This is a genomic window from Variovorax sp. H27-G14, from assembly GCF_046156345.1.
Taxonomy (GTDB): Bacteria; Pseudomonadota; Gammaproteobacteria; order Burkholderiales; family Burkholderiaceae_C; genus Variovorax.
The window spans coordinates 1-163,827 of record NZ_JAYLVN010000015.1 but is presented as its reverse complement, the minus strand read 5'-3'; the positions used below and the strand labels follow the sequence as shown (position 1 = coordinate 163,827).

Here is a 163,827-nt window from a genome sequence, read left to right as displayed (position 1 = left end):
CGGAACGGATGCTCCACTTTGGCACGCACGCTGGCCTTGAGCTTCTCCACCTTGTCGACCAGCGCGTCGATCTCGTTGGCCTTGTCCAGCGCTCGCCGCTTGCCCGGGCGCATGGCAATGTGCCAGTTCACGCCGGCTCTGGCGTCAGGGCGTTTGGCTGCACCCTGGTAGCCCGCATCGGCGAACACGTCGCGCTCCTGCCCATGCAACAAGCTGTTTGGCCTGCACTACGTCGTTGACGTTGCCCGCGGTGCCGCGCACCGTGTGCACCAGGCCCGAGTCGGCGTCCACACCGATGTGGGCCTTCATCCCGAAGAACCACTGGTTGCCCTTCTTGCTCTGGTGCATCTCGGGGTCTCGTTTTCCGCCCTGGTTCTTGGTCGAGCTGGGCGCTGCGATCAGCGTGGCATCGACCACAGTGCCGGCCTTGAGCAGCAAGCCCTTGTCACTCAACAGCGCGTTGACCAGCGCCAGGATCTGGTCTGCCAACTTGTTCTTCTCCAGCAGGTGGGGGAAACCGAAGAATGGTGCTCTCGTCGGGCAAGCGGCTGTCCCAGCTCAGGCAGGCGAACTCGCGGGACAAGGGCACGTCATGAAGGGCTTCTTCCATCGCCGGGTCGCTCAGGGTGAACCATTGCTGCATGAAGTGGACGCGCAGCATGGTCTCCACCGCGAAGGGCGGGGGGCCCTTCTTGCCTTCGGGCGCGTACGGCGCCACCAGTTCGACCAACGCAGCCCAAGGCACAACACGCTCCATCTGCGCGAGGAACTCCCGCTTGCGCGTGCGCTTCGTCGTCAGGTTCAGGCCCAGATCGGTTTGCTTCATGACTCACATTGCAAGCACGTCGCGCGCCACGTCATGCAGACTGTCCCTAGCTGCGTCTGCACATTCGTTCGGCTGTTGTTCAGGATGGCGCCGTTCGCACCCACGCTGAACTGCTGGTAAACGTTGCGCGACACACCCGCCGCGGAAGGCGTCTGAATGTTGATCTGCGGCACGCCGTTGGGCGCGGTCAACACGATGGGGCGCTGCGTGCCGGGCACGTTGGGGGCGCCGACGATCTGGGCATGACCGGGCATCGCGACCAGAACGCCGAACAGCGCGGCGGCGGCCATGGGGGCAAGGGCCAATGTGGCCGCTGTACCTACTGTCCCCGGTGTGGCGCCGCTGGCCTTGCCCGCGCTCCTGGCGGTTTCTTGGACCACCATGCGCATGCCGCGGGCAGCGTTGAAGACGATGCGGTGAAGATGCTTGTTCATTTGTTTTTTTCTCCCTGAGCGCCGGAACGCCGGCGCGCGAACCGGGCCGGTGCGTTCATCGCGATGCGACGACGCCCCGGCCCTTCAAGTCACGACATCAGCTGCAGCGGAACTTGGCGATGCCCGCGTAGCGCGCACCGCTGGGCAGCGTTGCTACGTAGCCCGCCGCAAGCACGAAGGCCTTGTCGCCGTGGCCGCCCAATGCAATGGCAGCACCGCTGCCGCCGCTGAGAAAGCGCCCGGTGATCGACGTGCTGCTCACCGTCGCGACCTTGGCGTCGAGCTTCACTGTCTCAGCGGCACCGCCTACAGACACGGTGACCGCGCCACCGACCATCGCGCCGTCGCGGTCGAAGGCCAGGGTTGCGGCACCGCCGGCCGAGCCGCTGTCCGCGGCCACGCCGATGCCGCCGCCCACATAGGTTGGCGCGGTGAACGCACCCGCATCGCAACTGGTGGAACGCGGCGTAGGCATGGCTGCCAGCGCGTTCAGGGCGATGTAGTGGTAGGCGCGGTTGTCCTTGCCGGTCAGCATTTCGGCGCCCGAGCCTCGCGTGACCGTGCCGGCCACCCAACGCCCGAGCGCGAAGTTGGCGTCGCCGCTGATCTCCCTGGTGGCGCTCTGGCCGGTCAGCGTGGTGTCGCTCAGCCGCGTCATGGCGCCGCTGGGCGCCTGCTCGCTGGCAGACAGCGCGCCGAACGACTGCACGCCCGCACCCAGCAGTTGGTAGCGCGCGCGCTCGGTGCGCACGAAGGCAGCCGACACGGAGCCGGAGTTGGTCGCAGCGGAGGCCGCGGCTTGGCCTTGGGCAGGGGCGACAGCTGTCGGCGCAACGCCGGCGGGCGCGCCGCCACCGCTGTGGCCGCCACCGCCGCACGCCTGAAGAAGTGCAAGTGACAGCAACGAGAGGGACAGAAGAATCTTGTTGTTCATGAGTTGTGACTGACTGACTGATTGATCGATCGATCGATCGATCGATCGATTGAATGAATGAATGCGTGGATGGCGTGATGCGGTGATGTCTGTTGCTGGTGGGTGTCTTCCTCCTCAAAAGCTGAAATTCAGGTTGAAGCCCGCGGTGACCTTCGCCGTGCGGTAGCCCTGCGGCTTGCTCACCGGCGCCCCCACGAACAGGTCGCAGTTCAAGCCGCCCCAGGCACCGCGCACGCCGATCACTGCGCCGGCCAGGTGGTCGCCCAGCAGCAGCGCAACCGGCCTGCCGCCCACACGGCCGTAGTCGATGCCCGCATACACCTCCGCGCCGCTCTGGCCCACGGCCCAGCCGAGCTCGTTGCGCAGCAGCCAGCCGCGCTCGCCGAGCAACGCGGCCTCGCCGTCGAAACCGCGCACGGTGTAGCGCCCGCCAATGGCGAACTGGTCTTGCGCGATGAGGCGGCTGCGGTTCCATTGCGCGCGCCACAGGCCGACGTAGCGAAGCTGCTGCGCTGCGAGCTTGAAAGGTGCGTTCAGGGCCAGCTCGGCCGTCATCAGGCGCAAGCGGCTGGTGCCGTCGCCGAAGGCTTCTTCGGGCGCGCGCAATGCGCCGAAGGCGCCGGTGCCGCGCCGGTAGGCCAGCGTGCCGTCCAGCGTGGCCTGCGCAATGAATTCCCGGTGGCTCAGGCTGGCCTCCCAGCCGCCGACCACGCGGTGCTGGATCTCGACCTCGGTGTCGTCGGTCACGCTGCGCGACTCGCGGCGAAACGCGCGAACGGCAAGGGTGGTCTTGCGGTGCTGGTCGCGGTAGATCAGCCGCGACATCCGCAGCTCGGCGTTGTTGGCCTTGCCGGCGTAGATGTAGTTCTGGTTCAGCCCCACCACGGTCTGGCTGTAGTGGCTGTTCGATGCGGTGAAGCCCAGCAGCCAGTAGCCCCACGGCAGCGAGTAGTGGGCCGTTTGCCCTTCGGTGCCGCGGCGCGGGTTGCCGATGAAGCGCCGGTCGACGCTGTGGTTCGCGTTGACGTAGAACAGGTCGTTCAACCCGAACAGGTTGTCGGCCGACACGGTGGCGCCGGCCTGGTGCTTGCCGGTGGCCTGGGTGCCGCTGTCGTCGAGGCTCAAGGTGCCACGCAGCATGCGCGGCTGCGTGTACTTGACGAACAGGTCGCTGTCGCCGGGACGCGCACCGGCGGCCGACGAAGGTTCGATCTGTATGTCGGTGTCCGCCGTGGGCGCGCGCTTCAGGTTTTCCAGGCCTTGCTCTATGTCGCGCAGGTTGAGCAGGTCGCCGGGGTTCGCGGGTATCGCGCTTGCCAACAGCGCCTGGTTGCGGCCGAAGCGGCTGCTCGATTCAGGCGTGGCGCGAATGGCTGCGATGCGGCCGGGAACGAGGGTCAGCGTGAGCGTTCCGGCGCCCAGGTCCTGCGGTGCGGCCAGCACGCGGCTGGTGACGTAGCCGCGCGCAATCAGGCGCTGCTGCAGGCGCGACAGCACGACGTTGACGCCTTGGGTGCCAAGGCAGCGGCCCAGCGGATCGTCGTGCGACGCGGGGCCCGCGGCTGCATCCAGCAGCCACTGAAAGTCTTGCGCGTGCTCGCCTGCAAGCACAAGGCGATCGATTCGAAAGCACGGTGTTTCGGTGTCGGGCAGGCGGCCTGCATCGGCCTTCGGTGCTTCGGGCAGGCGGCTGTCGACAGCAGGCTCCTGCTGCTCGCGCAAGGCACGCTCGCGTTCCTGTTGGCGCAGCTGTTCGACGAAAGGGTCGGGTGCCGAAGGACGGGCTTGCGCCGAGGCGCCGGCATGCGCCAAAGACAGCAGGCAAATCGCGGACACGGCGCGCAGCCATTGCCGAGGGCGAGAACGACACAAGAGAGGCACCAGAGGCATGGAAGTCCGAACGAGGCGAAGGGCCTGCTGCAGCAGGGCTGCAGCAGGACCGAAGGAGGCGGAAAGGGCCCGATTTCTAACTCGCCAGACACCCGTCAACAGTTGTCTTATTGCGAACGAAAAACCTTTTTTTGGCTTCCGTCGAATATTCCATAAAACGCAACTTAATTGCATTAACTACAGTTAACAACTCGCATGCGAAATAACAAATCGGCGTTCGTTTTGTGCTGATCGCTCATGCAAGACACAATTGAAAACTCATGCCAGACATCCCACCCCACTACGCCACCCTGTTAGTCGCGACATGCAATCTGCTGAACCTCGCGAACCCGAACCGCGTGTACTACGACAACCAGGACGCCTACAGCGAGCGCGAGTACGAGCGAAAGATCGACTGGACCGGCGAGCGCTTTCATGCGCTGAACGCCGACGTGCTGGCGGTGCAGGAGGTATGGGACGAGGCAGCGCTGAAGGCCTGCATTGCGCGCAGCGGGTTGCGCTACGACTTCGTCTCGGTGCCCGGCGCGCAGAACACACCGCCGCCCGACAGCCCGCCAGGGTCGCCGCCAAGGCAGGGAGCGCAAGGCACGCCGCGCGTGGGCATCGTCACGCGACTGCAGGTGGACGACCTGCGTTCGTTCGTCGACTTCGCGCCCGGCTTCGGCGTCGATGTGCCGGGTCTGGGCCCGCACACGCGCTTCGAGCGGCCACCCCTGCTGGCCACGGTGCGCATGAAACACGGCCAGCAGGTGCATGTGCTCACGGTGCACCTGAAGTCCAAGCGCCCCAAGTTCTTGCAGGACGCGCAGGGCAACCCGCTGGAAGACCGCGACGACCGCAAGGTGGGTGCCATGGCTTCGTTGCGCTCGCTGCTGATGCGCGGCGCCGAAGCCGCGGCCCTGCGCTGCATCGTGGTCGACCTGCTGCAGGGCACCAACATGCCGCTGGTGGTGATGGGCGACTTCAACGACAACCCGCACAGCGTGACCACGCAGCTGGTGGCGGCCACGTCCGAGGTGGCCTACGACAAGGCGGCGCGCGACGTGGCGCTGTTCAACGCCTACGAGATGCAGGGAGAGTCAGCGCTGAAGAAGGACGTGGCGTATTCGCACATCCACCAGGGCTTTCCAGAGGTGCTCGACCAGATCCTGGTGAGCGAGGAGTTCGTCGCTTCCAGCCGGCACAGCCTGGGAGATGTGCGGCGGGTGGATTACTTCAACGACCACCTGCATGAAGGGCGCGACCGCTCGCGATCGGACCATGGTTTTGTGCGGGCGCTGCTGCGGCTGCGCACGGACTAGGTTTTGAGTTGCTCCCTCCCCTCCTGGGGGAGGGTTGGGGTGGGGGCTGGCGGCCTTCAATCAGGCGCAGCTTCATTGCAGGCGCCGCTTGCCCCCATCCCAGCCTTCCCCCGGGAGGGGAAGGGGCAAGACAAGAACTCGCGCTGTGCCTTGTGCCCCAGGCCCGGCTCAGCGCACCATTCGCTTGCCGGTCTGCCGGTCGAACAGGTGCACGCTCTCGGCATCGATGGCCAGGCGCACCATCTCGTCGGGGCGCGCGTCGACACGGCCGTGCACCGCCAGCACCAGCCGGGCTTCGCCCACCTGCACCAGCAGCTCGGTCTCGGCGCCCGTGGGTTCGACCACGATCACCCTGGCCTCCACGCCCTGCGAGCCGCCGCCCAGCGTCATGTCGCCCGGGCGAATGCCGTAGTGCACCGCCTGCCCGTCAGGCGCAGGCGTGCCCACCGGCACCGGCCAGCGCGCGCCTTGCGACTCGACCCAGCAGTCGCCGCCCGCGCGCCGCACCGTGCCCTCGATCACGTTCATCGACGGCGAGCCGATGAACTGCGCCACAAACAGGTTGTCGGGGCGGTCGTACAAATCGAGCGGCGTGCCGATCTGCTCGATGATGCCGTCGTGCATCACAACGATGCGGTCGGCCATGGTCATGGCCTCGATCTGGTCGTGCGTCACGTACACGGTGGTGGTCTTCAGGCGCTGGTGCAGCGACTTGATTTCGGCACGCATCGCCACGCGCAGCTTGGCGTCCAGGTTGGACAGCGGCTCGTCGAACAAGAACACCTTCGGGTCGCGCACGATGGCGCGGCCCATGGCCACGCGCTGGCGCTGGCCGCCCGACAGTTCACGCGGGTAGCGACCCAGCAGCGGGTCGAGGTTGAGGATCTTCGCGGCACGCATCACGCGTTCGTCGGTCACCGACTTCTCGGCGCTGCGCAGGCGCAGGCTGAAGCCCATGTTCTCGCCCACCGTCATGTGCGGGTAGAGCGCGTAGCTCTGAAACACCATGGCGATGTCGCGGTCCTTCGACTCGAGGTCGTTCACCACGCGCCCGTCGATCATGATCTCGCCGCCGCTGATGTCTTCCAGGCCCGCGAGCATGCGCAGCAGCGTCGACTTGCCGCAGCCCGAAGGGCCGACCAGCACCACGAACTCGCCGTCGGCGATGTCGAAGCCCAGGCCCTTGAGGATCTGGACCTTGCCGAAGGATTTCTGGATATTGCGAAAGGATACGGATGCCATCTTGTGGTCCCTGGGTTCGTCAGCTCTTCACGGCGCCGGCCGTCAGGCCGCCCACCATGTAGCGCTTGAAGGTGTAGTAGATCGCCGCGGGCGGCAGTGCATAGATCAGGCCCGTGGCCATCAGCAGCTCCCACGGCGAATCGTCGGCCGACAGAAAGTTGCCCAGTGCCACCGCCAGCGTCACGCTCTTGTCGTTGGACAGCAGCAAGAACGCATAGAGGTACTCGTTCCACGCCAGCAGCAGCGAATAGGTGCCCACCGCCACCAGCGACGGCACCATCAGCGGCAGGTACACCAGGCGAAACAGCTGCAGCGGCGAGGCACCGTCCATGCGCGCGGCTTCATCGAGCTCGTAGGGCAGCTTGTCGGAGGCCTGCTTCAACACCCAGATGCAGTAAGGCGAGGCGATGGTCACCATGGCCAGAATGAGCGCCCACTGGCTGTTGAGCAGCCCGTAGTTGCCCATGGTCTTGTACATCGGCACGGCCAGGAACGCGGCCGGAATGAAGTACGTGAACAGCGCCAGGTTCATCACCGTGCGCCCGCCGCGCACGCGCAGCCGGCTGATGGCAAACGCGGCCGTGGTGGCCACAAAGAGCGTGATCACGCCCACCGACAGCGCAATGACCAGCGAGTTCCACAGCTGCAGCCAGAAGTGGTCGAGGTAGAAGTGCTTCTGGTGAAACACGGTGCTGAAGTTGGCCAGCGTCGGGTGGGTGGGCCACAGGTGGCCGGAGGTGGCCGAGTCCTTGCTCGAGAACGCGAACAGGGCCATGTGATAGACCGGAATCAGCGTCCACAGCAGCACCGGAATGCCGATGAGCAGCAGCTTGGCCTCGGTGGCGACGGCCTTGGGGGTCCAGCGCTTCATGTCGCCCTCCGACGAGCCGCCTCTAGAAGGGCGAGCACCCCCCCGGGGGGCAGCGAATACACGAAGTGATGAGCGTGGGGGTTCATTTCGACAGCCTCTTCATCATGAAGTACACGAGCGGCAATATCAGGGGCAAGGCCACCACGATGGACGCCATCGACAAGTCGACCTGGTCGAGCCGCAGATACCGGATGCCCAGCGTGGCCAGCACGTGCGTCAGGTCGGCGGGGCCGCCACCGGTCAGCAGGTACACGCTGTTGAAGTCGCCCAGCGTCCAGATCATCGAAAGAATGAGCGACGTGATGTAGAGCGTCTTGAGCGCGGGCCAGCTCACGAAGCGAAATTTTTGCCACGACGACGCACCGTCTACCGACGCGGCCTCGTACTGCTCGGTGGGAATGGCCAGCCGGCCGGCCACCAGAATCAGTGTCCAGAACGGCAGCGACTTCCACACGTGCACCAGCATCGCGAAGCCCAGCGCCAGCGTTGGGTCGTTCAGCCAGTTGGGGCCGTCTGCGCCGGTCAGGCGGAAGATGGTGGTGTTGATCACGCCCCACTCGGGGTTGAGCATGAAGCGAAACGAAAGAATGGTCGGGATCGACGGCATTGCCCACGGCAGGATGAAGATCGCCGAGACGATCTTGATCCACCAGCGCGAGGTGACGAAGAAGCCCGACAGCACCAGCGCCACCAGCATCTTGATGTTGATGGCCACGACCAGGAACACGGCCGTGTTGATGACGGAACGGAAGAAGATCGGGTCTTCGACCAGCTTCACGTAGCTCTGCGGATGGCGGGCGAGCCAGAGCCCGTAGCCCACCGGATAGAGCACGAACACCAGGAACACCAGCAGGTAGGGCACGACCATCACCGCGCCCCAGAACTGCCAGCGCGCGTGGCGCGCACCCAGGTTGGCAACAGGCGCCGCGGTGGTCGCGGCGTCGGCGGAAGCGGTGGCGGTGGCGGTCGAGCTCATGGCGTCGGCTGCTGTGCGTTCTTCGGGCGCGCCGCGCTTACTGCGCAGCCACCGTCTTGATGCGCGCGATCATCTCGTCCACCGCCTTGTCCACCGGCACCTTGTCGGTGACGATGCGGCTCATGGCCTTGGCCCACACGTTCTCGTTGTTGATCACGGTGAAGCGGTAGTTCTTGGTGAACTCGAAGGTCACGGTGCCGGCGGCGTACTGGTTGAACACCGACTTGCGATGCGAGTCGGCCTGCCAGAACGGGCTTGCCTGTCCGGTCTTGGTGACCGGAAACCAGCGGCCCAGCGAACCCTCCACATACGGCGTGAGGTTTTCCTCCTGCAGCAGGAAGGACACGAACTCCTTGGCGCGTGCCTTGTTCTTGCCGTCCTTGAACACCACGCCGGTCTTCACCGCGGTGCGGTAGACCATCTTGGTGCCGTCGGGCTTGGTCGGGAAGCCGGCCGTGCGAATGCGCTCGGTGTAGTTCTTGCGCGCTTCCTCACGCTGCTCCGGCGTGAGCGTGGCGTTGTTGGAGTCGTCGAGCCACTTGGCCGGCAGCGAGATGGTCGCGTTGTGCGTCATCACGGTCGTCTTGTTGTGGAAGGCGACGTTGTTGTCCGGGTCTTTCCAGCTGGTGGACGAAGGCGGCGTGCAGCCCGTGAGGTAGGGCTTGGTGTAGTCGGTCATGGCGGCGATGAGGCCGGTGCGCACCTTGGGGTCGTCCACCAGCAGCTTGCCGTTGTCGTCGACCAACTTCACGTTGTAGGCGTCCATGAAGGTCAGGAACGAATAGAACGCGTCGCTCGAATCCACGCCCATGGGCATGCCGATGCCGAAGGTGCGCTTGCCGCTCGCCTTGCGGCTGGCGGGCTGCACCTTTTCGCACCAGAAGGGCCAGTACTCCTTCCACGTCGTGGGGATGTCGGACTCCTTGAAGCCGGCCTCCGCGAGCATGTCGATCCAGTACTCGATGTGCATCGTCTGCTGCTTGATCGGGAAGGCGTAGTAGGCCTTCTTCTTCGTCTGGTCGTTGTAGAGGAAGGTGGTCTCGATGGTGTTGGTCGCGAAGCGGTCCTTCATGGGCGTGAGCACGCTGCCGATGTCTTCGAGCTTGCCGTCGAACGCCCACTTGCCGGTGACCTGGAAGTCGTACACGTCGGCGTAGGCCACGTCGGGCGGGCTGCCGGAGTCGAGCGCCGACACGGTCTTGGGGATCATGTCCTGCACCGGGTACTGCGACAGCTCGACCTTCACGTCCTTGTGCTTTTCCTCGAACTTCTTGATGGCGGCGAACAGCGCGTCGTCCTCCGCCTTGTAGAAGCCCTTGACCCACCAGACGGTGAGTTTTTCTTGCGCGGCGGCATTGCCCGAGGCAATGAGGCCCAGCGCGACCAGCGTCGGCGCAATGAGCGATTTGACGAGTTTCATGGTTTGTCTCCTTCTCTTCTCTGGTGGAATTGGCTCGGGGGATGAGCGTAGGTTGAAAGAACCGGATGCGAACTGCGGGCAAACGCGCAGACCGACTTGAAACGGGGGCGGCGCGGCTAACTGGCCTTGAGCCTGGGCGGTGGCCGGCTCAGGCGCGGCAGGCGTCGTCGGGAACCGAGCACGTCCTCGATGTCCTGGCGCGCGCCCTCGATGAGCCGAATGATCGCCAGCTCGGCCTTGGACGGGTCATGTGCAATCACCGCGTCGAGCACCGCGCGGTGCATGGGCAGCGACAGCGCGGGGCCATCGGGCTTGGCGGTGGAAATTTCGAAGCTGGTGCGCAGCAGCGCGTTGAGCACCTTGCTCATCTGCGAAATCATGCGGTTGCCGGCGGCGCTGAGCAGGCCGTTGTGAAAGCGCAGGTCGAAGGTGACGTAGTCGCCGCCGTTTTCCACGGCTTCCTTCATGCCGGCAAAAGCGCTTTCTATTTCCTCGATGTCCTTGTCGGTGGCGCGCTCTGCCGCCAGGCGCACGGCGGCCGGCTCGACCACGCGGCGCAGGTCCTGCAGGTCGCGCAGAAACTCGGGCGTGAGGCCGGCGCGTGCCTGCCAGGTGATGACGTCGGGGTCGAACCAGTTCCACTTGTCCTTGGGCAGCACGCGCGTGCCCACCTTCGGGCCGGTGACGATGAGGCCCTTCGCCGCAAGCGACTTGATGGCCTCGCGCACCACGGTGCGGCTCACGCCGAGCTCTTCGCCGAGGATGGGTTCCGAGGGGATCGACGCACCTATCGCATAGCGTCCCGCCACCACTGCTTCACCGAGCAGTTCGAGCGTTCGACCGTGGATGTTCTTGATCATGTGCGATGCGAAATTTGCTATCTCTGTGCTCGGAAATTCGGGGTGCTCGAAGGCTTGTTCACGCTTATCATATGATGATTGAAACTTACCTTCGGCAGGACAAACCCTGAGCTTTGGGGCTGCTGGAGGCTATAAAACGGAGACACCCCATGAGCCTTCCCCCTAAGAAAAAACCCGGTGAGCTGCGCAGCCAGCAATGGTTCGGCCGCAACGACCGCGACGGTTTCATCTACCGCAGCTGGATGAAAGGCAAGGGTGTGCCGCACGACCAGTTCGACGGTCGCCCGGTCATCGGCATCTGCAATACCTTCAGTGAACTCACGCCGTGCAACTCGCACTTCCGCACGCTCGCGGAGCAGGTGAAGATCGGTGTGTACGAGGCCGGCGGCTTCCCGTTGGAGTTCCCGGTGATGTCGCTCGGCGAGACGCTGCTGCGGCCCACCGCCATGCTGTACCGCAACCTTGCGAGCATGGACGTGGAAGAGAGCATTCGCGGCAACCCGCTCGACGGCGTGGTGCTGCTCATGGGCTGCGACAAGACCACCCCTGCATTGATGATGGGCGCGGCCAGCGTCGACCTGCCGACCATCGGCGTCTCGGGCGGCCCGATGCTTTCGGGCAAGTGGCGCGGGCAAGAGCTGGGCTCTGGCACTGGCGTTTGGCAAATGAGCGAGCAGGTGCGTGCCGGCACGCTCAAGCTGGAAGAATTCTTCGAGGCCGAGAGCTGCATGCACCGCAGCCACGGCCACTGCATGACGATGGGCACGGCCAGCACCATGGCCAGCATGGTCGAGTCGCTGGGCATCGGCCTGCCGGGCAATGCGGCCTACCCTGCCGTGGACGGGCGCCGCAACGTGCTGGCGCGCCAGGCGGGCCGGCGCATCGTGGGCATGGTGCATGAAGACATGAACATGTCGAAGATCCTCACGCGACAGGCCATCGAGAACGCGATCAAGGTCAACGCGGCCATCGGTGGCTCGACCAACTTCGTGATTCATCTGCTGGCCATTGCCGGCCGCATGGGCGTGGAGCTGACGCTCGACGACTTCGACCGCCTGGCCGCCGACCTGCCCTGCCTGGTCAACCTGCAGCCGTCGGGCCAGTACCTGATGGAGGACTTCTGCTACGCGGGCGGCTTGCCGGTGGTGATCAAGGAGATTGCCGAGCATCTGCACAAGGACGTTCTCACGGTCACCGGCCAGAGCCTGTGGGAGAACGTGAAGGACGCCGAAAACTACGGCCCGCAGGTCATTCGCACGCTGGCGGAGCCCTTCAAGGAGAAGGCCGGCATCTGTGTGCTGCATGGCAACCTGGCGCCCAACGGCGCAATCATCAAGCCCAGCGCGGCCACGCCGGAGCTGCTGGTGCACAAGGGCCGTGCGGTGGTGTTCGAAAGCGCCGAAGACCTGCACAAGCGCATCGACGACGAGAGTCTGGACATCGACGAGCACTGCGTGATGGTGCTGAAGAACTGCGGCCCCAAGGGCTACCCGGGCATGGCGGAGGCGGGCAACATGCCGCTGCCGCCGAAGGTGCTGCGCAAGGGCATCACGGACATGGTGCGCATCAGCGACGCACGCATGAGCGGCACGGCCTATGGCACGGTGGTGTTGCATGTGGCGCCGGAGGCGGCGGCGGGTGGTCCGTTGGCGTTGGTGCAGAACGGTGACATCGTGGAGCTCGATGTGCCCAATCGCAGGCTGCATCTGCATGTGAGCGACGAGGTGTTGGCGGAGCGTCGAGCCCAATGGGTCGCACCCAAGGCACCGCTCGATTCGGGGTACTGGAAGTTGTACGTCGACACGGTGCTTCAGGCGGACCAGGGGGCCGATCTGGCGTTTCTGCGGGGTCGTCGTGGGGCCTTTGTGCCGCGCGACAATCACTAGGTTTTTTTGAGGCTCTCGGGGTTGCCGGGGTTCATTCAGGGCGCGCCCAGGAGGGCGGGGTACCTTGCTCCGCGAATGTCCCCCGGGGCTTCGCCCCTCCTCCTTTATTTCGCTGCGCAAGGCACCCCACCCTCCTGAGCGTTATGCGGAGCGGTCGTTGATCGCGCGATCACCGCAGAGCGTGCTCAGGTGCACAGGGCGTCGGGTACTCCCCGCAGCGAAATAAAGGAGGAGCGAAGCGGGGGACATTCGCGGAGGGGAGTACCCGGCGGCCTGTGCACCCGCCCTGAACAACAGCGCCAAGAACAACAGCACTGAACAGAATCGAACACCGAGATGACAAGACTCATAGCCATCGACTGGGGCACAAGCTCCCTGAGAGGCGCCCTGCTGGACAGCAACGGCAAGGTGCTCGAAGAACGCAGCGACGCGCGCGGCATTCTCACCGTGCCCACAGGCGGCTTCCCCGAAGTCTTCGAGACACTGTTCGGCGACTGGATGCGACTTGAAGACACACGCTGCCTCATCTCCGGCATGGCCGGCAGCAAACAGGGTTGGATCGAGGCACCGTACTGCGCCTGCCCCGCAGGCCGCGTGGAAGTGGGCCGCAAGATCATCGACATCCATGCCCTTGCCGACATGCCCGGCGCCCGCATTGCGATCGTGCCCGGCCTGAGCGACGAACACGACGGCGTGCCCGACGTGATGCGCGGTGAAGAAGTGCAAATCTTCGGCGCCATGTCCATCACCGGCCAGGACGACGGCGTGTTCGTGCTGCCCGGCACCCACAACAAATGGGTCACGGTGAAGAAAGGCCGCGTCACCGGCTTTCGCACCTATATGACCGGCGAGTTCTACGCGCTGCTGAGCCAGCACTCGATCCTCTCTCGCACCCTCGATGCCTCCGCACCGCTCGACGAAGCCTCGTTCCTCGAAGGCGTCACGCGCGCCGACAACGGCCACGGCCTGCTGCACAACGCCTTCGGCGCGCGCACGCTCGCGCTGTTCGAACGCATGCCCAGGGAAGAGCTGGCGAGCTATCTTTCCGGGCTGCTGATCGGCGAAGAACTTCGCACCCAATCGCTGCAGGCAGTGGGCGAGGTGGTGCTCATCGGCAGCTCTGCACTCACCCAGCGCTACACCCTCGCGCTGCGCGCCACCGGCGTCGTCACGCGCACGCTGGGCGCCGAAGCCACCTGGGCCGGACTGCACGCGCTCTCCGGCTTTCTGGACACCGACCTCAGGACACCCGCATGACCACCCCCCTGGACAAATTCAACGCCGCCCTGCGCACGCTGCCGCTGGTCGCGATCCTGCGCGGCCTCACGCCGGCCGAGGCCGCCGACGTGGGCGACGCCATCATCGAGCCCGGCTTCACGCTGCTCGAAGTGCCGCTCAACTCGCCGCAGCCGCTGGAGAGCATCGCGCTGATGCGCCAGCGCTTTCCGCAGGCGCTGGTGGGCGCGGGCACGGTGCTAAGCGCGCAGCAGGTGCGCGAGGTGCATGCGGCCGGCGGCGAGCTGATCGTTTCGCCCAACTTCAATGCCGACGTCATCGCCGAAGCCGCACGGCTCGGCATGGTCTGCCTGCCGGGCGTGATGACGCCGACCGAGGCCTTCGGCGCGCTCGCGGCCGGTGCCACCGGGCTGAAGCTGTTCCCGGCCGAGCTGGCCTCGCCCGCAGTGGTGAAAGCGCTGCTGGCCGTGCTGCCAGCCGGCACGCCGGTGATGCCCGTGGGTGGCATCACGCCCGCGAACATGGCCGAATGGCGCGCGGGTGGCGCGGCCGGGTTCGGCATCGGCTCGGCGCTGTACAAGCCGGGCAAGCAGGCTGCGTCGGTGCGCGATGACGCGCGCAAATTCATTGCGGCCTGGCGCGGCCTCACGCTCGCCTGAGCCGCAACCCATCGATAAAAAAAGGAGACCTACACGATGTCCGCTGAATCCGACTACGCCAGCCCCGCCGTTCGCAGGCTGCGCGAAGACCTGGCCCTTGCACTGCGCGCGGCCGCCCACCACGGGCTGTCCGAAGGCGTGTGCAACCACTTCAGCGTGATGCTGCCGGGCGCGCAAGACCGCTACCTCATCAACCCGCGCGGGCTGCACTGGAGCGAGATCGGCGCCGACGACATCGTGCTGATCGACGTGCGCGGCGAGGTGCTGGCCGGGCGCCACCGGGTGGAGCCCACGGCCCTGTTCATTCACGGCGCGGTGCACCGGCTCACCGGCCATGCGGTCGTGCTGCATTGCCACATGCCCTATGCCACCGCGCTCACGCTCACGGTCGACCGCGCACTGGACCCGACCGCGAGCCAGAACGCGATGCGCTACATGAACCGCATTGCCATCGACGCCGAGTACAACGGCCTGGCGCTCGACGATGCCGAAGGCGAGCGCATTGCGCGCGCCATGTCCGGCAAAGACGTGGCCTTTCTTGCGAACCACGGCGTGATCGTGGCGGGCGGCACCATCGCGCATGCCTACGACGACCTGTACTACCTGGAGCGCGCCTGCCTGCACCAAGTGATTGCGCAGTCGACCGGGCGCCCGCTGGTGCCCGTCAACGCCAAGCTGGCGGCCCATGTAGCGGCACAGATTCAGGGCGAGCGCGAGCAGTCCGATCTGTTCTTCGAAGCGCTGCGGCGCATGCTGCCGGCCCCGCGCGCCTGAGCCAACGGCCTACACCCGATGGCGCGCCCCATGAGGTGCGCCACGGGTACTGCACGTTTACGATCTTCGTTTGGCCGTGACGCCGCAACGCAACAGAAACGCTGCGCGCACGGGCTTACAGCTCTTCATCCGATTTCGCTCCAGCCTTACAAGCGCTTCACACTGGTCCGCGAGGATGAGGCTTCCAACCACAATCGGGGGATCACATGAAAAAGCTCACTTTTGCATTCGGCGCCGCAGTCCTGCTGTCGCTGGCCGCGCTCAGCGCACCGGCACAGGCCCAGCGAGGCGGCCCCATCGTTCAGGCCCAGGTGTACGTCGTGCCGCCGCCACCGCCGCGCCGCTACTACGCACCACCGCCGCCGCCGCGCTATTCCCACGCGCCGCGCTACTACGGCCCTCAGCGCCACTACCGCGATCACCGCGGCGACGGCCGCCGCTTCAACGGCCGCAGGGACAACGACCACGACGGCGTGCCCAACCGCTACGACCGCCGGCCGAACAACCCTTACCGATATTGATGAACAAACACCGGGCCTTGCGCCCGGTTTTTCATTTCGGGGCCTTGCGCCCGCGTTTTTATTTCGGGGCATTGCGCCCCGTTTTTTGTTTCTGGGCCCTGCGCCCAGGTTTGTTTTTCAGCCCCTTGCGCCGCTCACGCAGGAGCGGCCGCATAAGGCGGCGTCTCGCTCGACAGCCCCTGCTTCACTTGCCGCGTGACGCCGTCGGCCAGCACTTCGGTCTTGCCGGCCTCCACGCCTTCCAGCGCCTGGCGCGCCACATCCTCGGGCGACACCTTGTCGCCGGGCATGTGTTTGGCCATGTCGGTATCCATCAGCGCCATGTGCAGGCTGGTCACCTGCGTGCCCTGCCCTGCCAGCTCGTTGCGCAGGCCGTTGCTCAGGGACCAGGCCGCCGACTTGCTTGCGCTGTAGGTCGCCACGCTCGGAAAGCTGATCCAGCTCAGCACCGACAGCGCATTGACGACCGCGCCGCCACCGTTGGCCGCCAGCACGGGCGCAAAGGCCTGCGTCATGGCCCAGGGCCCGAAGAAGTTGGTTTCGAATTCGGCGCGCGCGTCGGCCACCGCGTCGGGCGAACCTAGAAAGCTCGCCCCGCGCGAGATGCCTGCGTTGTTGATCAGCAGCGTGACGTCGCCGCAGGCGCGCACGGCGGCCTCGATCTGCGCGGGCTGCGTCACGTCGAGTGCCACCGGGGTCACGCCGGGCAGCGTGATGCTCTGGGGGTCGCGCGCCGCGCCATAGACCTTGCGTGCGCCGGCGGCCAGTGCGGCCTTGGCAAACGCCAGGCCGAGGCCGCGGTTGGCACCGGTGATGAAGACGACGGAGTCCTTGATTTTCATGACGAGCCTTTGGTTGAGAACGTTGTTGGAGATTGCTTCAGTCCTGCTTCATGCCTGGGCCATGCGGCGCAGCAAACCGCTGGTGGTGCGCGGCCAGCCGACGCGGCCGAACCAGGCACCGCCCGCAATGGCCGACGCGCTGACCACGCCGTACACCACCAGCGCCACGCCCTGCGCCAGGAACACGCCGGAAAGGCCGCCGCCCCAGCGCAGCGCCAGCCAGCCGCCGGTGCCCGCCACCACGAGGCGCGCGATGTTGCCCAGCACCGGCCACATGAGCCGGCCCGCGCCCTGCGACGCGAAATACAGCACCAGCCCGACGCCGAAGAAGCCATACAGCGGCCCCACCACGCGCAGGTAGTGCGTGCCGGTCTCGAGCATGGCGGGGTCGTTGCCGAACAGCATCAGCCACGGCCGCGGAAACAGCGCCGCAGCCACGCCGATGGCCTCCGTCATCGCAAAGGCCAGTGCCGCGCCGGCCCAGGTGGCGCGCAACGCACGCTCGCGCTGCCCGGCGCCCATGCAGGTGCCGACCATCGCGACCAGCGGCGCGCCCAGGCCGAAGACCAGCGGCACCAGCAGGTACTCCAGCCGCGACGCCGTGCCGTAGCCGGCCAGCGCACCCGAGCCGAAGTGGCCCGTGAGCGCGGTGGCGATGCCGATCGCCAGGTTGGTCGCCACGGTCGACACCGCGCCGATGAGCCCGATGCGCAGGATGTCGCGGAACATCGGCCAGCGCAGCTTGAGCGCATCGAGCGTGGGCCGCAGCAGACTGCGCGGCGAGCGCAGGTAGACGATGAGCGCAATGGAGCCGAGCAGGTAGTACAGCAGCAGCGCCAGCGCACCGCCGGCAATGCCCATGCCCGGCAACGGCCCGTAGCCGAAGATCAACAGCGGCGACGCCGGAATGAGGAACACCACGCCCACCACCGTCACGTTGGCCGGCACCGACATGTTGCCCGTGCCGCGAATGATGGCCGACAGCGAATTGAAGAGCCACACCAGCACGGCGCCCGCGAACACCCAGTTCGAGTACATGAGCGCCGCGTCCAGCGCGGGCCCGGTGCCGCCCATGATTGCGTAGAGCCAGCGCCCGCCCAGCAGCAGCGCGAGCGTGAAGCACAGGCCGAAGCCCAGCGCGATGACGATGGCGTGCCACACCAGCGCATCGGCGTCCGCGCGGCGGCGTGCGCCCAGTGCGCGCGCAATGGAAGAGGCAATGCCCCCGCCCATGGCGCCGCTGGAGGTCATCTGCATCAGCATGACGATGGGAAACACCAGCGCCATGCCCGCGAGCGCATCGGTGCCGAGCTTGCCGACGAAGTAGGTCTCGATGAGGCCGACGGAGGCCTGCGCCACCATCACCAGCACGTTGGGCGCGGCCAGGCGCAGCAGCGTGGGCACGATGGGGGCTTCGAGCAGCAGGCGCGTGCGCGGGTCGAGGTCGCTGTTGGCTTGCGGCGTTGTGGCGCTTGTACCTGTTGCGGGCGTTGCAGTTGTTGTTGCGGTGGTCATGGCGGCTGGCCTTTGCGTTGTCAGGCGCGCGCGGCGCCGGTGGCGGCCGGCGTGCCGGCCTTGGCCGCCGGGCGGCGGATCATCATGACGATCACCGCCGCCACCAGGCAGGCGGCGCCGGCTGCGTACAGCGCCGGGGTGTAGGTCAGCAGCAGCGTGCGGGCAAAGCCGGCACCGTAGGCGGCCGTGGCGGCGCCCAGCTGGTGCGCGGCAAAAACCCATCCGAACACCAGGCCCACCTTGGCGGGACCGAAGGTGGCGCCCGCGAGCTTGACAGTGGGCGGCACGGTGGCGATCCAGTCGAGCCCGTAGAACATCGCGAACAGGCCCAGGCCGTAGATGGTGAATTCCGAATGCGGCAGCCAGAACAGCGACAGCCCACGCAGGCCGTAGTACCAGAACAGCAGCTTGCGGTTGTCGTAACGGTCCGACAGCCAGCCCGACAGGATGGTGCCCACGAAGTCGAAGGCGCCCATCATCGCCAGCACCGATGCGGCCGGCACAGCGCCCATGCCGTTGTCGCCGCACAGCGAGATGAAGTGCGTCTGCACCAGGCCGTTGGTGCTCAGGCCGCAGATGAAGAAGGTGCCAGCCAGAATCCAGAAGGTGCGGTTGGTCGACACCTCCTTCAACACGCGAAACGGCGTGGCGAAGTTCATCATCGGCACGGCTGCAGCGGGTGCGGCCGGCTGCGTGCCGGGCACTTCACCGTAAGGCAGCAGGCCGATGTCCGATGGCCGGTTGCGCATGAGGCACATCGCCAGCACGCCGATGAGGATGCTGCCGATCACGATCGGCGCGATGGCCGAGCGCCAGCCCCAGTGCTCGATCATCCAGGCCGCGAACGGCAGAAAGGCCAGCTGCCCCGTGGCGGAGCTGGCCGTGAGCATGCCGATGACCAGACCACGCCGCGTCACGAACCAGCGGTTGGCCACCACCGCGCCGAGCACCAGGGCCGTCATGCCGGTGCCCAGGCCCAGCATCAGGCTCCACAGCACGAACAGCTGCCACAGCTGCGAGGCCATGGTGACCAGCGCCATGCCGAGCCCCACGAGCGCGAGGCCGGTGCAGATCACCGCGCGCAGGCCGTAGCGCTCCATCAGCACCGCGGCGAACGGGCCCATGAGGCCGAACAGCGCAAAGCGCAGCGCGAGCGCAGAGGAGATTTGCCCGGTGGTCCAGCCGAACTCCTTGGTCAGCGGCTGCAGCATGGCGCCCGGCAGGCCCAGCGCGGCCGACATGGTCAGCATGGTGAGGAAGGTGATCGCGGCGACGACCCATCCGTAGTGAATGCCGCGGCGCTGCAGCCACGCGGAAACTTGGGGTGCGAACATGGAACCTCTGCTGTTGGAATGGAATGGCGGAGAAAGAAAGCGAACGCAAGAAACGGACTCGCGCGCAGCCCCTGCGCGCGACGAGAAAACGAGGGGGGTGTCGTGAGATGCCGGTGGAGGAGTGACGCTCAGTCTTCGATGGCGGGCTCTTCGTCGGCCCCGAGCAGTTCCATCGCGTCGTCGATCAGCTGGTGCAGCGCCAGCACACGCTCCACGCCCAGCAGCGCGTTGATCTTCTGCTGCGCTGCCTTCCAGTACTGCTGCGCTTCACGGCGTTTGGCCTCGCCCGCGTCGGTGAGCTGCACCAGCAGGCTGCGCGCGTCGGCGCCGGCACCCTGCGCAATGAAGCCCGCGGCAATCAGCGGCTGCAGGTTGCGGCTCAGGGTGGAGGCGGTCATCTTGAGCTCACCCGCCAAGTCGACCGGGCGCGAGGGGCCGAGCCGCGCCAGGTGCGACAGCAGCGAGTACTGCGTGGTCTTCAGGCCGCTTTGCGAGACCTCTGCGTCGTAGTGCTGCGAGAGGCGGCGCGAGAGCTGGCGCACCTTGAAGCTGGTGCAGCCGCGTGGCTTGGTGGGCGTGTCCATGGGGTATTATTGTAGCTGCAACTATTGCATATGCAACTACACATGAAATACATATGCAATTTCAATCCCCTCAATTCCCGAACACCCCGCGCAGGAGCACCCCGGCATGACGCAGACCCCCAGCCAGAACCACCTCGAAGCCTGGATCGCCGCAGAAAAGCAGATCACCGACCGCCTGGACGCCGGACCCGGCCCCGGCGTTGCCCGCCCCGAGCAGATCGCGGGCAAGACCGGCCTCGAAGTGATGCAGGCCATGCTGAACGGCGACATTCCCTACGCCGCCATCGCCAAGACGCTGGACTTCACCATCATCGAAGTGAGCCCGGGCGTAGCCATCTTCCAGGGGACGCCGCTGCCTCGGCACCTGAACCCGCTGGGCACCATTCACGGCGGCTGGATTGCCACGATGCTCGACTCGGCCCTGGGCTGCTCGGTACACACCCTGATGCCGCCGGGGCGCGGCTACACGACCGCCGAGCTGGGCGTGAACTACGTGAAGGCCGTCACGCCCAAGGTGCAGCGCGTGCGCGCCGAAGGCAAGGTGATTCATTGCGGCAGGCAACTGGCCACCGCCGAGGCGCGCCTGTTCGGCCCCGACGGCACGCTCTACGCGCACGCGACGACCACCTGCCTGGTGTTCGAGATTCCGACGGCGCGCTGACCCTCACAGCCCCTGCGGCGCTGCTGAAGTAGGCCTTCGAGACGTAAGTGCAAAGGCCTCCGCGCAGAACCTCCACAGTGTAATTATTCTCATCGCGGCCAGTGCAACAGCCACAGGCGCCGGCGCTTCAAGAACATTTCACTGCTCTCCCGGAGGATCTTCATGACCGAACGCACCCGCGTCCAAGGCCGCGCCGCGCGCGCACTGTTCGCCACCAGCGCAACGATCGCCATCGGCGCCACATGGCTGGCCGCCCTGCCCGCGCACGCCGCCACCGACGAACTCACGCTGTACACCACGCGCGAGCCCGCGCTGATCCAGCCGCTCATTTCGGCCTTCAGCGCGCAGAGCAACATCAAGGTCAACACCGTGTTCGTGAAAGACGGTCTGCTGGAGCGCGTGAAGGCCGAAGGCACGCGCTCGCCGGCCGACGTGCTGATGACGGTGGATATCGGCAACCTCATGGACCTGGTCGACGGCGGCGTCACGCAGCCGGTGAAATCGCCGGTGCTCGAAGCGGCCATTCCGGCCAACCTGCGCGGCGCCGACGGCCAGTGGTTCTCGCTGTCGATGCGCGCGCGCGTGCTGTACGCCGACAAGAGCCTGCCGCTCACCAACTTCCGCTACGAAGACCTGGCCAACCCGAAGTACAAGGGCAAGGTCTGCATCCGCGCGGGCCAGCACCCCTACAACACCGCGCTGGTCGCGGCGCTGATTGCCCACGACGGCGAGGCCAAGGCCGAGCAGTGGCTGCGCGGCGTGAAGGCCAACCTGGCGCGCAAGGCCACCGGCGGCGACCGCGACGTGGCGCGCGACATTCTGGGCGGCATCTGCGACGTGGGCCTGGCCAACTCTTACTACGTCGGCCAGATGAAGGGTTCCAAGGAAGGCACCGACGCGCGCAAGTGGGGCGATGCCATCAAGGTGGTGCGCCCGACCTTCGCCAACGCCAAGAGCGGCGGCACGCACGTGAACATCAGCGGCGCTTCGGTGGCCAAGAATGCGCCGCAGCGCGCCAACGCGGTCAAGCTGCTCGAGTTTCTGGTGTCGGAGCCGGCGCAGTCGCTGTACGCGCAGGCCAACTACGAATATCCGGTGCGCAAGGGCGTGGCCCTCGACCCGATCATCGGCCAGACCATCGGCGAGCTGAAGGTCGACCCGCTGCCGCTGACCGAAATTGCCAAGTACCGCAAGCAGGCCAGCGCGCTGGTCGACAAGGTCGGCTTCGATCAGTGATCAACGCAGGCAGGCCCGCCTTGCCGGTGCCTGAAGCATGCGAATGACAAAGCGCCAGCCACCAGCCCTGCAAGCCGCAGGACCGGTCTGGCGCTTTGCCTCGTTCGCCATCGCCGCGGGCGTGCTCGCCCCGGTGCTCACGCTCGCATGGCTCGCGTTCGGCGCGGGCGTGGGGCATTGGGGGCCGTTGTTCGCGCATGTGCTGCCGCAGGCGGCGCTCAACACGGCGCTGCTGCTCACCGGCGTGGGCGCGCTGGTGCTGGTGATCGGCACGGGCTGCGCGTGGCTGGTCACGGCGCATGACTTTCCGGGGCGCGGCGTGCTGCACTGGGCGCTGCTGCTGCCGCTGGCCATGCCGACGTACATCGTCGCCTTCGCCTACCTCGACCTGCTGCACCCCATCGGCCCCGTGCAGGGCGCGCTGCGCTGGATGCTGGGCTTCGACAGCCCGCGCCAGTTCCGCCTGCCCGACCTGCGCTCGCTGCCCGGCGCCATCTTCGTGCTGGGCTTCGTGCTGTACCCGTACGTGTACATGACGGCGCGTGCCATGTTCATGACCCAGCCCGCGCACCTGATGGAAGCGGCGCGCATGCTCGGCGAGAGCCGGCGCGGCGCGTTCTTCAGGGTGGCGCTGCCGCTCGCGCGGCCGGCGCTGGCCGTGGGGCTGAGCCTGGCGCTGCTGGAGACGCTCAACGACATCGGCGCCTCCGAATTTCTTGGTGTGAACACGCTCACGGTGGCCGTTTACACCACCTGGATCACGCGCTCCGACCTGGCCGGCGCGGCGCAGATTGCCTGCGCGATGCTGTTCATGGTGGTGGCGCTGGTGTGGCTGGAGCGCCATGGCCGGCAGCACCAGCGCTTTGGGTCGGCGCAGCGCATGCGGGCCGTGCAGCCGCGCCGGCTTCGCGGTGGCGCTGCCTGGGCCGCGACGGCAATGGCCTCGCTGCCGGTGCTCGTCGGCTTTGTCGCGCCGGCCCTCTACCTTGTCTGGGAAAGCGCCAAGCGGCTGCGCCAGGGCGGCGGCATTTCGCAAGGGTTGATTGCCAGCCTGGGCAACACGCTCGCGCTTGCGGCGGGCGTGACGGTGGTGGCGGTGGCCGCGGGCTTGGTGGTGGCCTGGGCCGCGCGCAGCCAGGGCTCGCGCCCCAACCGCGCGCGCTGGCAGGCGCGCGTGGCCACGCTGGGCTATGCGGTGCCGGGCACGGTGCTGGCCATCGGGCTGCTCACGCCGGCGCTGGCGTTCGACGCGGCCCTGGCCACCGCCCTCGGCTTGCAGGGCCTGCCGCTGGTGGGCGCGGGCGTGGTGCTGGTCGTGGCCTGCGCCATCCGCTTTCTGGCGATGCCGGTCGGCGGCATCGAGGCCGGTCTGGCGCGCATTCCGCCCGCCATCGAGCAGGCCTCGCGGCTGCTCGGAGAAACCACCGCCGGCACCTTGCGCCGCGTGCACCTGCCGCTGCTGCGCCCGGCGTTGGCCGCGGGCGCGCTGCTGGTGTTCGTCGACGCCATGAAGGAGCTGCCGGCCACGCTGCTGCTGCGGCCCGCCAATTTCGACACCCTGGCCACCTGGCTGTATGCCGAGGCCGCACGCGGCACCTACGAAGAAGGCGCCATCGCCGCGCTGGCCATCGTGCTGGCCGGCCTGCTGCCGGTGGTGCTGCTCGCGCGCAACCAGCTGGGCCCGTCCCCTGCCGCCTCCGAGCACCACAAGACATGAGCGCTTCCCTGCACCTCGACGCGATCCAGCTCGCGTACGACACGCCACACGGCAAACACGGCCTGCACACCGTGGTCGACGGCTTCTCGCTCACGCTGGCCGCGGGCGACATCGCCTGCCTGTTCGGCCCCTCGGGCTGCGGCAAGACGACGGTGCTGCGCGCCATAGCCGGCTTCGAGCCAGTGCGCGCCGGCACCGTGCGCCTGGGCGACGTGCTGCTCTCGTCCGTGCAGACGCATCTGCCGCCCGAGCAACGGCGCGTGGGCATGATGTTTCAGGAGTACGCGCTGTTTCCGCACCTGTCAGCCGCGAAGAACGTGGCCTTCGGGCTGCGTCGCCTCGCGCGCGCGGCGCAGCAGTCGCGCGTGGCCGAGATGCTGGCGCTGGTCGGTCTGGGCGATGCCGGCGAGCGCTACCCGCACGAACTCTCCGGCGGCCAGCAGCAGCGCATTGCACTGGCCCGTGCGCTCGCGCCCTCGCCCGCGCTGCTGCTGCTCGACGAGCCGTTCTCCAACCTCGACGGCGGCACGCGCGAACGGCTGACCTCGGAGGTGCGCGGCATCCTGAAGCAGGCCGGGCAGACCGCCATCCTTGTCACGCACAACGAGGCCGAGGCGCATGCGATGGCCGACCGCATCGGCGTGATGCACGGCGGGCGAATCACGCACTGGCTGGACACCAACGCTTAGCCCCCGCAAGCGACGCGCAGCCGCCGGGAGGCCGACAATAGCGGCCCCTCCCCCACAACTAAACGGCACCACGAGATGCGATTTCTTCACACCATGCTGCGCGTTGGCAACCTCCAGCGCTCCATCGACTTCTATACCAAGGTGCTGGGCATGAACCTGCTGCGCACGTCGGAAAACCCCGAATACAAGTACAGCCTGGCCTTCCTCGGCTTCGACAAGGGCAACCCCGAGCAGGCCGAGATCGAGCTCACCTTCAACTGGGGCACCGAGAGCTACGACCTGGGCAGCGCCTACGGCCACATCGCGCTGGGCGTGCCCGACGCCTACGCGGCCTGCGACAAGATCAAGGCTGCGGGCGGCAACGTGACGCGCGAGGCCGGCCCGGTCAAGGGCGGCACCACGGTGATCGCCTTCGTGACGGACCCTGACGGCTACAAGATCGAATTGATCCAGCGCGACGAAAGCGCCACCGGCGGCGGACTGCGCTGACATGGCGCGCCACGTTGCCCTGCTGCGTGGCGTGAACGTCAACGGCATCGCCATCAAGAGCGCCGACCTGAAGGCGCTGTTCGTCGAGCAGGGTTTCGGTGCGGTGCGCACCGTGCTCGCCAGCGGCAACGTGCTGTTCGACACCGATGAACACGACACCGCAGCGCTGCGCGCGCGCATCGAGCAGGCGCTGCGCAAGCGCTTTGGCTACGAGGCGTGGATCGTGCTGCTCACACAGAAGACACTGGTGGCCATGGCGACGGCCTATCCGTTCGAGCGCATCGACGAAGAGCGCCACCCGTACATCGTGTTCGGCTCCGATGCCACGATGCTCGATGAACTGATCGAGAAAGCGGGCACGGTCGACGCGCATGTCGAACGCCTGCATCGCGGCAAGGGCGTGCTGTATTGGCAATGCCCGCGCGGCGAAAGCCTCGATACGCCGGTGGCCAAGCTGCTGGCCAAGCCCTGCTACAAGTCGAGCACCACCACGCGCAACCTGCGCACGGTGGAAAAGCTGCTCGCAGGCTGATCAGCAGCCGAGCAGGTCGGCCAGTTCGTTGATGTCACGCGCGTGCAGGTGGTTGTCCGCCTGCGGCGACACATCCTTCGGCTCCGCACGGCCGAACTCATGGGGCCGCTCGATGTACGCGGTCTTCAGGCCGCACACGCGCGCGGCGGCCAGGTCGTCGTGGTGCGCGGCGGCCAGCATCACCTGACCCGGCGTGGCGTCGAACACGCCCGCCACGCCCAGGTAGGTGCGCGGGTCGGGCTTGTAGGCCTTGAACACTTCGGCCGACAGCACGCAGTCCCAGGGCAGGCCGGCGCGCTTCGCCATTTCGGTGAGCAGGCCGATGTTGCCGTTGGACAGCGTGCAGATGGTGAACCTGGTCTTCAGTCGCGTGAGCCCGGCCACGGCATCGGGCCAGGCCGGCAGGCGGTGCCAGGCGCGGCTCAGCTCGCGCTTGGCGGCGGTGTCGAGCCGGTCGCTCAGGCCGAAGTCGCGCAGCACCTGTTCGAGCATGCTCAGGTGCAGCTCGTCGAGCAGCGTGAAGCCGCCCTCGCCCGCGGCAATGCGCGCCATCACGGCCTTCATGGCGGGCTGGTAGCCCGCGCGCCAGGCCAGCGCGAAGGCGGCACCGTCCACGCCCGGCAAGGCAGCCTCGGACTCGGCTGCAATGCCGCTGTGCCAGTCGACCACCGTGCCGAAGACATCGAAGGCGATGACCTTCAGGTCGCTGGCGTCGAACGCCGTGTGCATGGTCAGCGCGACAGCTGGCTCGCGGCGCGTGCCAGCTGCTCGATGCGGGCCCAGTCGCCGTCGCGAATGGCATCGCTCGGCACGATCCACGAGCCGCCCACGCAGGCCACGTTCGACAGTGCAAGAAACTCGGCCGCGTTGCCCGCGTGGATGCCGCCGGTCGGGCAGAAGGTGACGTCGCCGAACGGGCCCTGCCAGGCCTTCAGCATCGGCAGGCCGCCGGCCTGCAGCGCGGGGAAGAACTTGAGCTGGGTGTAGCCGTCTTCCTGCGCCGTCATGATCTCGCTGCCAGTGGCCACGCCGGGCAGCAGCGGCAGGCCGAGGTCGTGGCAGGCCTTGCCGACCGCGCGCGTGTAGCCCGGGCTCACGCCGAACCTGGCGCCGGCCAGCGCCGAGGCCTGCGCATCGGCCGCGCTGCGGATGGTGCCGGCGCCGACCACGGCGTCGGGCACATCCTTGGCAATGGCTTCGATGCACTGCAGCGCCTGCGGCGTGCGCAGCGTGACTTCGAGCATGCGGATGCCGCCGGCAACCAGCGCGCGCGCCAGCGGCACAGCGTCTTTCACGTCGTTCAGCACGATGACCGGAATGACCGGTGCGTCGCGCATCACGTCGAGGGGGGTGAATTTGTCGTTCATAGCCATGAGCAGGCTCCTTCTTCAGCAGTCAATGCATTGCGGCGCATGCCGGCGAACAGTTCTCGGCCAAGGCCATGTCCGTCGGCGATGCGTTGGGCTTCGGGCAGCGTCGCGGTTTCGCGCGCGGCCCATTCGTCTTCGGGCAGCAACACGGCGAGCGTACCCGCTACCGCGTCCAGGCGAATCAGGTCGCCGTCGCGCACCTTGGCGAGCGGGCCGCCGGCCGCCGCCTCGGGAGAGACATGAATGGCGGCCGGAATCTTGCCCGACGCGCCGCTCATGCGCCCGTCGGTGACCAGCGCCACGCGGAATCCCTTGCCCTGCAGCACCGACAGCGGCGGCGTGAGCTTGTGCAGCTCGGGCATGCCGTTGGCCTGCGGGCCCTGCCAGCGCACCACGCAGACCACGTCGCGCTCCAGCTCGCCGGCGGTGAAGGCCTTCTGCAGCGCGGCCTGCGAGTCGAACACGCGCGCGGGCGCTTCGATGACGTGGCGGTCGTCGGGCACCGAACTCACCTTGATCACGCTGCGACCGAGGTTGCCGCTCAGCAGCTTCAGGCCGCCGGTGGCGCTGAAGGGGCTGTCGACGGTGCGCGTGATGGCTTCGTTCTTCAGCGGCGCGGCCGGGGTCCATTGCAGGCGCTGTTCGCTGGCGTCGCCCACCAGCGCGGGCACGTTGGCAAACTCGCGGATGCCGCCGGCGCGCACGGTGAGCACGTCGCCGTGCATGAGGCCCGCCTCGACCAGCTCGCCGATCACCAGGCCGGGGCCGCCCGCGGTCTGGAACTCGTTCACGTCGGCGCTGCCGTTGGGGTACACGCGGGTCAGCAGCGGCACGATGTCGGAGAGGCTGGAGAAGTCGTTCCAGTCGATCACGATGCCCGCGGCACGCGCAACGGCGACCCAGTGGATCAGGTGGTTGGTGGAGCCGCCCGTGGCCAGCAGCGCGACCATGGCGTTGACGATGCAGCGCTCGTCGACCATCTCGCCGATGGGCGGGCAGCTGAATGCGGCGTCGCTGGCCTTGCCCAGCACGGTGCGCACCGCTTCGCGCGTGAGCGTCTCGCGCATCGCGTCGCCAGGCTGAATGAAGGCCGTGCCCGGCACATGCAGCCCCATGGCCTCGAGCAGCATCTGGTTGCTGTTGGCCGTGCCGTAGAAGGTGCAGGTGCCCACGGAGTGGTAAGCGGCCATTTCGGCGTCGAGCAGGCCCTGGCGGCCCACGAGCCCCTGCGCGGCCTGTTCGCGCACCTTCGACTTGGCGTTGTTGGAAAGGCCCGAAGGCATCGGGCCCGCGGGCACGAACACCGTGGGCAGGTGGCCGAAGTGCAGCGCGCCAATCAGCAGGCCCGGCACGATCTTGTCGCACACGCCCAGCATCAGCGCGCTGTCGAACATGTCGTGCGTGAGGGCAATGGCGGTGCTCATGGCGATGACGTCGCGGCTGAACAGGCTCAGCTCCATGCCGGGTGTGCCCTGCGTCACGCCGTCGCACATGGCGGGCACGCCGCCGGCCACCTGGGCGGTGGCGCCGAGGCGGCGGGCCTCCTGCTTGATGATGTCCGGGTAGCCCTGGTACGGCGCGTGGGCCGAGAGCATGTCGTTGTAGGCGGTGACGATGCCGATGTTGGGTGCGCGCTCGGTCACCACGCGGAACTTGTCGTTGGCCGGAATGCCCGCCACGGCGTGCGCCACGTTGGCGCAGCCCATGCGGTCGGAGCCGCGGTCGCGGTTGCGCAGCTCTGTGAGGCGGGAGAGGTAGGCGCCGCGCAGCCCCTGGCTGCGCTCGCGGATGCGATCGGTAACGTCGCGTACGGTGGGGTGTGTGCTGCTCATGGGGTGGGCTCTTGCTGCGTGTCGCCAGGGCGACTGTGGGCCTGGGGGCCCATGGTACCAAGCCATGCGCGAAAGCCCGATGAAATCCGGGCGCCGGGCGATACGAATCGGCCACCGTGCACCGCACCGCCAACCGCGCGCAAAAAAGCCCGGCATCACCGGGCTGTTTCTTGCGTCCAAACCAGGTTGGCGCTCAGTCGATCAGCTTGACCTCGACCCGGCGAGCCTCGGCGTTGTTGCCCGAGCCCGCGGTAACCGCCGGCTTCTGCAGGTCGATCTTGCCGGCCGGCACACCCAGGCCCACGAGCACATCGCGGACCATCTCGGCGCGCTTCTTGGCTAGCTCTTCGTTGATGGCGGCGTCGCCCGTGGTGTCGTGAAAGCCCGAGACCACCGCCTTGCGCCCGCTCTCCACGCCCTTGATGACCGCGGCCAGCGCCTCGGCACCGCCCGGGGCCAGGTCGGCGCTGCCGGTGGCAAAGTAGAAGTTCACCACGCCGTTGATCACGCGGATGCTGGCGCCGTCGGGGATGGTGACGGTCACCGTTTCGGTCACTTCGGCCAGCTTGGGCTCCGCGCCGGGGGCCGGTGCAGAGATGACCACTGCGGGCCTGGCGGCTGCCGCTTGCGCTGCCATTGCGGCCGGGTTGTGGTTCTTGTGCCAGAGCACGATGCCCACCACGAAGAAGATCACCAGGGCGATCAGCGCCATGACGAATCCAAGGATGAAATTCTGCTGGCCGTCGTCGTCGCTCATCGGGGGTCTTGCTCCGTAGGAAAGGGGTCGGTAAATAATGGTGCGGTGAACCATGATCAGGAAATTGTAGGCGCCGCCCCTGACACCCCCGTGTCGGACCCCGCGCCGGATCCCGGTCCGCCGGGACTCGACCCCATGCCAACCCCGTTGCGCGACCCGCAGCCGATGCTGGAGCGCGCCATCGCCGACTGGGGCGGGCATGAGGACCTTTGGCTGTTCGGCTACGGCTCGCTCATCTGGCGGCCCGAGTTCGATTTCATCGAGCGGCGCCAGGCCTGGGTGCGCGGCTGGCACCGCGCGCTGAAGATGTGGAGCCGCGTGAACCGCGGCAGCGTGCAGATGCCCGGCCTGGTGTTCGGCCTGCTGTCGGGCGGCAGCTGCCGCGGCATGGTGTTCCGCGTGCCCAAGGCCGACGGGCTGGCCACGCTGCGCCGGCTCTGGCTGCGCGAGATGCCCACGGGCGTGTACGACCCCAAATGGCTGAGCTGCGGCACGGCCGAAGGCCCGGTGCGCGCCCTGGCGTTCACGCTGTCGCGGCGCAGCCCCAATTTCACCGGCGACCTCACCGACGAGCGCTACCGCCACATCTTTGCCAACGCCGTGGGCCGCTACGGCACCTCGCTCGACTACGCGCGCCAGACGCTGCTGGAGCTGCAGCGCCATTCGATCCACGACGCCGCGCTGGCCCGGCTGGTGGCACTGGCCGCCGCGCACGAACTGGAGCGCCAGCGCCATGCCGAGGGCGAGCCCGCGGCCGGTTGCGGTGCGCCCCCGCCTCCGGTATATGTTGCAGAGTCGCCAGAGAGCGCGTCTCTCAAAACCCTTTCTTCCGAACCTTCCGAACCTTTCCAACCTTCCAGACCGTCCAAGGAAAACAAATGACCCAACGTCGTCTCATCGCCACCGGCGCCGCCCTTCTCGCCTCCCTCGTGCTCGCCGCCTGCGGCAGCATGGCCGGCAAGCCCAGCACGGCCGTCGAGCTGGTGCCGACCGGCGCGATCACGCCCAACCCCACGCGCGGCACGGTGACCTTCACCGCGCTGGAGCATGGCCTGCGCGTGGCGGGCGAGGTGCGCGGCCTGCCGCCGGGCTCCGAGCACGGCTTCCACATCCACGAAAAGGGCGACTGCGGCAACAACGGCGACGCCTCGGGCGGCCACTTCAACCCCACCGGCGGCACGCACGGCAAGTTTGCCGGCGCGGGCAGCCATGCCGGCGAACTGCCGAGCCTGGTGGCCGACGCCAACGGCGTGGCGCGTTTCAGCGTGGAAGACCATTCCATCTCGATGACCGAGGGCGCCGTCAACAACGTGGTGGGCCGCGCGCTGGTGGTGCACCGCGACCGCGACGACTTCACGACGCAGCCGTCGGGCAATTCGGGCCCGCGCATCGCCTGCGCGGTGATCGGCAAGCCCTGATAGACAAGCCCTGACCGGCACAACCGGTTCCTCGAACCGGCCGTGCGCCTAGCTGCCCAGGCGGGCGTGCCAGAGTGCCTCGGCCTGCGCCAGCGCGGCGGGCGTGTCGATGTCGGTCACCACGCCGGCATCGTCCACCACCAGGTCCGCGACTGAATCGATCGCGCGCATCGCACGCAGGACGGGCGAGGCGCCCAAATTTCCCTCCAGTCTGGCCAACTGGGCGCCGCAACCGGCGACAAAGCCCACCGGGTGGCCGCGCTCGCCCAGGTACTGCGGCTGTACCGCATTCACCCGCCCCTGCAGCGCGGCCGCCACGGCGCGCAGCGTCTCGGGCAGCACCAGCGGCAGGTCGCCCGGCAGGATGAGCCAGCCCGGTGCATCGGGCGTGGCGCGCACCGCGGCGGCAATCGAGTCGCCCATGCCCGGGTGCCCCGCGTCTTCCACATGCCACGGCAGGCCGCTGGCGCGCACGGCGTCCAGCGTGCGTTCGAGTACCGACCTGCCCGCGAGCAGGGCCTTCAACTTGGAGCCCGTGCCGCCGGCCGCCACAAAGCGCTCGCCCCGGCCCGAGGCCAGCACGATCACCATCGCGGCGCCCGGCTTGAAGTTCACCTGCATCGTCATGGCGCGAGTATGTGCGCAACAATCCCGGCATGACTTCCCCTCTCTCCCATGACGCGCTGGCCGCGCTGCGCAAGAGCTACGAGCGCGCGGAACTCGGCGAGGCGCACAGCGCGCTCGACCCAGTCAAGCAGTTCGAGCGCTGGCTCACCGAGGCCATCGACGCCAAGCTGCCCGAGCCCAACGCCATGACGCTGTGCACCGTGGGCAGCGACCTGCGCCCGTCCAGCCGCATCGTGTTGATCAAGGGCTACAACGCGCGCGGCGTCGTCTGGTACACCAACTACGAGAGCCGCAAGGGCCGCGAGCTGTCGGGCAACCCGTATGCGTCGCTGCAGTTCCACTGGGTCGAACTGGAGCGCGTGGTGCGCATCGAAGGCCGTGTCGAAAAGGTGGGCGCCGACGAAAGCGATGCCTACTTCGCCAGCCGCCCGCTCGACTCGCGCATCGGCGCCTGGGCCAGCCCGCAGAGCGAAGTGATCAGCGGGCGCGACGTGCTGGTGAAGAACGCGGCCGTGTTCGCGGCCAAACACCTGCTGTCACCGCCGCGCCCGCCGCACTGGGGCGGCTACCGGCTGGTGCCGGACCGCTGGGAGTTCTGGCAGGGCCGCAAGAGCCGGCTGCACGACCGGCTGCGCTACCGCCTGGAAGGCGCGGCGCCAAACGGCAACTGGGTGCGCGAACGCCTCGCGCCCTGAGCACGCGAGCCGTTCAGGGCAACCAGCGCACGCACAGCATCACCAGCGTGAGCGTGCCCAGCGCCAGCACGGTCGACACCGCGACGCTGGCCGTCACCAGGTCTTCGGCCGTGCGGTAGCGCTGCGAGAACAGGAACACGTTGGCGCCAATCGGCAGCGCCGCGGCCACCACCATCACCGTGAGCGGAATGCCGCGCACGCCCAGCAGCCAGCCGATGGCGGCCACCAGCAGCGGATGCAGCAGGTTCTTCACCAGCGCCTGCGCCAGCGCGCCACGCCAGTGCCGCCCGATGGGCGTGAGCGCCAGCGTGATGCCCACCATCACCAGCGCCACCGGGCCGAAGGCCTGGCCCAGCAGTTGAATGGGCTTGTCGATGACCTCGGGCATGGTCCAGCCGGTCTGCGCGAACAGCAGGCCCGCGATGATCGGCAGCGGCACCGGATGAATGATGGCGTTGCGCAAGGCGCGCAGCACGGTGCGCCCCATGGAGCGCGTCTGCACGCCGCCGGCCGCCGCCTGCTCGCGCGCCACCGCCAGTTCCAGCACCACCGTGGCGCTGGTCAACAGCACCAGTGAGTGCAGCGAGATGAGCGTGAGCAGCACCACCATGCCCGCGTCGCCGTAGGCCAGGTCGACCAGCACGATGCCGATCATCACGGTGTTGCTGTAGGTATTGGCCAGCGCAATGACGGCCGCCGTGCGGTTGAAGCCGCGCAGGGCCATGGTGCCGGCGAACAGCAGGCCCGAGGCAATGAAGTACGCGGCCACCGGCTTCAGGCTGAGTTGCTCGACGTGCACCGTGCTCATCGCGCGAAACAGCAGCGCGGGCGCCAGCAGCAGGAAGATGAGGTTCGACAGGTCTTTCACCGCATTGCCGCCGATCCAGCGGCGGCGTCCGGCAAGGTAGCCGGCGGCGATGAGAAGAACGACGGGAAGAAGCGAGGAGATGACGAAGGAATTCACGCGGCGAGGATAGCCGAGGGTGCCCTCTGTCTTTGCTCCTTCCCCTCCCGGGGGAAGGCTGGGATGGGGGCAAGCGGCACTCGAAAAAGCTGCCGCCTCATCACAGGCCGCACGCCCTCCCCCAGCGGGGGAGGAAGAAAGACAAAGATCAGAACGTCACGCGCAAGCCGACCTTCAGCGTGCGCCCCGGCAGCGGTGCGTTCGGGTACACGGTCGTCGTCAGGATCGACGTCGGGCTGTAGGCCAGCTTGTTGCCGATGTTGTCCATGCGCGCATACCAGGTGAGGTTGGCGCGCTGCACCTTCATGCGGTAGGTGATGGCCGCGTTCCACAGCGTGTACGCCTCGGTCTCGCGCGCACCCACGGTGGGAATGCGCCGCTGCGCCGCGTTGTAGTCGAAGCCCACGCGCGCACCCCACGGGCCGTTGGCATACGCCAGCGTCGCACCCAGGCGCAGCGGTGCGATGCGCGGCAGCGGCTCGCCGGAGTCGAGGTTCTTCGCGCGCACGATGTCGCCGCGCCATTCAAGGTCTAGCGTGCCCGCGTCGGTCATGCGCGCGAAGCCCTCGCTGCCCAGCAGGCGCAGGTTGCCGTTGGCCTCGATGCCGGTGAAGCGCGCGCGCACGCCGCTGTACACATACTCGGCCAGCGTGTCGGTGGCACCGGGCTCGGCCACGTTGCCCTCTTCGTCGAGGTTGCGCCCCGACGCCGTGAGGCCGATGTAGTTGCTGAAGCGCGTGACGTACGCATTCACACGCGCCGTGTTGGGCCCCGACTTCCATTGCGCGCCCAGGTCGAAGCCGGTCGACTTTTCCTTCTTCAGGTTCGGGTCGCCCAGCTCCCACGCGGCAGTGGCCACGTGCGGGCCGTTGGCCAGCAGTTCGTAGTCTTTGGGTGCGCGCTCGGTATAGGCAAGGTTCGAGGTCAGCTGCCACTGCGGCGCCAGGTTGACCAGCGCACCGAAGGCCGCGCTGTGCGGATTGAAGGTGCGCTCGCCGATCGCGAAGCGCGTCACGCTCGGGTCGTCCGGGTAGCCCAGCGAGCGAATGCGAACCTGCTCGGTGCGCGCGCCAAAGCTCAGCCGGCCCCACGAGGTGCCGAGCTCTTCATGCAGAAACACCGCATTGGCGCGCGTGCGGCTGTGCGGCGCAAAGGCCTCTTCGCCGTCGGCGGCGAAGCGGTTGGTCTCGCTGCTGAAACCGACCAGGCCTTCGAAGTTGCCGATCTTCTGGTGACGCGCCTCGATGCGCAGGTCGTTGCTCATGTTCGAGAACCGGGTGCCGGCCTCGGCGCCTTCGAACTCGGTGTGGCGGTAGTCGGTGTGGCTCAGCTTCACATGGATGCTGCTGATGAAGCCGCCCGGGCGCCATTCGCCTTCCAGCGCATAGCGGTCGGACTTCATGCCGATGGTCACGTCGCTCTCGGCGACCGTGCCGTAGGTGCTGCGGTAGGTGCTGACCGAGGCGCCCAGGTAGCCCTGGTCGAAGAACACCGTGCCGCCGATGGCACCGCCGTGCGCCTCGTTGGCCGAGTTGCAGATCTTGCGGGCCATCCACGGCGAGCCGGGCTTGCTGCATTCCAGGCTGATGGGCACCGAGGCGTCTGTCGAGTCGCGGTTGAAGGCGTCGACGTGCAGCGCCATGCGATCGTTGCCGCCTTCGAGCACCACGCCGCCGCTCTTCTCCTTGTTGCCGGTGGCGTAGCCCAGGTCGGCGCGCCCGCCGAAGCCGTTGATGGGCTCGGTGGGAATGCGGTTGTCGATGACGTTGACCACGCCGCCCACCGCACTGCCGCCGTACTGCAGCGCCGATGGGCCGCGCAGCACCTCGATGCGCTCCGTGACCAGCGCATCGACCGGCACCGCGTGGTCGTAGCTCAGCGCCGAGGCGTCGGGCGCGCCGCCGCCGTTCTGCAGGATGCGGATGCGGTCGCCGTCCTGGCCGCGAATGATCGGGCGGCTGGCGTTGGGGCCGAAGTAGCTGCTGCTCACGCCGGGCACGTTGTTCAGCGTTTCGCCGAGCGTCGATTCGGAGCGCAGCAGCAGCTTGTCGCCCGACAGCGTGGTGGTGGGCGCAATGAGCTCGCTGGCACCGAGCGGATTGCCGGTAACGGTGACTTCGCGCAGGCTGGCGGCGTCAGCGGGTGGAGGCCGGGCCGCGTCTTGTGCCTGAGCCAGGGTCGCCAGAGAGGCGAGCGAAAGAACGGCAACGCCCACGGCGTTGCGACGGAAATTGGGGGTCATGAAAAAACATTCGTTGAAACCAGGAACGACCGGCCGCGCGCCGCGCAAAGGCGGGTGAGGAAACCGGCACAGGGGTAATTCAGCGAATGGAAGGCGGGCCGCGCGCTTCGAACAGCGCCACCCAGCGCGCGACGGCCTCGCCTTCGAGAAAAGCGAAGGTGGCCGCCGGCAGCAGCATCGGCAGCACCACCAGTGGCACGCCCGGTGCGCTGGCGCCGTGCGCCAGCTGGTCGTAGAGCCGGCATTCGGCGTCGGTCTTGTCGCCGAACAGCGCGGGCACCCAAAGGTGCCGTGGCGCGAAAGCACGCACCTGGGCCTCTGCCTGCGCCGGTGCCGCCATAGCCGAGACCGCACGCGCGGCAACCAGCGCGCGCGCCGGGTCGCCCGGCACATGCAGCGTGGCATGCACGAGGCCGAGCGTCGACGCCAGCCAAACCGCCAGAAGCAGCGTGACGGCGACACAGCGCGACAGCCTGGTGAGCATCGTCGAGGGTCCGCTCAAAAGTGCGTCGTCATGCTGACGTACAGGCTGCGTCGCGTGCCGTACTGCGGCGCACCCACGCCCACGCCCGTGCCGTCGCGCAGCAGGTAGCCCTTGTCGAACAGGTTCAGGATGGCCACGCGCCCGACGATGTCGCCGCCCGAGGCTTCCTTCCACGTGTGCGAATACGCAGCGTTGACGACCGCGTAGTGCGGCAGCGCGGCGCTGTTGGGCGCCCCGCCGTCGGGCGTGCGGCGCAGGCCGCTGCCGTAGACGACGTCGCCGCTGACCTGGTTGTCGCCGAAGCGGTAGCTTGCGCCGCCCGACAGCGTGTAGGTCTGGTCGTGGTCCAGGTACACGTAGTGGTTGGCGATGTAGGCCAGCTCATCGGCGCCGAACAGCGACTGGCTCGACACGATGTTCTTGCCCATCGCCTTCTGGTAGGCAAAGTTGGCATAGGCCGACCAGTGGTCGTCGTTGTAGCGCGCCGACATTTCCAGCCCGCGCGCAAAGCCCTTGGCATAGTTGAACGGCGACAGAATCAACGCCTGCCCGAACTGGCCTTCGTCCAGCAGGTTGCTGATGTTCTTGTAGTACACGTCGGCCGAGAGCGACAGGTTGTCGTTCACCTTGTGGTCCACGCCCAGGTCGAAGTAGTGGGTGCGCTCGGCCTTCACCGGGTCGGAGTTGGCAATTTCCGGCTGGTTGGTGGTGCCCGCGTAAAGGTCGATGCTCTTTTGCGACGCCAGCTCCTGCGGCGGCGGCGTGAAGTAGCGCGCATAGCCGGCGTGCAGCGCGGTGCTGCCGGTCAGCTTGTACGCCAGGTTCATGCGCGGGCTCCACTGGTGCTCCTTGGTGAACGCGTCGACGCTGTCGTAGCGCAGGCCGTAGTTGAAGGTGAGCTTGGGGTCGATGCGCCACTCGTCCTGCAGATAGAGGCTGGCAAGCTGGCCGACCTTGCTCGAGTTGTCGTTGATCAACACCGGCGTGTTGCCGAGCTGCGCGCCGATGTCGTCCACCGCAAACACGTTCACTGCATTGATGCTGCTAGTGGTCTGGCGCGTGTAGGCGCCTCCAAAGCGCAGCGTGTGGGCATCGCTCAGCTTGTAAGACGCATCGCCCTGCAGCCCGTTCGACGTGTTGGAGCGCAGGGTGTCGGAGGCCACGCCGTTGTAGACCAGGTCGCCCACGGGGTCGGGCGTGTAGTGCAGGTTGGAATACTGGTGAAAGGCAGACACCTGGAAGTCGAGCGCGCCCAGCGTCTTCTGGAACGACAGCGCCACGAAGCGCGTGGCCTCGGTCTGGCGTTCGCGCACGTCCGACGAGGGCAGGCCGTTGTAGCCCGTGCCCAGGTCGCTGTAGCCGGCCAGCGAGAACTGCGGCGCCTGGTTCGGGTTGGTCGGAATCTGAAACTTGCCGCTGTAGGTGCCGAACATCAGGCCCAGGCGCGTGTCGGCGTCCAGGTAGTACGACAGGTTGCCGAAGGTCTTGCCCTGGCGCGTGCGGTCGTTCTGCGCGTTGAGCGTGGGCTGCGGGTTCTCGATGCCGTTGGTGTTGGACAGCAGGCTGCCCGACAGGTAGTAGCTCAGGTTGCCGGTGGTGCCGTAGACCGAGGCACTTTCTTCCAGCGTGTTGTGGCTGCCGAAGGTGAAGCCGAGCGAGCCGCCGGGTTTGCCCAGGCCCTGTTTGGTCTGGATGTCGACCACGCCGGCGGTGCGCAGGCCGTACTGGGCGGGCAAGGCGCCGGTGAGAAAGTCGACGGACTCGATGTAGCGCGTGTCCAGCGACTGGCCGAAGCCCGAAATGCCCTCGGGCAACTGCACGCCGTTGATGCGGTACTGCACGTTGCCGTGGTCGTCGCGCACATGCAGGGAGCCGGAGGCCTTGGAGTCCTTGGCGACGCCCGGCAGCGTGAGCAGCACGTCGTCCAGCGGGGTGGCGTCGCCCTTGCCGAGCGCGTCGATGGCGGCACGGTCGATGCGGTAGACGGTGGCGCCAACCTCGGGCGACAGCGCCATGCGCGCCTTCTGCAGGCGCTCGGACTGCGACTGGATCTCCACCGTGGACAGCGTGCCGGGCGGCGTGTTGGCGGCGCCGGGCTCCACGGTGGTGGTGACGCTTTGGTCCTGGGCCAGGGCCGGCCCGGAAAGAAGCGAGACAAGGGAAAAAACGGCAACGCCCACGGCGTTGCGACGGAAATTGGGAATCATGGATGGGCACTCGTTGAATCAATGAACGTCCGCCCCGCCCGCGCAAGGCGGGTGGCGGCAGCCGGAACACGAAGGGATTCAGCGAGCGGAAGGCGGGCCGCGCGCATCGAACAGCGCAACCCAGCGGGCGATGGCTTCGCCCTCAAGAAAAGCAAAGGTGGCCGCCGGCAGCAGCATGGGCAGCACCACCAGCGGCACGCTCGGCGTGGCGCTGCCGTCGCCGAGCTGGTCGTACAGGCGGCACTCGGCGTCGGTGTGCTCGCCGAAGAGGCTTTCCAGTCCGTGGGCCGCGTGCTTGTGCACGACGCCCTGTGGCTGTGCCTGCGCCTGTGCCTGGGCCAAGCCCGGCACATGCAGCGACCGGTGCATCACCCCCAGCGTGCCCGCGATCCACAACGCGAACGCCAGCGCGATGACGATCGCGCGGGCAGAACGGGAGGGAGCAAGACGGGCAGTCAGCATGGAAAGCAGGGGAGTGGCTTCAACAACGAACCCGATATTGTCGCGGCTTGACGTGACGGATGGCGGTCACTACATTACTAACCCGCGAGTCATTAACCTCATGCCCACACCCCGTTCCTTCGTCGACAAGCTCTGCCCGGTGCGCGCCAAGCGCGAGCGCCGCAAAGAGGCGCGTCCGGGTGAATTGCTGGCCGCCGCGCTCGACCTGTTCGTGGAAAAAGGCTTTGCCGCCACCCGTTCGGAGGAAGTGGCGGCACGTGCCGGCGTGTCCAAGGGCACGCTTTTTCTGTATTTCCAGAGCAAGGAAGAGCTGTTCAAGGCGGTGGTCATGGAAAACCTGGGCGGCCGCTTCACCGAGTGGAACGCCGAGTTCGCCGCCTTCGAAGGCACCACGGCCGACATGCTGCGCTACTGCATGAACGTGTGGTGGGAGCGCGTGGGCAACACCCAGGCCTCGGGCCTGACCAAGCTCATGATGAGCGAGGGCGGCAACTTTCCGGAGCTGGCGGAGTTCTACCGCCGAGAGGTGGTGCGCCCCGGCCACGACCTGCTGCGGCGCATTTTTCAGCGCGGCATCGACAGCGGCGAGTTCGCGCCCATGGATGTCGACCACGCCATCTACTGCGTGGTGGCACCCATGGTGTTCCTCATGCTGTGGAAGCACTCGGCCATGGTCTGCGTGGACGGCGTGTCGGCCCTGGACCCCGAAAAGTACGTCGCCGTGCAGGCCGACCTGGTCATCAACGGGCTCAGCGCGCACCCCGCAAGGCCGAGCGCGCCGCTGGCCTCACCGACGCCACCTAAAATTGAAGGTTTGTCCTGAGCCCACTAGGAAAACCACGCCATGAACCCCACCCCTACCCTCGAGCGCTTGCGCTTCAACATGATCGAACAGCAGATCCGCCCCTGGGATGTGCTGGAAACCGACATCCTCGAACTGCTGGCCCAGATCCATCGCGAGGACTACGTGCCCGAAGCGCACCGCACCCTGTCGTTCTTCGACATGGAGCTCCCGCTGCTGGACGGCAGCGTGCCCGGCGAATTCATGCTGTCGCCCAAGGTCGAGGCCCGCACGCTGCAGGACCTGCACATTCAGAAGCATGAATCGGTGCTCGAAATTGGCACCGGCTCCGGCTTCATGGCCGCCCTGCTCGGCGCCCGCGCCGCGCAGGTGCTGTCGCTGGAAATCAACCCCGTGCTGGCCGCCAGCGCCGCCCACACGCTGCGCCAGAACGGCGTGACCAACGTCGAAGTGCGCCATGCCGACGGCTCGGTGCCCCTGGCCAGCGGCCCGAGCTTCGACGTGATCGTGCTCAGCGGCTCGGTTGCGCGCATTCCACAGAACCTGCTGGGTTCGCTCAAGGTCGGCGGCCGACTGGCGGCCATCGTGGGCGAAGAGCCGATGATGCGTGCCCACTTCGTCACCCGCACCAGCGAAAGCAAGTGGGACACCCTCCAGCCCTGGGACATCGTGGCCCCGCGCCTGCTGAACTTCCCCGAGCCTTCGCGCTTCTCGTTCTGAGCGGGCGGCCACCTGATGATCGACCAAGTCCGCCCCGCCGACCTTGCCGCCTGGTTCGCCCAGAACGCCGAGGCCACGCCCGTGCTGCTCGACGTGCGCGAGCCGTGGGAGCTGCAGACCGCCAGCGTTGCGCCCCAGGGCTTCACCCTGGTGGCGATTCCGATGAACGAAATTCCGGCGCGGCTGGCCGAACTGGCCGAGCCGGGCAAAGAGCATCGCATCGCCTGCCTTTGCCACCACGGCGCGCGCAGCCAGCGCGTGGCCGCTTTTCTGGACCAGAACGGCTTTGCGGAGCTGGCCAATGTGGCCGGCGGCATCGACGCCTGGTCACTGCACGACCCCACGGTCCCGCGCTACTGATTCTTTCTTCAAGGACGTTCAATGCCTTCCAGGCCCCGGCTTTCGCCTTTTTCCGCAGCGCTCGCAAGCACCTTCGCAGCCCTGCTCGCACTGCCGGCCCAGGCCCAGACACTGAACGAACTGTATGACGCCGCCCGCGGCTACGACGCCACCTACCAGGGGGCGCGGGCCCAGTACGACGCCAACGTGGCGCGCGCCGCGCAGGCCAAGGCCGGCATCCTGCCGGCGGTGGGCCTCACGGCCGGCGTGACGCGCAGCGACATCGAAATCGACACCCTCACCGGCGCCGGCCGCGGCACCACCACGCCGCGCGACTTCAACACGCAGAACGTGGGCATCAACGCCACGCAGCCGCTGTACCGCCCGGCCAACTGGGCCACCTACGAACAAGGCAAGCGCCAGGCGGACATTGCGCAGTCGGTGTTCACCATTGCGGAGCAGGACCTGATCGTGCGCGTGAGCCAGTCGTATTTCGACGTGCTCGCCAGCCAGGACAGCCTGGCCCTGGTGCGCGCGCAGAAGGTGGCCGTGGCGGAGCAGCTGGCCTCGGCCAAGCGCAACTTCGAGGTCGGCACCTCCACCATCACCGACTCGCGCGAGGCGCAAGCCCGCTACGACCTGGTGATTGCGCAGGAAATTGCGGCCGAGAACGACCTGCAGGTGAAGAAGGTGGTGCTCGACCAGCTGGTGGGGCGCCCGGGCAGCGTGCCGGTGCCGCTGTCGGTGCCGGTGGTGCTGCCCACGGCCCTGCCGGCGGACATCAATGCCTGGGTGGCCCAGGCCGACAACGTGCACCCCGCCATTCAGCAGGCGCGCCTGGGCGTGGACGTGGCCGGGCTCGAAGTGGAAAAGGCCAAGGCCGGCCACAAGCCCACGCTGGACGCCAACCTGGGCTACAACGTCACGCGCAACCCGACCGGCACCACCACCAGCGCGGTGGGCACGCGGGCCAATGCGGCCACGGTGGGCGTTGTCTTCAACCTGCCGCTGTTCGCCGGCTTTGCCACCGAGAACCGCATCAAGGAAACGCTGGCACTGGAAGACCAGTCGCGCAGCGTGCTCGAAGGCACGCGCCGCAACGTGGCGCAGTCCACGCGCGCGGCGTATCTGGGGCTGGTGTCGGGCGCGGGCCAGGTGAAGGCGCTGGAGGCGGCCGAATCGTCGAGCCAGAGCGCGCTGGACGCCAACCGCCTGGGCTACCAGGTGGGCGTGCGCATCAACATCGACGTGCTGAACTCGCAGAGCCAGCTGTTCCAGACCAAGCGCGACCTGGCGCAGGCACGCTACAACGTGCTGCTGGGCAACCTGAAGCTGCGCCAGGCCAACGGCACGCTGACTACCGACGACATGAACGCGATCAACGCGACGCTGGCGAGCAATGGCAGCGTGCCGGCGGTGCCTTCGGCTACGCCGCCAGAGCGCAATGTGACGCCGTCCACAGCCCCCGTGGCACCGTTCGCGCCGCGCAGCATTCCGGTCATTCCGCCGGTGCCGGTGCAGCCGTTCAATCCGCCCGCGCCGACGATGCCGACGGCACCCGTGCCGCCGGTGATTCTGAATCCGCCGGTGCGCTGAAGCGTATTTCTCCCTCCCCTTCCGGTCTGTACACGGGGGAGGGTTGGGGTGGGGGCACGACGGCCTGTGCCCATTCACTGCGCTCGTTGGGCGCTTGCCCCCATCCCGGCCTTCCCCCGGAGGGGGAAGGAGCCAACGCAAATACAGGCTCCAGGCTCAGTCGAGCGTGGGTTCCGCGCGCGGCGGCTCGCTGTCCAGCGGCGCGTTCTCCGTCGCCACCGGCTCCGCAGCCTGCGCAATCGCCAGCACCGCCGCCGCCGTGCGCTCTGCAGCCCCGCGGTTCGACGAAGAAAAGCCCAGCGCGGCCTGCGCCATCACGGCACGGCGCTCGGGGTTCTCGACCAGCTTCAACGCCGCCGTCACCGCCTGCTCCATGCCTTCGACACGCAACGACGCACCGGCCGCCAGCGACAGCTGCGCTGCCTCGGCAAAGTTGAAGGTCGACGGCCCCATCACCACCGGGCAGCCGCAGGCCGCCGGCTCGATCAGGTTCTGCCCGCCCAGCGGCTCGAAGCTGCCGCCCAGCAGCGCCACGTCGGCCAGGCCGTAGTACAGCGCCATTTCGCCGAGCGAATCGCCGAGCCATATCTCTGCTTCGGCCGGCTGCCCCGCCGCACTGCGGCGCGCCACGGCAAAGCCCTCGGCCTCTATCAGCGCGGCCACTTCGTCGAAGCGCTGCGGATGGCGCGGCACGATCATCCATTGCACGTCGTGCACCCGCTTGGCAATCGAGCGGACCGCGCCCTGCTCTGGCGGCACCGGCGACGTGGCGCCGAAGCGCTTGAGCACCTCAAGCAGCAGCCGCTCTTCGCCGTCGCGCGAGCTTGCGAGCACCACCATCGGCTTGGGCAGGCGCTCGCGCAGCGACACGGCCGCGGTGAGCTGACGCTCGTCGGGCGTGGCGTCGAATTTCAGGTTGCCGTACACGCCGGCCACCTTGGCGCCCAGCGACACCAGCCGGTGCGCGTCGGCCTCGGTCTGCGCCCACACGGCCGTCAGTGCCGAATAGGCGGGCCGCGCCAGCCAGGCCAGGCGTTCGGCCGCGGCCAAAGACTTCTCGTTGAGCCGCGCATTGGCCAGCACCAGCGGAATGCGGCGCGCGGCGCAGGCGGCGGCCATCACGGGCCAGACCTCGGTTTCCATCAGCACGCCGATGCGCGGCTGAAACTTGTCCAGAAAGCGCGCCACGGCGCCGGGCGTGTCCCAGGGCTGCCACACCTGCGTGTCGCCCGGTTCGAGCAGCTTGGCGCCCTCTTCCCGGCCGGTGGCGGTGCCGTGCGTGAGCAGAATCGGCACGCCCGGGTACTGGCGGCGCAGCTCTGTGATGAGGATGGCGGCGGCGCGCGTCTCGCCGAGCGAGACCGCATGCACCCAGCACTGGGCCTGACCGGTGGTGGCCGCGTCGTAGTGACCGAAGCGCTCCTCCACGGCCACGCCATAGCCCGGCTCGGATTGCGCGCGGCGCCGCAGCTTGCGGCGCACGAGCGGTTGCACAGCGGTGGTGAAAAGGCCGTAAAGGCTAAGCAGCAAGGAACGCACAGGCGGGGGGTTCAGTGAGCGGCTTCGGCCAGCTTGGCGTCGGGCTTGACGGTGCGCAGCAGCGCGAGCATCTCGGCCTCGATGCGCTTCAGCGCGGCATCGGTCTGGCCTTCGAAGCGCAGCACCAGCACGGGCGTGGTGTTCGATGCGCGGATCAGCCCGAAGCCGTCGGGCCAGTCCACGCGCAAGCCGTCGATGGTCGAGACCTGGGCCGGCGCCGCAAAGCGGGCGTCCTTCACCAGTTGGTCGACCACCGTGTGCGGCTCGCCTTCGGCGCAGGCCACGTTCAGCTCGGGGGTGGAGAAGCTGGTGGGCAGGCCGTTCAGCACGGCGTTGGCGTCGGGGCTCTTGCTCACGATCTCGAGCAGGCGGCAGCCCGCATAGGTGCCGTCGTCGAAGCCGTACCAGCGCTCCTTGAAGAAGATGTGGCCGCTCATCTCGCCGCCCAGCGGCGAATCGATTTCCTTCATCTTCGCCTTGATCAGCGAATGGCCGGTCTTGTAGATCATCGGCTTGCCGCCCGCGGCCTCAATGGCCGGCGCCAGGCGCTGCGAGCACTTCACGTCGTAAATGATGGTGCCGCCCGGCACGCGCGACAGCACGTCCTGCGCAAAGAGCTGCATCTGGCGGTCAGGGAAGATGTTCTGGCCGTCCTTGGTGACGATGCCCAGGCGGTCGCCGTCGCCGTCGAAGGCCAGGCCGAGCTCGGCGTCGCTGGCGGCCAGCGCGGCCATCAGGTCCTTCAGGTTCTCGGGCTTGCTCGGGTCCGGGTGGTGGTTGGGGAAGTTGCCGTCGACCTCGCTGAACAGCTCGGTCACTTCGCAGCCGATGGCGCGAAAAATGGCCGGGGCCGAGGCGCCGGCAATGCCGTTGCCCGAATCGACCACGATCTTCATGGGGCGCGCCAGCTTGATGTCGCCGGCAATGCGCTTCACGTAGGCGTCGGTCACGTCTACCTTGCGCACGCTGCCGCCGGGGGCCAGCTGGGCGGTGCCGGCTTCCATGGTCTTGCGCAGGCCCTGGATTTCGTCGCCGTAGATCGCGCGGCCGGCCAGCACCATCTTGAAGCCGTTGTAGTCCTTGGGGTTGTGGCTGCCCGTGACCTGAATGCCGCTGGTGCACAGCGTGTGCGCCGCAAAGTACAGCATGGGCGTGGTGACCGCGCCCACGTCGATCACCTCGATGCCGGTGGCCACCAGGCCCTTGATCAGCGCCTCCGCCAGCGCGGGGCCCGACAGGCGGCCGTCGCGTCCCACGGCCACCAGCTTCTCGCCGGCGGCGCGGGCGGCGCTGCCGAAGGCCCGGCCAAGCGCCTCGGCCACGTCGGCATCGAGAGTGACGGGCACGACGCCGCGAATGTCGTAGGCCTTGAAGATGGACGCGCTGAGCTGCATGAAGGGCGTTTCCCTGTGGGTTTTTGGAACGAGGCATTGTAGGCAACGCCCCGGGAGGCCACATGTCCGAAAACGGCCAGTTGAAACGAGTCGAAACCGTATCATTTCCCCATGCCCACCCGCCACACACCCACCGAAGCGCTCGAGAGCGACGCCTGCTACCTGGCGATGAAGACGCACGACGCGCGCTTCGACGGGTCGTTCTTCACCGCGGTGACCTCCACCGGCATCTACTGCCGCCCGGTCTGCCGCGTGAAGCTGCCGCGGCGCGAGAACTGCCGCTTCTTTCGCCATGCGGCCCAGGCCGAGGCCGCGGGCTTCAGGCCCTGCCTGCGCTGCCGGCCTGAACTGGCACCGCGCTTCACGGGCGCGGCCGGCTGGTCGACCGAAGACGCCTCGCGCATCCTGGCGCTGCAGGCCGCGCGGCTCATCGACGAGCCTGATGCGTGGTCCCACGGCGGCGAAGACAGCGGCCCCGGTGCCGCGCAGGTGGCAGCGCGCCTGGGCGTGAGCGACCGCCACCTGCGGCGCATCTTCGAATCGCAGTTCGGCGTCTCGCCGTTGCAGTACCTGCAGACGCGCCGCCTGCTGGCCGCCAAGCAGCTGATTGCCGACACCCGCCTGCCCATGACGCAAGTGGCGCTGGCCAGCGGCTTTGCGAGCGTGCGCCGCTTCAACGCGGCCTTTCTAGAACACTACGGCCTGAACCCGAGCGCCCTGCGCCGGGCCGGCGGTGCGGCGGCCGAGGGCGGGCACACCAAGCCGATCGAGGTGCGCCTGGGCTTTCGCCCGCCCTACGACGCACAAGCCATGCTCGGCTTCTTCGCGCGACGTGCGCTGCGCGGTGTGGAGGTGGCGACCACGTTTGACGGCAAGGCGCCGGTGAAGGGCAGCACGCCCACCTATGTGACGCTGGCGCGCACGCTGCGCGTGCAGCAAGGTGACAAAGCCCATGACGGCTGGCTGCGGTTGCGCTTCGACCTCGACCGCGAGCAGGTGCTGCTGTCGGTCAGCGACTCGCTGGCCGCGGTGCTGCCGATCGTCATCAGCCGGGCCCGCGCGCTGTTCGACCTGGACGCCGAGCCGATGGCCATCAACGCCGCGCTGCACGACGCCTTTCCCCACGGCGACGGGCTGCGCGTGCCGGGCGCGGTCGACGGCTTCGAGCTGGCGGTGCGCGCGGTGCTGGGCCAGCAGGTGACGGTGGCCGCGGCGCGCACGCTGGGCTCGCGGCTGGTCGAGGCCTTCGGCGAGCCGCTGGCCACGCCCATCGACGGGCTGAACCGGCTGTTCCCCACGCCCGCGGCCATTGCGGCGGCCAGTGGCGACGCTCTGGGCCAGCTCGGCATCGTGCGACAACGACAGGCTGCGCTGCACGCCATTGCGCAGCAGGTGGCGAGCGGCCAGCTCGCGCTGCATGCGGGTGCCGACGTGCCCTCGACCATCGCGGCCCTGCAAGAGTTGCCCGGCATCGGCGCCTGGACCGCGCAGTACATCGCCATGCGCGCGCTGCGCTGGCCCGACGCCTTTCCGGCCGGCGACGTCGCGCTGCAGAAGGCGCTGGGCGTGAGCACCGCCCGCGCGGCCAGCGAAGCCTCGCAGGCCTGGCGGCCGTGGCGCAGCTACGCGGTGCTGCGGGCGTGGCATGCACCGGCTGCACCTACGGCGCCGGCCAAGTCGATCAAGGCCAAGGACGCCGCCGCCGAACCTCCCCTTACCCCCACGGCAGGCCTCGCCGCCTGAAATGCCATGAAGTTCAAGAGCAAAGTCATCTACACCTCGCACCTCGACACGCCGCTGGGTGGCATCACCATGGCAGCCACCGACCTGGGTCTGGCCGGCGTCTGGTTCGACCAGCAGCGCCACTGGCCCGACACCACCGGCTGGATCACGCAGCACGACCACCCCGCTCTGGTGGAAGCGGCCGCGCAGTTGCGCGACTATTTCGCCGGCAAACGCGAGCGCTTCGACATGACGCTCGACCTGTCGCACGGCACCGCCTTCCAGCAAAGCGTGTGGCAGCAGTTGCTGGCCATTCCGGCCGGCGCCACCACCAGCTACGGCGCGCTCAGCGTGAACGTGGGCAACCCGACGGCCGTGCGCGCAGTGGGTGCGGCCGTGGGGCGCAACCCCATCAGCGTGATCGTGCCCTGCCACCGCGTGGTGGGCGCCAACGGCTCGCTGACCGGTTACGCTGGCGGGCTCGACCGCAAGACCGCGCTGCTCGAACTCGAGAAGGCGCTCTGAGCATTCCCAGACCCAGCAGAACCCAAGACGCATGACGACAACCAACAACAACACCGCAGCGGCCAAGCCCGTGTCACCCTCCGCCTGGCTCATCGACCTGGTGCTGCTGGGCGCGCTCTGGGGCGCATCTTTTCTGTTCATGCGCATTGGCGCGGCCGAGTTCGGTGCGCTGCCCACGGCCGCGGTGCGCGTGGGCATTGCCGCGCTGTTCCTGCTGCCTATCGCGCTGCTGCGCGGCCAGGGGCCGTCGCTGGCGAAACACTGGAAGGCGAGCTTCGCGGTCGGCGTCTTCAACTCGGGCATGCCGTTTGCGCTGTTCTGCTTCGCGCTGCTTACCATCAACACCGGCCTTGCCGCCGTGCTGAACGCCACGGTGCCGATGTTCGGCGCGCTGGTGGCGTGGGCCTGGTTTCGCGAGCGCCCGTCGGGCTCGCGCATGCTCGGACTGGTGATCGGCTTTGCCGGCGTGGCCATGCTGGCCAGCCGCAGCGCCGGCCTGCAGACGGGTGCCAGCGACCATGCGGCGCTCCTCGCGGTGCTCGCCTGCCTGGGCGCCTGCCTGTGCTACGGCATCTCGGCCAGCGCCACGCGCGCGCACCTGAGCGGCGTGCCCGCGCTCACCACCGCCACGGGCAGCCAGCTTGGCGCCACGCTGTTCCTGGCCATTCCAGCCTTCTGGCTGTGGCCCGCGCAAATGCCCAGCCTGCGTGCCTGGCTCGCGCTGCTGGCGCTCGGCGTGGCCTGCACCGGCGTGGCGTACATCCTGTTCTTTAGGCTGATCGCGCGCGCCGGTCCGGCACGCGCGCTGACCGTGACCTTTCTGGTGCCGGTGTTCGCGCTGTTCTACGGCGCGGTGTTTCTCGACGAGCGCATCACGCAGTGGATGCTGATCTGCGCGGCGGTCATCGTGTGCGGCGTGGCACTGTCCACCGGCATCGTCAAGTTCCGCCTGCCGCGCAAGGCCTCGGCCTGAACTTGCGGCCCTGCGTGACGTGCGGTCCGCGGGTCGCCTACATGGCCCCCGCGACCACGTTCACCGACAGGGCCAGCACCAGCATGTTGAACGCGAAGGCCATCACGCTGTGCAGCAGCGTGATGCGCCGCATCTCGCGCGAGGTGGCCTGCACGTCGGACACCTGCGACGTCATGCCGATCACGTACGCGTAGTAGAGAAAGTCGAAGTAGTCGGGCGCGTCGTCCTTGCCCGGAAAGTCAAGTCCGCCGTCGGGCCTCCCGCCCTTCTGGTCGAGGTAGTAGCGGTGCGCGTAGTGAAAGGCGTAGATCGTGTGCATCATCAGCCACGACCCCGTGAGCGCCACCAGCCCCAGCGCCACATGCGCCGCGCGCGCCCAGCCGCTCAGGTCCTTCACCTGCTGCAGCAGCATGGCGATGGCCACCACGCTCATGGCCACGACCACCAGCATCGAGAACAGGATGACGAAGTTGGGTTGGTCCAGTTGCTGCGCGCGCTCGCGGGTCTGTTTTGCGTCGAAGGTGTCGGCCAGCCACCAGGTGAGCACCTGGTACACCAGCACCCCCACGCACCACGCCGTCAGCCCGCGCGCCATGTTGCTCATGGCCACCGGCATGAGGGCCGCGACCACCGCCGCGCCGGAGAGAGTGCCGTACAGCAGCCGCTGGCGGCCGGTGGTGGTGGAGAGGTGCTTGAGCATGCGCCACTGTAGCGGCTGGCCTTGCGGGTCGAGACGCAGCGCCGTCGAAAAAGTCCTACACGCTGATCCTCCGTTCGCGCATGCGAGGCGGGGTTCGAGGCGCCTATCGTGTCACCCGTTCACAGGGAGTTGCGCCCGCAAGCACAGCGCCAGAAGCCACAGGCTCGCGGCCATTCTTACTACGTGCCAAGGCAGTCACATTTCTTCTTCAATCCACCCAGGTCATCAAGGACTTCTTTCATGCTGCTTCGCTCCCGCCCCTTCGAACGGACCGCAAGAATCGCCGCACGCGGCGCGTGGGGTGCCGTGGTCGGCACCGGCTTTCTCCTGGCAGCCGCGCCCGCCCTGGCCGACCCCTCGCCCGCGCTCGATCGCTTCAGCTTTTCCGTGGGCGCGTTCAACGCCGACCCCAAGTTCAACGCCTCCGTCGGCACGCCTTACGGCCCGCTGCAGTCGGGCGACATCAAGCCGGGCCGCGTGACCATGCCGCGCGTCACGGCTGACGTGCTGCTGGGCGACAGCCAGGGCATTTCGTTCGACTACTACCAGTACAAGCGCGACTACACGGGCAACGTGGCCAACACCACGTCGTTCGGCAACTTCGGCACGCTGAACACCTTCGGCAATGCCAGCGTGAACACCAAGCTCGACTTTGCCAAGCTGTCATACAAGTGGTGGATCGGTTCGGGCAACACCGTGCTGGGCCTGGGCGCCGGTGCCGCCTACTACCGCGCAACGCTGGGCACCAGCGCGCTGGCCTCGGTGAACGGCCAGGTCGGCACCCTGAGCAACAGCGCCAGCGACAACGCCATCGCACCCTTGCTCGAAATTGGCGTGCGCCACGCCATCACGCCCGACCTGCGCCTGTTCGCCGACGCCTCCGGCGTGTGGAAGAACGGCGGCAGCTTCCACGGCAGCATCTACAACGCGTCCGCCGGTGTCGAGTGGTTCCCCGTCAAGAACATCGGCCTGGTGCTCTCCTATGGCGTGACGAACATCGACCTGACCCGCGACGCCGGCGCGGCAGACGCGCGGCTGAAGGTGCGTCTGCAAGGGCCGTCGGCGTTCCTCAAGGCGCGCTTCTGAGCCTGCTGTAGACCTTCCCCAGGCCTGTGTGCAGTGCACGCCGCCCTGCGTAGCCAGTCTTCGCAAGACGTGGTGCGGGCGCCAGCCTTAGGCTGCGCCCCATCACAGAAGACCGGAGACACAGAGCATGCCTGCAGCCACCACGGGCCTCGCGCCCTCCCCCGCGCTAGCCGATTCTCAAGGCCAGATTTCGCGCATCTCGCGCATTGCGCTGGGCGACGTCATCCATCGCTCCGCGCGCCGCTTCGGCGCACGCACCGCGCTCATCGAGGGCGAGCACCGCATGTCTTACGGCGAGCTCGACGCCGCCACCAACCGCTTCGCGCACCACCTGCTGGGCCTCGGCCTGCCCAGTGGTGCGCGCGTGGGCATGCTGTGCAACAACTCCATCCAGATGGTGGTGGCCATGCTGGGCATTCAGAAAGCGGGGCTGGTGTGGGTGCCGATCAACACAGCGCTGGCCGTGGATGCCATCGGCTACATCCTTGCGCATGCCGAGGTGCGCCACCTGGTGATCGACACCGCGCTGCATGCCAAGCCCGCGCTGCGCGCCCTGCTCGACGACACGGGCGTTGCGCCGCTGCTGTGCGTGCTCGACGGCGACACGCCACCGGCCGGCATTCCCACCGTGGCCCAAGCCATTGCGCAGGGCCCGCAGACGCTGCCTGACGTGGCCATCGACAGCGGCCAGCTCGCGCTCATCATGTACACCAGCGGCACCACCGGGCGCCAGAAGGGCGTGATGCACTCGCATGCCTCGGTGCATTCGGTGCTGCTGAGCAACATGGTCGAGTGGGGCAGCAGCCCCGAGCGCGCGGACGTGTGGAGCAGCGTGCTGCCGTTGTTCCATTGCGGGCAGCACACGGTGCTGATGTCGGCGCTGGCGGTGGGCGGCACGCTGGTGATATTGCGCGGCTTCGACCCCGGCGCGGTGCTGGGCGCCATCGAGCGCCACCGCATCAGCGTGATGGTCGGCTTGCCGATGATGTACGGCGCGCTGCTGGCCCAGCCGCAGCGCGCGGCGCGCGACCTGTCGAGCCTGCGGTTGTGCGTGTACGCAATGGCACCGATGTCGCGCACGTTGCTGCTGCGGCTGCTCGACGAGTTTTGCCCCAATTTCGCGTTGGTGTCGGGCCAGACCGAGATGTACCCCGGCGCCACCATCTTCGAGGCGCACGAGCAGCGCAAGCGCTTCGGTTCGTACTGGGGCGTGGGCACGTTGGTGAACGAGGTGTCGGTGATGGGCGACGACGGCGCGTTGCTCGGGCCGAACGAGGTCGGCGAGATCGTCTTTCGCGGCCCCAACGTGATGCTGGGTTACTACAAGGACCCGGAGGCCACGGCCAATGCGCAGCGTTTCGGTTGGCACCACTCGGGCGACCTGGGCAAGCTCGACGATGACGGCCAGCTCATCTTTCTGGACCGGTTGAAGGACATGGTGAAGTCGGGCGGGGAGAACGTGGCGTCGATCAAGGTGGAAGAGGTGCTGTTGCGCCACCCTGGTGTGATGAACGCGGCGGTGGTGGGTTTGCCGCACGACCATTGGGGCGAGGCGATCACGGCTTTTGTGACGCGTCGGCCTGATGCGCAGTCGCCCCTTACCGAGGCCGAACTGGCCGCGCACTGCAAGGCGCACCTGGGGGGCTTCGAGGTGCCCAAGGAGATCGTTTTTCTGGAGGCGTTGCCGATGACTTCTACGGGGAAGATTCAGAAGTTCGAGCTTCGGCAGGTGCATCGTGGGTATTACTCGCGGCGTTGATGTTTGACGTGCGTTGTTCAGGGCGACGCTCACGCCGACGGGGTGCTCCCCTCCGCGAATGTCCCCCGGGGCTTCGCCCCTCCTCCTTTATTTCGCTGCGGGGAGCACCCCATCGACGTGAGCGAGTTCAGAGCGGTGGTCGATCAGCCGCACACCGTCAGCGGGGTCGTTGCTCAGAGCAGTCGTTGATCAGCGAGCACCAGCAGCGTGCCCAGGTGCACAGGGCGTCGGGTGCTCCACGCAGCGAAATAAAGGAGGAGGCGAAGCCGGGGGACATTCGCGGAGGGGAGTACCCGGCGGCCTGTGCACACGCCCTGAAGAAAGTGCCCTGAACAAAGCACCATGAACAAAGCCCCCTAAAAGCTAAACCGCAGAAGCAATCAAAGCCGCACGCACATCCTTCTTCAGCACCTTGCCCACCTTGGAGCGCGGCAGGTCGAGCCACACCTCGATCTGCTTGGGCGCCTTCACGCTGCCGATCCGGGCCTTCACGAACGCCTTGATGTCGTCCACGTCCACCTGCCGCCCGCTGTGGAGCTGCAACACCGCCACCACACGCTCACCCCACTTCTCGTCAGGCAGGCCGACCACCGCACTGTCCTGCACATCGGGGTGCTGCATCAGCGCCTGCTCCACCTCCGCGGAGTACACGTTGAAGCCACCGGAAATGATCATGTCCTTGGCACGGTCCACGATGTACAGGAACCCGTCGACATCAACATAGCCAATGTCGCCCGTGTGATGCCAGCCATGGCGCGAGGCCTCCTCGGTGGCACGCGGGTCCTTGTAATAGCCCTGCATCACCAACGAGCCGCGCACCACGATCTCGCCAGTCTCCGCAGCAGGCAACAACACGCCCTCACCGTTCATCACCCCCACCTGCACCAGCGGACCAGGTCGCCCCGCCGACGACAGGCGATGCACCGCCACCGTGCCGTCGGCGTTGAAGTGCTCGCGCGGCGACATCATCGAGATCATCATCGGCGCCTCGGTCTGGCCGAAGAGCTGCGCCATGACAGGGCCGATTTTTTGCAGCGCCTCTTCGAGCCGCGCGGCCGACATCGGCGCCGCGCCATACCAGAAGCATTGCAGCGAATCGAGCCTGGCCGTGGCCAGCAGCGGATGCTGCAGCAGCATGTAGATCAGCGTGGGCGGCAAAAAGGTGTGGGTGATGCCGTGCTGCTCGATCAGCCCGAGAAACTCGCCCAGCTCCGGCTTGGGCATGATCACCACCCGCCCACCCATCGCCATCACCGGCAGACACAACACACCCGCCGCGTGCGTGAGCGGCGCAAGCGCCAGGTAAGCAGGCCGGCCCTCGAAGGGATAACCCATCAAGGTCAGCGCCGACATCGCCTCCAGGTTGCGCCCCGAAAGCATCACGCCCTTGGGTTGCCCGGTGGTGCCGCCGGTGCCCGCGATCATGGCCACGTCGTCGGGCGGCGTGATGTCCAGGGGCGAGTCGTCCAGGCCCTCCAGCCATTCGTCCAGCGAGGGCGCGAAGGCCTGCGGCTCACTGAGGCAGACCAGCGCCCGCAGCTTGGGCAGTTGCGAGCGCATCTGCTCGACCATGGGCGCGTAGTTGCCGTGAAAGAGCAGGCACGCGCAATCGAAGGCGTCGAGCACGAAGGCGTTTTCGCTCGCCTCGTTGCGCGGGTTGACCGGGCACCACACGCAGCCCGCGCGCGAAATGCCGAACACGGTGGCGAACGCCATCGCGTCGTTGCTCGAGAGCACGGCCACCTTGTCCCCCGGCCGCACACCGGCGCGCTGCAGGCCGCGCGCCACGCGCCAGCTGATGCGCTGCACCTGGGCGTAGCTCAGGTCGGTGTCGCCCAGGGTCAGACACGGCGAATGGGCGCCCAGCTGGGCACCCTTGTCGAGGTAGTCGACGAGGCGCATGGCCGTCAGCCCAGCCGCGTCAGCACGGGCTCCTGCACCAACCCGAAGCTGCGCAGCGCACCCAGCAGCTCGCGATGCCCGAAGGCCTGACAACCCGAGGCAAAGCCGGCGCGGCGCGGCGCCTGTTGCAGCAGCGAGGCCGCCGCATAGGCCTGCAGCAAGCCGGTCTGCTTGTAGTTGCAGTTGCCGAAGATCACGCAGTGCACACGGCCCAGCGGACCGGAGGCATGCACCGAATCGACCGACTTGTTGATGCGCGGGTTCTCGCGCGGCGGCATGGTGTTCATCACGCTCGATGCCGTCTTGGACAGCGCGGCATAGCGGTCGTCTTCGTTCATGCCCTCGGTGGCCTTGAGCGCGGCGGCCACGATCTGCGGCACGCCCTGCATCAGCGCCTTGTTGAACACGCCGCCCAGCACCTTCACGTTGGCCACGCGCGGATCTCGCTTGAACCACACGGGGTGCGACGTGCCGCCCCAGGGCAGCGCCAGCGCCGCCTCGTGCTGGCCCGGAATCGACAGGTGGTACAGACCGGCGTCGGGTTGCCATTCCACGTACTCGTTCTGCTCCAGGTAGTAGGCCTTCGAGGTGGCCGCGTTCACCAGAATGGTCTGGGTGGACGCGATGGTCGGGCTGCCGCCCCAGAACACGGCGATGTCCAGCGTGTCGAGCCCGGGCGTCTCAAGGCACAGCTGCGCGGCAATTTCGCCGGTGGTGTACATGTGCGCCAGGCCCGGCGACAGCAGCAGACCGGCGGCGGCAAATTTGGCGCCGTAGGCCTGCTCTAGCGTGATGAGCCAGTCCTGCTCGCCCGTGGTGTCGGTGTAGTGGCAGCCGGCGGCCAGGCAGGCCTCGACCACCTCGGTGCCGAACCTGGCGAAGGGCCCCACGGTGTTGAGCACGACCGATGCACCGGTGAAGAGCTCGGTGAGCGCGGCCACCGAATGCGCGACCTCCACCACATCGTGGCTCGCGGTTTCGATGCCGGGCACGTGGGACTTCATGGCATCGTCCACCTTCTGCGCGCTGCGGCCCGCGGCAATGAAGGGGATGTTGTACTCGCGCAGGTACTCGCAGACCAGGCGCCCGGTGTAGCCGGAGGCGCCGTAGACGACGACGGGTTTGTTCTTCTTGCTCGTGCTGTTGTTCATGCTGTTGCTCATGCTGTGTCTCCTTGGTGTTCGTGTGTTCACATGCCCATGCCGCCGTCCACCGCCAGGCCCGCGCCGGTGATGAAGCGGGCCGCGTCGCTGCACAGGAAGACCACCACGTCGGCCATGTCGCCGACCTCGCCCAGGCGCCCGAGCGGTGTCTGCGCAATGACGTCGCCCACGGCCGCTTCCACGCTGGGCGCCAGCCCCGCGGCCACGATGTCGTTGGCCAGCTTCATGCCCATGTCGGTGGGCACCAGGCCCGGGTAGATGCAGTTCACGCGCACGCCGTAGCCCAGCTTGCCGGACTCCATGGCCGCCACGCGCGTGGCGCGGTCCACGGCCGACTTGGTGGCCGAGTAGCCCGCGATGGCCGGGAACGCGATGGTGGCCGCGACCGAAGCGATGTTCACCACCGCCCCGCCCCCGTTCGACATGCCCGAGATGCCACCAGGGCGCATCGCGCGAAACGCGTGCTTCATGCCCAGCAGCGTGCCGGCCACGTTCACGTCGAGCATGCGGCGCAGGTCGTCGCCGTTCACGTCGATCACCAGCGAGGTGATCTCGATGCCCGCGTTGTTCACGAGGATGTCGAAACCGCCCAGCTCCTTCACGGTGGTTTCGGTGGCGCACGCCCAGTCGGCGTCCTGGGTGACGTCCAGCGGCACGAAGCCCACCTTCGCCCCCGACGCTGACAACCGCAAAGCGGTTTCCCGCCCCAGGTCGGCGAGCACGTCGCCGATCATCACCGCGGCACCCGCTGCCGCCAGCGCTTCGGCAATGCTTGCGCCAATGCCGCGCGCACCGCCCGTCACGAGCGCCTTGCGCCCTTTCAAGTCGAACTTGGCCATCGCTTGTCTCCTGTCAGTATGTTTATGAGATGGAGCGGTCATGCTAGAAATCGACTTGACGGGTGTCAAGATTTTTTCTTGACACATGTCCAGGTTTCAGAAAAATGGCATCCGTACCAAGCCGGATGCGGGTTCTCCCGCTTGCGTGCTATGGTTTGCGGCAACGCAGAACACACCAAAGAACACACGGTCGGCAGGCAGGCGACCAGGCTTTCAATGACGACACATCAACGGGTCAGCAAACACACAGCGCGGGTGCCCAAGGCACGTGTCGACAAGTTCTCCGAGCGGCGCGCCGAACTCGGTGAAGCCGCACTCACCACACTGGCCGCGCTCGGCTATGCGCGCACCAGCCTGCGCGAGATTGCGCAGAACTCCGAGTTCTCGCACGGCGTGCTGCACTACTACTTCAGCGACAAGGTCGACCTGATCATCTGCAGCGTGAAGCAGTACAAGGCGCGCTGCGTCACGCGCTACGACCACGCGGTGGAAGGCGCCACCACCTACGACGAGCTCATGGAAGGCTTCCTGCAGAGCCTTGGCGACACATTGCGCGACGAAGGCCATGTGCACCGCCTGTGGTACGACCTGCGTTCGCAGGCGTTGTTCGAGGAGGCTTTTCGCGCCGATGTCGTGCAGATCGACAAGAGCCTGGAAGACATGATCTGGCGCATCATGAGCCGCTTTGCCGAGCTCTCGGGCGCGCCGAGCGGCATGCCGCCATCGGCCACTTACGCGCTGTTCGATGGGCTCTTTCAACAGGCGCTGCTCAAGCACCTGTCGGGCGATGCCACCGCCATCGATGCCATGAAGACCGACGTGCGCCAGGCCATCTCGCGCCTGTTCGCGGCACCTGTCGCTGCACCCACCACGTTGGTCACGTCGGTCAAGGCCCCCCGCAAGCCCCGCGCTTGAAGCGAAAGGTCTCCGGTCGCGCGCTGCGAGGGTGCAGCTTGCGGCCGGTGAGTCTGGGGCTGCTGTATCGAGGTTCTCGGCAAGAGCTATCGAGGGCGGTAGCGCGCTCACGCCGACGGGGTACCTTGCTCCGCGAATGTCCCCCGGGGCTGCGCGCTACCGCCTCTCCTCCTTTGTTTCGCTGCGCAAGGCACCCCATCGGCGTGAGCGTGTCAGTGCTCTGGTTGATCGAGCGGAACAACAGCCGCGCTTCTCGTGCGAATGAGGTCGGGTGGTCCCCGCAGCGAAATAAAGGAGGAGGGGCGCAGCCCCGGGGGACATTCGCGGAGGGGACCACCCGGCCTCATTCGCACGCGCCCTGAACACCCGGCCCAACAACCTGCCCCGACAACCTGCCCCGACAACTTTCCCAGGACTAGAGACGTTGTCGCGGCCAGCGTGCCCGCAATTCCATGCGCGCACGCCGCGCCGCGCAGCCGGGCAGAATCCGGCGCTTGGCCGCCCCTCATCCAGGAACAAGGAACATCCATGACCGATCTCTCGCACTTTCCCATCACGAAAAAGTGGCCCGCCCAGCACCCCGAGCGCCTGCAGCTTTATTCGCTGCCCACGCCCAACGGCGTGAAGGTGTCGATCATGCTGGAGGAAACCGGCCTGCCCTACGAAGTGCACCTGGTGAGCTTCGAAACACAGGACCAGATGTCGCCCGAGTTCCTGTCGCTCAACCCGAACAACAAGATCCCGGCCATCCTCGACCCCGACGGTCCGGGCGGCAAGCCGCTGCCGCTGTTCGAATCAGGCGCCATCCTCATGTACCTGGCGGAGAAAACCGGCCAGTTCATTCCGCAGGACGCCGCAGGTCGCTATGAAACCCTGCAATGGGTGATGTTCCAGATGGGCGGCATCGGCCCCATGTTCGGCCAGCTCGGCTTCTTCAACAAGTTTGCCGGCAAGGACTACGAAGACAAGCGCCCGCGCGACCGCTACGTGGCCGAGTCCAGGCGCCTGCTGGGCGTGCTCGACAAGCACCTGGCCGACCGCGCCTGGATCATGGGCAACGACTACACCATTGCCGACATCGCCACCTTCCCGTGGATCCGCAACCTGGTCGGCTTCTACGAAGCTGGCGACCTGGTGGGCTTCAAGGACTTTGCGAACGTGGCGCGCGTGCTCGAAGCCTTCGTGGCGCGCCCCGCGGTAACCCGGGGCCTGAACATTCCCAAGCGCGGCTGACCGTTCAGTTGTTGGCCGACAGATCCATCAGCATGCGCGAGAGCAGGTAGAGCCTAGGCACCACGCTCTCTACCTCCGCATACTCCTCCGGCGTGTGGATGCCACCACCCACGATGCCGAAGCCGTCGAGCACCGGAATGCCGACGCCGGCCACCAGGCTCGCGTCGGCCGCGCCGCCGCTGCTCTCGATGGTCAGCTTCTTGCCGATCTCCGCGTAGATGCCCTCGGCCATCTTCACCAGCTTGTCGGACGAAGGCAGGCGCGGCATGGGCGGCAGGCCGCGGCTCAGGCGCACGCGCACCTCGGTCTCGGGAATGAGCTTGTTCTGCGCGATGCGCACCATGTCCTTTTCGACGCGGTCGAACTCCTCGGGCGTGGCCACGCGCACATCGGCCTTGGCACTGGCCGCCGCCGGAATCACGTTGGTCGGGCCGTTGGCCGTGAGCACGGTGAAGTTGACCGTGGTCTTCTTCGCGGCGTCTCCCGTCTTCGACAATTGCAGCACCTGGTGCGCCAGCTCCATCGCCGCGTTGCGGCCGGCCTCTGGCGCCACGCCCGCATGCGCGGCCACGCCCTTCACTTCGAGCAGCGCGGTGGCCGAGCCCTTGCGCTCCACCACCAAGCCGTCGGCCGGGCGGCCCGGCTCCAGGTTGAGCGCCACGTCGTGCTGCTTGGCAATGCGCTCGATCAGCGCGCTGGTGCCCACCGAGCCGACCTCTTCGTTGGTGTCGAGCAGAAAGGTGATCTGCCCATAGTCCTTGAAGCCGATCTGCTGCAGGATCTTCAGCGCATACAGGCCCGCCACCACGCCGCCCTTGTCGTCCATCACGCCCGGGCCGTAGGCGCGGCCGTCCTTGATGTAGAAGGGCTTGGCCGCGGCCGTGCCTTCCTTGAACACGGTGTCCATGTGCGCGAGGATCAGGATCTTCTTCTTGCCCTGTCCCGTCAGCGTGGCGACCACGTTGGTGCCCGGGTGCGGGTCGGCCGGAAAGGTCTCGATGCGCGCGCCAAGCTTGCGCAGTTCATCGACCGCCATTTCGCGCACCTTGTCCAGCCCCTCGGTGCTGGCCGAGCCCGAGTCGATGTTGACCATGCGCTCCAGCATCTTGAGCGCCTCGTCCTTGCTCTGCGTGGCCGCGTCCAGCGCGCCCTGGTGCGGCTTCTGGGCCATGGCATTGCCTGCGAGCAACGCACAGGCCAACACGGCGCCGTGGCAGGCGCTGCGCGCCAAGCGGCGGGAGTGGGTCGGCAGGGAGAAAGTCGAGGCGATGAGGCGCGTGCGAGTCGTCATGTGTTCCGTTCTTATGGGCTGTCGAAAATGGTCGGCAAGGGTCGTAAGGGCCGCGGCAGGCTATCACCCGCGCCGCGAACGGGTCAAGCCGCTGGCTACACTGACAGCGTTAGATTTACCCCCACCGATTGAACACAGCGACACAATGCGAATCCAGCGCGACCAGATCATCGCCACCGCCCTGGTGCTGCTCGACGAGCACGGGCTCGACGGCCTCACGATGCGCGCGCTGGCACAGGCCCTGCAGGTGCAGGCGCCTTCGCTCTACTGGCACTTTCCCAACAAGAAGGCACTGATCGACGGCATGGCCGACGCGCTGGTCGAGGGCGTGGCGCGCACGCCGGCCGAGGGCCTGCCGTGGCAGGACGCGGTGTGCGCGGTGGGTCAGCAGCTGCGCCAGGGCCTGCTGGCGCACCGCGACGGCGCGCGCGTGTACGCGGGCACCTACGTCACCTCGGACAACACACTGCGCATGGGCGAGGCCATGCTGGCGCCGCTGCTGGGCGCGGGCGCCAGCCACAAGCTCGCGTCGTGGGGGGCCTTCGGCATGATGTATTACGTGCTCGGCTTCGTGATGGAAGAGCAGGCGCTGTGGCCCGCGGACGGCATGGACGCGGTCGAGAACAAGGCGGAATTCCTCGCGCTGTCGAGCGGCAAGTTTCCTGCTGTCTTCGCATGCGCCGACGCGCTGTTCCACACCGACGTGGAAGAGCGTTTCGCGCTCGGCCTTGACGTGTTCATTGCCGGCCTGGCCGACCGCATCCGGGCCTCGAAAAAGAAATAGCGCAGCGGGCGCGCCCGCTCAGTCGAGCCCGCTCTTGCCTGGCGCCCAGTAGGCCTTGGCCTTGATGCGCCGCGCCTCGATGCCCTGTGCCTTCAGCGCGCGGCCCATCTGCCGGATGGACGACGCCTTGCCGGTCAGCACGTACTGCGTGCTGGCGTCCGAAGGCGTCAGCATCGCCGACTGCAGCTCGGCAAGGTGCGAGTCGTCGGTGCGGCGCTCCATCAGCGCCAGCGGCTGGATGCCGAGCGCTTGCAACACCTGCAGCGACTCTGCAATGGCGCCCACTTCGAACACGGCGCGAGCGCTCCCCTGCAGACCCAGCGACGCCACGAGGCCGAACGAAGTCTCGTCACCGAAGACCACGCTGGTCACCGGCGGCGGCGCCAGGTCGAGCGAGCGGCGCGGGCCGAACACCTGCAGCGCATCGCCCCGGCCAGTGCGGCACACCCAGTTGCTGCCCGGCCCCTCGCCATGCGCGAAGGCCACGATGCGGGTCACGCCGCGCGCGGCGTCCCAGCGCATGGGCGTGTAGGTGCGCGTCATGAAGCCGCCGTCGAGTTTGATCTGCACCTTCTGGCCGGGCGACCATTGGTTGCCCTCGAAGGTCACGCCCTCCAGGTCGATGAGCCGGAAGCGCGCCGACAGCGTGGTGGCAGAGATGACGCGCGCCGGGCGCAAGAACAAGCGTGTGAGCGTGCGTTCCACAAGCCCTGGCGCGGCAGCGTTTGGCTGTGCAACGTTTGGGGGTGCTTCGCGGGCGGTGTTGGAAGAAGACATGAGCAACTCTTTGAACAGCGGAAGAGGTGGAGGCCGAGGAACCTGACGGCGTTAGATTGAAAACCGATCGTAATCTAACAACGTTAGTTTTTCTATTACCTCACTGGAGACATGGCCGTCGCCAACGCAACACAGCCATGCAATTGGCTAACAATTCAGTGATACACTTCAATAGGAATAGTTCTTATTCACTCCTCCCGAGACATCCCGCACCGAGCCGTCAACGCGCTCGGAAGAAGGGTCTTGGGGTCCATCGTCGATGCTTGCGAGAAGGCGGCCGGATGCGCGACCTCGTTCAGGAACTGGTAGCTCACTATGCGGACCTGCGCCGACAGCTCACCCGCGACCTGAGAGACCCGCATTACGCGGCCGACATCGCGCAGTCCAGCTTCGAGCGGGTGTATTCGGCGGCGCTGAAGTCGCGTGGCGGCCCGTCCGCCACGCCAGGCATGCCAGGCATGCCAGGCACGCCCGGCGTGCATGAAGCCATCGAGTCGCCCCGCGCCCTGCTCTTTCGCGTGGCACGCAACCTGTGCATCGACGACGCTCGCCACCGAAAGGTGGCGCAGGAGTGGGCCGGCGCGCACGCCGACGTCGGCATGCACCAGACGGCCCAGTCCAGCGAATACGTGGTTGCCCAGCAGCGCGTGCTCGCACGCGTGGTGGAGACCATGGAAAAGCTCCCGCCGCGCCGGCGCGAAGTGTTCCTGCTCTTTCGTGCCTACGGCCACACGCGCGCCGAAATCGCGCAGCGCCTGAACATCACCGAAATGGCTGTGGCCAAGCACATGCTGCGCGCCACCATCGACTGCTCGCGCGTGTTCGCGCAACTGCGCGCCGAACTGATCGAGCCGCAGGTGCTGGCGAACCGCCAGGGCTTCGACGCGGCGCTGGCGGAAGATTTTTCGTGAGCGGCGGGATGGCAATGGGCGCACCGCGCGAACGACTGGTCGAACGCGCCCTGGCGCTGATCCTCGAAGGCGAAATGGCACCCGGCGATGCCGCGGACCCGGCCCGCACGGCGCTCAACCAGTGGCGCGTCAAGTCGAACGAACATGCAGCGGCCGTGCAGGAAGCACGCCAACGCTGGAGCGCCCTGGGCGGCATGGCGCACGACCTGCGCGCGCACTTCGACGAACCCGCAGGCCCGCTGATGGCCAACGCGGCGGCCGCGGCCTCCGCGACCGCATCGTCCAGCCAGCGGCAGCAGCAGCGCCGCAAGATGCTGTTCAGCGTGGCGGGCCTGCTGGGCGCCGGGTTGGTGGCGGGACGCGGCGTGCAGTGGTATTGGCAGCAGCCGGTGTTTCGCTCGGCCTACCAGACGCGCACCGCGCAGATGCTGAAGGTGACACTGGTGGATGGGCGCGAGGGGAGCGGGCATGCAGGCAGCCAGCTCGACCTGGCACCGCAGAGCGCCATCGACGTCACGCTGTATCGCCAGCGCCGCTTCGTCGACATGGCACGCGGCGAGGTGCGCTTCGAGGTGTCTCCAGACAGCGACCGCCCGTTCGAGGTGCACACGCGCAGCGCCACCATCGAGGTGGTCGGCACCGCTTTCACCGTGCGCGACCGCGGCGGCCCTGTGACCGTGGGCGTGGAACACGGCCATGTGCGGGTGCGTCTGGCGCCGCGCCGCGGGCCCGGCGGCACGCAGGGCAGCATGCAGGGCGACGTGATCGACCTGCGCAAGGGCGACCTGCTCGAGATCGACGGCGACGGCCACGCCAGCACCGTGCGCCAGACCGACACGGCCGCGCTGTCCGCGTGGCGCAGCGGTTGGCTGGTGTTCGAGAACACGCCGCTGGGCGACGCGCTTGCCGCCATCAACAGCTACCGCGCGCAGCCCATCGTCACGACCAACACGCGCATCGACGCCATGCGACTCTCGGGGCGTTTTCGCACCAACGATTCCGACGGCCTGGTGGCCGTGCTTCCGACGATCCTGCCGCTTGCGAGCGAGCAGCGCGGCGACGGCAGCGTGGCCCTGCGGATGCGCTGAAGCGCACGCCGGGCCTGCGCGCGTCAGCCGCCATTCGCGGAAGGGACACAGGCGTCAAGGCAAGCGGTGACGCCGGAGTCGTTGCTGGAGTTGGCGGTGGCGGTGATGCCGAAGGTGGCGGAATGCCCCGACTGCGCCAGCCCCCACTGCGTGAGCGCGATGTCCAGCGCCCGCGCGTGCAGCGGGTGCTGGCCAAGCCAATGCACCAGCCGTTCGGCGTTCTGCAACGTCGGCGCCGCATGCACGCTGGCGAAGAGCGACGCCGCGGCGCGAATGCATTCATCGGGCACATCGAGCACATCGGCGCGAATGGCCAGCTCGCCGCGCGTCATTCGATGCCGCCCGTGGGCGGATGCAGGTCTCTGCGGCGCGAGACGACCAGCGCCGCACCCGCGAGCGCCCAGAGCCGAAGTGCACGCTCTAACGCCTTCGGGTGTGCGTGGCCTTCACGCAGCCAGTGCGTCAGCTTCAGCGCGCTCGTGCGGCAGGGGTTCTCTCTGAGGTCCATGTAGAGACGCCATGCGGTCTCGTCCGCGGACGGCGCCTCCGAATGGTTTTGCGGGGCCACGGCTGCTGCTCCAGGGCTGTAGGGTTCGGTTGGATGGTTGCCGGGCGCGCCGCGCATCTGCACGCGTGACACCGGCCTGTCATGAAAGAGACGAACCAGCACCGCGAATGTTCAGCCGGGCGTTGCCGCCTTCACCGCAGAAGGCGCACCCGCACGCAGGTCCGCCTGCCAGCCGCCACCCAGCGCGCGGTACAGCGCAACCCGCGCCTGCAGGCGCGCCATGCGCAACTGCACCGACAGGTCCTGCGCCACGTAGAGCGTGCGCTGCGCGTCCAGCAAGCTCAGCAGTGTCTCGGCGCCCGCGCGGTAGCGCGACTCCGACAGCACGGCCGCGCGCCGCGCTTCGGCCAGCTCGACGGCCTGTGCGCCGGCCTGTGCGTCGGTGCCCGACACCGCGTTCAGCGCAGTCTGCGCATCGGCAAGCGCCGCGACGATGACACCGCGGTAGGCGGCCAGCAGTTCCTCTCGCCGGGCCTGCGCAAGCTCACGACCGCCGGCCAGCCGGCCACCATCGAAGATCGGCGCGGCCAAGCCCGCGGCCAGGCTGTAGAGCGGGTTGTCGAACAGCCTGCCGAAGCGGCCCTGCCCCGTGCCCACCGACGCGCTCAACGACACGGTGGGCAGCAACGCGGCGCGCGCGGCCAGCACATTGGCGTCGGCAGCGGCCAGCTGCGCCTCGGCGCGGGCGATGTCAGGGCGACGCAGCAGCAGCGCCGACGGCGCGCCGGCATCAATGGACGGCACCTGCAGCAAATCGAGTGCAAGGCCCGGCCCTGCGGCCACCGGCGATGTGGCTCCCAGCAGCACCGCGAGCGCGGCTTGCGCATCGCGTGCCTGCTGCAGCAGCGCCGCAACGCTGCGCTGTTGAGCGGCCACCAGCCCGCGTTGCTGTGCCAGGTCCAGCGGCGACACCGCGCCGGCACGGCTGCGCGATTCGACCAGCGCCAGCACGCGGCGCGCATTGTCGAGATTGCGCTGCGCAATGCCGGCGCGCTCGCGCAGTGCCTGCCCCAGCAGCCACGCCGATGCAACGCTGGCCGTCACGCCCAGCCGCACTGTGTCGCGCTCGAAGGCGCTTGCACGCACGTCTTGCAGCGCCTGGTCGCGCGATGCGGCGTCGCGGCCCCACAGGTCAAGTTCGTAGCGGGCGCTGAAGCCGGCGGCGTAGGTGCTGCCATCGACCGCCGCTTGCCCGCCCAATCGCCCTTCGCGGGCAGCGTCCAGCGTGGCCGTGAGCTGCGGGCGCAATGCCGCACCGGCGATGCGGGCCAGCGCGTCGGCCTGCGCCACGCGCGCCGCGGCGGCGGCCAGATCGTTGCTTTGCGCCTGCGCGAGCGCAACCAGCGCGTCGAGTTCGGTGCTGCCGAAGCTGCGCCACCAATCTGCATCGACCGGGCCCGCCGCGGCTGGTGCAGGCGGTGTAGGCGGTGCGGGCGGTGCGGGCGGTGCGGGCGGTGCGGGCGGTGCGGCTTGCCACGCAGCAGGCAGCGCCACCGCGCGATCTGCGCGGTCGCCCTGCAACGCACAGCCGCTCACCCATGCCGCGCACGACAACACCCAGGCAGTGCGAAATACAAACGGTGTGCGCAACATGGTCACTCCCCCGCCAGCGCCACGACCGGGTCGAGCCGCGCGGCGTTGCGCGCCGGCATGAAGCCGAAGATCACGCCCGTCAGCACCGCGCAGCCGAAGGCGCCGATGCTCGCAGGCAGCGAGAACGTCACCGGCACGCCCGCCAGCAACAGCGCCACCACGATGCCCAGCCCCGCGGCAACGCCGAGCGTCCCACCCACCGAGGTCACGAGCACCGCCTCCGTCATGAACTGACGCTGAATGTCTCGCTGCCGCGCGCCGGTGGCCATGCGGATGCCGATCTCGCGCGTGCGCTCGCGCACCGTCATCAGCATCACGTTCATCACGCCGATGCCGCCCACCACCAGCGACACGATCGCGATCAGCCCCAGCATCATGGTCATGGCACGGGCGGTCTCGGTCTGCACGCGCAACGCCTCGACACGGTTCCATACCAGCACGTTGCGCCCGGCCTGCTGCCGCTCGAGTTGCGCCTCGATGGCGGTGGCCGTTTCCTGAGCCTTGTCGATGTCGCGCACCTGCACCGCAATCCACGTCGGGTTGGCATGACCGTAGACCCGGGTGGCCGCCGAAGACAGCGGCACCACCACCCGGTCGTCCTGGTCCTCGCCGTCCGTGGCGCCCTTGGAGGCCAGCACGCCGACCACCTGGAACGGCACCTTGTCCACCAGAATGTCCTGACCGAGGGGGTTCTGCCCGTCGGCGAACAAGCGTTTGCGCACCGTCTCGCCGATCACGGCCACCTTGGCGACGCGCCGTTCGTCCTCGGCGTCGAACATCACGCCCTGGCTCACGGCCCAGCCGAGCACGCGCGAGAAATCGACAGTGGCGCCCCCGCCCTCCGTGAGATGGTCGACGTTGCCGCGGCGCACCACCACCTTGTCCTCGATGTAGGGCGCGACGCCCTCCACGTTCGCCAGCGTGCCGATGGCCAGCGCGTCCTCCAGCGTGAGCGGCGCGCTCGGGTTGCGCAGGCTGGCGATCTGCGCGGCAACGAACATGGTGCGGGTGCCGAAGGTTTCGAACTGCGCCATCACCTTCTGCTGCGAGCCGCCGCCCACCGCCAGCATCACGATGACCGAGGCGACGCCGATCACGATGCCCAGCAGCGTGAGGCCGGTGCGCAACCTGTTGCTCCACATGACGCGCCAGGCCGCCCTCGTGGCTTCGTGAATGTCGGCGAGCAGCGACGCGCCGCCGGGCGAGGTCGGGTGCCTGAAGGGCGCCGCCGGCGCAGGCGCGGCGCCGGGCGCGGGAGCGGCCATGCCGTCGCTCTCGCCGTGGCCCGCGTCCGCCACGATGCGCCCGTCGCGGATCTCGATGACGCGGCGCGCCTGCGCGGCCACCGTCCGGTCGTGCGTGATGAGGATGATGGTGTGGCCCGCGTCCGCCAGCTCGTGCAGCAGCGCCATCACCTCGGCGCCGCTCTTGCTGTCGAGCGCACCGGTGGGCTCGTCGGCCAGGATGATGCGCCCGCCGTTCATCAGCGCGCGCGCGATGGCCACGCGCTGCTGCTGCCCGCCCGACAGCTGGTGCGGGCGATGGTCGAGCCGCGCGCCCATGTCCAGCCGCTCGAGCAGTGCGGTTGCACGCGCGCGCCGTTCGGCTTCGGGCATGCCGGCGTAGAGCGCGGGAATCTCGGTGTTCTCGCGCGCCGATTCGCTGGGCACAAGGTGGTAGCCCTGAAACACGAAGCCGAAGGCCTCGCGGCGCAGCCAGGCAAGCGCGTCGGCGTCGAAGCTGGCCACGTCCTGCCCGTCGAACAGGTAGCGGCCAGCGCTCGGCCGGTCGAGGCAACCCAGAATGTGCATCAGCGTGGACTTGCCCGAGCCCGAGGCACCGACGATGGCCACGAATTCGCCGGCATGAATGCGCAGCGAGATGCCATGCAACACCGTGGTGGCCGGAGCGCCCGCCAAGGCGTCTTGGCCGCCGTAAGACTTGCCGATGCCCTGCAGTTCGATCAGGGGCCGGGGCGTGTCGCCGCCAGCGCTTGCCGCCGGCGTCATGGCTTCGCCGCCGTGGCGGTGACGATGCGCTCCCCCGGCTGCATGCCGTCCAGCACCTGGGCGGAAAGCCGGTTGCGCACGCCAACGCGCAGCTGCCGCGGCTCGACCTTGCCGTCGGGGCGCAACACGCGCGCGATGAAGCGATCGCCGCTGCCGGCCACCGGCACCAGCGCGGCAAGCGGCACCAAGAGCACGTCCTTCTCGGCGTATTCGACAAAGGCGACCTTGGCCGTCATCTGCGGCATCAGTTCGCCGTCGGCGTTGTCGACGTCGAACAGCGCCGTGTAGACCACCACCTTGCTCGCCGCGCCGGAGGCCTTGGCGCCGCCGTCGCCGTTCGACTTGTTCTCGGGCACCGGCGGCGCGGGCAGAAGTTGCCGCACGCGGCCCTGCCAGCGGCGCTGGCTTTCGCCGAGCGTGGTGAAGTAGACCGGCATGCCGGTCTTGATGCGCCGCACGTCAGCCTCCGACACCTCGGACCACACCGTCATCGACGACAGGTCGGCGATGCGCAGCACGTTGGGCGTCTGGTAGGTGGCGTTGAGCGTCTGGCCTTCCCGGGCCTCCACCGACACGACGGTGCCGGCCATCGGCGCGTAGATGCGCGTGTAGCCGAGGCGGGCCACGTCGGCCTTCAGCGTCGCCTGGGTCTGCACCACCTGTGCCTCGAACTGGCGCACGCGCGCAGCGGCCGATGTCAGCGTGGCCTGCGCGCCCTGCACGTCCTCGTCGCGCGTGGCGCCGTCGGCCGCCATCTGGCGCTGCCTTTGGTGCTGCTGCTGCGCCAGCAGGTGCTGGGCCCGCTGGTCGTCGCGCTGTGCGCGCAGCCCCGCGAGCGACGCACGGCCCGCGTCCACCGTGGCCTGCTGCACGCTGGGGTCGATCTCCACCAGCAGTTGCCCGCGTTCGACGACGTCGCCCGGCTGCACGTGCAACCGCAGGATCTGCCCCGAGACCTGTGCGCCCACGTCCACGTAGTGCCGCGGCTGCAGCACGCCGAGCGCCGTGACGCTGGATTCGATGGTGCCTCGCACGACCGCCACGGACGCCACATCCGCGGCCTCGCCGCGCCCCCACAGCAGCCCCGCGCCGGCCGCCGCGCACAAGAAAACCAACAGCCACGCAACCGCACGTCGCCGCCAGGCGCCCTGACGCGCATCGCGTGCATCGTGCATATCACTCACGCCACCCACCCGCTACGCCGCCAGACGCTGCGCGCGCGCACGTGGGCGGGGCTGGAAACCCGCGAGCGGCAGCATCCTGGCGTGACCGCCCGATCCGCTGTCGCTCGACGACTCGAAGGCGCCAGCCTGCCGACACGCCGCGCAGGCGCCGTGGATCTGCACGTCGAAGGTGCCCCTGGGCGGCAGGCCCTGGTTCCGCGCCACGCGGGTCAGCGCCTCGTGGAGTTCGCGGTCGTGCACCTCGGTGGCGGCGCCGCAACCGCTGCAGCGCATGCGCACACTCGCGGCATTGGCGTGCGCGTCGGGTGCTGCGTAGCGGAACACCGCCAGCGCGCCGCCCCGGCTGCGCACCCATTCGCGCTCGATGAGCCCCGCATGCTCGAACTCCTTGAGGATGCGGTAGACCGTGGTCAGGCTGGCCGAGGTGCCACGCAGCAGCATGCGGCGGAACACCTCTTCGCCGCGCTGCCACTCGGTGCCGGCGTCCGCCAGCGTCTGCAGCACGCACAGCCGCACGACCGACGGCCGGATGCATGCGGCCCGCAGTTGCGTCAAGAACGCCGGGCGTTGCGCGTCGTGGGGTTCCAGGCCGTCGTTCATGCAGCAAGGCTCTCGAGGTGGGCGCGCGGCGTGTCGTGCGCGATGCGTCCGGCATGCATGGTGATCACGCGGTCGGCCAAGTGGAAGTAGCGGTCGTCGTGCGAAATCACGACCAGCAGGTGGCCCTTGGCACGAAGCTCCGGCAGCAACTCGGTATAGAACAGGTGGCGAAAGGTCGGGTCCTGGTCGGCGGCCCATTCGTCGAACACCAGCACCGGGCGCCCTTCCAGGTAGGCATGCACCAGCGCCAGCCGCTTGCGCTGCCCGGTCGACAGGTCGGTGGTGGTGAAGGCGCCGTCCTTCAGGCTCACCTTGTGGGCGATCTCCAGGCGCTCCAGGTAGGGCAACGCGCGCTGCGGCAGCACCTGCATGCTGGCCTCGCCATGTGCTTCGCCCTCGCCGGCGGCCAGGTCCTCGAACAGATAGAAATCGGAGAACACCGTGGTGAAGAGCTGGCGGTAGTCGTCGCGACGCTCGGGGCCGATCGCGGTGCCGTCGATTGCCACCTCGCCCTCGTGCGGCGCGTACAGGCCGAGCAGCAGCTTGATCAGCGTGGTCTTGCCCGAGCCGTTGTCTCCCACCACGAACACCATTTCTCCACGGCGCAGCCGCAGGTCGATGGGCCCCAGTGCAAAGGCTTCGCCGCCCTCTGGCGCGTCGAAGACGTAGCGCACGCCGCGCAGCGCAATCTCCCCCTCGAGCTTCAGCGCATCGCCGACGCGCCCCACGTGCAGGTGCGGCTCCGGCGTGGCGAAGCGCGCCGACAGATCGGCAATCCGCCGGAACGCGACACGGGCGCGCCCCACGGCGGGCAGCGCGCCGGCAATCTGGTCCATAGGCCCCTTGAGGTACAGCAGCACCAGCACGAAGCCACTGAGCACCGCCGGCTCGGTGGGGCGGAACGCGGCCCAGCCCAGAATCAGCGCGATCAGCAGGAAGAACAGGCCCGAGCCAAACGCGGCGGCCACGACGAAGGTGTTGATCGCCCGCCCGTTGACGGTACGGATGTTGTCGACGATGCGTTCGATCTGCCCGCCGAACATGCGCTGGCGGCGCACGCGGTGCATGCGCAGTTCCTTCGCGCCCTCGCTGATCGCGCGGTAGGCCTTGTGCAGCTGGTCTTCGTGTTCGCGGGCCTTCCAGAAGCCGTTCACGCCGCGGATCTGCGCCACGGTCTGCACCGAGGCGCCGATCACCAGCGCCACCATCAGCACGCCAAACAGCGGCAGCGACAGGCTGGCCAGATAGGCCAGGCAGCCGAGCGCGGTAACGCAGGCAATCAGCGTGGCCGAGAGCGCGAACGCCACGTCGCTGATCATGTCCACGTCCTGCGACAGCACCGGCATGAGCCGGTGGGTGCGGTAGCGCTCCAATGCATCGATGGGCGCCGACAGAATCTTTTGCGCCAGGCTTTTGCGTACCTGCGCAACCACCCGCTGGCCGACGAAGTTGGTCGAGACGTCCGACACCATGCGTCCGAACAGCGCCGCGGCGCACAGCCCGATGAAGGTCAGCAGCAGACCTCCCGAGAGGCCGCCCTGCCCGTTGAGCACCCGGTTGATGGTGCCCAGCAAGGCGACCGTGGCCGCGCCCGCGCCGATGCCCGTGACTGCCGACAGCAGGATCCACGGCAGGAACGGCTTGAGCAGGCGTGTGAACTCGCCACGGGGGGCGGGGGCAGTGGTCATGCAAGAACTCTTTCCGCCCGCAGGCGACTGTGGTCGGTGGCAGGGCAACCCCTGCCACCGACGCGAACGAAGGGCGACCGGGCCGCCTGTACTCCTCTAGACGGGCGGCCCGCAGAAATGTTCACGCTGGGGTTCACACCGTGGATCGCGCCGTGCGCCATGAACACCGGGGCGGTCCATCCGTCCTAGCTGTATGCACCCTGCAAAACACCGCACCACGACCGCGCCATGATCGCGCTGCTGGAACCGCTGTTCCGGGGTGATCTGGCGCCACACGGCGAGGCGCTGCAATGCGCGCCGCACCCACCCGCGGGCGCGCTGCGCGTGGCCGACCTGGTGCGCTCGCCCGACCTGCTGGGCCGTGTGCTGCGCCAGCATGCGGCGCACCTGGGCGTAGCGGGCGCCGACTTGCGCGCGGTGGCGTCGGCCTGGAGCCTGCGCTACCTCGGCACGCTGCTGCCACCCACCGCAGCCGCCGCCAGCGTGCTGCAGCACGTGTTCCCGATGGCCGCCGATCAGGTCTGGGTGCGGCTCGACGCGCACGCCCACCCGTTGAGCTTTCACATCCGCGAGCTGGGCCGGCCGCAGCGGGGCGCAAGCACCCAGGCACGCTATTCGGCGCTGCTGCGCGAGCACCTGGAGCCGCTCTTCTCGGCGCTGCGACACCTGACGGGCATCGCCACCAAGATCCTGTGGGGCAATGCCGCGCGCAACCTGGAGCCGGTGCTGGACCAGGCCCTGGCGCTGACCGGTGGAGCGGCGCCCATCGCGAACGACCGCCAGCAACTGCTGCACAACCCGGCGTGGGGGGCCGGCAGTCCTTCGTCCAATGAAGCCAATGGAGCCGATGCAGCCGATGCAGCCGATGCATTTGAAGCAGTCGAAATGGTTTGGGCCAACCCCCTGCCCGGCCCGCAGCGCGAGATTCGCGTGCGCTTCCAGGGCCGAGACCAGGCCGTGAAGCTGCATCGCCAGTGCTGCCTGCTTCACCTCCTGCCCGGCGAGGGCTACTGCGGCGTCTGCCCGCTGTCGCCAAAGCACCGCTGAACGCAGCACTGCGCCTTCTCGTTTTTTCTTCCAACCACCCACCGAGCCCAGCTCCCCATCTCCATGCCCAAGGCAAAACTCGTCTACATCATGTCCCTGAGGAATGCGGCGGCCGACAAGGCCGGCCAGCACATCGACTACAGGGGCCAGCAGCGCTACATGAAGTCCCCGCTGGAGTCGCTGGCGCAAGCCCTGGACAGCACGCCGCTGGGCGACGCCTACGCGCTCGAGGCGGTGCTGTTCGACGACGACGAAGGCTCCCCGCGCGACCGCAAGGCCCTGCAGGACTACGGGTTCGGCTTTGCGCCGTCGCGCCAGTGCATCTTTCCCGGCGAGCTCCAGGCGCAGGGCCGCCGCGTCAACGACATCTTTCACAACGTGCCGTCGACCTACCGCCGGCTGCCGCTGGAGGCCACCGCCGAACGCGCCGCCGGCAAAAAGGAGTTCGAGCAGCGCCTGCTCGATCGCCTGCACGCACTGCGCGCCGACATCGTCGTGCTCGACGGGCTGCTGGTGATCCTCGATCAGTTGGCGCGGCCGCAAAGCCCGTTCTTTCGCAGGATCGTGAACATCCACCCGGGCATCACGCGGCTGGGGTCGCCCTTCGAGCGCCGCGGCGCCTGGGCCACGCTGGATGCGCTGCACGGCGCGCGGGGCCAGCGGGTGGTCGACTGGCACACGCGCGAAACGGTCTCGGTCGAGCCGGTGCGCAAGACCGGCGCGTCATTGCACTATGTGGACACCGGCATCGACTCCGGCGAAGTCATCTTCGACGTGCTGGGCACAGACATCGATCCCGAGGACACCATCCTCGAGCTGCGCTGGAACAATTTCAATCGCAGCCTGTTCCCGGCGCTTCATCAGGGCCTGGCCCTGCTGGCCGAGACCGTGGACGCGTGAACATCCGGCGCCGCCGAGCGTCTTCTTACACACGGCCCAGGGCAGGCCGCCGCACACGGCGCGCCGCCCCCATCACAGGAGTTGATTTTCATGCCACACGTCCATGATCTGGTCGGGATCGGGTTCGGCCCGTCCAACATCGCCCTGGCCATCGCACTCGAGGAAAAGCGCCATGCCAGCCGGCCGCTCGACGCGCTGTTCATCGAGAAGCAGCTGAGCTTCGCCTGGCATCCGCACATGCTGCTGGACCATGCGCACATGCAGATCTCCTTTCTGAAGGACCTGGCCACGCTGCGCAACCCGACCAGCCGCTTCACCTTCGTCAACTACCTGCACCAAAAAGGCCGGCTGACCGCCTTCGCCAACCTGAAGAGCTTCTTTCCCAGCCGCCACGAATTCAACGACTACCTCTCCTGGGCGGCCGAGCAGTTCGAAGATGCCTGCGCCTATGGCGAGGAAGTGGTCGAGGTGCTGCCGCACGATGCGGGCGGCGAGGTGACGCTGCTGCGCGTGCGCTCGCGCAACCACGCGGGCAAGCTCATCGAACGCCTGACGCGCAACCTCGTGGTCGGCATTGGCGGCACGGCCAATATTCCCGATGGCTTTCGCACGCTGCGCAACGACCCGCGCGTGTTCCATTCGAGCAGCTACCTGCAGAACATGGCGAAGCACGCCGAGGCCCGGCGCGTTGCCGTGGTGGGCGCGGGGCAGAGCGCGGCCGAGATCTTCATGGACCTGCAGGGCCGCCCCGGCGCGCCGCAGGTCGACCTGATCACGCGCGCACGCTCGATCCGACCGGCAGACGACAGCCCCTTCGTCAACGAGATCTTCAACGCCGAGTTCACCGACTACACCTTCAGCCGCTCCGAGGCGGAGCGCGCCGCGCTGCTCGACGAGTTCTGGCACACCAACTACGCGGTGGCCGACCTGGAGCTGATCCAGCAGATCTACAAGGCCTTCTACCAACAGCGCGTGACCGGCGGCAACCGACTGCGCTTTCTGCGCCAGCATGACATCCGCAACGTCGTGGCCGACGCCCAGGGGGTGCACCTCACGCTGTGGGACCAGAACGTCCAGCGCGAGCACACAGTGCGCTACGACGCCGTGGTGCTCGCCACCGGCTACGCGCGGGATCAGCACAAGGCCCTGCTCGCGCCGCTGGCGGGCTACCTGGGCGACTACACGGTCGACCGCCAGTACCGCCTGCAGGCCACGCCGGACTTTCATCCGGCCATCTACCTGCAGGGCGCCTGCGAGGATTCGCACGGCCTGAGCGACACCCTGTTGTCGGTCACCTCGGTCAGAACCGGCGAAATCGGCAGTGCACTGCTGGCCACAGCGGCCGGTGCCGCGCCGCACCCGCGGCGGGAGGCAGAGGCCATCCAGACCTGAAATTTCGCGGCGCGTGCGCGCTGACAAAAAAATTGCGACGGGAGGTGTCTCTGTTTTATGAGTTCGAACGTCTTACTCATAGATGCGCCAAAGCCCCGAAGTCGGGCCGGTGGCCGCACCCGAATGTGAATGCGTCGAAATTCAAAAAACTGGAGTTGCCCTTTTATGCGTCCCCTGCCTCGTCAACATCTGCTGAGTGCCGCGCTTGCCGCGGCGTTCGGTTCGGTTCTCACCCTCTGCGCCCCCGTGGCTTTCGCACAGGCTTCCGGCCAGGCCGTGGCGCAGGTGTTCGACGTGAAGGTGCCGTCGCAGGCCCTTGGTGCCGCGCTCAACGAGTTCTCGCGCCAGACCGGCGTGCAGGTGTTCGCCGCCGGCGATGTGGTCGCCGGCACCAGTTCGCGCGCCGTGCAAGGCAAGCTGACGCTCGACCAGGCTCTGCGCCAGATGCTCGCGGGCACCACGCTGGAAGCCACGCGCACCGGCAACGGCGGCTTCGCGGTTCGCCGCGCCGCGGACATTCCCGGCTCGCAAAGCACCCTGCCCGCGGTGCAGGTGGTGGCCAACGCCGACGAATCGCCCACCGGCCCTGTGACCGGCTATGTCGCCCGCCGCAGCGTCACCGCCACCAAGACCGACACGCCCGTGCTCGAAGTGCCACAGTCGATCTCCATCATCGGGCGCGATGAAATGGAAGCGCGCGGCGCCCAGGACATCATGGACGCGATCCGCTACACGCCCGGCGTGACCACCAGCATGTACGGCCCCGACAACCGCGGCTGGGAAGACATCCTGCTGCGCGGCTTCAACACCTACAACAGCAGCTACCGCGACGGCCTCGCGCAGACGCCGTTCAGCGTCAACTACTACATCACCGAGCCCTACGCGCTCGAACGCGTCGAAGTGCTGCGCGGCCCGTCGTCGATGGTGTTCGGACGCGGCGACGCCGGCGGCATCATCAACCGCGTGAGCAAGCAGCCCACCGGGGAGCCGATCCGCGAGATCGAGGTGCAGTACGGCAGCTTCCAGCGCAAGCAACTGGCCTTCGACCTTGGCGACCGCATCGGCAACACCGACCTGAGCTACCGGCTGGTGGGCGTTTCGCTCGACAGCAACGACCAGGACCGCTATTCCGACGGCCAGAAGCTCAACCGCACGCGCGCGTATCTGGCGCCATCGGTGCGCTGGCAACCCAACGCCGACACCTCCCTCACCGTGTTCGGCGAATTCCTCAAGAACCGCTCGGGCGAAGACCCGTACTACATCAACGCCAACGGCCGCTTCACCAACGTGAAGATGGGCGACCCGAGCTTCAGCGGCATCAAGCAGGAACAGGCCTCGCTGGGCTACCGCTTCGAGACCAAGCTCGCCCCGGAGTGGACGCTGCGCCAGAGCTTTCGCTACACCACCATCGCGCTCGACCGGCGCGTGGTCTGGGCCGACTCGGTCGCCGAGGACGAGCGCACCATCTACCGCATCGCGCGCACCTGGAACGACCCGCTCAAGCAAAGCGTGCTCGACACCAACGTGCAGGGCAAGGTGCGCGCGGGCATCACGGAACACACGCTGCTGTTCGGCGTCGACTGGAACGAGCTAAAGGGCAAGTCGCGCCAGTTCCGCGGCGCCGCGCCCGACCTGGATCTGTACGCGCCGGTCTACAACCAGCTGGTGACCCCGCCCACCGAGGCGACGCAGAACTACCGGCAAACGACGCGCCAGATCGGCATCTATGCGCAGGACCAGATCAAGATCGACGACAAGTGGGTCGTCACGCTGGGCGGGCGCCAGGACCGCGTGACCTCGATCACCAACGACACCCTGAACACCAGCTACACCAAGAACCGGGACGACGCCTTCAGCGGACGCGCCGGCCTGACCTACCTGGTGGGCAACGGCTGGGCTCCCTACCTGAGCTACACCGAATCCTTCCTGCCCAACAGCGGCCTGGACGGCAACAACGAACCCTTCAAGCCCAGCCGCGGCAAGCAGGTGGAAGTGGGCCTGAAGTACCAGCCCGAAGGCACGCGCACCTCGTTCACCGCGGCGGTGTTCGACCTGCGCAAGACCAACGTGGTGACGTACGACCCGGTCACTTTCGAAGGCCGCCAGATCGGCAAGCAGCGCTCGCGCGGCCTGGAACTGGAGGCCAAGGGCGAACTCGCCCCCGGCCTGAACATTGCGGCCTCCTACACCTGGCTGGACATGAAGGTGCTCAACAGCGCCGACCCGGACGAACTCGGCAAGATCCCGCCGCTGGTGCCCAAGCAGTCCGCCTCGGTCTGGCTGGACTACACCCTGGGCAACGGCCTGGGCTTCGGCGGCGGCGTGCGCTATGTCGGCAAGCGCCAGAACGACGAGCACAACACCTCCTACGAACGCGGCGTGACCGTCGCGGACGCGGCCGTGCACTACGAAACAGGCCCGTGGCGCCTCGCACTCAACGTCACCAACCTGTTCAACAAGAAGTACTTCTCCATCTGCTATCACGGCGAGTGCTACCGCGGCAACGAACGCGCGGTGACCATGACGGCACGCTACAAGTTCTGATCCCGCGCGGCGCCAGGCGCGCCGCCTCCTCATCGCTGTCACACGACCCCTCGGCCCCCGCCGCCTTTTTGCGCCGGGGGCCGAATCGTTTGCCGGCCCGTTTTCAGCCTGCCGCGAGTGCCTCGCGCACCGCATCGAACAGCCCGGCGTCGCGCACGATTCCCTGGTGGTTCGTATCGACGTCCGCGCCCACGCGTGCACGTCCGTGCAGTTCGTGCAGCAGTTGCACGCGGTCTTGCGCGGTGCGCCCCTTGCTCCACCAGACGTGCGCCTCCGCCTGCAGCACCGGCAGCGCGGGCATTGCCGCGGTGGCCGCATTGAAACGGCGCGACATCGCGATGCGCTCGCCGACGTCGACCTCGCCCATGTCGATGCCGAGCGTCGTCAAAATCTCGCCCACGGCCTGGTCGACCACTGCGTCCGAAGCGTTGCGGATCGACTCGAGGCGATCGAGCAACGCATCGACCCGTGCCTTGCCCGCGCTCTCGTAGGCCAGGTCGGCAACAAACTGCCGCAGCTCTTCGTACCAATCACCCGCGTCGAAACTCTCGTCCATCACGAAGCTGTCCACCAGGCCCACGAAGCGCACCGCAACGCCTTGGCGCTCGAGCACATGCGCCACGTGCACAGCCATGACCGTGCCCAGCGACCAGCCGAGCAGCGCCACCGGGCCGGCGGGATGCGCAGCGCGAATGCGTTCGGCATAGCGCTCGGCCATCTGCTCGACCGACTCGGGCAAGGGCAGGCCGCTGTAGCTCACGCCGTAGACCGCGCGGCTGCCGTCGAGGTGGCGCGCGAGCGGCTGGTAGTCGAACGCGTTGCGCAGGCCGGGCGCAATGCAGAACAAGGGCACGGCGCCGGGCGGCGGGACGGCCTCGTTCAGGCGTTCGACCGCCTCGCGCGTACGCCCGGTGTCACTCGAAGCCGTGAGCCGCGCCAGCGTCGGCTTCTGCAGCAGATCCTGCAACGAAAACTTCATCCGCGGATCCTGCATCCGCTGGATCCGCGCGAGCAGCTTGAGCGCCACCAGCGAATCGCCGCCGAGCTCGAAGAAGTTGTCGTGGCGACCGACCCGCGGCACGTCCAGCACCTCGGCCCAGACGGCCGCCAGCGCTTCCTCGCGCGCGCCGCGCGGCGCCTCCCAGGCCGTGTCGATCGCAAAGGCCGGCGCGGGCAGCGCCTTGCGCTCCACCTTGCCGTTCGGGTTCAGGGGCAGCGCTTCGAGCACCACCATCGCCGAAGGCACCATGTACTCGGGCAACGCCTCGCCCAGCCGCGCACGCAGCGCCGTTGGCGCAAGCGACTGGCCCGGTTGCAGCGAGACATAGCCCACCAGCCGCGCCCCCGCTGGGCCCTCGTCGGCCACCACCACGGCCTCGCGCACCTCGGGCTGCGCCAGCAGCAGCGCCTCGACCTCGCCCAGTTCGATGCGAAACCCGCGGATCTTCACCTGGTGGTCGATGCGCCCCAGAAACTCGAGTTGGCCGTCGTGGTTCCAGCGCACCAGGTCGCCCGTGCGATAGAGCCGCCCGCCCCGGTCGTCGAACGGGTCCGCAACGAAGCGCTCGGCGCTCAGCCCGCCGCGCCCCAGGTAGCCGCGCGCCAGTCCGTTGCCGCCAAGGTACAACTCGCCGACCGCGCCCCGCGGCACCCGCTCCATGTCGGGGCCGAGCACCACCGCATGGCGCTCGCCCACCACGCGCCCGATCGGCGCGTAGTTCCACTCGCCCCGCTCCTGGGCATATGCGCTCCACACGCAGGGCGTGACCACGCATTCGGTCGGCCCGTAGGCATTGAACAGGCGCTGCGGCGCAAAGGCCTCGGCGGTGGCGCAAAAATCGTGGTTCGCCCAGGCTTCGCCGCCGGCAATGCACATCCTCACGCCGACCAGCCCGCCGGACCGGCCTTCGGCCAATGCCGCCTGCGCCAGATGGCGCATGTAGGCCGGCGCGAAATACAGCACGTTCACCTGGGTGCGGCGCGCCAGCGCGAGCAGATCGCCCGGCGACGGCTTGCCGGGCGGCGGCAGCACGATCGACGCGCCCACGCTCAGCGGCAGCAACCACTGCTCGCCGGCCGCGTCGAAGTTGATCGACGCGAACTGCAGCAGCCGGTCGGTGCGCGCCAGGCCGTACACGCCGGCGACGGCCTGCATGTGCATCGCAAGCGGCCAGTGCGCCACGGCCACGCCCTTGGCGCGCCCCGTGGACCCCGAGGTGTAGATCACGTACGCCACGTTCTGCGCGTGCAGGCGCACGGCAGGGCCATGCCCGGGCTCGGCCCGGGTGTCCAGGCGGTCGACCGCGAGCGACACGATGCCCGGCCCCTGCGGCACGCGCGCCTGCACCACGCTGTGCGTCAGCACGACGGCGATGCCGCTGTCCTGCACCATGTGGGCCAGCCTGTCGGGCGGGTAGTCGGGGTCGAGCGGCACATACGCACCGCCCGCTTTCAGGATGGCCAGCAGGCCGATGAACATGTCGGCGCCGCGCGGCATCGCAATGCCCACCCTCACCTCCGGCCCGATGCCGCGCCGCACCAGCGCATGCGCCAGGCGGTTGGCCTGCACGTCGAGTTCGCGGTAGCTCAGCAGACGCTCGCCGTCGATCAGCGCCACGGCGTCCGGGTGCTGCGCCGCCTGCAGTTCGAAGCGTCGATGGGCCAGCGCCGGGCCTTGCATGTCCTGGTCCTCCCTCTGCGAAGACTGCGCGGACTGCGCGTGTTGCGCGTGTTGCGCGTGTTGCGCGGGCTGCATGTCCGGCATGTCCAGCGCGTCGAACAGCTCGATGTCCCCCACGCGAAGGTTCGGCGCATCGGCCAGCGACTGCAGCAGTAACTGGTAGTGCGCCGCCATGCGCTGCATGGTGGACGGCTCGAACAGCTCGCGGGCGTAGGTCAGCGTCACGTTGACGCCGCCGCGCTCGTCTTCCAGCAGTTCGAGCGTCAGCTCGAACTGCACGGTGCGCTCGGCCAGCGCCTGGTCGTGCAGCGTGAGGCCGGGTAAGTCGGCCAGTGCCTGCATGCGGCTGCGCTGGTGGTTCACCATCACCTGGAACAGCGGCGTGCGGCTGGCATCCCGCTCGGGCTGCAGCGCGTCCACCAGTTGCTCGAAAGGCAGGTCCTGGTGCATCTGGGCGCCCAGCGCCGTCTCGCGCGTCTGCAGAAACACCTCCTGCAATGTCTGGCGGGCGTCGATGCGCCCGCGCAGCACCTGCGTGTTCACGAAGAAGCCCACCATGCCTTCGGTGCCCGGGCGGTGGCGGTTGGCCACCGGCAGGCCGACGCGGATGTCGGGCTGGCCCGTGTACCGGTGCAGCAGCACCTGGAAACAGGCCAGCAAGGCCATGAAGCGCGTGCCGCCCTGGGCATGCGCCTGGCGTTGCAGGCGCTGTGCCAGCGCGGTCGGCAAAGTGAAGCCGTGGTGCGCGCCCACGTAGTGCGCACGCGCCGGCCGGGGGTGGTCGGTGGGCAGGCGCAGCACCGGTTGCTCGCCCCCCAGTTCATGCTGCCAATAGGCCAGCTGCCGCGCGCTCTCGCCGGCCTGGAGCCAGTCGCGCTGCCACACGGCGTAGTCGGCGTACTGCACGGCCAGAGGCGGCAGCGGGTTCGCCCGCCCCTGGACACCGGCGCGGTAGAGCGCCACGAATTCGTCCACGATGACCTGCACCGACCAGCCGTCGGACACGATGTGGTGCATCACCAGCACCAGCACATGCGAACGCGGCGCGAGCCGGATCAGCTCGACGCGCAGCAACGGGCCGCTGGCGAGATCGAACGGTGTCTTGTGGGCCCGCCGCACCAGCGCGCGCGTCTCGTCCTCGCGCGCAGCGGGGGCCAAGGCGCCCAGGTCGGCGAGCGGCACCTCGAAGGCGGCCGACGGCAGCACCACCTGGTCGGCCAGGCCGTCTTCGCGCGCACGGAACACCGTGCGCAGCGACTCGTGGCGCTGCACCAGGCAGCGAAAGCTTTCGCGCAGCACCTCGACGGCCAGCTCACCCTCCAGCCTCAGGCCGCCGGCCACGTGATAGACGGTGCTGGACGGGTCCAGCTGCCACAGGAACCACTGGCGCGCCTGGGCGTGCGAGAGCGCCAGTGCGCCCAGCCGCAAGTGGGGTGGAATCGGCGTGATCGGCGCAATCTCAGCCATGAGCGGCAGCGCCGCGGACGAAGGGGACAGTGCGTCGCCCGTTTCACCGCCGTCGCCTGGCGCTTTCTCGCCCACCGCCACAGCCGCCAGCGCAGCCACCGTCTGCCGCTCGAGCAGTTGCCTCGGCGTGACCACGCGGCCCGCCGTGCGCAGCCTCGCGACGATCTGCAGGCTCAGGATCGAGTCGCCGCCCAGCTCGAAGAAGTTGTCGTTGCGGCCCACGCGCGCCACGCCGAGCACCTGCGCCCACACCTGCGCCAGCAACGCCTCCGCTTCGCCCTGCGGCGGCTCATAGGCACTGCCTGCGGTGAACTCCGGCGAGGGCAAGGCCTTGCGGTCCAGCTTGCCGTTGGGGTTCAGCGGCAGCGCCTGCAGCACCACCAGCGCCGCGGGCACCATGTGCTCGGGCAAGGCTGCCGCGAGCCGCGCGCGCAGCGCGGCCGGCTCCATTGCGCACCCGGTCTGCAGCGAGACATAGCCGACGAGCCGCGCACCCGCGGGCCCCTCGCCGGCCACGACCACCGCTTCGCGCACTTCGGGTTGCCGCAGCAACTGCGCCTCGACCTCGCCCAGCTCGATGCGAAAGCCCCGCACCTTCACCTGGTGGTCGATGCGGCCGAGGTACTCCAGCTGTCCGTCGTTGTTCCAGCGAACCAGGTCGCCGGTGCGGTAGAGGCGTGCGCCTTCGCCACCGAACGGATCCGCCACGAACTTCTCGGCGCTCAGGCCCGGGCGTCCCAGGTAGCCGCGCGCCAGCAGATCGCCGCCGATGCAGAGCTCGCCCGCCGCGCCCTGCCGCACCAGCGACAGGTCGGGGCCCACCACGCGCAGCGCGCGACCGGCCAATGCACGGCCGATGGGCATCTGACGCGGCAGCGACGCCTGCGCATGCAGGTACGGCGTGCAGTCGAGCGTCGAGGCCGTGACGACCGCTTCGGTCGGGCCGTACGCATTGATGACCGCCACATGGCCCAGCCCCGCCTGGCGCCATGCATGCAGCCCCTCGCCCGACATCGCCTCGCCGCCCACATGCACTTGCCGCAGCACGCCGCAGGGCCGCGGGCCGTGGCGCGCGAAGTCTTGTGCCAGCAACAGCCAGTACGGCGTGGTGAGGTCGGCCACGGTGATGCGCCGCGCGAGCAACTCGCGGTAGAAGGTTTCGCTGTCCCACAGCGCCGTGCCGCGCAGCACGATGGCCGCGCCGGCGGCCAGCGGCGCAAAGACCTGCTCGATGAAGCTGTCGAAATTGGGCGTGGCGAACTGCAGCACACGGTCGGCTGGCGTCAATGCGCCGTAGCGAACGGTCTCCTGCACGTGCGCGGCCAGCGCCCCGTGGCCGATGCCGACACCCTTCGCACGGCCGGTGGAACCCGAGGTGTAGATCAGGTAGGCCAGGCTGTCGCCGTGCAGCGCGCGTCGCGGGTCGTGCACGGGCTCGGCGGCAAGGTCCAGCGTGTCGAGCTGCAGCAGCGTGAGCGAGGCCACTGCGGCAAAGCGCGCGGCAATTGGCGACTGCGTGAGCACCAGCGCAACGCCGCTGTCGCCGATCATGTAGGCGAGCCGCTCGGCGGGGTAGTCGGGGTCGAGCGGCACGTAGGCGCCGCCTGCCTTCAGGATCGCGAGGATGCCCACGATCATGTCAGGAGATCGCTCCACCGAAACGCCCACACGCGACTCCGCCGTGACGCCCAGCGCCACGAGCCGATGTGCCAGGCGATTGGCCTCGGCGTTGAGTTGCGCGTAGCTGCGCGTGTGGTCGCCGAAGACCAGCGCCGCGGCTTCCGGCTGCGCCCGCGCATGCTGCTCGAACAGCCGGTGCACCGGCTGTTCGAGCGGCGCACGGTCGGCCTGCCGCGGCGTGTTGACGCCCTGGCTGCGAAGGGCGGCGCGCTCGGCCTCGTCGAACAGGTCGATGTCGGCAAACAGCCGGTCCGGGTCGGCCGTGAGGGTCTCCAGCAAGCACACGTAGCTGTCGGCCAGGCGCCGTGCCGTGGGCTGCGAGAACAGGTCGGTGTTGTATTCGAGCTGGGCATGGGCGCCCTGCGCATCGATCTGGAAGTCCAGCGACAGATCGAACTTCGCGCCGATGTGATCGGCCTCGATCAGCTCGGCGTGCGCATCGCCGAAGCTCAGCGCAACGGCGGCATCCACCATCTGCACGCCGAACATCACCTGGAACAGCGGCGGGCGCGCGGCATCGCGCTGCACTTTGCGGCTGGCCAGCAGCACCTCGAACGGCAGGTCCGCATGCTGCAGCGCGGACAGCGCGTCGGCGCGCACCTGCCGGCAGATCTGCCGCAGGCTCAGCTGCGGGCCAAGGCGCGCCCTGAACACCTGCGTGGTGATGAAGAAGCCCAGCAGGTCGCGCACCTCGTCGCGATGGCGTCCGGCATTGGGCGTGCCGATCGCAAAGTCGGTCTGCCCGCTGTACCAGCCCAGCAGCATCTGCCAGGTGGCCAGCAGGATCATGAAGGGCGTGCACTTCTCGGCGCGGCAGAACTTCTGCAGCGCAACGCTCAGCGGCGTGTCGAGCGCGAAGCCCAGCGTGGCGCCGTTGAAGGTCTGGCGCGGCCCGCGCACGCCGTCCACGGGCAGGTCCAGCGGCGGGACCTCGTCGCCCAGGTGACGGTTCCAGTGCGCGAGCTGGCGCGCCATTTCGTCGCCCTGCACGCGGTCGCGTTGCCACACGGCGTAGTCGGCGTATTGCACCGGCAGCGCGGGCAGATGCACGTCGGCGCCGGTGCGCGAGGCGCGCTCGTAGGCCTCGGCCAGGTCCTTCGCCAGGATCGGGTTCGACCAGGCGTCCGACACGATGTGGTGCAGGCAAACGGCCAGCACATGCTGGCCGGGCCCCAGCGTGACCAGCCGCGCCACCAGCGCGGGCGCCGCGCCCAGGTCGAACACGTGCAGGGCGGTGCGCCGAAGAATCTCGTCGACGCTCGCTTGCCGCGCGTCGTTTGTCAGCGCGCAGAGGTCGATGCGCTCCAGCGAAAAAGCCACCCGCGGCTGCACCACCTGCACCGGCACGCCGTCGCGCTCGAAGAAGCGGGTGCGCAGGATGGCGTGGCGCTCGATCACCGCGCGGAAGGCGCGCTCCAGCGCGGCGGCGTCCACCGCACCGCGCAGCCGGAACATGCGCGGCAGGTTGTAAGCCGTCAGCCCCGGCTCCAGGCTCTGCAGGAACCAGAGCTGCTCCTGCGCGCAGGAAAGGGGCGCTTCCTGACCCTCGGGAACCCGGCGCACGATGGGGTCTTCTTCTTCGTCGTCGTCGAGCCAGGCTGAATCTGCGGGGACGCGCCGTGCTGCGTGGGTGCTGCTGTTCATCGATGTTCCGTGCGGCGGGCGCGTCATGCGCCCTGGGTGGTTTGCGAGGGCATTGCAGACGTCGTGTGCAACAGGCCGGCCTGCCGGTGCGCCTGCGCGAGTTCTTCCATGCGCGCCAGGTCATTTGCCTTGCCGCGGGCGTTGCCTTGCACGTCGCCGTGCACGTCGCCGTTCGCCTCGCCGGCGCGCAGCGCCGCGGCCAGCTCGGCCACGCTGGCGTGGTCGAACACCAGGCCCGGCGCCACCTCGATCTGCAGCAGCTTGCGCAGCCGCGCAACCAGCTTGATCACCAGCAGCGAGTGGCCGCCGAGTTCGAAGAAGTCCTCCTCCACGCCGATGGCCTCACGCTGCAGCAGGCGGGCCATGGCTTCGGCCAGCACGAACTCCAGCGCGTCGCGCGGCGCGGTGGCCTGCGGCGGCCGAGCGTCATGCACGGCCAGCGCCGACAGCGCGAGCCGGTCGATCTTGCCGTTGGGCAGGCGCACAAACGCTTCCACGAAGGTATAGCCCGAGGGCAGCATGTGCGCGGGCAGCAGCGCTGCAAGCTGCGCCGCGAGCGCGGTGCGCGCGGATGCCGGGGCGAGCTCAGGGCCGGGCACGACAAAGGCCGACAAGGTCGCGTCGCCGCCGGGGCCGGACGGTGCCAGCACCACGGCCTGTCGCACGCCGGGTTGCGCCAGCAGCGCGGCCTCCACCTCCGCCGGCTCGACACGAAAGCCGCGAATCTTGACCTGGTGGTCCCCGCGCCCGGCCAGGCGGATGCCCCCTTCGGGCAGCACGTGCGCCAGGTCGCCGGTGCGGTAGAGCCGTTCACCCGGGCGGAACGGGTCTTGCACGAAGGCGCCCTCCCCGTCACGGTTCAGGTCGCTGCGGTTCAGGTCGTCCCGGTTCAGATAGCCGCGGCACAGCTGCGCACCGCCCACGTACACCGCGCCCAGCCCGCCGCTGGGCACCAGCTGCAACGCCTCGTCGAGCACGTGCACGCGGTTGTTGGCCAGCACGCGCGACAGCGGCAGCACCGGCGACGCGGCATCGGCGGCCGACACGCGGTGCACCATCACGCCCACCGTGGTCTCGGTGGGTCCGTAGTGGTTGTACACGGCGCATTCCGGCGCCAGCCGCGCCAGCCGCTCGACCAGCGCGCGCGGCGTGGCCTCGCCGCCCAGCACCAGCGTGCGCGGCAGCACGGGCGCGTCGTCCTCGAGCAGCGCCTCGAGGTGGGACGGCACCATCTTGAGCGCGTCGATGCGGCGCTCGCGCATGAAGCCGGCAAAGGCCCGTGCGTCCTTCACGTCGGCGTCGCCGGCCACCACCAGGCATGCGCCGTTGAAGAAGGCGCCGAACAGCGCGGTGTTGCCCAGGTCGGCCACCACCGAGCTGGTCAGCCCCCAGCGGCGACACCGCGCAAGGTCCATTGCCGCCGATGCCGCAGCCACGTAGTTGAGCAGGTTCCCCTGCGCGATCACCACGCCCTTGGGCGTACCGGTGGACCCCGAGGTGTAGAGCACATAGGCCAGGTCTTCCATCGACGCCGCATGGCCCGGCGGGCTGTCGGGGAAGTTGCCGAGCTCGCTGTCGGGCGGCACGGCCTGCAGCACCAGCGAAGGCGCGGCGTCGGCCAGCACGGCGTGGCGGCGCGCCGCGGGCCAATCGGGGTCGAGCGGCAGGTAGCTCGCACCCACGCGCCAGGCGGCCAGCATCGCGACCAACAGGTCGGCCGAACGCGGCAGCGCAAGCGCCACCCTGCCGCCGGCTGCGACGCCGCGTGCCTTCAACCAGTGCGCCACGCGGTTGATGCGCGCATCGAACGCGCGGTAGCTCATGCGCAGCTCACCGGCTTCGAGCGCGGGCGCATCCGGCGTGGTTTGCGCCCAGCGGGCGACATGCGCCGCCAGCGTGCGGTCGCCGAAATCGACGGCCGTGCCCTGGGCCGCCAGCAGCATCGCGCGCTCTTGCGCCCCCACCACGGGCAGGCCGGACACCGTCGCGCTGGGCCGTGCCGCCGCGCCACCGAGCAGCGTGGCGAGCTGCAGCAACAGGCGCTCGACCGCGCGCGGCGTGTAGCGCAACGCGTCCGCGTGCAGCGCCAGGGCCAACGCGTCGCCGCTGAGCTTCACCTGCAGCGCCAGCTCGAAGCAGCGCATCGGGCCCGGCGCCTCTTCCACGTGCCATGACGTGCCCGTGCCCGTGCCCGCTTGCAGGTGCGCGTGTCCGCTGACCACGAAGCCCACGGCAGGATGCGCCGCGGTCTGCGGTGCGTCCACGGCCCAGTACTCCTGTGCATCTGCATGCGCGCCGAGCATCTTGCCCAGGCGCATCGCCCAGTCCGCGAACGGGGTGTGCGGTGCCAGGTCGACACGCACCGGCAACACCTTCTCGAACACACCGACCGACCCTTGCATGACCTCGTAGTCGCGGCGGCAGTCGTGCTGCCAACCACCCGCGAAAGGCCGGTGTCCGTTCAGCCGCGCAATGAGCGACCACCACGCAGCCTGCAACAGCGTTTCCACCGGGATGCTCGCGGCGGCGGCGGCAACGCGCAGCCGGGCGGCCAGGTCGCCGTCGATGGGCTGCGTGCGAAAAAAACGCTCGGGTGCAGGCACAGGTGCGGGCGATGCGGATGCACCCTCGCCCCGCATGGCCAGGCGCGGCGCCGACAGCGCGGCGGCATCCCCCATATGACCGCGCCAGTACGCGCGGCCTTGCGCCGCTTCGTCGCCGCCGTCCAGGTCCTGCCGCCATTCCACGAACTGCGCGTACTGAAAGGTCTCTTCTTCGTCGGGGGCCGGTCCGCCGGCATAGGCGGCGGCGATCTGTTCGAACAGGGTGTGCATGCTGCCGGCATCCGCCGCCAACGCGCTCACCGCCAGCGCGAGCTTGTGGCTCGTCTCACCCAGCCGAACCAGCCCGGCGCGCACTGCCACGCCATCGGCCATGTCCAGCGGCGCGTTGGCGAAGGCGCCGAACCAGTCGGCGAATACGGCCGTGCTGTCGATGCTTTCGCGAAGGTCCAGCGCCTGCCAGCGCAGCGGCGGCATCGCGTCCAGCGTGCGCTGCCGCAGGCCGCGAAAGCCGGGCACCTGCAGCACCGCGCAACGCAAGGCGCCATGCGCCTGCAACACGGCCTGCACGGCGGCTTGCAAGCGCGGCGCGTGCAGCGCACCTTCGATTCCGGCGAGCAGCACCAGCGTGGAGCTGCCGGGTGATGTTTCACCCGGCAGCATGGCCGCGACGGCCCGCTGCTCGGGGCTGAGGGCCAAGGTGGCGCCGGTGGTGTCTTGGAGCATGGCAGCCATGAATCAGCCTCCTGCCGCCAGGGCGACCGATGCCTGTGCAGACACGCCCGGCACGCTCGGCATGCGCGCTGTCGGCACCTGCAGCGCGGCGCGGTCGCACATGGCGCCCATCGCCACCACGATCTTGCGCGGGCCCTCGTACGGGTCGCGCGCATGGGCGGCGAGCATGTTGTCGAGCATCACGACGTCACCCTGGCGCCAGTCGAAGCGCACGGCGCATTCCTCGTAGGCACGGCCCACGATGGCCATGGTTTCGTCGGCAATCGGCGAGCCGTCGCCGTAGGTCACGTGCCGCGGCAGGCGGTCCAGCCCGGCCATGGCCACCAGGTCCTCTCGCACCTCGGGCTCCAGGCAACTCACGTGGTGCAACTGAACCTGGTTGAAGAACACGCGCTCGCCGGTGACGGGGTGCGTGATCACCGCCGGGCAGCGGGTGCGGGTCTGCAGCGTGTCTTCGTCCAGCCAGCGCCAGCCGATGTCGGCACCCGCAAGGCGGGCCTCGACCTCGGCCTTGCTGTCGGTCTTGAAGAAGGTCTGCCAGCTCACGTCGAAATTGGGCGTGAACGTGCGCACGTAGAGCAGCCCCTTGCGCTCGAACCCGGCCACCACTTCGCCCGGCAGGCGGCGCAGCATCTCGCGGCAATCGACGATGGGCGTGGCGCCGCCCACGGGCGAGGGCAGCTCGCAGAAGAACCACTGCTTGCGCGGCCAGCGGTCCAGGTGCGAACTCTCGTTGTGGTACAGGATCATCTGGCGCTCGGGGTACGGCGTGGACCGGTAGGTGTTCTTGCCGCCTTCCTTCTTCGGCAGGTCGCCGTAGCCGCCATAGAGCTCCGGTTCGATCACTTCCGCGAAGGCCTCGAACTCCTGTGGCGTGCGCAGGCCGAAGTTGCGCAGCAGGATGGCGCCATGGGTGCGCAAGTGGGCCTCGATGAACTCGCGCTGCTCGCGCGCCCAGGCCACCGCATCGAGGTCGCCGCCGGTGGCTTCGATCACGAGCGGAAAATTGCGTTCTGTCGACAGGAACGAAGTGCGCACCGGCAGGCGTGGCGCCTGCGCGCCGGTGCGGTCCTTGTCCACGAGTTTCTTGAGCTTGTGCAGCTTGCCCGGCACGGGAGACGGAGATGACATGGTTGGGGTTTCCAGAGGGATGGGAGTGACAAGGTTCTCCAGCATTCCGGTTGGCGATGTGGCCACCTGTTGCAGGAGATCGCGCCATGCGGCGGCGGCCTGTTCGATCGACTCGCGCCGGTACAGGCTGGTGGCGTAGACCCAGTTGGCGGTGAAGCCGGTGAAGCCGGTACTGCCCTTGCTGCGCGTGCCGTCCGAATCGCTCTCGCTCACGAACACCGCCAGGTCGAACTTCGATGCGACCACGGGCTGTTCCACGGCCTCGATGACGACGCCGGCCATCTCCAGCCGGCTCACCGGCATGTTCTGCATGACGAACAGCACCTGCACCAGCGGGTTGTGCTGCTGGCTGCGGGGTACGCCCGCAAGCTCGACGATCTGGTCGAACGGCACGTCCTGGTGCTCGAAGGCGGACAAGGTGCTCTCCTTGACCTGCGCCAGCCACTGCGCGAACGTGAGTTCCGCGGCCATGCGCGAGCGCAGCGGCACCACGCCGACGAAGAAGCCGATGAGCTTTTCCAGGTCGGGATGGCCGCGCCCGGCCACGTCGGTGCCGATCACCAGGTCCTGCGCGCCGGCCTGCCGGTGCAGCACCAGCAGGAACACTGACAGCAGCAGCGTGTAGAGCGAGGTGCCGTGCTGCCGGGCCAGCGCGCGCAGCGCCTGCGCCAGTTGCTTGTCGACCTCGATGGCGACGGCGTCGCCGGCCGTGGATGCCGTGCGGGGGCGTGCGTGGTCGGGCCTGAAGGTGGACAGCGCGGGGGCGCCGTCGAGGTAGCCGCGCCAGAACGCCGCCTCCTGGTCGAAGCGCTGCGCGAGCTTGCGATGGTGCCAGTCGGCATAGTCGGCGTACTGCACGCGCAACGGCGGCAGCACCGCGCCCCTGCGCTCGCGCAGCGCTGCGTAGATGGCCATGAAGTCCTGCACGAAGATCGATTCCGACCAGCCGTCGAACACGATGTGATGCACGCACAGCAGCAACAGGTGCGTGTCGGGCGCGGTGCGCAGCACCGTGGCAGCCAGCAGCGGCCCCGCGGCCAGGTCGAACACGGTGCGCGCGTGGGCGTCCTGCGCGGCCTGCACCTCGGCTTGCTGCTGCGCGAGCGCAAGGCCCGCGAGATCGCGCAACGGCACGGCGAGCGGGCCGGGCAACTGGACACACGCCACGGGCTCGCCCTCGTCGTCCTGCGGGTAGGTGGTGCGCAGCACCTCGTGCCGAGCGACGATGGCGTCGAGCGTGGCGCGCAGTACATCGGCGTCCACCGCGCCCCGAAGCCGCAGCGCCGCCGTGATGTTGTAGGCAACCCCCTTGCCGGACAGGCGGTCGACCAGCCACAGCCGCTGCTGCGCGGGCGAGAGCTTCATCTGCACGGTGCGCACGACCGGTAGCAGCGTCGGCTGCAGAGTCGACACGGCGCCGGCCTCGCCGCCCGTGCGATGGCTGCCCTGCGCCTCCTGGAGGTGGCTCGCAAGCGCATGCAGCACGGGGTGCTCGAAGATCCGGCGCAACGGCAGGTCGAGGTCGATCGTCTCGCGCACGCGCGAGGCGATCCGGGTGGCCAGCAGCGAGTGGCCGCCGATCTCGAAGAAGTTGTCGTGGCGCCCGACGCGCGGCAGGCCCAGCACCTGCGCCCAGATCGCCGCCAGCGCCTCCTCCAGCTCGCCCTGCGGCGCCTCGTAGGCCTGGTCGTGGGTGACTTCCGGCTGCGGCAGCGCCTTGCGGTCGACCTTGCCGTTCGGGGTCAGCGGCAGCGCGCCGAGCAGCACGATCACCGAAGGCACCATGTAGTCGGGCAAGGCGCGGCCCAGCCGTTCGCGCAGCACGGGCGCATCGACCGCCTGCGCGCCGTGCAGCGACACGTAGCCCACCAGGCGTGCACCGGCCGGGCCTTCGCCGGCGACCACCACGGCTTCGCGCACTTCCGGCTGCGCCAGCAACCGGGTTTCGATCTCGCCCAGCTCGATGCGAAAGCCGCGGATCTTCACCTGGTGGTCGATGCGCCCCAGATACTCGAGCCGACCGTGGCCGCTCCAGCGCACGAGATCGCCCGTGCGGTAGAGGCGCCCGCCCGCCGCGTCGAACGGGTCCGCCACGAAGCGTTCCGCACTCAGCGCGGCACGGCCGAAATAGCCGCGTGCCAGCCCGATGCCGCCCAGGTAGAGCTCGCCCGCCACGCCGGTCGGCGCCAGGCAGAGCGCTTCGTCGAGCACGCGAACCTGGGTGTCGGCGATGGGGCTGCCGATGTGCGGCACACCAGGCAGACGTTCCACGCGATCGGCCGTCGACCAGATGGTCGTTTCGGTCGGACCGTACATGTTCCACAGCTCGATGCCGAGTTCGCACAGGCTGTGTGCCAGGTCGGCCTGCAGCGCCTCGCCACCGCACAGGCCCTTGAGCCGCGCTGGCCGGCCGTGCAGTCGCAGGTCGGCCTCGAGCAGCCGCCAGCCCGACGGCGTCGATTGCAGCACCGTGGCGCCGCTGTCGCGCAACAAGCGCCCGAGCGCTTCGCCATCGCGGGCCACGTGCTTCGCCGCGAGCACCAGCCGTGCGCCGCACACCAGCGGCAAATAGAGCTCCAGCGCAGCGATGTCGAAGGACAGCGAGGTCACGGCCAGGAGCACGTCGTCGCCCGAGAGGCCGGGCGCCTCGCGCATGCTCGACAGAAAGTGGCTGAGCGCGGCATGCCGCACCATCACCCCCTTGGGCTTGCCGGTCGAGCCCGAGGTATAGATCACGTAGGCGAGGTTGTGCCCGTTCGAGGGCACCTGCGGGTCATTGGTCAGGTCATCGGCCAAGCCATTGGCCGGCTCATCTGCAGACTCGTGGGCGGTGGGCAAGGCATCGAGCACAAGCACCTGCAGCCCCTCGGTCGCGGCCGAGAGCTGCGCCACCAGTTCATGCTGGTGGCTCTGCGCGAGCAGCAGGCGGATGCCGCTGCTGGCCACCATGTAGGCCAGGCGCTCAGGGGGGTACTCCGGGTCCAGCGGCACGTAGGCACCCCCGGCCTTCAGGATCGCGAGCAGGCCCACCACCATGTCGATCGAGCGCTCCACGGCAATGCCCACCATGCTTTCCGGCTTCACACCCCGCGCCATCAAACGGTGCGCCAGGCGGTTCGCCCGCGCATTGAGTTGCGCGTAGCTCAGGGCTTCGTCGCCGCACACGAGCGCCACCGCCTCGGGTGTCTGCCGGGCCTGGCGTTCGATCAACCGGTGCACGGGGGTGTCGACGTCATGGCGTCGTGCATTCACGCCCCAACCGTGCAACTGCGCCTGCTCGGCTTCGCCCAACAATGCCACGCCGCCCACCGTCTGCTCGGGATGCTCGGCCAGTGCGTTCAGCACCGCCAGGTAGTGGCCGGCCATGCGTGCGATGGTCGGGGGTTCGAAGAGCTCTGCCGCGTAGCGCAGGCTGGCCTGCACACGGCCATTGGCGTCTTCGGTGGTTTCCAGCGTGAGCTCGAACTGGGCTGCCTGCGCACCCAGGTCGCATTCGGTCAGCGTCAGGCCGGGCATGCCTTGCAGCGCACCGGCATCGCCGCGCTGGTGGTTGAACAGCACCTGGAACAGCGGGTTCGCGCCCAGCACGCGTTCGGGCTGCAGCGCCTCCACCAACTGTTCGAAGGGCAGGTCCTGGTGCGCCTGGGCACCCAGCGCGGCATCCTTCGCGCGGGCCAGCACCTGCAACAGGCTCTCGCGCCCATCGAGCACGCTGCGCAGCACCTGCGTGTTGACGAAGAAACCGATCAGGCCTTCGGTCTCGGCCCGGTGCCGGTTGGCAATCGGCACGCCCACGCGAACGTCCAGTTGACCGGTGTAGCGGCTCAACAGCACCTGAAAGCCCGCGAGCAGCGTCATGAACAGCGTGGCGCCCTGCGCCTGCGCGCGGCGTAGCAGCCCCCCGGTCAAAGCAGGCGGCAGTTCGAAGGTGTGGCGCGCCAGGCTGTAGCGGCCATCGGTGCGCCGGGGGTTGTCCGCTGGCAATTGCAGCACCGGATGCTCGGTGCCGACGTGCTGCGTCCAGTAGGCCAGTTGCCGCTCTCGCTCGCCAGCCTCGAGCCAGTTGCGCTGCCACGCGGCGTAGTCGGCGTACTGAATCGGCAGCGGCTGCAGCACTGGCGCACTGCCCTGCAAACTGCCCTGCAAACCGCCCCGCACGCGCGCGGCGTACTGCGCCACGAACTCGTTCACCAGGATCTGCATCGACGCGCCGTCGGACACGATGTGGTGCATCACCACCACGAGCATGTGCGCCTCGGGCGCCATGCGGATCAGCCCCACGCGCAGCAGCGGCCCGTCTGCGAGATCGAAGGGCGTGCCGCTCAGGCGATCGACCTGCGCCCTGCTGCGCGCCTCGCGCTCGTCCTGCGACGTCACGCCGCCCAGATCGAGCACCGTGAAGTCGGCTTCGACGCCATCGCGGATCACCGCTTCGGCGCCGCCGCCGTCCGCGGGGCGAAAGACAGTGCGCAAGGACTCGTGGCGCTGCACCAGCGCTGCAAAGCTTGCGCGCACGGCATCCACGTCGAGCCGGCCCGCCAGCATCAGCGCACCGCCGATGTGGTACGCCGTGCTCTGTGGGTCCAGCTGCCAGAGGAACCATTGGCGCGCCTGCGCATACGAGGGCCTGCCGCGCGCCGCTGGCTGCGCCCCGACGATCGGAAGGCGCGCAAAGTCGATCTTCTGCTGCTGCAGCAAGGCCAGAAAGGCCTTCTGCTTCTCGGCAGGCAGGCGGGCGAATCGCTGCGCCAGTTCGTGCTTCTTTTGTTCCATCAGTCTTCCAGTGCTTCCAACAGGCTGGCCATCTGGTCCAGGTCCCCGGCTTCCTCGGCGATCTCGGTCGAGCGCATCTGTGTCACGGCCTCGCCGATTGCGACCAGCGACATGCGCTGGAAATAGATAGCGAGCGGCAGCCGCACGCCCAGCTCGGACTGCGTGCGCGTCTGCGCCTGCAGCACGGCCAGCGAATGGCCGCCGAGTTCGAAGAAGTTGTCGTTGCGGCCCACGCGCTCCACACCCAGCACCTCGGCCCAGATGGCGGCCAGCTTCTGTTCCGTCTCGCCCACTGGCGCTTCGTAGGCGTTGCCTGCAGTGAACTCCGGCTGCGGCAGCGCCTTGCGGTCCACCTTGCCGTTCGTGTTCAGTGGCAGTGCATCGAGCACCACCAGCAGCGTCGGCACCATGTAGTCGGGCAATGCTTCACCGAGGCGTTCGCGCACGACGCTTGTGTCGATATCCCGCCCCGACACATAGCCCACGAGCCGCGTGCCCGTCGGGCCTTCTTTGGCAACCACTACTGCTTCGCGCACTTGCGGGCTCGCCAGCAACCCGGCCTCGATTTCACCCAGCTCGATGCGGAACCCCCGCACCTTCACCTGGTGGTCGATGCGGCCCAGGTACTCCAGCTGCCCTTCTTGGTTCCACTTCACCAGATCGCCGGTGCGGTACAGGCGCTCGCCGTCGTCGGCCGCGATGAAGCGCTCGGCCGTCAGGCCTTGGCGCTTCAGGTAGCCGCGCGCCAGCCCGGCCCCGGAGACATACAGCTCGCCCGCCACCCCCAGCGGAGCGGGGTTCAGTTGCCCGTCGAGCACGCGCATGCCCAGGTCGGGAATGGCAATGCCCACGGGGCTGCGCGCCTGGCCGAGGTCCGACGCTGTGATGCGCCGGTAGGTCACGTGCACCGTGGTCTCGGTGATGCCGTACATGTTGATCAGCTGCGGGCTGTCGTCGCCGTGGTGCTCGATCCAGCCGCGCAGGCGCTGAGGGTCGAGTGCTTCCCCGCCGAAGATGACCGTGCGCAATGCCAGGCCGCCTTCATACGCACCGGGCAGACTGGCCAGTTGGCCGAAGGCCGAGGGCGTCTGGTTGAGCACCGTGACGCGCTCGTTGCGCAGCAGCTGCAAAAAGTCTTCCGGCGAGCGGCTGACCCAGAAAGGCACGACCACCAGCCTGCCGCCTGTGCACAGCGCGCCGAACATCTCCCACACGGAGAAGTCGAAGGCGTATGAATGGAACATCGTCCACACGTCGTCGGCACCGAAGTGGAACCATGCGTCGGTCGCGTCGAGCAGGCGGCTCACGTTGCGGTGGCACAGTTGCGCGCCCTTGGGGCGGCCAGTGGAGCCGGAGGTGTAGATGACATAAGCGAGGTTCTCGCCATGCAGCGCGACCCCGGGGTTGGTGTCGGGCTCGGCGGACAGGTCGAGCGTGTCCAGTGCCAAGACTTCCAGCGAATCAATGCCGGGCACCTGAAGGTGGCTCTGCGTGAGCAGCAATGCGATGCCGCTGTCCTCCACCATGTAGGCCAGGCGGTCGGCCGGGTACTCCGGGTCCAGCGGCACGTACGCGCCGCCGGCCTTGAGGATCGCCAGGATGCCCACCACCATCTCGATGGAGCGCTCCACCGCAATGCCGACCCTGGCCTCTGGCTGCACACCCAAGGCGATCAGCCGGTGCGCCAGGCGGTTCGCCCGGGCGTTGAGTTCGCCGTAGCTCAGGGTCTGGTCGTTGAAAGACAGCGCCAGGGCGTCGGGCTGTGCGCGCACCTGCCGTTCGATCAGATGGTGAATCGGCTCGCCCCCTGCAACCACTTGCTTGCGCGCGCCCCACGACGCCAGCTGCGCAAGCTCGGCTTCGGGCACCACCTCCAGCTGGCATGCCAGCCGCCCCGCCGGTGCGGCCAGCGCCTGCACGACGGCCTCGACCGCGGCATGCATCAGGCTGCAGACGCGCTGCGCATCGACGGCCTCATGAACCTGCGCCACCAGTTCGAAGCCCTCGCCCAGGTCGTCCACCGACATGTCGAACGGGTAGTTGGTGCGCTCCCTGCGGGCCAGCATTTCCATGCCCTGCCAGTCCTGGTTCTCCTCGCCTGCCCGGGGCTGCACGCTGTACCGGTAGTTCAGCAAGGACGTGAAAAGCGGCGTTCGCTCCGACAGCCCGCTGCAACGCAGCGCAAGCGGCAAGCTGGCGTACTCGTGGTGCATCAGGTCGCTGAGCGCGGCATGCGTCTGGCGCAGGCACTGCACCACGTCCTGCGCGCCCAGCCGCACGCGCAGCGGCAGCGTGTTGATGAACATGCCGAGCGCCCGGCCGGCGTCCGCGCCGCCTTGCATGCGTCCGAAGAGCACGGTGCCGAACACCACGTCGTCCTTGCCGCTGGCCTTGCCGACCACCAGCGCCCAGGCGAGGTGGAACAGCGTCGCCGCGCTCACACCATGGCGCTGCGCCTGGCGTCGCGCCTGCCTGGCCAGCCCGATGTCCATCAGGCGCCGGGCCTCCTTCACACGGCTGCCGTCGCCCTGCACGTCGAGCAGGTTGAAGGGCGCCGTCGGTTCCTGCACATCACCCAGCATCTGCCGGAAGAACGCCTCGTGCTCCGCCTGGCTGACGCCCAGCCGCGCCTGCGCCACGAAATGCCGGAACGCCACCGGGGCGGCCAGTGCGTGCGCACGGCCCTGCTGGATCAGCGCGATCTCTTCCACGATGCGTTCGATCGTCGTGTGGTCCACGACCAGGTGATGGTTCGGCACCTGCAGCAGCCACTTGCCGGTGGCCGCGTCATGGGCGGCGATGGCGCTGAGCATCGGCGCCCGACGCACGTCGATGCGGTAGTGCCTCGGGTCGACCATGGCTTCGAGCTGCTGCGTACTCTCCAGCCATTGAAGTTGCAGCACCGCTTTTCGGTACACCACCTGCACCGGTTCGGGCAGCCCCTCCCACAGCACCGCCGTGCGCAGGATGTCGTGCCGTGCAATCACCTCGTTGAAGCTCGCGACGAACCGCTCCAGCCGCTGCCGGGTGTCGAAGCTCAGGCTGTTCAGTGTCACGTAGGCATCGCCTTGGGTCTGCAGCAGGTGATGGAAGAGCATGCCCTCCTGCATCGGCACCAGCGGATAGATGTCCTGGATGTTGGCCGCACCTCCCGGCACTTCGGCCGCGACGGCCGCGATCTGCTGCGCGTTCAGCGTCACCAGCGTGAGCATCTGCGGCGTGATCGCTTCGCAACCGTCGCCAGGGATGCCGTTGGGAGGCACCTCGACCTCGGGGCGGGGGGCGGCTTGCGACATGGCCTGCACGAACGCAGAGAACCGGGGCTGTTGGAACAGCGTACGAACCGGCACCACCCACCCCGCCGCGCGCATCCGCTCCAGCAGGCCGAGTGCGAGCAGCGAGTGGCCACCGAGTTCGAAGAAGTCGTCGTTGCGGCCCACGCGCTCCACGCCCAGCACCTCGGCCCAGATGGCGGCCAGCTTCTGTTCTGTCTCGCCCACTGGCGCTTCGTAGGCGTTGCCTGCAGTGAACTCCGGCTGCGGCAGCGCCTTGCGGTCTACCTTGCCGTTCGTGTTCAGCGGCAGTGCATCGAGCACCACCAGCAGCGCCGGCACCATGTAGTCGGGCAATGCTTTACCGAGGCGTTCGCGCAAGACAGTTGTGTCGATGTCTTGTCCCGACACATAGCCCACGAGCCGTGTGCCCGTCGGGCCTTCGTCGGCGACGACCACGGCTTCTCGAACCTCGGGCTGGGCCTGCAGTTGCGCCTCGATCTCCCCCAGCTCGATGCGGAAGCCCCGCACCTTCACCTGGTGGTCGATGCGGCCCAGGTACTCCAGCTGCCCTTCGTGGTTCCACTTCACCAGATCGCCGGTGCGGTACAGGCGCTCGCCGTCGTCGGCTGCGATGAAGCGCTCCGCCGTCAGGCCCTGGCGGTTCAGGTAGCCACGAGCAAGGCCCACGCCCCCCAGGTAAAGCTCTGCGGCCACACCCACCGGCACCTCGTTCAACGCCGCATCGAGCACATGGGTCTGGATACCACTGATCGGCCGGCCGATCGGAACCTGCGTGCGCCCGTCGTCGCGGCACGTCCAGTGCGTCACGTCGATCGCTGCTTCCGTCGGGCCGTACAGGTTGTAGAGAGCAGCGCCAGGCAGCCGTCGGAACACCGCGTTCTGCGCCTCGGCCGGCAGTGCCTCGCCGCTGCAAACGATGCGCGTGAGGCTCGTGCAGGCCTCCACGCCGTCGTGCGCAAGGAACGCCTGCAGCATCGACGGCACGAAGTGCAGCGTGGTGATGCCGTGGCGACGGACCAGCGCCGACAGCAACTCGGGGTCGCGGTGGTCCCCGGGCTTGGCCACCACCAGCCGGGCGCCATGCATCAGCGGCCAGAAGAACTCCCACACCGACACGTCGAAGCTGAACGGGGTCTTCTGCAGCACAGCATCTGCGGCACCGAGGCGGTAGGCGTCCTGCATCCAGGCCAGGCGGTTGTAAAGGGCTATGTGGCGGTTCGCCGTGCCCTTGGGGCGGCCGGTGGAGCCGGAGGTGTAGATGACGTAGGCCAGGTGCTCGCCGTGGAGGTCGAGCTCGGGGTTGGTGTCGGGTTCGGCGGACAGGTCGAGCGTGTCCAGTGCCAAGACTTCCAGCGAATCAATGCCGGGCACCTGCAGGTGGCTCTGCATGAGCAGCAATGCGATGCCGCTGTCCTCCACCATGTAGGCCAGGCGGTCGGCCGGGTACTCCGGATCCAGCGGCACATACGCGCCGCCGGCCTTGAGGATCGCAAGGATGCCCACCACCATCTCGATGGAGCGCTCTACCGCAATGCCCACCCGGGTCTCCGGCTTCACGCCCGATGCGATCAGCCGGTGCGCCAGGCGGTTGGCCCGTGCGTTGAGTTCGCCGTAGCTCAGGGTCTGCTCGTTGAAGCACAGCGCCGGCGCATCGGGGCGTTCTTGCACCTGCTGTTCGATCAGCCGGTGCACCGGCTGCTCTCCCGCATGGCGCTGCCCGTTCACGCTCCACTGCCGCAACTGCGCACGCTCGGCCTCGCCCAGAAGCGCCACCTCGCTGACCGTTTGATCGGGCCGGTCCGCGAAGGCCTGCAGCACAGCCTGGTAGTGCTGCGCCATGCGTTCGATGGTCGATGGCTCGAAAAGCGCCGCCGCGTAGCTGAAGTTCGCATGCACGCGGCCATCCGGCCCTTCGTCTGCGATCAGCATCAGGTCGAACTGGGCCGCTTGTTCCCCCAGGTCGTAAGGTGTGAGCGCCAGGCCCTGCAACGCCTCCAGTCCCGCGAAGCCGCCGCGCTGGTGATTGAACATCACCTGGAACAGCGGGTTGGCGCCGACACTGCGCTCGGGCTGCAGCGCCTCCACCAGCTGCTCGAAAGGCAGGTCCTGATGGGTCTGCGCGCCCAGTGCCGCTTCCCTCGCCTGTGCCAGCACCTGCGCAAGACTCGAACGCCCCTGCACGACGCCGCGCAGCACCTGCGTGTTGACGAAGAAGCCCACCACGCCTTCGGTCTCCAGCCGATGGCGATTGGCGATCGGCACGCCGATGCGAATGTCCTGCTGGCCGCTGTAGCGCGCCAGCAGCGCCTGAAAGCCCGCCAGCAGCACCATGAACAGGGTTGCGTTTTCGTCCTGCGCCCGCTTCTGCAGGGCCTGCACCAGCACCTTCGGCAGCTCGGTGCCGTGCAGGCGCGCGCGGTGGCGCAAGCCGGGTGCACGCACATGATCGAGCGGCAACTGCAGCACCGGCTGCTCGATGCCGAGCTGCGCCCTCCAGTACGCCAATTGCCGCTCGCGCTCGCCCGCCTCCAGCCAGTTTCGTTGCCAGACCGCATAGTCCGCATACTGGACCGGCAGGGGTTCCAGCTCCGCGTCGGTGCCTTGCACCTGTGCGCGGTACTGCGCCACGAACTCGTCCACGAGGATCTGCATCGACGCGCCGTCGGACACGATGTGGTGCATGACGACCACCAGCACATGCGTCTCGGCCGACAGCCGGATCAGGCCGATCCGCAGCAGCGGGCCCTCACCAAGGTCGAACAGGGTCTCGCCCAGGCGCAGGCTCTCCTGCTGCGCAAGTGCCTCCCGCTCGGGGAGCGACGACACGCCGCTGAGGTCTATCAGCGAGAAGTCGGGTTCGGCGGCTTCGCGGATCACCTGCTCCACCAGCCCGTCGGCCACGGCGCGAAAGACCGTGCGCAGCGACGCGTGGCGCCGCACCAGCGCTGCGAAGCTCGCCCGTACTGCCTGCACGTCGAGCACGCCAACGAGCCGCAACGCACCGCTGATGTGGTACGCCGTGCTCTGCGGGTCCAGCTGCCACAGGAACCACTGGCGCAGTTGCGCATAGGACACATGGCAGTGGTCTTGCGCGGCGTCTTCACGCGGCAGGATGGGAAACTGGTCGAGCGTCAGTCCCTTGGAACGGATCCCCTCGTACACCACGCGGCGCTGCTCGGTCGACAACCGGGAGAAGCGCTCGGCGATGCGACGGGTTGCGGTGCTTTCCATCAAACGGTCTCCATGCTGTCGATCAGCGAATCGATTTCTGAAAGGGCCTGGTCCACGGGAACGCCGCGCAAACCGTCGGCGATCCGGGCGGCCATGGCGGCCAGGGTCGGGTGCTGGAAGACATCGCGGATCGTGAGTTCGCTGTGCATGGCGGCATGCAGGCGCGCCACGAGCCGCGCGGACAGCAGCGAATGGCCGCCGAGTTCGAAGAAGTTGTCGTTGCGCCCCACGCGCTCCACGCCCAGCACCTCGGCCCAGATGGCGGCCAGCTTCTGTTCCGTCTCGCCCACTGGCGCTTCGTAGGCGTTGCCTGCAGTGAACTCCGGCTGCGGCAGCGCCTTGCGGTCTACCTTGCCGTTCGTGTTCAGCGGCAGTGCATCGAGCACCACCAGCACGGCGGGCACCATGTAGTCCGGCAACGATTCGCTCAGTTGCTTTCGCAGCGCGGCCACGTCGATTGACCGGCCCGCATGCGCGGACACATAGCCCACGAGCCGCGTGCCCGTCGGGCCTTCTTTGGCAACCACTACTGCTTCGCGCACTTGCGGGCTCGCCAGCAACCCGGCCTCGATCTCCCCCAGCTCGATGCGGAAACCCCGCACCTTCACCTGGTGGTCGATGCGGCCCAGGTATTCCAGCTGCCCTTCGTGGTTCCACTTCACCAGGTCACCGGTGCGGTACAGGCGCTCGCCGTCGTCGGCCGCGATGAAGCGCTCGGCCGTCAGGCCTTGGCGCTTCAGGTAGCCGCGCGCCAGCCCGGCCCCGGAGACATACAGCTCGCCCGCCACCCCCAGCGGAGCGGGGTTCAGTTGCCCATCGAGCACGCGCATGCCCAGGTCGGGAATGGCAATGCCCACGGGGCTGCGCGCCTGGCCGAGGTCCGACGCTGTGATGCGCCGGTAGGTCACGTGCACCGTGGTCTCGGTGATGCCGTACATGTTGATCAGCTGCGGGCTGTCGTCGCCGTGGTGCTCGATCCAGCCGCGCAGGCGCTGAGGGTCGAGTGCTTCCCCGCCGAAGATGACCGTGCGCAATGCCAGGCCGCCTTCATACGCACCGGGCAGACTGGCCAGTTGGCCGAAGGCCGAGGGCGTCTGGTTGAGCACCGTGACGCGCTCGTTGCGCAGCAGCTGCAAAAAGTCTTCCGGCGAGCGGCTGACCCAGAAAGGCACGACCACCAGCCTGCCGCCTGTGCACAGCGCGCCGAACATCTCCCACACGGAGAAGTCGAAGGCGTATGAATGGAACATCGTCCACACGTCGTCGGCACCGAAGTGGAACCATGCGTCGGTCGCGTCGAGCAGGCGGCTCACGTTGCGGTGGCACAGTTGCGCGCCCTTGGGGCGGCCGGTGGAGCCGGAGGTGTAGATGACATAAGCGAGGTTCTCGGCATGCAGCGCGACCCCGGGGTTGGTGTCGGGCTCGGCGGACAGGTCGAGCGTGTCCAGTGCCAAGACTTCCAGCGAGTCAATGCCGGGCACCTGAAGGTGGCTCTGCGTGAGCAGCAATGCGATGCCGCTGTCCTCGACCATGTAGGCCAGGCGGTCGGCCGGGTACGCTGGGTCCAGCGGCACGTACGCGCCACCGGCCTTGAGGATCGCAAGGATGCCCACCACCATCTCGATGGAGCGCTCGATCGCAATGCCGACCCTGGCCTCTGGCTGCACACCCAGGGCGATCAGACGGTGCGCCAGGCGGTTCGCCCGTGCGTTGAGTTCGCCGTAGCTCAGTGTCTGGTCGTTGAAGCACAGCGCGGTTGCGTCCGCGCGCGCGCGCACCTGCCGTTCGATCAGATGGTGAATCGGCTCGCCCCCTGCAACCACTTGCTTGCGCGCGCCCCACGACGAAAGTTGCGCAAGCTCGGCTTCACCGAGCAACGCAACGTCGCCCACCGTCTGCTCCGGATGGTCGGCCAGCGCGTTCAGCACCGCCAGATAGTGCCCCGCCATGCGCGCCATGGTCTGCGGCGCAAACAGCTCCGCCGCATAGCGCAGGCTTGCCAGCACGCGGCCATCGGCGTACTCGGTCGTTTCCAGAGTCAGCTCGAACTGCGCCGCTTGCGCACCCAGGTCGCGCTCGGTGAGCGTGAGACCGGGCAGCCTGCGAAGTGCCGAAATGTCGCCACGCTGATGGTTGAACATGACCTGGAACAGCGGGTTCGCACCCAGCACGCGTTCGGGTTGCAGGGCTTCGACCAGTTGCTCGAACGGCAGGTCCTGGTGCGCCTGCGCGCCCAGCGCGGCGTTTCTGGCGCGCGACAGCACTTGCTGCAGGCTTTCACGCCCGTCGAGCACGGTGCGCAGCACCTGGGTGTTGACGAAGAAGCCGATCACGCCTTCGGTCTCGGCGCGATGTCGATTGGCAATCGGCACGCCCACGCGGATGTCCGGCTCACCGGTGCAACGGCTCAGCAGTACCTGAAAGCCCGCAAGCAGCCCCATGAAGAGCGTGGCGCCCTCCCCCTGCAGCCGCTTGTGCAATCGGCGAACCAGATCGTGCGGCAGGTCGAAGCCGTGCCGCACGGCGCTGTAGCGGCCGTCGGCCTTGCGGGCGTGGTCGGTGGGCAGCTGCAGCACGGGCTGGTCGGTGCCGAGCTGCTGCGTCCAGTACGCCAGCTGACGGTCGCGTTCGCCGGCCTCCAGCCAGTCGCGCTGCCAGGCGGCGTAGTCGGCGTATTCGATCGGCAGCGCCGGCAATGAAGCCGCCGTGCCCTGCACGCGGGCACGGTACAGCGCCACGAACTCGTCGACCAGCACCTGCATCGACCAACCATCGGACACGATGTGGTGCATCACCACGACCAGCATGTGCTCTTCTGCCGCAAGGCGGATCAGGCCGACGCGCAGCAGCGGGCCCTCGCTCAGATCGAACGGTGTGTGGCCCAGGCGCAGGGCTTCCTGCTGGGCGCGCCGGTCGCGCTCGGTGTCGCGCTCGGTCTCGCGCTCGGTGTTGCGCTCAGTTTGGCTGCCGAGCGCGGCCAGGTCGAGCATCGACAGGTCGAGGCGGACGGCTGGCTGCACGATCTGTTCGGCCAAGCCTTGTGCGTCGGCACGGAACACGGTGCGCAGCGACGCGTGGCGCTGCACCAGCGTGTCGAAACTCGCGCGCAGGGCCTCGGCGTCGAGCTGGCCCGCCAGCTTCAGCGCACCGCTGATGTGGTACGCGGTGCTTTGCGGGTCGAGCTGCCACAGGAACCATTGGCGCATCTGCGCATGCGACAGCGCCAGCGTGCCGGCGCGCTGAGTGGCGCTCAGCACGGGAATCGCCTGCACGGGCGCGAACCCGCCGCCTTGGAGCGCGTGCGCGATGCGCGCGACGCTCTGGTGCGCAAACATCTGCCTGGGCGTGAGGTGCACACCAGCCCGTGCGGCGCGCGCGGTGACTTTCAGGCTGAGGATGGAGTCGCCGCCAAGCGCGAAGAAGTTGTCGTGGCGGCCCACGCGGGCGACGCCGAGCACGTCGGCCCAGATGGCGGCCAGCGCCTGTTCGGTCTCGCCCTCGGGCGCTTCGTAGGCCTGGTCGCTGGTGAAATCGGGCGCGGGGAGTGCCTTGCGGTCGACCTTGCCGTTGGCGTTCAGAGGCAGTGCGTCGAGCACCATCAGCACGCTGGGGACCATGTAGTCGGGCAGTGCTTCTGACAGGCGTTCTCTCAGGACTGCCGTGTCGATGCCTTGGCCCGATACGTAGCCGACGAGCCTCGCGCCTGCGGGGCCTTCATTCGCGACGACGACTGCCTCTCTCACTTCAGGCTGTGCCTGCAGTTGCGCCTCGATCTCTCCCAGCTCGATGCGGAAGCCACGCACCTTCACTTGGTGGTCGATGCGGCCGAGGTACTCCAGTTGGCCTTCGTTGTTCCAGCGCACGAGGTCGCCTGTGCGGTACAGACGCTGGCCGTTGTTAGTTGCGATGAATCTTTCAGCGGTCAGGCCTGCGCGCTTCAGGTAGCCGCGCGCGAGGTTGATGCCGCCAAGGTACAGCTCGCCAGCGACGCCTACCGGCACTTCGTTCAAGCTCGCGTCCAGCACGTACGCCTGCGTCTCGCTGATCGGGCGGCCGATCGGCACCTGCGTGCTGCCATCGTCCCTGCAAGTCCACTGCGTGACGTGGATCGTCGTCTCGGTCGGGCCGTACAGGTTCTGCAAGGTAGCGCCGCTAAGGCGTTGAAGCGCTTCCTTCTGCGTGGCCGCGGGCATCGCCTCGCCGCCGCAGATGATGTGTTTGAGCTTGGTCGTCGCTTCGATGCCTTCGTACGCCAGGAAGGCTTGCAGCATAGATGGCACGAAGTTCAGCGTCGTGATCTGGTGCTGCTGGATCAGTTCGACCAGTCGCACCGGGTCACGGTGATCACCAGGGTTCGCGATGACGAGTTTGGCACCTGAGGTCAGGGGCCAGAACATCTCCCACACCGACACGTCGAAGCCGAACGGGGCCTTGTGCAATACGGTGTCTTCGCCTGCGAGCGTGTAGAACTCTTGCATCCACGCCATGCAACTGAACAGAGCTGAGTGGCGAATCGCTGCGCCCTTGGGGCGACCCGTGGAGCCCGAGGTGTAGATGACGTAGGCGAGGTGTTCGCCATGCAGAGCGACTTGGGGATCGGCTTCGGGCTCCGAAGCGGTATCTAGCGTGTCGAGTTCCAGCACCTGCAGCGAATCGACGCCGGGAATCAACGAGCGCAGATGGCTCTGGGTCAGCAACAATGCAATGCCGCTGTCTTCGACCATGTACGAAAGACGTTCTGCGGGATAGTCAGGGTCGAGCGGCACATAGGCGCCACCAGCCTTGAGGATGGCAAGGATGCCCACCATCATTTCGGTGGAGCGCTCCACGCAGATTCCGACCAGCACGTCAGGGCCAACGCCCAAGGTGATCAATCGATGGGCCAATCGATTGGCTCGCGCATTGAGTTCCGCATAGCTCAACGCCTCCTCACCAAAGACCAGCGCAGGCGCCAGCGGCTTCGACTTCGCATACGCCTCGATCTGTCGATGCACGGGCTGCATGCCCTCGTGCCGGCGCGCGTTCTCGCTCCATTCTTGAAGCTGCGTGCGCTCCGCCGCACCCAGCAGCGCCACGTCCCCCACCGCCAGTTCCGGCTGCTCGGCCAACGCCCCCAGCACCGCCAGGTAATGCCCCGCCATCCGCTCCACCGTCTCCCGGTCGAACAGCTCCGCCGCATACAAGAAGGTCGCCTCGACGCGCCCGTCCTCGAACTCCAGCGTCTGTAGCGTCAGCTCGAACTGCGCGTCTTCTTCCTCGAAGTCCAGCCGCTCGACCGACACGCCCGGCCAGTCAGCCAGCGAGCGGTGGTCGCGCCGCACGTGGTTGAACATCACCTGGAACAGCGGGTTCGCGCTCAGGCTGCGTTCAGGCCGCAGCGCGCCGACGAGTTGCTCGAAGGGCAGGTCCTGGTGGGTCTGCGCGCCGATGGCCGTGTCGCGCGTTTGCAGCAGCAGTTCGGCCAGCGTGGTGCGCGCGGCCATGCGTGCGCGCAGCACCTGCGTGTTGACGAAGAAGCCCACCACGCCCGCCGTCTCCGTGCGGTTGCGGTTGGCAATGGGCACGCCCACGCGCGCGTCGGTCTGCCCGGAGTGCCGGAACAGCCAGGCATTGAAGCCCGCAAGCAAGGCCATGAACAGCGTGGCGCCCTGCCCCTGGGCCTGCTGACGCAGCCGTGCGACGGTCTGGGCGGGCACGGCGACAGTGACGCGTGCCGAGCCGTAGCGGCCGTCGGCATTGCGTGGTCGGTCGGTGTGCAGCGACATCACCGGCTGATCGGTGCCAAGGTGGTCGCGCCACCAGGCGAGCTGGCGTTCGCCTTCGCCGCCATCGAGCCATTGGTTCTGCCACACGGCGTAGTCGGCGTACTGCACCGGCAGCGCGGGCAGCGCCGGCGCCCGGCCCTGCACGCGCGCGGCGTACTGCGCGGCAAGCTCGTCGAGCGACAGCTGCACCGACCAGCCGTCGGACACGATGTGGTGCATCACCACCAGCAGTTGGTGCGCCTGCGCGCCGGTCTTCAGCAGCACGGCGCGCATCAGCGGGCCGCGCGTGAGGTCGAAGGGCGCGGTGCGGATGCGCTGCACTTCCTGGCGCACGGCTTCCGCGCGCGCCTGCGTGTCCAACGCGCTCAGGTCGATGCAAGGCAGCGCGACCTCGGCGGCCTCTTGAATGACCTGCTCGGCACCGCCGTCGCCCTCTTCGCGAAATACGGTGCGCAGCGACTCGTGCCGGTCGACCAGCGCCTGCACGCTCGCGCGCAGCGCCGCAGTGTCGAGCGCGCCGGTCAGCACCAGCCCGCCGCTCAGGTGATAGGCGGTGCGCGCAGGGTCCAGCTTCCACAGGAACCACTGGCGGCGCTGCGCGGAGGACAGCGGCGCGCGGTCGCGGTGCGGGCGAGGCGCGATGGTGCTTTCTGCCTGGTGCGTGGCGGTGTTCGCGCCAGCGTTGGCGCCGCGCAGGCGTTGCTGCAACCTGGCGCGTTGTTCCGTGCTGAGGCTGGCGCGGCGTGCGGAAATATCCTGGGTATCGGGCATGGGGAGGGGTCTTCAGACGGTGGCGGACAGGCGGTCCGGTGTGGGCGCGGCGGCATCGGAAAGGTCGGCAGGGCCGGCAAGGTCCGCGTTCTCGATCTCTTCGATCAGCAGGGTCTCGACCCGCAGGGCCAGGTCGGCGATGGTGGGCGCCTTGAAGAAGGCGGCCGGGTGCAGTTCGACGTCGTAGGCCTTGCGCACGCGCGCCAGGATCTGGATGGCGAGCAGCGAGTCGCCGCCCAGCTCGAACAGGTTGTCGTTCACGCCGATGGCGGCGATGCCCACCATGTCCTGCCACAGGGCGGCAAGGTCGGTCTCCAGATCGCCTTCGGGCGCAACGTAGGGGGTGTCGAGCGCGGGGCGCGGATGGTTGCGGCGCGCGGCATGGGCCAGCGGGCCGTTCTCGATCAGCGCGAGCATGCCGCTGTCGAGTTCGCCCAGGCGCTGCGCGAGGTCGGTCGTCGAGATCACGACCTGCGCGTGCGCCGGGCAGTTGACGATGCGCTCCAGCGCCAGCGCGCCTTCGGGGCCGTCCATGCCCACGCCCTCGGGCAGCACCATGCCGGCGGCCATGCCCAGGTTGCGCCACGCGTCCCAGTTGACCGAGAAGACGGCGGGGCCTGCGCTGCGCTGCTCCTGCGCGGCTTTCGCGGCCAGCGCGTCCAGGTAGGCGTTGGCCGCCGCGTAGTCGCTCATGCCCAGGCCGCCGGCCATGCTGGAGATGGAGGAACACAGGAGCACGAAATCGAGTGGCTCGTCGCGCACCGCCGCCAGCAGGGCCTGCGTGCCGCGCAGCTTGGGCGCGAACACGGCATCGACCATGGCGCGGGTGCGCTGGCCGATCATGCCGCTGGCGGCGTGGCCCGCCGCGTGAATCACGCCGTGGATGGCGCCGAAGCGCTGCCGGGCCTGTGCGGCCACGGTCTGCATCTGCGCGGCGTCGGTCACGTCGGCCGACAGCGCGAGCACTTCGCCGCCCAGCGTTTCGAGCTCTATCAGTTGCAGCAGCTTCTGGCGCAGGGCTGCAGGCTGCTCTGGCGAGGCCGCCAGCGATTCCCACGCGGCGCGCTCAGGCAACGGCGACCGGCCGATCAGCACCAGCCTGGCCTGCCACGCTTGCGCAAGGTGCCGCGCCACCGACAGGCCCACGCCGCCCAGGCCGCCGGTGATCAGGTAGACGCCCTGCGTGCGCAGGCGCTGCTGCGGGCCGGCCCCTTGCGCCGGCAGGGCCAGCGGCTCGTAGGCCTTGACCCAGCGATGCGGGCCGCGGTACGCGACGATCGGCTCGTCGCGTGCGGCAGGTGCTGAGGGTGCCGCGGGCGCGTCCGCCGCGAGCTGCTTCAGCAACCACGTCTCGGCACCGCTGCCGGCCGCCGGCAGCAGCACGTCGACCACGCGGCAGTCGATGTGCGGGTACTCCTGGCCGATCACCTTGGCCAGGCTGAACAGCGTGGCCTTCTCGGGGCGCAGCGCCTCGGTGCCCGACACGTCTTCCATCTGGTTGGTGACGACCTGAATCGACAGCTTGCGCTCGCGGCCGGCCGCGGTGCTCTCCAGCGCCTGCGCCAGGGCCAGCAGGCTGAAGTAGCCACGCTCCAGCAAAGCATCGGATGACGACGGCGGCGCGCCATCTGCGTCCACGCCCCACAGGTGATGCACCCGCGACACCGGGCCCAGTTCGGCCTGCAGTTTGCGCAGCAGTTGCTCGTGGTCGGCGCGCTCGCCGGGGCGCACGGCGAAGTGACGCGGGCTGATTTCGACGAAGCCTGGTCCTTGCTCCACCCACACCACGGGGTGCGCATCGGCACCCTGCTGCAGCTGACGCACCAGCCCGTCGACAAGCCCGCCCGTTTCGCCAAAGACCAGCGTGCAGGTGCCCGCTGGTGCCGCGCTTTGCACAGCGTGCAAGGGCGCGGTGCGCTTCCAGGTCGGCACGTAGAACGCACCAGCCGCCGGGCTCGCCAATGTCGACGGCTTGCCCTCGAAGCTGCCCGCCTCCACCCAGTAAGACTGGCGCTGGAACGGATAGCTCGGCAGCGGCACCTGGCGGCGCGGCTGGCCTGCGCGGCAGGCGGCCCAGTCGATCTCCACGCCCGCGCACCACAGCGCGCCGGTCACGCTGGCCAGTTGCCTTTCGTTGCGCGCTTGCTGCTGCGGGTGCGCCTGGCTGGCCCAGATGCCTGCGGCCGATGCGGTCTGCGGGTGCTGGCGCGCCAGGCCGGTCAGCGTTTCGCCGGGGCCCACTTCGAGCAGCACACGGCCGGGCGCGCTCAGCAGCACTGCCAGCCCGTCGGCAAAGCGCACGGTGCCGCGCAGGTGGCGGCCCCAGTAAGCCGGGTCCGTTGCCTCGGCGTTCGTGATCAGCCGGCCGGTGACGTTGGAAATGAACGGAATGCGCGGCGCATGGCGCGGCACCGAGGCCACCACCTGCTGCAGCTCGGCCACGATGGCCTCCGTCATGGCCGAATGCGAGGCGATGGCCACATGCAGCCGGCGCGGCATGAGGCCGCGCGCGAACAGCTGTTGCTCCGCCGCCTCGATGGCCTGCAGCGGGCCCGACAGCACGCACAGCTGCGCGCCGTTGATGGCGGCCACATCGCAACCGGCGCCGAGGAAGGGCGCGAGCTCTGCCTCGCTCAACGCGATGGCCGTCATGGCACCAGCGGGCATCGAGCGCATGAGGCGGCCGCGCGTGGTGACGATGCGCAGCGCGTCTTCCAGGCTGAACACGCCTGCCAAACAGGCCGCTACGTACTCGCCCAGGCTGTGGCCCAGCATCACCGCGGGCTGCACGCCGCGCGCCATCCATGCACGGGCCATGGCGTACTCGACGATGAACAACGCCGGCTGCGTGTATTCGATGCGCGACAGCAACTGGTCGGCCTCTGCTTCGCTGCCGGGCGCGGGGTACAGCACCTGGCGCAGGTCCCTGCCCATGGCGTCGTTCAGCAAGGCGCAGCAGCGGTCGACCTCACCGTGGAACACCGCGTCGTTGCGGTACAGCGCGGCGCCCATGTTCGCGTGCTGCGTGCCGCCGCCGGGAAAGAGAAAGGCCACCTCGGGCGCACCAACCGGCGCGCGCAGCACCTGCTCGAAGCCGCCTTCGGGCGCGAGCAGCGCCTGCGCGGCCATCGCGTGGCCATCGGCGACGAGGGCGGCGCGCAAGGGCATCGCGCGGCGACCGCTTTGCAGCGTGTGGGCGATGTCGGCCAGCGGCTGGTCGACGGCAGACGCGAGGTGACGGCCCAGTTGCCGACCAGCCTCCTGCAGCGCCGTGGCGTTGCGGGCGGACAGTGGCAGCACCTGCCAGCCTGCTGTATTGCTTGCGGCCTTAGCGGGCGGCGCTTCTTCGAGCACCACATGCACATTGGTACCGCCGATACCGAACGAGCTGACCCCGGCGCGGCGCGGCGTCGCGCCCGCTGGCCAGGCCTTGGTGGTGGCGTTGACGTAGAACGGGCTGTCCACCATGTCGATCTGCGGGTTGGTGCGCTGGAAATGCAGGCTGGCCGGCAGCGTCTTGTGCTTGAGCGCCATCACCGTCTTGATGAGGCCGGTGACACCGGCGGCCGCGTCGAGGTGGCCGATGTTGGTCTTCACGGAGCCAACGGCGCAATAGCCTGTGCGGGCGGTGCGACCTGTGCCGTGTGTGCCGTCTGTGCCTTCAGCGTCAGCCCGGAAGGCCTGCGTGAGCGCCGCCATCTCTATCGGGTCGCCCAGCACCGTGCCCGTGCCGTGCGCCTCGACATAGCCCACCGATTCGGCGCGCACGCCGGCAATCAGCTGCGCCGCGCGAATCACCTCGGCCTGGCCGTTCACGCTGGGCGCGGTGAAGCCGACCTTGTCGGCGCCGTCGTTGTTGGCGGCCGTGCCCTTGATGACCGCATGCACGGTGTCGCCGTCGCGCAGCGCATCGTCCAGCCGCTTGAGCACCACCAGGCCCGCGCCGCTGCCGATGACGGTGCCCGCGGCCTGCGCGTCGAACGCGCGGCAGTGGCCGTCGGGCGAGAGGATGGCGCCCTGCTGATACAGGTAGCCAGCGTCCTGCATCAGGTTGAGCCACACGCCACCGGCCAGCGCCATGTCGCAGTCGTAGCCCAGCAGCGCCTGGCAGGCGGTGTGCACCGCGGCAAGCGAGGTGGAGCAGGCGGTCTGCACCGTCACCGCGGGCCCACGCAGGTTGAGCTTGTAGGCCACGCGGGTGCACAGCGAGCCGCCGGAGTTGCCGCTCATGAGGCCCAGCAGGTCGGCAATGCCGCGCCCGTCGCCCAGGCCGAACGCGGGCAGCAGGTGCCGCATGAGGTACATGTTCGGGCCCTCGCCCGCATACACGCCGACCTTGCCGGGCCAGTTGTGCGCGTCGCAGCCGGCATGCTCCAGCGCGGCCCAGGCGCACTCCAGAAAGATGCGCTGCTGCGGGTCGAGGTACTCCGCCTCGCGCGGCGAGTAGCCGAAGAAGCCAGCATCGAACTGGTCGAAGCCCTTGAACTGGGTGCCGGCTTTCACGTAGGCGGGGTCGTCGAGCAACGCTTGCGAAACGCCTTGCGCGCGCAACTGGTCGTCGGTGAAGCGGGCCACCGACTCCACGCCGTCGCGGATGTTGCGCCAGAGTGCATCGACATCGTCGGCGCCCGGAAAGCGGCCGGCCATGCCGACGATGGCGATCTCGATGCCGGTCGCACCGGAGAGTTCAGGCAGGTCGAGCGGTTCGTTGGTGGTGTGCATCAGTTGACTCTTTCCGCGGCTTTGCGGCGTTGAAGCAAGGCGGCGCGCTGGCGCAGGGCGCGGTCGTCGGCAGCAGTGGACGACGCCACGGGCGCGGCGGCACCGCGTGCCATCCACTGGGCCAGCGAACCGACCGTGGGGTACTTGAAAAGCTGGACCAGCGCGACCGTGGTGCGCAGCCGGTCTTCGAGCAGGCGATGCACGCGCACCACCAGCAGCGAGTGGCCGCCCAGGTCGAAGAAGTTGTCGTGGATGCCGACTTTGTCGACCTGCAGCACTTCGGCCCATATTGCTGCGAGGGTTTCGGCGATGGGGCCCTGGGGGGCTTCGTAGGGCTTGTCGCTGGTGAATTCGGGCGCGGGGAGTGCCTTGCGGTCGACCTTGCCGTTGGCGTTCAGTGGCAATGCGTCGAGCACCATCAGCACGCTGGGGACCATGTAGTCGGGCAGTGCCTCCGACAGGCGTTCTCTTAGGACTGCCGTGTCGATGCCTTGGCCCGATACGTAGCCGACGAGCCTCGCGCCTGCGGGGCCTTCGTTCGCGACCACGACTGCTTCTCGCACTTCAGGCTGGGCCTGCAGTTGGGCCTCGATCTCTCCCAGCTCGATGCGGAATCCCCGCACCTTCACTTGGTGGTCGATGCGGCCGAGGTACTCCAGTTGGCCTTCGTTGTTCCAGCGCACGAGGTCGCCCGTGCGGTACAGCCTGGCGCCGTCGTTTGCTGCGATGAATCTCTCGGCGGTCAGGGCTGCGCGCTTCAGGTAGCCGCGCGCGAGATTGATGCCGCCCAGATACAGCTCTCCAGCGACGCCTACCGGAACCTCGTTCAGGCTGTCGTCCAGCACGTACGCCTGCGTGTCGCTGATCGGACGGCCGATAGGCACCTGCGTGCTGCCATCGTCCCGGCATGTCCACTGCGTGACGTGGATCGTCGTCTCGGTCGGGCCGTACAGGTTCTGCAACGTGGCGCCGCTCAGGCGTTGAAGCGCTTCCTTCTGCGTGGCCGCGGGCATCGCCTCGCCGCCGCAAATGATGTGCTTGAGTTTCGTGGTCGCTTCGATCCCTTCGTACGCCAGGAAGGCTTGAAGCATCGATGGCACGAAGTTCAGCGTCGTGATCTGGTGCTGCTGGATCAGCTCGACCAGGCGTATCGGGTCGCGATGGTCACCTGGGTTCGCAATGACCAGCTTGGCGCCCGAGGTCAGGGGCCAGAACATTTCCCAGACGGATACGTCGAAGCCAAACGGGGCCTTGTGCAATACGGTGTCTTCGCCTGCGAGCTTGTAGAACTCTTGCATCCAGGCCATGCAGCTGAACAGCGCCGCATGGCGGATCGCTGCGCCCTTGGGTCGGCCAGTGGAGCCTGAGGTGTAGATGACGTAGGCGAGGTGCTCGCCATGCAGAGCGACTTGGGGATCGGCTTCTGACTCGTCGGAGGTGTCCAGCGTGTCGAGCTCCAGCACCTGCAGCGAATCGACGCCGGGGATCAACGACCGCAGATGGCTCTGGGTCAGCAACAGCACAATGCCGCTGTCTTCGACCATGTATGCCAAGCGGTCTGCGGGGTACTCGGGGTCCAAAGGCACATAGGCGCCGCCGGCCTTGAGGATGGCAAGGATGCCCACCATCATTTCGGTGGAACGCTCTACGCAAATGCCGACCAGCACGTCCTGCCGAACACCTAAGGCGATCAATCGATGAGCCAATCGGTTGGCGCGCGCATTGAGTTCCGCACAGCTCAACGCCTCGTCACCGAAGACCAGCGCAGGCGCCAACGGCTTCGACTTCGCATGCGCTTCGATCTGACGATGCACGGGCTGCGTGCCTTCATGAACCCACGTGTTCTCGCTCCAGGCAACCAACTGCGCGCGCTCCGCCGCACCCACCAGCGCCACATCACCCACCGCCAGTTCCGGTTGCTCGGCCAACGCCCCCAGCACCGCCAGGTAATGCCCCGCCAACCGCTCCACCGTCTCCCGGTCGAACAACTCCGCTGCATAGACGAAGCCCAGCGTCAGCGGACCATCGGGCGTCTCGCGGGCTTCCAGCACCAGCTCGAACTGCGCCTCGCCATCGGGCAGCGCATGGTGCGCCACCTCGAGCCCCGGCAGCCGTGCCATCGCCCGGTGGTCTTCGACCAGGTGGTTGAACATCACCTGAAAGAGCGGGGTCTGCCCCAGGCTGCGTTGCGGCTGCAGGGCCTCGACCAGTTGCTCGAACGGCAGGTCCTGGTGCATCTGCGCGCCCAGCACCGCATCCCTGGCCTGTTGCACAAGCTGCGACAGCGGCATGCGCGCGCCGACCGCGTTGCGCAGCACCAGCGTGTTGACGAACAAGCCAATGACGCCTTCCGCCTCCGGCCGTCCGCGGTTGGCCACCGGCGCGCCGACCCGAACGTCTTGCTGCCCGGTGTAGCGATGCAGCAGCGCCTGGAAGCCGGCCAGCAATAGCATGAACAGCGTCGCGCCTTCGGTCGCCGCGGCCTGGCGCAAGCCGGCCTGCAGCGCCGCGGGCACCTCGACGCTGTGCCGGGCCGCGCGGTAGCCGACCTGCGCAGTGCGCGGGCGGTCGGTGGACAGCGCCAGCACGGGGTGCGTGTCGCCGAGCTGCGTGCGCCACCAGGCCAGTTGCCGATCGGCCTCGCCCGCGGCCAGCCAGCCGCGCTGCCATGCCGCATGGTCCACGTACTGGATGCGCGCAGCGATGCGGCATGGGGTGTCGCCGTGCAGCCGCGCCGCGTAGCCAGCGGCCAGTTCGTCGAGCATCACCTGCATCGACGCGCTGTCAGACACGATGTGGTGCATCACCACCGCCAGCAGGTGCACCGTGTCCGAAAGCTGCAGCAGCGCCACGCGCAGCAGCGGGCCCTGCGTCAGGTCGAAGGGCGTGGCGTGCAGGCGCTGTGTTTCCTCCGCGGCGCGTGCCTCGCGTTCTTCGGCCGCGCAGGAGCGCAGATCGACCTGCTTCAACAGCGGCGCCCACGACGCGCTGATCAGCTGTTCGGCTGTGCCATCGGCACCGGCCAGGAAGACCGTGCGCAGCGATTCATGGCGCGCGGCCAGGTCATCGAACGCAGCGTGCATGGCATTCGCATTCAGCGTACCCGACAGGCGCAGCGCGCCGCTCATGTGGTACGCCGTGCTTTGCGGCGCAAGCTTCCACAGGAACCACTGGCGCGCCTGGGCATGCGACAGCGGCAATGGCTGCAGGCGGCGTTCGGCGGAGAGCGGCGCGATGGGCGCGATGGCTTCGATGGGCAATATGCCCGCATGGCCAGGCTGCGCAATGCGGCTGCGCACCGCCTGCGCGCAAGCGTTCAACCTGGGCTGCTCGAACAGGTCGCGCAGGCCGAACGCGATGTGCCAGCGCTGCTGGATGCGCGCACACGCCTGAACCGCCGCGAGCGAATTGCCGCCGGAGGTGAAGAAGTGCGCGTCGTGGGCCAGAGCGCGACCTTCGGGCCACCTGAGCACCTCACGCCAGACATTCGCCACGGCCTGCGTGACGTCGTCCAGCACGGGCGCGTCGGCCGTTGCCAGTGCCGCCGCAGTGCCGCCATGCGTGAAGCCGCCGCGCTCATAGATGGCGTAGGCATCGAGGCTGCGCGCCGCCAGCCCTGCGCGGCAGGCCTGGCGCTGCAGCTTGCCGCTGGAGGTCTTGGGCAGCGCGCCCGGGTTCAGCAGCACCACTGCGGCGGGCGCTTCGCCGAACACCTCGCTCACCGCGGCGCCCAGCAGCTCGACCAGCGCCTGCGGCGCCACCAGCTTCTGCATGCCGCGCGACACCTCGGCCGCCACGCCAAGGCCTTCGCCCTGCGGCCCGGTTACCGCGAATGCAGCCACGCGCCCCTTGCGCACGGCCTGCACTTCGGCTTCGACGAGGCGCTCGATGTCTTGCGGGTAGATGTTGTGCCCGCGCACGATGATCAGGTCCTTGATGCGGCCCGTGACGTAGAGCTGCCCCTGGTGCTGGAAGCCCAGGTCGCCGGTGCGCAGCCAGCGCTGGCCTTCGTGCATGGCGAAGGTCTCGCGGCTCTCGCTGTCTTTGCCCCAGTAGCCGGCGCAGATGCTCGGGCCGCCGGCCCAGATTTCTCCGACGCGGCCGTCGTACAGTGCCGCCAGCGAAGTTGGATCGGTGATGCGCACCTCATGCCCCTCGGGCGCGGCGCCGCAACCGACCAGCAGCGTGCCGTTGGCGCTTTCGACGCCCTCGCCCCTGGCCAGCGCCTGCGCAGAAAAGCTGCGCGCCACCAGGCCGGCGCCGCGCTGCCCACCAGTGACGAACAAGGTCGCCTCGGCCAGGCCGTAGCACGGGTACACCGCGCCAGCGTCGAAGCCTGCGGGCGCGAAGCGGGCGATGAATTCGGTTTCGGTGTCGGCGCGCACCGGCTCGGCACCGGTGTAGGCCACGCGCCAGCTCGACAGATCGAGCCCCGCCAGGCGCTCGCCCTTCACGCGGTCCAGGCACAGGCGGTAGGCGAAGTCGGGGCCGCCGCTGAGCGTGGCGCGGTGGCGGGAGATGAGCTCCAGCCAGCGCACCGGGCTTTCGAGAAAGTAGCGCGGCGACGTCAGCACCAGCGGAATGCCGCTGTAAAGCGGCTGCATGAGGCCGCCGATGAGGCCCATGTCGTGGTACAGCGGCGCCCATGAAACGAACTTGTCTTGCGGTCCGATGCCCATGCCTTCGCGGATGGCGCGCTCGTTGGCCATGAGGTTGCCGTGCGTCACGATCACGCCCTTGGGCGCGCTGGTCGAGCCCGAGGTGTACTGCAGGAAGGCGGGGTCTTCGTCGGCGGGAGCAAACGGCGTCCACGCATCGGCCAGCGCGGCATCGACCATGTCGACGGCCACCATCGACGCTTGCGCGAACGACGTCTCGACCTCCGCCATGGTGGCCAGCATCGACGAAGACGTGAGCACGCAGGCGGCCTGCGCGTCCTGCGCGATGCCTGTCAGGCGCGCGAGGTGCTGCGCCCGCATGGATTCGGGCGGAAACACGGGCACCGCGATCACGCCCGCATGAAAGCACGCCAGCATGCTCACGGCGTAGTGGTCGTCGTTGTCGAGCATCACAAGGGCACGCTCGCCCTTGGCAAATTGCTGCTGCAGCCGGGCCGCCAGGGCGCGCACGCGCGTGGCGAAGTCGGCATAGGTGACCTGCTTTTCGAAGTGAACGCCGTTCGCCTCGCCCACCACCGTGAGCCACACATCGTGCGGCCGCGCCTGCGCCAGGGCCTGCAGGTGGTCCACGAAGTTCGCGGGCTCGGGGTGCCGCTGATCCAGCGTCGTTGTCGGCGTGCGTGCCATCTCGCTCACTCCAGATAAAAAGAAAAGACGCAGCCGGCGTCGGGCCGGCGGCGTTCGGTCATTCCGGCACCCGGGCGCGCCATGCCAATGCGGCCGCGTAGCCGGCGGGCGCCGGCAAGGCCATGGCGCTGAAGGTCGACCACCCGGGCTCGGCGGACGCGACCACCAGGCCGCCGTCGTCTTGCGGATGGATACCCACGCGCAGCAGGTGCTCGGCCACGCCGACGCCCACGGCCTTCAGCAGCGCCTCCTTGCCCACCCAGCGCAGGTACAGGGCCTGCAGCGGGTCGGCGGCGGCGCGCACCTCTTGCGACTCACGCGCGGTGAAGGCCATGTCGAGGATGGCTTCTGCATCGACGTCGATGCGGCACTGCTCGATGTCGATGCCAACCGAATCCACGGCTCCGACCTCGTGCCCTTCGGCCACGACGATCAGCGCATGCGCGCCCGAATGCGAGACGTTGAACAACGGCATGTTTCCGGGCGCGTCCACGAAGGGCTTGCCGTGCACGCCGGGCGACAGCGGCACCTCGGCCGCGCCGCAGCCGATGCGCCGGGCCAGCAACTGGCGTGTGGCGGCGCGGGTGGCGCAGAAGCGCACGCGGTCCGCATGCTTGGCGAAGCGGCATGCGCGCTCATGCTCGGCGGGCGTCAGCACGGCCCATTCGGCGGCGTCGTCACGCGTCAAGTCGAAATCCAGGCGATAGACCTCCATGCCCGCGGGCACGGTGTCATGCAAGGGCATGAGGCGCATGCCGTCCTCCGGCCACGGCTTGCTGCAGGCGCCGCGTGAGCGCGTCCAGAAAAGCGGCCTCGCTCTGGCGAATGAAGAAGTGGCCGCCGTCGAACCAGTCGAGCGTGAAAGCACTGCCCGCATGCGCGGACCAGGCCTCGATGCGCGGTGCGTCGATGTCGTCCTGGCGCCCCGCGAACACATGCAGCGGTATGGGCAACGGCGCCTGCGCGGTGTACGCGAAGCTTTCGCAGACGCGGTAGTCCGCGCCCAGCGTGTCCAGCGTGATGCGCATCAGCTCGGCGCTGGCAAACACTTCTTCGGGCGTGCCGCCCTGCTTGCGCAGGTCGGCGGTCAGCGCGGCGTCGTCATGCGTGTCGGGCAGGCGGCCGGCGTCGCGCCGCGACGGTGCCGCACTGCCCGAGGCCAACAGCGCCAGCGGCAACGCGCGGCCCAGCGTGCGCAGCCGCTGAACCACGCCATAAGCCAGCAACGCGCCCATGCTGTGGCCCAGGAGCATGAAGTTGCCCTGCATGGCCTGCGCCTGCTCGGCACAGATGCGCTCGACCTGGGCATCGAAGTTCTCCACAAAAGGCTCGCCCATGCGCGCGCCCCGGCCCGGCAGCTCGACGGGCACCACATCGACCCAGCGCGGCAGCCGTTGCCGCCAGCGCAGATACATGGGGCGCTGGCGCCCGCGCAGGGCAGGCACAGCAGCGAGACCTTGGCCGGCACGGCCATCAGGCGGCGTCGGTAGCTGCCGAGGGTGCGCAGGGCGCGGCTGACGTGGCTTCCTGCGCCGCCATCCAGTCGCGCAGCGACTTGGGGCGCATGTCGGTCCAGTTTTTCTCGACATGGTCGAGGGCGGTCTTCTTGTCGCCCTTGACGCCGTCCACGGCCTTCCAGCCGCTGGGCACGGCCTTCCAGTGCGGCCAGATGGAGTATTGATCTTCGTGGTTGACCAGAACGATGAAGGTTTCGTCTTCGCGGTCGAAGCAGCTGGTAGACATGGTGCGTCCTTGAACGGTGGATCGGGCAAGCAGGTGGGCAACCGGGTCGACGGGCGGCCGATTGCTGTGCTTCTGATCAACATGACGGTTCAGGCGCGAATCTGTTCACCCTGCGGCGGGTGCGCGCGACGATCAGGCGTCGTCGGTTGGCGTGGGTTTGCCCTGGGTCTTCTTCCATGCCTCGACGTCGATGGTGGGCGGCACCAGGCCCGCGAGCAGCCACAGGCGCGCCGCCTTGTCGTAGGCGGTGCGATGGGCGGGGTCGGCGCGCAGCCAGGCCACCATGTCGATGCGCGCGGCTTCGTCGAAAGCGTCGCGCTCGTGCTCGCGGCGCACCCAGGCCCATGCGGTGCGCCAAATGAGATCGTCGGGCTGTTGTTGTGTCATGCGTGTACGGTTTTTACCTTACACCCAAGGCCCTGCGCGTCAGTCCGTGAGCAGGTGGCGCACGGTGCCGATGGCTTCGTCGGCCTCGGCGATGAGGCGGTTCACGAGGCCCAGCGCGCAGCCCAGCTGGGCTGCGATGTCGCGCTGCGTGAGGCCCTCCAGCCGGTAGAGCTGGAACGCCACGCGGGTGCGTGCCGGAAGCTGCGATAGCACTTGGTCGATCAGGCCGACCACCTGCCGGTCGCGCATCAGGCGGTCGGGCGAAGGCGGGCCGGGCACGTCGAGCACTTCCACATCGACGTCGAAGGTGCGATAGGTGGCCTCCAGCGACTGGCGGCGGCAATGGTCGAGCGCGAGGTTGCGCACCACCTGGCAGCAGTAACCCATGGGCTTGTCGACCTTGCGGTCACAGGCGCCGTCGGCAATGCGCAGGTAGGCGTCCTGCACGACGTCGTCGGCCAGGTCGGTGGTGCGCACGATGCGGCGGGCCACGTGCAGCAGCTGGGCCCGGTTGGCGAGAAAGACATCTCCCAGCGATGACTCGGACGTAGGGGACAGCATGTTTGAACAACTCCACATGAGGGGGTCAGGCGTCGAATGGGGGAACGGCGTGCGCGAAGCACGTTGGCGCGGAGGCAACCGCTCCGGCGCCAGTGCTTGGGCTGCATGGTTAAACAAGAATCATTACTATTTGAAGACGGATGACATCCGCGATTTGCGATGTGTCCTTACTCCTATAGACGTTTGGCCGCACCAAATGGAGACATGCTCGCCGGCATACCGTGAGGCGCCCACTGCGGGCATTTAAAATGCCGCCCCTCCCCCCTCCCGTTCCTCCCCTCGTTACTTTCCCGCCCCGGTTTCCGCCCCCTCATGAACATCGTCGTCAACGAAGAACTCAAAGCCTATATCGATCCCTTGACGCCGGAGGAGTACGAAGCACTGGAACGCAGCATCCTGAACGAAGGCTGCCGCGACGCGCTGGTGCTGTGGGGTGACGTGCTGGTGGACGGCCACAACCGCTACGGCATCTGCCAGAAGCACGGCGTGCCGTTTCAGACGGTGCAGCACACGCGCTTCAAGTCGATCGACGACGTGCACCTGTGGATGATCGACCAGCACCTGGGCCGGCGCAGCATTTCGGACTTTCTGCGCGGCGTGCTCGCGCTGCGCAAGAAGGACATCGTCGACCAGCAACGCGCCCGCACCGTGGCCGTGCCCGAGACAACCCCCACCGACCCCAACGATCCGCCGTTCGACGTCGATCCGCCCTCCGCTGCCCTGCCCCCGCCCGCGCCGCTGAGCACGCGCGAAGCCATTGCCCGCGCGGCGGGCCTGAGCAGCAGCCAGGTGGGAATGATCGAAAAGATCCAGAAGCAGGCCGCGCCTGAACTGGTGGCGGCTGTGAAGTCAGGCGTGATTTCGATCAACACCGCCGCCGCCGTGGCATCGCTGCCGGCCGACGAGCAGGTGTCCGCTGCAAACGCCGGCAAGGACGAGCTGAAACAAGCCGCCAAGCGCGTGCGCGATTCGAAGAAAAAGCCGCGCGAGGAATCTGCGGAGGCCGGCTCGGACGAGGCCCAGCAGGGCAAGGCCGACACCGTTCAGGCGCTGCAACAGCGCGTGGCCGAGCTCACGTCGGAGAACGAGGCCCTGCACAAGCAAGTGGCCGAGCTGCGTTCGCAGCTCGGCCACTGAAACCTCTGACCCAAAGCCCTTGCAGGCTTCGGCAAGCTTTTAAAACCGCTTAGAGCTGGACTTCGCTGATCTTCGCGCCCGACAGCGATACGCCGGCTTCCAGGCCCACGTTGGTCATCACGAAGCCCACCACCGGCTGGCGCACCGTGTTGGTGTCGATGCTGCCATTGGCACCGATGGTGGCCAGCGCCACCGTGGCGTCGGCACCGGCCGTCCAGCCCTTGCTGTTGCGGAACTTGTCCAGCGCGGCCTGCGTGGTGAACAGGTAGACCACCGCCTTCGACTGCGCGCCGGCCTGGAAGCCCACCGAGCCCGCAGTGGTGCTGTAGTACGACTGCGTGCGGCCATTCACGCGCAGAGCGCCACGACCATATTCCGCGCCGACACCCAGGCTACCCCCCACCACTGACGGAAACACCAGCACGCCGGCAGAACGTGCCACCAGCTCGCGCGAACCCTTCACGGAGTCGTACAGCTTGGACAGCGCGGCGTCGGTTTGCGCGTCGATGGACGCGCGCGAAGACACGCTGCTCGACTGGTCCTGCGGCCGGGTCGTGGTGCAGCCGACAAAAGCCAAGCTGCTGGCGACGATGGCGACAGCGAATGCAGATGTGCGCAGGTTCATGGTTTTCATGACGAAATCCTTTGAAGTAAATGTGGATTGGCGAATAAATCTCGGTCTTTGTCTGCCTTGTTCGGCAGATGACATCCATGCTAAATCCGCCAAACAGGCTCTTTTCGGGCTTTGGACATCGGCCTACGCGAACTGGCGGCGTTGGCGAACCCGGGCTTGGGCGATGCCCATTCGGCTCAGGTCGGCCTCAGAAAATCGTCTGTAATCTAGTGTTTTTAATTGCAACAAGTGTTATATTTTTGTCGTTACAACCAGAAATAAATGCCCCGTCCTCCGGCTGACCGGCGCTCTGCGCAGGCCGACGCCGACCTTTCAGCCAGGGAGCTTCCAGTTGCAATCACTTCGGCATTTCCTACGGCATCTGCCCCGGGCATGACAAGCGTTTTTCACCCCGCAGCCGCACCGGTCAAGGGCCAGCGTGCGTTGCTGAGCTTCAGCGTCGAAGGGCTACCGCCGCGCGAGGAGCTGCTGTTCAAGTCGCTGGTGCGCCTGCTGGACCACCGCACCCACCAGCACTGGGCATGGAAAACCGACCGGGCCGATCTGCGCGTGGTCGGCCAGGAAGTGCCCTCCACCCACGACGGCCCGACGCAGCCGCAGCACCAGCCGCAACCCCAGCCCGTACCGGTACTGGCCGTCGGCCAGGCCGATGCGCAACGCGGCGGCCATTTCCTGGCGCTGCCGCTGCATGCCGAGGAACTGGAGCAAACGCTCAACCGCCTGGGCGCGATGGTGGTTCATGCCCGCGGGCTGGGCCTGGCCGCGACCGAGGCCACGCTGGCCGACGACGAGCAATTTCGCCTGCTGCGCTGGCCTCCGGCCGCCTTGCTCGAAGCGCCGCACCGCATCCGCCTGGCCACGCTGATGACCGGGCGGCCCACGTCGCTGGGCGTGCTGCGCCAGCGCTCGGGCCTGGCACCGCAGGACTGCCTCGACTTCATTGCCGACCTGCGGCGCAGCGGCCTGCTCGAAAGCGTGCGCGAGGCTGCATTGGCCGCGCAAGCAGCCTTGGCCGCACCTAACGCACCAGCCCCATCCGCCGGTGGATCGCAGCCCGACAGCACCGCAACCGCCACCCCGCCCGCACCGACGCACCACCCCGTGCAGCCCGGCCTGCTGGCCCGCATCCGCAGCCGGCTCGGCCTGCTGGCCACAGGGCACCGATGACCGTCGAACACAAGATCCTGTTCACCGGCACCATGGGCGCCGGCAAGACCACCGCCATTCGCGCCGTGAGCGAAATTGCCCCGGTGAGCACCGACGTGCGCAACAGCGACAGCACGTTCGCCAAGGCCACCACCACGGTGGGCCTGGACTATGGCGAACTCACGCTGGACAACGGCGAAAAGCTGCGCCTGTACGGCACGCCCGGGCAGATTCGCTTCGACTTCATGTGGCGCATCCTGGCGCGCGGCGCGCTCGGCGTGGTGGTGCTCATCGACAACAGCCGGCCCGACCCGCTGGCCGACCTGGACATCTACCTCGACGGCTTTGCCGAACTCATTGCGCAGACCGCCTGCGTGGTCGCCGTCGGCCGCATGGAGGCGCACCCGCAGCCCGACATCGACGCCTATGCCCGGCGCATGGAGGCCAGGGGCGTGCTGTGCCCGGTGCTGCCGGCCAACGTGACAGACCCGCAGCAAGTCGTGCAGCTGCTGGAACTGCTGCTGCTCCAGCTCGATACCTGAGCGTTTACAGCGCCTGCCGCGCCTCCTTCCTCATTTCCACCGCAGCCATGACCTTCTCCCCCCACATCAAGCTCGCCGCCGAATCCGCCATCGACACGCTCATGCGCGAGATCAAGGGCGTGAAGGCGGTGGTCATCTCAACCGAAGACGGACTGGAGCTGGCCGCGCGGGTGGAGAACACCGCGCAGGTGTCGCGCCTGTCCGCCATTGCCAGTTCGCTTGCCGCGTTGGGCGCGGTGGCCGGCGAGGAAAGCAACCTGGGCGACTGCGACAACGTGACCATCGAGGCGACGCACGGCCACATCCTCATGCTGCAGGCGCGCCACCCCGAGGTGACGCTCATCGTGAGCGTGGTCACGAGCAAGGACGCGATCATCGGCCAGGTTCTCTACTTCGCGAAGCAGGCCACGCTGTCGCTGCAGCAAGCCTGATGCGGCCGCCGATCGGCAACGGGTAACGGGTAGCGGGCAACCGCAACGGTTCGACTGCGGCAGCCGCCCACCTCTTCGCCCGGGTGGCTGCCAACCTTGTGGGGCGAGGGACTACGAAAGACTTCGATGGCAAATATCAAGCAATCCATGGACGACCTGATGACCTGCGACGGTGCCCTGTGCGCCGCGCTGGTCGACTCGAGCAGCGGCATGATCCTGGGCCAGATCGGGTCGGGCGTGGACCTCGAGGTGGCGGCCGCGGGCAACACCGAGGTGGTTCGCGCCAAGATGCGCACCATGCGCGACCTGGGCTTGAACGATGTCATCGAAGACATCCTCATCACGCTGGGCAAGCAGTACCACATCATTCGCCCGATGCAGAAGAAGGAAGGCCTGTTCGTCTACCTGGTGCTGGACAAGGCCAAGTCGAACCTTGCGCTGGCCCGCCGCAAGGCATTGGACGTCGAACAGAACATGACGGTCTGAGGGCGCGCGGCACGCCCCCGGCGGCTCAGCCCTGGCCGCCGCGCGGATGCATCAGCGTGTTCGACGGCAGCGTTTCGTCGAGCAGCTTGCGCGCCGTCTCGATGCCCACCACGGGCAGCATGTTGGCGTCGAGCAACCCCACCTGCACCAGCACGCTGGCCTGGTCCCAGTAGATGTGCTCGTGGTAGAGCTTGTCGCCACGGAACTTGATGACCGCCAGCAAAGGGATTTCCACGCGCTTGCCCGTGGGTGCCACGCCCGGCAGCATCCACGGGATCTCGGTCGTGTGGGTGAACGTGAACAGCATCTCGTCGACCACCTGCGTTGCACCCACCGTGCGCGAGATAGGCACCAGCGAGGTGTCTGGCGGGTTGCTGTTGACGAAGTGGTTCGTATAGAACGCGTGCAGGTCCTTGTAGCCCACGCCGCCGGTCATGGTCGGGATGTGGTTGACGTAGGGCTGGGCCACCATCGTGCCCATGGTGTCGTCCACGTTGCGGGTGCCGAACTCGTACTCGCAGTGCTTGTCCCACAGCGCGGAGAGGTCGTAGTGCGGGCCGATGGCGCCTTTCAGCGTGGCGATGCTGCGCTCGTGCGCCATCAGCGCAGAGGGCTTGTGGAAATGCTCGCCGCCTGTGCGCGCAAAGGCGTGGTCCATGCCGGGGTAGACGTACAGAGAAACACCCGGGCAGCCCTTCAACGTGGCGACGATGCGGTCGCGTGCTTCGGGTGGGCAGAACTTGTCGAGCTCGGCGATGTGCAGGGTCAGCGGGCACTTGATCTTGTCCGCCTCATTCAGCGCGGCGTCGATGCCCACACCGTAGTAGCCGACCACCGCGTCGGCATCGGTGCGGCAGGCCGCCAGATACGCCAGCTTGCCGCCCAGGCAGAAGCCGAGCACGCCGACTTTTTTCTCAGGCACCTCGGCCCTGGCACGCAGCACGTCGATGGCGCTTTGCATGTCCTGCATGCCTTTGGCTTCATCAAAGCCGCCGTAGAGCGCGAAGGCACGTTGCCAGTCGGCCTCGCTGTAGCCAAGCTCCACATCAGGCTCTTGCCGCCAGAAAAGGTCGGGCACCAGCACCACGTAGCCTTCTTCGGCGTAGTAGTCGGCCACCTCGCGCATGGTGTGGTTCACGCCGAAGATCTCCTGTGCAATCACCAGCCCGGGGCCGCTGCCGCCTTCCGGCAAGGCGAGGTAGCCGCCGAAACTGCCGCTCCCGTCCGCGGCCTCGATGCGGATGCGCTGCCCGCAGGCCGTCGTCTTCTTCTCTTGCATGGGGTGCTCTCCGTTCGATGGATGAAAAGGGGCCGTGCGCGGGCTCACTGCACGCATTCCGGGTGCCGCGTCGTCACCTGGTAGCAGCCCGAGTGAAAGACCAGCGGCTCGCCATCGATGCGGTCGTAGCGCTCCACTTCGCCGATGAAGATCAGGTGGTCACCGCCGTCGTACTGCTTCAGGTTGCGGCAGACGAAGCGCGCGATGGCGCCGTTCAACAGCGGCACGCCGGCCGTGCCGTCGCAGCAGTCCACGCCGCCGAACTTGTCGGCCTGCGGCGTCGCGAACTGGCGCGACAGCTGGTGCTGGTGCGCCGCCAGCACGTTGATCGCGAAGTGGCTCGCACCGGTGAAGTCCGCCACGCTCTGCGCCTGGCGCGCCAGGCTCCACAGCACCAGCGGCGGATCGAGTGACACCGACGCGAACGAATTGGCCGTCATGCCCACGCGCCGCCCATCGGGCGCGCGCGTGGTGATGACCGCAACGCCGGTGCTGAACCGGCCCAGCGCCTTGCGGAAATCCTGCCGATCGAACCCGTCGACGCGATCGGGCGCGGCAATGGTCGTACTGCGTGTCATGCGGCCTCGGCCCAGGTCTCGATGTAGCGATCGGCCTCCGCCGGGTCGGCGAACCACGGGAAGAAGGTGCGCGGGTCGTCGAAGCCGTTGGCAATGGCGCTGGCCAGCGGTGGCACCGCGCCCGCCGTGCCAAGCAGCTTCAGCACGTGCGGCGGTGGCGGCGTGAGCAGCATGTTGGTCCACTGCGTGACCCATTGCGAATAGCCGAACCAGTAGCGGTCGAAGGTCTGCTGCATCCATGCGGCATCGCCCGCGCCCTCGCCGCGCGCAACGATGCTCTTCAGGTACACGTCGGCGCACTTGGCCGCGTTGTTGGAGCCCTGGCCGGTGATCGGGTCGTTGAGCACCACCACGTCCGCCAGCCCGAGCACCTTGCGGCCCGAAGGCAGCGTGGCCACCGGCTTGCGCACCGTCGGTGCGAAGCGACCCGCGAGCGTGCCGTTGTCGTCCGTCAGTTCGATGTCGCGGCAGCGCTCGGCCTCCCAGGGCACGAAGGTGTCGAGCACCCACTTGCTGCGCGCCAGATGTTCCTGCGGCGTCTTCACGTCGGCCCAGCAGTCCATGGGGCCGCCGGGCACGCCTTCGAACACCATGATCTCGCAGGGCCCCGAGGTGGTCAGCGCCGGAAAAACAAAGTACTCGCCCACGCCGGGAATCAGATTGAAGCTCACGCGCGAGAACGGCTCGGCGGGCCGCATGCCCTTCACGTACGTGAGCGCAAGCGCGCGCTGCGGCGCGTCGAAGCGCGACTTGTGCGCGTCGCGGGCAAAGAGCTTGGAAATTTCGCCCTTGCCGCTTGCCACCAGCGTGAGGTCGTGGCTGCGGGTGCAGGCCTCCAGCTCGTCGATGCCCGCGTCCTTGAACACCAGCTCGCCGCCCTGGCGCTCGAACTGGGCCATCCACGCCGGGATCTTCACGCGCTGGTCGACCGACTGCGCGCTCGAATGCAGCCGCGCCGCCCAGTCGATGGCCTTGGCACCCTGCTGCTCCGGGTGCGGCACGGTCAGGCCGATGCCGTCCACCGTGGGGCATTGCTTTGCCCAGTGGTCCAGCCCCAGGTCGCGCTCGATCTGCAGCGCGGTGTGAAACATGCACTGGCTCGACATCACCTTGCCCTGCCCGATGTCCTGCGCCGATCGGTTGCTGAACATCGTGACCTCATAGCCCGCGCCCAGCAGGCCGAGCCCCAGTTGCAGGCCCGACTGGCCCGCGCCGACGATAGCGATTCGTTTCATGGCATTGCTCCTGTTAATGGTCCATCAGCTTGGCAATGGCCGCCACGGCCTGCTCGGGGCCCATGGCCGAGTAGCCGCCGTCCACCGCGTAGTCGGCGCCGGTGACAAAGCTCGCGTGGTCGGAGCACAAAAACAGCACCACCTGCGCCACCTCGTCCGGGTCGCCCACGCGCCCGAGCATGTGAAAGGGCGCGGCCACGCGGTCGGTCTTGGCGCGGTCGCCGCCGCTGAGCTTGTTCATCACGGCCGACCAGGTCCAGCCCGGCGACACGCTGTTCACACGGATGCGATCGGGTGCCAGGTCCATCGCCATGTTGCGTGTGAGCTGCGCCATGGCGGCCTTGCTGACCGGGTACAGCCAGCGACCCGTCTGCGCCACGCGCGACGAGATGCTCGTGAAATTGACCACCGCGCCACCGCCCGCGGCCACCATGTGCGGATGCACCGCCTGCAGCATGGCCACGGCGCTGGCCACGTTCACGTTGAACGAGGTGAGCCAGTCGGCACGCGGAGACTTGAAGCCGTCGTCCACGTAAGAGCAGGCCAGGTTCACCAGAAAGTGCACCCCGCCGTGGTGTTGCACCGCCTGCGCCACGCAGGCCTTCACCTGCGCGTCGTCGGTGATGTCGGTGCGCACGAAGCGCACGCCGGCGCCAAGCGCATCGGCCAGCGGCTGGCCGTTGGCTTCGTCGATGTCGGCAACGACAACCTTCACGCCGGCGGCGTGCAAGGCGCGCACCACGCCGGTGCCGATCAATGTGGCGCCGCCGGTGACGATGGCGCTCCGGCCTTCGAGTCCCTTGAACATGAGCGTGGCTCTCCTGGGTAGATGGGGTGGTAGGGGTCGTGCAGCAGGCCGTGTGGGCCTGTGGGGCGTACGTTAGGCGTGCACCTGCCGCCGTTGCATCCCGCAAGCGCAGGCGATGTCCCTGGCGCGCAGGTTTTTTTGCCGAGGGGCGATCCGAATTGTGGGCGGGGATGGTTTTTGCTACGGTGCCCCTGACCCACCGTCCCCCCATGGAAACCGCCACCAAAGCCCCAGGGCTGCCCTTGCAGCGCTATCGCCTGTTCGAAAGCCACGACATGGACGAGGCGCGCGAAAGCGTGGCCCGCGTGTTCTGCCCGCATGGCCTCACGCTGCTGCGCCCGCGCGCCGAGCTGGATGCCTGCCACCACAGCGCGCGGCTGCACCGCGACGTGAGCCTCAACTACGTGCAGTACGGGGCGGGCGTGCAGATCGACCCGGGCTACCTGCAGGACTTCTTCCTGCTGCAGATTCCGTTGCGCGGCGGTGCCAGCATCCGCTGTGGCAGCCAGCAGATCGACGCCACGCCCCGGCTGGCCTCGCTGCCCTCCCCCACCGAGCCGCTGTCGATGCGCTGGGCCGACGACAGCCCGCACCTCATCGTGCGGCTCGCACGTGGGGCCGTGCTCTCGCGGCTCGAAGCGCTGCTGCAGGCGCCCGTGAAGCAGGCGCTGGTGTTCGAGCTGGGCGTGCCGCTGGACAACCCCGCGCTTGCGCCGCTGGTGCACTTCATCGATTACCTGCGGCTCACGCTCGACACGGGCAATGCGCTGCAGGCCGGCGGGCGACTGGCGGAACATGCCGAGGAGTACCTCATGTCGAGCCTGCTGATGTCGGCGGGCCACAACCATTCGCGTGCACTGGCGGGCGACACGCAGCGCCAGCTGCTGCCGCGCGTGGTGCGCAAGGCGCAGGAGTACATGGCGGCGCATGCCGCGCAGCCGCTGTCGCTGGCCGACGTGTGCAGCGCTGTCGGTTGCAGCGCCCGTGCGCTGCAGCTGGCCTTTCGCGAGCACGCGGGCCAGGGGCCGATGGAGTTCCTGCGCGAGCTGCGGCTCGACCGCGTGCGCGAAGAATTGCGGGCATCTGCGCGCGTGCCGGGCACGGGGGTGCGCGAGGTGGCGCAGAAGTACGGCTTTCTGCACCTGGGGCATTTCGCGGCGCAGTACCGCGCGCGCTTCGGCGAACGGCCGTCGGAGACGCGGGAGCGGCGGCTGCAAGGCTGAGCGGTCGTCCGAGGGTTGCACGCGAATGGCATGCGAATGGGCATGCAAGAAGCATTGGCCCGTCCGCCTACATGCATCGCCGCGCGCCGATGACCCCACACCGCAGTCGCCTCTGTAAGCTAGGCTTCAATCCAGTCCTGTACCCCCCGCAACCCGAAACCGAGGAGCACATCCATGCCAGCCAATGCGAAAGTCACCGGAGACGTCGAATACCGAGCCGGTGACGGCCCCCTGATCCTGATTCCCCAGGGCCCGATCGAGGTGCTGCTCGCACCCGACAGCGCCGTGCTGAGCTGGGGCGATGCCGGCAACACACAGACGACGGCCATTCCCCTGTCCGAATACCAGCGCTACCTTGGCGAGGGCGTCATCCAGCCCGATTGACACGCACCCTGCGCGCGTGCACGCGTCGCCCATAAAAAAACGGCCCTTTCGGGCCGTTTTTTTATGGGTGCATGCGCGGCCACCAGGGCCGCAGCGCATCACTTACTTCTTGGCAGCGGCCTTCTTGGCGGGTGCAGCCTTCTTGGCAGGCACGGCCTTCTTGGCTGCCGGCTTGGCTGCGGGCTTTGCAGCGGCCTTGACTGCCGGCTTTGCGGAAGCCTTGGCAGCCGGCTTGGCGGCGACAGCCTTGTCGGCCTTGCGCTTGGCAGCCTTCGGGTCCACGGCAGCCTTGAAGGCAGCGCCCGGCACGAACTTCGGCACCTTCTGTGCGGCGATCTTGATCTTGGTACCAGCGCTGGGGTTGAAGCCCGAGCGAGCGGCACGAGCGACTTGCTTGAAAGTGCCGAAGCCGACGATCTGCACAGCGTCGTCCTTCTTCACCGCGGCAACGATGGCGCCGGTGATGGTTTCCAGGATGCGCGCGGCTTCTGCCTTGCTCACGTTGTGGGTGGTTGCGATTTTTTCGACGAGTTCGATGCGGTTCAACTGAGTTCCTAATAGGTTTAATTTCGCCATGTTGCCTATGGCGGCGCAGCACGAATACAAGCTGCAAGCGGGGCGGAGTTTATTCGACTGTGAGAAGGCCTATGTAACGCGGCCACTTAAAGTGGTTGCGAAGGGGCTGCGATCGTGTGTCTTGCGGGGGGTGCGCAACACGTGAGGAGGTGGTTTTTGCCTCTCCACAGCGGCGAATTTTGCCGTGCATGCCCTGCTCTTTTTCGGCACAACTCTGCTCGGCAAAAAGCTGACTTAAGAGAAACATCAAAGTTGGTACGCGAGTCGAGGCTTCATCCGGACAGCATGCAACGCAAGCCACTGCTAATGCGCGATTTGCCGAGCTGGCGGGCAAAGGAAAGGCTGAGAAAAAGAGGTGCGGCAGATCTTTGCAAGCACCGACAGCAGATGCCAGAAAGACAAAAGGGCTAGCAGACGAATCTGCTAACCCTTGTCATGACTGGCGGAGTGGACGGGACTCGAACCCGCGACCCCCGGCGTGACAGGCCGGTATTCTAACCAACTGAACTACCACTCCTGGTAGATCAACGTTCACTCCTTGCGGAGCCGAGTGTTGACAACTCGTGCCGGCTTCACTTGCATGAAACTGGCGACCCTACGGGGATTCGAACCCCGGTAGCCACCGTGAAAGGGTGGTGTCCTAGGCCTCTAGACGATAGGGTCAAAACCTTAGGAACCGTGCTGCGATCAGCACTTGTTTTCTCTTTTCTCGACACTTAATGGTGGAGGTAAACGGGATCGAACCGATGACCTCTTGCATGCCATGCAAGCGCTCTCCCAGCTGAGCTATACCCCCTGTGGGTGTCGAGCCTCGAATTATAGCCCGCTTATCAGGCCTTTTTCAATCTTTCGATAACTTTTTCTTTCGAAAAGATCTCGAGGACTGAATCGAGGGACGGTGTCTGCGACGTTCCCATCACAAGCACACGTACTGGCATCGCTAACACTGGCATTTTCATGCTGTGCGCTGCGAGCACTTCCTTGATCATAGCTGCAATCGAGGCCTTATCCCAGGCAGCCGACATTAATTTTTCGGCCAATGTTGCGATTGCAGGTTTAACGGCCTCGGTGATGTGCTGTGCGCGGTCTGCTTCGCTCACCGTGATGTCTGCATAGAACGCCTCTGCCCAGTGGGCCAGAGCCACCGTGGTGTCGCAACGGTCCTTGAAGAGCGCGCAGATTGCCGGCAGGCGCTCATCGGCAACGATGCCGCGCTTTTGCAACTGCGCGGCCACCAGCGGTGCAAGCTCTTCCCCACTCCTGGCCTTGATGTACTGCGCATTCACCCAGGCAAGCTTTGCAGCGTCCCACTGCGCGGGACTCTTTGAAAGATGCGTACCGTCGAACCAGCTCACCATCTGCTCACGCGTGAAGAGTTCATCGTCGCCGTGGCTCCAGCCCAGGCGCGCGAGGTAGTTCAGCATGGCCTCGGGGAGGTAGCCGTTCTCTTCGTAGGCAGTGACGCTCACCGCGCCGCGGCGCTTGGAGAGCTTTTGCCCGTCGTCACCCAGGATGACCGGCACATGGCCGAACTGCGGGAGCGGTGCACCGAGTGCGCGAAAGATGTTGATCTGCCAGGGCGTGTTGTTGATGTGCTCGTCGCCGCGGAACACGTGCGTGATGTTCATGTCCCAGTCGTCGACCACCACCGCAAAGTTGTACGTGGGCACGCCGTCGGGCCGCAGGATGATCAGGTCGTCGATCTCGCGGTTGTTGATGGTGATGTCGCCCTTGACGAGGTCGTTCCACGTCACGTCACCTTCGGGCGGATTGCAGAAGCGCACCACCGGCGGCACGCCTTCTGGCACGGGCGGCAGCACCTTCCCCGCCTCGGGACGCCAGCGGCGGTCGTACAGGGTTTTTTCGCCGCGCGCGCGTTGCGCTTCGCGCATTTCGTCGAGCTCTGCGGGCGTGCAATAGCAGTGGTAGGCCGTGCCTGCCGCCAGCATCTGCGCAATCACTTCGCGGTAGCGCTCCAGGCGCTGCATCTGGTAGATCGGACCTTCGTTGTAGTCGAGGCCGAGCCAGTGCATCGAGGCCAGGATCTGGTCCGTCGAGTCTTGCGTGGAACGGGCCACGTCGGTGTCTTCGATCCGCAGAACGAACTCACCGCCGTAGTGGCGCGCATAAGCCCACGAATACAGCGCGGTGCGGGCCGTGCCCAAATGAAGAAAACCCGTGGGGGACGGTGCGATGCGGGTGCGTACTTTGCCGGTCATTTTTTATATAGATTTCAGGGTGCCCAGGCCACGTGCGATGTCGGCCTTGATGTCTTCGACGTGCTCCAGCCCGACCGCGAGGCGAATCAGCCCCTGGCCGATGCCGGCCGCCTGGCGCTGTGCTTCGCTCAGCCGTCCGTGCGAGGTGGTGCCGGGGTGCGTGATGATGGTCTTCACGTCGCCCAGGTTGGTGGCCACGCTCACCACGCGCGTGCTGTTGATCACATGGAACGCGTTGGCGCGCGCGGTTTCAGGTGTGTCGCCGACCACGTCGAACGACACCACCGCCCCGCCCTGCCCCGACTGCTGCTGCATCGCAAGCTCGTGCTGCGGGTGCGACGCCAGGCCGGGGTAGTGCACGCGCGCGATGCCGGGCTGCTTTTCGAGCCACTGCGCCACTTCGAGCGCATTGGCGCAGTGCGCCTTCATGCGCACGCCAAGGGTTTCGATGCCCTTCAGCACGACCCACGCATTGAACGGCGCCAGCGCCATGCCGGCGGTGCGCACCACGGGGCCGAACACGTCGACGATGAGCTTCGAAGGCCCGCAGATGGCGCCCGCCATCACGCGGCCCTGGCCGTCCAGATGCTTGGTGCCCGAATGAATGACAAGGTCGGCGCCCAGTGCCGCCGGACGCTGAAGGATCGGCGTGCAGAAGCAGTTGTCGACCGCCAGCAGCGCGCCCGCGGCGTGCGCCACGTCGGCCAGCGCGCGGATGTCGCAGACCTCCGTGAGCGGGTTGGTCGGCGTCTCCGCGAACAGCAGCCTGGTGGTCGGCTTGACGGCGGCGCGCCATTCGGCCACGTCGGTCTGCGACACGAAGGTGGTCTCCACACCGAACTTGGCGAACTCCTTGCCGAACAGGTTCAGCGTGGAGCCGAACACCGAGCGCGAGCAGATCACGTGGTCACCCGCCTTCAGCAGGCCCATGCACATCATGAGGATGGCGCCCATGCCGGTCGACGCGGCAATGGCCGCCTCGGTGCCTTCGAGCGCGGCAATGCGTTGCTCGAAGCTCGTCACGGTCGGGTTCGACGTGCGCGCATAAGTGAAGCCGGGCTCGGTGCCCGCAAAGCGGCGCATCGAGGTTTCGGCGTCGGGCTGCACGAAGCCGCTGGTCAGGAACAGCGCGTCGGAGTGCTCGCCGTACTGGCTCGGCGCAAGGCCGGTGCGCAGCGCGAGTGTTTCAGGGTGCAGACCGGGTGGCAGGGTGCGTTCGTCGCTCACAGGCGTTGCCTCGTCGTGCGTATTCAAATCGGGTTGGGCAGCGCGAGGCGCGAAGAATCTTCTTCGGTCTCTTCGATGCGGGGGCGGTTGCCGTTCATGCGCGAGATGGCTTCGGAATCGATGTCGCCCGTCACGTACACGCCGTCGAAGCATGAAGCATCGAAACCGCTGAGCTTGGGGTTGAGCGAGCCGATGGCGCGCTTCATGGCGTCGACGTCCTGATAAATCAGCGCGTCGCAACCGATGAGCTGGCGAATTTCTTCCACGGTGCGGTCGTGCGCCACCAGTTCGCCCTTGGTCGGCATGTCGATGCCGTAGACGTTGGGGTAGCGCACCGGCGGCGCGGCGCTGGCCAGGTACACCTTGCGGGCACCGGCGTCGCGCGCCATCTGCACGATTTCCTGGCTGGTGGTGCCGCGCACGATCGAGTCGTCGACCAGCAGCACGTTGCGGCCCTTGAACTCGCTGGCAATGGCGTTGAGTTTCTGGCGCACAGACTTCTTGCGCACGCCCTGCCCCGGCATGATGAAGGTGCGCCCGACGTAGCGGTTCTTCACGAAGCCTTCGCGGTACGGCACACCCAGCAGGTGCGCGAGTTGCGTGGCGCTCGGGCGGCTCGACTCGGGGATGGGGATGATCACGTCGATCTGGTTCGGCGGCACGGTCGAAACCACGCGCTTGGCCAGCGTTTCGCCGAGGTTCAGGCGCGCTTGGTAGACCGAGATGCCGTCGAGCACCGAGTCCGGCCGCGCGAGGTACACGAACTCGAAGATGCAGGGGTTCAGGCTGGGCGATTCGGCGCACTGCATCGAATGCACTTTGCCCTGCAGGTCGACGAACACGGCTTCACCAGGGTCGATGTTGCGCTCGAACACATGGCCCGAGCCTTCGAGCGCCACCGACTCGCTGGCGATCATCACGGTGCCGTCGGCCGGGTTGCGGCCCATGCACAGCGGGCGAATGCCGTACGGATCGCGAAAGGCCAGCAGGCCGTGGCCCGCAATGAGCGACACCACGGCATAAGAGCCGCGCAGGCGCTTGTGCATGTTCTTGACCGACGCGAAGACCTCGGCCGGGTGCAGCGGCACGCCGCGCGACGAGCGCTCCAGTTCGTGCGCCAGCACGTTGAGCAGCACTTCGGAGTCGCTCTCGGTGTTGGTGTGGCGGTGGTCGGTGGACGACAGCTCGTCGCGCAACGCATGCGCGTTGGTGAGGTTGCCGTTGTGCACCAGCACGATGCCGAAGGGCGCGTTCACGTAGAAGGGCTGCGCCTCTTCTTCGCTGTACGCATTGCCGGCGGTCGGGTAGCGCACCTGGCCCAGGCCCACGTTGCCGGGCAGCGCGCGCATGTTGCGCGTGCGGAACACGTCGCGCACCATGCCCTTGGCCTTGTGCATGAAGAACTTGCGCTCGAGCAAGGTGACGATGCCAGCCGCATCCTGGCCGCGATGCTGCAAAAGCAGCAGTGCGTCATAAAGCAGTTGGTTGACGGGTGCGTTGCTGACAACGCCGACGATTCCACACATGAACGATTCCTCTCAGGGCAGGTAGCTTGCCAACTTTTCGGGCAGCGCGGGTTTCAGGCCCTGCAATGCCGCATCGAGAACAATGGCGCTGCGCGATTCATGCCACCAGGCACTGTCGCTCAACACCAGCAAATGAACAACGACGGCCAGCACGAGCAGGGCTACTGCACCCCGCGCCGCGCCAAACGCCGCTCCCAAAATTCGGTCCACGGGCCGCAGACCCACGACCGTGATCAACTTGCGCGTCAGCGAGGCCACCAGGCCCACGCCGAACGCCACCGCCACGAACACCAGCACAAAGGCCAGGGGGTAACGCCATGCCGCCTGCGGATCGCCGAACGGCAGCCATGCGGCCACACCGGCCGCCAGCCACTGAGCGGCGATGAAGGCGGCCACCCAGCCAATCAGCGAAATCACTTCGAACACCAGGCCACGCATCAGGCCGAAGAGCATCGACACCCCGATGAGCGCGACGGCAATCCAGTCGAGCATGGCCACGGCGTGAGGCGGTGACGCTTACAACGTGAGGATCGCTGCCGCCAAAGACAAGCCTTTGACCTTCTCCGCGGCGCGGTCGGCTTCGGCACGCGAGCTGAACGGGCCGACACGCACACGCGTGCGCTCACCGTCGGCCGTCTTGGCCACGCTCACATAGGTCTTCAGGCCGGCCCGCTCGAGCTTCTGGCGCACTTCGCGCGCCTTGTCCGCATCGCCGAACGCGCCGACCTGCACCACGAAGCGGCCAGCGGCTTCGTCAGCGGGCTTGGGCGCGGTGGCGGAGGCGGTCTTGCCTTCGAGCAGCGCACGGGCGCGCGCGCCATCGTCGGCAGCGGCGGCCGGCTTGGGTTCAGGCTTCGGCTTTGGTTCAGGCTTGGGTTCGGGCTTCGGCTTGGGCTCTGGCTTGGGTTCCGGCTTGTGCTCGGGTTTCGGCTCGGGTTTCGGCTCGGGTTTTGGCTCTGGCTTTGCTTCCGGCTTGGGTTCGGGCTTGCGTTCCACCGGCGCGGCCGGGGGCGGCATGGTGGTGGCCGGCTTGCCGGAATCGATCACGGTGCCATCGGCGGTCTCGGTAATCATGCCGCCGGCCGAGGCCACGCGCGAGGCGTTGTCGGGCGCGGCGGGCGCCGTACTCGATGTGCTGGACGTGGGTGCAGGCGTGGCGGGCACGGGCAGTGGCTTGACCTTGTTGCGGTCGGGAATCTCGATGGGAATGTCGACCGACACGGGGCGCGGCTGCGTGTCGAACAGCAGCGGAAAACCGATCACGCCCAGCAGCACCAGCACCGCGGCGCCAAGCAGCCGGTGGCGCGCACGGCGACGCATGGTTTCGACACTTTCCGCGGGCACTGCAGCCGGTGCGCTGCGTCCTTCGTTGCCTTGTGGGCCGCGCGTGCGGAACTTGAAAAACGCCATGAAGTTCGATCCCTGAAGGAGTGCAGCGAGGTGGTGCCCGAGGGGCCGGATGGGTGTGGGGACAGCCCGACGATCAGCCGCCTGGCAGCAGGTGTTTGGCTTGCAGCCGGGGGGTGCCGTTTTCGAGCACGCCACCCACGGTGAAGAACGATCCGAAGACGACGATTCTATCAGCGGGGTCCGCGTGCTCGATGGCTGCGCGCAACGCGTCCATCGGGCCTGCATGCACGCTGCCCGAGGCGTCGGCGCGCGTGTTCTGGGCCTGCCACGCGGCCAGCAAATCGGCCCCCTTGGCCGCGCGCGGCGTGGGCAGATCGGTGAAGTACCAGCGGTCGATCATCGGCCCGATGCGCGCCAGAATCGGCGCAAGGTCTTTGTCCGCCATCACGCCGAACACGCCGTGCGTGGTGGGAAAGAAGCCCATCGCGTCAAGGTTCTCCGCCAGCGCGGCCACTGCATGCGCGTTGTGCGCCACGTCGAGCACCAGCGCAGGCTCGCCCGGCACGATCTGAAAGCGCCCCGGCAGCTCGACCATGGCCAGCCCGTTGCGCACGGCCTGCGCCGTGATCGGCAGCAGCGGGCGCACCGCCTCTAGCGCGGCAAGCACGCCCGCGGCGTTGATGAGCTGGTTGGCGCCGCGCAGCGCCGGGTACGCCAGCCCGCTGTAGCGCCGGCCCCGGCCCGACCAGCCCCACTGCTGCTTGTCGCCGGAAACATTGAAGTCTTGCCCGAAGCGCCACAGGTCGGCGCCGATGGCGGTGGCATGGTCGATCACGCTCTGCGGCGGCACCGGGTCGCTCACGATGGCGGGCTTGCCGGGGCGCAGGATGCCGGCCTTCTCGAAGCCGATGCGCTCGCGGTCGGGGCCGAGGTAGTCCATGTGGTCCAGGTCGATGCTGGTGATGACCGCGCAGTCGGCGTCGATGATGTTCACCGCGTCGAGCCGCCCGCCCAGGCCCACTTCGAGGATCGCCACATCGGGCTTTTCCTCGATCATGCAGTGCAGGATGCCGAGCGTCGTGAATTCGAAGTAGGTGAGGTTCAGTTCGCCGCGCGCCTGCTCCACCACTTCGAAACTTGCTATCAGTTTGGAAGCATCTACCGCTTCGCCCTTGAGCCGCAGCCGCTCCTCGAAGCGCACCAGATGGGGCGACGTGAACACCGCCGTGCGGTAGCCCGCGTGCGTCAGGATCGACTCGAGCATCGCGCAGGTCGAGCCTTTGCCGTTGGTGCCCGCCACCGTGATCACGGGGCAGTCGAAGCGCAGGCCGAGGCGCTGCGCCATCTCTTTGGCGCGCTCCAGCCCGAGCTCGATGTTCTTGGGATGGAGTTGCTCGGCGCGCGCGAGCCAGTCGTTAAGGGTTTCCATGGAGGCCGGCATTGTCGCCGACCCGCCGGCCGGGGCATCATCGTGGCCATGACAACCCTCTACGGCATCCCGAACTGCGACACCGTCAAGCGCGCCCGCACCTGGCTCGACGACCATGGCGTCGCCTACACCTTCCACGATTTCAAGAAGCAGGGCGTGCCCGAGGCCGAGCTCGACCAGTGGCTGACAAAGCCCGGCTGGGAGGCGCTGGTCAACCGCAAGGGCACCACCTGGCGCAAGCTGGACGAAGCCACCCGCGCGGGCGTGGTCGACGCCGCCTCCGCCCGCCCGGTGCTGCTGGCCAACCCCAGCCTGATCAAGCGGCCGGTGGTCGACTGGGGTCCGAAGAAAGCTGTAACCACCGGCTTCGACGCGCAAGCCTGGGCTGTCAACGGCGTGTAAACGCTGGAACCCGCCTCCCACACGGGCGTCCAACCCCCCTCTGCAGGAGAGATACACCATGAACAAACTCGCTTTTCGCACCCTCGCCGGCCTTTCCGTGGCCGGCGCCCTGGCAGCAGGCACCGGCCTCGTGCACGCCCAGCAACAAGGCCAGGTGGTCCAGGCCCGGGTCGTCTCGGCCACCCCGGTCCGCGAAACGACCGGTAGCGACGTCAGCTACAACGTTACCTACGAATACAACGGGCAGCGCTACACCACCCGCATGAACAGCCGGCCCGGTGCCACCATCCCCATTCAGGCCAGCGGCTACGGCGTGACGACCTCCGCGGTGTCGCCGCAATCGCAGGTACAGACCTACCCGGTCGAGGCCAACGGCGGCGGGTACGCGCAGCAGTCCGGCGGCTCGCCGTGGGACAACGTGGTGCCAGAGCCCGGCATGGTGGTCGGCGCGGGCGGCCCCGCCCCTGTGTATGCGCAGCCAGCGCCGGTCTATGCGCCCGCCCCGGTGTACGTCGATCCGGGGTACGGCTATGGCTATGGCTACCCGTACGCCTACGCGCCGGTCGGCATTTCGCTGAACCTGGGCTACTCGCGCGGTTGGGGCGGCGGCGGCTACTACCGCGGTGGCGGTTACCGCGGCTACGGTGGATTCCGCGGCGGCTGGCACCGCTGAGCGGGCGGGGCCTGTCGAGCCCCTAAAATCGAGGACTTTTCCAACCCTTGACGGGTGCGCCGCCGGTGCGGTGCGTCCTCGATTTGCCGACCGCCATGGCGCCGGCGCCACCCAATGACGACGACTACCGACACAATCAACAGCGCCGCAGTGGCCACCAAGGCCAACGTGTACTTCGACGGCAAGTGCGTGAGCCACAACCTCACGCTGGCGGACGGCACCAAGAAATCGGTCGGCGTGATCCTGCCGTCCACCCTCACTTTCAACACCGGCGCCCCCGAAGTCATGGAAGGCGCGGGCGGCAGCTGTGAATACCTGCTCGCGGGCACCACCGAATGGCTCGCTTCCGGCCCCGGCCAGAAGTTCAGCATTCCGGGCAACTCCAGCTTTCAGATCCGCGTGAGCGGCGAGCCGTACAGCTACATCTGCCACTTCGGCTGAACCGCGAACCCGCGAACCGGAAACACCTGACATGTCGACCATTCTCCAAAACGTTCCCGCCGGCCAGAAGGTCGGCATCGCCTTTTCGGGCGGCCTGGACACCAGCGCTGCCCTGCACTGGATGCGCAACAAGGGCGCCATTCCGTACGCCTACACCGCCAACCTAGGCCAGCCCGACGAGCCCGACTACGACGAGATCCCGCGCAAGGCGATGCTCTACGGCGCCGAGAACGCCCGCCTGATCGACTGCCGCGTGCAGCTGGCCAACGAAGGCATCGCCGCCCTGCAGGCCGGCGCCTTCCACGTGACCACCGCCGGCGTGACCTACTTCAACACCACGCCGCTGGGCCGTGCGGTGACGGGCACCATGCTGGTGTCGGCCATGAAGGAAGACGACGTCCACATCTGGGGCGACGGCAGCACCTACAAGGGCAACGACATCGAGCGCTTCTACCGCTACGGCCTGCTGACCAACCCCAACCTGAAGATCTACAAGCCCTGGCTCGACCAGGTCTTCATCGACGAGCTGGGCGGGCGCAAGGAAATGTCGGAGTTCATGCAGAAGGCCGGCTTCGCCTACAAGATGTCTTCGGAGAAGGCCTACTCGACCGACTCCAACATGCTTGGCGCCACGCACGAGGCCAAAGACCTCGAGCACCTGAACAGCGGCATCCAGATCGTGCAGCCCATCATGGGCGTGGCCTTCTGGAAGGACGAAGTCGAAGTGAAGCGCGAAACCGTGTCGGTGCGCTTCGAAGAAGGCGTTCCGGTGGCGCTGAACGGCGTGCGCTATTCGAACCTGGTCGAGCTGATCCTCGAAGCCAACCGCATCGGCGGGCGCCACGGCCTGGGCATGAGCGACCAGATCGAAAACCGCATCATCGAAGCCAAGAGCCGCGGCATCTACGAAGCCCCCGGCCTGGCGCTGCTGTTCATTGCCTACGAGCGCCTGGTCACCGGCATCCACAACGAAGACACCATCGAGCAGTACCGCGACAACGGCCGCCGCCTGGGCCGCCTGCTGTACCAGGGCCGTTGGTTCGACCCGCAGGCCATCATGCTGCGCGAAACGGCGCAGCGCTGGGTGGCACGCGCCATCACCGGCGAAGTGACCGTGGAACTGCGCCGCGGCAACGACTACTCGATCATGAACACCGAGTCGGCCAACCTCACGTACAAGCCCGAGCGCCTGAGCATGGAAAAGGTCGAAGGCGCGTTCACGCCGCTGGACCGCATCGGCCAGCTCACCATGCGCAACCTGGACATCGTCGACACGCGCGAGAAGCTGGCGATCTACACCCGGGTCGGCCTGCTGTCGTCGAGCGAAGGCGCTTCGCTGCCCAAGCTGGCCAACGACGGCGACGCGAGCTGATCGGCTGAACGCCTGCTGGCCCCTGCGGAGCAGAAACGACAACGGGCCCCTCGGGGCCCGTTTTGCTTTTGGGGGTTGCCTGGGCGTCAGTCGCCGCCGCCTCCGCCACAGCCGCCGCCACACCCACCGCCGCTGTCGCCCGACGAGCCGCCGCCGTCGCTGGAGCCGCCATCACCGCCGCTGCTGTTCGATTCGCTGCCACCAAAGCCGTTGGCGTCGCCAGCGCTGCCGCTGTCAGAGGACGATGAATCGCCGAAGCTGGTGCCGCATTGCGCGTCCGAGCCAATGTGCCGTTCGACTGCCCGGCAGTCGGGCACGTATTGAAAACCGCCCGCCACGGCGAACTTGATGTCCAGCGCAAACAGCAGCGGCAGGCGCGCCGGGTTGCGCGGATCGATGCTCTCTTCCTTGCAGGCCCAGTACCAGGTGCGGCGCAAGCCGTCGTTGCGCTTCGGGTCGCGCCCCAGCACCTCGGCCGGACTGTGGTGCAGCATGCCGCCGAAGGCCGCATGGCACCAGTTCTGGTAGCCCTGCGTGTGCAGGATGAATTCATGCCACGCGGTGTCGACCACCTTGGAGGGCATGGCCACAAATTTGCGGTCGCTGCGCAGGTGCGCCATGAAGAACTGACGCAGCCCGCGCAGCACCAGTTCGGCGTCGCGCCGGCTCAGTTGCGGATGCGCCTCGCGCAGCTTGCCGATGAGAAACGGCGGCAGCCGCGCCTCGCGAATGAACTGGCGCCGCAGGCTGGTTGCCAGAAACTTCAGCACCGCCGAGAACAGCAGCGCCAACACGATGACCGTCACCACCAGGCCCCAGCGGTGCGAGCCCACCAACACGGCCACCAGCGCAATGACAGGCACCGCGCGCCGTGCCCACACCAGGGCGCCGATGCGGCGGCGGAAATTCAGCGGAAGAAAGTCGAGGTCCATCCGGTGGAACAAGCGAATCAGAAGACCAGCGGCTCAGACGACCACCGGCTCCGGCTCCAGCCGGATGCCGAAGCGCTCGTACACGCTGGTCTGAATGGCCTTGGCCAGGGTCATCACCTCGCCGCCCGTCACCGGGTTTTCGCGCCCGCCACGGTTCACCAGCACCAGCGCCTGGCGCTCGTACACGCCGGCATTGCCCACCGACTTGCCCTTCCAGCCGCAAGCGTCGATGAGCCAGCCGGCCGCCAGCTTGATGGTGCCGTCGTCCATCGGGTAATGAACGATCTTGGGGTCGCGCGCAATGATGTCGGCGCACTGCTCGGGCGTGACGGTCGGGTTCTTGAAAAAGCTGCCGGCATTGCCCAGCACGCGCCAGTCGGGCAGCTTGGCCCGGCGAATGGCGCAGACCCAGTCGAACACGTTCTGCGCGTCCGGCGTGAAGTTGCCGGTTTCTTCCATCTTGCGTTCCAGGTCGAGGTAGCCGACCACGGCCTTCCACGGCTTGGGCAGGCGAAAACGCACCCGGGTGATCACGGCTCGGCCGGCCAGGCCAAAGTCGTTCGGGCCGCTGCGCACGTGCTTGAACACCGAGTCGCGGTAGCCGAAGGCGCACTGCGCGGCGTCGAGCGTGAAGCTGCGGCCGGTTTCCAGGTCGAAGGCGTCCAGCGACTCGAACCGGTCCTGCAGCTCGACGCCGTAAGCGCCGATGTTCTGCACCGGCGCCCCGCCCACCGTGCCCGGAATGAGCGCCAGGTTTTCCAGGCCGGAATAGCCGTTGCGCACCATCCATTCGACGGCGTCGTGCCAGATTTCGCCGGCGCCGGCCTCCACGATCCAGGCGCGCTCGGTCTCCTCGACCAGCCGCAACCCCTTGATTTCGACCTTGAGCACCAGCTGCTTCACGTCGCCGGTGATGACGATGTTGCTGCCGCCACCCAGCACAAAGCGGGGCGCGTCGCGCCATTGCGCATCGGCGCGCAGCGCGACCAGGTCGGCTTCTTCTGCAATGCGTGTCAGATGCTGCGCACGCGCGACGATGCCGAAGCTGTTGTAGGGCTGCAGCGGGACGTTGGACTCCACGATCATGGGAGAATTGTCGCATCCAGCACCCGTGAATTCAGGAGAGAGCCATGCCGTCGTTCGATACCGTCTGCGAACCCAACTTGCCCGAAGTGAAGAACGCGGTTGAAAACACCGCCAAGGAAATCGCAACGCGCTTCGATTTCAAGGGCACCGCCGCGTCGGTCGACCTCAAGGACAAGGAAATCACCATGATCGGTGACGCCGAGTTCCAGCTTGTGCAGGTGGAAGACATCCTGCGTGCCAAGCTCACCAAGCGCAGCGTCGACGTGCGCTTTCTCGACAAGGGCGACGTTCAGAAGATGGGCGGCGACAAGGTCAAGCAGGTCATCAAGGTCAAGAGCGGCATCGAGAGCGAGCAGGCCAAGAAGATCACCCGCATCGTGAAGGACAGCAAGCTCAAGGTGCAGGCCGCCATCCAGGGCGACGCCGTGCGCATCACCGGCGCCAAGCGCGACGACCTGCAGGCCGCCATGGCCCTCATCAAGAAGGACGTGCCAGACATGCCGTTGTCCTTCAACAACTTCCGCGACTGAACGCGGTCGCATGACACCTCTTGCCGCGGCGAAGCACCTGTTGGCCGCCGCCGTCGCAGTGCATCTGCTGGCGGCCGCCGCTTTGGCGCATGCCGCCAGTTCGGTCATGCTGACAGGCACCATCGGCAGCCGCGCGATTCTGATCGTGAACGGCAACCCGCCCAAGACCGTGGCCGTCGGCGAGAGCTACCAGGGCGTGAAGCTGCTGTCGCTGCAGGCCGAGCAGGCCGTGGTCGAGCTCGAAGGCAAGCGCGTCAACCTGCGCATGGACACGCCCGTCAGCATCGGCGGCGGGGGTGACACCGGCGGCGGAGGGGGCGGCAGCCGCGTCGTGCTGACGGCCGACAGCCGCGGCCACTTCATGACGCAGGGCGCCATCAACGGCCGGCCGGTCACCTTCATGCTTGATACGGGCGCCACGTCGATCGCGCTGTCGGCCGACGACGCGCAGCGCATCGGCCTGGACTACAGCAAGGGCCAGCGCGTGATGATGAACACCGCCAACGGCGTGTCGCAGGGCTATCGGCTTCGCCTGCAATCGGTGCGCGTGGGCGACGTGGAGGTGTACGACATCGACGCCGTCGTATCGCCGCAGGCCATGCCCTTCGTGCTGCTGGGCAACAGCTTCATCAACCGCTTTTCGATGCGGCGCGACGCGGACCAGATGGTCCTGGAAAAGCGCTACTGAAAACGCGCCTGAAAGCGCGACCGAGCCCTGCGGCTGGCATCGCCAGCCTTGCGCCAGGTCAGGCTTGCGCGGCCGTCACCACAATCTCGATCTTGTAGGCCGCATTGGCCATCTTGGCCTGCACCGTGGCGCGCGGCGGCGTGTTGCCGGCGGGAATCCACGCGTCCCACACCTCGTTCATGGCCGTGATGTCGCCAATGTCGGCCAGGAAGATCTGCGTCATGAGAATGCGCGACTTGTCGCTGCCCACCTCGGCCAGCAGGCGGTCGACCATGGCCAGCACCTGCGCGGTCTGGCCGCGAATGTCTTCTGTCGTGTCGTCAGGCACCTGGCCGGCCAGGTACACGGTGCCGTTGTGCACGGCGGTTTCGGAAAGGCGCGGGCCAACGTGGTGGCGGGTGATGGAAGCCATGGTGTTTCTTTCAGTCCTGTTTTTTCTTGGCGCCGAGTTTCGACTCCGTGCCGGCCGCGAGCCGGCGGATGTTTTCGCGGTGCCGCCAGAACAGCAGCAAGCTCATGACGACGAGGGCGATGAGTACCGTGCGGTCGAGCGGCCAGGCAATGCCGCCGGCAATCAGATAGTAGGCCGGCGCAAAGAACGCCGCCACCAGCGACGACAGCGACGAGTAGCGAAAGAACACCGCAATGATCAGCCAGGTGACGCCCGTGGCCAGCCCCAGCAGCGGCGCAATGCCCATCAGCACGCCGGCCGCGGTGGCCACGCCCTTGCCGCCCTGGAAGCCGAAGAACACCGGGTACAGGTGCCCGAGAAACGCCGCCAGTCCCGCAAGCGCGGCCACGCCGGCGCCCAGTCCCCACTGCGCGCCAAACTGGTGAATGAGGAACACCGGCAACCAGCCCTTGAGCGCATCGAGCAACAACGTGGCCAGCGCCGCGCCCTTGTTGCCCGAGCGCAGCACGTTGGTGGCGCCGGGGTTCTTGCTGCCGTAGCTGCGCGGGTCGGCCATGCCGAGCGTCTTGCTCACGATGACCGCGAAAGACAGCGAGCCGATCAGGTACGACACCACGATGGCAATGAGGGAAGGCAAGGTGAAACTCAAGACGGCACTCCGCGGGGAAAAGTTGTTCTTGTTAGGCGACGACCGCCTGGGGCGGCGATTGGATCACAACATGCTGCTTGCGAAACGCCAGGCCGCGGCCGGGCCACCGTGTCACACAGGCGCGCAACGCATACGACGCACCCTGGCCCGGGTTGCCGGCCAGTCGCGAAGGAAAAAAAATCGGAAGACGTGGGTGTCATGGCGCCGGCTATTCTGCCAGCGCACATTGAACGGGCGTGGCGCCCAGCAGCGCCACGCACACCTGCGGATCGATGCCCACAAGGTAGCCGCGCCGCCCGCCGTTCAGCACGATCTTCGGCAGTTCGAGCACGGTGGCTTCCACGTACACCGGCATCTCGCGCCGCGTGCCGAACGGCGAGGTGCCGCCCACCATGTAGCCGCTGTGGCGCTGCGCCACCTCGGGCTTGCACGGCTCGACCGACTTGGCGCCGATCTGCCGCGCCAGGTTCTTGGTCGACACCGTGCGGTTGCCGTGCATGAGCACGATCAGCGGCTTGGCGTCCTGGTCCTGCATGACCAGCGTCTTGATGACCGTGAACGGGTCGAGCCCCAGCATTTCGGCGCCGCGCTGCGCGCCGCCGTGCGCCATGTATTCGTAGGGGTGCTCGGTGAACGCGATCTTGTGCGCCCGCAACAGTTGCGTTGCGGGCGTTTCAGACACGTGGACTTTTTTGCTCACGCCGCCGGGTCGCGAATTTCCAGCCGAATCTTGTCGATCTCCGCCAGCACTTCCACCGACAGCGTGGTGCCGTACGCGTTCAGGTCTTCCTCCAACTGCGCCACCGAGGTCACGCCGATGATGGTGCTCGCCACCTGCCACTTGGTGTAGCAGAAGGCCAGCGCCAGCTGCGTGGGCGTCAGGCCGTTGTCGCGCGCCAGCTGGTTGTAGCGCTTGGCGGCGCGCAGCGAATCGGGCTTGCCCCAGCGCTGCTTGCGCACCGACTCGTAGCTCGAAATGCGCGCGCCCTTGGGTGCGTCGGGGCCGTCGATGCCGCTCTGGTCGTACTTGCCCGTCAACAGGCCGAAGGCCAGCGGCGAGTAGGCCAGCAGCGAAACGCCCAGGCGGTGCATGGTTTCGTCCAGGCCGTTTTCGTGGGCGCGGCTGACCAGGCTGTACACGTTCTGCACCGTGGCCACGCGCGGCAGGCCGTGTTGTTCGGCCAGGCGCACGAACTCGTGCACGCCGTAGGGCGTCTCGTTCGACAGGCCAATGGCGCGCACCTTGCCGGCCTTCACCAGCTTGCCCAGCGCCTCGAGCTGCTCCAGGATCGGCGTCTTCGACGTTTCCTTGGCCGGGTCGTAGAACATGTTGCCGAACAGCGGCACATGGCGCTCGGGCCAGTGAATCTGGTACAGGTCGATCACGTCGGTCTTCAGGCGCTTCAGGCTGGCGTTGCACGAGGCCTCGATGTCCGCAGCCGTCATGCCGGAGCCTTCGCGCACCCAGGGCATGTTGCGCGAGGGGCCGGCCACCTTGGTGGCCAGCACCAGCTTCTGGCGCGCGCCAGGGTTGGCGGCAAACCAGTTGCCGATGATGGTCTCGGTGACGCTGTAGGTTTCCTTGCGCGTGGGCACCGAGTACATCTCGGCGGTGTCGATGAAGTCGATGCCGCGCTCCAGCGAGCGGCTCAGGATGGCATGGGAGGTGGGCTCGTCGACCTGTTCGCCGAAGGTCATGGTGCCGAGGCAGATCGGGGTGACGTGCAGGTCGGTTTGACCGAGTTGGATCTTTTTCATGCGCGGGATGCTACCGCCCTCCCCGGCATGCCGCTGGCCGCCGGCGCAAAACCCGAGCGCCCCAGTACCTGCAGCTGTCCTGTGCCGGACTGCCTCAGCACAAAGGCCTCTTTATCATCGGTCGCCATGTACCAAGCCATACGCCCCTCCCGCAGTGAATTCGTGCCCGTGCGCAACCTCAGCTACCACGTGCGCCTGTGGGGCCAGCCATCGGACACGCGACCTCCCCTGGTGCTGGTGCACGGCTGGATGGACGTGGCGGCTTCTTGGCAGTTCGTGGTCGACGCCATGGAAGAAGACCGCTTCATCGTCGCCCCCGACTGGCGCGGCTTCGGCCTGACCGAAGGCGGCGGCGTCGACAACTACTGGCTGGCCGACTACCTGGCCGACCTCGAATGGCTGCTCGACCACTACGCCGGCGAAGGCGACAACGCACGCCAGGTCGACCTGGTCGGCCACAGCATGGGCGGCAACGTGGTGATGCACTATGCCGGCGTGCGGCCAGCGCGCATTCGCCGCCTGGTCAACCTCGAAGGCTTCGGCATGCCCGCGCGCAAGCCCGAGGAAGCGCCCACCCGCTACGGCCAGTGGATCGACGAGCTCAAGCGCCTGCACCGCGGCGAGATGGCGCTGGCCGGCTATTCCGCCGTAGACGGCGTGGCCCGCCGCCTCATGAAGACCAACCCGCGCCTCACGCCCGACAAGGCCAACTGGCTCGCCAGCCACTGGTCGGCCAACCATGCGCAGCCCGACGGCAGCGAGCGCTGGCAGATTCTGGGCGATGCGGCGCACAAGATCGTCAACGCGCACATCTTCCGGGTCGACGAAACGCTGGCGCTGTATGCGCGCATCACCGCGCCGCTGCTGATGGTCGAGGCCTCCGACGACAGCCTGCAAGGCTGGTGGAAGAACCGCTACACGCACGAAGAATTCCACGAGCGGCTGAAGTCCGTGCCCACCGTGCGCACCGAGCGCCTGGCCGACGCGGGCCACATGCTGCACCACGACCAGCCGCAGCGCGTGGCGCGGATGATCGAAGAGTTTCTGGCCGACTGAGCAAGCCGGCCACGCTTCAGGCGCGGCCCGGCTCGCTGTCCAGGCTGGCCATTTGCGCGGCGGCATAGCGCTCACCCGCTGCCGCGCCCTTGGGCACCGCGCGCTCGATGGCCGCCAGTTCGTCGGCGGCCAGCGTCACGTTGAGCGCGCCCAGTGCCTCGGCCAGCCGCGTGCGTTGGCGCGCACCCACCAGCGGCACGATGTCGTCGCCCTGCGCGGCCACCCAAGCGATGGCGATCTGCGCCACCGTCACGCCCTTGGCGTCGGCAATGTGGCGCAGCGCCTCCACCAGCGCCAGGTTGCGCTCCGCGTTCTCGCCCTGGAAGCGCGGCGTGTGCATGCGGTAGTCGGTGGCGCTCGCCGCGTCTTTCTTCCAGTGACCGCTGATGAGCCCGCGCGAGAGCACGCCGTACGCGGTGATGCCGATGCCCAGTTCGCGGCACGTCGAAAGAATGTCGTCTTCAATGCCGCGCGAGATCAGCGAATACTCGATCTGCAGATCGCAGATCGGGTGCACCGCCGCCGCCTTGCGCAAGGTCTGCGAGCCCACTTCCGACAGGCCGATGTGGCGCACGTAGCCCGCCTTCACCAGGTCGGCAATGGCCCCCACGGTGTCTTCGATCGGCACGTTCGCATCGAGCCGCGCGGGGCGGTAGATGTCCAGGTGGTCCACGCCCAGGCGCTGCAGCGAGTAGGTCGCAAAGTTCTTCACCGCAGCGGGCCGCGCGTCGTAGCCGATCCAGCCGCCCGAGGGGTCGCGCATGGCGCCGAACTTCACGCTCACCAATGCCGCGTCGCGCTGCGAGCCCTTCAGGCCCTTGAGCGCCTCGCCGATCAGCATTTCGTTGTGGCCGTTTTGGTAGAAGTCGCCGGTGTCGAGCAGCGTGATGCCCGCGTCCATTGCGGCGTGAATGGTGGCGATGCTCTCCGCGCGGTCCGACGGGCCGTAGATGCCCGACATGCCCATGCAGCCGAGGCCGATGGCAGAAACCTTGGGGCCGTTCATGCCCTTGGTGCCGAGTTGACGTGTCTTCATGGTGCGTGTCCTTCAAGTGTTTTCAGAGGGAACCGCTGGCGGTTGCAAGCGGCATGGCTGTAGTTTGAAAGGAAGCGGTGCGTTCGATAATCCGTCCAGCACCGCACAGGTTGTGCGCCAAACCGCACAATGGCGCCATGACTGACCCCGACCTTTCCGACCTGGGCGCCTTCGTGGCAGTGACCCGTGCGCGCGGCTTTCGCGGCGCGGCGGCCCTGCGCGGCGTGTCGCCTTCCTCGCTCAGCGAGGCCATGCGCCGGCTGGAGGCGCAACTGGGCGTGCGCCTGCTCAACCGCACCACGCGCAGCGTGACGCCCACCGAGGCCGGCCAGCGCCTGCTGGAGCGCATCTCCCCCGCGCTGGACGACATTGCCGGCGCGCTCGACACGCTCAACAGCTTTCGCGACAGCCCCACGGGCACGCTGCGGCTGAACGTGCCCATGGTGGTGGCCCAGCGCGTGCTGCCGCCGCTGGCCAGCCGCTTTCTGCATGCGCACCCGGGCATCACGCTGGAGCTGACGACAGACGACACCTTCATCGACGTGCTTGCGGCGGGCTTCGATGCCGGCATTCGCTACGACGAGAGCATTGCGCGCGACATGATCGCCGTGCCCCTGGGCCCGCGCACGCAGCGCTTCGTGGCCGCGGCATCGCCGGCCTACCTGGCCGCGCACGGCACGCCCAAGCACCCGACCGACCTGCTTCATCACGCCTGCATCGGCCACCGTTTTCCCAGCGGCGTGCTCGCGGCCTGGGGCTTCGTGCGCAAGGGCAAGGTCATCAAGATCACGCCGACCGGGCCGCTCATTGCGTCGATGCCCGACGTGGAGGTGCACGCCGCCGAAGCGGGGCTGGGCCTGATCTACCTCTTCGAGGAATACCTGCGCCCCGCGCTCGACAGCGGCGCGCTGGTGCCGGTGCTGCAGGACTGGTGGCAGAGCTTCTCGGGCCCGTTCCTGTACTACCCGAGCCGCACCCACATGCCGGCGCCGCTGCGCGCGTTCGTCGATTTTCTGAAGCGCGAAGGCTAGCGGCGGGAACGCCAGACACCGTCGGCGCGATATTCGCCCAGCGGATAACCAAGCGCACGAATCTTCGTTCGCGCCGCGGGCACCGCGACCTAGAGTGCGCAGCTCCCTTGTCTCCCCTGGAGTTGCCTGCCATGCGTTTTTCTTCGCGCGCCTTTTTGCGCATGCCCTTGCCTTTGCTCGGCGCTCTTGCACTCTGCTCCGGCCTGCTGCTGCAGCCAAGCGCCCATGCCGCCGACCTGCGCGTGGGCTTCATGCCTGGCCCCTACCGCGACGCTTTCACCCAGGGCATCGAGCCCCAGCTGAAGACGCAGGGCTACACCGTGAAGTACATCGAGTTCAGCCAGGGCGTGCAGCCCAACGACGCGGTGGAGCGCGGGCAGATCGACGCCAACATCTTCCAGCACACGCTCTACCTCAACGCCACCAACAAGCAGCAGGGCTTCGACCTGGTGCCCGTGGTGCAGGTGCCCACGCCGCCCATGGGCCTGTACTCGCAGCGCCACCAGTCGCTAGGCACCGTGCCTGACGGCGCCACCGTCACGCTGCCGGCCGACCCGGTGAACGCGGCGCGCGCGCTGAACATTCTTGCGGCCATTGGCTGGGTCACGCTCAAGCCCGGCGTGAGCCCGCTGAGCGTGTCGGAGCGCGACGTGGTGAACAACCCCAAGCGCCTGAAGCTGGTGCCGCTCGAAGCCGCGCAGGCCCCGCGCTCACTGGCCGACGCCGACATTGCCGCCGTGCAGGGCAACTTTGCTGTGGCCTCCGGCCTGAAGCTCACCGACGCGCTGAAGCTCGAAGACATGACCCCGCCCTACGTGAACGTGGTGGCGGTCAAGCGCGGCAACGAGAACGCGAAGTTTGCCAAGGACATTGCCGCGGCCTACCAGTCGCCCGAGTTCCAGCGCTTCTTCAAGGCCAACCCGACCTGGGCCGGCTACCGGCTGCCCGACTACTTTTCCCAATGAGCCATTCGACCAGCACCACGCCCAGGCCCAGGCCCACGCCCAGGCCCCGCCAGCTGCACCTGAACGTCAACATCCTGCATTCGGGCTTCGTGCCCTCGGCCTGGCGCCTGCCCCAGAGCGACCCGTGGGCCTTTGCCGACATCCAGCACTACATTCGCACGGCGCAGATTGCCGAGGCGGGCAAGCTCGACGCGGTGTTTCTGGCGGACAACGCGGCCATCGTCGACCAGGTGCACTTTCGCCCGATCACCGCGCTGGAGCCCACCATCTTGCTGGCCTGCGTGGCCGCGGCCACCACGCACATCGGCCTGATTGCCACGGCCTCGACCAGCTACAACGAGCCCTACAACATTGCCCGGCGCTTTGCCACGCTCGACCATGTGAGCAACGGCCGCGCGGGCTGGAACGTGGTGACCACGGCCGACCTGCCGTCGGCGCGCAACTTCGGCCATGACGCCACCCCCGACCATGCGAAGCGCTATGCGCGCGCCTCGGAGTTCACCGACATCGTGAAGGCCTTGTGGGACAGCTGGGAGGACGATGCCTTCATCGGCGACAAGGCCAGCGGCCGTTTCATCGACCCGGCCAAGGTGCACGCCATTGCGCACCGTGGCGAGCACTTTGCGGTGCAGGGCCCGTTGAACCTGCCGCGCGCGCCGCAGGGGCATCCGGTGCTGGTGCAGGCCGGCGCGTCGGCCGACGGGCGCGAGCTGGCGTCGCGCCATGCGGAGGCGGTGTTCTCTGCCTCGCAGTCGTTCGAGGAGTCGTTGGCCTATGCCCGTGCGCTGAAGACCCGCGCGGCCGAACTGGGCCGCGGGCCTGATGCGGTGAAGGTGCTTGCGGGGCTGACGACCATCGTGGGGAGCACGGAGGCCGAGGCGCGGCGTCGGCGCGACGAGTTGGTCGACCTGATTCCGTGGGACTACAGCCTGACGCGCATTGCGGGCACGCTGGGCATTGCGCCGGACCGGTTGAAGCTGGACGAGCGCCTGCCTGACGATTTGCCGTTGCCCGGCAATGGCAACGGCAACGGCAACCACACTTTTTTCAACGCGGTGGTGGCAGCGGGCCGCACGCACGGGTACACGGTGCGTCAGTTGATCCGCGAGTTGGCGGGTGGTGGTGGGCACCGCGTGATCGTGGGTACGCCGGAGCAGATTGCGGACGACATCGAGCACTGGTTCAGGGCCGGTGCGGCGGACGGGTTCAACCTGATGCCGGATGCGTTGCCGCATGGGCTGCAGGACTTTGTCGATGGCGTGGTTCCGATCCTGCAGAAGCGCGGGATCTTTCGTACGGACTACGAGGGGCGTACGTTGCGGGACCACCTGGGGTTGGCGCGGCCTGTGGGGCGGGTTGCTGCGCAGCGGTTGGCTGCCTGAGGTCTTTTTGCGCTTGGGCGCGCTGCTGTTCGGGGCGCGTTGCTGTCAATTCAATTCAGTTCAGGGCGACGCTCACGCCGACGGGGTACCTTGCTCCGCGAATGTCCCCCGGGGCTTCGCCCCTCCTCCTTTATTTCGCTGCGCAAGGTACCCCATCGACGTGAGCGTGTTCAGAGCGGTCGTTGATCGTGCGATCACCAGCAGCGTGCCCCAGTGCACAGGGCGTCGGGTACTCCCCGCAGCGAAATAAAGGAGGAGGCCGCAGGCCGGGGGACATTCGCGGAGGGGAGTACCCGGCGGCCTGTGCACACGCCCTGAACAAAGCACCAAAAAAGCGCCCGTCACTCGTCGTCTGCGTCGTTCCCAGTAAGGGAAAGAACCTCTTCGACAAACGCCTCGAACAACGGCAAAGAACCAGGCAAAGCGTCAAAAGACTCCACCTCGCCCGCATCGAAGAAATGCGCTTTGCCTTCAGGCACCGACACCCACTCGCCGGCCTCCACAAGCAAGCCGAGATAGCCATCGGCAGTAGGCACATAGAACAACCCGGCGCTCTCCAGCACCTGCTGCCCCTTCTTCTTGCCTCGACCCCAACTCACCCCCTGCCCCGCCAGGTGCTCGGTAATCCAGCCGTCGCACACGTGGGTGTCGCGCCAACTTCCTTGCGCATCGAATACGGCCAGAACGGGCATTGGGGCGTCCTTTTCAGGAAAAAGCAGAGAAGAAATTACTGCAGAAAACTGGGCTTGGCGTAGCCCTGGAACTTGCTGTCGACCACCGCCTTGAACTCCTTCGAACGGTAGACCTCGGCAATGTCCTTGGCCCATTGCGTGTTCTTGTCGGCCGTCTTCACGGCGACCACATTCAGGTAGTACTCGGGCGTCTTCTCCAGCACCACCGCCTCCGTCAGCTTCAGGCCCGACGAAATCGCGAAGTTGCCGTTGACGATCGCGTACTCCGTGTCACCCAGCGAACGCGGCAGCTGCGCGGCTTCCAGCGGAATGAACTTCAGCTTCTTCGGGTTCTCGGCCACGTCCTTCTCGGTGGAACGCAACGCGTCGATGCCGGGCTTGAGCGTGATCAGCTTGTTCTGCTCCAGCAGCACCAGCGCACGGGCCAGGTTGCTCGGGTCGTTAGGCAGCGTCACGCGGTCGCCTTCCTTCACGTCGGCCAGCGTCTTGCGCTTGGTCGAGTACACGCCCATGGGCGCGATCGGGCCTTGCACCAGCTCGGTGATGTCCAGCTTCTGGTCGGCCGCGAACTTCTTCAGATAGACCTGGTGCTGAAAGAAATTGGCGTCGAGCGAGCCCTGGGCCAGCGCCAGGTTGGGCTGCACGTAATCGTTGAACTCGACCAGCTTGACCTTGTAGCCCTTCTTCTCCAGCAACGGCACGATGCCCTGCTTGAGCTGGTCGGCGTTGGAGCCGGCGGTGCCGCCGATCACCAGGTTCTTCTTGGCAGGGTCTTGCGCATGGGCCTGCAAAGACAGGCCGCCGAGCGACAGCGCAGCCAGCGAAAGGGCAAGAACGGAACGGCGCAGGAAAACGGTCTTCATGAGATGAAAAAAGCTAGAGAGAGAGAAGGAGAAAAAAATATCAACGCTTGTCGAGCCTGCTTGCCGTGGTGTTGCCCACGAACTGCAGGATCTGTACCAGCAGCACGAGCAGCGCCACGGTGAGCACCATCACGTCGGTCTGGAAACGGTAGTAGCCGTAGCGGATGGCCAGGTCGCCAATGCCGCCGCCGCCCACCACGCCGGCCACCGCCGAGTAAGAGAGAAAGCTCACGGCCAGCACGGTCAGCGCCAGCACCAGGCCCGAGCGGGCCTCCACCAGCAGCACGCGCCAAACGATCTGCAGCTCCGAAGCGCCCATGGCATGCGCCGCCTCGATCACGCCGCGCGGCACTTCGCGCAGGCACTGGTCGACCAGGCGCGCCAAGTACGGAATGGCGGCGAACGACAGCGGCACGGCCGCGGCCAGCGGGCCGATCGACGTGCCCGCGATCACGCGCGTGAACGGCACCAGCGCCACCAGCAGGATGATGAAAGGGAACGAGCGCACCGTGTTCACGATCCAGTTCAGCACCAGGAACGCCGGCTTGTTCTCCAGCGACTGGCCCGGGCCCAGCAAGAACAGCAGGATGCCCAGCGGCCCGCCGATGAGCACCGCCGCCGTGAGGCCGATGGCCAGCATCATGAAAGTCTGGCCAATGGCCACCCACAGCTCAGGAAGGATGGGGGTGATGTTTTCAAACATATGCGGGCTCCTGGGCGTTGAGGCCTGGCGCGGCAGGCAGGGCGGCGGCCCCCTCTGATTCACGTGCTTCACGCGCATCGCGTTCGCGGCGGCGCACCAGCGCGTCTATTTCGCAGCCCAGCGCGGTCTTGCGCACTTCCTTCGGCGCGTCTTCCACCGCGAACTGCTCCACCAGGCGGCCCTTTTCCAGAATGGCCACGTTGCGGCACAGCACCTCGACCACCAACAGCTCGTGCGTCACGATAACGATGGTCACGCCAATCTTCTGGTTGATGTCGCGCAGCGTTTCCAGCAGCGAGCGCGTGGTTTCGGAGTCGAGCGCGGAGGTGGGCTCGTCGCACAGCAGCACCTGCGGGCGCGGCGCCAGCGCGCGGGCAATGGCCACGCGCTGCTTCTGCCCGCCGGAGAGTTGCGCCGGGTAGGTGTCGATCTTCTCGGCCAGGCCCACCAGGTCGAGGCACTCGCGCACCCGGGCGTTGATCTCGGCCTTGGAATGGCGGCCGTGAATCTTCAGCGGAAAGGCCACGTTGTCGAACACCGTGGCGTTCTGCAGCAAATTGAACTGCTGAAAGATCATGCCGATGTTCTGGCGCGTGTCGCGCAGCTCGCGGCGCGAGAGCGTGGTCAGGTCGCGCCCGCCCACCAGCACCTTGCCCGCGTCGGGCCGCTCCAGCAGGTTGATGAGGCGCAGCAGCGTCGACTTGCCGGCACCGCTCTTGCCGATCAGGCCGAACACGTCGCCCTGGTGGATGTCTAGCGACAGCGACTGCACGGCGTCGAACACCTCGCCGCTGGGCAAGGCGAACGACTTCTGCACGGATTCAAGACGGATGACCGGCGCCGCGGTGTCGCGGCCCGCATCGGGCGAAGGATGGCTCATTGGAAAAAAGGGCGTTCAGCGCGGGCGCCGCACGCGAAGGTTCGCGAAAAAGGTGCCGAGTATGAAAACAAAAGCGGCAAAAGGGAACGAAGAAAAAGGAGGCTGTTTATATCTGAAATTGCATATTGAAATTGGCGTACGAGCCAAGCACGCCATATCGATATGCCTATTCGTTCGTTCCCAAACGCGTGCTGCAGTGCCACATTCGCGCCTTCATTTTTCTGATTTCGCGCCACCATGCACACCACTTTCCGCCGTCGCACCGCTCTCACCGCCACGTTTGCCGCCACCCTGGCAGCCGCACTTTTCTCGGGCAGCGCCGCCTTCGCGCAAGACAAGAACACCCTGAAGGTGGGCGTTTCCGTCGGCAGCGCCGAGCAGATCTTCGAGGTGGTCAAGAAGGTGGCCGCCAAGAACGGCCTGAACATCCAGCTGGTGGTGTTCAACGACTACCAGCTGCCCAACGCGGCCCTGGCCTCGGGCGACCTGGACGCCAACGCCTTTCAGCACCAGCCCTTTCTGGACAACCAGAACAAGGCGCGCGGCTTCGACATCGTGCCCGTGGGCCTGACCATTACCGCGCCGCTGGGCTTCTACTCGCGCAAGCTCAAGTCCATCGACCAGCTGCCTGACGGCGCCACCGTGGGCATTCAGAACGACCCGTCGAACGGCAACCGTGCGCTGTTGCTGCTGCAGCAGGCCGGCCTGATCACGCTGAAGCCCGACGCGGTGAAGAACAACACCGCCACCCCGCTGGACGTGGTGACCAACCCCAAGAAGCTGAAGCTGGTGGCGCTGGACGCGGCCCAGCTGCCGCGCTCGCTGGACGACCTGACCATTGCGGCCATCAACAACGACTACGCCGAAAAAGCCGGCCTCTCGCTGAACAAGGACGCCGTGATCAAGGAAGCCCCCAAGGGCCCCTACGCCAACCTGATTGCGGTGCGCCGCGTCGACAAGGACAAGCCATGGGCCAAGCGCCTGGTAGCGGCCTACCAGTCGGCCGAGGTGAAGAGCTACATCGAGACCCAGTTCAAGGGCTCGCTGGTCCCCGCGTTCTGAAGTCCTGAGGTTGGGGGGTGTTTCTCCCTCCCCTCCCGGGGGAGGGCCGGGGTGGGGGCAAGCGGCGTTCGATAAAGCCATGCGCCGAACAGATGCCGCTTGCCCCCATCCCAGCCTTCCCCCGGAAGGGGAAGGAGCAATACAGGGGCGCATACAGGCGAGTCGGCGGACCGTGAGAAAATGCCCGGTTTCCCCCGAACACAGTCAGGACACCCCATGGACGCAGAACAAATCAACCAAATCAGCGCAATGCTTGCCGACCTGAGCGTGCGTACGGTCGATTTACGGAGGTATCTTTGACTACGATGCCAAAGCTGAACGACTGAGGACAGTCAACGCATCGCTCGAAGACCCGAAAGTCTGGAACGACCCCAAGAAGGCCCAGGAACTCGGCAAAGAGAAGAAGTCGCTCGACGACGTGGTCGTCACGCTCGACAAGCTCACCAACGGCCTCTCCGACAACACCGAGCTCTTCGAAATGTCGAAGGCCGACGGCGATATGGACGGCCTGCAGGCCATCTCCGATGACGCCGACAAGCTCGAAGCCGACATCAAGCAGCTCGAATTCCGCCGGATGTTCAACAACCCGGCCGACCCGCTGAACGCGTTCGTCGACATTCAGGCCGGCGCCGGTGGCACCGAGGCTTGCGACTGGGCCAGCATGCTGCTGCGCCAGTACCTGAAGTACGCCGAGCGCAAGGGCTTCAAGACGCAGATCGAAGACGAAACCCCGGGCGACACCGCCGGCATCAAGGGCGCCACCATCAAGGTGGAAGGCGACTACGCCTTCGGCCTGCTGCGCACCGAAACCGGCGTGCACCGCCTGGTGCGCAAGTCGCCGTTCGACTCCTCGGGTGGCCGCCACACCAGCTTTGCCAGCATCTTCGTGTACCCGGAAATCGACGATTCGATCGAGATTGAAATCAACCCTTCCGACGTGCGCACCGACACCTTCCGTGCCAGCGGCGCGGGCGGCCAGCACATCAACAAGACCGACTCGGCCGTGCGCCTCACGCACATTCCGACCGGCATCGTGGTGCAGTGCCAGGACGGGCGAAGCCAGCACAGCAACCGAGACGTGGCGTGGAAGCGCCTGCGCTCGCGGCTGTACGACTTCGAGCTGCGCAAGCAGCAAGAAGCGCAGCAGAAGCTGGAAGACACCAAGACCGACGTGGGCTGGGGCCACCAGATTCGCAGCTACGTGCTGGACAACAGCCGCATCAAGGACCTGCGCACCAACGTCGAAGTCTCGGCCACGCAGAAGGTGCTGGACGGCGACCTCGACGTGTTCATCGAAGCCTCTTTGAAGCAAGGCGTGTAACCCCCATGAGCTTGACGCACGGCAAGGTCGAAGCCTTCATCTTCGACATGGACGGCACCATGATCGACTCCATGCCCTGGCATGCGCGCTCGTGGGTCGAGTTTGTGGAACGCCACGGGCTGAAGCTCGACGTGAGCGACATCCTTGCGCGCACCACGGGCCGCACCGGCACCGAGTGCATGCGCGAGCTGTTCGAGCGCGAGTTGTCCGACGAAGAGTGCCAAGCCATGGTGCACGAGAAGGAAGAAATCTACCGCGCCATGTTCAGCGACAACTTCACCGAAGTTGCGGGCTTCACCGCCTTTGCCAAGGCCGCCGTTGCGCGCGGCCTGAAGGTGGCGGTGGGCACGGCGGGTGACAGGCACAACATCGAATTTGCGATGTCGCGCCTGAAGATGGACCCGCTGCCGCTGGCCATCGTGGGTGGTGACGAGGGCTTCAGCGGCAAGCCCACGCCCGCCATTTTCTTGGAAGCGGCGCGGCGCATCGGCATTGCGCCGGAGCGTTGCATCGTGTTCGAAGACGCCCCCTTCGGCATCGAGGCCGCGCGCCGTGGCGGCATGCGTGCCGTGGCGGTGTGCAGCACCCATAGCGCTGCCGAGCTGGCAGGCCCCCATGTGATTGCCGCGGTTCGTGACTACAACGAACTCGCCCATTCGAATTTTCTGGAGACACTCGATGCTGATGCGTGACGCTCAAGGGCAACCAATTGCCATTCGCCGCGAAGACTACGCCGCCCCGGCGTACTGGATCGACACCGTCGACCTCACCTTCGACCTCGACCCCGCCAAGACCCGTGTGCTCAACCGCATGCAGATGCGCCGCAACCCCGAGGTGCCGGTGCAGCCGCTGCGCCTGGACGGCGACGAGCTGAACCTGGCGCGCGTGCTGGTCAACGGCCAGGGCGCGTCGTTTCGCATGGAAGGCGACCAGCTGGTCATCGACAGCCTGCCCGACACCTTCGAGCTCGAGATCTTCACCACCTGCTGCCCCATCAAGAACACCAAGCTGATGGGCCTGTTCGTGAGCGAAGACACCTTCTTCACGCAGTGCGAGGCCGAAGGCTTCCGCCGCATCACCTACTTCCTGGACCGCCCGGACGTGATGGCGATGTACACCGTGACGCTGCGCGCCGCCAAGGCCGCGTACCCGGTGCTGCTGTCCAACGGCAACCTGGTCGACCAGGGCGAACTGCAAGGTCCAGGCAATGAGGGCCGCCACTTCGCCAAGTGGGTCGACCCCTTCAAGAAACCCGCCTACCTGTTCGCCCTGGTGGCGGGCAAGCTGGTGGCGCGCGAGCAGCGCATCAAGGCGCGCAACGGGCGCGACCACCTGCTGCAGGTGTACGTGCGCGCCGGCGACCTCGACAAGACCGAGCACGCGATGAACTCGCTCATCAACTCCGTGCTGTGGGACGAGGCCCGCTTTGGCCTGCCGCTGGACCTGGACCGCTTCATGATCGTGGCGACCAGCGACTTCAACATGGGCGCCATGGAAAACAAGGGCCTGAACATCTTCAACACGAAGTACGTTCTGGCCAACCAGGCCACCGCCACCGACGCCGACTACGGCAACATTGAAAGCGTGGTCGGCCACGAGTACTTTCACAACTGGAGCGGCGACCGCGTCACCTGCCGCGACTGGTTCCAGCTGTCCCTGAAAGAAGGCCTCACCGTCTTCCGCGACCAGGAATTCAGCCAGGACCTGTGCGCCGATGCATCCGCCCGCGCCGTGAAGCGCATCGAAGACGTGCGCGTGCTGCGCACCAGCCAGTTCCCCGAAGACGCCGGCCCCATGGCCCACCCGGTGCGGCCCGACAGCTACATCGAAATCAGCAACTTCTACACCGTCACCATCTACGAAAAGGGTGCCGAGCTGGTGCGCATGATGCAGACGCTGGTCGGGCGCAAGGGCTTCGAGAGCGGCATTACGCTGTACTTCGAGCGCTTCGACGGCCAGGCCGTGACCTGCGACGACTTTGCCCAGGCCATTGCAGACGCCAACCCTGAATCAGAACTGGCCCGCCTGCTGCCCCAGTTCAAGCGCTGGTACAGCCAGGCCGGCACGCCCCGCCTTGCGGCGCAAGGCGTGTACGACCCGCAGAACCGCAGCTACACCCTGAGCGTGACGCAAAGCTGCCCGCCCACCCCCGGCCAGCCGACCAAGGAACCCTTCGTCATTCCGCTGAACGTGGGCCTGCTCGACGCCAACGGCCGCGAGCTGCCGCTGCAGCTGGAAGGCGAAAGCGAAGTCACCCGCGGCACCCGTACGCTGGTGCTGTCGCAAGCCAGCGAACAGCTCACCTTCGTGGGCCTGGACGCCGAGCCCGTGCCTTCCATCCTGCGTGGCTTCAGCGCGCCGGTGATCCTGGACTTTGCGTACACCGACGCTCAGTTGCTCACCCTCCTGGCCAACGACCCCGACCCGTTCAACCGCTGGGAAGCCGGCCAGCGCCTGGGCCTGCGCGCCGCGCTGCAAGGCATTGCGGCACAAGCTGGCGACACGGTCCCGGTGCTGAACGACGACTACATCGAAGCCATGCGCAGCGTGCTGCGCAACCCGCAGCTGGACGCCGCCTTCAAGGAGCTGGTGCTCACGCTGCCGTCGGAAACCTACATTGCCGAACAGCTCGACGTGGTCGACCCGCAGCGCGTGCACCTGGTGCGCGAAGCCATGCGCGCCCAACTGGCCACCGCCCTCTTCAGCGACTGGGAGCAGGTGTACGAAGACAACAAGGACACCGGCGCCTACAGCCCCGACCCCACGTCGTCAGGCCGCCGCGCGCTGGCCGGCATGGCGCTGAACTTCTTGTGCCTGGCGGCGCGCACTTCTGCCGATGTGGTGTGGCCGGGCAAGACCCTGCAGCGCTTCAAGGACGCGGGCAACATGACCGACCGCTTCAACGCGCTCAACGCGCTCGTGTCCTCGGGCCACACCCTGGCCGCGCAGGCGCTGGCGCGCTTCCACGCCATCTTCAAGAACGAGGCGCTGGTCATCGACAAGTGGTTCTCCCTGCAGGCCGGCGCCAGCGACCGCGGCGGCGACATTCTGCCGCTGGTGAAGCAGCTCATGAAGCACCCCGACTTCTCGCTGAAAAACCCCAACCGCGCGCGCAGCGTGATCTTTGCCTTGTGCAGCGCCAACCCCGGCGCGTTCCACCGCCCCGACGCGGCCGGCTACGTGTTCTGGAGCGAGCGCGTGATAGAGCTCGACGCCATCAACCCCCAGGTGGCCGCCCGCCTTGCGCGCGCCCTCGACCGCTGGAGCAAGCTGGCCGAGCCCTACCGCAGCGCCGCGCGCGAAGCCATCGCCCGCGTGGCCGCCAAGCCCGACCTGAGCAAGGACACGCATGAAGTGGTGACCCGCGCCCTGGCCGGCAACTAGGCTCGCCCCCAGGCTTCGCGCACTTCGTGTCGCTACTCCTTCCCCCTACCGGGGGCAACACCAGCGGCCCGGCAAAGCCGGTTCCGCGGTGTTTCACGAACAGATTGAACTGAACCCAAACCATGGCTCAACAGAAGATTTCCCTCACCCGCTACCTTGTTGAACAACAGCGCGCCGGCGGCCTCATTCCGGGCCAGCTGCGCTTGCTGCTCGAAGTGGTGGCCCGCGCCTGCAAGAGCATCAGCCAGGCCGTGAACAAGGGCGCGCTGGGCGGCGTGCTGGGCACGGCCGAAAGCGAGAACGTGCAGGGCGAGATCCAGAAGAAGCTGGACATCATTGCCAACGAAGTGCTCATCGAGGCCAACGAATGGGGCGGCCACCTGGCGGCCATGGCCAGCGAGGAGATGGAGACCATCCACGTGGTGCCCAACCGCTACCCGCAGGGCGAATACCTGCTCATGTTCGACCCGCTGGACGGCAGCAGCAACATTGACGTGAACGTGAGCATCGGCACCATCTTCAGCGTGCTGAAAAAGCCCGACGACCACCCCGGCGTGCAGGAGAGCGACTTTCTGCAGGCAGGCACCCAGCAGGTGGCGGCCGGCTACTGCATCTACGGCCCGCAGACCACCCTGGTGCTGACCGTGGGCAACGGCGTGGACATGTTCACGCTCGACCGCGAGCAAGGCAGCTTTGTGCTTACGCAGGAAGACATTCAGATTCCGGCCGACACCAAGGAATTTGCCATCAACATGAGCAACATGCGCCACTGGGACGAGCCCGTGAAGCGCTACATCGACGAGTGCCTGGCCGGCAAGGAAGGCCCGCGCGGCAAGGACTTCAACATGCGCTGGATTGCCAGCATGGTGGCCGACGTGCACCGCATCCTGATGCGCGGCGGCGTGTTCATGTACCCGTGGGACAAGCGCGAGCCCGAGAAGGCCGGCAAGCTGCGCCTGATGTACGAGGCCAACCCCATGAGCTGGCTGGTGGAGCAGGCAGGCGGCGCGGCCACCAACGGCAAGCAGCGCATTCTTGACCTGCAGCCCACCAAGCTGCACGAGCGCGTGAGCGTACTGTTGGGTTCACGAAACGAAGTTGAGCGTTTGACGCAGTACCACGCCGAGAAGGCCTGATTTAGTGGGTATAATCTGAGGCTTCGCCGGTGTAGCTCAGTCGGTAGAGCAGCTCATTCGTAATGAGAAGGTCGGGTGTTCGATTCATCTCTCCGGCACCAAATAAAAAGCCCCTGATTCGTAAGGATCAGGGGCTTTTTTCTATCAGGCCCGCGACGAGCCAATTTTTTGTCAATGCGGAATTAGGTTGGGCCTGCTCCCTCAAGCGCCTGCAATCTTTCCATCAACGTCAAATTCTTCGACTGAGCGTGCTCGCCGTAGTGCACTTCTCGATGGCACGCAGGGCAAAGCGCCGCAACAAATTGCGGATGATCGGGCCCGCCGTCAGACACCCGCGTGGTGTGATGCGGTTCTAAATAAGGCAGACCACCTTTTCGAAGAAAAGGTGCGAACTGATTGCACAATTCGCACTTACCCGCCGCGCGTTGCAGCACATAGTCGCGCACCGCGCGACTCCGCTCATAAATTGTGCGGCTCCCCTTTTTGCTGTCCTGGGAGCCGTTGACTTTAGATGCAGCAATTGCTCTATCTCTAGCGTCTTGAAGCGTCATCCCCTCAGCAGGCTCCTCGACGGAGGCCAATTCAATTTGCTCCAATCGCGTAACTGGCACAAGTCGAAAAATAATTGCCTGTCGAAGGGCACCCTTTACGTCAGGGGCGGTGACCCATTCGTGATCCTGATAAACAAATTCACCAAGATATTTTTGAACTTTGCGTTTAGCTTTTCCCTTGCCTTGGGCAACAGTGCGAAATAGGTGCAGCGCCTTTCCTTCAGCAGAATGATTTTGAACCGCAAGATTTCCGCGATCAAATGTCATGTCGCCCTCTTGACCCTCGCCGAAGAAAAAGAAGGTGCCCTCATCGTCAAAGCGATCGTTATACCCATATTGCTCGCCACTTTCGCCTGTGAATAAAAATGTCACAGGGGCTTGCGCAGAATAAGAAATTCCGCCCTGCCTTCCGCCACCATACGGAATATTTATATCAGGCCAGCGGTTATAAAGATTTCCCAACTCAAAAGACGGCAATCCTGCGGCGATTAAGCGCGAAGAAGGAGATTTTCTTCTTGCCATTTCAATTCGCCAAAAAATCCATTCTCAATAACACAATCGCCATCGGCTCTGAGGCTTGCAAGCCATCACATTGAAATTGAGCTACGCAACTCACACAGAAAATTCCGTTCATCACAGACCTAATTAACGATTGGTGACACACTTTAACGTTAATCGATCTGTCCAGCTAACGATTGTTTCTCAGGACGGTTGATGCAGGCCACGCCCAGGGCTCTATGGCGCGCTACTCGATCACAACTGTGAACGCACGAGCATCTCGCTAGATACACTTGTTTGCACGAACGGGCCAGGATCCGTGTCCACGCCTTTGAGCGTGAGCAAGGCCGCTGGCCACGCACCTCATTGGCAATGGGCAACAGGAGAGCCTCAACATGACCGATGCCACTGACGCAACGTCAGGCACCGCGCTCGTCGACTTCGCAAAGCTCGCGGCACGCCTGGAGCAGTTCGCTGACGAGCGCGACTGGGCCCAGTTCCATTCCCCCAAGAACTTGGTGATGGCGCTGACCGGCGAGGTCGGCGAGCTGAACGAAATCTTTCAATGGATGCCCGAAGAGGCATCCAAGCAAGCCGGCCGAAACCCGCAAACAGCGCAGGCCGTTCAAGACGAACTCGCCGACGTGTTGCTCTACCTCGTTCGCCTGTCTTCCGTCTTGGGCGTAGACCTCGATGCCGCCGTGCAGCAGAAGCTGAAGGCCAACGCCCTGCGCTACCCCGCCGACCAAGTGCGCGGCAGCAGCCAGAAGCACAGCCGGCCTGAATCCGGTGAATCCGGGAAGGACTGACGTGATCGTCTACGAGGCCGACAAGAAGCAATTTCTCAGCGACAACAACGACAGAGATATCGAAGACGTCATCCTCGCCAAGTACTTCAGCGCCACCGGCCGCAAGGTGCCAGCGGCGGAGAAGAGGTCGTGGAAGGAATCGCTCGGGTACATGGCGAAGGTGCTCAGCGACTCTGAAATTCCGAGTGACGTGGGCGTGGCTGTCGAGCTTCATATTCCGCAAAGCTCCAAGCGCATCGACATCAGCCTGACCGGTCGGGGTCACGACGACTCCAAGAACGTGGTGATCGTCGAGCTCAAGCAGTGGGACGAAGTGAAGTCTTCGACCAAAGACGCGTTGGTCAAAACCTACCTTGGTGGCGGGCTGCGCGAGGTCGTTCACCCCTCGTACCAAGCGTGGTCGTACGCCTCCTTGATGGAGGGCTTCAACGAGGCCGTGTATTCCGGTGGCATCTCGGTTCAAGCCTGCGCGTACCTGCACAACTACGAGCGCGACGGCGTCATCGACTCGGCCCATTACGCCGACTACATCGCAAAGGCGCCGCTCTTCCTGAAGGGCGAGACCGAGCGGAGCTTGCTGCGCAACTTCATCAAGCAGCACATCAAGTGCGGCGACTCAGAGGTGCTGTATGAGTTGTCCAACGGCCGCATCAGGCTGTTGGCGCCGGCCGAAATTTGACCCACCTGTGAGGGTTGTGCCGCTTCAAATTTGACCCGGGTGTTCAGCCTACCCTGCTGCTTTTTTAAGCGGTGGGGTATCAGGAGTGATCACTATGGCCATG

Annotated in this window: 129 protein-coding genes, 4 tRNA genes and 2 pseudogenes; 58 read left to right on the top strand and 77 right to left on the bottom strand. The window is 67.4% G+C overall.

From position 1 onward, the window contains the following. The 4 genes and pseudogenes from VLK31_RS27140 to VLK31_RS27125 all read right to left on the bottom strand — a co-directional run. Positions 1 to 826, bottom strand: a pseudogene (locus VLK31_RS27140) (IS5 family transposase); the annotation flags it as partial. After that, on the bottom strand, positions 823 to 1,260 hold the full coding sequence (locus tag VLK31_RS27135) for an ESPR-type extended signal peptide-containing protein (protein ID WP_409171580.1): 438 nt from the start codon (positions 1,258 to 1,260) through the stop codon (positions 823 to 825). The gene VLK31_RS27135 and the pseudogene VLK31_RS27140, both read right to left, overlap by 4 nt. Positions 1,261 to 1,357: 97 nt before the next feature. After that, positions 1,358 to 2,194, bottom strand: coding sequence for a hypothetical protein (locus VLK31_RS27130; protein WP_409171579.1), 837 nt, complete (start codon positions 2,192 to 2,194; stop codon positions 1,358 to 1,360). Between the two features lie 114 nt (positions 2,195 to 2,308). After that, the gene (locus VLK31_RS27125; protein WP_409171578.1) at positions 2,309 to 4,084 is read right to left on the bottom strand and encodes a ShlB/FhaC/HecB family hemolysin secretion/activation protein; all 1,776 of its coding nucleotides are present in this window, start codon (positions 4,082 to 4,084) and stop codon (positions 2,309 to 2,311) included. Between the two features lie 260 nt (positions 4,085 to 4,344). On the opposite strand from VLK31_RS27125, the gene VLK31_RS27120 reads away from it, so the two are divergent. Beyond that, positions 4,345 to 5,385, top strand: a complete 1,041-nt coding sequence (locus tag VLK31_RS27120) for an endonuclease/exonuclease/phosphatase family protein (protein WP_409171577.1) — start codon at positions 4,345 to 4,347, stop codon at positions 5,383 to 5,385. 168 nt (positions 5,386 to 5,553) lie between these two features. On the opposite strand, the gene VLK31_RS27115 is transcribed toward VLK31_RS27120, so the two are convergent. The 5 genes from VLK31_RS27115 to VLK31_RS27095 all read right to left on the bottom strand — a co-directional run bounded on the left by VLK31_RS27115 (position 5,554) and on the right by VLK31_RS27095 (position 10,754). Beyond that, a complete protein-coding gene (locus VLK31_RS27115) occupies positions 5,554 to 6,627 on the bottom strand; it encodes an ABC transporter ATP-binding protein (RefSeq protein WP_409171576.1) in 1,074 nt (357 codons plus the stop codon). Positions 6,628 to 6,646: 19 nt separating this feature from the next. Next, positions 6,647 to 7,498 carry a carbohydrate ABC transporter permease gene (locus tag VLK31_RS27110; RefSeq protein ID WP_409171575.1) on the bottom strand — a complete coding sequence of 284 codons (852 nt, stop codon included), beginning with the start codon at positions 7,496 to 7,498 and terminating at the stop codon, positions 6,647 to 6,649. A gap of 82 nt (positions 7,499 to 7,580) precedes the next feature. After that, positions 7,581 to 8,474 (bottom strand): carbohydrate ABC transporter permease, encoded by an 894-nt coding sequence (locus VLK31_RS27105; RefSeq protein WP_409171574.1) that lies wholly within the window; start codon positions 8,472 to 8,474, stop codon positions 7,581 to 7,583. Between the two features lie 37 nt (positions 8,475 to 8,511). Beyond that, positions 8,512 to 9,894: an ABC transporter substrate-binding protein gene (locus VLK31_RS27100; RefSeq protein WP_409171573.1), complete on the bottom strand. Its 1,383-nt coding sequence runs from the start codon at positions 9,892 to 9,894 to the stop codon at positions 8,512 to 8,514. Between the two features lie 116 nt (positions 9,895 to 10,010). Beyond that, positions 10,011 to 10,754, bottom strand: a complete 744-nt coding sequence (locus VLK31_RS27095) for a FadR/GntR family transcriptional regulator (protein WP_409171572.1) — start codon at positions 10,752 to 10,754, stop codon at positions 10,011 to 10,013. Positions 10,755 to 10,903: 149 nt separating this feature from the next. On the opposite strand from VLK31_RS27095, the gene VLK31_RS27090 reads away from it, so the two are divergent. The 5 genes from VLK31_RS27090 to VLK31_RS27070 all read left to right on the top strand — a co-directional run bounded on the left by VLK31_RS27090 (position 10,904) and on the right by VLK31_RS27070 (position 15,830). Then, positions 10,904 to 12,640: an IlvD/Edd family dehydratase gene (locus VLK31_RS27090; protein WP_409171571.1), complete on the top strand. Its 1,737-nt coding sequence runs from the start codon at positions 10,904 to 10,906 to the stop codon at positions 12,638 to 12,640. Between the two features lie 336 nt (positions 12,641 to 12,976). Continuing rightward, positions 12,977 to 13,897, top strand: coding sequence for a 2-dehydro-3-deoxygalactonokinase (locus tag VLK31_RS27085; protein ID WP_409171570.1), 921 nt, complete (start codon positions 12,977 to 12,979; stop codon positions 13,895 to 13,897). Next, positions 13,894 to 14,535, top strand: a complete 642-nt coding sequence (locus VLK31_RS27080; RefSeq protein ID WP_409171569.1) for a 2-dehydro-3-deoxy-6-phosphogalactonate aldolase — start codon at positions 13,894 to 13,896, stop codon at positions 14,533 to 14,535. Before VLK31_RS27085 ends, VLK31_RS27080 begins: the two co-directional genes overlap by 4 nt. A gap of 36 nt (positions 14,536 to 14,571) precedes the next feature. Continuing rightward, a complete protein-coding gene (locus VLK31_RS27075) occupies positions 14,572 to 15,309 on the top strand; it encodes an aldolase (protein ID WP_409171568.1) in 738 nt (245 codons plus the stop codon). Positions 15,310 to 15,515: 206 nt separating this feature from the next. After that, the gene (locus tag VLK31_RS27070; RefSeq protein WP_409171566.1) at positions 15,516 to 15,830 is read left to right on the top strand and encodes a hypothetical protein; all 315 of its coding nucleotides are present in this window, start codon (positions 15,516 to 15,518) and stop codon (positions 15,828 to 15,830) included. A gap of 134 nt (positions 15,831 to 15,964) precedes the next feature. Here VLK31_RS27070 and VLK31_RS27065 read toward each other — a convergent pair whose 3' ends face one another. From VLK31_RS27065 to VLK31_RS27050, 4 genes are all read right to left on the bottom strand, one after another. Then, positions 15,965 to 16,672, bottom strand: a complete 708-nt coding sequence (locus VLK31_RS27065) for an SDR family oxidoreductase (RefSeq protein ID WP_409171565.1) — start codon at positions 16,670 to 16,672, stop codon at positions 15,965 to 15,967. 48 nt (positions 16,673 to 16,720) lie between these two features. Further along, a complete protein-coding gene (locus VLK31_RS27060) occupies positions 16,721 to 18,187 on the bottom strand; it encodes an MATE family efflux transporter (RefSeq protein WP_409171564.1) in 1,467 nt (488 codons plus the stop codon). A 20-nt stretch (positions 18,188 to 18,207) separates the two neighbouring features. After that, positions 18,208 to 19,521 carry an MFS transporter gene (locus tag VLK31_RS27055; protein WP_409171563.1) on the bottom strand — a complete coding sequence of 438 codons (1,314 nt, stop codon included), beginning with the start codon at positions 19,519 to 19,521 and terminating at the stop codon, positions 18,208 to 18,210. 128 nt (positions 19,522 to 19,649) lie between these two features. After that, a complete protein-coding gene (locus tag VLK31_RS27050) occupies positions 19,650 to 20,105 on the bottom strand; it encodes a MarR family winged helix-turn-helix transcriptional regulator (protein WP_409171562.1) in 456 nt (151 codons plus the stop codon). A gap of 106 nt (positions 20,106 to 20,211) precedes the next feature. On the opposite strand from VLK31_RS27050, the gene VLK31_RS27045 reads away from it, so the two are divergent. The 6 genes from VLK31_RS27045 (at position 20,212) to VLK31_RS27020 (ending at position 25,429) form a co-directional block, all read left to right on the top strand. Beyond that, a complete protein-coding gene (locus tag VLK31_RS27045; protein WP_409171561.1) occupies positions 20,212 to 20,766 on the top strand; it encodes a PaaI family thioesterase in 555 nt (184 codons plus the stop codon). A 162-nt stretch (positions 20,767 to 20,928) separates the two neighbouring features. Continuing rightward, the gene (locus VLK31_RS27040; protein ID WP_409171560.1) at positions 20,929 to 22,002 is read left to right on the top strand and encodes a Fe(3+) ABC transporter substrate-binding protein; all 1,074 of its coding nucleotides are present in this window, start codon (positions 20,929 to 20,931) and stop codon (positions 22,000 to 22,002) included. Between the two features lie 37 nt (positions 22,003 to 22,039). After that, the gene (locus VLK31_RS27035; RefSeq protein ID WP_409171558.1) at positions 22,040 to 23,719 is read left to right on the top strand and encodes an ABC transporter permease; all 1,680 of its coding nucleotides are present in this window, start codon (positions 22,040 to 22,042) and stop codon (positions 23,717 to 23,719) included. Next, positions 23,716 to 24,408 carry an ABC transporter ATP-binding protein gene (locus tag VLK31_RS27030; protein WP_409171557.1) on the top strand — a complete coding sequence of 231 codons (693 nt, stop codon included), beginning with the start codon at positions 23,716 to 23,718 and terminating at the stop codon, positions 24,406 to 24,408. Before VLK31_RS27035 ends, VLK31_RS27030 begins: the two co-directional genes overlap by 4 nt. A gap of 75 nt (positions 24,409 to 24,483) precedes the next feature. Next, positions 24,484 to 24,897, top strand: coding sequence for a lactoylglutathione lyase (gloA, locus tag VLK31_RS27025; protein WP_409171556.1), 414 nt, complete (start codon positions 24,484 to 24,486; stop codon positions 24,895 to 24,897). Between the two features lies 1 nt (position 24,898). After that, positions 24,899 to 25,429: a DUF1697 domain-containing protein gene (locus tag VLK31_RS27020; RefSeq protein ID WP_409171555.1), complete on the top strand. Its 531-nt coding sequence runs from the start codon at positions 24,899 to 24,901 to the stop codon at positions 25,427 to 25,429. Here VLK31_RS27020 and VLK31_RS27015 read toward each other — a convergent pair whose 3' ends face one another. The 4 genes from VLK31_RS27015 to VLK31_RS27000 all read right to left on the bottom strand — a co-directional run bounded on the left by VLK31_RS27015 (position 25,430) and on the right by VLK31_RS27000 (position 29,388). Continuing rightward, positions 25,430 to 26,158: a haloacid dehalogenase type II gene (locus tag VLK31_RS27015; RefSeq protein ID WP_409171554.1), complete on the bottom strand. Its 729-nt coding sequence runs from the start codon at positions 26,156 to 26,158 to the stop codon at positions 25,430 to 25,432. Positions 26,159 to 26,160: 2 nt separating this feature from the next. Then, on the bottom strand, positions 26,161 to 26,796 hold the full coding sequence (gene eda, locus VLK31_RS27010) for a bifunctional 4-hydroxy-2-oxoglutarate aldolase/2-dehydro-3-deoxy-phosphogluconate aldolase (protein ID WP_409171583.1): 636 nt from the start codon (positions 26,794 to 26,796) through the stop codon (positions 26,161 to 26,163). After that, the gene (edd, locus tag VLK31_RS27005) at positions 26,793 to 28,631 is read right to left on the bottom strand and encodes a phosphogluconate dehydratase (RefSeq protein ID WP_409171553.1); all 1,839 of its coding nucleotides are present in this window, start codon (positions 28,629 to 28,631) and stop codon (positions 26,793 to 26,795) included. The genes eda and edd overlap by 4 nt, the downstream gene beginning before the upstream one ends. Positions 28,632 to 28,824: 193 nt before the next feature. Next, complete coding sequence (locus VLK31_RS27000; protein ID WP_409171552.1) at positions 28,825 to 29,388, bottom strand: OmpA family protein; 564 nt, start codon at positions 29,386 to 29,388, stop codon at positions 28,825 to 28,827. 135 nt (positions 29,389 to 29,523) lie between these two features. Between VLK31_RS27000 and VLK31_RS26995 the strand changes: the two genes are divergently transcribed. Together VLK31_RS26995 and VLK31_RS26990 are read left to right on the top strand one after the other, a co-directional pair. Further along, the gene (locus VLK31_RS26995; protein WP_409171551.1) at positions 29,524 to 30,270 is read left to right on the top strand and encodes a gamma-glutamylcyclotransferase; all 747 of its coding nucleotides are present in this window, start codon (positions 29,524 to 29,526) and stop codon (positions 30,268 to 30,270) included. Beyond that, on the top strand, positions 30,267 to 30,806 hold the full coding sequence (locus VLK31_RS26990) for a superoxide dismutase family protein (protein WP_409171550.1): 540 nt from the start codon (positions 30,267 to 30,269) through the stop codon (positions 30,804 to 30,806). The genes VLK31_RS26995 and VLK31_RS26990 overlap by 4 nt, the downstream gene beginning before the upstream one ends. Positions 30,807 to 30,854: 48 nt before the next feature. On the opposite strand, the gene VLK31_RS26985 is transcribed toward VLK31_RS26990, so the two are convergent. Next, positions 30,855 to 31,427 carry an NTP transferase domain-containing protein gene (locus VLK31_RS26985; RefSeq protein WP_409171582.1) on the bottom strand — a complete coding sequence of 191 codons (573 nt, stop codon included), beginning with the start codon at positions 31,425 to 31,427 and terminating at the stop codon, positions 30,855 to 30,857. Between the two features lie 35 nt (positions 31,428 to 31,462). On the opposite strand from VLK31_RS26985, the gene pdxH reads away from it, so the two are divergent. After that, positions 31,463 to 32,128, top strand: a complete 666-nt coding sequence (pdxH, locus tag VLK31_RS26980; RefSeq protein WP_409171549.1) for a pyridoxamine 5'-phosphate oxidase — start codon at positions 31,463 to 31,465, stop codon at positions 32,126 to 32,128. 13 nt (positions 32,129 to 32,141) lie between these two features. Here the strand turns inward: pdxH and VLK31_RS26975 are convergent, their stop codons facing one another. From VLK31_RS26975 to VLK31_RS26955, 5 genes are all read right to left on the bottom strand, one after another. After that, positions 32,142 to 33,092: an AEC family transporter gene (locus VLK31_RS26975; protein ID WP_409171548.1), complete on the bottom strand. Its 951-nt coding sequence runs from the start codon at positions 33,090 to 33,092 to the stop codon at positions 32,142 to 32,144. A gap of 148 nt (positions 33,093 to 33,240) precedes the next feature. Then, on the bottom strand, positions 33,241 to 35,334 hold the full coding sequence (locus VLK31_RS26970) for a TonB-dependent receptor (protein ID WP_409171547.1): 2,094 nt from the start codon (positions 35,332 to 35,334) through the stop codon (positions 33,241 to 33,243). Between the two features lie 79 nt (positions 35,335 to 35,413). Next, positions 35,414 to 35,818: a hypothetical protein gene (locus VLK31_RS26965; RefSeq protein WP_409171546.1), complete on the bottom strand. Its 405-nt coding sequence runs from the start codon at positions 35,816 to 35,818 to the stop codon at positions 35,414 to 35,416. Positions 35,819 to 35,832: 14 nt separating this feature from the next. Continuing rightward, positions 35,833 to 38,025, bottom strand: coding sequence for a TonB-dependent receptor (locus VLK31_RS26960; RefSeq protein ID WP_409171545.1), 2,193 nt, complete (start codon positions 38,023 to 38,025; stop codon positions 35,833 to 35,835). Positions 38,026 to 38,103: 78 nt separating this feature from the next. Then, a complete protein-coding gene (locus VLK31_RS26955; protein ID WP_409171544.1) occupies positions 38,104 to 38,487 on the bottom strand; it encodes a hypothetical protein in 384 nt (127 codons plus the stop codon). A 100-nt stretch (positions 38,488 to 38,587) separates the two neighbouring features. On the opposite strand from VLK31_RS26955, the gene VLK31_RS26950 reads away from it, so the two are divergent. From VLK31_RS26950 to VLK31_RS26935, 4 genes are read left to right on the top strand one after another with little or no spacing between them, the layout of a single operon-like run. Continuing rightward, positions 38,588 to 39,310 carry a TetR/AcrR family transcriptional regulator gene (locus VLK31_RS26950; protein ID WP_409171543.1) on the top strand — a complete coding sequence of 241 codons (723 nt, stop codon included), beginning with the start codon at positions 38,588 to 38,590 and terminating at the stop codon, positions 39,308 to 39,310. 21 nt (positions 39,311 to 39,331) lie between these two features. Beyond that, on the top strand, positions 39,332 to 40,009 hold the full coding sequence (locus tag VLK31_RS26945) for a protein-L-isoaspartate O-methyltransferase family protein (RefSeq protein ID WP_409171542.1): 678 nt from the start codon (positions 39,332 to 39,334) through the stop codon (positions 40,007 to 40,009). A 15-nt stretch (positions 40,010 to 40,024) separates the two neighbouring features. Further along, positions 40,025 to 40,369, top strand: coding sequence for a rhodanese-like domain-containing protein (locus VLK31_RS26940; RefSeq protein WP_409171541.1), 345 nt, complete (start codon positions 40,025 to 40,027; stop codon positions 40,367 to 40,369). Between the two features lie 21 nt (positions 40,370 to 40,390). Beyond that, positions 40,391 to 41,944, top strand: a complete 1,554-nt coding sequence (locus VLK31_RS26935; RefSeq protein ID WP_409171540.1) for a TolC family outer membrane protein — start codon at positions 40,391 to 40,393, stop codon at positions 41,942 to 41,944. A 156-nt stretch (positions 41,945 to 42,100) separates the two neighbouring features. On the opposite strand, the gene VLK31_RS26930 is transcribed toward VLK31_RS26935, so the two are convergent. Then, complete coding sequence (locus VLK31_RS26930) at positions 42,101 to 43,483, bottom strand: 3-deoxy-D-manno-octulosonic acid transferase (protein WP_409171539.1); 1,383 nt, start codon at positions 43,481 to 43,483, stop codon at positions 42,101 to 42,103. An 11-nt stretch (positions 43,484 to 43,494) separates the two neighbouring features. Then, positions 43,495 to 44,877: a phosphomannomutase/phosphoglucomutase gene (locus tag VLK31_RS26925; protein WP_409171538.1), complete on the bottom strand. Its 1,383-nt coding sequence runs from the start codon at positions 44,875 to 44,877 to the stop codon at positions 43,495 to 43,497. 111 nt (positions 44,878 to 44,988) lie between these two features. Between VLK31_RS26925 and VLK31_RS26920 the strand changes: the two genes are divergently transcribed. Genes VLK31_RS26920 through VLK31_RS26910 form a run of 3 tightly spaced genes read left to right on the top strand, consistent with a single transcriptional unit; the run spans position 44,989 to position 48,097 of the window. Next, positions 44,989 to 46,620, top strand: coding sequence for a DNA-3-methyladenine glycosylase 2 family protein (locus VLK31_RS26920; RefSeq protein ID WP_409171537.1), 1,632 nt, complete (start codon positions 44,989 to 44,991; stop codon positions 46,618 to 46,620). 6 nt (positions 46,621 to 46,626) lie between these two features. Continuing rightward, a complete protein-coding gene (locus VLK31_RS26915) occupies positions 46,627 to 47,124 on the top strand; it encodes a methylated-DNA--[protein]-cysteine S-methyltransferase (protein ID WP_409171536.1) in 498 nt (165 codons plus the stop codon). Between the two features lie 31 nt (positions 47,125 to 47,155). Continuing rightward, a complete protein-coding gene (locus VLK31_RS26910) occupies positions 47,156 to 48,097 on the top strand; it encodes a DMT family transporter (RefSeq protein ID WP_409171535.1) in 942 nt (313 codons plus the stop codon). A gap of 37 nt (positions 48,098 to 48,134) precedes the next feature. Here the strand turns inward: VLK31_RS26910 and VLK31_RS26905 are convergent, their stop codons facing one another. Further along, on the bottom strand, positions 48,135 to 48,797 hold the full coding sequence (locus VLK31_RS26905; protein ID WP_409171534.1) for a DUF1345 domain-containing protein: 663 nt from the start codon (positions 48,795 to 48,797) through the stop codon (positions 48,135 to 48,137). 240 nt (positions 48,798 to 49,037) lie between these two features. Here VLK31_RS26905 and VLK31_RS26900 point away from each other — a divergent pair, with 240 nt between their 5' ends. Both VLK31_RS26900 and VLK31_RS26895 read left to right on the top strand, forming a co-directional pair. After that, positions 49,038 to 49,883 carry a hypothetical protein gene (locus tag VLK31_RS26900; RefSeq protein WP_409171533.1) on the top strand — a complete coding sequence of 282 codons (846 nt, stop codon included), beginning with the start codon at positions 49,038 to 49,040 and terminating at the stop codon, positions 49,881 to 49,883. A 127-nt stretch (positions 49,884 to 50,010) separates the two neighbouring features. Continuing rightward, positions 50,011 to 51,642, top strand: coding sequence for a class I adenylate-forming enzyme family protein (locus VLK31_RS26895; protein ID WP_409171532.1), 1,632 nt, complete (start codon positions 50,011 to 50,013; stop codon positions 51,640 to 51,642). Between the two features lie 363 nt (positions 51,643 to 52,005). Here the strand turns inward: VLK31_RS26895 and VLK31_RS26890 are convergent, their stop codons facing one another. The 3 genes from VLK31_RS26890 to VLK31_RS26880 are packed head-to-tail and all read right to left on the bottom strand — an operon-like array spanning position 52,006 to position 55,546. Then, positions 52,006 to 53,544, bottom strand: a complete 1,539-nt coding sequence (locus VLK31_RS26890; RefSeq protein ID WP_409171531.1) for an AMP-binding protein — start codon at positions 53,542 to 53,544, stop codon at positions 52,006 to 52,008. A 5-nt stretch (positions 53,545 to 53,549) separates the two neighbouring features. Then, entirely contained in the window at positions 53,550 to 54,707 is a 1,158-nt protein-coding gene (locus VLK31_RS26885; RefSeq protein ID WP_409171530.1) for a DUF5938 domain-containing protein, read from the bottom strand. A gap of 26 nt (positions 54,708 to 54,733) precedes the next feature. Next, a complete protein-coding gene (locus VLK31_RS26880; protein ID WP_409171529.1) occupies positions 54,734 to 55,546 on the bottom strand; it encodes an SDR family NAD(P)-dependent oxidoreductase in 813 nt (270 codons plus the stop codon). Between the two features lie 216 nt (positions 55,547 to 55,762). Between VLK31_RS26880 and VLK31_RS26875 the strand changes: the two genes are divergently transcribed. Together VLK31_RS26875 and VLK31_RS26870 are read left to right on the top strand one after the other, a co-directional pair. Beyond that, positions 55,763 to 56,461, top strand: coding sequence for a TetR/AcrR family transcriptional regulator (locus VLK31_RS26875; protein ID WP_409171528.1), 699 nt, complete (start codon positions 55,763 to 55,765; stop codon positions 56,459 to 56,461). A 528-nt stretch (positions 56,462 to 56,989) separates the two neighbouring features. Continuing rightward, complete coding sequence (locus VLK31_RS26870) at positions 56,990 to 57,694, top strand: glutathione S-transferase N-terminal domain-containing protein (protein WP_409171527.1); 705 nt, start codon at positions 56,990 to 56,992, stop codon at positions 57,692 to 57,694. Positions 57,695 to 57,698: 4 nt separating this feature from the next. Here the strand turns inward: VLK31_RS26870 and VLK31_RS26865 are convergent, their stop codons facing one another. Continuing rightward, a complete protein-coding gene (locus VLK31_RS26865; RefSeq protein ID WP_409171526.1) occupies positions 57,699 to 58,985 on the bottom strand; it encodes a M20/M25/M40 family metallo-hydrolase in 1,287 nt (428 codons plus the stop codon). Between the two features lie 145 nt (positions 58,986 to 59,130). On the opposite strand from VLK31_RS26865, the gene VLK31_RS26860 reads away from it, so the two are divergent. Then, entirely contained in the window at positions 59,131 to 59,769 is a 639-nt protein-coding gene (locus tag VLK31_RS26860; protein ID WP_409171525.1) for a TetR/AcrR family transcriptional regulator C-terminal domain-containing protein, read from the top strand. Positions 59,770 to 59,787: 18 nt separating this feature from the next. Here VLK31_RS26860 and VLK31_RS26855 read toward each other — a convergent pair whose 3' ends face one another. Next, the gene (locus VLK31_RS26855) at positions 59,788 to 60,546 is read right to left on the bottom strand and encodes a siderophore-interacting protein (protein ID WP_409171524.1); all 759 of its coding nucleotides are present in this window, start codon (positions 60,544 to 60,546) and stop codon (positions 59,788 to 59,790) included. Positions 60,547 to 60,827: 281 nt separating this feature from the next. Between VLK31_RS26855 and VLK31_RS26850 the strand changes: the two genes are divergently transcribed. Further along, a complete protein-coding gene (locus VLK31_RS26850) occupies positions 60,828 to 61,457 on the top strand; it encodes an RNA polymerase sigma factor (RefSeq protein WP_409171523.1) in 630 nt (209 codons plus the stop codon). Continuing rightward, the gene (locus VLK31_RS26845) at positions 61,454 to 62,545 is read left to right on the top strand and encodes a FecR family protein (protein WP_409171522.1); all 1,092 of its coding nucleotides are present in this window, start codon (positions 61,454 to 61,456) and stop codon (positions 62,543 to 62,545) included. The genes VLK31_RS26850 and VLK31_RS26845 overlap by 4 nt, the downstream gene beginning before the upstream one ends. 23 nt (positions 62,546 to 62,568) lie before the next feature. Here VLK31_RS26845 and VLK31_RS26840 read toward each other — a convergent pair whose 3' ends face one another. Genes VLK31_RS26840 through VLK31_RS26810 form a run of 7 tightly spaced genes read right to left on the bottom strand, consistent with a single transcriptional unit; the run spans position 62,569 to position 70,187 of the window. Continuing rightward, positions 62,569 to 62,877, bottom strand: coding sequence for a hypothetical protein (locus VLK31_RS26840; RefSeq protein WP_409171521.1), 309 nt, complete (start codon positions 62,875 to 62,877; stop codon positions 62,569 to 62,571). Then, positions 62,874 to 63,215, bottom strand: a complete 342-nt coding sequence (locus VLK31_RS26835; protein ID WP_409171520.1) for a hypothetical protein — start codon at positions 63,213 to 63,215, stop codon at positions 62,874 to 62,876. The genes VLK31_RS26840 and VLK31_RS26835 overlap by 4 nt, the downstream gene beginning before the upstream one ends. A 9-nt stretch (positions 63,216 to 63,224) precedes the next feature. Next, entirely contained in the window at positions 63,225 to 64,706 is a 1,482-nt protein-coding gene (locus VLK31_RS26830; protein ID WP_409171519.1) for an efflux transporter outer membrane subunit, read from the bottom strand. Between the two features lie 2 nt (positions 64,707 to 64,708). Next, on the bottom strand, positions 64,709 to 66,715 hold the full coding sequence (locus VLK31_RS26825) for an ABC transporter permease (RefSeq protein ID WP_409171518.1): 2,007 nt from the start codon (positions 66,713 to 66,715) through the stop codon (positions 64,709 to 64,711). After that, entirely contained in the window at positions 66,712 to 67,890 is a 1,179-nt protein-coding gene (locus VLK31_RS26820) for an efflux RND transporter periplasmic adaptor subunit (protein WP_409171581.1), read from the bottom strand. Before VLK31_RS26820 ends, VLK31_RS26825 begins: the two co-directional genes overlap by 4 nt. 21 nt (positions 67,891 to 67,911) lie before the next feature. Continuing rightward, the gene (locus VLK31_RS26815; protein WP_409171517.1) at positions 67,912 to 68,499 is read right to left on the bottom strand and encodes a Fur family transcriptional regulator; all 588 of its coding nucleotides are present in this window, start codon (positions 68,497 to 68,499) and stop codon (positions 67,912 to 67,914) included. Beyond that, positions 68,496 to 70,187 carry a cyclic peptide export ABC transporter gene (locus tag VLK31_RS26810; RefSeq protein WP_409171516.1) on the bottom strand — a complete coding sequence of 564 codons (1,692 nt, stop codon included), beginning with the start codon at positions 70,185 to 70,187 and terminating at the stop codon, positions 68,496 to 68,498. The genes VLK31_RS26815 and VLK31_RS26810 overlap by 4 nt, the downstream gene beginning before the upstream one ends. A gap of 228 nt (positions 70,188 to 70,415) precedes the next feature. On the opposite strand from VLK31_RS26810, the gene fhuF reads away from it, so the two are divergent. From fhuF to VLK31_RS26790, 4 genes are all read left to right on the top strand, one after another. After that, positions 70,416 to 71,234 carry a siderophore-iron reductase FhuF gene (gene fhuF, locus VLK31_RS26805; RefSeq protein ID WP_409171515.1) on the top strand — a complete coding sequence of 273 codons (819 nt, stop codon included), beginning with the start codon at positions 70,416 to 70,418 and terminating at the stop codon, positions 71,232 to 71,234. Between the two features lie 63 nt (positions 71,235 to 71,297). Beyond that, a complete protein-coding gene (locus VLK31_RS26800) occupies positions 71,298 to 72,134 on the top strand; it encodes a formyltransferase family protein (protein WP_409171514.1) in 837 nt (278 codons plus the stop codon). Between the two features lie 90 nt (positions 72,135 to 72,224). Next, positions 72,225 to 73,526 (top strand): lysine N(6)-hydroxylase/L-ornithine N(5)-oxygenase family protein, encoded by a 1,302-nt coding sequence (locus VLK31_RS26795; protein ID WP_409171513.1) that lies wholly within the window; start codon positions 72,225 to 72,227, stop codon positions 73,524 to 73,526. A 246-nt stretch (positions 73,527 to 73,772) separates the two neighbouring features. Next, complete coding sequence (locus tag VLK31_RS26790) at positions 73,773 to 76,070, top strand: TonB-dependent siderophore receptor (protein WP_409171512.1); 2,298 nt, start codon at positions 73,773 to 73,775, stop codon at positions 76,068 to 76,070. A gap of 103 nt (positions 76,071 to 76,173) precedes the next feature. Here VLK31_RS26790 and VLK31_RS26785 read toward each other — a convergent pair whose 3' ends face one another. The 12 genes and pseudogenes from VLK31_RS26785 to VLK31_RS26730 form a co-directional block, all read right to left on the bottom strand. Next, entirely contained in the window at positions 76,174 to 83,541 is a 7,368-nt protein-coding gene (locus tag VLK31_RS26785) for an amino acid adenylation domain-containing protein (RefSeq protein WP_409171511.1), read from the bottom strand. Positions 83,542 to 83,564: 23 nt separating this feature from the next. Further along, the gene (locus VLK31_RS26780) at positions 83,565 to 86,837 is read right to left on the bottom strand and encodes a non-ribosomal peptide synthetase (RefSeq protein ID WP_409171510.1); all 3,273 of its coding nucleotides are present in this window, start codon (positions 86,835 to 86,837) and stop codon (positions 83,565 to 83,567) included. 3 nt (positions 86,838 to 86,840) lie between these two features. Then, complete coding sequence (locus VLK31_RS26775; RefSeq protein WP_409171509.1) at positions 86,841 to 92,741, bottom strand: amino acid adenylation domain-containing protein; 5,901 nt, start codon at positions 92,739 to 92,741, stop codon at positions 86,841 to 86,843. Beyond that, a complete protein-coding gene (locus VLK31_RS26770; RefSeq protein WP_409171507.1) occupies positions 92,741 to 99,268 on the bottom strand; it encodes an amino acid adenylation domain-containing protein in 6,528 nt (2,175 codons plus the stop codon). The genes VLK31_RS26775 and VLK31_RS26770 overlap by 1 nt, the downstream gene beginning before the upstream one ends. After that, positions 99,268 to 105,804 carry an amino acid adenylation domain-containing protein gene (locus VLK31_RS26765; protein WP_409171506.1) on the bottom strand — a complete coding sequence of 2,179 codons (6,537 nt, stop codon included), beginning with the start codon at positions 105,802 to 105,804 and terminating at the stop codon, positions 99,268 to 99,270. The genes VLK31_RS26770 and VLK31_RS26765 overlap by 1 nt, the downstream gene beginning before the upstream one ends. A gap of 12 nt (positions 105,805 to 105,816) precedes the next feature. Further along, a complete protein-coding gene (locus VLK31_RS26760) occupies positions 105,817 to 110,526 on the bottom strand; it encodes an SDR family NAD(P)-dependent oxidoreductase (RefSeq protein ID WP_409171505.1) in 4,710 nt (1,569 codons plus the stop codon). Continuing rightward, the gene (locus VLK31_RS26755) at positions 110,526 to 115,832 is read right to left on the bottom strand and encodes an amino acid adenylation domain-containing protein (protein WP_409171504.1); all 5,307 of its coding nucleotides are present in this window, start codon (positions 115,830 to 115,832) and stop codon (positions 110,526 to 110,528) included. The genes VLK31_RS26760 and VLK31_RS26755 overlap by 1 nt, the downstream gene beginning before the upstream one ends. Positions 115,833 to 115,890: 58 nt before the next feature. Further along, complete coding sequence (locus VLK31_RS26750; RefSeq protein ID WP_409171503.1) at positions 115,891 to 116,577, bottom strand: 4'-phosphopantetheinyl transferase family protein; 687 nt, start codon at positions 116,575 to 116,577, stop codon at positions 115,891 to 115,893. Then, a pseudogene (locus VLK31_RS26745) lies at positions 116,564 to 117,306 on the bottom strand (thioesterase II family protein). Before VLK31_RS26745 ends, VLK31_RS26750 begins: the two are co-directional and overlap by 14 nt. Further along, positions 117,306 to 117,575, bottom strand: coding sequence for an MbtH family protein (locus tag VLK31_RS26740; RefSeq protein WP_409171502.1), 270 nt, complete (start codon positions 117,573 to 117,575; stop codon positions 117,306 to 117,308). The pseudogene VLK31_RS26745 and the gene VLK31_RS26740 overlap by 1 nt, the downstream one beginning before the upstream one ends. A 132-nt stretch (positions 117,576 to 117,707) precedes the next feature. After that, the gene (locus tag VLK31_RS26735) at positions 117,708 to 117,962 is read right to left on the bottom strand and encodes a DUF4880 domain-containing protein (RefSeq protein ID WP_409171501.1); all 255 of its coding nucleotides are present in this window, start codon (positions 117,960 to 117,962) and stop codon (positions 117,708 to 117,710) included. A 39-nt stretch (positions 117,963 to 118,001) separates the two neighbouring features. Further along, positions 118,002 to 118,523, bottom strand: a complete 522-nt coding sequence (locus tag VLK31_RS26730; protein ID WP_409171500.1) for a sigma-70 family RNA polymerase sigma factor — start codon at positions 118,521 to 118,523, stop codon at positions 118,002 to 118,004. A gap of 312 nt (positions 118,524 to 118,835) precedes the next feature. Here VLK31_RS26730 and VLK31_RS26725 point away from each other — a divergent pair, with 312 nt between their 5' ends. Continuing rightward, positions 118,836 to 119,660 (top strand): plasmid replication/partition related protein, encoded by an 825-nt coding sequence (locus VLK31_RS26725; RefSeq protein WP_409171499.1) that lies wholly within the window; start codon positions 118,836 to 118,838, stop codon positions 119,658 to 119,660. Positions 119,661 to 119,709: 49 nt separating this feature from the next. Here the strand turns inward: VLK31_RS26725 and VLK31_RS26720 are convergent, their stop codons facing one another. Then, a complete protein-coding gene (locus VLK31_RS26720; protein ID WP_409171498.1) occupies positions 119,710 to 120,294 on the bottom strand; it encodes a YSC84-related protein in 585 nt (194 codons plus the stop codon). Between the two features lie 372 nt (positions 120,295 to 120,666). Here VLK31_RS26720 and VLK31_RS26715 point away from each other — a divergent pair, with 372 nt between their 5' ends. From VLK31_RS26715 to VLK31_RS26700, 4 genes are all read left to right on the top strand, one after another. Then, positions 120,667 to 121,461: a hypothetical protein gene (locus VLK31_RS26715; RefSeq protein ID WP_409171497.1), complete on the top strand. Its 795-nt coding sequence runs from the start codon at positions 120,667 to 120,669 to the stop codon at positions 121,459 to 121,461. Next, on the top strand, positions 121,458 to 121,982 hold the full coding sequence (locus VLK31_RS26710) for a GTP-binding protein (RefSeq protein ID WP_409171496.1): 525 nt from the start codon (positions 121,458 to 121,460) through the stop codon (positions 121,980 to 121,982). Before VLK31_RS26715 ends, VLK31_RS26710 begins: the two co-directional genes overlap by 4 nt. A 47-nt stretch (positions 121,983 to 122,029) precedes the next feature. Then, positions 122,030 to 122,413 carry a roadblock/LC7 domain-containing protein gene (locus VLK31_RS26705; protein WP_409171495.1) on the top strand — a complete coding sequence of 128 codons (384 nt, stop codon included), beginning with the start codon at positions 122,030 to 122,032 and terminating at the stop codon, positions 122,411 to 122,413. Between the two features lie 126 nt (positions 122,414 to 122,539). Then, positions 122,540 to 122,899, top strand: a complete 360-nt coding sequence (locus VLK31_RS26700) for a hypothetical protein (RefSeq protein ID WP_409171494.1) — start codon at positions 122,540 to 122,542, stop codon at positions 122,897 to 122,899. A 25-nt stretch (positions 122,900 to 122,924) separates the two neighbouring features. Here the strand turns inward: VLK31_RS26700 and VLK31_RS26695 are convergent, their stop codons facing one another. From VLK31_RS26695 to VLK31_RS26680, 4 genes are read right to left on the bottom strand one after another with little or no spacing between them, the layout of a single operon-like run. Continuing rightward, a complete protein-coding gene (locus VLK31_RS26695) occupies positions 122,925 to 124,178 on the bottom strand; it encodes a dienelactone hydrolase family protein (RefSeq protein ID WP_409171493.1) in 1,254 nt (417 codons plus the stop codon). A gap of 44 nt (positions 124,179 to 124,222) precedes the next feature. Then, positions 124,223 to 124,756: a flavin reductase family protein gene (locus VLK31_RS26690; RefSeq protein ID WP_409171492.1), complete on the bottom strand. Its 534-nt coding sequence runs from the start codon at positions 124,754 to 124,756 to the stop codon at positions 124,223 to 124,225. Further along, the gene (locus tag VLK31_RS26685) at positions 124,753 to 125,991 is read right to left on the bottom strand and encodes a styrene monooxygenase/indole monooxygenase family protein (protein ID WP_409171491.1); all 1,239 of its coding nucleotides are present in this window, start codon (positions 125,989 to 125,991) and stop codon (positions 124,753 to 124,755) included. Before VLK31_RS26685 ends, VLK31_RS26690 begins: the two co-directional genes overlap by 4 nt. Positions 125,992 to 126,004: 13 nt before the next feature. Further along, positions 126,005 to 126,799 (bottom strand): SDR family oxidoreductase, encoded by a 795-nt coding sequence (locus VLK31_RS26680; protein ID WP_409171490.1) that lies wholly within the window; start codon positions 126,797 to 126,799, stop codon positions 126,005 to 126,007. A 209-nt stretch (positions 126,800 to 127,008) separates the two neighbouring features. On the opposite strand from VLK31_RS26680, the gene VLK31_RS26675 reads away from it, so the two are divergent. Together VLK31_RS26675 and VLK31_RS26670 are read left to right on the top strand one after the other, a co-directional pair. Continuing rightward, positions 127,009 to 128,022: an AraC family transcriptional regulator gene (locus VLK31_RS26675; RefSeq protein ID WP_409171489.1), complete on the top strand. Its 1,014-nt coding sequence runs from the start codon at positions 127,009 to 127,011 to the stop codon at positions 128,020 to 128,022. A 174-nt stretch (positions 128,023 to 128,196) separates the two neighbouring features. Then, the gene (locus VLK31_RS26670) at positions 128,197 to 128,406 is read left to right on the top strand and encodes a hypothetical protein (protein ID WP_409171488.1); all 210 of its coding nucleotides are present in this window, start codon (positions 128,197 to 128,199) and stop codon (positions 128,404 to 128,406) included. Positions 128,407 to 128,508: 102 nt separating this feature from the next. On the opposite strand, the gene VLK31_RS26665 is transcribed toward VLK31_RS26670, so the two are convergent. From VLK31_RS26665 to folC, 10 genes are all read right to left on the bottom strand, one after another. After that, a complete protein-coding gene (locus tag VLK31_RS26665) occupies positions 128,509 to 128,982 on the bottom strand; it encodes an HU family DNA-binding protein (RefSeq protein ID WP_409171487.1) in 474 nt (157 codons plus the stop codon). Between the two features lie 440 nt (positions 128,983 to 129,422). Next, positions 129,423 to 129,499, bottom strand: a tRNA-Asp gene (locus VLK31_RS26660). A 70-nt stretch (positions 129,500 to 129,569) separates the two neighbouring features. Further along, a tRNA-Glu gene (locus VLK31_RS26655) sits at positions 129,570 to 129,645 on the bottom strand. A gap of 57 nt (positions 129,646 to 129,702) precedes the next feature. After that, positions 129,703 to 129,778: transfer RNA gene (locus tag VLK31_RS26650), tRNA-Ala, on the bottom strand. 34 nt (positions 129,779 to 129,812) lie between these two features. Beyond that, positions 129,813 to 131,201: a glutamate--tRNA ligase gene (gene gltX / locus VLK31_RS26645; protein ID WP_409171486.1), complete on the bottom strand. Its 1,389-nt coding sequence runs from the start codon at positions 131,199 to 131,201 to the stop codon at positions 129,813 to 129,815. Positions 131,202 to 131,204: 3 nt separating this feature from the next. Further along, entirely contained in the window at positions 131,205 to 132,428 is a 1,224-nt protein-coding gene (locus VLK31_RS26640) for an O-succinylhomoserine sulfhydrylase (RefSeq protein WP_409171485.1), read from the bottom strand. Between the two features lie 23 nt (positions 132,429 to 132,451). Next, positions 132,452 to 133,954: an amidophosphoribosyltransferase gene (purF, locus tag VLK31_RS26635; protein ID WP_409171484.1), complete on the bottom strand. Its 1,503-nt coding sequence runs from the start codon at positions 133,952 to 133,954 to the stop codon at positions 132,452 to 132,454. Between the two features lie 12 nt (positions 133,955 to 133,966). Next, positions 133,967 to 134,452: a CvpA family protein gene (locus VLK31_RS26630; RefSeq protein WP_409171483.1), complete on the bottom strand. Its 486-nt coding sequence runs from the start codon at positions 134,450 to 134,452 to the stop codon at positions 133,967 to 133,969. Positions 134,453 to 134,470: 18 nt separating this feature from the next. Next, a complete protein-coding gene (locus VLK31_RS26625; protein WP_409171482.1) occupies positions 134,471 to 135,364 on the bottom strand; it encodes an SPOR domain-containing protein in 894 nt (297 codons plus the stop codon). A 73-nt stretch (positions 135,365 to 135,437) separates the two neighbouring features. Next, positions 135,438 to 136,745, bottom strand: coding sequence for a bifunctional tetrahydrofolate synthase/dihydrofolate synthase (gene folC / locus VLK31_RS26620; RefSeq protein WP_409171481.1), 1,308 nt, complete (start codon positions 136,743 to 136,745; stop codon positions 135,438 to 135,440). A 36-nt stretch (positions 136,746 to 136,781) separates the two neighbouring features. Between folC and VLK31_RS26615 the strand changes: the two genes are divergently transcribed. The 4 genes from VLK31_RS26615 (at position 136,782) to argG (ending at position 139,621) form a co-directional block, all read left to right on the top strand. Then, a complete protein-coding gene (locus VLK31_RS26615; protein ID WP_409171480.1) occupies positions 136,782 to 137,135 on the top strand; it encodes an ArsC family reductase in 354 nt (117 codons plus the stop codon). A gap of 58 nt (positions 137,136 to 137,193) precedes the next feature. Next, positions 137,194 to 137,808 carry a hypothetical protein gene (locus tag VLK31_RS26610; RefSeq protein WP_409171479.1) on the top strand — a complete coding sequence of 205 codons (615 nt, stop codon included), beginning with the start codon at positions 137,194 to 137,196 and terminating at the stop codon, positions 137,806 to 137,808. Between the two features lie 114 nt (positions 137,809 to 137,922). Beyond that, positions 137,923 to 138,249, top strand: coding sequence for a pyrimidine/purine nucleoside phosphorylase (locus VLK31_RS26605; protein ID WP_409171478.1), 327 nt, complete (start codon positions 137,923 to 137,925; stop codon positions 138,247 to 138,249). Positions 138,250 to 138,280: 31 nt separating this feature from the next. Beyond that, a complete protein-coding gene (gene argG / locus VLK31_RS26600; RefSeq protein ID WP_409171477.1) occupies positions 138,281 to 139,621 on the top strand; it encodes an argininosuccinate synthase in 1,341 nt (446 codons plus the stop codon). A gap of 86 nt (positions 139,622 to 139,707) precedes the next feature. Here argG and VLK31_RS26595 read toward each other — a convergent pair whose 3' ends face one another. Together VLK31_RS26595 and murB are read right to left on the bottom strand one after the other, a co-directional pair. Next, positions 139,708 to 140,553 carry a glycine-rich domain-containing protein gene (locus VLK31_RS26595; protein WP_409171476.1) on the bottom strand — a complete coding sequence of 282 codons (846 nt, stop codon included), beginning with the start codon at positions 140,551 to 140,553 and terminating at the stop codon, positions 139,708 to 139,710. 33 nt (positions 140,554 to 140,586) lie between these two features. Then, positions 140,587 to 141,639, bottom strand: coding sequence for a UDP-N-acetylmuramate dehydrogenase (gene murB, locus VLK31_RS26590; protein WP_409171475.1), 1,053 nt, complete (start codon positions 141,637 to 141,639; stop codon positions 140,587 to 140,589). Positions 141,640 to 141,683: 44 nt separating this feature from the next. Between murB and VLK31_RS26585 the strand changes: the two genes are divergently transcribed. Both VLK31_RS26585 and VLK31_RS26580 read left to right on the top strand, forming a co-directional pair. Continuing rightward, positions 141,684 to 142,169, top strand: coding sequence for a YajQ family cyclic di-GMP-binding protein (locus tag VLK31_RS26585; protein ID WP_409171474.1), 486 nt, complete (start codon positions 141,684 to 141,686; stop codon positions 142,167 to 142,169). A gap of 10 nt (positions 142,170 to 142,179) precedes the next feature. Then, the gene (locus tag VLK31_RS26580) at positions 142,180 to 142,857 is read left to right on the top strand and encodes a TIGR02281 family clan AA aspartic protease (protein WP_409171473.1); all 678 of its coding nucleotides are present in this window, start codon (positions 142,180 to 142,182) and stop codon (positions 142,855 to 142,857) included. Between the two features lie 58 nt (positions 142,858 to 142,915). Here the strand turns inward: VLK31_RS26580 and VLK31_RS26575 are convergent, their stop codons facing one another. The 4 genes from VLK31_RS26575 to VLK31_RS26560 all read right to left on the bottom strand — a co-directional run bounded on the left by VLK31_RS26575 (position 142,916) and on the right by VLK31_RS26560 (position 145,676). Continuing rightward, positions 142,916 to 143,269, bottom strand: a complete 354-nt coding sequence (locus tag VLK31_RS26575) for a RidA family protein (RefSeq protein WP_409171472.1) — start codon at positions 143,267 to 143,269, stop codon at positions 142,916 to 142,918. Positions 143,270 to 143,279: 10 nt separating this feature from the next. After that, positions 143,280 to 143,918, bottom strand: coding sequence for a glycerol-3-phosphate 1-O-acyltransferase PlsY (gene plsY / locus VLK31_RS26570; RefSeq protein ID WP_409171471.1), 639 nt, complete (start codon positions 143,916 to 143,918; stop codon positions 143,280 to 143,282). A gap of 208 nt (positions 143,919 to 144,126) precedes the next feature. Beyond that, positions 144,127 to 144,618: an aminoacyl-tRNA deacylase gene (locus VLK31_RS26565; RefSeq protein ID WP_409171470.1), complete on the bottom strand. Its 492-nt coding sequence runs from the start codon at positions 144,616 to 144,618 to the stop codon at positions 144,127 to 144,129. Next, positions 144,615 to 145,676: an aldo/keto reductase gene (locus tag VLK31_RS26560; protein WP_409171469.1), complete on the bottom strand. Its 1,062-nt coding sequence runs from the start codon at positions 145,674 to 145,676 to the stop codon at positions 144,615 to 144,617. The genes VLK31_RS26565 and VLK31_RS26560 overlap by 4 nt, the downstream gene beginning before the upstream one ends. A gap of 126 nt (positions 145,677 to 145,802) precedes the next feature. On the opposite strand from VLK31_RS26560, the gene VLK31_RS26555 reads away from it, so the two are divergent. Beyond that, positions 145,803 to 146,732: an alpha/beta fold hydrolase gene (locus tag VLK31_RS26555; protein ID WP_409171468.1), complete on the top strand. Its 930-nt coding sequence runs from the start codon at positions 145,803 to 145,805 to the stop codon at positions 146,730 to 146,732. A 16-nt stretch (positions 146,733 to 146,748) separates the two neighbouring features. On the opposite strand, the gene VLK31_RS26550 is transcribed toward VLK31_RS26555, so the two are convergent. Then, positions 146,749 to 147,768 (bottom strand): aldo/keto reductase, encoded by a 1,020-nt coding sequence (locus VLK31_RS26550; RefSeq protein WP_409171467.1) that lies wholly within the window; start codon positions 147,766 to 147,768, stop codon positions 146,749 to 146,751. Positions 147,769 to 147,905: 137 nt separating this feature from the next. Here VLK31_RS26550 and VLK31_RS26545 point away from each other — a divergent pair, with 137 nt between their 5' ends. The 3 genes from VLK31_RS26545 (at position 147,906) to VLK31_RS26535 (ending at position 151,146) form a co-directional block, all read left to right on the top strand. Next, positions 147,906 to 148,799, top strand: coding sequence for a LysR substrate-binding domain-containing protein (locus tag VLK31_RS26545; RefSeq protein WP_409171466.1), 894 nt, complete (start codon positions 147,906 to 147,908; stop codon positions 148,797 to 148,799). A 131-nt stretch (positions 148,800 to 148,930) separates the two neighbouring features. Then, positions 148,931 to 149,764 carry a MetQ/NlpA family ABC transporter substrate-binding protein gene (locus VLK31_RS26540; protein WP_409171465.1) on the top strand — a complete coding sequence of 278 codons (834 nt, stop codon included), beginning with the start codon at positions 148,931 to 148,933 and terminating at the stop codon, positions 149,762 to 149,764. Continuing rightward, positions 149,761 to 151,146 carry an LLM class flavin-dependent oxidoreductase gene (locus VLK31_RS26535; RefSeq protein ID WP_409171464.1) on the top strand — a complete coding sequence of 462 codons (1,386 nt, stop codon included), beginning with the start codon at positions 149,761 to 149,763 and terminating at the stop codon, positions 151,144 to 151,146. The genes VLK31_RS26540 and VLK31_RS26535 overlap by 4 nt, the downstream gene beginning before the upstream one ends. Positions 151,147 to 151,487: 341 nt before the next feature. Here the strand turns inward: VLK31_RS26535 and VLK31_RS26530 are convergent, their stop codons facing one another. Genes VLK31_RS26530 through VLK31_RS26515 form a run of 4 tightly spaced genes read right to left on the bottom strand, consistent with a single transcriptional unit; the run spans position 151,488 to position 154,284 of the window. Further along, positions 151,488 to 151,838 carry a hypothetical protein gene (locus tag VLK31_RS26530; protein WP_409171463.1) on the bottom strand — a complete coding sequence of 117 codons (351 nt, stop codon included), beginning with the start codon at positions 151,836 to 151,838 and terminating at the stop codon, positions 151,488 to 151,490. Between the two features lie 35 nt (positions 151,839 to 151,873). Then, positions 151,874 to 152,701 (bottom strand): MetQ/NlpA family ABC transporter substrate-binding protein, encoded by an 828-nt coding sequence (locus tag VLK31_RS26525; RefSeq protein WP_409171462.1) that lies wholly within the window; start codon positions 152,699 to 152,701, stop codon positions 151,874 to 151,876. A gap of 40 nt (positions 152,702 to 152,741) precedes the next feature. After that, positions 152,742 to 153,404 carry a methionine ABC transporter permease gene (locus VLK31_RS26520; protein WP_409171461.1) on the bottom strand — a complete coding sequence of 221 codons (663 nt, stop codon included), beginning with the start codon at positions 153,402 to 153,404 and terminating at the stop codon, positions 152,742 to 152,744. After that, positions 153,397 to 154,284: a methionine ABC transporter ATP-binding protein gene (locus VLK31_RS26515; RefSeq protein WP_409171460.1), complete on the bottom strand. Its 888-nt coding sequence runs from the start codon at positions 154,282 to 154,284 to the stop codon at positions 153,397 to 153,399. The genes VLK31_RS26520 and VLK31_RS26515 overlap by 8 nt, the downstream gene beginning before the upstream one ends. A 237-nt stretch (positions 154,285 to 154,521) precedes the next feature. On the opposite strand from VLK31_RS26515, the gene VLK31_RS26510 reads away from it, so the two are divergent. The 6 genes from VLK31_RS26510 (at position 154,522) to VLK31_RS26485 (ending at position 161,288) form a co-directional block, all read left to right on the top strand. Beyond that, the gene (locus tag VLK31_RS26510; protein ID WP_409171459.1) at positions 154,522 to 155,346 is read left to right on the top strand and encodes a MetQ/NlpA family ABC transporter substrate-binding protein; all 825 of its coding nucleotides are present in this window, start codon (positions 154,522 to 154,524) and stop codon (positions 155,344 to 155,346) included. A 216-nt stretch (positions 155,347 to 155,562) separates the two neighbouring features. Beyond that, a protein-coding gene (gene prfB / locus VLK31_RS26505) for a peptide chain release factor 2 (protein ID WP_409171458.1) occupies positions 155,563 to 156,667 on the top strand; the annotation gives its coding sequence in 2 pieces (ribosomal slippage) (positions 155,563 to 155,643 and positions 155,645 to 156,667; 1,104 coding nt in all). A gap of 5 nt (positions 156,668 to 156,672) precedes the next feature. After that, positions 156,673 to 157,359 (top strand): HAD family hydrolase, encoded by a 687-nt coding sequence (locus VLK31_RS26500; protein WP_409171457.1) that lies wholly within the window; start codon positions 156,673 to 156,675, stop codon positions 157,357 to 157,359. Further along, positions 157,346 to 160,051, top strand: a complete 2,706-nt coding sequence (gene pepN, locus VLK31_RS26495) for an aminopeptidase N (RefSeq protein WP_409171456.1) — start codon at positions 157,346 to 157,348, stop codon at positions 160,049 to 160,051. Before VLK31_RS26500 ends, pepN begins: the two co-directional genes overlap by 14 nt. A gap of 122 nt (positions 160,052 to 160,173) precedes the next feature. Further along, positions 160,174 to 161,187, top strand: a complete 1,014-nt coding sequence (locus VLK31_RS26490; protein ID WP_409171455.1) for a class 1 fructose-bisphosphatase — start codon at positions 160,174 to 160,176, stop codon at positions 161,185 to 161,187. Between the two features lie 25 nt (positions 161,188 to 161,212). Further along, positions 161,213 to 161,288, top strand: a tRNA-Thr gene (locus VLK31_RS26485). Positions 161,289 to 161,369: 81 nt separating this feature from the next. On the opposite strand, the gene VLK31_RS26480 is transcribed toward VLK31_RS26485, so the two are convergent. After that, positions 161,370 to 162,260 carry an HNH endonuclease gene (locus VLK31_RS26480; protein WP_409171454.1) on the bottom strand — a complete coding sequence of 297 codons (891 nt, stop codon included), beginning with the start codon at positions 162,258 to 162,260 and terminating at the stop codon, positions 161,370 to 161,372. A 371-nt stretch (positions 162,261 to 162,631) separates the two neighbouring features. On the opposite strand from VLK31_RS26480, the gene VLK31_RS26475 reads away from it, so the two are divergent. Together VLK31_RS26475 and VLK31_RS26470 are read left to right on the top strand one after the other, a co-directional pair. Continuing rightward, complete coding sequence (locus tag VLK31_RS26475) at positions 162,632 to 163,045, top strand: nucleotide pyrophosphohydrolase (protein ID WP_409171453.1); 414 nt, start codon at positions 162,632 to 162,634, stop codon at positions 163,043 to 163,045. 1 nt (position 163,046) lies between these two features. Beyond that, entirely contained in the window at positions 163,047 to 163,724 is a 678-nt protein-coding gene (locus tag VLK31_RS26470; RefSeq protein ID WP_409171452.1) for a hypothetical protein, read from the top strand. The last annotated feature ends 103 nt before the right edge of the window (positions 163,725 to 163,827 follow it).

What these genes read in the sequence shown, in the direction of transcription:
- VLK31_RS27135 (WP_409171580.1), bottom strand. Translation starts at nt 1,260, where the DNA reads ATGAACAAGCATCTTCACCGCATCGTCTTCAACGCTGCCCGCGGCATG.
- VLK31_RS27130 (WP_409171579.1), bottom strand. Translation starts at nt 2,194, where the DNA reads ATGAACAACAAGATTCTTCTGTCCCTCTCGTTGCTGTCACTTGCACTT.
- VLK31_RS27125 (WP_409171578.1), bottom strand. Translation starts at nt 4,084, where the DNA reads ATGCCTCTGGTGCCTCTCTTGTGTCGTTCTCGCCCTCGGCAATGGCTG.
- VLK31_RS27120 (WP_409171577.1), top strand. Translation starts at nt 4,345, where the DNA reads ATGCCAGACATCCCACCCCACTACGCCACCCTGTTAGTCGCGACATGC.
- VLK31_RS27115 (WP_409171576.1), bottom strand. Translation starts at nt 6,627, where the DNA reads ATGGCATCCGTATCCTTTCGCAATATCCAGAAATCCTTCGGCAAGGTC.
- VLK31_RS27110 (WP_409171575.1), bottom strand. Translation starts at nt 7,498, where the DNA reads ATGAAGCGCTGGACCCCCAAGGCCGTCGCCACCGAGGCCAAGCTGCTG.
- VLK31_RS27105 (WP_409171574.1), bottom strand. Translation starts at nt 8,474, where the DNA reads ATGAGCTCGACCGCCACCGCCACCGCTTCCGCCGACGCCGCGACCACC.
- VLK31_RS27100 (WP_409171573.1), bottom strand. Translation starts at nt 9,894, where the DNA reads ATGAAACTCGTCAAATCGCTCATTGCGCCGACGCTGGTCGCGCTGGGC.
- VLK31_RS27095 (WP_409171572.1), bottom strand. Translation starts at nt 10,754, where the DNA reads ATGATCAAGAACATCCACGGTCGAACGCTCGAACTGCTCGGTGAAGCA.
- VLK31_RS27090 (WP_409171571.1), top strand. Translation starts at nt 10,904, where the DNA reads ATGAGCCTTCCCCCTAAGAAAAAACCCGGTGAGCTGCGCAGCCAGCAA.
- VLK31_RS27085 (WP_409171570.1), top strand. Translation starts at nt 12,977, where the DNA reads ATGACAAGACTCATAGCCATCGACTGGGGCACAAGCTCCCTGAGAGGC.
- VLK31_RS27080 (WP_409171569.1), top strand. Translation starts at nt 13,894, where the DNA reads ATGACCACCCCCCTGGACAAATTCAACGCCGCCCTGCGCACGCTGCCG.
- VLK31_RS27075 (WP_409171568.1), top strand. Translation starts at nt 14,572, where the DNA reads ATGTCCGCTGAATCCGACTACGCCAGCCCCGCCGTTCGCAGGCTGCGC.
- VLK31_RS27070 (WP_409171566.1), top strand. Translation starts at nt 15,516, where the DNA reads ATGAAAAAGCTCACTTTTGCATTCGGCGCCGCAGTCCTGCTGTCGCTG.
- VLK31_RS27065 (WP_409171565.1), bottom strand. Translation starts at nt 16,672, where the DNA reads ATGAAAATCAAGGACTCCGTCGTCTTCATCACCGGTGCCAACCGCGGC.
- VLK31_RS27060 (WP_409171564.1), bottom strand. Translation starts at nt 18,187, where the DNA reads ATGACCACCGCAACAACAACTGCAACGCCCGCAACAGGTACAAGCGCC.
- VLK31_RS27055 (WP_409171563.1), bottom strand. Translation starts at nt 19,521, where the DNA reads ATGTTCGCACCCCAAGTTTCCGCGTGGCTGCAGCGCCGCGGCATTCAC.
- VLK31_RS27050 (WP_409171562.1), bottom strand. Translation starts at nt 20,105, where the DNA reads ATGGACACGCCCACCAAGCCACGCGGCTGCACCAGCTTCAAGGTGCGC.
- VLK31_RS27045 (WP_409171561.1), top strand. Translation starts at nt 20,212, where the DNA reads ATGACGCAGACCCCCAGCCAGAACCACCTCGAAGCCTGGATCGCCGCA.
- VLK31_RS27040 (WP_409171560.1), top strand. Translation starts at nt 20,929, where the DNA reads ATGACCGAACGCACCCGCGTCCAAGGCCGCGCCGCGCGCGCACTGTTC.
- VLK31_RS27035 (WP_409171558.1), top strand. Translation starts at nt 22,040, where the DNA reads ATGCGAATGACAAAGCGCCAGCCACCAGCCCTGCAAGCCGCAGGACCG.
- VLK31_RS27030 (WP_409171557.1), top strand. Translation starts at nt 23,716, where the DNA reads ATGAGCGCTTCCCTGCACCTCGACGCGATCCAGCTCGCGTACGACACG.
- gloA (WP_409171556.1), top strand. Translation starts at nt 24,484, where the DNA reads ATGCGATTTCTTCACACCATGCTGCGCGTTGGCAACCTCCAGCGCTCC.
- VLK31_RS27020 (WP_409171555.1), top strand. Translation starts at nt 24,899, where the DNA reads ATGGCGCGCCACGTTGCCCTGCTGCGTGGCGTGAACGTCAACGGCATC.
- VLK31_RS27015 (WP_409171554.1), bottom strand. Translation starts at nt 26,158, where the DNA reads ATGCACACGGCGTTCGACGCCAGCGACCTGAAGGTCATCGCCTTCGAT.
- eda (WP_409171583.1), bottom strand. Translation starts at nt 26,796, where the DNA reads ATGAACGACAAATTCACCCCCCTCGACGTGATGCGCGACGCACCGGTC.
- edd (WP_409171553.1), bottom strand. Translation starts at nt 28,631, where the DNA reads ATGAGCAGCACACACCCCACCGTACGCGACGTTACCGATCGCATCCGC.
- VLK31_RS27000 (WP_409171552.1), bottom strand. Translation starts at nt 29,388, where the DNA reads ATGAGCGACGACGACGGCCAGCAGAATTTCATCCTTGGATTCGTCATG.
- VLK31_RS26995 (WP_409171551.1), top strand. Translation starts at nt 29,524, where the DNA reads ATGCCAACCCCGTTGCGCGACCCGCAGCCGATGCTGGAGCGCGCCATC.
- VLK31_RS26990 (WP_409171550.1), top strand. Translation starts at nt 30,267, where the DNA reads ATGACCCAACGTCGTCTCATCGCCACCGGCGCCGCCCTTCTCGCCTCC.
- VLK31_RS26985 (WP_409171582.1), bottom strand. Translation starts at nt 31,427, where the DNA reads ATGCAGGTGAACTTCAAGCCGGGCGCCGCGATGGTGATCGTGCTGGCC.
- pdxH (WP_409171549.1), top strand. Translation starts at nt 31,463, where the DNA reads ATGACTTCCCCTCTCTCCCATGACGCGCTGGCCGCGCTGCGCAAGAGC.
- VLK31_RS26970 (WP_409171547.1), bottom strand. Translation starts at nt 35,334, where the DNA reads ATGACCCCCAATTTCCGTCGCAACGCCGTGGGCGTTGCCGTTCTTTCG.
- VLK31_RS26965 (WP_409171546.1), bottom strand. Translation starts at nt 35,818, where the DNA reads ATGCTCACCAGGCTGTCGCGCTGTGTCGCCGTCACGCTGCTTCTGGCG.
- VLK31_RS26960 (WP_409171545.1), bottom strand. Translation starts at nt 38,025, where the DNA reads ATGATTCCCAATTTCCGTCGCAACGCCGTGGGCGTTGCCGTTTTTTCC.
- VLK31_RS26955 (WP_409171544.1), bottom strand. Translation starts at nt 38,487, where the DNA reads ATGCTGACTGCCCGTCTTGCTCCCTCCCGTTCTGCCCGCGCGATCGTC.
- VLK31_RS26950 (WP_409171543.1), top strand. Translation starts at nt 38,588, where the DNA reads ATGCCCACACCCCGTTCCTTCGTCGACAAGCTCTGCCCGGTGCGCGCC.
- VLK31_RS26945 (WP_409171542.1), top strand. Translation starts at nt 39,332, where the DNA reads ATGAACCCCACCCCTACCCTCGAGCGCTTGCGCTTCAACATGATCGAA.
- VLK31_RS26940 (WP_409171541.1), top strand. Translation starts at nt 40,025, where the DNA reads ATGATCGACCAAGTCCGCCCCGCCGACCTTGCCGCCTGGTTCGCCCAG.
- VLK31_RS26935 (WP_409171540.1), top strand. Translation starts at nt 40,391, where the DNA reads ATGCCTTCCAGGCCCCGGCTTTCGCCTTTTTCCGCAGCGCTCGCAAGC.
- VLK31_RS26925 (WP_409171538.1), bottom strand. Translation starts at nt 44,877, where the DNA reads ATGCAGCTCAGCGCGTCCATCTTCAAGGCCTACGACATTCGCGGCGTC.
- VLK31_RS26920 (WP_409171537.1), top strand. Translation starts at nt 44,989, where the DNA reads ATGCCCACCCGCCACACACCCACCGAAGCGCTCGAGAGCGACGCCTGC.
- VLK31_RS26915 (WP_409171536.1), top strand. Translation starts at nt 46,627, where the DNA reads ATGAAGTTCAAGAGCAAAGTCATCTACACCTCGCACCTCGACACGCCG.
- VLK31_RS26910 (WP_409171535.1), top strand. Translation starts at nt 47,156, where the DNA reads ATGACGACAACCAACAACAACACCGCAGCGGCCAAGCCCGTGTCACCC.
- VLK31_RS26905 (WP_409171534.1), bottom strand. Translation starts at nt 48,797, where the DNA reads ATGCTCAAGCACCTCTCCACCACCACCGGCCGCCAGCGGCTGCTGTAC.
- VLK31_RS26900 (WP_409171533.1), top strand. Translation starts at nt 49,038, where the DNA reads ATGCTGCTTCGCTCCCGCCCCTTCGAACGGACCGCAAGAATCGCCGCA.
- VLK31_RS26895 (WP_409171532.1), top strand. Translation starts at nt 50,011, where the DNA reads ATGCCTGCAGCCACCACGGGCCTCGCGCCCTCCCCCGCGCTAGCCGAT.
- VLK31_RS26890 (WP_409171531.1), bottom strand. Translation starts at nt 53,544, where the DNA reads ATGCGCCTCGTCGACTACCTCGACAAGGGTGCCCAGCTGGGCGCCCAT.
- VLK31_RS26885 (WP_409171530.1), bottom strand. Translation starts at nt 54,707, where the DNA reads ATGAGCAACAGCATGAACAACAGCACGAGCAAGAAGAACAAACCCGTC.
- VLK31_RS26880 (WP_409171529.1), bottom strand. Translation starts at nt 55,546, where the DNA reads ATGGCCAAGTTCGACTTGAAAGGGCGCAAGGCGCTCGTGACGGGCGGT.
- VLK31_RS26875 (WP_409171528.1), top strand. Translation starts at nt 55,763, where the DNA reads ATGACGACACATCAACGGGTCAGCAAACACACAGCGCGGGTGCCCAAG.
- VLK31_RS26870 (WP_409171527.1), top strand. Translation starts at nt 56,990, where the DNA reads ATGACCGATCTCTCGCACTTTCCCATCACGAAAAAGTGGCCCGCCCAG.
- VLK31_RS26865 (WP_409171526.1), bottom strand. Translation starts at nt 58,985, where the DNA reads ATGACGACTCGCACGCGCCTCATCGCCTCGACTTTCTCCCTGCCGACC.
- VLK31_RS26860 (WP_409171525.1), top strand. Translation starts at nt 59,131, where the DNA reads ATGCGAATCCAGCGCGACCAGATCATCGCCACCGCCCTGGTGCTGCTC.
- VLK31_RS26855 (WP_409171524.1), bottom strand. Translation starts at nt 60,546, where the DNA reads ATGTCTTCTTCCAACACCGCCCGCGAAGCACCCCCAAACGTTGCACAG.
- VLK31_RS26850 (WP_409171523.1), top strand. Translation starts at nt 60,828, where the DNA reads ATGCGCGACCTCGTTCAGGAACTGGTAGCTCACTATGCGGACCTGCGC.
- VLK31_RS26840 (WP_409171521.1), bottom strand. Translation starts at nt 62,877, where the DNA reads ATGACGCGCGGCGAGCTGGCCATTCGCGCCGATGTGCTCGATGTGCCC.
- VLK31_RS26830 (WP_409171519.1), bottom strand. Translation starts at nt 64,706, where the DNA reads ATGTTGCGCACACCGTTTGTATTTCGCACTGCCTGGGTGTTGTCGTGC.
- VLK31_RS26825 (WP_409171518.1), bottom strand. Translation starts at nt 66,715, where the DNA reads ATGACGCCGGCGGCAAGCGCTGGCGGCGACACGCCCCGGCCCCTGATC.
- VLK31_RS26820 (WP_409171581.1), bottom strand. Translation starts at nt 67,890, where the DNA reads ATGCACGATGCACGCGATGCGCGTCAGGGCGCCTGGCGGCGACGTGCG.
- VLK31_RS26815 (WP_409171517.1), bottom strand. Translation starts at nt 68,499, where the DNA reads ATGAACGACGGCCTGGAACCCCACGACGCGCAACGCCCGGCGTTCTTG.
- VLK31_RS26810 (WP_409171516.1), bottom strand. Translation starts at nt 70,187, where the DNA reads ATGACCACTGCCCCCGCCCCCCGTGGCGAGTTCACACGCCTGCTCAAG.
- fhuF (WP_409171515.1), top strand. Translation starts at nt 70,416, where the DNA reads ATGATCGCGCTGCTGGAACCGCTGTTCCGGGGTGATCTGGCGCCACAC.
- VLK31_RS26800 (WP_409171514.1), top strand. Translation starts at nt 71,298, where the DNA reads ATGCCCAAGGCAAAACTCGTCTACATCATGTCCCTGAGGAATGCGGCG.
- VLK31_RS26795 (WP_409171513.1), top strand. Translation starts at nt 72,225, where the DNA reads ATGCCACACGTCCATGATCTGGTCGGGATCGGGTTCGGCCCGTCCAAC.
- VLK31_RS26785 (WP_409171511.1), bottom strand. Translation starts at nt 83,541, where the DNA reads ATGAACAGCAGCACCCACGCAGCACGGCGCGTCCCCGCAGATTCAGCC.
- VLK31_RS26780 (WP_409171510.1), bottom strand. Translation starts at nt 86,837, where the DNA reads ATGGCTGCCATGCTCCAAGACACCACCGGCGCCACCTTGGCCCTCAGC.
- VLK31_RS26775 (WP_409171509.1), bottom strand. Translation starts at nt 92,741, where the DNA reads ATGGAACAAAAGAAGCACGAACTGGCGCAGCGATTCGCCCGCCTGCCT.
- VLK31_RS26770 (WP_409171507.1), bottom strand. Translation starts at nt 99,268, where the DNA reads ATGGAAAGCACCGCAACCCGTCGCATCGCCGAGCGCTTCTCCCGGTTG.
- VLK31_RS26765 (WP_409171506.1), bottom strand. Translation starts at nt 105,804, where the DNA reads ATGCCCGATACCCAGGATATTTCCGCACGCCGCGCCAGCCTCAGCACG.
- VLK31_RS26760 (WP_409171505.1), bottom strand. Translation starts at nt 110,526, where the DNA reads ATGCACACCACCAACGAACCGCTCGACCTGCCTGAACTCTCCGGTGCG.
- VLK31_RS26755 (WP_409171504.1), bottom strand. Translation starts at nt 115,832, where the DNA reads ATGGCACGCACGCCGACAACGACGCTGGATCAGCGGCACCCCGAGCCC.
- VLK31_RS26750 (WP_409171503.1), bottom strand. Translation starts at nt 116,577, where the DNA reads ATGCCCTTGCATGACACCGTGCCCGCGGGCATGGAGGTCTATCGCCTG.
- VLK31_RS26740 (WP_409171502.1), bottom strand. Translation starts at nt 117,575, where the DNA reads ATGTCTACCAGCTGCTTCGACCGCGAAGACGAAACCTTCATCGTTCTG.
- VLK31_RS26735 (WP_409171501.1), bottom strand. Translation starts at nt 117,962, where the DNA reads ATGACACAACAACAGCCCGACGATCTCATTTGGCGCACCGCATGGGCC.
- VLK31_RS26730 (WP_409171500.1), bottom strand. Translation starts at nt 118,523, where the DNA reads ATGCTGTCCCCTACGTCCGAGTCATCGCTGGGAGATGTCTTTCTCGCC.
- VLK31_RS26725 (WP_409171499.1), top strand. Translation starts at nt 118,836, where the DNA reads ATGAACATCGTCGTCAACGAAGAACTCAAAGCCTATATCGATCCCTTG.
- VLK31_RS26720 (WP_409171498.1), bottom strand. Translation starts at nt 120,294, where the DNA reads ATGAAAACCATGAACCTGCGCACATCTGCATTCGCTGTCGCCATCGTC.
- VLK31_RS26715 (WP_409171497.1), top strand. Translation starts at nt 120,667, where the DNA reads ATGACAAGCGTTTTTCACCCCGCAGCCGCACCGGTCAAGGGCCAGCGT.
- VLK31_RS26710 (WP_409171496.1), top strand. Translation starts at nt 121,458, where the DNA reads ATGACCGTCGAACACAAGATCCTGTTCACCGGCACCATGGGCGCCGGC.
- VLK31_RS26705 (WP_409171495.1), top strand. Translation starts at nt 122,030, where the DNA reads ATGACCTTCTCCCCCCACATCAAGCTCGCCGCCGAATCCGCCATCGAC.
- VLK31_RS26700 (WP_409171494.1), top strand. Translation starts at nt 122,540, where the DNA reads ATGGCAAATATCAAGCAATCCATGGACGACCTGATGACCTGCGACGGT.
- VLK31_RS26695 (WP_409171493.1), bottom strand. Translation starts at nt 124,178, where the DNA reads ATGCAAGAGAAGAAGACGACGGCCTGCGGGCAGCGCATCCGCATCGAG.
- VLK31_RS26690 (WP_409171492.1), bottom strand. Translation starts at nt 124,756, where the DNA reads ATGACACGCAGTACGACCATTGCCGCGCCCGATCGCGTCGACGGGTTC.
- VLK31_RS26685 (WP_409171491.1), bottom strand. Translation starts at nt 125,991, where the DNA reads ATGAAACGAATCGCTATCGTCGGCGCGGGCCAGTCGGGCCTGCAACTG.
- VLK31_RS26680 (WP_409171490.1), bottom strand. Translation starts at nt 126,799, where the DNA reads ATGTTCAAGGGACTCGAAGGCCGGAGCGCCATCGTCACCGGCGGCGCC.
- VLK31_RS26675 (WP_409171489.1), top strand. Translation starts at nt 127,009, where the DNA reads ATGGAAACCGCCACCAAAGCCCCAGGGCTGCCCTTGCAGCGCTATCGC.
- VLK31_RS26670 (WP_409171488.1), top strand. Translation starts at nt 128,197, where the DNA reads ATGCCAGCCAATGCGAAAGTCACCGGAGACGTCGAATACCGAGCCGGT.
- VLK31_RS26665 (WP_409171487.1), bottom strand. Translation starts at nt 128,982, where the DNA reads ATGGCGAAATTAAACCTATTAGGAACTCAGTTGAACCGCATCGAACTC.
- gltX (WP_409171486.1), bottom strand. Translation starts at nt 131,201, where the DNA reads ATGACCGGCAAAGTACGCACCCGCATCGCACCGTCCCCCACGGGTTTT.
- purF (WP_409171484.1), bottom strand. Translation starts at nt 133,954, where the DNA reads ATGTGTGGAATCGTCGGCGTTGTCAGCAACGCACCCGTCAACCAACTG.
- VLK31_RS26625 (WP_409171482.1), bottom strand. Translation starts at nt 135,364, where the DNA reads ATGGCGTTTTTCAAGTTCCGCACGCGCGGCCCACAAGGCAACGAAGGA.
- folC (WP_409171481.1), bottom strand. Translation starts at nt 136,745, where the DNA reads ATGCCGGCCTCCATGGAAACCCTTAACGACTGGCTCGCGCGCGCCGAG.
- VLK31_RS26615 (WP_409171480.1), top strand. Translation starts at nt 136,782, where the DNA reads ATGACAACCCTCTACGGCATCCCGAACTGCGACACCGTCAAGCGCGCC.
- VLK31_RS26610 (WP_409171479.1), top strand. Translation starts at nt 137,194, where the DNA reads ATGAACAAACTCGCTTTTCGCACCCTCGCCGGCCTTTCCGTGGCCGGC.
- VLK31_RS26605 (WP_409171478.1), top strand. Translation starts at nt 137,923, where the DNA reads ATGACGACGACTACCGACACAATCAACAGCGCCGCAGTGGCCACCAAG.
- argG (WP_409171477.1), top strand. Translation starts at nt 138,281, where the DNA reads ATGTCGACCATTCTCCAAAACGTTCCCGCCGGCCAGAAGGTCGGCATC.
- VLK31_RS26595 (WP_409171476.1), bottom strand. Translation starts at nt 140,553, where the DNA reads ATGGACCTCGACTTTCTTCCGCTGAATTTCCGCCGCCGCATCGGCGCC.
- murB (WP_409171475.1), bottom strand. Translation starts at nt 141,639, where the DNA reads ATGATCGTGGAGTCCAACGTCCCGCTGCAGCCCTACAACAGCTTCGGC.
- VLK31_RS26585 (WP_409171474.1), top strand. Translation starts at nt 141,684, where the DNA reads ATGCCGTCGTTCGATACCGTCTGCGAACCCAACTTGCCCGAAGTGAAG.
- VLK31_RS26580 (WP_409171473.1), top strand. Translation starts at nt 142,180, where the DNA reads ATGACACCTCTTGCCGCGGCGAAGCACCTGTTGGCCGCCGCCGTCGCA.
- VLK31_RS26575 (WP_409171472.1), bottom strand. Translation starts at nt 143,269, where the DNA reads ATGGCTTCCATCACCCGCCACCACGTTGGCCCGCGCCTTTCCGAAACC.
- VLK31_RS26560 (WP_409171469.1), bottom strand. Translation starts at nt 145,676, where the DNA reads ATGAAAAAGATCCAACTCGGTCAAACCGACCTGCACGTCACCCCGATC.
- VLK31_RS26555 (WP_409171468.1), top strand. Translation starts at nt 145,803, where the DNA reads ATGTACCAAGCCATACGCCCCTCCCGCAGTGAATTCGTGCCCGTGCGC.
- VLK31_RS26550 (WP_409171467.1), bottom strand. Translation starts at nt 147,768, where the DNA reads ATGAAGACACGTCAACTCGGCACCAAGGGCATGAACGGCCCCAAGGTT.
- VLK31_RS26545 (WP_409171466.1), top strand. Translation starts at nt 147,906, where the DNA reads ATGACTGACCCCGACCTTTCCGACCTGGGCGCCTTCGTGGCAGTGACC.
- VLK31_RS26540 (WP_409171465.1), top strand. Translation starts at nt 148,931, where the DNA reads ATGCGTTTTTCTTCGCGCGCCTTTTTGCGCATGCCCTTGCCTTTGCTC.
- VLK31_RS26535 (WP_409171464.1), top strand. Translation starts at nt 149,761, where the DNA reads ATGAGCCATTCGACCAGCACCACGCCCAGGCCCAGGCCCACGCCCAGG.
- VLK31_RS26530 (WP_409171463.1), bottom strand. Translation starts at nt 151,838, where the DNA reads ATGCCCGTTCTGGCCGTATTCGATGCGCAAGGAAGTTGGCGCGACACC.
- VLK31_RS26525 (WP_409171462.1), bottom strand. Translation starts at nt 152,701, where the DNA reads ATGAAGACCGTTTTCCTGCGCCGTTCCGTTCTTGCCCTTTCGCTGGCT.
- VLK31_RS26520 (WP_409171461.1), bottom strand. Translation starts at nt 153,404, where the DNA reads ATGTTTGAAAACATCACCCCCATCCTTCCTGAGCTGTGGGTGGCCATT.
- VLK31_RS26515 (WP_409171460.1), bottom strand. Translation starts at nt 154,284, where the DNA reads ATGAGCCATCCTTCGCCCGATGCGGGCCGCGACACCGCGGCGCCGGTC.
- VLK31_RS26510 (WP_409171459.1), top strand. Translation starts at nt 154,522, where the DNA reads ATGCACACCACTTTCCGCCGTCGCACCGCTCTCACCGCCACGTTTGCC.
- VLK31_RS26500 (WP_409171457.1), top strand. Translation starts at nt 156,673, where the DNA reads ATGAGCTTGACGCACGGCAAGGTCGAAGCCTTCATCTTCGACATGGAC.
- pepN (WP_409171456.1), top strand. Translation starts at nt 157,346, where the DNA reads ATGCTGATGCGTGACGCTCAAGGGCAACCAATTGCCATTCGCCGCGAA.
- VLK31_RS26490 (WP_409171455.1), top strand. Translation starts at nt 160,174, where the DNA reads ATGGCTCAACAGAAGATTTCCCTCACCCGCTACCTTGTTGAACAACAG.
- VLK31_RS26480 (WP_409171454.1), bottom strand. Translation starts at nt 162,260, where the DNA reads ATGGCAAGAAGAAAATCTCCTTCTTCGCGCTTAATCGCCGCAGGATTG.
- VLK31_RS26475 (WP_409171453.1), top strand. Translation starts at nt 162,632, where the DNA reads ATGACCGATGCCACTGACGCAACGTCAGGCACCGCGCTCGTCGACTTC.